This window comes from Cupriavidus sp. a3, assembly GCF_051015765.1.
GTDB lineage: Bacteria > Pseudomonadota > Gammaproteobacteria > Burkholderiales > Burkholderiaceae > Cupriavidus > Cupriavidus oxalaticus_A.
The window spans coordinates 2634411-2865096 of the sequence record NZ_CP170643.1; the positions used below are offsets into that span (position 1 = coordinate 2634411).

General features: G+C 62.8%; 194 protein-coding genes, 18 pseudogenes and 1 other annotated feature (1 of these 213 running past the window's edge). Of the genes and pseudogenes, 101 read left to right on the top strand and 111 right to left on the bottom strand.

Going from position 1 to position 230686, the window contains the following annotated elements:
* Window positions 1-175 (bottom strand) — a sequence feature (16S ribosomal RNA rRNA prediction is too short).
* Between the two features lie 601 nt (window positions 176-776).
* Window positions 777-2015, bottom strand: coding sequence for an NAD(P)/FAD-dependent oxidoreductase (locus tag ACAD63_RS12790; RefSeq protein ID WP_434032772.1), 1239 nt, complete (start codon window positions 2013-2015; stop codon window positions 777-779).
* A gap of 135 nt (window positions 2016-2150) precedes the next feature.
* A complete protein-coding gene (locus ACAD63_RS12795) occupies window positions 2151-3071 on the bottom strand; it encodes a LysR substrate-binding domain-containing protein (RefSeq protein ID WP_135705232.1) in 921 nt (306 codons plus the stop codon).
* 184 nt (window positions 3072-3255) lie between these two features.
* On the opposite strand from ACAD63_RS12795, the gene ACAD63_RS12800 reads away from it, so the two are divergent.
* Window positions 3256-4251: a Bug family tripartite tricarboxylate transporter substrate binding protein gene (locus ACAD63_RS12800; protein WP_434032773.1), complete on the top strand. Its 996-nt coding sequence runs from the start codon at window positions 3256-3258 to the stop codon at window positions 4249-4251.
* A gap of 60 nt (window positions 4252-4311) precedes the next feature.
* Window positions 4312-5829, top strand: a complete 1518-nt coding sequence (locus ACAD63_RS12805; RefSeq protein WP_434032774.1) for an amidase — start codon at window positions 4312-4314, stop codon at window positions 5827-5829.
* A 59-nt stretch (window positions 5830-5888) separates the two neighbouring features.
* Here the strand turns inward: ACAD63_RS12805 and ACAD63_RS12810 are convergent, their stop codons facing one another.
* The 3 genes from ACAD63_RS12810 to ACAD63_RS12820 form a co-directional block, all read right to left on the bottom strand.
* On the bottom strand, window positions 5889-6809 hold the full coding sequence (locus ACAD63_RS12810) for a lysozyme inhibitor LprI family protein (RefSeq protein WP_240745970.1): 921 nt from the start codon (window positions 6807-6809) through the stop codon (window positions 5889-5891).
* 161 nt (window positions 6810-6970) lie between these two features.
* Window positions 6971-7351: a hypothetical protein gene (locus ACAD63_RS12815; RefSeq protein WP_133097288.1), complete on the bottom strand. Its 381-nt coding sequence runs from the start codon at window positions 7349-7351 to the stop codon at window positions 6971-6973.
* Between the two features lie 101 nt (window positions 7352-7452).
* The gene (locus ACAD63_RS12820; protein WP_133097318.1) at window positions 7453-8616 is read right to left on the bottom strand and encodes a porin; all 1164 of its coding nucleotides are present in this window, start codon (window positions 8614-8616) and stop codon (window positions 7453-7455) included.
* A gap of 307 nt (window positions 8617-8923) precedes the next feature.
* Here ACAD63_RS12820 and ACAD63_RS12825 point away from each other — a divergent pair, with 307 nt between their 5' ends.
* The 6 genes from ACAD63_RS12825 (at window position 8924) to ACAD63_RS12850 (ending at window position 13464) form a co-directional block, all read left to right on the top strand.
* On the top strand, window positions 8924-9286 hold the full coding sequence (locus ACAD63_RS12825) for an EF-hand domain-containing protein (RefSeq protein ID WP_135705229.1): 363 nt from the start codon (window positions 8924-8926) through the stop codon (window positions 9284-9286).
* Between the two features lie 155 nt (window positions 9287-9441).
* Complete coding sequence (locus tag ACAD63_RS12830) at window positions 9442-9822, top strand: hypothetical protein (protein WP_434032775.1); 381 nt, start codon at window positions 9442-9444, stop codon at window positions 9820-9822.
* A 9-nt stretch (window positions 9823-9831) separates the two neighbouring features.
* Complete coding sequence (locus ACAD63_RS12835; protein WP_133097290.1) at window positions 9832-10059, top strand: YMGG-like glycine zipper-containing protein; 228 nt, start codon at window positions 9832-9834, stop codon at window positions 10057-10059.
* 590 nt (window positions 10060-10649) lie between these two features.
* On the top strand, window positions 10650-11051 hold the full coding sequence (locus ACAD63_RS12840; protein WP_133097291.1) for a CopG family transcriptional regulator: 402 nt from the start codon (window positions 10650-10652) through the stop codon (window positions 11049-11051).
* Window positions 11052-11117: 66 nt separating this feature from the next.
* Window positions 11118-12287 carry an extracellular catalytic domain type 1 short-chain-length polyhydroxyalkanoate depolymerase gene (locus ACAD63_RS12845; RefSeq protein WP_135705228.1) on the top strand — a complete coding sequence of 390 codons (1170 nt, stop codon included), beginning with the start codon at window positions 11118-11120 and terminating at the stop codon, window positions 12285-12287.
* A 232-nt stretch (window positions 12288-12519) separates the two neighbouring features.
* A complete protein-coding gene (locus ACAD63_RS12850) occupies window positions 12520-13464 on the top strand; it encodes a DUF808 domain-containing protein (protein ID WP_135705227.1) in 945 nt (314 codons plus the stop codon).
* Window positions 13465-13680: 216 nt separating this feature from the next.
* Here the strand turns inward: ACAD63_RS12850 and ACAD63_RS12855 are convergent, their stop codons facing one another.
* The 4 genes from ACAD63_RS12855 to ACAD63_RS12870 are packed head-to-tail and all read right to left on the bottom strand — an operon-like array spanning window position 13681 to window position 20030.
* Window positions 13681-15285 carry a GMC oxidoreductase gene (locus ACAD63_RS12855; RefSeq protein WP_434032776.1) on the bottom strand — a complete coding sequence of 535 codons (1605 nt, stop codon included), beginning with the start codon at window positions 15283-15285 and terminating at the stop codon, window positions 13681-13683.
* A gap of 23 nt (window positions 15286-15308) precedes the next feature.
* Window positions 15309-17213, bottom strand: a complete 1905-nt coding sequence (locus ACAD63_RS12860) for a preprotein translocase subunit YajC (RefSeq protein WP_434032777.1) — start codon at window positions 17211-17213, stop codon at window positions 15309-15311.
* A 59-nt stretch (window positions 17214-17272) separates the two neighbouring features.
* The gene (locus tag ACAD63_RS12865) at window positions 17273-17737 is read right to left on the bottom strand and encodes a (2Fe-2S)-binding protein (protein WP_135705225.1); all 465 of its coding nucleotides are present in this window, start codon (window positions 17735-17737) and stop codon (window positions 17273-17275) included.
* Entirely contained in the window at window positions 17706-20030 is a 2325-nt protein-coding gene (locus tag ACAD63_RS12870; RefSeq protein WP_434032778.1) for a molybdopterin cofactor-binding domain-containing protein, read from the bottom strand. Before ACAD63_RS12870 ends, ACAD63_RS12865 begins: the two co-directional genes overlap by 32 nt.
* A 390-nt stretch (window positions 20031-20420) precedes the next feature.
* Between ACAD63_RS12870 and ACAD63_RS12875 the strand changes: the two genes are divergently transcribed.
* The gene (locus ACAD63_RS12875; RefSeq protein ID WP_133097299.1) at window positions 20421-20861 is read left to right on the top strand and encodes a GNAT family N-acetyltransferase; all 441 of its coding nucleotides are present in this window, start codon (window positions 20421-20423) and stop codon (window positions 20859-20861) included.
* A 162-nt stretch (window positions 20862-21023) separates the two neighbouring features.
* On the opposite strand, the gene ACAD63_RS12880 is transcribed toward ACAD63_RS12875, so the two are convergent.
* The 8 genes from ACAD63_RS12880 to ACAD63_RS12915 all read right to left on the bottom strand — a co-directional run bounded on the left by ACAD63_RS12880 (window position 21024) and on the right by ACAD63_RS12915 (window position 29049).
* A complete protein-coding gene (locus tag ACAD63_RS12880) occupies window positions 21024-22088 on the bottom strand; it encodes a 2-aminoethylphosphonate aminotransferase (protein ID WP_135705223.1) in 1065 nt (354 codons plus the stop codon).
* Window positions 22088-23284 carry a phosphonopyruvate decarboxylase gene (gene aepY / locus ACAD63_RS12885; RefSeq protein ID WP_195432304.1) on the bottom strand — a complete coding sequence of 399 codons (1197 nt, stop codon included), beginning with the start codon at window positions 23282-23284 and terminating at the stop codon, window positions 22088-22090. The genes ACAD63_RS12880 and aepY overlap by 1 nt, the downstream gene beginning before the upstream one ends.
* Window positions 23281-24996 carry a phosphoenolpyruvate mutase gene (gene aepX / locus ACAD63_RS12890; protein WP_195432300.1) on the bottom strand — a complete coding sequence of 572 codons (1716 nt, stop codon included), beginning with the start codon at window positions 24994-24996 and terminating at the stop codon, window positions 23281-23283. Before aepX ends, aepY begins: the two co-directional genes overlap by 4 nt.
* Complete coding sequence (locus tag ACAD63_RS12895; RefSeq protein ID WP_434032779.1) at window positions 24993-25775, bottom strand: NTP transferase domain-containing protein; 783 nt, start codon at window positions 25773-25775, stop codon at window positions 24993-24995. The genes aepX and ACAD63_RS12895 overlap by 4 nt, the downstream gene beginning before the upstream one ends.
* 28 nt (window positions 25776-25803) lie before the next feature.
* Window positions 25804-26808, bottom strand: coding sequence for a flippase-like domain-containing protein (locus ACAD63_RS12900; protein ID WP_434032780.1), 1005 nt, complete (start codon window positions 26806-26808; stop codon window positions 25804-25806).
* A complete protein-coding gene (locus ACAD63_RS12905) occupies window positions 26805-27632 on the bottom strand; it encodes a HalD/BesD family halogenase (protein ID WP_434032781.1) in 828 nt (275 codons plus the stop codon). The genes ACAD63_RS12900 and ACAD63_RS12905 overlap by 4 nt, the downstream gene beginning before the upstream one ends.
* Before the next feature lie 7 nt (window positions 27633-27639).
* The gene (locus ACAD63_RS12910) at window positions 27640-28308 is read right to left on the bottom strand and encodes a CDP-alcohol phosphatidyltransferase family protein (protein ID WP_135705218.1); all 669 of its coding nucleotides are present in this window, start codon (window positions 28306-28308) and stop codon (window positions 27640-27642) included.
* 324 nt (window positions 28309-28632) lie between these two features.
* Window positions 28633-29049 (bottom strand): hypothetical protein, encoded by a 417-nt coding sequence (locus ACAD63_RS12915; RefSeq protein WP_434032782.1) that lies wholly within the window; start codon window positions 29047-29049, stop codon window positions 28633-28635.
* Window positions 29050-29120: 71 nt separating this feature from the next.
* Here ACAD63_RS12915 and ACAD63_RS12920 point away from each other — a divergent pair, with 71 nt between their 5' ends.
* Window positions 29121-30347 (top strand): tyrosine-type recombinase/integrase, encoded by a 1227-nt coding sequence (locus ACAD63_RS12920; protein WP_135705217.1) that lies wholly within the window; start codon window positions 29121-29123, stop codon window positions 30345-30347.
* A gap of 764 nt (window positions 30348-31111) precedes the next feature.
* Here the strand turns inward: ACAD63_RS12920 and ACAD63_RS12925 are convergent.
* From ACAD63_RS12925 to ACAD63_RS12935, 3 genes are read right to left on the bottom strand one after another with little or no spacing between them, the layout of a single operon-like run.
* A complete protein-coding gene (locus tag ACAD63_RS12925) occupies window positions 31112-31621 on the bottom strand; it encodes an acetone carboxylase subunit gamma (RefSeq protein ID WP_133097306.1) in 510 nt (169 codons plus the stop codon).
* A 23-nt stretch (window positions 31622-31644) separates the two neighbouring features.
* On the bottom strand, window positions 31645-33969 hold the full coding sequence (locus ACAD63_RS12930) for a hydantoinase B/oxoprolinase family protein (protein WP_133097307.1): 2325 nt from the start codon (window positions 33967-33969) through the stop codon (window positions 31645-31647).
* Between the two features lie 11 nt (window positions 33970-33980).
* Window positions 33981-36125, bottom strand: coding sequence for a hydantoinase/oxoprolinase family protein (locus tag ACAD63_RS12935; protein ID WP_434032783.1), 2145 nt, complete (start codon window positions 36123-36125; stop codon window positions 33981-33983).
* A gap of 451 nt (window positions 36126-36576) precedes the next feature.
* Here ACAD63_RS12935 and ACAD63_RS12940 point away from each other — a divergent pair, with 451 nt between their 5' ends.
* The 3 genes from ACAD63_RS12940 (at window position 36577) to ACAD63_RS12950 (ending at window position 39346) form a co-directional block, all read left to right on the top strand.
* The gene (locus ACAD63_RS12940) at window positions 36577-37107 is read left to right on the top strand and encodes a lecithin retinol acyltransferase family protein (protein ID WP_434032784.1); all 531 of its coding nucleotides are present in this window, start codon (window positions 36577-36579) and stop codon (window positions 37105-37107) included.
* 35 nt (window positions 37108-37142) lie between these two features.
* Entirely contained in the window at window positions 37143-37280 is a 138-nt protein-coding gene (locus tag ACAD63_RS12945; RefSeq protein WP_434032785.1) for a hypothetical protein, read from the top strand.
* A gap of 269 nt (window positions 37281-37549) precedes the next feature.
* Window positions 37550-39346 carry a sigma-54-dependent Fis family transcriptional regulator gene (locus ACAD63_RS12950; RefSeq protein WP_240745995.1) on the top strand — a complete coding sequence of 599 codons (1797 nt, stop codon included), beginning with the start codon at window positions 37550-37552 and terminating at the stop codon, window positions 39344-39346.
* A gap of 248 nt (window positions 39347-39594) precedes the next feature.
* Here the strand turns inward: ACAD63_RS12950 and ACAD63_RS12955 are convergent, their stop codons facing one another.
* Window positions 39595-40509, bottom strand: a complete 915-nt coding sequence (locus ACAD63_RS12955) for a LysR family transcriptional regulator (RefSeq protein ID WP_135705212.1) — start codon at window positions 40507-40509, stop codon at window positions 39595-39597.
* A 164-nt stretch (window positions 40510-40673) separates the two neighbouring features.
* On the opposite strand from ACAD63_RS12955, the gene ACAD63_RS12960 reads away from it, so the two are divergent.
* Window positions 40674-41957 carry an aspartate aminotransferase family protein gene (locus tag ACAD63_RS12960; protein ID WP_135706270.1) on the top strand — a complete coding sequence of 428 codons (1284 nt, stop codon included), beginning with the start codon at window positions 40674-40676 and terminating at the stop codon, window positions 41955-41957.
* A gap of 54 nt (window positions 41958-42011) precedes the next feature.
* Window positions 42012-43508: a CoA-acylating methylmalonate-semialdehyde dehydrogenase gene (locus ACAD63_RS12965; RefSeq protein WP_195432283.1), complete on the top strand. Its 1497-nt coding sequence runs from the start codon at window positions 42012-42014 to the stop codon at window positions 43506-43508.
* A gap of 69 nt (window positions 43509-43577) precedes the next feature.
* Here ACAD63_RS12965 and ACAD63_RS12970 read toward each other — a convergent pair whose 3' ends face one another.
* The 16 genes and pseudogenes from ACAD63_RS12970 to ACAD63_RS13045 form a co-directional block, all read right to left on the bottom strand.
* Entirely contained in the window at window positions 43578-44693 is a 1116-nt protein-coding gene (locus ACAD63_RS12970) for an alkene reductase (protein ID WP_195432281.1), read from the bottom strand.
* 116 nt (window positions 44694-44809) lie between these two features.
* On the bottom strand, window positions 44810-45616 hold the full coding sequence (gene dkgB / locus ACAD63_RS12975; protein ID WP_135705209.1) for a 2,5-didehydrogluconate reductase DkgB: 807 nt from the start codon (window positions 45614-45616) through the stop codon (window positions 44810-44812).
* Between the two features lie 167 nt (window positions 45617-45783).
* A pseudogene (locus ACAD63_RS12980) lies at window positions 45784-45861 on the bottom strand (MoaF-related domain-containing protein); the annotation flags it as partial.
* 86 nt (window positions 45862-45947) lie between these two features.
* Window positions 45948-46481, bottom strand: a complete 534-nt coding sequence (locus tag ACAD63_RS12985; RefSeq protein ID WP_434032786.1) for a LysR substrate-binding domain-containing protein — start codon at window positions 46479-46481, stop codon at window positions 45948-45950.
* Window positions 46482-46504: 23 nt separating this feature from the next.
* Window positions 46505-49045 (bottom strand): annotated as a pseudogene (locus ACAD63_RS12990) (Tn3 family transposase); the annotation flags it as partial.
* Between the two features lie 126 nt (window positions 49046-49171).
* Window positions 49172-49588: a plasmid fertility inhibition factor family protein gene (locus ACAD63_RS12995; protein WP_195432277.1), complete on the bottom strand. Its 417-nt coding sequence runs from the start codon at window positions 49586-49588 to the stop codon at window positions 49172-49174.
* 310 nt (window positions 49589-49898) lie between these two features.
* Window positions 49899-50354, bottom strand: a complete 456-nt coding sequence (locus ACAD63_RS13000; protein WP_135705207.1) for a toxin-activating lysine-acyltransferase — start codon at window positions 50352-50354, stop codon at window positions 49899-49901.
* Window positions 50351-51772, bottom strand: coding sequence for a TolC family outer membrane protein (locus ACAD63_RS13005; RefSeq protein ID WP_434032787.1), 1422 nt, complete (start codon window positions 51770-51772; stop codon window positions 50351-50353). Before ACAD63_RS13005 ends, ACAD63_RS13000 begins: the two co-directional genes overlap by 4 nt.
* Window positions 51772-53106, bottom strand: a complete 1335-nt coding sequence (locus ACAD63_RS13010; RefSeq protein ID WP_135705205.1) for an HlyD family type I secretion periplasmic adaptor subunit — start codon at window positions 53104-53106, stop codon at window positions 51772-51774. The genes ACAD63_RS13005 and ACAD63_RS13010 overlap by 1 nt, the downstream gene beginning before the upstream one ends.
* A complete protein-coding gene (locus ACAD63_RS13015) occupies window positions 53099-55384 on the bottom strand; it encodes a peptidase domain-containing ABC transporter (RefSeq protein ID WP_434033988.1) in 2286 nt (761 codons plus the stop codon). The genes ACAD63_RS13010 and ACAD63_RS13015 overlap by 8 nt, the downstream gene beginning before the upstream one ends.
* Window positions 55385-55419: 35 nt before the next feature.
* Entirely contained in the window at window positions 55420-62376 is a 6957-nt protein-coding gene (locus ACAD63_RS13020; protein ID WP_434032788.1) for a tandem-95 repeat protein, read from the bottom strand.
* 192 nt (window positions 62377-62568) lie between these two features.
* Window positions 62569-62787 (bottom strand): hypothetical protein, encoded by a 219-nt coding sequence (locus ACAD63_RS13025; RefSeq protein ID WP_434032789.1) that lies wholly within the window; start codon window positions 62785-62787, stop codon window positions 62569-62571.
* A 9-nt stretch (window positions 62788-62796) separates the two neighbouring features.
* Entirely contained in the window at window positions 62797-63672 is an 876-nt protein-coding gene (locus ACAD63_RS13030) for a hypothetical protein (RefSeq protein WP_195432275.1), read from the bottom strand.
* A 1273-nt stretch (window positions 63673-64945) separates the two neighbouring features.
* Complete coding sequence (locus ACAD63_RS13035; protein ID WP_434032790.1) at window positions 64946-65986, bottom strand: hypothetical protein; 1041 nt, start codon at window positions 65984-65986, stop codon at window positions 64946-64948.
* A gap of 539 nt (window positions 65987-66525) precedes the next feature.
* Window positions 66526-67008 carry a hypothetical protein gene (locus tag ACAD63_RS13040; RefSeq protein WP_195432270.1) on the bottom strand — a complete coding sequence of 161 codons (483 nt, stop codon included), beginning with the start codon at window positions 67006-67008 and terminating at the stop codon, window positions 66526-66528.
* A 138-nt stretch (window positions 67009-67146) separates the two neighbouring features.
* Window positions 67147-68049: a LysR family transcriptional regulator gene (locus ACAD63_RS13045; RefSeq protein WP_133098285.1), complete on the bottom strand. Its 903-nt coding sequence runs from the start codon at window positions 68047-68049 to the stop codon at window positions 67147-67149.
* 264 nt (window positions 68050-68313) lie between these two features.
* Between ACAD63_RS13045 and ACAD63_RS13050 the strand changes: the two genes are divergently transcribed.
* The 9 genes from ACAD63_RS13050 (at window position 68314) to ACAD63_RS13090 (ending at window position 79741) form a co-directional block, all read left to right on the top strand.
* Window positions 68314-71346: a xanthine dehydrogenase family protein molybdopterin-binding subunit gene (locus ACAD63_RS13050; protein WP_434032791.1), complete on the top strand. Its 3033-nt coding sequence runs from the start codon at window positions 68314-68316 to the stop codon at window positions 71344-71346.
* Window positions 71343-72158 carry an FAD binding domain-containing protein gene (locus tag ACAD63_RS13055; protein ID WP_133098283.1) on the top strand — a complete coding sequence of 272 codons (816 nt, stop codon included), beginning with the start codon at window positions 71343-71345 and terminating at the stop codon, window positions 72156-72158. Before ACAD63_RS13050 ends, ACAD63_RS13055 begins: the two co-directional genes overlap by 4 nt.
* Window positions 72155-72727, top strand: coding sequence for a (2Fe-2S)-binding protein (locus ACAD63_RS13060; RefSeq protein ID WP_135705196.1), 573 nt, complete (start codon window positions 72155-72157; stop codon window positions 72725-72727). The genes ACAD63_RS13055 and ACAD63_RS13060 overlap by 4 nt, the downstream gene beginning before the upstream one ends.
* Entirely contained in the window at window positions 72720-74273 is a 1554-nt protein-coding gene (locus ACAD63_RS13065; RefSeq protein WP_434032792.1) for an AMP-binding protein, read from the top strand. Before ACAD63_RS13060 ends, ACAD63_RS13065 begins: the two co-directional genes overlap by 8 nt.
* 4 nt (window positions 74274-74277) lie before the next feature.
* Window positions 74278-75093, top strand: a complete 816-nt coding sequence (locus ACAD63_RS13070; RefSeq protein ID WP_195432263.1) for an enoyl-CoA hydratase/isomerase family protein — start codon at window positions 74278-74280, stop codon at window positions 75091-75093.
* 134 nt (window positions 75094-75227) lie between these two features.
* On the top strand, window positions 75228-76589 hold the full coding sequence (locus tag ACAD63_RS13075; RefSeq protein WP_434032793.1) for an MFS transporter: 1362 nt from the start codon (window positions 75228-75230) through the stop codon (window positions 76587-76589).
* Window positions 76590-76938: 349 nt separating this feature from the next.
* The gene (locus ACAD63_RS13080) at window positions 76939-77256 is read left to right on the top strand and encodes a hypothetical protein (RefSeq protein ID WP_133098278.1); all 318 of its coding nucleotides are present in this window, start codon (window positions 76939-76941) and stop codon (window positions 77254-77256) included.
* 191 nt (window positions 77257-77447) lie between these two features.
* Window positions 77448-78557, top strand: a complete 1110-nt coding sequence (locus ACAD63_RS13085) for an alkene reductase (protein WP_434033989.1) — start codon at window positions 77448-77450, stop codon at window positions 78555-78557.
* A gap of 23 nt (window positions 78558-78580) precedes the next feature.
* Window positions 78581-79741, top strand: a complete 1161-nt coding sequence (locus tag ACAD63_RS13090) for an MFS transporter (RefSeq protein WP_195432258.1) — start codon at window positions 78581-78583, stop codon at window positions 79739-79741.
* Between the two features lie 91 nt (window positions 79742-79832).
* Here ACAD63_RS13090 and ACAD63_RS13095 read toward each other — a convergent pair whose 3' ends face one another.
* The 3 genes from ACAD63_RS13095 to ACAD63_RS13105 form a co-directional block, all read right to left on the bottom strand.
* On the bottom strand, window positions 79833-80003 hold the full coding sequence (locus tag ACAD63_RS13095; RefSeq protein WP_255519992.1) for a hypothetical protein: 171 nt from the start codon (window positions 80001-80003) through the stop codon (window positions 79833-79835).
* Window positions 80004-80204: 201 nt separating this feature from the next.
* A complete protein-coding gene (locus ACAD63_RS13100; protein WP_135705191.1) occupies window positions 80205-80630 on the bottom strand; it encodes an SRPBCC family protein in 426 nt (141 codons plus the stop codon).
* Between the two features lie 32 nt (window positions 80631-80662).
* On the bottom strand, window positions 80663-81682 hold the full coding sequence (locus ACAD63_RS13105; protein WP_133098275.1) for an aldo/keto reductase: 1020 nt from the start codon (window positions 81680-81682) through the stop codon (window positions 80663-80665).
* A gap of 114 nt (window positions 81683-81796) precedes the next feature.
* Here ACAD63_RS13105 and ACAD63_RS13110 point away from each other — a divergent pair, with 114 nt between their 5' ends.
* The 4 genes and pseudogenes from ACAD63_RS13110 to ACAD63_RS13125 form a co-directional block, all read left to right on the top strand.
* The gene (locus ACAD63_RS13110) at window positions 81797-82726 is read left to right on the top strand and encodes a LysR substrate-binding domain-containing protein (RefSeq protein WP_133098274.1); all 930 of its coding nucleotides are present in this window, start codon (window positions 81797-81799) and stop codon (window positions 82724-82726) included.
* A 218-nt stretch (window positions 82727-82944) separates the two neighbouring features.
* Entirely contained in the window at window positions 82945-83181 is a 237-nt protein-coding gene (locus ACAD63_RS13115; protein WP_240745994.1) for a hypothetical protein, read from the top strand.
* Entirely contained in the window at window positions 83160-83555 is a 396-nt protein-coding gene (locus ACAD63_RS13120; RefSeq protein WP_205751652.1) for a LysR substrate-binding domain-containing protein, read from the top strand. The genes ACAD63_RS13115 and ACAD63_RS13120 overlap by 22 nt, the downstream gene beginning before the upstream one ends.
* A pseudogene (locus tag ACAD63_RS13125) lies at window positions 83438-83962 on the top strand (SDR family NAD(P)-dependent oxidoreductase); the annotation flags it as partial. The gene ACAD63_RS13120 and the pseudogene ACAD63_RS13125, both read left to right, overlap by 118 nt.
* A gap of 128 nt (window positions 83963-84090) precedes the next feature.
* On the opposite strand, the gene ACAD63_RS13130 reads toward ACAD63_RS13125, so the two are convergent.
* The 7 genes from ACAD63_RS13130 to ACAD63_RS13160 all read right to left on the bottom strand — a co-directional run bounded on the left by ACAD63_RS13130 (window position 84091) and on the right by ACAD63_RS13160 (window position 91576).
* Window positions 84091-85581, bottom strand: coding sequence for a M81 family metallopeptidase (locus ACAD63_RS13130; protein ID WP_135705189.1), 1491 nt, complete (start codon window positions 85579-85581; stop codon window positions 84091-84093).
* A 20-nt stretch (window positions 85582-85601) separates the two neighbouring features.
* Complete coding sequence (locus tag ACAD63_RS13135; protein WP_434032794.1) at window positions 85602-86885, bottom strand: Zn-dependent hydrolase; 1284 nt, start codon at window positions 86883-86885, stop codon at window positions 85602-85604.
* Window positions 86886-86934: 49 nt separating this feature from the next.
* Entirely contained in the window at window positions 86935-87639 is a 705-nt protein-coding gene (locus ACAD63_RS13140; RefSeq protein WP_135705187.1) for an ABC transporter ATP-binding protein, read from the bottom strand.
* The gene (locus ACAD63_RS13145; RefSeq protein WP_434032795.1) at window positions 87636-88412 is read right to left on the bottom strand and encodes an ABC transporter ATP-binding protein; all 777 of its coding nucleotides are present in this window, start codon (window positions 88410-88412) and stop codon (window positions 87636-87638) included. Before ACAD63_RS13145 ends, ACAD63_RS13140 begins: the two co-directional genes overlap by 4 nt.
* Window positions 88409-89404, bottom strand: coding sequence for a branched-chain amino acid ABC transporter permease (locus tag ACAD63_RS13150; RefSeq protein ID WP_133098294.1), 996 nt, complete (start codon window positions 89402-89404; stop codon window positions 88409-88411). Before ACAD63_RS13150 ends, ACAD63_RS13145 begins: the two co-directional genes overlap by 4 nt.
* The gene (locus ACAD63_RS13155) at window positions 89404-90261 is read right to left on the bottom strand and encodes a branched-chain amino acid ABC transporter permease (protein WP_135705186.1); all 858 of its coding nucleotides are present in this window, start codon (window positions 90259-90261) and stop codon (window positions 89404-89406) included. The genes ACAD63_RS13150 and ACAD63_RS13155 overlap by 1 nt, the downstream gene beginning before the upstream one ends.
* A gap of 112 nt (window positions 90262-90373) precedes the next feature.
* A complete protein-coding gene (locus ACAD63_RS13160; RefSeq protein WP_133098268.1) occupies window positions 90374-91576 on the bottom strand; it encodes an ABC transporter substrate-binding protein in 1203 nt (400 codons plus the stop codon).
* A 429-nt stretch (window positions 91577-92005) separates the two neighbouring features.
* Here ACAD63_RS13160 and ACAD63_RS13165 point away from each other — a divergent pair, with 429 nt between their 5' ends.
* Window positions 92006-92839, top strand: coding sequence for a FadR/GntR family transcriptional regulator (locus ACAD63_RS13165; protein ID WP_133098267.1), 834 nt, complete (start codon window positions 92006-92008; stop codon window positions 92837-92839).
* A 90-nt stretch (window positions 92840-92929) separates the two neighbouring features.
* Here the strand turns inward: ACAD63_RS13165 and ACAD63_RS13170 are convergent.
* A pseudogene (locus ACAD63_RS13170) lies at window positions 92930-93335 on the bottom strand (DUF6496 domain-containing protein); the annotation flags it as partial.
* Between the two features lie 293 nt (window positions 93336-93628).
* On the opposite strand from ACAD63_RS13170, the gene ACAD63_RS13175 reads away from it, so the two are divergent.
* From ACAD63_RS13175 to panP, 3 genes are all read left to right on the top strand, one after another.
* Complete coding sequence (locus ACAD63_RS13175; protein ID WP_434032796.1) at window positions 93629-94195, top strand: lecithin retinol acyltransferase family protein; 567 nt, start codon at window positions 93629-93631, stop codon at window positions 94193-94195.
* A gap of 127 nt (window positions 94196-94322) precedes the next feature.
* Entirely contained in the window at window positions 94323-94541 is a 219-nt protein-coding gene (locus ACAD63_RS13180; RefSeq protein WP_133098266.1) for a hypothetical protein, read from the top strand.
* Between the two features lie 288 nt (window positions 94542-94829).
* Window positions 94830-96482, top strand: a complete 1653-nt coding sequence (panP, locus tag ACAD63_RS13185; protein WP_434032797.1) for a pyridoxal-dependent aspartate 1-decarboxylase PanP — start codon at window positions 94830-94832, stop codon at window positions 96480-96482.
* Between the two features lie 24 nt (window positions 96483-96506).
* On the opposite strand, the gene ACAD63_RS13190 is transcribed toward panP, so the two are convergent.
* Complete coding sequence (locus ACAD63_RS13190) at window positions 96507-97103, bottom strand: short chain dehydrogenase (RefSeq protein ID WP_135705183.1); 597 nt, start codon at window positions 97101-97103, stop codon at window positions 96507-96509.
* An 83-nt stretch (window positions 97104-97186) separates the two neighbouring features.
* A complete protein-coding gene (locus ACAD63_RS13195) occupies window positions 97187-97615 on the bottom strand; it encodes an ACT domain-containing protein (RefSeq protein WP_133098263.1) in 429 nt (142 codons plus the stop codon).
* A 202-nt stretch (window positions 97616-97817) separates the two neighbouring features.
* Between ACAD63_RS13195 and acs the strand changes: the two genes are divergently transcribed.
* On the top strand, window positions 97818-99875 hold the full coding sequence (acs, locus tag ACAD63_RS13200; protein WP_434032798.1) for an acetate--CoA ligase: 2058 nt from the start codon (window positions 97818-97820) through the stop codon (window positions 99873-99875).
* Window positions 99876-99959: 84 nt separating this feature from the next.
* On the opposite strand, the gene ACAD63_RS13205 is transcribed toward acs, so the two are convergent.
* Both ACAD63_RS13205 and ACAD63_RS13210 read right to left on the bottom strand, forming a co-directional pair.
* Window positions 99960-100964, bottom strand: coding sequence for a Bug family tripartite tricarboxylate transporter substrate binding protein (locus ACAD63_RS13205; RefSeq protein ID WP_434032799.1), 1005 nt, complete (start codon window positions 100962-100964; stop codon window positions 99960-99962).
* 21 nt (window positions 100965-100985) lie between these two features.
* On the bottom strand, window positions 100986-102002 hold the full coding sequence (locus tag ACAD63_RS13210; protein ID WP_135705180.1) for a 1-aminocyclopropane-1-carboxylate deaminase: 1017 nt from the start codon (window positions 102000-102002) through the stop codon (window positions 100986-100988).
* Between the two features lie 185 nt (window positions 102003-102187).
* On the opposite strand from ACAD63_RS13210, the gene ACAD63_RS13215 reads away from it, so the two are divergent.
* Entirely contained in the window at window positions 102188-102733 is a 546-nt protein-coding gene (locus ACAD63_RS13215; RefSeq protein ID WP_434033990.1) for an Lrp/AsnC family transcriptional regulator, read from the top strand.
* 123 nt (window positions 102734-102856) lie between these two features.
* On the opposite strand, the gene ACAD63_RS13220 is transcribed toward ACAD63_RS13215, so the two are convergent.
* Window positions 102857-104380, bottom strand: coding sequence for a Rieske 2Fe-2S domain-containing protein (locus ACAD63_RS13220; protein ID WP_434032800.1), 1524 nt, complete (start codon window positions 104378-104380; stop codon window positions 102857-102859).
* A gap of 707 nt (window positions 104381-105087) precedes the next feature.
* Here ACAD63_RS13220 and ACAD63_RS13225 point away from each other — a divergent pair.
* Entirely contained in the window at window positions 105088-106044 is a 957-nt protein-coding gene (locus tag ACAD63_RS13225) for a methicillin resistance protein (RefSeq protein WP_133098258.1), read from the top strand.
* Window positions 106045-106407: 363 nt separating this feature from the next.
* On the opposite strand, the gene ACAD63_RS13230 is transcribed toward ACAD63_RS13225, so the two are convergent.
* Both ACAD63_RS13230 and ACAD63_RS13235 read right to left on the bottom strand, forming a co-directional pair.
* Entirely contained in the window at window positions 106408-107526 is a 1119-nt protein-coding gene (locus ACAD63_RS13230; RefSeq protein ID WP_434032801.1) for a metal-dependent hydrolase, read from the bottom strand.
* Entirely contained in the window at window positions 107502-108134 is a 633-nt protein-coding gene (locus tag ACAD63_RS13235; RefSeq protein WP_434032802.1) for a TetR family transcriptional regulator, read from the bottom strand. Before ACAD63_RS13235 ends, ACAD63_RS13230 begins: the two co-directional genes overlap by 25 nt.
* A gap of 184 nt (window positions 108135-108318) precedes the next feature.
* Here ACAD63_RS13235 and ACAD63_RS13240 point away from each other — a divergent pair, with 184 nt between their 5' ends.
* Window positions 108319-109404, top strand: coding sequence for an AI-2E family transporter (locus tag ACAD63_RS13240; protein ID WP_135705177.1), 1086 nt, complete (start codon window positions 108319-108321; stop codon window positions 109402-109404).
* Between the two features lie 125 nt (window positions 109405-109529).
* Here ACAD63_RS13240 and ACAD63_RS13245 read toward each other — a convergent pair whose 3' ends face one another.
* The 4 genes and pseudogenes from ACAD63_RS13245 to ACAD63_RS13260 all read right to left on the bottom strand — a co-directional run.
* On the bottom strand, window positions 109530-109856 hold the full coding sequence (locus ACAD63_RS13245) for a hypothetical protein (protein ID WP_133098291.1): 327 nt from the start codon (window positions 109854-109856) through the stop codon (window positions 109530-109532).
* Window positions 109857-110146: 290 nt separating this feature from the next.
* On the bottom strand, window positions 110147-110587 hold the full coding sequence (locus ACAD63_RS13250; protein WP_133098255.1) for a hypothetical protein: 441 nt from the start codon (window positions 110585-110587) through the stop codon (window positions 110147-110149).
* A 160-nt stretch (window positions 110588-110747) separates the two neighbouring features.
* A complete protein-coding gene (locus ACAD63_RS13255; protein ID WP_133098254.1) occupies window positions 110748-111326 on the bottom strand; it encodes an elongation factor P in 579 nt (192 codons plus the stop codon).
* Window positions 111327-111536: 210 nt separating this feature from the next.
* A pseudogene (locus ACAD63_RS13260) lies at window positions 111537-111722 on the bottom strand (lecithin retinol acyltransferase family protein); the annotation flags it as partial.
* A 274-nt stretch (window positions 111723-111996) separates the two neighbouring features.
* On the opposite strand from ACAD63_RS13260, the gene ACAD63_RS13265 reads away from it, so the two are divergent.
* From ACAD63_RS13265 to ACAD63_RS13280, 4 genes are all read left to right on the top strand, one after another.
* The gene (locus ACAD63_RS13265) at window positions 111997-112629 is read left to right on the top strand and encodes a malonic semialdehyde reductase (RefSeq protein ID WP_135705175.1); all 633 of its coding nucleotides are present in this window, start codon (window positions 111997-111999) and stop codon (window positions 112627-112629) included.
* A gap of 234 nt (window positions 112630-112863) precedes the next feature.
* On the top strand, window positions 112864-113904 hold the full coding sequence (locus ACAD63_RS13270; RefSeq protein WP_133098251.1) for an isocitrate/isopropylmalate dehydrogenase family protein: 1041 nt from the start codon (window positions 112864-112866) through the stop codon (window positions 113902-113904).
* A gap of 215 nt (window positions 113905-114119) precedes the next feature.
* Window positions 114120-115463 (top strand): CitMHS family transporter, encoded by a 1344-nt coding sequence (locus ACAD63_RS13275; protein WP_135705174.1) that lies wholly within the window; start codon window positions 114120-114122, stop codon window positions 115461-115463.
* Between the two features lie 146 nt (window positions 115464-115609).
* Window positions 115610-115813, top strand: a complete 204-nt coding sequence (locus ACAD63_RS13280) for a cold-shock protein (RefSeq protein ID WP_133098249.1) — start codon at window positions 115610-115612, stop codon at window positions 115811-115813.
* Window positions 115814-115930: 117 nt separating this feature from the next.
* Here ACAD63_RS13280 and ACAD63_RS13285 read toward each other — a convergent pair whose 3' ends face one another.
* The gene (locus tag ACAD63_RS13285; RefSeq protein ID WP_434032803.1) at window positions 115931-116926 is read right to left on the bottom strand and encodes a tripartite tricarboxylate transporter substrate binding protein; all 996 of its coding nucleotides are present in this window, start codon (window positions 116924-116926) and stop codon (window positions 115931-115933) included.
* 168 nt (window positions 116927-117094) lie between these two features.
* Here ACAD63_RS13285 and ACAD63_RS13290 point away from each other — a divergent pair, with 168 nt between their 5' ends.
* The 4 genes from ACAD63_RS13290 (at window position 117095) to ACAD63_RS13305 (ending at window position 122017) form a co-directional block, all read left to right on the top strand.
* The gene (locus ACAD63_RS13290) at window positions 117095-118006 is read left to right on the top strand and encodes a LysR family transcriptional regulator (protein WP_135705172.1); all 912 of its coding nucleotides are present in this window, start codon (window positions 117095-117097) and stop codon (window positions 118004-118006) included.
* An 861-nt stretch (window positions 118007-118867) separates the two neighbouring features.
* A complete protein-coding gene (locus ACAD63_RS13295; RefSeq protein ID WP_434032804.1) occupies window positions 118868-120538 on the top strand; it encodes an MASE1 domain-containing protein in 1671 nt (556 codons plus the stop codon).
* Between the two features lie 67 nt (window positions 120539-120605).
* Window positions 120606-121190, top strand: coding sequence for a response regulator (locus ACAD63_RS13300; RefSeq protein WP_434032805.1), 585 nt, complete (start codon window positions 120606-120608; stop codon window positions 121188-121190).
* A gap of 266 nt (window positions 121191-121456) precedes the next feature.
* The gene (locus tag ACAD63_RS13305; RefSeq protein WP_434032806.1) at window positions 121457-122017 is read left to right on the top strand and encodes an RBBP9/YdeN family alpha/beta hydrolase; all 561 of its coding nucleotides are present in this window, start codon (window positions 121457-121459) and stop codon (window positions 122015-122017) included.
* A 115-nt stretch (window positions 122018-122132) separates the two neighbouring features.
* Here the strand turns inward: ACAD63_RS13305 and ACAD63_RS13310 are convergent, their stop codons facing one another.
* Complete coding sequence (locus ACAD63_RS13310) at window positions 122133-123128, bottom strand: Bug family tripartite tricarboxylate transporter substrate binding protein (protein WP_434032807.1); 996 nt, start codon at window positions 123126-123128, stop codon at window positions 122133-122135.
* 290 nt (window positions 123129-123418) lie between these two features.
* Between ACAD63_RS13310 and ACAD63_RS13315 the strand changes: the two genes are divergently transcribed.
* The gene (locus tag ACAD63_RS13315) at window positions 123419-124432 is read left to right on the top strand and encodes a zinc-dependent alcohol dehydrogenase family protein (RefSeq protein WP_133098243.1); all 1014 of its coding nucleotides are present in this window, start codon (window positions 123419-123421) and stop codon (window positions 124430-124432) included.
* Window positions 124433-124499: 67 nt separating this feature from the next.
* Here ACAD63_RS13315 and ACAD63_RS13320 read toward each other — a convergent pair whose 3' ends face one another.
* From ACAD63_RS13320 to ACAD63_RS13345, 6 genes are all read right to left on the bottom strand, one after another.
* Window positions 124500-125834, bottom strand: a complete 1335-nt coding sequence (locus ACAD63_RS13320; protein WP_133098242.1) for an amidase — start codon at window positions 125832-125834, stop codon at window positions 124500-124502.
* Window positions 125834-126523, bottom strand: a complete 690-nt coding sequence (locus ACAD63_RS13325) for a DUF2848 domain-containing protein (protein WP_135705168.1) — start codon at window positions 126521-126523, stop codon at window positions 125834-125836. Before ACAD63_RS13325 ends, ACAD63_RS13320 begins: the two co-directional genes overlap by 1 nt.
* A gap of 89 nt (window positions 126524-126612) precedes the next feature.
* Window positions 126613-127872: an MFS transporter gene (locus ACAD63_RS13330; protein ID WP_135706266.1), complete on the bottom strand. Its 1260-nt coding sequence runs from the start codon at window positions 127870-127872 to the stop codon at window positions 126613-126615.
* Between the two features lie 95 nt (window positions 127873-127967).
* A complete protein-coding gene (locus tag ACAD63_RS13335) occupies window positions 127968-128636 on the bottom strand; it encodes a DUF4286 family protein (protein ID WP_135705167.1) in 669 nt (222 codons plus the stop codon).
* A gap of 161 nt (window positions 128637-128797) precedes the next feature.
* Entirely contained in the window at window positions 128798-129709 is a 912-nt protein-coding gene (locus ACAD63_RS13340; protein WP_434032808.1) for a LysR family transcriptional regulator, read from the bottom strand.
* A 133-nt stretch (window positions 129710-129842) separates the two neighbouring features.
* Window positions 129843-130745 (bottom strand): LysR family transcriptional regulator, encoded by a 903-nt coding sequence (locus ACAD63_RS13345; RefSeq protein ID WP_133098238.1) that lies wholly within the window; start codon window positions 130743-130745, stop codon window positions 129843-129845.
* Between the two features lie 170 nt (window positions 130746-130915).
* On the opposite strand from ACAD63_RS13345, the pseudogene ACAD63_RS13350 reads away from it, so the two are divergent.
* Both ACAD63_RS13350 and ACAD63_RS13355 read left to right on the top strand, forming a co-directional pair.
* Window positions 130916-131023: pseudogene (locus ACAD63_RS13350) on the top strand (succinate dehydrogenase, cytochrome b556 subunit); the annotation flags it as partial.
* 960 nt (window positions 131024-131983) lie between these two features.
* Window positions 131984-132253 carry an ATP-binding protein gene (locus tag ACAD63_RS13355; protein WP_135706601.1) on the top strand — a complete coding sequence of 90 codons (270 nt, stop codon included), beginning with the start codon at window positions 131984-131986 and terminating at the stop codon, window positions 132251-132253.
* Between the two features lie 109 nt (window positions 132254-132362).
* On the opposite strand, the gene ACAD63_RS13360 is transcribed toward ACAD63_RS13355, so the two are convergent.
* Complete coding sequence (locus tag ACAD63_RS13360; RefSeq protein WP_135706600.1) at window positions 132363-132764, bottom strand: cupin domain-containing protein; 402 nt, start codon at window positions 132762-132764, stop codon at window positions 132363-132365.
* A gap of 4 nt (window positions 132765-132768) precedes the next feature.
* The gene (locus ACAD63_RS13365; RefSeq protein WP_133093114.1) at window positions 132769-133248 is read right to left on the bottom strand and encodes a carboxymuconolactone decarboxylase family protein; all 480 of its coding nucleotides are present in this window, start codon (window positions 133246-133248) and stop codon (window positions 132769-132771) included.
* 479 nt (window positions 133249-133727) lie between these two features.
* Between ACAD63_RS13365 and ACAD63_RS13370 the strand changes: the two genes are divergently transcribed.
* Window positions 133728-134480, top strand: coding sequence for an SDR family oxidoreductase (locus ACAD63_RS13370; protein ID WP_135706599.1), 753 nt, complete (start codon window positions 133728-133730; stop codon window positions 134478-134480).
* A gap of 38 nt (window positions 134481-134518) precedes the next feature.
* Window positions 134519-134701 carry a hypothetical protein gene (locus tag ACAD63_RS13375; protein WP_243736790.1) on the top strand — a complete coding sequence of 61 codons (183 nt, stop codon included), beginning with the start codon at window positions 134519-134521 and terminating at the stop codon, window positions 134699-134701.
* A gap of 233 nt (window positions 134702-134934) precedes the next feature.
* Here ACAD63_RS13375 and ACAD63_RS13380 read toward each other — a convergent pair whose 3' ends face one another.
* The 3 genes and pseudogenes from ACAD63_RS13380 to ACAD63_RS13390 all read right to left on the bottom strand — a co-directional run.
* Window positions 134935-135639, bottom strand: a complete 705-nt coding sequence (locus ACAD63_RS13380; RefSeq protein ID WP_195428368.1) for a dienelactone hydrolase family protein — start codon at window positions 135637-135639, stop codon at window positions 134935-134937.
* A 632-nt stretch (window positions 135640-136271) separates the two neighbouring features.
* Window positions 136272-136508, bottom strand: a pseudogene (locus ACAD63_RS13385) (hypothetical protein); the annotation flags it as partial.
* Window positions 136504-136695, bottom strand: a pseudogene (locus ACAD63_RS13390) (hypothetical protein); the annotation flags it as partial. The pseudogenes ACAD63_RS13390 and ACAD63_RS13385, both read right to left, overlap by 5 nt.
* 133 nt (window positions 136696-136828) lie before the next feature.
* Here ACAD63_RS13390 and ACAD63_RS13395 point away from each other — a divergent pair.
* From ACAD63_RS13395 to ACAD63_RS13440, 10 genes and pseudogenes are all read left to right on the top strand, one after another.
* Complete coding sequence (locus tag ACAD63_RS13395) at window positions 136829-137044, top strand: hypothetical protein (protein WP_434033991.1); 216 nt, start codon at window positions 136829-136831, stop codon at window positions 137042-137044.
* Window positions 137028-137225 carry a response regulator transcription factor gene (locus ACAD63_RS13400; RefSeq protein WP_240746092.1) on the top strand — a complete coding sequence of 66 codons (198 nt, stop codon included), beginning with the start codon at window positions 137028-137030 and terminating at the stop codon, window positions 137223-137225. Before ACAD63_RS13395 ends, ACAD63_RS13400 begins: the two co-directional genes overlap by 17 nt.
* Before the next feature lie 199 nt (window positions 137226-137424).
* Window positions 137425-138264: a sensor histidine kinase gene (locus ACAD63_RS13405; protein ID WP_240746091.1), complete on the top strand. Its 840-nt coding sequence runs from the start codon at window positions 137425-137427 to the stop codon at window positions 138262-138264.
* Window positions 138265-138266: 2 nt separating this feature from the next.
* Window positions 138267-138911, top strand: a complete 645-nt coding sequence (locus ACAD63_RS13410) for a response regulator (RefSeq protein ID WP_135707097.1) — start codon at window positions 138267-138269, stop codon at window positions 138909-138911.
* 227 nt (window positions 138912-139138) lie between these two features.
* Window positions 139139-140500, top strand: coding sequence for a hypothetical protein (locus tag ACAD63_RS13415; RefSeq protein ID WP_243736792.1), 1362 nt, complete (start codon window positions 139139-139141; stop codon window positions 140498-140500).
* 90 nt (window positions 140501-140590) lie between these two features.
* Window positions 140591-141808 (top strand): hypothetical protein, encoded by a 1218-nt coding sequence (locus ACAD63_RS13420; RefSeq protein ID WP_434032809.1) that lies wholly within the window; start codon window positions 140591-140593, stop codon window positions 141806-141808.
* 61 nt (window positions 141809-141869) lie between these two features.
* A complete protein-coding gene (locus ACAD63_RS13425) occupies window positions 141870-142133 on the top strand; it encodes a hypothetical protein (protein ID WP_092140914.1) in 264 nt (87 codons plus the stop codon).
* Window positions 142134-142174: 41 nt separating this feature from the next.
* Window positions 142175-142390, top strand: coding sequence for a hypothetical protein (locus ACAD63_RS13430; protein WP_133093121.1), 216 nt, complete (start codon window positions 142175-142177; stop codon window positions 142388-142390).
* Window positions 142391-143403: 1013 nt separating this feature from the next.
* Window positions 143404-144534, top strand: coding sequence for a Rieske 2Fe-2S domain-containing protein (locus ACAD63_RS13435; RefSeq protein ID WP_434032810.1), 1131 nt, complete (start codon window positions 143404-143406; stop codon window positions 144532-144534).
* Between the two features lie 598 nt (window positions 144535-145132).
* Window positions 145133-145414 (top strand): annotated as a pseudogene (locus ACAD63_RS13440) (enoyl-CoA hydratase-related protein); the annotation flags it as partial.
* Window positions 145415-145534: 120 nt separating this feature from the next.
* Here the strand turns inward: ACAD63_RS13440 and ACAD63_RS13445 are convergent.
* From ACAD63_RS13445 to ACAD63_RS13465, 5 genes are all read right to left on the bottom strand, one after another.
* Window positions 145535-145918 carry a hypothetical protein gene (locus tag ACAD63_RS13445; RefSeq protein ID WP_133093124.1) on the bottom strand — a complete coding sequence of 128 codons (384 nt, stop codon included), beginning with the start codon at window positions 145916-145918 and terminating at the stop codon, window positions 145535-145537.
* 104 nt (window positions 145919-146022) lie between these two features.
* Window positions 146023-146430 carry an Hsp20/alpha crystallin family protein gene (locus ACAD63_RS13450; RefSeq protein ID WP_133093125.1) on the bottom strand — a complete coding sequence of 136 codons (408 nt, stop codon included), beginning with the start codon at window positions 146428-146430 and terminating at the stop codon, window positions 146023-146025.
* Between the two features lie 14 nt (window positions 146431-146444).
* On the bottom strand, window positions 146445-146882 hold the full coding sequence (locus ACAD63_RS13455; RefSeq protein WP_434032811.1) for an Hsp20/alpha crystallin family protein: 438 nt from the start codon (window positions 146880-146882) through the stop codon (window positions 146445-146447).
* Between the two features lie 724 nt (window positions 146883-147606).
* Window positions 147607-148194, bottom strand: a complete 588-nt coding sequence (locus ACAD63_RS13460; protein WP_434032812.1) for an NADPH-dependent F420 reductase — start codon at window positions 148192-148194, stop codon at window positions 147607-147609.
* Window positions 148195-148208: 14 nt separating this feature from the next.
* Window positions 148209-148961, bottom strand: a complete 753-nt coding sequence (locus ACAD63_RS13465; protein WP_434032813.1) for an SDR family NAD(P)-dependent oxidoreductase — start codon at window positions 148959-148961, stop codon at window positions 148209-148211.
* Between the two features lie 117 nt (window positions 148962-149078).
* On the opposite strand from ACAD63_RS13465, the gene ACAD63_RS13470 reads away from it, so the two are divergent.
* The gene (locus ACAD63_RS13470; protein WP_135707095.1) at window positions 149079-150011 is read left to right on the top strand and encodes a LysR family transcriptional regulator; all 933 of its coding nucleotides are present in this window, start codon (window positions 149079-149081) and stop codon (window positions 150009-150011) included.
* Between the two features lie 70 nt (window positions 150012-150081).
* Here ACAD63_RS13470 and ACAD63_RS13475 read toward each other — a convergent pair whose 3' ends face one another.
* Window positions 150082-150588 (bottom strand): phosphate-starvation-inducible PsiE family protein, encoded by a 507-nt coding sequence (locus ACAD63_RS13475; RefSeq protein WP_434032814.1) that lies wholly within the window; start codon window positions 150586-150588, stop codon window positions 150082-150084.
* Window positions 150589-150813: 225 nt separating this feature from the next.
* Between ACAD63_RS13475 and ACAD63_RS13480 the strand changes: the two are divergent.
* Window positions 150814-151139: pseudogene (locus ACAD63_RS13480) on the top strand (IS110 family transposase); the annotation flags it as partial.
* Window positions 151140-151496: 357 nt separating this feature from the next.
* On the opposite strand, the gene ACAD63_RS13485 reads toward ACAD63_RS13480, so the two are convergent.
* Window positions 151497-152336 carry a FadR/GntR family transcriptional regulator gene (locus ACAD63_RS13485; protein WP_434032815.1) on the bottom strand — a complete coding sequence of 280 codons (840 nt, stop codon included), beginning with the start codon at window positions 152334-152336 and terminating at the stop codon, window positions 151497-151499.
* Between the two features lie 178 nt (window positions 152337-152514).
* Between ACAD63_RS13485 and ACAD63_RS13490 the strand changes: the two genes are divergently transcribed.
* Genes ACAD63_RS13490 through ACAD63_RS13520 form a run of 7 tightly spaced genes read left to right on the top strand, consistent with a single transcriptional unit; the run spans window position 152515 to window position 160221 of the window.
* Complete coding sequence (locus tag ACAD63_RS13490) at window positions 152515-153498, top strand: 2-hydroxyacid dehydrogenase (RefSeq protein ID WP_434032816.1); 984 nt, start codon at window positions 152515-152517, stop codon at window positions 153496-153498.
* A gap of 38 nt (window positions 153499-153536) precedes the next feature.
* On the top strand, window positions 153537-154997 hold the full coding sequence (locus ACAD63_RS13495) for an NAD-dependent succinate-semialdehyde dehydrogenase (protein WP_434032817.1): 1461 nt from the start codon (window positions 153537-153539) through the stop codon (window positions 154995-154997).
* A gap of 29 nt (window positions 154998-155026) precedes the next feature.
* The gene (locus ACAD63_RS13500) at window positions 155027-155911 is read left to right on the top strand and encodes an NAD(P)-dependent oxidoreductase (protein WP_434032818.1); all 885 of its coding nucleotides are present in this window, start codon (window positions 155027-155029) and stop codon (window positions 155909-155911) included.
* Between the two features lie 21 nt (window positions 155912-155932).
* A complete protein-coding gene (locus tag ACAD63_RS13505; protein WP_133093133.1) occupies window positions 155933-157009 on the top strand; it encodes a tartrate dehydrogenase in 1077 nt (358 codons plus the stop codon).
* Complete coding sequence (locus ACAD63_RS13510; RefSeq protein ID WP_434032819.1) at window positions 157006-158019, top strand: hydroxyacid dehydrogenase; 1014 nt, start codon at window positions 157006-157008, stop codon at window positions 158017-158019. The genes ACAD63_RS13505 and ACAD63_RS13510 overlap by 4 nt, the downstream gene beginning before the upstream one ends.
* Window positions 158016-159164, top strand: a complete 1149-nt coding sequence (locus tag ACAD63_RS13515; RefSeq protein ID WP_434032820.1) for a mandelate racemase/muconate lactonizing enzyme family protein — start codon at window positions 158016-158018, stop codon at window positions 159162-159164. Before ACAD63_RS13510 ends, ACAD63_RS13515 begins: the two co-directional genes overlap by 4 nt.
* A gap of 58 nt (window positions 159165-159222) precedes the next feature.
* Entirely contained in the window at window positions 159223-160221 is a 999-nt protein-coding gene (locus tag ACAD63_RS13520; RefSeq protein ID WP_434032821.1) for a tripartite tricarboxylate transporter substrate binding protein, read from the top strand.
* A 387-nt stretch (window positions 160222-160608) separates the two neighbouring features.
* Here the strand turns inward: ACAD63_RS13520 and ACAD63_RS13525 are convergent, their stop codons facing one another.
* The 5 genes from ACAD63_RS13525 to ACAD63_RS13545 all read right to left on the bottom strand — a co-directional run bounded on the left by ACAD63_RS13525 (window position 160609) and on the right by ACAD63_RS13545 (window position 167249).
* Window positions 160609-161583 (bottom strand): Bug family tripartite tricarboxylate transporter substrate binding protein, encoded by a 975-nt coding sequence (locus tag ACAD63_RS13525; RefSeq protein ID WP_434032822.1) that lies wholly within the window; start codon window positions 161581-161583, stop codon window positions 160609-160611.
* A gap of 23 nt (window positions 161584-161606) precedes the next feature.
* Window positions 161607-163292 carry a dihydroxy-acid dehydratase gene (locus ACAD63_RS13530; RefSeq protein ID WP_133093138.1) on the bottom strand — a complete coding sequence of 562 codons (1686 nt, stop codon included), beginning with the start codon at window positions 163290-163292 and terminating at the stop codon, window positions 161607-161609.
* Window positions 163289-164524, bottom strand: a complete 1236-nt coding sequence (locus ACAD63_RS13535; RefSeq protein WP_434032823.1) for an FAD-dependent oxidoreductase — start codon at window positions 164522-164524, stop codon at window positions 163289-163291. Before ACAD63_RS13535 ends, ACAD63_RS13530 begins: the two co-directional genes overlap by 4 nt.
* A gap of 203 nt (window positions 164525-164727) precedes the next feature.
* Window positions 164728-165735 carry a LacI family DNA-binding transcriptional regulator gene (locus ACAD63_RS13540; RefSeq protein WP_133093140.1) on the bottom strand — a complete coding sequence of 336 codons (1008 nt, stop codon included), beginning with the start codon at window positions 165733-165735 and terminating at the stop codon, window positions 164728-164730.
* A gap of 374 nt (window positions 165736-166109) precedes the next feature.
* On the bottom strand, window positions 166110-167249 hold the full coding sequence (locus ACAD63_RS13545; RefSeq protein WP_243736794.1) for a hypothetical protein: 1140 nt from the start codon (window positions 167247-167249) through the stop codon (window positions 166110-166112).
* Window positions 167250-168165: 916 nt separating this feature from the next.
* Here ACAD63_RS13545 and ACAD63_RS13550 point away from each other — a divergent pair.
* The 4 genes from ACAD63_RS13550 (at window position 168166) to ACAD63_RS13565 (ending at window position 173262) form a co-directional block, all read left to right on the top strand.
* Complete coding sequence (locus ACAD63_RS13550) at window positions 168166-169767, top strand: FAD-binding oxidoreductase (protein ID WP_434032824.1); 1602 nt, start codon at window positions 168166-168168, stop codon at window positions 169765-169767.
* A gap of 28 nt (window positions 169768-169795) precedes the next feature.
* Entirely contained in the window at window positions 169796-171019 is a 1224-nt protein-coding gene (locus tag ACAD63_RS13555) for a CaiB/BaiF CoA transferase family protein (protein WP_434032825.1), read from the top strand.
* Between the two features lie 61 nt (window positions 171020-171080).
* A complete protein-coding gene (locus ACAD63_RS13560; protein ID WP_434032826.1) occupies window positions 171081-172064 on the top strand; it encodes a tripartite tricarboxylate transporter substrate binding protein in 984 nt (327 codons plus the stop codon).
* A gap of 175 nt (window positions 172065-172239) precedes the next feature.
* Complete coding sequence (locus tag ACAD63_RS13565; protein ID WP_434032827.1) at window positions 172240-173262, top strand: LacI family DNA-binding transcriptional regulator; 1023 nt, start codon at window positions 172240-172242, stop codon at window positions 173260-173262.
* Between the two features lie 521 nt (window positions 173263-173783).
* On the opposite strand, the gene ACAD63_RS13570 is transcribed toward ACAD63_RS13565, so the two are convergent.
* The 4 genes and pseudogenes from ACAD63_RS13570 to ACAD63_RS13585 form a co-directional block, all read right to left on the bottom strand.
* Window positions 173784-174074, bottom strand: a complete 291-nt coding sequence (locus tag ACAD63_RS13570; protein WP_133093146.1) for an excalibur calcium-binding domain-containing protein — start codon at window positions 174072-174074, stop codon at window positions 173784-173786.
* Between the two features lie 60 nt (window positions 174075-174134).
* Window positions 174135-174608 (bottom strand): annotated as a pseudogene (locus ACAD63_RS13575) (IS110 family transposase); the annotation flags it as partial.
* 60 nt (window positions 174609-174668) lie between these two features.
* Entirely contained in the window at window positions 174669-175664 is a 996-nt protein-coding gene (locus ACAD63_RS13580) for a 2-hydroxyacid dehydrogenase (protein ID WP_133093147.1), read from the bottom strand.
* 50 nt (window positions 175665-175714) lie between these two features.
* Window positions 175715-177307, bottom strand: a complete 1593-nt coding sequence (locus ACAD63_RS13585) for an aspartate:alanine exchanger family transporter (RefSeq protein ID WP_434032828.1) — start codon at window positions 177305-177307, stop codon at window positions 175715-175717.
* 123 nt (window positions 177308-177430) lie between these two features.
* On the opposite strand from ACAD63_RS13585, the gene ACAD63_RS13590 reads away from it, so the two are divergent.
* Entirely contained in the window at window positions 177431-177685 is a 255-nt protein-coding gene (locus ACAD63_RS13590) for a hypothetical protein (RefSeq protein ID WP_167884640.1), read from the top strand.
* Here the strand turns inward: ACAD63_RS13590 and ACAD63_RS13595 are convergent.
* Window positions 177645-177851: pseudogene (locus tag ACAD63_RS13595) on the bottom strand (H-NS histone family protein). The gene ACAD63_RS13590 and the pseudogene ACAD63_RS13595 sit on opposite strands and share 41 nt — an antisense overlap.
* Window positions 177852-178128: 277 nt before the next feature.
* Between ACAD63_RS13595 and ACAD63_RS13600 the strand changes: the two are divergent.
* Both ACAD63_RS13600 and ACAD63_RS13605 read left to right on the top strand, forming a co-directional pair.
* Window positions 178129-179457: a TrkH family potassium uptake protein gene (locus ACAD63_RS13600; protein ID WP_434032829.1), complete on the top strand. Its 1329-nt coding sequence runs from the start codon at window positions 178129-178131 to the stop codon at window positions 179455-179457.
* Window positions 179447-180145 (top strand): potassium channel family protein, encoded by a 699-nt coding sequence (locus tag ACAD63_RS13605; RefSeq protein WP_133093150.1) that lies wholly within the window; start codon window positions 179447-179449, stop codon window positions 180143-180145. The genes ACAD63_RS13600 and ACAD63_RS13605 overlap by 11 nt, the downstream gene beginning before the upstream one ends.
* Before the next feature lie 75 nt (window positions 180146-180220).
* On the opposite strand, the gene ACAD63_RS13610 is transcribed toward ACAD63_RS13605, so the two are convergent.
* Together ACAD63_RS13610 and ACAD63_RS13615 are read right to left on the bottom strand one after the other, a co-directional pair.
* Window positions 180221-182965 carry a cation-transporting P-type ATPase gene (locus ACAD63_RS13610; protein WP_135706578.1) on the bottom strand — a complete coding sequence of 915 codons (2745 nt, stop codon included), beginning with the start codon at window positions 182963-182965 and terminating at the stop codon, window positions 180221-180223.
* A 245-nt stretch (window positions 182966-183210) separates the two neighbouring features.
* Window positions 183211-183651 carry a universal stress protein gene (locus tag ACAD63_RS13615; RefSeq protein WP_434032830.1) on the bottom strand — a complete coding sequence of 147 codons (441 nt, stop codon included), beginning with the start codon at window positions 183649-183651 and terminating at the stop codon, window positions 183211-183213.
* Between the two features lie 899 nt (window positions 183652-184550).
* On the opposite strand from ACAD63_RS13615, the gene ACAD63_RS13620 reads away from it, so the two are divergent.
* Complete coding sequence (locus tag ACAD63_RS13620; RefSeq protein WP_434033992.1) at window positions 184551-186236, top strand: PHA/PHB synthase family protein; 1686 nt, start codon at window positions 184551-184553, stop codon at window positions 186234-186236.
* A gap of 122 nt (window positions 186237-186358) precedes the next feature.
* Here the strand turns inward: ACAD63_RS13620 and ACAD63_RS13625 are convergent, their stop codons facing one another.
* Window positions 186359-187138 carry a slipin family protein gene (locus ACAD63_RS13625; RefSeq protein ID WP_434032831.1) on the bottom strand — a complete coding sequence of 260 codons (780 nt, stop codon included), beginning with the start codon at window positions 187136-187138 and terminating at the stop codon, window positions 186359-186361.
* A gap of 249 nt (window positions 187139-187387) precedes the next feature.
* Here ACAD63_RS13625 and nhaA point away from each other — a divergent pair, with 249 nt between their 5' ends.
* Window positions 187388-188803: a Na+/H+ antiporter NhaA gene (gene nhaA / locus ACAD63_RS13630; protein ID WP_434032832.1), complete on the top strand. Its 1416-nt coding sequence runs from the start codon at window positions 187388-187390 to the stop codon at window positions 188801-188803.
* A 183-nt stretch (window positions 188804-188986) separates the two neighbouring features.
* Here nhaA and ACAD63_RS13635 read toward each other — a convergent pair whose 3' ends face one another.
* The 10 genes from ACAD63_RS13635 to ACAD63_RS13680 all read right to left on the bottom strand — a co-directional run bounded on the left by ACAD63_RS13635 (window position 188987) and on the right by ACAD63_RS13680 (window position 201980).
* Window positions 188987-189247, bottom strand: coding sequence for a hypothetical protein (locus ACAD63_RS13635; protein ID WP_434032833.1), 261 nt, complete (start codon window positions 189245-189247; stop codon window positions 188987-188989).
* Window positions 189248-189398: 151 nt separating this feature from the next.
* Window positions 189399-190571, bottom strand: a complete 1173-nt coding sequence (locus ACAD63_RS13640) for a porin (protein ID WP_133093156.1) — start codon at window positions 190569-190571, stop codon at window positions 189399-189401.
* A 187-nt stretch (window positions 190572-190758) separates the two neighbouring features.
* Window positions 190759-191661, bottom strand: a complete 903-nt coding sequence (locus ACAD63_RS13645; protein ID WP_434032834.1) for a 4Fe-4S dicluster domain-containing protein — start codon at window positions 191659-191661, stop codon at window positions 190759-190761.
* On the bottom strand, window positions 191654-194653 hold the full coding sequence (locus ACAD63_RS13650) for a molybdopterin-dependent oxidoreductase (RefSeq protein WP_434032835.1): 3000 nt from the start codon (window positions 194651-194653) through the stop codon (window positions 191654-191656). Before ACAD63_RS13650 ends, ACAD63_RS13645 begins: the two co-directional genes overlap by 8 nt.
* Window positions 194654-194672: 19 nt before the next feature.
* On the bottom strand, window positions 194673-196604 hold the full coding sequence (locus ACAD63_RS13655; RefSeq protein WP_434032836.1) for an acyl-CoA synthetase: 1932 nt from the start codon (window positions 196602-196604) through the stop codon (window positions 194673-194675).
* A 29-nt stretch (window positions 196605-196633) separates the two neighbouring features.
* Window positions 196634-197674, bottom strand: coding sequence for an alcohol dehydrogenase catalytic domain-containing protein (locus ACAD63_RS13660; protein ID WP_135706571.1), 1041 nt, complete (start codon window positions 197672-197674; stop codon window positions 196634-196636).
* A complete protein-coding gene (locus tag ACAD63_RS13665; RefSeq protein ID WP_135706570.1) occupies window positions 197671-198627 on the bottom strand; it encodes a fumarylacetoacetate hydrolase family protein in 957 nt (318 codons plus the stop codon). The genes ACAD63_RS13660 and ACAD63_RS13665 overlap by 4 nt, the downstream gene beginning before the upstream one ends.
* Before the next feature lie 46 nt (window positions 198628-198673).
* Complete coding sequence (locus ACAD63_RS13670; RefSeq protein ID WP_135706569.1) at window positions 198674-199816, bottom strand: VOC family protein; 1143 nt, start codon at window positions 199814-199816, stop codon at window positions 198674-198676.
* A 242-nt stretch (window positions 199817-200058) separates the two neighbouring features.
* Window positions 200059-200994 (bottom strand): helix-turn-helix domain-containing protein, encoded by a 936-nt coding sequence (locus ACAD63_RS13675; protein WP_434032837.1) that lies wholly within the window; start codon window positions 200992-200994, stop codon window positions 200059-200061.
* Window positions 200995-201389: 395 nt separating this feature from the next.
* Window positions 201390-201980 carry a TetR family transcriptional regulator C-terminal domain-containing protein gene (locus ACAD63_RS13680; protein ID WP_434032838.1) on the bottom strand — a complete coding sequence of 197 codons (591 nt, stop codon included), beginning with the start codon at window positions 201978-201980 and terminating at the stop codon, window positions 201390-201392.
* 361 nt (window positions 201981-202341) lie between these two features.
* On the opposite strand from ACAD63_RS13680, the gene ACAD63_RS13685 reads away from it, so the two are divergent.
* The 6 genes from ACAD63_RS13685 (at window position 202342) to purF (ending at window position 206536) form a co-directional block, all read left to right on the top strand.
* Window positions 202342-202542 carry a hypothetical protein gene (locus ACAD63_RS13685; protein WP_434032839.1) on the top strand — a complete coding sequence of 67 codons (201 nt, stop codon included), beginning with the start codon at window positions 202342-202344 and terminating at the stop codon, window positions 202540-202542.
* 151 nt (window positions 202543-202693) lie between these two features.
* A complete protein-coding gene (locus tag ACAD63_RS13690) occupies window positions 202694-203419 on the top strand; it encodes a cysteine hydrolase (RefSeq protein ID WP_434032840.1) in 726 nt (241 codons plus the stop codon).
* Between the two features lie 87 nt (window positions 203420-203506).
* A complete protein-coding gene (locus ACAD63_RS13695; RefSeq protein ID WP_133096742.1) occupies window positions 203507-203737 on the top strand; it encodes a DUF2798 domain-containing protein in 231 nt (76 codons plus the stop codon).
* Between the two features lie 99 nt (window positions 203738-203836).
* Complete coding sequence (gene cynS, locus ACAD63_RS13700) at window positions 203837-204307, top strand: cyanase (RefSeq protein WP_434032841.1); 471 nt, start codon at window positions 203837-203839, stop codon at window positions 204305-204307.
* A 282-nt stretch (window positions 204308-204589) separates the two neighbouring features.
* Complete coding sequence (locus tag ACAD63_RS13705; protein WP_135706564.1) at window positions 204590-204853, top strand: hypothetical protein; 264 nt, start codon at window positions 204590-204592, stop codon at window positions 204851-204853.
* Between the two features lie 225 nt (window positions 204854-205078).
* Entirely contained in the window at window positions 205079-206536 is a 1458-nt protein-coding gene (gene purF / locus ACAD63_RS13710; protein ID WP_135707092.1) for an amidophosphoribosyltransferase, read from the top strand.
* Window positions 206537-206578: 42 nt separating this feature from the next.
* Here the strand turns inward: purF and ACAD63_RS13715 are convergent.
* Both ACAD63_RS13715 and galU read right to left on the bottom strand, forming a co-directional pair.
* A pseudogene (locus tag ACAD63_RS13715) lies at window positions 206579-206860 on the bottom strand (hypothetical protein); the annotation flags it as partial.
* 51 nt (window positions 206861-206911) lie between these two features.
* Entirely contained in the window at window positions 206912-207853 is a 942-nt protein-coding gene (gene galU / locus ACAD63_RS13720; protein ID WP_135706563.1) for a UTP--glucose-1-phosphate uridylyltransferase GalU, read from the bottom strand.
* Between the two features lie 215 nt (window positions 207854-208068).
* On the opposite strand from galU, the gene ACAD63_RS13725 reads away from it, so the two are divergent.
* Both ACAD63_RS13725 and ACAD63_RS13730 read left to right on the top strand, forming a co-directional pair.
* Window positions 208069-208206, top strand: coding sequence for a hypothetical protein (locus ACAD63_RS13725; protein WP_434032842.1), 138 nt, complete (start codon window positions 208069-208071; stop codon window positions 208204-208206).
* A gap of 58 nt (window positions 208207-208264) precedes the next feature.
* Complete coding sequence (locus ACAD63_RS13730; protein ID WP_434032843.1) at window positions 208265-210061, top strand: right-handed parallel beta-helix repeat-containing protein; 1797 nt, start codon at window positions 208265-208267, stop codon at window positions 210059-210061.
* Between the two features lie 26 nt (window positions 210062-210087).
* Here ACAD63_RS13730 and ACAD63_RS13735 read toward each other — a convergent pair.
* Window positions 210088-210249, bottom strand: a pseudogene (locus ACAD63_RS13735) (IS6 family transposase); the annotation flags it as partial.
* A gap of 554 nt (window positions 210250-210803) precedes the next feature.
* Between ACAD63_RS13735 and ACAD63_RS13740 the strand changes: the two are divergent.
* The 5 genes from ACAD63_RS13740 to ACAD63_RS13760 all read left to right on the top strand — a co-directional run bounded on the left by ACAD63_RS13740 (window position 210804) and on the right by ACAD63_RS13760 (window position 216793).
* A complete protein-coding gene (locus ACAD63_RS13740) occupies window positions 210804-211799 on the top strand; it encodes a GlxA family transcriptional regulator (protein ID WP_135706561.1) in 996 nt (331 codons plus the stop codon).
* Between the two features lie 173 nt (window positions 211800-211972).
* Window positions 211973-213352, top strand: coding sequence for an undecaprenyl-phosphate glucose phosphotransferase (locus ACAD63_RS13745; RefSeq protein WP_133096748.1), 1380 nt, complete (start codon window positions 211973-211975; stop codon window positions 213350-213352).
* A gap of 39 nt (window positions 213353-213391) precedes the next feature.
* Complete coding sequence (locus ACAD63_RS13750) at window positions 213392-214579, top strand: glycosyltransferase (protein ID WP_255519770.1); 1188 nt, start codon at window positions 213392-213394, stop codon at window positions 214577-214579.
* A 14-nt stretch (window positions 214580-214593) separates the two neighbouring features.
* Window positions 214594-215631: an NAD-dependent epimerase/dehydratase family protein gene (locus ACAD63_RS13755; protein ID WP_434032844.1), complete on the top strand. Its 1038-nt coding sequence runs from the start codon at window positions 214594-214596 to the stop codon at window positions 215629-215631.
* Window positions 215632-215851: 220 nt separating this feature from the next.
* A complete protein-coding gene (locus ACAD63_RS13760) occupies window positions 215852-216793 on the top strand; it encodes a glycosyltransferase (RefSeq protein WP_135706560.1) in 942 nt (313 codons plus the stop codon).
* Between the two features lie 6 nt (window positions 216794-216799).
* Here the strand turns inward: ACAD63_RS13760 and ACAD63_RS13765 are convergent, their stop codons facing one another.
* From ACAD63_RS13765 to ACAD63_RS13780, 4 genes are all read right to left on the bottom strand, one after another.
* Window positions 216800-217813, bottom strand: a complete 1014-nt coding sequence (locus ACAD63_RS13765) for a hypothetical protein (RefSeq protein WP_434032845.1) — start codon at window positions 217811-217813, stop codon at window positions 216800-216802.
* A gap of 138 nt (window positions 217814-217951) precedes the next feature.
* On the bottom strand, window positions 217952-219214 hold the full coding sequence (locus ACAD63_RS13770; protein WP_434032846.1) for a lipopolysaccharide biosynthesis protein: 1263 nt from the start codon (window positions 219212-219214) through the stop codon (window positions 217952-217954).
* Window position 219215: 1 nt separating this feature from the next.
* On the bottom strand, window positions 219216-221456 hold the full coding sequence (locus ACAD63_RS13775; protein WP_434032847.1) for a polysaccharide biosynthesis tyrosine autokinase: 2241 nt from the start codon (window positions 221454-221456) through the stop codon (window positions 219216-219218).
* 28 nt (window positions 221457-221484) lie between these two features.
* Window positions 221485-221922 carry a low molecular weight protein-tyrosine-phosphatase gene (locus tag ACAD63_RS13780; RefSeq protein WP_135706556.1) on the bottom strand — a complete coding sequence of 146 codons (438 nt, stop codon included), beginning with the start codon at window positions 221920-221922 and terminating at the stop codon, window positions 221485-221487.
* Between the two features lie 202 nt (window positions 221923-222124).
* On the opposite strand from ACAD63_RS13780, the gene ACAD63_RS13785 reads away from it, so the two are divergent.
* The 3 genes from ACAD63_RS13785 to ACAD63_RS13795 are packed head-to-tail and all read left to right on the top strand — an operon-like array spanning window position 222125 to window position 224817.
* On the top strand, window positions 222125-222304 hold the full coding sequence (locus ACAD63_RS13785) for a hypothetical protein (protein ID WP_205751685.1): 180 nt from the start codon (window positions 222125-222127) through the stop codon (window positions 222302-222304).
* A 48-nt stretch (window positions 222305-222352) separates the two neighbouring features.
* On the top strand, window positions 222353-224323 hold the full coding sequence (locus ACAD63_RS13790; protein ID WP_434032848.1) for an RICIN domain-containing protein: 1971 nt from the start codon (window positions 222353-222355) through the stop codon (window positions 224321-224323).
* Window positions 224323-224817 (top strand): hypothetical protein, encoded by a 495-nt coding sequence (locus ACAD63_RS13795; protein WP_167884637.1) that lies wholly within the window; start codon window positions 224323-224325, stop codon window positions 224815-224817. Before ACAD63_RS13790 ends, ACAD63_RS13795 begins: the two co-directional genes overlap by 1 nt.
* Window positions 224818-225067: 250 nt before the next feature.
* On the opposite strand, the gene ACAD63_RS13800 is transcribed toward ACAD63_RS13795, so the two are convergent.
* Together ACAD63_RS13800 and ACAD63_RS13805 are read right to left on the bottom strand one after the other, a co-directional pair.
* The gene (locus tag ACAD63_RS13800) at window positions 225068-225295 is read right to left on the bottom strand and encodes a galactose oxidase early set domain-containing protein (protein WP_135706554.1); all 228 of its coding nucleotides are present in this window, start codon (window positions 225293-225295) and stop codon (window positions 225068-225070) included.
* A 94-nt stretch (window positions 225296-225389) separates the two neighbouring features.
* A complete protein-coding gene (locus ACAD63_RS13805) occupies window positions 225390-225977 on the bottom strand; it encodes an SCO family protein (RefSeq protein ID WP_133096758.1) in 588 nt (195 codons plus the stop codon).
* Between the two features lie 210 nt (window positions 225978-226187).
* On the opposite strand from ACAD63_RS13805, the pseudogene ACAD63_RS13810 reads away from it, so the two are divergent.
* The 8 genes and pseudogenes from ACAD63_RS13810 to ACAD63_RS13845 all read left to right on the top strand — a co-directional run.
* Window positions 226188-226310: pseudogene (locus ACAD63_RS13810) on the top strand (IS5/IS1182 family transposase); the annotation flags it as partial.
* Window positions 226311-226604: 294 nt separating this feature from the next.
* Window positions 226605-227405, top strand: a complete 801-nt coding sequence (locus tag ACAD63_RS13815; RefSeq protein ID WP_135706552.1) for a Crp/Fnr family transcriptional regulator — start codon at window positions 226605-226607, stop codon at window positions 227403-227405.
* Window positions 227402-227689 (top strand): hypothetical protein, encoded by a 288-nt coding sequence (locus ACAD63_RS13820; protein WP_434032849.1) that lies wholly within the window; start codon window positions 227402-227404, stop codon window positions 227687-227689. Before ACAD63_RS13815 ends, ACAD63_RS13820 begins: the two co-directional genes overlap by 4 nt.
* A complete protein-coding gene (locus ACAD63_RS13825) occupies window positions 227686-228132 on the top strand; it encodes a hypothetical protein (protein ID WP_434032850.1) in 447 nt (148 codons plus the stop codon). Before ACAD63_RS13820 ends, ACAD63_RS13825 begins: the two co-directional genes overlap by 4 nt.
* Window positions 228125-229144 carry a UDP-glucose 4-epimerase GalE gene (gene galE / locus ACAD63_RS13830; RefSeq protein WP_135707089.1) on the top strand — a complete coding sequence of 340 codons (1020 nt, stop codon included), beginning with the start codon at window positions 228125-228127 and terminating at the stop codon, window positions 229142-229144. The genes ACAD63_RS13825 and galE overlap by 8 nt, the downstream gene beginning before the upstream one ends.
* Window positions 229145-229356: 212 nt before the next feature.
* A pseudogene (locus ACAD63_RS13835) lies at window positions 229357-229494 on the top strand (IS110 family transposase); the annotation flags it as partial.
* A gap of 469 nt (window positions 229495-229963) precedes the next feature.
* Window positions 229964-230605: pseudogene (locus tag ACAD63_RS13840) on the top strand (helix-turn-helix transcriptional regulator).
* Window positions 230602-230686: pseudogene (locus ACAD63_RS13845) on the top strand (DUF6036 family nucleotidyltransferase) (its annotated part continues 5 nt past the right edge of the window); the annotation flags it as partial. The pseudogenes ACAD63_RS13840 and ACAD63_RS13845, both read left to right, overlap by 4 nt.

The following is a 230686-nucleotide window of genomic DNA, read 5'->3' on the forward strand; positions in this document are numbered from 1 at the left end:
TACTGATCGTCGCCTTGGTAGGCTCTTACCCCACCAACTAGCTAATCAGACATCGGCCGCTCCTGTAGCGCGAGGCCGTTACCGGTCCCCCGCTTTCACCCTCAGGTCGTATGCGGTATTAGCTAATCTTTCGACTAGTTATCCCCCACTACAGGGCACGTTCCGATGTATTACTCACCCGTTCGCCACTCGCCACCAGGCCGAAGCCCGTGCTGCCGTTCGACTTGCATGTGTAAGGCATGCCGCCAGCGTTCAATCTGAGCCAGGATCAAACTCTTCAGTTCAATCTCTGTGTGGGTCCGAAGACCCTCGCTCTTTCGAGCGGTCGCTCACTCTCAGAAAACTGACTGACCAGATCCGAAGACCCAGTCACGTTTTGCTGTGCGAGCACTGTATAACTTGTAAGCTAAAAGACCGAAGTCTTTCGCATCCGTTATCAAGCGCCCACACTTATCGGTGTTTGTTTGTTAAAGAACTTGCGCGATTCGCTTTGCTTGTCGCGTCGCTGCTTTGTCAGCAGCGAAGGAGCGAGACTATAAAGAAATTTCGTCGATCAATCAATCATTTTCGAGAAATTTTTTAATTCTGCAAGGCGTGCTCTTTTGAGCGAAGCCTCGCAGGTCTTTTTCCTCCCCCGTTGCGCGGTGCCTTGCGAACGGGGGGCGAATATTAATGGCCCCGTACCCTGGCTGGCAAGCTTTTTCGAAAATAATCTGAGAGAGCATTACTCGGCACTTGCAAGTTGCCGGTCCATACGACTGGCTAACTTCGGGAGGTCAGCCAAAGCGCACGGGGTCGTAAGGCGAGGCGTCGACCCACGGCTGCTCGCCGTCCATCAACTCGGCCAGCAGCCGGGCCGTGACGGGGCCCAGCGTAAAACCCTGATGCCCATGCCCGAAGTTGAACCACAGGCCGGGATGGCGCGGCGCCTGCCCGACGATCGGCCGCATGTCGGCGACGCAAGGCCGGGCGCCCAGCCAGGGCGTGTCCTCGACCGGCGCGCCCATCCGTACGAGTTCACGCGCGTGGCGCTCGGCATTGCGCAGCTGCACCGGCGTCGGCGCCGCATCGTGATGGGCAAACTCGGCGCCGGTGGTCAGGCGCAGCCCACGCTTCATCGGCGCCAGGAGGAACCCGTTCTCGACATCCAGCAGCGGCAGGCTCGGCATGGATTCGACCGCATAGTGGCGGTGGTAGCCACGCTTGACGAACAGCGGGAAGCGGTAGCCGAGCGGCCGGGTCAGCGCCGAGGCCCACGGCCCCAGGGTAACGACAGCGTGGGCGGCGTTGACCGGGCCCTCGTCCGTCGTCACGGTCCAGCCGCTTCCCGCCTGCCTTAGCGTCATCGCGTCGCCGCGGCGCACGATGCCACCGGCCTGCGAGTACAGCGTGGCATAGCGGCTGACCAGCTCGCCGGGATCCGCAATGGTCCAGGGATCGCGCCAGTGGATCGCGCCGGCCAACGGCCCGCACCACGCCGGGTCGGTTGCGGTAATGCCGGCCCGGTCCAGGATCCGGTAGTCAAGCCCGTGCTGCTGCCCGACTTCCGTCGCGGCACGCGCGGCGTCGTCGAAGGCTGCGGCGCTGCGATAGCCCTGCAGCCATCCTGACTTGCGCACGAGGTCCTCGGCGCCGGCCAGCGCAATGAGGCGTTCGTGCTCGGTCAGGCAATGGCGGATCAGCGCGCTGTAGGCCGCGATGGTGCCGGCATAGCGGTCGGGTGCCGATTCGCGCCAGTAGCGCGCCAGCGGCGGCAGCAGGCTGGCGAGCGCGCCTGGGTGGTAGTGGACATCGTTACCCTGCCGGGCCACCACGCGCAGCACGGCCGCCCACTCGCGCGGAAAGGCGTAGGGCTGCACTGCTTCACGCTGGATGATGCCGGCGTTGCCATAAGACGTTTCCCTGCCCGGCTCGCGCCGATCGACCAGCACGACTGCATGGCCGCGCTGGCGCAGCGCCAGTGCCGTGCAGACGCCGACCATGCCGGCGCCGAGTACTACGATGTCCTTTGTCATGATGTCCGATGCGGTGCCTGGGGCACGGCAGGTTTTGTGATCCGGGTATCCAAAGCCCGATTCTGCATTGGGCGCGGACGCTGCGGAATATCGGCCGCAGGCAATTATTGGAATCCTTGGTTGCCGATCCGGCAATCAAGCGCTGGACATGCGCGCGATCGCCTCGGCCAGGTGCTGCACGAAGGCGCGCCCCGCCGGCGGCAGGTTGCGGCGGGCTAGCGTCTGGATCTCGATATAGCGCTCGTTCATTTCGCGGTCGCGCAACGGTACCGCGGCAATGCTGCCTTGCGCCAGCCGTTGCCGGACCGACAGCTCGCCATAGAAAGCAACGACGCCACCACCCGCCGTCGTAAAGCCGACCAGCGAATCCAGGTTGTTGCTGGAAAAGACGGTCTGGTAGCTCAACCCCTGCCGGCTGCAACTGGTGTCGAGCAGCTGCCGCAGCGAGCTTTCCTTCGGCGGCAGCGCCAGCGGATAGCCGATGACCTGGGACAGCGATACCTGGCGCTGGCCGGCAAGCGGATGGTCCGGCGCCATGATGGCGAGCACCGGCGCCGGATGGCGCAGTTCCACTTCGATATCGAGCTCGGGCAACCCGCTCAGCGTGATGCCGATGTCCGCCTCGCCGTCCCGGATGCGGCGGGCGATGTCGCCCTGAGGGCAGACGTGGAGGTCGAAGCGGATCCCACCATACTTTTCGCGGAAGCTGGCGGCCAGTTCCGGGATGAAGTCGTGCGCAATACCCTCCACACTTGCCAGGCGCACCTGGCCGACGCGCAGGCCGCGCAGCGCCTGGATATCGGCGGTGACGCGATCGATCTCCTGCTGGGCGCGCTTGGCGTGTGCGGCGAGCAGCTCTCCCGCAGCGTTGGGGACGAGGCCGCGGGCGCGCCGGTCGAACAGCAGCGTATCCATTTCGCTTTCCAGCTTGGCGATCTGCCGGCTCACCGCCGACGGCGCCACGTTGAGCTTGAGCGCGGCGTCCTTGACCGAGCCGGTGCGCACGACTTCAAGGAAGTAGCGGACAGCGGTTTCTTGCAGGATGCGGTAGGACATGAGCGGATATTGCGGGGGGCGATCGGCATCCGCCGACCAGGGTCCATTCTATGGATTGCCGTTTTGGCAATCAAGCTTTCGAAACATTGCCACGATTCCGAGTCGGATCGGTCGTACGATGGGTTCAACGCGGTCACAGCCCTTCCACCGCACTGCATCGAGTCCTACCTGCCGGAGCCTCTTCATGCGATCCACCGCTCACCGCCCGCACTTGTTCCTGTCCGCCTGCAGCCTGGCTGCCGCCGCCGTGCTGGCGCCCGCTCCGGCTGGGGCCCAGGGCGGGTATCCGTCGAAGCCGATCCAGCTTGTCCTGCCCTTCCCGCCCGGTGGTGCCACCGACCTCGTCGGGCGCACGATCGCGCGCAAGCTTGGCGAACGGCTGGGCCAGACCGTGGTGGTCGAGAACCGGCCTGGCGCCGGCACCGTGGTCGCGGCGAGCTATGTGGCCAAGTCGGCACCGGACGGCTACACGCTGATGGCCACCTCGGGTACCACATTCACCGTCAACCCCTCGGTCTACGCCAGGCTGCCGTATGACCCGCAAAAGAACTTCGAGCCGATCGGCCTGATCGGCTCGACTGGCCTGGTGCTGCTGGCCAACCGCGACGTGCCGGTCAACAACCTCAAGGAGTTCGTCAGCGCAGTCAAGGCGCAGCCCGGCAAGTACTCGTACGGCTCGTTCGGCGCCGGCACCACCGCGCACTTCGCCGGCGAGGAACTGCTGAACCTCACCGGCACGAAGCTGCTGCATGTCCCGTACAAGGGCAGCGCGCCGGCGATGACCGACCTGATCGGGGGCCAGATCCCATTCAGCGTCGATACCGTCGCGGCGGCGATCCCGCAACTGAAGTCCGGCAAGATCAAGGCCATCGCGGTCACGACGGCGAAGCGCTCGACGCTGCTGCCCAATGTGCCGACCGTGGCGGAAAGCGGCTACCCCGGCATGGATACCAGTACCTGGATCGCGTTGGTCGGGCCGCGCGGCCTGCCGGAAGACGTCCGGGCGAAGCTGGAGAAGGCGCTGGCCGACACCATCGCCGATCCGGCCACACGCAGCCAACTGGCGGACAGCGGCATCGAGCCGTCGTTCGCGCCCGGCAAGCAGGTCGCCGCCATGATCGACAAGGAGATCCCGCAGATGCGCGCGATCGCGCAGCGGGCCAACATCAGGCTCGACTGACCTTCCTGGCACCGCGCCACAGTAGCCACATTCCACCGTCAAGCCACCGTCAAGCAACCGATGCAAACATCGCTGACCTCACTGACCGCGGTCGAACTGCGCCGCCTGATCGGTACCAGGGAAATCTCGCCGGTCGAACTGCTCGAAGCGTGCATCGCGCGCATCGAGGCCTACAACCCTCTGATCAACGCCATCACCGCCACCTGCTTCGAGCGCGCCGGCCAGGAAGCGCGCAACGCCGAACAGGCGGTGCTGCGCAACGAACCGCTCGGCCTGCTGCATGGGCTGCCGCTCGGGGTCAAGGACCTGGAGGCGACGCAGGGGCTGCTGACCACCTATGGCTCGCCGCTGTTCCGCAACCATGTCCCGGCCGAGGACAACGTGCTGGTGGCGCGCCTGCGTGCGGCCGGCGCCATCGTGGTGGGCAAGACCAACATTCCGGAGATGGGCGCCGGCGCGAATTCGCGCAACGCGGTCTGGGGCGCGACCGGCAATCCGTTCAACCCGAACCTCAATGCCGGCGGATCGTCAGGCGGCTCAGCGGCGGCGCTGGCTGCGGACCTGCTGCCGGTCTGCACCGGCTCCGACACCGGCGGCTCGCTGCGCATTCCCGCGGCCAAGTGCGGCGTGGTCGGATTCCGCCCTTCGCCCGGCATCGTACCCAACTCACGCAAGCTGCTGGGCTGGACGCCGATCTCGGTGGTAGGACCGATGGGACGCACCGTCGCCGACACCTGCCTGCAGCTGGCGGCCTCCGCCGGGGTGTCGGTGACCGATCCGCTGAGCTACGCGGTGGACGCCGATGCATACCTGTCGCCGCCACCGGTCGACCTGTCGACGTTGCGTGTGGGCTGGACTGAAGACTTCGGCAGCTGCGCGGTCGATGACGGCATCCGTCGCGTGTTCCGCACGAAGATCGCGGCGATGCGCCACCTGTTCGCGCGCTGCGATGAAGTCAGTTTCGACCTTGGCGATGTGCACCGCTGCTTCGACGTGCTGCGTGCCGAGAGCTTCGTCGCCGGCCTGCACGACGCTTACCAGCGCGACCCCGCGGCGCTCGGGCCTAACACCCGCGCCAACTATGAAATGGGCGCAAAGATGTCGCTGGCCGACAGTGCGTGGGCGCAGGCCGAGCAGAACCGCATCCTGCAGCGCTTCCAGCGGGCCTACCAGGAATACGACCTGATCCTGTCGCCGACCACACCCGTGTCGCCGTTCGCCTGGACTAACCTGTATGCCGACACCATCAACGGCGAGAAGCAGGTGAACTATTACCGTTGGCTGGCGCTGACCTATGTCGTGACCCTGACCACGCACCCGGCAATCGCGCTGCCCTGCGGCACCGACGACGCCGGCATGCCGTTCGGCCTGCAGGTCACCGGCCGCTTCCACGGCGACCTGCAAACGTTGTCGGCAGCGCGGGCCATGGAAGCGGCGTTCGCGACGTCGCCCGCGTTGCGCCGTCCGGTGCCGGATCTGGCATCGCTGAAACCCGCCCAGCCGGCGCTGCGCTCGATTGTCACGGCGCCGCCGTCGGCTGGAGCCGCGCAGCAAGGCGGCGGCGTCTCTGCGGTTTGAGCCAGGCGAATGATATGGAGCAAAGCCCGCCTGTCTTATTGGCAGGCCCGGGGCGCCACCTATCGAATCCGCTTCAGTTCATCGATGCGCAGGTGATAGCTGCGTAGCAGGCAAGCCTTATCGCTACACTTGTTGCGAGAATTACGCAGCCATGCGCGTTGATCCTCCCGTAAGCGCCTCTTGTCAGCCGATGCTTTCAGCTTCCGGTCATAGATTCCTGCCAAGGTCTTATCGACCCGGGTAAGTTCTGTATCCCCGCAAATAAGTTGCGCTTGAACGGATATGAGCTTGCTGCAATCAAGGCTGTGCATCAGCGCAGCCTTCGTATCGTATCGAGCTTCGAGCAGGCCAGGCCTGCACAGACCTTCCAATGACTTGCAAGCGACGTCGCGCCCGACCCATGCCATGTCTCTCGCACCATAATGCCTGACGAAGCGATTGATGGCTGCGTGGCTGACTCCCCTTTGCATTGCGTTTGCCGCGATGATTTCGTTGCAAAGCGAGTCCGCGGCGTAGCTGTGGCCACCGCCGCGCCGGTAGCAACTGTGAAAGCCGAGCAGCCCGGTGCCAACGACACTTCGGCGCTCGCCTGAAGCGAACAGGATCGAGGCACAAGCGGACGCGCACCTGGCGTTGTCTGGAACTGTTGTATAGACGCCAACCTTATCCATTGCGTCGACAACCCGGAAAGCGGCCTCGACATTTCCGCCCGGACTATTCAGAACAAGGATGACAAGTCCCTCCTTATCGCGGTCGGCCATACGGGCGACCGCCTGGAACTTCCTTGCATCACCGTCCTGAATGGTTCCCTCCCCGATCACCATTCTCAGATTGATTTGCGGCTGGTGGTAGATCTTGAAGTCCATCCCCAGCACCACGCCGGGAAACATGAGCACAGTGAAACCAAACCATAACAGCGCCTGTTGTCTCAGGCTTCGCGGCGCCGCGCATCTGGCTGCGGGGTGCTCAGTGCTGCGCATGCATGTCTCCTCAGGATGTAAGGAGCATAGCTTCGAACCTGCGCATGGAGGATACGGCGTCTGCGGGGATCACCATTGGCCGGACAGGCGCCGTCGAGGCAGTGAAGCTCGAACGGCGCCAACGGGTCGATAGTCCGCCCGGCGTGGCGAAGACCTTGCAATCAGAATGCGGTTGGGGACAGATCCAGGCCGCCACTCGAATCGATGGAAATGCGATAGCGGACCGTCGAAGCCGGAGTGAGCCTTACCTCCCTCTCCTTCAAGCCACCGAGACACATTGCCGAAGTCTGGGCGCCAAGAATGATCGGCCCCGGTTTGGCGTAGAACCGGGCGACCTCACCGGATTTGAGTCGGCCCACTTCCTTCCCGTCAACCGAGAGGACGGCATCGCACGCGCTGCCGTAGAACCCCTCATCGCGGGTCACGACCAGCGTGGCAAACTCGCCGGGTGGCGGCGTTTGCAATCCGCTAAGTCTTTCTGAAGGTGCTGGCGCTGCCTTACTCGCCGGTATGGGCGTGGTCGAGCATGCGGAAACCAGCATGGTCACCACGCAGGCAGAAAGGATGGTTCTTTGGATTAACACGTGGCCCTCCGGAATGTTTCAGCGCGAGTGCAGGAACAAGGCGATGATTGCGAGGCGGCTCAGAATTTGTGCCGGACTCCCAAGGCAATGCCAAACATGTTGCTCTGCCCGTTGCCCAGGACATAGCTGTTACCCAGCGACAGACTGTTGGCAAAGACGGTCGCCAGTGAATCGAGCATCAGCCCGGCGTTCTTGGCATAGGCAGTGGTCACGTAGACATCGGTACGCTTGGACAACGAGTAGTCGGCCACGAAGGAGACCTGCCACGGATTGGCCACGCTCGTGTTGCCGTAAAGGTTCTTGAGATCGTCGTAGTTGTACTCGAGCGTGAGCGCGAGCGCCGGCGTGACCTGGTAGTTGGCGCCGATCCAGTAGAAGTCATCGCGCTGGATCAGGGCATCGGCCGCATTCCTGTTCTGGCCCCAACGGTAGCCGCCCATGATCTTGGCCGGGCCTAAGGCATAGCTGGCGCCTACCACCGCCTTCTTGACGGTGCCGGTGCCGGTGCCGATGGTGGGATTCCACTGGTCATAGCCGGCTGTCGCTGCGAACGGGCCGAACGTGTAAGCCAGCGCCCCGCCATAGGCGGTGTCGCGTCGGAACTGCCCCGGGACTTCCCCATTGCCGCCGATCGGAATGGGAAATCCTACCGAGGCGGGCAAGGCGACCCCGACGCCGAAGGACCAATGCGCCAGCGCCGTCAGTCCCCCGAACTTGCCGGAGTACTTGACGGTGTTGTCCGCGCGGTAGTTGGGGCCGGACTGCATGACGACCGGCTCATACTGCGTGGCATAGGCGGTCGGAGAGAAGTTGGCCAGGGCCTCGAACATCGAGGTGTATTGCCGGCCAAGGCTGATCTGGCCGAAACGGTTGCTTTGGACGCCGACGTACGCCTGGCGGCCGAACAGACGGCCGCTTTGCTGCGACAAGCCGTTGTCGATGCCGAAGCCGCTTTCCAGCACAAAAATGGCCTTGATACCGCCACCCAGGTCCTCGTTGCCACGCAGGCCCCAGCGGGAGCCGGAAAGCCCTCCCGAAGTCAGTCGGTAAGCATCGTTGCCCGGTCCCGGATTAAATCCGTTGGCGGCTGTCGGCACGACGCCCGCGTGGTTGACGTATTCCACGTTGGCGTCGATCACGCCGTACAGCGTGACGCTTGACTGCGCAAGGGTTGCCAGCGGCCATCCCAGCAGTGACGCCAGGGCTATTCTTTTCAGTGCCATGCCCGCTCTCCTCTCGTTCTTTTCTCTTGGTGGTTCAACCACGGCTTCGTTCGTTGCATGGCTGACCTTGCAGCATGTCTGCCAGGCAATCTGTTCGAGCATAGGAGCGCAGTTCGTTCTCCGCCAACATCCGATGACTGGTTACGCTCGAAACGGAAAAACAGTGTCGGCCGATTGCAACAGTCGCGAGCAAAGCGCTCTCCGTGCGGAGCGCCTAGAATGCTGGTGAGCCAAGGCTCACCGGAGTTTGATCAGAAGTCGTTTTGGTGTCTTAAATCCAAACACATAACGTATCGAGGAGAGCGACATGTCCGTATGCAAATTTCCCGCATTTGGTTTCGCAGTCCTGATGGCACTGACTTCGATAGGAGCGGCCGCCCAGCCGGCCTCGGGATCCCAACCGGCGGCGGCGCCATCCGAAGTTCCGGCAGCGCCTCCGACTACGGCCCAGGCCAAGGCCTTGATTGCCGAGCGCTTCAAGGCGGCCGATGCCAACCATAATGGCAAGCTGACTCGTGACGAAGCTCAGGCGGGTATGCCAAAGGTCTACGAAAACTTCGACAAGATCGACGTAAAAAAACAGGGTTATGTCACTGAGCGCCAGATCGGTGCCTACTGGATGAAAAAAACCAAGGACCAGATGCAGAAGGAAGATCCGATCTGGAACTGAAAGCGCTACAGCTTCTTTTTAGGCGCATAGGATGACGGAGCGGGAGAATTCGGGCCGTATCTCCCGCCCACAGTGGTCCCGCATGACCGGATCGATACTAAGATAAAAAGCGCATCGGACCCGCAAGGCAACCGCAACCGCTGAGGGAGACCGCAATGGCGAGATCGCTCATCCGAATCGCAGTGACTGCTGCGACACTTATGACGTTGTCCCTGGCCACCAGCTCCCGCGCCGATGAAGTGCCGCTGATCACCGGCAAGCAGTGGACGGATTCCTCCGAACAGACAAAAAAGGCCTACCTCGTAGGCATTGCCAACCTGGTGCAGGTGGATATCGCTTATCACGAGGGCAAGCCGCCGCCTGACTCCGCGAGCATTGTTCCGCGCTTTGCGAAAGGGCTCAGAGGCCATTCGCTCGACTCAGTGCGCCAGGGCCTGGATCGCTGGTACGCGGCACATCCCGACCAGTTGCAGCGGCCGGTCATTGAAACGATCTGGTTCGAAATGGTTGTTCCCGGCCTGCAGGGCAAGAAGTAAGGTGACACCATGAAAAGACTCAATCTGATTGGCGTTGCATTGGTCGTTGCCGGCGCTGCCGGATGCACGAATATGACACCGCAGCAGCAAGGCACCGTGAGCGGTGCTGCCCTCGGCGCCGCGGCCGGTGCAGGCATCGCGGCCATCGCGGGAGGAAGCGGCTGGACTGGCGCGGCGATCGGCGCCGTGGCCGGCGGCGTAGCGGGCAACATCAAAGGAGGCAAGCAGCAGCAGTGATAGTGCCCTGCCGCCTGCTGCATAACTGCTGACACGCCCGGTTCACGAAACGCAAGGTACAGCGCGAGGGAATTCGCCAGCCAGAACAACGCCTTCGCGCGCTGCCGTCGAACCATTACTGCCTCAAGCTCGTGGAAGCGAAATGACCTCAGCCGCCCCCGGCTGTTGTTGTCCGCGGTTGTCCGCGCTGGTCATGCCGCTCCTTTCTGTCTCCATTATGCGAATGGCACTTGGCATGCCGTCGATCCAATGCTTGGCGCGCTCCTGGCGTGCCTGGCACTAGTTCGATAAACCGATCGCAACTGGTAAGCGGCGATCCGCCGGCCGTGCCAACGTCTCCCGCCGACGCCTGACCGCCCGCGTGGTATCGCGTGCTGTGCCCCCGCTGCCTGCAGCGCACGACGTGGAGCCGAAGCGCCAGTTGCCGCGATGGATGGGCAATCTTTCAGGTCACCCCTTGACCTGCTTTCTCCCAGCCTTTATAAATTAACCATCCATATGGATGGTATACGGATGGTGCTCGGATGGTTCGCTAGCTTTTGTGCCGCAAATGACACATATTCCGGCGCCTATAGGCAACAACAAACCCGATGAACAAACCAAAGCCCGGTGACACGGAAAAAATCACGATCAATCTCGGCCCGGTGGACCTGGGGCAGATCGACCTGCTGGTCGAAGAAGGCTTTTATTCGAATCGCACTGACCTGATCCGGACCGCCATTCGCAACCAATTGGCGACGCACGCTCAGGCCATACAGGAAACGGTGACGCGCCGGGCCCTTGTCCTCGGGCTCCAGCATTTCACCCGCCGCGACCTGGAGGCGGCGCGCGCGGCCAACGAGAAGCTCGACATCCATGTCCTTGGCCTGGCGAGCATTGCCTCGGATGTCAGTCCGGAACTGGCGCTGGCAACGATTGAGTCGGTCGTGGTGCTCGGCGCCTTTCATGCCCCCGCGGCAGTCAAGGCCGCGCTCGCCGGGCGAATACGGTAGTACTGCGCGGTAGCACCGCGGCAATGTCGCCGCGCCCTGGCTCGCCAGGTTTGCCTGGAAACAAGTATGAAAATGAATGACGCCTTCCTCGCTTCGATGCGAGAAGCCATGCACTTGCTGCAGACGGCGGGTCCGCTTGAGGCCACCGAGGCTATCCAGCGTGCACTGCGCGAGCAAGCGTCGATGGGCGCGGCGGTCGCTCCGGCCTCCCCCTCCGCTCCCATGCCCGCACAGGTGGTCGAACGCCTGCTCACCGATGCCCGCGCGCAGGCCCGCCCGGCCGATGTCGCCGGCAGCGCCGCCAACGCAGCGCCCCCGGCATCTGCGCGCGGCACCCACTCGCTACGCCCCGACGGCAAACAAGCGTCCCCGCAGGATGTCAGCCATTTCAGCCAGCGCACGTTCGTGAACCGGGCGGGATCCCGCGCGTACAAGCTTTATGTTCCCGCTGGCCGTCGTGTCGAGCCGATGCCGCTGGTCGTGATGCTGCACGGTTGCACGCAGGATGCCGACGATTTCGCGGCCGGCACCCAGATGAACGCCCTTGCCGACATGCTCGGCTTTGTGGTGCTGTATCCGATCCAGGCCGCCGGGGACAATCCGTCGAAATGCTGGAACTGGTTCCGGCCCGGCGACCAGCAGGCCGGCAAGGGAGAGCCGTCGATCATTGCTGGCATGGCGCGCGAGGTGATCGCCAGCCACGGCATCGACGCAAGGCGCGTCTACGTTGCCGGCCTGTCCGCCGGCGGCGCGATGGCCGCGGTGCTGATCCAGCGCTATCCGGAATTGTTTGCAGCGGCCGGCGTGCATTCCGGCCTGCCCGCCGGGTCCGCGCACGACTTGCCTTCGGCGCTGGGCGCGATGAAGGGTGGCAAAGGGCTCGGCCGGTCCAGGTCAGGCGCGGTGCCGCCCGCCTCCACCGGGCGGCCCATCATTGTGTTCCACGGCGATGCGGACCATACGGTGCATCCGTCCAACGGCGACCGTCTTGTTGCGCCGTTCAAGAGCGATCACGCGCGCCAGCTGACGGAACGCAGGAACGTCGCCGGGGGCCATGACTACACGCGGCACAGAATCACCACGCCCGCTGGCGTCAATGTTGAATACTGGATCATCCATGGCGCCGGGCACGCCTGGGCGGGCGGAAGCCCCCAGGGCAGCTATACCGATCCGAAGGGTCCGGATGCCAGTGCGGAAATGCTGCGGTTCTTTCTCGCAAATCCGCTGCCGGGCTGAGCCGGCGCAGTCCCGCGCAAGCCTGAGCGAATCACGGTTGCAACACCAAGAACAGCGGGGCCAGTCGCTCGTGTAGCCTTTACTGCGCGGGGCATGGACGGCTGAGCCGCTGTCAACGAGCTGCCGGCATAAGCGGTACGGAACCTGCTTGGTCAGGGACGACATCGAGGAGCATGAACAATGACATATTGCCTGCATGCGCGAGGCCATTGCCGCGCGCGGAGGTCCTGACATGGCCGGTTCGAGCTTGCTGGTACTGATCGACGACATCGCAACCATCCTTGACGATGTCGCCGCGATGAGCAAAGTGGCGGCGAAAAAAACCGCAGGGGTGCTGGGCGACGACCTGGCGCTCAATGCGCAGCAGGTCAGCGGCGTCAAGGCGGATCGGGAATTGCCGGTGGTCTGGGCCGTCGCGCTGGGGTCGCTTCGCAACAAAGTGATCCTGGTCCCCGCGGCGCTGGCCATCAGCACCTGGTTGCCGTGGGCCGTCGTGCCGCTGCTGATGGTGGGCGGCGCGTTTCTTTGCTATGAAGGCTTTGAAAAACTGGCACACCGGTTCTTGCATAGCGATGCGGAGGACGCGGCACATCACGCCCGTGAAGTTCATGTCATGTCGAATCCAGCGGTCGACGTGGTGGCATTCGAGAAAGAGAAAATCAAGGGTGCGATCCGCACGGACTTCATACTTTCGGCCGAAATCATCGTCATTTCGCTAGGCACCGTCGCCGACGCACCTTTCGGCCAGCGGCTGGCGGTGTTGTGCGCGATCGCGGCCATCATGACGGTCGGCGTCTATGGCCTGGTGGCCGGCATCGTGAAGCTCGATGACGCGGGCCTGTACCTGAGCCGGCGCCCGTCGGCCGGCTTCCGCTGGCTGGGCCGAGGTTTGCTGCGGCTTGCACCCTGGCTGATGAAAGCCTTGTCGCTGGCCGGAACGGCGGCGATGTTCCTGGTGGGCGGCGGCATCCTGATGCACGGCATCCCGGCGATGCACCACGTGCTGGACGCGGCGGCACAGGTGGCGGCAGGCGTGCCGGCGATCGGCGGTGTCCTGTCGGTGCTGGCCCCGTTGGTGCTGGACGGCGTTGCCGGCATCGTCGCCGGTGCGCTGGTGCTGGCGGCGGTGACCGTGGTGAAGGCCGGGATGCGAGCATTGCGCCCGTCGGGACGCTAGGCGGGTACGGCGGATACTTCTGGCCACTGCCCCCGGCGCATCTCTTCAGGCCGCCCGTCGTCGGTGCCGGCACACTGGCGTCCCGAAACGGCTAACGTTCGCCTAGACGCGCTGGACGCTGACCCCGCCGGCAAGCACGCCGAACATGCGCTTGAATGTGCGCGTAGAAATGGTCACAAGGTCTACACTGTGGTCAACTATGGCCCGGCCCCCGCATCAATCTTGCTCGCGCAAGAGCATCGCCACATTACGCTCCGCGAGCGCAGCGATGGTGCGCGAAGGGTTCAGGCCGAGCGGGCGCGGGACGATCGCACCGTCCATGACATAGAGTCCCTTGTAGCCAAAGACCCGGCCCGCTGCATCGACGACACCGTCGGCAGCGGAGGTACCCATATTGCAGCCGCCCAGCGGGTGCGGTGTGATCAGGTTATGCCACCGCCGCCAGGTGAGCGGCACCCAGGGGTCTCCGCCGGTCGCTTCCGAGAGCCGCTTATGCGCTGCAATCATGGCCTCGATGACGGCCACCGATGACTGATAGGACCAGTCGAGACGCAGCACCCGGCGCCACGGCGCGTACCACCTGCGGCCTAGCCTCAGCTGGCCATCGCCAGGGTCCACGCCTTGCCCGAACCAGGGCATCATCCGCTCGACCGGATCGCCGTCGTCAAACAGTCCGCCGACGTCCCTCCACACCGCGCGCAGCTTGCGGGAACGGGTTCGCTTCATATGGCGCCGAATAAAGTTGCCTGCGAGGTTCGGGATGCCGCCATCCTCGACGAAAAGCGCCTGCCCGTTCGGGCCGCTGTGGTCCAGCAGGTCGATCGCGGCGGAGATGGTTACGCCATGAGCAGGAGAAATCTTCCTGTTGCCATAGAAGGCTGGCGTCACGAAGTCGCCATTGTGGGCCCAGCCATATCCCAACCGCGGTGAAAGCCCGGGCAGCGTGCGATGTTCATCCCGGCAGCGCAACAGTAGTTCGGTGCTGCCGATGGAACCGGCGGCCAGTATTACCCTGGCGGCCGTGACTTCGCCAGGGCTCGTCGTCTGTCCTTCCGGGTCGATTTTCCTGAAGCGCACCCGCCAGCCCTGCTGCAGCGGCTCCAGCCTGTCGATCAGGTGCAAGGGACGAATCTCGGCACCGTTGTCTTCAGCCACTGCCAGGTAATTCAGGTCCAGCGTATTCCTGGCCGATACCTGGCACCCGACGTCGCAGTTGCCGCAATGCACGCAAGTGCCCTGCCACCTGCCGTGCTGGTTCAGGAATTTCACCGAATGCCGGTCATCGCGGGCGTCTTGCCGTGTGGGGTCCCAATGCTCGGAAAACGTCACGGCCAGCGGCAGCTTGCGAAAGCGCCCGCCCCATCCGCATGCTTGCGCCCCCTCGCGCAGCAGCCTGGTTCGCTCGCTCTCCTGCATGTCCGGCACTTCGCTCACGGCGAGCATGCGTCCTACCTCCGCATAGTGGGCCTGCAGGCCGGCATAGGTCACCTCTTTCGGCCAGCCGTGCTCGAACGCTTCCGGCCTGGCTTCCACCGAGACGTTGGCGTAGATCAGCGAGCCGCCACCGACTCCGGCCCCGGCGATGACCCATACGTCGGAGAATGTCCGGATATCAGCCCAGCCATTGAAGCGGTGCGCGCGTTCCTGGTTCCACAACCAGGCATCATTTTCGTCGCGCGGGAAAGTCGCCGGGCTCCAGCGCCTTCCGCGCTCCAGCACCAGAACCTTGCGGCCGGCCTGCGCCAGCCTGCAGGCCGAGACCGCGCCACCGAAGCCGCTGCCGATGACGACGACATCGTAGGCAAGCGTATTGCTCATCATGACGCCCCCTGTCGTTGGGATGCTTACCGCTGGATGATGATTGCCTTCTCCTCAATCATCCGCACCGCTTCCGTCGGCGATACCTGGCCGTCAGCCGGCACGAAGCGGGGACCGGTTGCGCCGGGCTGGGCGCGTACGCGCCAGCTGCCGCGGACCTTCGTCATCTGGCGGACGCCCTCGCCCAGCTTCCAGTCTCTGCACACCTTCTCCAGCTTGAGCGGGTAGATCGTCAATTGCCCATGCTCGAACCGCATCCGCAGGAAGCACTTGTAGTCGGCGATGCGCTGCGATGAGAACACCTCCTCGGGATGCAGGCGCCACAGCGCGTTGCCCATCACCATCCACACGCCAAACAGCAGGCCGCCGAGGACACCGCCCAGCAGCATGGCCTCGACGAGGAACAGCAGGATCGGCGTCGCATTGTGCGCGCTAAAGCCATGGACGTTGAAACGCGTGATGAGCCATAGCACGGCGACAGCCAGCGCCAGGTGCAGCAGGCCGTGGCAGGCGCCGACAACCCAGGCCAGCCCGACGCCGCGCCTGACATCCCGGGTCGACAGCGCACCACAACAAAAGACAATGCCCGCGGCGAACACCACTGACGCCGGACTGTGCGCCATGATCCGGAACAGTTCGTGATACACCTCGCACATATTCCCGAATGTCACTTCGAGGTCGGCCAGCCCTTGGATGAAGTTGCGATGCTCGCGCCCGGGCACTGGTACCAGGCTCGCGCTTTGGACGATCCAGTCGAACAGCAGGTACAGGATCGCCACCAGCGCACAGAACGAGAGATTGCGCGCAGGAAGTTGCCACGCGCGATTGCGCAATTGCCGGGACGTCGCCTTTTCCGGATATGCGGACTTCAGCTCGTAGTGCTGCCTGGCCGGACCCACGACGATGGGCCGCGGCGGATCCGGCAGCAGATGCGTGCCGTGAAGAAACGCGCCGCCGCCTCCACAGGTGATCCGATGCGGCCCCGCCGTGCCTGCTCGCGGCACGTAGTGCGCGTAATGGTGCGAGTTGCCGGCCAGCACCAGTGCGAGCCGGTCGCCCAGCACGCCCTCGATCTCGCTCAGGCTTCTAAAGCGCGGCGTCTTGGTTTCGATCGACGGCACGGCGCGCTTTTCCCCGCGGCGCACGCGGTCCATCTCGTCAACCCAGCTCGCCTCGGGCGCGCACAATACCACGCGGTCGCCGGGCTGCAGCTGCGTGTACAACTTCTGGAAATACTCGCGCTGCGGCCGGTCGATTTCGGACTCCAGTTGCAGGTCCAGGCCCCAGATCCACCAGCCGCCGGGCAACTGCAAGGCGTAATAGCCGGTGCGCTGGCGTGTCTCCCAGCCGCCCACGGGCTTGCCACTGCAGAACAGGCGGGCGAAGCCACGCAGGCCGTCGTACCAGTCGTGATTGCCAGGCGTGGCAATCATCCACGGCGCATCCGGCAACTTGACCGGCTGGTCGCTGTATGCGGGGCGCGTGGCCTCGACCGGCGCCGGGAACGCAGCACGAAAGGGATCGACGAAGCGGCTCCGATAGCCGTCATGGGCAGGCGTCGGATACACCTGGTCGCCACCCAGCAACAGCACCTTTGAGCGCGGCAGCGTCACGCCCTGGTCGCGCAGCGTCACCGCGTGGCTGACGCACAATGCCATGGAGTAGGTCGAGTCCCAGCCGTCGCCCGTGTCTGCCATATAGTCGACCCAGACACCGCCCTGTTCGTCAGCCGGTACCGGCAGCGGCGGATTCGGATTCAGCGTGGAGAGCGCGGCCTGCACCATGCGCTGGTCCGCAAAGGCGCCGACAGCCATCGCCACGGCAACGCGCATGGCGGTGAACGGAAGCTGCAGCGGGCTCAGCCAGTTCACCATGGTTCGTTGCGTGTAGAGCTCCACGCGCCCGGTCGCCGCGGCCCCCGAATCCTTCATTGCCTTCCCCCTGAGACTTCAATGCTCGCCTGATGGCCGGGGCGCGCGCGTCGGTGCCCTCACCCCGTCAGCATCCCCACCGCTTCCGCAATCGCCCGCCTGATCCGCGTATACGTGCCGCACCGGCAGATCACGCAGCTCATCTGGTCGACAATCTCCGTCTCCTTCGGATTCCGCGTGCGCTTGAGCAGCGCGCTCGCCGCCATCAGTTGCGCGCTCTGGCAGTAGCCACACTGCACGACCTCGTGCTTCTGCCAGGCCGCCCGCAGGGCATTCGGCTCGGGGCCGTCAAGTCCTTCGATGGTGACGATCTTCTTGCCCTCCATCTCGCTCACCTGGTGCTGGCACGACAACAGCATCTTGCCGTCGACATGCACCGCGCAGGCGCCGCACACGCCCACGCCGCACCCGAACTTGGTGCCCGTCAGCTTGAGCTCGCAGCGAAGCACCCACAACAGCGGCGTGCATCCGTCGGCGTGGATTTCGACGTTTTTACCGTTGACACTGAGCTGACGGTCTGACATCGCAGGCTCCGGAAGGCGGCAGGGTCTTCAGCAGCGGCAGGTCGCGCAAGCGCTCGCCGGTGGCATTGAACAAGGCGTTCGCCACCGCCGGCGCGATCGGCGGCGTGGTGGACTCGCCCACGCCCTGTGGCGTTGCCGTCGATGGCATCACGTGTACCTGGATCTCGGGGCAGTCCCGCAGGCGCATGGCAGGAAAGGCGGTGTAGTAGTCCTCCTTGACCTTGCCTTGCTCCAGCGTGATCTTCTGCCACAGCGCCGCCGACAGCCCGAACACAATGCCGCCCTCGACCTGCTGCTCGATCAGGGTCGGGTTGACCGGCATGCCGCAATCGATGGCGCAAAAAACGCGCTCCACGCGCACCTGCCCCGCGTTGTCCACCGACACCTCGGCGACCTGCGCCACCACGCTGCCGAACGATTCGTGCAACGCCACCCCGCGCCCCACCTTTGCCACGCCAGGCTTCTTGCGCAAAGGCTGACCCCAGCCAGACATCTTTCCTGCCTGCTCCAGCACCGCGCGCTGCCGATCATCCTTGAGCAGGCTCATGCGGTAGTCGAGCGGGTCCTTGCTGGCCGCCACCGCCAGCTCGTCGACAAAACTCTCCATAAAGAAGGCGTGGTGCGAGTGTCCCACCGAGCGCCAGTAGCCCACCGGGATGGGGAGATCCACGGTCCGGTGCCCCACCCACACCTCCGGCCAGTCATAGGCCTGGTCGAAAGCGCCCTCCACGGTGGACTTGTCCAGCCGTGACACGAAGATATCGGGCAGGCCGAAGTTGCGTTTCGCGGTGCTCTCCAGCACTGACTGGCTGGCCGACATATTGCGCACGGCGATGACCTTGCGGTCCCCGTCGAGCCAGGCCTCGAAGCGCGACACGCTGGCCGGACGGTAGAAGTCATGCCGCATGTCCTCGGGGCGCGACCAGATCGTCTGCACCGGCACGCCCTTGCGCTTCGCCGCGATGGCGGCCGCCTGGCAGATGAAATCGACTTCGAGCCGGCGCCCGAATGCGCCCCCGATGGATTGCTCGTGCAGTTCTACCTTGTCCGTGTCCAGACCCAGTGTCCTTGCCACGCAGCGGCGGGCCAGCCCGGGCATCTGCGTGGCGGCCCACACGATGGCGTGGTCCTCCTGTACCAGGACCGTGCAGTTGACCGGCTCCAGCGCGGCATGAGCGAGATAGGGCGCCGAGTACACGACCTGGATGGCGGGCTTGCCCTGCTTCATGGCGCGCCCGTCGCCATGCTCGTACCAGACGCGCGGGTTGGAGTTATCGAGCGCCTTCACCAGCGTGTCGCGGATGCCGGCGCTTGACAGGTTCCCCGCCTCGCCCGCGTCCCACTTGCACTGGACCTTTTCCACCGCCTCCATGGCGATCCACGCATCGCTGGCAATCACTGCCACACCGCCGCTGCCGCCGGGGAACGGCGGCAGCTCGACGAGATCGAGCACCCCGGGCAGCTTTTTCACGTCATCGGGCGGGGATCCCTGCAGCTTGCCGCCCAGCGTCGGACACATCTGCACGCTGGCGTAGACCATCTTGTCCGCCACCACGTCGATGCCGAAGCGCGCGGTGCCGTTGATCTTGGCAGCGGCATCAAGGCGTGCCGTGCGGGTGCCGATGAGCCTGTAGCTGCCTGGCTCCTTCAACTCGACCTTGCGTGGCACATCCTCACGCGCGGCTGCCGCGGCCAGCTCACCGAACGTGGCACTGCGTCCCGACGGATGCACCACCTTGCCGGCCTGCGCGCGGCACTCTTCGACCTTGACGTTCCACTGCTTCGCCGCTGCCGCGCACAGCATCATGCGGGCGGCGGCGCCGGCCTCGCGCATCGGATTCCACAGGTCCCGGATGCTGGTCGAGCCGCCGGTGAACATCATGCCCACCTCGCGCACGCCCTTGCGCGTAAACCATGCCGCGGCGCGCCTGGGCCAGCCATTGTTGTCGGGGCGGAACGGCAGGTTGGCGACCACGCCCTCGATGTTGTTGTACAGGTTGTCGATGGGCGACGGCCCGACGCGGATCTGCGACCAGTCGGCCTCCATCTCCTCGGCCAGCAGCATCGCCGCGCCGGTATGCACGCCCTGCCCCATCTCGGCCTTGTTCATCACCACCGTGACGGTGTTGTCGGACGCCACCTTGACCCAGCCGTTCAGCGCGAACTGCCCGTCGCGCACCGCCAGCGGCTCGCCACCCACCATGCGCTGGCGCGGCGGCAGCAAGGCCCATCCGATCACCAGCGCACCGGCAGCGCCTGCCCCCCCGAGCAGGAAAGCTCTGCGCGTCAACATGGCAAGACTGGCGGATCGATCATCATCGGTAAGCCCCCCGTACCGCCGATGGCATGGCCTATATTAGGTCGGGAAGTGCTTCAGTGCGAATACGAACACGTGGGTGGCGCTAGCGCGCAACACCTGCCCTGCTGTCCGGTGGCGCCGCCGCGGGGCCGGCACCGGGTCTGGTCCGATGTGATATGTCGCGCGACTTTGTTGTATCAAATCACTTCCGAGTGAATGAGAATGCACGCACTGGCTTCATTGGCTCTGAGACTTAGCTCACTTGGGGGATGGCGCCATGAATCCCTTTCGTGCATAGTCCTCCGTTTTCGGGGTACTTGCTCACGGAGAGTCGCGAAGGGGCGGCTATGGTTGTGGCGAGGTGCCATGACGTGAGAAGCGAGAATGATAAGAAATGCCAGACTCCGTGCTGCGAATGCAGAGGACCTGGAGGCAGTTGGACAAGTGCTGGCAGCGTGTGGACTGCCGCTTCCAGAGCCGAGGGATGCGACTCCGCTTTACCATGTCGCAATCGTCGAGGACAGTATTGTCGGCTGCGCCTGTGGCGAGCAGCGCTCTCAAACCATCGTCGTTCACACGGTTGCAGTGTTGCCCGGCTATCGCGGGCACCGACTCGCCACCCATCTCGTGAGCGTGCTCCTGACGAGAGCGCGGGCCAATGGCTGTACGAAGGCCACCGTTTTAACCAACGAGAATCCAGGCTTCTTCGCTCGATACGGCTTCTCGCTGACCCCTACCGACACCGTTGTTCGGGAGATGCAGTTGTCAATGGATTTTCTCCGTCGATTCGGCGCCCGCTCGCACTATATGTGCCGACAACTTTAGGCTCTGTTGCGCGGCCGCCTGCCGGCTGCGGCTTGCGCCGAGGTGATAATGCAGATATGCCCGACATTGCCGTCATGGCCAGCAGCGGGCGCCATTCCAGTTCGGCGCCAAATCCTGCGGTCGAGGTAATCGTGCGGTCCCGGCAGCCAAGCCGAAGTGTCATCAAGTCATCAATGCCGCAAACCCCTGCAGCAGGCGCTCGATGTCGTGTGCGTGAATATCTCCCATCGTGGAGATCCGGAACAGTTCATCCGACAGCTGCCCTTGCCCTGCATAGATCACGAAGCCGAGCGCTTTCAGGCCGTCGTGCAGCTGCGTGTACGACAAGCTTGCCGGCAAACGGTAGGCGCGCAGGACGACGGAGGACTGGTCCGCCGGCAACGCACTCGCGATGCCGCGCAATGCAAGTCCCGCGCGCACTTGCTCGGCCAGGGCCGCATAGCGCGCGTGCCTGGCGTGCTGGCCGCCGCTGTCGTCGAGTTCGCGCAGCGCTTCCACGAGCGCGTAGTAGGCGTGCACGGACGGCGTGAAAGGGGTGTTGCGCTGATCCTGCAGGCGTGCCAGCCGGCCAAGATCCAGGTAGTAGGTCCGGCTTGCCGCCTGGGCCAGCGCGTCACGCCGCGCGATCACGAAGGCGGCCCCCGGCACGCCGTGCAGGCACTTGTTGGCAGTGGCGGCCACGGCGGCAATGCTGCCGCTGAAGTCGATGGTCTCGGCCCCGAAGCTGCTGACGGCGTCGACCAGCAGGTGAGCGCCGCGCTGGCGGCAAACGGCGTCGAGCGCGTGCAGGTCGTTCAAGCGCCCGGTGGTCGTTTCATGGTGGATCACCGCCACATGGCCGATGGTCCGGTCCGCGTCGAGCATGGCGGCTAGCCGGTCAAGGTCGGGCGCCTGCATCCAGTCATGCTTGATCACCTCGTGGTCGATGTGGTATTGACTCGCAATCTGCGTAATGCGCTCGCCGTACACGCCGTTTTCGACAATGAGCAGCTTGCCGCGCGCGGGCACCAGCGCGGCAATCATGCTTTCTACTGCTGCCGTGCCTGACCCGGTCATCAAGATCGCGGCCCACTCGGTGGGGTCCAGCCGGTAGACGCCGAGCAGCCGCGTGCGCGCCTCGTCCTGCAAATCGAAGAATTCGCTTTCGCGATGGCACAGGTCGGGCTGCAGCAGGCTGCGGCGGACGCGCTCGGACAAGGTCACCGGGCCGGGGTTGAGCAATAGCATCAGTTCTCTCCGTGATCAGCGCCGATGTGGCGCGCGAGGCGGGACTTCACTTCCGCGGGGGTGATGGTGGGCCGGGGCAGGCCGTCCGGCGTGCCGGCGCGTATCACCAGCCGCACGAAGCGCGAGCCGGCCGCGGATGCGCCCGGCTCGGCAGGCACAGCCGCCGCGAGCACCTCGTCAAGCAGTTCGAGGCAGTCGCCTTCGGCCGCCGAGGCATAGCCGCAAGCCGCCGCCACGCCGGCGAATGACACATTGGGCGACACCGTGGCCTGTGCGCCGGTCGAGTCGTGTGCGCCGTTGTCGAGCAGCACGTGCGTGAGGTTCGACGGGCCGTATGCGCCCAGCGTGGCGAAGTTTCCCATGCGCATCAGGGCAGCGCCGTCGCCATCGATGGCGACCACATGCAGGTCCGGGCGCACCAGCGCGAGGCCAAGCGCCAACGGCGTCACGCAACCCATCGAGCCCACCATATAGAGCTGGTTTGGCCGGTCATCGAGCGCATACAATTCGCGGCCGCAGAAACCGGTCGATGCCAGCACCACCGTCGCAGCGGCCGGCGTATGTGCAATCACGCGCTGCAAGGCCTCGCGCCGCGAAGGCAGCGCATCCGGCGCCCCTCCCCGCCATTGCGTGCGCACCGCACATCGCGCACGCGGCGCGGATCGATCCTGCGGCTTGAGCGCATAGGGCGCGACACTGCCCTTTTGCATGACCAAAGCGTAAGGGCGTCCGGTCGCGTCCATATGCGCCAGCGCGCGATCGAGCGCCGGGCCGATGGCGGCCGCGTCAGTCGGGAACAGCTCCCACGGTATCTCCATGGTGTCGAGCATCGCAGGCGTGACCGGGCCCATCAACGCGTGCTGCGGCTCGTCCGCGGTGCCCGGTTGCCCTCGCCACGTCACGATCAGCAATTGCGGCAGGCGGAACGTCCAGGTCAGCGAAGTGAGCGGGCTTACCGCATTGCCAAGGCCGGAGTTCTGCATCATCGTGATGCCGCGCTGGCCCCCTCTGGCCCCGAGCGTCACGCCCGCGATCAGCGCTACCGCGTCACCCTCGTTCGCCGACGAGACGTAGTGCAACGAAGGATCCTGCAGCACGCAATTGATAAACGGGGTGAGATACGAGCACGGTACCCCCGCATACCAGGAGAAGCCACGCGCCAGCGCCGCCTCGATAAACTGAGCCGCTTCGATCATCGGCGTTTCTCGGTGCCGGGTGTGCCGGGTGCGCCCTGGGCAAACGGCAGCCGGGCATGCGCGAACTCGCCCGCGCGCTGGTAGTCCTCCAGGTCGTTCACGCTGCGCCAGTGGCCATGCACATACTTCACGTCGATCTCCTCGCCAGCCCCGATCAGGGCGTTGAGCAGGTCAGGCATGTCCAGCGTGTCGAAGTCCGCCCGCGCACGCAGGCCGGCAAGTGCCTGCTGCAGGGCCTCACGCCCGGCGCCGCGCACGCACAGCAGGCCGATCCAGCGTCCCTGCGGCGCCTGCCCGCCGGTGACGGCCGCTTCCTTCCCCTGGTTCGAAACATGCCGCAGCAGGACCTTCTGGCCGAACAGGGCGCGGTCGTCGGGCGCGGAGCAGTAGGCGAAATCGCGTACGCTCTGGTTCGACGGTTGCGTCTGCGACGAGTCGACCACCACGCTGAAGCGGGACTCGCTCTCGAACAGGTCGCGCAGGAAGTAGCTGCGAAAGAGCAGATCACCGTAGGCGATCACGGTATCCGTATGCAGGCCGTCGGCCGCGCACGCCAGCGACGCCAGTTCGCCGGTACTCGCGTAGCGCTCGTTGCGCACGAGCTTGATACCCGTGCTCTGGATCGCATCGGCGCGATAGCCGCCGACCACGGTGATGTCGTGGATGCCCTGCATCTTGAAGGCGTCCACCAGCCAGCGCAGCAGCGGCTTGCCCGCGACCGGCAGCATGACCTTGGGGCGCTCGGCGGTCAGGGCGTCAAGCCCTTCGCCGCGGCTCGCCGCCAGCACAACCGCCGCGCCGGGCGCCTCGGCGCCAGACAGGTACAGCCGTTCGGCGGCGGCATACTCGTCGGCATCCTGCAGGCGGAAGATCTCGCTCATCGGCGCGATGCGGTCCTCCACATGAACCAGCGTCTGGGTGTCATGGATCTCCCTGGCCACCGCCTGCATCGACGATGCCGCCGCGCGGATCAGATGGTTGGCCCAGATCACGAGGCTGATGCCGGCCTGGCGGAATACGTCGGTGGGAGTGCTGTAGTACTTGGTCGGCACGATCACCAGCGGAGCGCGGCCGGCCCACTCGCGTGCGAACTCGAGGATCTCGTCCGGCCGCGACAGCTTGCTGTGGATGAGGATCGCGTCGGCACCGGCCTGCCGATAGGCTTCGGCCCGGCGCAAGGCCTCGTCCATGCCCCAGCCCGCGATCAGTGCTTCTACGCGCGCGACAATCGAGAAATCGGCATCCGTCTGCGTATCCTTGCCGGCCTTGATCTTGCCGCAGAATTCGTCGATCGTGGCCAGCGGCTGGCGTTCGCCGTCGATAAAGCTGTTGGTCTTGGGGAACTGCTTGTCCTCGATGCACAAACCCGCGATGCCGCGCTGTTCGAGCTTCCTCACCAGGCGCCGCACATTGTTGAAGTTGCCGTAGCCGGTATCGCCGTCGACCAGGATCGGCAAGCCGCTGGAGTCGGCCATGAATTCGAGCGTGTCGACCACCTGTGTCCAGCTTGCCTCGTTGTTGTCGCGCACGCCGAATTGCGCCGAGATCGCCAGGCCGGAGGCCCAGATAGCCTTGAAGCCTGCTTCGCGCACAATCCGGGCCGAGAGCCCGTTGTGGGCTTCCATCATGAATTCAAGTTCGCTGCCCACCAGCAACTGGCGCAGCGCGGCGCTGCGCGACGCAGCGGGCAAAGCCGGATCACGTGCGTTCATGGCGTGACTCCCGAGGCAACTCCCGAGGTAACACCGCGTCGGAGTTGCGGCAACACTTCATCGCGGGCGCGCACGACGTCGCCCGGGAAGTCGATCTCGAGCCAGGGCGCACCGGTGACGTCTGCGATCTCGAATGCATGGCCGCCCTCCAGCAGCAGGTCGCGCACGGCTTCCTCGTGCGGCATCTTCTCCTGGTTGCGCTCGACATACCCCGCGACGATCTGCGCCAGGCGGCGTGCGGTCTGCTCGCTGAAGCGGAAGAACCCGACCGACTCGCCAATCGTGTCATATGCCAGGCCCACCGCCACCTGCTTGCGCAGCTCGACTGGAACGCCGTCCCGCAGGCAAAGCTTGACTGGCTCGTCGCCGGTTTCGAAGTCGCGGTCGATCAGCAGGCGGTTGGCGCTGTCGCCGGCAACCAGCGCGGCGAGAATGCGCTCGTCGTAGAGCACGTCGGCGTCCATCAGCAGTACGTCGCCGCCGCGCGTGAGCGCGTCGGCGACGGTGTGCACGGTCAGGACGCTGCCGAGTTCGTAGCGCGGGTTCAGAACGATTTCGGGATGGGGCGAACGTCCGAGCCGGTCGAGTTCGGCCTTGACCTGTTCCGGCTGGAAACCGAGGGCAAGCACGACCTCCGTGACGCCCGCCGCGTCCAGCATGCGTAGATGCCGTTCCAGCACGGTGATGCCATCGAAGCGCAACAGGCACTTCGGGAATTGCGCTTCGGGCGGTTGCTGCAAACGCAGGCCAAGGCCTGCGGCAAGAATAATCGCTCGCATATTTTTCTCCGCTCTCATGCAACCGCCATCAATCGGTAGCCGGCACACCCCCCATGCTTCGCCGCCGGTGTCTTCGTTCACTCCAGTACAAATACAGAAGGCCGGGCGCGCCAAGCACGATTTCCCGCGCGCGCTTGATCAGCGACAGCGCCAGCGCCGCGTCGGCAGGCAGTCCCACCAATGGCGCGAGCAGCAGGTAGCCAGCCTCCTGCACACCCAGCGAGCCGGGAATCGCAAACGCGGCGCCGCGGATCGCCTGCCCGGCGCTCTCCAGCAGCAAGGCGTCGAGCCAGCTGACGGGATGGCCGAGAAACCGCAGGGCCAGCCACACCTCCCCGGTGCCGACCAGCCAGCCCGCCAGGCTCAGCGCGAAGGTCGCGGCGACCTTGCCGGGCGCGCGATAGATCCGCCGTACGGCTGCGTCCACCGCATCGGCACGCATCGTCAGCGCCGCCCAGTCGCGCTTTCCCCGCAATTTCGACAGCAAGCGCAGCACGCGCCCAAACAGGCCGCGCCGCTGCGCCACATAGAACCCGAACAGGCACAGCGCCAGCAGCGCGGTGACGGCAATGACCGGCAAGCGCACATCCTCGCCCGCCTCGCTCGCCGTTGACGCGCCGAACAGCACGAGTCCGAGCACCGCGAACACCAGCTGCGCGATCGCTTGCATCGTCGTGCTGACGGTGATCGCTGCGGCAGCGTCGCGCATGCGTGCACCGCGTTGCGCGAGATGGCGCACCATCAGCACCGGTCCACCCAGCTGTCCGGCGGGCAGCAGGCTGTTCACGGACTCGCCCACCCAGCGCGCAAACAGCGCGTCGCGCATGGCGCGATGGCTGGCGTGGCGATCGAACAGCACGAAAATGGCACCAGCATCCAGCGCCAGCGGCAGCAGGTGAAACATCACCACCAACAGGCTCAACCAGCCCGCCGACATCAGCGTCGACGCCACCGAGCCGAAGCCGGTAAAGGCAATCAGGGCGACAAAGAGCGCCGCACCGACCGACAGCGAAATCATCGCCGCACGCGTCATGCCCGGGGCTGCTGGCCCTTGGCCAGCCGTTTGAATACTTGCCGGAAGCCGAAATAAGCGAGGGCGTCCTTCATGTTGGAGACGAAACGCAGCCAGGGCCGCATGCCCGGGTCGGTGACGTATTCGAAGGTCAGCGACACCCGTATCTGGTTCGCCCCGAGTGGCGTGATGCGGTGGCGCAGCTTGTCGCCATCGAAGAAAACGAGGCCACCGGGGGGAATCTGTACCGAGCCCGCTTGCACAGGCACATCGGGCTCGCGCGTGTGCAATTCGTAGTCGAGACGGCACGACGATTCGTCGATCACGCCGAACAGCAAGGTATAGCGCCTGCCGTTGTAGTAAGAGGTATCGTAATGCCAGCCGATATGATCGCCCTCGCGCGTGTAGTAATAGAGCGCGTAGGCATGCGGATCCTGCTCGGGCGAAGGCAGCAGCTGCTCGCCGCAGATCTGTTCGAGCCAGCCGATCAGCGCCTTGGACCGATAGAGTTGCGCGATAAAAGGCGCGTGCTGGTCGATCGTATGGCGGCTGACGCTGCCGCCCTGCTTGTGGCCCGGGAGATAATTGCGATTGATTTGGTCTTGCAAGGCCAGGGCGCTGGCAACCAGGCCTTCCGTGACTTCATCCGGCAAAAACTCGCCCACATGCAGGAACGCTCCCTGGCGCTCGAATTCCGCGCGCAGGGCGCTGTGCCCCAAAGCGCCAACACGTGCGGCCACACCTGCATCGGGACCGGCACGCGCGCCCGCGGGGTCGGCGAACGGCTGCTGCCGCTCGCCAGGCAGGGTGAGAAGATCCCGGTCCGCTTCGGCTGATTCGCTCATCGGCGCCTCATGGTCTGGTAGCCGCTGTAACGGGGCGAGCGCGCCGCACGGCGCGCCAGTAGTCGAAGACCACCCATGCCGCGAACAAGGGCGCGCCGATCGACGCCGCCGTCAGGAACGGGCTGATGGCACTGCTCAGGGTCACAAGCGGCAGGAGGTAGAGCACATCCTCCGTCTCGAAGCCACCGACCGAGGCCTGTTTCGTGGCGGTCTTGCCAGCGAGCGCTTCGATGCGCATGCGCAAGAAGAAGATCAGCGCCACGGCCACGCCCGCCACGCTGCCGCGCACGACTGCTGGCACCGCAGTATCCTGAAACTGGCCCGAGACGCCGATCCCCATGCTGACGAAGAGCAGGATAGTGACCAGCGAGTCGCTGAAAAGATCGTAGAAATGGCCTAACTTGCTGGATTTCCCGCTGATCCTCGCCAGTTCTCCGTCAGTATGGTCAATAAAATTGGAAAACACGACCAGCAGCGCACCGCCATTCGCCCAGCCGAAGCCGCCCTGCGCGAGGCACGCCGCGCCGGCCAGGCCGGTCAAAAGCCGTATCGTGGTCAGATGGTTGGGCGTAACCCGGGAATCCTTGAGCGGCTCGACAAGCCGCCGCGCCAGGCGTGCGTCCCATGTGCGCGGAGATGGCGGCGGCGCAGGCGGGTCCATTGGATTGCTGCTCATCTTGCAAATACCCCCGCGGCAGGAAATGCGACATGGCCAGGACTGCAGGGCAAGTTCGCGTGGTTTGCTTGGCAGTATTTCAATCTGAAGGACCAAGGCCGGCCGCGCGCCGGATTCCGCGCCGCAGTCGCGTCCAGGCACTGAGACCGCACGCCCGGGGCAGCTACCGTCCCTTGCGTGCGCAAGACAACTGCACTCAGGCACTCAGGCCTTCATTGGCGTCAATAATAGACGTGATTCCGACGAGCTGTCGAGGCAGCAACCCCTGGGCGTTGCCGGTAGCAGGCCGGTAATGGCGGGCGCGGCGGATCGAAACATGGCCGACTATGGGCTGACGATGGAAAGAGCTGGAAGCGGCGCGAGAATCCAGCGGATCGCCTTCGCCCGCCATTCTTGGCTGTCGTTACCGTCGTTGCCGTCATCCGGATTCAGGGTTGTAGTTGGCGCACCCTGCTTTTTGTCCTGCTGTCCGGTCTGTGCTTGTTTCTTGGCTGGCCCGGGCCGTTGGCCTTGCGCCGCCGCCCGCCGCCACCAGCTCGGCGCTGGCGAGCCGATCGGCGAGCGCGGCGGCCTGGGCTTCGAGCCGGGCCCGCGCTTCGCGCCTGCGCCACCATCGCGTGCCTCGTTGCGCGCCGCCACCAGTTCCCCGCGCAACGCTCCGGCCGTGCGCTCGTTCTGCTGGCGCGCGGTGCGCTCATCGTCAAGTATTACTACGTAATACGTATCAAAACTTGATATCATCGAATTACTTTAGACATAACTGCGCTTATGTTTATAATATCAAAGTGAAGTGTGATTCTTTCGACTCGCGCATGGACCTACTGCCCCTCAAACCGCTTGGGAGTCTTACCGACTCACTTCCCACACCGCTGGAGCGGTTGAAACTGTCATCGCCGCTGTCCGGCGCCGCCGGTACTAATCGCGCGCCCGCCACCGGCGCTCGTATTGCCGCGGCCGATGACCTGGCCGCCGTGACCGCCTGGCTGGCCCGCTATGCCGACAGTGCGGCGACCATCGCCACCTACCGCCGCGAGGTGGAGAGGCTGATCCTGTGGGCCGTGCTCCAGTTGGGCAAACCTTTGTCCTCGCTGACGCACGAAGACCTGCTAGCCTATGAGCGCTTCCTCGCCGATCCGCAACCGGCCGCGCGCTGGGTGCTGGCCGGCAACAAGAAGCTCGCGCGCAGCCATCCGGACTGGCGCCCGTTTGCCGGGCCGCTGTCGCCCGGCAGCGTGCGCCAGGCCATGGTGATCCTGAACGCGCTGTTCGCCTGGCTGACCGAGGCCGGCTACCTGGCCGGCAATCCGCTCGCCCTCGCCCGCCGTCGGCGCGCTCCCAGCAAGGCGCGCATCACCCGTTATCTGAGCCACGACCTGTGGGCGATCGTCAAGGAGACGGTCGAAGCGATGCCGACCGAGACCGTGCGGGAACGGCTGCATGCGGCACGCTGCCGCTGGGTGCTGAGCGTGCTCTATCTGGGCGGCTTGCGGGCGTCGGAGCTGACAGCGACCACGATGGGCGCGTTCTTCTGCCGGCGCGATGCCCAGGGCACTGAGCGCTGGTGGCTGGAGGTGACCGGCAAAGGCAGCAAGACCCGGCTGGTGCCGGCGACCGACGAGCTGATTGCAGAACTGGCGCGCTACCGTCGCGCCCACGCACTGCCGCCGACTCCGCAGTTCGGTGAGACGCGTCCCCTGGTGCTGCCGGTGATCGGAAAAGCGGACAGCGAGAAACCGCTGTCACGCGGCGCGCTGCACCTGATCCTGAAAGAGGTGTTTGGCATGGCCGCGGCGCGCCTGCGGGCGCGCGGGCCGGAATGGGAAGCGCAAGCCGCGGTGCTGGCCAGCGCCTCGGCGCACTGGCTGCGCCACACCGCTGGTTCGCACATGACCGACCAGCAGGTCGACCTGCGCTTTGTGCGCGACAATTTCGGGCATAGCTCGTTGTCGACGACGAGCGGCTATCTGCACAGTGAAGAGGATGCGCGCCATGAAGCCACGCAGGCGCGGCATCGGATCGGCTGGGACGCGGAGAAGTAGCGGGACGGCGATACTCCACTAGGCTAGCGGTTCAGCGGACGCATCAATCCGCTATTCTGAGCGCTTACCTCATCGAGAAAATCGGCCGATTCGGGCCGACTCTGCGATGCAGATCAGGATTTGGACGTGCGCTATCATGCGCCATCGCTCGCTGACCTTCGCCCTATGCTGCTGTGCGAGCGGAAGACCATCCGCGCGGATATCGGGATGGAGAGCGCTCGCGCGATTGGATAAGGATCAAGCGTCCCGGCGCCGTGCCGCCAGAAAGGTTTCGTCGCTGACACTTGGTTCTGTTTGGCACCCCATACGGTGTTTGCGACACATACCGTAAGCTGGATCAAGCGTGGTGGGCCTTTCCCCCCTTCCCCAGGGTCACTGCGCTTTGCCCCGCCGCGTTTCAGCGGCTCCGCGGCGGGGCCTTTCTAGAATGGCGCCAGACGAAGCTATCGCGAAACTTTGGCGTTCTGCCCGAGAGCCTTCGAAAGCGTTTCTCCTTGCGACACACCCGCCGCGTCGACAATCCCGCTATCGCCCCTGGCTTGCTCGGCTTCAGGGCTTACCGGACCTTGGTTGCCGGCGGGACGCCACTCCGAATCGCCTTGGGTGCAGCGCCTTTTCCTTTGGTTCTTTGACTGGTCCAGGGGCAGTCCAGCGTGAGCCCGTTCATTCTGTCGGCCTACTTAAGCCGGCTGTCAAAGCAACCGGCAGCGTCTCCGCAAGGCGGGGAGCAGGCCTGTGTCTGCCCCCAACCTTCGAGTTGCAATCTAGTCCGGAGCGCGCTCGGGGACCGGCATTTGCACCCATTCCTTATAGAATGCCTCGATGTCTGGCTCGAAGTCGTGGATCACTGGATACCATGGTGTTGGCGCCTCGACGTCGTGCATAGTGCCGCATGCCGGGCAGTAGTACTCTCGATACACCTGCCACTGGGTATCGGGGGCCATCAGCTTGGGATACACCTCGGCCATCGCTTCCTCTGTGTCGCGCACATAGATGGATGCATGCAGTTTCCAGTTCTCGCGGTAATCGCAGAACTCGTGGCCGCAATCGCACTTGACCACCCACTTCTTATTATTGGTCGATTGCACAATATGCATGTGCGGGCCGAGCGGAAGCACAATGCGGTCCGGGAAGCTGACCTTGGCCTGCAGAGCGGCCAAATACTGAGCAAAGCGGCTGTCATCTTTGGGCATCGACAGCATGCGGAAAGTTGTTTCCCAGTCCAGGGAACCCTCAACGAGGTGGGCAACCTGTTCATTCGTGTACTTGGACATGACTCAACTCCTCGATTCTGTGATTACTCTTCGACCTGGACGACGGTGGTAACGTCGGGCAGCAGGGAAAGGTCCATGCGGTGCCTGGCGCCGTAGGACGGCACGCCCAGTTCATCCTCAAGCAGCTGCCACTCGGCGGGGAGGTTCCAGAATGCCTTGAACTCCCGCGTGAACTTCTCCGACAGGGCGAAGCTGGTAGCGAACATGTGTTGCACCTGGACGGACGCGTGCTTATTGAGGATGCGATCGCGTTCTTCCTTCATCCATTCGCGGGTTGGCAGGGAACGTGCCAGGCGTTCCTTGCGGATCTCGGCACGGCGGGCCTGGGTTTTCTCTACATCCACCGTGAACACGCCCTTGGCGTCCTGGGTGAAGACGGCACCGTAGACTTTCTGCGCATATTCCGGCAGAAGGAATTTCTGGTTGAGGTCCGCCTCGACGGCCTTCGGATCGCGGTCGATCGGGTCGCCAAAGCCCGGCCCCCCGCGCAAGTAGTTGAGGTACAGGTCATGGTTGGCGTAGCAGTCCTCGGTAGTGATGCACTGCTTGTCACGCTTGACCACCGCAGTTGCATCGATGTGGCGCTCGTAGTCTGGCTTGCCGGGATCGATGTCGCCACCCAGAGGCAGGGAATCGCCAATGGCGATGCGCTTGTCCAGCCCGGTCTTGTGTGCCTCAAACCGGTATCCGGTCGCCGAGGGATAGCCACCCATCATGCCCCAGTCGCTGTTCATGAACCCATTGCCCATGAAGAACATGGTCCAATCCTGGGCGTTCCACACCATGCGCAGCGTCTCGAAGCCGCAACCGCCGCGGTACTTGCCATACCCGCCGGAGTTGGCCTTGACGTTTCTGCCAAGATAGAGCAACGGTTCGGCCATCTCCCAGATTTCGATGTCGCCCATGTCCCCTTCCGGGTTCCAGATGGCGGCTGCGTGGTTGAGGCCATCCTTGACGGCGCAGGCGCCCGTTCCGCAGGAACTGGCCTCGAAACTGTTAACCGCATGGATCTCGCCATCCTGATTGATGCCACCACCTTGCAGCCAGTTTGAAGTGTTGGCGTTACCGGCGTTCACCTCCTCCAGATACCCCCGGCTAAAATAGGACTGGGATAGGCCGCGCCACAGGGCCGCCCAGCCGGAGACCAGGAAGTGCCAGGCATAAGCGTGACCGGTGCGGCGGTCGTCGGGATTGCACCAAGTGCCCTTTGGCAGGCGGAACTCGGTGGCGAAGTAGGCGCCATCATTGATGCGCTGGGTTGGCACCAGGGTCTGGCACATCATGACCCAGATTCCTGAAGTAAATGCCACCTGATGGGCGTTGAAGGTGTGCCAGCCCCAGCGGCTCGCTCCTTCGAAGTCCAGGCGCCACTTTCCGTCCGGCTTGATGGTCATCTCCACCGGCGAATGCATGATGGAGTCGAGCTTGGCGAAGGCGTTGGATACCTGCACGTCGTCATGCTTGTAGGGCACATCGACAAAGGAGACTTTGCGATACTTGCCCGGCAGGGTCATGGCCCTGATACGGCTCTGCAGTCCGCGGCGGCCTTCTTCGATGACCTCGTAGGTAAATTTCTCATAGGCCTCGATGCCATCAGCCCGAATCACTTCCTCAACCAGGTCGCGAATCATGTGGCAGCCGGCGATGCGGGTCTTTTCGTCAAGGATCCAGTACTTGGGCGTGCGCACTGAACGCTGGGACTCGTGCAGCCAGTCGCGCAACGGCACGTCATTCACCCCCGTCTTGCGGCAGGTAATCATGTAGCCATCGCCGAAGCGCTGGGTCTGGCCGGTGGACATCGAACCCGGCGTCACTGAGCCGGTGTCGATGACGTGCGTGACGCCACCGACCCAACCGATAAGCCGGCCTTGCCAGAAGATCGGGACGATAGTCGCGATGTCACAGGGATGCACGTTGCCGATAGAGCAATCGTTGTTGGTAAACATGTCCCCCGGATTAATGCCGGGGTTGGCCTCCCAGTTATTCTCGATCATGTATTTGATTGCCGCCCCCATGGTCCCGACGTGGATGATGATCCCGGTCGAGGTCAGCACGCAGTCGCCCACAGCGTTGTAAAGCGTGAAGCAAAGCTCGCCTTCTTGCTCGACGATAGGGCTCGCGGCAATCTTCTTGGCCGTTTCACGAGCATGCACGAGGCCGCCACGCAGCTTGGAGAACAGCTTTTCGTAGCCAATCGGATCGCTGTCCCGGAATTCCAGCTTCCCGAGGCCGTTGTAATGGCCCGTAGCATTGGTGCGCTCAATGATGCCGTCACGGTGCTGCTTGAGCGTCTGGCCGTTTTGCAGCAGGTCGGCGAAGCCGACTTCTTTATTGCTCATCATGTTCATGGCATGTCTCCTTACTTCACTTCTTTGAGATGGAACAGGCGGTGCTTGTCAATCGTCGTTTCGAAGCCGTCGGGCACCACGAACGTGGTGGCATCGGATTCGATGATGGCGGGACCGACGATGTGATTGCCGGCCTTGAGGGATTCCATCTTCCAGAGCGCGGCATCGACCCACTTCTTGTGGCGATAGAAGGGTCGGGTACCGAGATAGGCCGACTTTGGCGGCGTGGGCCCGGCGTCCGGGTCCTCCGGCAGCACGGGTTTCTGGGTTACAACCATCCCGCGAAGAATGGCGCCAGTAATGGAAAAGCCCAGTTCCGGCGAGCGGGCAGAACTCGCGTAGACGCGTCCATAGGTATTTTCGAATGCGTCGACGATTTTGTCCCAATCGGCGGCAGTCGCGGCACGGGTCACCGGCGACACAATCTCGAGATCGTTCAGTTGGCCCATGTACTGCATCTTGTAGCCGGGAATCAGCATCACGTCTTCGGGCTTGTATCCGTTGAGGACGAACTCGTCGATGACCTTCACCGCCAGTTCCGACCAGGCTTCCTGCAAGATTCCGCATGCAACCGCCTTGGCATCGTCCGGCGCGAGCTGGGCAACACCAAGGTCCACTGACTTGTCGTAGCGGTACTCAAAGTCGGCGCAAGCGCAACCGAAGGCCGAGAATCCCGCCGCCCACGCAGGCACGACGACGTCCTTGAAGCCGACGCCGCCGGTGTAGCCGTAGGTGTGCACCGGGCCGGCGCCGCCGTAAGAAAAGCAGGTGAATTCCGCCGGGTTATAGCCTTTGGCACTGATGTTGGCGCGCAGGTACTCGGAAAGGGTAAGGTCAAGCAGCTCGATGACGCCTGCCGCGGCGTCTTCGACTGACAGGCCGAGCGGGTCGGCGATCTGCGCCTTGATGTGGTCGCGGGCGCGTTGCACGTCGAGCTTGATGGCACCGCCCAGGAAATTGTCCGGGTTCAGATAGCCCAGAACGACGTGGCAATCGGAAACGGACACCGTGTCGAGACCGCTTTCCGGCCAGCAGGTGCCCACGCGGTAGCCTGCGCTGTCGGGGCCGAGCTTGATCGACTTGCTGTAGGGGTCGAGGCGCACAAAGCTGCCGGCGCCGGCGCCAACCGAGTCCATTGCCACCAGGGGCAAGGAGAGGACCAGACGGGCCATGTCGGGGTCGGACTTGATGGCGAAATTGCCCTTGGTGATCAGGGCCACGTCGAAGCTGGTGCCGCCGATGTCGGAACAGGCGACGTTCTCGTCGCCCAGATACTCGCCCAGCAGCCTGGACCCAATGACGCCGCCGATCGGGCCAGAAACAATCGTGCGCGCGAGTTCCTTGGCCTTCCAGCTGATGGTGCCGCCGTGGGTGGCCATCACCCGCAGATCGAATTTGGCGCCGTGCTTCTTGAACCGGTCACTCACCTTCTTCAAGGTCTGGCGCGAAGGCTCTGCACCGTAAGCCTCCAGGATGGTGGTATTCATCCTGTGACTCTCCTTGCGCGACGGGTAGTAGTCCACCGAGGCGAACACCGGTATATCGGCCTTTAGTTTATTGAGCTCCTCGCGCACGACGTCTCGGGCGCGCTGCTCGCTTGATTCGTTCTTGTGGGATTGCAGCAGGCAAATGACGATGGCTTGCGAGCCAGCCTCCACCAGTTCTCGGGTAGCCTGACGGACCTCATCTTCACGCAGTGGGATAACCAGCTTCCCCTGCACGTCGGTACGTTCGGTGACGCCGCGCGTGCGCGAGACGGGCACCAGCGGCTCGTCGTAGCGGTGGGTGTTCAGGTGGATGCGGTCCTCCAGCGCATAGCCCAGGTAGCTCTGCAGTGCTCGGCCCATCGAATGGATCTGCTCGAAACCGCGATTGCAGATGAGACCAACGTCGAGGCCTTTGCGCATGAGGATGCGGTTGAGCATCGCCGTACCTGAGTAGACGCAAGTCACCAGTTCGGGGTAGACGTCATCCACTGTCCGGTCCCAGTGAGCAAGGGCGTCCTCGGAAGAGTTGTAGATGGCGAGCGATTCGTCGCCGGGATTGCTCTGCGCCTTGCCTACGACGAAGCGGCCATCGGAGCGCACAAAGAATGTGTCGGTCATCGTGCCGCCAGCATCGATGCCCATCACCTGTACGGTGGACTGCGATTGCATACTGCCTCCTGTCATTGATGTAGTCATGGTGGGATCCCCCCACGACCCATCTATGGCAAAGCTTGTGCCAGAGCCGGCTGGCATCGGAAACAGCCCCTGCAGGCTATTGAATTCAATGGGTTGGCACTGTTGTTCGGCTATTTCGTTGATGGCGGCATGCCTTTGGTCTGTGTCCGGATTCTCGACGTCCTGTGCAGCGGTGTCCGGGAATCGGACGCTTTCTGACCAGGAAGGATGGGATTGGCCCGTGCGAGTCCGGGCGGCATGTAGCAGTTGGAGGGCCGCCCAACAATTGCCGCAGGCGTGGCGGCATCGAAGTCTGGCGGTCGATGCCGAGAGGGACGCCAGCTACCTTGAAACTCCAAGGCGGCGTCCATGCGAAGCGCTTGTGGCGTTGGCACGCGCTATGCACTGAATTCAAGCGAAATGACAGCGACGTATGGTGAAGTCCATGAAGTACTCAACGTCAAGCCACCCGGTTTTTGAATCAGTTGCTGATATGGACCTGGCGATCGGAACCCATCTCGTCACCGACCGGCTTTGGTATACGCATCATGGCCTCTACGCGGGGGCCGGCAAGGTCGTGCACTACTCGGGTCTGTCACGATCACTGCGTCGCGGCCCGGTGCACGAGGTCACGCTCGCGGAATTCGCGCATGGGCATCCGATCAGAGTTCGCCAAAGTCCTGGCGCCAGGTTTGATGGTGTGGAGGCCGTCCAGCGCGCCTACTCACGCATCGGTGAGGATCGATATCGCCTGATTTCCAACAACTGCGAGCACTTCTGCATGTGGTGCCTGTATGGCGAGAGCCGCAGCGAGCAGATCGATGTCTGGAGGTTCTGGGCTGGGTCCGCTGCCTGGTTTAAACGTGCGACGTTGCCCACAGTCGCAACCTTGCTGGGCGGGTCAGTATTGCGAGCAATTTCCCGGTTCGGACCTGGGGACAGGACATTCGCAAGCACAACGCAATCGGCTTCCTGAACCTGCGTAGGGTGCATTGACAGAAAACTAGATACTTGGCGCAGGCCCTCGTGTACGCCTTTGCCGCCTTGTCGCTGCCGACGCTGTCCGGTTTCCGGACACCAATTGCTGCGATGGCCGGAAATCGGACACCTTGCGATTTTCATGCTGCAAAGCACAAATATTTGATTTGAAAAGAGATTATTGACTTGGCGGTGTCTCGCGGATACGGTTATCCCAGTCAATTGAGAGCGACCGTCCTATGCCGTTTTCTCGTTGCGGCACCCTGATCCCCCGTATCGGCGACGAGCCCGTCGTGGCTTCCGCCTGGGAGCGTTTTGTGCAGGATCAGTCCCTGGAAGGGGCGGGTGTGCGCAGCGTCGTCCTCGCCTCATGGCAGCGGTGTCGTTCGGAGGCCGTCGACCCTGCTCGGCACTCCGCACCGGGGGCAGCGGCCGAACGAGTGCGCCAGTTGCAGCGACAGAACCGGGAGCTCTGTGACGCTGCGCTTCCGGCGCTTGAGAGCCTGCGGGATATCCTACGGGAATGCGGCACGCTCATCATGCTTTGCGACCCGAGCGGAACGGTTCTCCATCTCAAGGGCGAAACCAGGGCTCGCAGCGTTGGCGAGGGAATCAACCTGGCCACCGGTGGCTGCTGGAATGAGGAAGTCATTGGCACCAATGCCATCGGAACCGCGATCGCCACGGCGGCTCCTGTCCAGATCCATGCCGACGAGCATTTTTGTCTGGACGTCAAGCGTTGGACCTGCGCTGCGGCTCCCATTCTTGACCCCTTCAGTCGCACCCTGTTAGGGGTCGTGGATGTTTCCGGCGTCAAGGAAACCTTCCATGGCCACACCTTGGGCCTGGTGATGACTGCTGCCAGCCAGATCGTCAGCGAACTAGCCCGCCGAGACGTTGCTCTTCACGAGCGGCTGCTGACTCGAGCCATTGATTATTTCATCCGTTACGCCAGCGACTACGTTGTGCTTGTCGACAGCCGTGGGCGCATTGTTCGTACGAATGGAAATGCGCAGGTGGCGCGCGAGAGCTATGACGTGCGGCTGCCCTCTGAAGTTGGCAGCCAGGTGCCAGGACTGAACCTCGCACTGTCGGATGTCGACCGGTACTGCCAACGTCCGGAATGGCTGCGTCCTGAATGGCTGCACCCTGTGAAGGATCATGCCGGCATGCTCGGTACGGTGCTGGTGCTTCCCCTCGTGACTCGCCAGAATCGAGCCGCTATATTGCCCGGGGCCCCAGTCGGGACAACGACAGCAGGAAACGATGTGTTTGGCGACATCGTAGGCGAAAGCGAGGTGCTGAAGGCGACCAAGGCGCGCGCGCGCCGGATCGCGCCGCTCGATCTGCCGGTACTGCTTCTTGGCGAAACTGGCGCGGGGAAAGAACTCTTTGCCCGAGCACTGCATCGGGCTGGCAACCATCCCGACGGCCCTTTCATTGCTGTCAATTGCGGCGCATTTACGCGTGAGCTCTTGGCCAGCGAACTTTTTGGCTATTCCGATGGCGCTTTCACAGGTGCCCGTCGAGGTGGCCTTCCCGGGAAGTTTGAGCAAGCTGACGGGGGCACCCTCTTCCTGGACGAGGTCGGCGAGTTGCCACTTGATATGCAGCCTCACCTGTTGCGCGTGCTGCAGGATGGCGTTGTGGTTCGCTTGGGTGACACCCGCGAGCGGCGCGTTTCGGTCCGCATAGTTGCCGCTACGAACCGTGATCTGCAAAAGGAGATTACCGCCGGCCGCTTCCGCGAAGACTTGTTCCACCGTCTCTGCGTAGTGAGCCTGGCTCTCCCCCCGCTGCGCGATAGGCCCGGGGATATCGATGCAATCATCAAGCATCTCAACGTCAAACTCGCGCACAAGTATGGCTGTGCGCCCAAGCAGCTTGAACCGGCCGTGCGCCAGGCGCTACTTGGTCATCGCTGGCCGGGTAACATACGCGAATTGCAGAACGTCTTCGAGATGATGTTCGCGCTCAGCGACGACGACGTCATCGATGCCTCTCTGCTTCCCCCGAACATCCAGCAAACGACAAACGCCTCCCTTTCCGTACCTGCCCCGTCGTCAAAGCCGGTTTCATTCCGCCGACTTGAGGAAGTCGAAAGACAAGCGATACTCGACGCGCTCGCGAACGCCCACGGAAACATCTCTATGGCAGCGCGGACACTGGGCATTTCCCGAAGTACTTTGTATGTCAAGCTAGCCGAGATTCGGGCTCAGTCCGGCAGTTCAGGTTGATCTTGGAGCTTAGCTCAAGCTCTCTGACGGGGAACCGGGTCTTCGCTACAGGCCGGTCGGCTCGATGAACCAGCCCTTCTCCATCCCCGGGCCCTGTGCCACACGCCCCCCAACGGCCGGAACGAGCCCGAGGCGGCGCGCCGCGTCGAAGCTTTCCTGGGCCTTCTCAAACTGGGCCCTGGTCGTCATCGGGATCACGCTTACACGCTCGGCGACCTCGGACTACTGCAGCCTGCAAGGTTTCTCGATCAGCGGGCGCTATCCTGAATCAGGATGTCCAGAAATCGGTCCATAATCAGATTTTTTCTTCGGCCCTTCCGCGTCGCGACGCCAAGCGTCACTTCAAAGTGCATCTCTTTGGTCACCAGAGGTATGAGCATGCCCTTTTCCACCCAAGTCGCCGCGAAATGGTCTGGCAGAAAGCCAATGTACTCGCCGGTGAGAATCAGGAAAGCTATACCTTCGCGGTCCGTCGCCGTCGCCGCGCAACTCAACTTCTGGTGCAATTGCATGGCCTCAGCACTGATACGGTAGCTCGGCGCCACGGCAGCTACCTCTCGCAGGTCAGCCACCGACAACTTCTTCCCAGACGGAAACAATCGATGATTTCGGCTGCAATAGAGCTGTGAGCGTTCTTCGTACAGCGGAATGTAGTCCAGTGTCGAGAGCGTAGTGAGCATCGGCAACGCGCCGATGTGGAGACGGCCATCCAGCAAGCCCCGCTCGATCTCGCCAGGCGTACTCATGCTGATGTTGATGCGCACGCCCTCGCTCTGGCGCCGAATTCCTTTCAAGGCGTCGGTGATCCGCATCTTCGGCTGCGTCACCAGGTTGTTCATCAGCCCGATATTGAGTTCACCCCTGAGGCTTTGGTGGAGCTGATTCACCTCTGTACGGAAGCCTTCGATGGCAGAAAGCACCGCCTCCCCCGCCCGAAGTACTTCGCGTCCTTCGTCCGTTAGCGCGAATCCCGCTCGCCCCCGCTGGCACAACCTGACACCCAGCCGCTTCTCCAGGTCACTCATGTGAAGGCTAATCGCGGATCTCGTGATTCCGAGAGCACTTTCAGCCGCAGTAAAGCTTCCTACTTCTGCAACGGTGCGGAAGACCCGAAGCAGGCGCAGGTCGAAGTCCGTGACCTGTGAGAGCGGCAGCCTTTTCATAGGTGAGTAATTCAATATGTAATCGTGAGAATAATTGTATTTTACTCACCCAAATAACGTACCACACTCGAGGCCGTAGACCCTCTCCAAAGGAAGCCGCCTTGAACCCCTCCGCCGCCTACGCCCTCAGGAACAAGAACGAGCTCAATCTCAGCGCTCACTGGATGCCGTTCAGCGCGAACCGCAATTTCCGTCAGGACCCGCGTCTGATTGTCGCGGCTGAGGGGCGCTATCTGATTGACGCCGATGGGCGCAAGGTCTTCGACGGATTGTCGGGTCTATGGACATGTGGTGCCGGCCATAGCCGGAAGGAGATCCAGGAAGCGGTGGCAAGCCAGTTGGGAACTCTGGACTACGCGCCTGCGTTCCAGTTTGGCCACCCGCTGTCGTTCACGCTGGCCGAGCGCATCGTTGACATGATGCCTGGCAACCTGAAGCACGTCTTCTACACCAACTCCGGCTCGGAATGTGCGGATACGGCTGTAAAAATGGCCCGCGCATACTGGAGGCTCAAAGGCCAACCGGCAAAGACCAAGCTCATTGGTCGTGCCCGCGGCTATCACGGTGTGAACGTCGCCGGCACGAGCCTGGGCGGCATCGGTGGAAACCGCAAGACGTTTGGCCAGCTGATGGACGTTGACCACCTCCCGCACACGCTGCAGCCCGATTGCACGTTCACCAAAGGCCAGGCCGAGACCGGCGGCGTGGCGCTCGCCAATGAACTGCTGAAACTCATCGAACTGCACGACGCGTCGAACATCGCAGCGGTTATTGTCGAGCCGATGTCGGGTTCGGCCGGCGTCATTGTTCCGCCCCTGGGATACCTCCAGCGCCTGCGCGAAATCTGCGACCAGCACGGCATCCTGTTGATCTTCGATGAAGTGATCACGGGCTTCGGCCGCATGGGTGAACCGACTGGCGCCGAATTCTTCGGCGTCACCCCCGACCTGATGAATGTCGCAAAGCAGCTGACCAATGGAGCAATTCCCATGGGCGCGGTCATCGCGTCGAGCGAAATCTACGAGACGTTCATGAACCAGGCGGCGCCGCAACATGCCGTCGAGTTCGCGCACGGCTACACGTACTCAGCCCACCCAGTAGCATGCGCCGCCGGCCTGGCGACGCTGGACGTGCTGAAACGTGAAAACCTGATTCAGCAAGCCGCCGAGCTGGCTCCCCATTTCGAGCAGGCCATCCACGGCATACGGGGCACAAAGCATGTCGTGGACATCCGCAACTGTGGCCTGGCCGGAGCCATCCAACTGGCCCCGCGCGACGGTGACGCAACCATACGCCCGTTCGAGGCTGGTCTCGCGCTGTGGAAGAAGGGATTCTACGTACGCTTCGGCGGCGACACGCTCCAGTTCGGACCGGCTTTCAACACCACCACCAGCGAGCTTGACACCATGTTCGACGCCGTTGGCGTTGTCATCGGGACGCTCGCTTAAGGCCGTTCGGCCACCTGCCCTTCCAGCAACTACCCTTGTTTTCCTGGATTCAGTATGAACACCATCCCGCATTTCATTAATGGCGAGCGTGTCGTAGGCGAAGGCCGCCCCTCGCCGGTCTACAACCCCTCCACCGGCGAAGTCACCGGCCAGCTTGTCCTGGCGGATTCCGCTACCGTGAGACACGCCATCCTGACTGCCAAGGCTGCATTCCCGGCATGGCGCAATACGCCCCCGGCCAAGCGGGCGCAGGTGCTGTTCCGCTTCAAACAGTTGCTGGAGGAACATGAAAGGGCCATCGTCGAACTCATCAGCAAGGAACACGGCAAGACCATCGAAGATGCCGCCGGCGAACTGAAGCGCGGCATCGAGAACGTGGAATACGCGTGCGCCGCTCCCGAACTACTGAAGGGCGAGTACACCCGCAACGTAGGTCCGAACATCGACGCCTGGAGCGAATTCCAGCCGCTGGGCGTAGTCGCCGGCGTCACGCCGTTCAACTTCCCGGCGATGGTGCCGCTGTGGATGTACCCGCTCGCCATCGCCTGCGGTAACACCTTTGTCCTGAAGCCGTCGGAGCGTGACCCCAGCTCGACGCTCATGATTGCCGAACTGTTCTATCAAGCCGGCTTGCCCAAAGGTGTCCTTAATGTGGTTAACGGAGACAAGGAAGCTGTCGATGCGTTGATCGAACATCCCGACGTGAAAGCGCTGAGCTTTGTCGGGTCCACGCCAATTGCGGAGTACATCTATGCGGAAGGCACGAAGCGCGGCAAGCGTGTACAGGCCCTGGGCGGCGCAAAGAACCATGCGGTCTTTATGCCAGACGCTGACCTGGACAGCGCCGTCAACGCCTTGATGGGCGCTGCATACGGCTCTTGCGGCGAACGCTGCATGGCCATTTCGGTTGCCGTATGTGTTGGCGACAAGATTGCCGACGCTCTCATCGAGAAGGTTGTTCCCGCAATCCAGGCCTTGAAAATTGGCCCGGGTACCTCGTGTGGACTGGATATGGGGCCGCTAGTCACGTCCGCAGCGCTCGAGCGCGTGACCGGATACATTGCGGCGGGTGAAGCCGCCGGCGCCAAGCTGCTGGTCGATGGTCGCGGCTTCACGGTAGCTGGCCACGAGGACGGCTACTTCGTGGGCGGCACGCTGTTCGACAACGTCAGCACAGACATGACCATCTACAAGGATGAAATCTTTGGGCCGGTACTGTGCATCGTGCGTGTCAAAAGCCTGAAGGATGCGATGCAGCTCATCAACGCTCACGAATATGGCAATGGCACGTGCATCTTTACGCGCGATGGCGAATCGGCTCGCACCTTCTGCGACGAAATCGAAGTTGGCATGGTTGGTGTCAATGTACCGCTGCCGGTGCCCGTGGCCTACCACAGCTTCGGTGGCTGGAAGCGTTCACTGTTTGGCGACCTGCATGCCTACGGTCCGGATGGTGTGCGCTTCTACACCCGTCGCAAGGCAATCACCCAGCGCTGGCCAAAGCGCGAGGTCACCGAGAAGGCGCAGTTCGCTTTTCCGAGCAACGGCTAGGCTCGGAGGAGGCGGAGCCGGGGCCGGAAAGCCAAGGTTTCGCCTTCACCATCGAACTCCGGGTCTCGTTCAGGCTGCGTTTTCGGCCAGCGTGGGGTAGTCGGTCAGCCCTTGCGCACCGCCACCGAAGAGCGTGCCGCGGTCATGCTGCGCGAGCGGCGCGCCAACGCGCAGGCGCTCGGGCAGGTCCGGGTTCGCGACGAACGGACGGCCGAAGGCGACCAGGTCGGCCCAGCCCGCCGCGATCGCTTCGCGCGCGCGTTCCGCGGTGTACTTGCCGGCATAGATCAGCACGCCGGGGAACGCTTCACGCAGCTTGCGCTTGAATGCCGCCGGCATCAGCGGCGCATCGTCCCAGTCCGCTTCCGCAATGTGGAGGTAGCCGACACCGAGATCACCAAGCAGCCTGGCCGCGGCAAGGTATGTCGTTTCCGGATCGTCGTCGACGCAGCCGTTCAGCGTGGTCAGCGGCGCGAGGCGGATACCGACGCGCGACGCGTCGCCCGTGCCTTCGACCAGCGCCTGCGCGACTTCGCCAAGGAAACGCAAGCGGTTCTCCAGCGACCCGCCGTAGGCGTCGGTGCGCGTGTTGGCATTCGAGTCGATGAACTGGTTCACCAGGTAACCGTTCGCGCCATGCAGCTCGACGCCGTCAAAACCCGCCTCGATGGCGTTGCGCGCGGCGGCGCGGTACTGGTCCACGACTTCGCGGATCTCGTCGACGGTCAGCGCGCGCGGCGCGGAGGCCTGGACGAAGCCGGGCGTGCTGCCGTCCTCGCCGGCGATGAACACGTTTACGCCCTGCGCCTGGATCGGCGACGACGACACGGGCTGTTGCCCGCCAAGCAGGCTCGCGTGGCTCAGCCGGCCCACATGCCAGAGCTGCGCGAAGATGTGGCCGCCGGCGGCGTGCACGGCATCGGTCACCTTGCGCCATCCGGCCACCTGCGCGGGCGTGTGGATGCCGGGCGTCCATGCATAGCCCTTGCCGAGCGGCGCGATGTAGGTGCCTTCGCTGACGATCAGGCCGGCGCCCGCGCGCTGCGCGTAGTACGCGGCCATCAGCGCATTGGCCTCGTCGCCGGGCTGGCTGGCGCGCGAGCGCGTCATCGGCGGCATCACGATGCGGTTCGGCAGCGTCAGCCCGCCGAGTTGAAGCGATTGAAACAGCGGATCCTGGGTCATGGTGCGTGTGCTATCGGATCCGCGGCCTGCGGGCCGCGGAGGGATCGAGGAAAGACGGGACGAAGATAGACGAAGAGAGACGAGGAGAGACGGAACGAAAAACGGTCGCTGCGCGTTCAGTCCCATTGCGGCGCGAGGCCGTCGGGACTGACTTCGCGGCCGTTGCGCTCGAGCGCGGCGATCTGCGCCATGTCGTCGTCGCTCAGGTGCAGCGTCTGCGCGAGCAGGTTGCTGGCGAGGTTCTCGCGCCTGGTGGACGACGGGATCACCGAGTAGCCGAGCTGCAGCGCCCAGGCCAGCACGACCTGGGCCGGCGTCGCCTGGTGCCGCTGCGCGATCGCGCCGATCACCGGGTCGCCAAGCACCTTGCCGTACGCCAGCGTCATGTAAGACGTGACGTGGATACCCTCTTGCTGCAGGAAGTCCACCAGCTTGCGGCCCTGCAGATAGGGGCTCAGCTCGATCTGGTTGGTCGCGATCGCGTCCTTGCCGACCGCGGCGATCGCCTGCTTTGTCAGTTCGATGTTGAAGTTCGAGATGCCGATCTGCCGCGTCAGGCCTTTTTCCTTCGCCTCGGCGAGCGCGGTCATGTAGGCCTCGAGCGGCACGCCGTTGCCGGGCGCCGGCCAGTGGATCAGGGTCAGGTCGACGTAGTCCGTGCGCAGCTTCGCCAGGCTTTCCTCGAGGCTGGGCACGAGCTTGTCCTGTGCGTAGTTGTCGACCCAGATCTTCGTCGTCAGGAACAGGTCGTCGCGGCGCACGCCGGAGGCGGCGATCGCCTCGCCCACGTCCGCTTCGTTGCCATAGATCTGGGCGGTGTCGATTGCGCGGTAGCCGAGTTCGAGGCCGTTGCGGACCGAGTCGATGACAACCTGGCCTTGCAGGCGGAACGTGCCGAGGCCGAAAGCGGGAATATTGCGCATGGTGTGCTCCTTGGAAGGGACCGGTTTGATCTGGAGGAGATTCTGCCGGTGGAAACTGATGAAATAAACGCCGTTACTGGACAAAAATATTTGATTTCAAATCAAGTATTGATGCCGCCCGTATTGATGCCGCCCGGAACGGATTCGAATCCGGTCAAGGGCGCCGTTCAGAGGGCGCGCAGGCTGCCTTCGAGCCGGTAGAAGTCCAGCGACGGCGCGGTAAAGAACGAACGCGAAGTACTGCTCGGCAGCGGGAGCCCCGCGCGAGGGACGCCGAACTGGACGGAGCAATGACCTTGCCGAATTTCAGGATTGCCGCGCGGCCCACGGCCTAAGCCACCACAAAGCGCGGATCCAGCCGGGCCAGCGCGAAGGCGCGCGTGTGGGTGACGAACGCCTTGAGCAATATCGACGGCGACCGCTGCGCCGAAAACAGCACGGAAAAGTCCGTCGTCAGCAACGGTTCGAACATCCGGAAGCAGACGCCGGTGCCCTTGTACTCGTGCGCGGTGATCGGATCGATCAGCGCCACGCCCAGCCCCTCCTCCACGAATGCGCAGATGCTCCAGGACACCTGCGTTTCCACCTGCACCTTGCACTCGATGCCGTAGGAAGCGAACAGCGCATCGATCTGCAGCCGGGAATCCAGCACGCGCGGATGGGAGACAAAGCTCTCCCCCGCCAGGTCCTGGGGCCGGATCACTTCCTTGCCGGCCAGCGGGTGCCCGGCCGGCGCAGGCGCTGTTCGACGAGGTGCAGCGCTCGCTGGTGGGGATCGACCGGATTGCGCAGACGGCACTGGAGATCCGCGACATGCAGCGCGGCTCGCTGCAGATCGCCACCGCGCCGGCGCTGGCGTTGTCATTCCTGCCGCGGGCAATCCAACGACAAGCGATTCTTCGGGCTGGCCGCGCCGAACCGGCGCAGCAGCAAGGGCGAGGACAGCGCGCCAGCCTGGATTGACAGCGTGAGCTGCATCAGGTCCTGCCAATGTCGTTCGATGAGATCCCAGTTGACCGTTTCGGTGAACAGCGTGTCGATGTGCTGGTACTTCGTCTCGGAATCCACTCGGTATAGCTTGAGATCCTGCCAGTTCCGGATGCGCGGCATCAGCTTGATGCCCAGCAGGTGGGTGAAGGCAAACACCGCCGCCGACTGGCCCTGGGTGTCGGCGTGGACGGTATCCGCCTCGACGCTCAGGCCTGCCTTGAGAAGTCCCTCGATGACGTAGATCGCCTCCCAGATGCCTGGCGGGATGAAATGCCGGAAGACCGCAATGTAATTGTCCGCTACGTGCCGGTAGGCCACCGCGCCCATCTTGCGGTACCGGTGGTGGTAGCCAGGCCAGCAGATTGTTGTCGTAGAAATCGTACTGGGTGCCATCGGCCGCCACCGTCTTGCAATCGCCCCAGTGCTTGGGCAGGTCCAGTCGTAGATAGAGCTCGATCAGCTCCCGCTGTGCGGTCTCCAGCCGCTCGAGGCTCAAGTGCCGCCGGTTGACGAACGACATCATGTGTGGCGTGACTTTGTCGCCCATATGGCGCGCCGCCTGGGTCGGCCCGAGATTACAGCCCATCGCGAAGACGGTCAGCAAGTAGCGCTCGGCAGCGTTACGAATCTTGGGGTCGCTACCACTGAGCGGGCCGAAATGCCGCGTGAAATGTGTCCAGTGTTCGATATTGGCCAGCACGTCCAGCAGGTTGCGCACCGGCATGCGCTTCATCAGCGCTTTCTGCAGCGCGACTGCGCTTTCCGGGACGATGGTGGCCGCGGTGCGGCGCACCACCAGCTCGCCCGCTTTGTTGATGATCACATGCTCGGACTTCTCGGGGAACCGCTCATCCAGTTGACGAGCCGTGTCCGCAAGCCTCTGACGCAGCTGGGCCACGAAGCCGGCGCTGCTGGCGGGCATGCCGAACTTCTCGCAGTAGCTCGGCAAGCGGTGTTCGCACTCGCGCCATGGCAGCAGGTGATCGCGGTAGTCCGCAAATGCGTCGGAGCCGGTCACGCACAGATCGCCGCTGCGCAATTCCTTGGCCATATAGGACAGGACGCAGAGCTCGAGATAGCGACGATTGGTCGGGGCGCCCAGTTCGATCGGACGGCGCACCAGCTTGCGCCAGCGTTCCGAGGAAAAGCTGAGGTCAACGTCGACGGCAACCCACTCCCGGTGCAGCGACTCGTTCTCGAACACTCGTTTCCAACGCCGTCAGCAAGGTCTGCGATTGCGTGGTCGATCCCCATGCCAGGGCGTGCGCCAGGCGCAGCAGGACGGCCCGGTGCGCCTTGAAATGCCGCCACAGCAACGGCAGGTGGTTCTTGCCGCTGTAGGCTCGCACCTCCGCACAACTCTCGCGCAAGGGCTCGAGACTGCCTGTCGGCGCCAGATACTGGCGTACCCGGGCGCCCAGTGTGGCATCTTCCTTGTGATCGTCCACAATGTTGACCACGCCGTCGAGCAGATCCACGAGGCTTTCCATCTGCTCGCGCTGCCGCGCCTGGATCAGCGCAAGCTCTTCCTTGGCCCGTTTGTGGATCGCCCCCATACGACGGATGAACATCTCGGCCAGATCGTCGCGGGCCCGTACGCGCATTTGATGCAGCAGTGCCACGAACAGGGTATAGCGACGCTCGGGCAGGATTTCCTTCAGGTTGGCCGCGTCCAGGCTCATCGCTTGCGATGACAGGGAGCGCAGCTTCGTGGTCGGCACTTCTTCCAGCGCGCGGGCGTAGTCCCCAAAGCCTTCGAGCCAAGTGAGATGTTCGATCAGCAAGGAGATGTGCTTGCGCGACGGCCGCAATGCGTAGCGCTTGATGGTGTTGTATGCCGTCTGGCGCTGATTGAATTCCCGATTGAGCAGGCGGTCCAGCTGGGCCTTGTCATCATCCGTCAGGCGTCGCGCGACGCGCCGGAACAGAGCTGTTTGCGTGCGCGCATGGACTTGCTCCGAATCCAGCGTCGAGAACGACGGCAATTCGACCTGCTGCTGGATCAGGGTGTCGATGGTGGCATTGATGATGTCCACCGGCTGATCCACGACCTCGGCCGCCTCCCGTGCCGCACGCACGGCGACTTCATTGGCGTCGGTGCCGTAGTAGGACTGGATGCCAAGAAACTCGCGAATGGTGGCGTAGCGCCGAAACAATGCAGGAGATCTGGCTCTGTCGTAGCCAAAGTCGACCTCCGTGCCGATGCCTGCGCTAACCCGGACGTGCTCGATGATGGCCGTGGGAATGGAATCAAGATTGGGGAAGTGGTGCATCCCAAACCTTCAGCAGCACCAGTAGGCCGAGTCGCGTGGACTCCCCCCGCGCATTGCGTCGCCCCCACACCAGTTCCTCGACGTCCGGCGTATAGCAGGCCTGCAATTCCGCTGTCGAAAAGACCTTGGGAAAGCGCGGATAGGCGGTGCGTTCTACGTTGGCCATGCCGGACTGAGATCTCCAATGGGCCGGCCACTGTAGCGGAAGAGTCGCTCGAGAGACGGCGCCGTTTCTTTTAACAATTGGATATTTGGACGTGGCCCCCGCGTACGCTCCGCGCAAGGCGTCGAATCAGCCTGCAGAGCGATAGCGCTGCATCAACTCCGGCATCGTCGAGGGTTCGGTACCCGGGAGGCCAGCGGCCTGGTGGAGGCGGAAAGCTTGCGTCACATCGCACTCGACGGGAAACACCGGGACACCTTGCGCCAGCATCCAGATCAGGTGGTGGGCGCCCTTGTCGACCACGGCAAACCGATAGGTCTGCGCCCCTTGCAGATCCTGTGGGCGCCGTCGCAGGCGCCGAACATCCTGCACGCGCTCTGCCATATGGCGCAGGCATTGAACCTGCGGAAGTGGGATCGGCATCCGTGCAGAGTCACGGCATTGCGCGGCGGCTTCTGTGAGTTTTGGGTCGGCGAGCCAAGTAAATGGAGGCTCTTCCAGGAATTGCCGATACTGGAATCCCGGCTCTTGTTGCCAAAGCGTCATGAACCGAGAAGCCTCGACGAACACGACGGCGCGGGCGGCATCCTGGGAAGGGGCTTGGCCCCGCCAGCCGCAGAACAATTTCGCCCGCGCTCGTGCTAGGCAGGCGGAACAAGAGGGCCGGCACGGCGCTGCTCGTATCCGTCCCGATGTCCAGCGAGGCTTGTGGGCCGCCAAGGGGCTGGGCTTGTACGGTCGCGTCCGGCAACCGGTGGGGAACTGCCGGAGCCGATACCGTGCTTCTTGCACGACCGCTTCGTCTTTCGAGAACAGGTTCTTGCATGATAGTTGCGCGGAGGGATGACACAGGCAATTACAGCGTGATGACGTTCATCGAGGAAGCCGTCTCTGGGGCTACCTGATGAATCACCTTTCCCGCCAGCGCGGTCTGTTTCAGATCGGCCACCACCTCAGCAGCACCGCCATAGGGCGCGATCAAGTCGATCAGGATCACCTTGTCGCCCGATTTCCAGTCGCCGGGGGCGAGGTGGAATGGCGGCCTGACAAATCGCTCTACCACTGTCTCGGACAGGTAAGCCCATGTCACGAACGCGGTAGGCATGTCGCCCTTCATGTAGAGCTTGGCCTGCTCCAGCACGAGCGGCGGCATGACACGCCATTCCAGGTCGGCGAAGAAGGCATGCCGAGTCGATGGATTGTTCATCATCAGCCAGGAGACAGGCCCCAGCAGGGGGATCTTCTTGATGACGCGCTGAGCCTGCTCGGCGGCGAACTTTGCCAGTTGCTCGGTGTTCGTAGGGGTTGTCATTGGGTTCTCACTTGCGGTGATTGGGTGGCGTTCGATGCGGCTGGCATGGCCGGCACCGCGGGTGTGGTTTGACTGGCATCCTCGGTCAGCAAGGCATTGACGGCAATGACGTCGCCTTCTGCCAGCGTGCCAGCGGCCGATTTCAGGCGTAGCCCCTGCAGGATGGTGTCGTAGCGCGCCTTGGCCAGGTCGCGCTGTGCGGCGAAAAGCTGCTGCTCGGCATTGAGCACGTCGATATTGACGCGCGTGCCGATTCGGTAGCCGATCTTGTTGGCATTCACTGCATCCAGGCTCGAGGTGACCGCCGAGGTCAGCGCCGCCAACTGCGACAGGCCGCTGGTAACGCCGCCGAAGGCCTGCCGCGCCAGCGTGGCCGCCTGGCGCCGCGCCGCCTCCAGTTCCGCGCGGCTCTTGTATTGGTTGGCAATGGCTTCCGACACCCGGGAATTGACCGCGCCGCCCTGGTAGATGGGAATGGTCAGCTGCAGGCCGATGGTGCCGGATTTGACCCGATTCTCGATGTCGGCCGGCGAGGTCATGGACCCCGACGTGTAGTTCCGGCCATAGCCGGCGGTGAAATCGAGCGTCGGCAGGTGGGCCGCCCGGTTCTTTGACACTTCCTTCTCGGCCACTTCCACCGCAGCCAACTGCGTGCGCACCGCAGGGTTGTTCTCGCGCGCGTTGCCCATCCACGCGCCAACGTCTGCCGGCTCGGGTGCGGGCAGGCTTACATTGGCCCGGAGGCCAGCCAGCGGGTCGGGCAGTGCCCCAATCAGCTTTTCCAGTTCTGCCTGCCGGGATTCCTGATCGTTCAGCGCCTGCACCAGTTGAGACCGGCCAAGATCATGCCGGGACTGCGCCTCGTACACGTCGGTGATGGTTGCCTCGCCCACGTCGTAGCGGCGCTTGGCCAGCACACGCTGCTGCTCCACCGCACGCAGCTGCGCCTTGGCGACCGTTACGCTGTCGCGTGCGGTCAGCACGTCAAAGTACGCCTGAGCCGTGCGCAGGAGCAGGTCGCTCTCGGCCTGCGCAAACTGGGCCTCGGCCTGTTCGACCTGCGCGCCAGCTTGCGCGACGCCGATCCAGCTGGCGACGCGCACGACTGGCTGCGACAGCTGCAGGTTCCACGCCCAGCTATTGACGTTCCGGTCTTGATAGGGGCTGCCGGCAAAACTCGCTTGCCCGTTCTGGCGGCCGCCGTTGCCATTCAGGTTGACGGTCGGCAGCACGCCGGCCCGAGCCTGCGGCAGCTTCTCGCGCCCAGCTTCCAACGCATAGCGGGCCGCCTCAAAAGTCGGATCGCCACTTTGGGCAAGGCGGTAAGCCGCCACCAGATCGATGGCGTGGCCATGCGGCATGGCCATGCCCGCCAGCACGGCCATGGCGGCGGTGGCAATGTGGGAAATTCGTACCATTACCGCTCCCGCAGGGCCTCGTCCTTGTAGCGCAGCAGCGGCGACAGGAAGTAGGAGATCATGCGGCGCTCATCGACCCGGATGTCCGCCGTTACGCTCATGCCGGGCGTGAGCGTGCCCTTGCGGCCGTTGACCGAATTTGGCGTGGCCTGTTCCGCCAGCCGGATGCGCACCGGGTAGATGGGCCCGAGCTTCTGGTCGTTGACGGCATCGGTGCCGACCCACTGCACCTGGCCCTCGATGTAGCCGAAGCGGGTGAAATCGAACGTTTCAACCTTGGTGATAACCCGCTGCCCGGGCTTCACGTAGCCGATGTCCTTATTTTGGACCTGGGCATCGACCTCCAGAGCTGTATTCTCGGGCACCACGGTGGCGACCGGCTGCGCCTGGGTGACCACGCCGCCGACGGTCGTGACCGCCAGCTGCTGGACCACGCCATCAATGGGCGCCCGAAGGATCTGCAGGTCCCGGCGCTGCCGGGCCTTGACCAGTTCCAGCTCGGCGGTCGCCGCCTTGCGGCTTTGTTCCGCCAGCTCGGCAGAATGGCGGGCCGTGAACTCGGCCACTGCCTGCGCCCGCTGTTGATGGGCCGCGTTCAGACCTGCACCGGCTTCCGCCAACCGGTTGGTCTGCAGGGCCAGCTCCTTCTTGAGATTGATCAGTTCGAGCCGCGTCTCGATCAGGCCCGTCTCGGCAATATGACCGGTCTTGACCAGCTCCTCGCGCATGTCATTCTTCTTCGTGACCAGCGGCAGGCTTTCCCGGATCTGCTCGAGGCTGGCGGCGGCGCCGTCGCGGTCGGCACGTTTGCGCGCGATCTCAGCATCAAGCGCCGCCATCTTGGCGCGGTGCTCGGCCAGGGCGCTGGTGAGCAGCGCCCGCTGCGTGCGGGCGATATCGTCCGGCAGCCCCTCTATTGGCCGCATGGTGGCCTTGCCATCCAGCAGCGCTGTCAGCCGCTGCACCTCCGCCTCAGCTTCCCAGTGGTCGCGCTGCAGGCGATCTCGGTCAGCCGCAGTCGTGGTCGGGTCCAGTTCGATCAGGACATCGCCGGCCTTGACCTTCTGGCCATCGCGCACATAGATCTGGCGCACGACGCCGGCTTCGAGTGGCTGTACCACCTTGGACTTGCCCGAGGGGATGATCTTGCCTTGTGCGGACACGACCACGTCCATCCTGGCGAACACGGCGTAGGCCAGCGCGATGGCGGCCATGCCGCAAACCATCAGGGAAATCTTGCCGGCCTTTCCCGCCGGACGGCGGTTACGCACGCCGCTGGCGGCGCGCTCGAAATCGTCCAGCACCGGGTTCGGTGCGAGCTGGTTGTCAGACATGGAACTCTCCGGCGTCGGGCAACGCCTGCGCGGCTTTGTGGTTGAGGGAAGGGGATGGCTTGCTGAGCGCTTCCAGCGCCCGCGACGCTTCAAAGAGCGAGCGGTAGCGCCCAGGCTTGTCGATCAGGGTTGTGTGATGGCCGGATTCGACCAGCTTGCCGTTCTCCAGCACCAGGATGCGGTCGGCCATGCGCAGCGTCGTCAGGCGGTGAGCCGCAATGAACACGGTGCGGCCCTTGCAAATCTGGCGCAGGTTGTTGTGAATCACCTGTTCGGATTCGTAATCGAGGCTGGCAGTGGCCTCGTCCAGCAGCAGGATGCGCGGATCGGTGGCAAGCGCCCGCGCAATGGCAATGCGGGAGCGCTGGCCGCCCGACAGCAGGCAGCCGCGCTCGCCGATCACCGTGCCGTAGCCTTGCGGCAGCAAGTTGATGAATTCGTGTGCCCCGGCCAACTGCGCAACGGCCATCACTTCTTCGAAAGTCAGGCTGGGCTGGCCAAGCGCAATGTTCTCTTGCGCCGTCAGGTTGAAGAGCGCCGCGTCCTGCGCCACCACGCCAACCTGCGAGCGCAGCCACTGCGGGTCAGCCGAGGCCAGATCGATGCCATCCACCAGCACCCGCCCGGACTGCGGCGTATAGAGACGCTGGAGCAGACGCATGAGGGTGGTCTTGCCCGCCCCGGATATGCCCACCACGCCAATGATCTCGCCGGCTTTTACCCTGAAGCTCACATCGGACAGGACGGTTGGACCGTTCTCGTGATACTGGAAGCTCACGTTGTCAAACGTGACTTCGCCAACGATGGGCGCACGCCTGTCACCGCCTGCAGTGGCGGCTTCGGGCTGCGCATCCATGATCTCCGCCAGGCGCTTGACCGAGACACGCATCTGCGTGAACTCCTGCCACAAGGACGACAGCTTGAGAATCGGCGCGTTGACCCGGCCCGACAGCATGTTGAAGGCGATCAGCCCCCCGACGGTCAGGTTGCCGTCGATGACCTGCATGGCGCCGACGCCAAGCAGAATGACGGTCAGCAGCTTGCTGGCAGTCTGGATCACAAGGTTGGTCCAGTTGGCGGTATGCCCCGACTCGAAGGCCGAGGTCACATAGCGGGCCAGGCGCTTTTCCCAGAGGCGTCGCCAGCTTGACTCGACGGCCTGGCCCTTGAGGGTTTCCATGGCGCCCAGGGTTTCGGCCAGGAAGCTCTGGTTCTCCGCACCGAGGGCGAACTTGTCTTCCAGCTTCTTGCGCAGCAGCGGGCTGACCAGATACGACGCGCCAAAGAAGATCGGCAGGAACGCCAGTACGATGAAGGTCAGCAGCGGGCTGTAGTAGAACATCACCGCCAGGTAGACCACGGCGAACAGCAGGTCCAGCCACGCGGTCAGCGCCTGCCCGGTCAGGAAGTTGCGCGCCGACTCGAGCTCGCGTACGCGGGCGATGATCTCGCCCGAATTTCGGCTGTTGAAGAACGACATCGGCAGGCGCATCAGGTGCGCGAAGAGCCGTGCCCCCAGTTCCACGTCCACCCGGTTGGTCGTATGCGAGAACAGGTATTGCCGCGCGCCAGACAGCACCATCTCGAAGACGGCCACGCCGGCCAGCGCGATCAGCATGACGACGAGCGTGGCCTGGCTGCGATGGGTGAGTACCTTGTCGATCACCACCTGAAAGGCCAGCGGCGTCATCAGTGCGAAAATCTGCACGAAGAAGGTCGCCAGCAGTACCTGCGCCATCTCGGCCTTGTACTTCGACAGGGCATGCCAGAACCAGGCGAAGCCAAATTTATGGCTTGTCGGATCAATCCTGGCCACCACCGCTTCGGTGCTGAGGATGCCGCTGACCCAGGTGCCGGAGAACTCGCGGGCAAAGTCCCCCATCTTGACCAGATCGGGCTTGTCATCCCCCGCACGCTGGATCATCAGGTGGTCCCCTTGCGCATTGCCCACCACCACGGCGAGGCCGGACCGGTCCAGAGCGATCACCGGCAGCGTCGTCTTCGCCAGTTGCGCGACCGTACCACGATGTGTGTGGGTCTCGAATTGCAATTCGCGCAGCGCATGATCGATGGATTGGGCGGCGCCTTCGACGCCCTCGCCAAACTCACGCCATTGCTGCTCGATCCGGGCTCCTGCGGCCACCTCTTGCAGTCTTGCGAAGAAGGCGACGGCCCGCGTGTTGCGCGCTGGCGTTGAGGCGGACTGAGGGGCCGCAGAGGAGGAAACGGTATTGTTGGACAAAAAAGCGCTCCCTGCGGCATAGGCGCGATGCGCCATGCCGGCCTGGTTGATGCAATGAGAATGAAGCGGGATCAGCTCTGGTAGCTGGCCCCCATAGAGAGGTCGTTCAAGCCCGCTTGAGCGGCGCTGGCAATGATTTCCTCCGGCGTGGGCTCGTGCGGCGGTACATAGCCGAACTGCTGCCCCTCGCGCGGCGGTGCGGTATTGCTCCCTTGCGTGAACAGCAGTAGCGCCCGGCACAAGGCAGCCTCGCTGGCCCAACCCGGTGGCGGCGATGCCTCGGAATCTGGTTGCACGAGGGGCGTCTCAGCCAGCGCGGCTTGCGCCACCACGTCGGCAGTGAACGCCGCGTCATCTGTCTGCGCCTCCGGCACGATGCCTGCATGGATCTCCTCCAGGTACAGCGCGAAGCTGGGCAGCGGCACGTCCTTGCCCGCGAACATGACGTCGGCAGCTTCGCTCTTGCTGCCGTCGGTGTGCGTCACATCGACGGTGCCGAATACCACGTTGCCGTGGTCGAGGTGCGCTTCGCCCTTGCGATCCAGGCCAATCGAGGCAATGCCGGCCTCGTCCAGAGATTTGTGCTCGGCCTGGGTGAAGTCACCATTGCCGTCCGCGTCCACCACCACCTTGAACTGGCTCCAGGCGGCGTCCTCGTTGGTGATCCTGCCGTCGTGGTTGCTGTCGAAGGCAGCCAGCGCCTCCACATCGGTCTTGGCGCCAGGTGCGAAATTGGTCAGCCGGGTCTCCTCGACGGAAATCCTGCCGTCGCCGTCGGCATCGAAGCCCAGCACGCCATCGGTCGCCGCAGCCCAGCCGATCTGCTCGGTCTGGCCATCGTGGTTGACGTCCGCCTTGACGTTGGACTGGTCGGCTGCGATCAACTCTGTCCCGTTGCCTTTCAGATCCAGCACGATCGGGGTGAAACCGCCGCTGGCGTTGGTGCCCTTGTGCGTGGCGTTGACAACCACATCGGTGACGGCTCCCTGGGCATCCTGGATGCGGATGGTGAAATTGTCCGCGCCGTTGTAGGGGTCACCGCGATGGCTGAGGTATTGCCAATAGTTGGGGCTGTCGATCAGATGCTGGGCCAGCCAGGGGTGGCCTTGATAGTCAGGCGTAAAGGTGTCGACGTATGCATTGCCGTACGCATGCCCATGCTGCGGTCCTTGAGCAATCGATATGACGATGGCTGCCGAATTGCCGTCCGGGTCATAGGCGACGATGCGGCCCATCTGCCGCGCGGGGTCATCGGCAGGCCCAACATAGACCGGCATGTCGACCCCGCCGGAATTCAGTTGCATGACGCTGTCGACCTGACTCAGTTCGAGCGGCTTGAGCATGCCATTCTGGTACTGGGCCGGCGTGTAGCGCGCCCCGCCGGCGTCGTACAACTGGCCTTGCGCGGACAGGGACCTGGCCAGCCCCTCATCGTAGAGCGGCTGGAAGTAGTTCGTGGCCCGCTCGTGGTTTTCATCGTAGGCAGCCCAGATTGGCCCGCCGCCGTCGACGGGGGCTTCTGTGCCAATTTGCGGCGCCGGGCCGTAGTAATAGCCGAAAACCGGCCGGCCGTACTCGATGGCCTCGATCACAGGGGCATCGTTGACCGACGCCACATTCAGGTAAGCCGTCGCCCAGGTCTGGCCGCCGTACGGGTCGGTGACCAGGTACTGGAACGACGCCTGCCCATAGAAATCGGTGTTCGGGGTGAAGCGTACCTGGCCGTCGGACTGGATCTCGACCGTACCGTGCTGGGCGTTGGCCACTTGCGTGACCGTCAGTGCATCACCATCCGGGTCCGAGTCATTGCTGAGGAACTGTGCGGTGTTGATGATGAACGGCGTGTCTTCGTAGCCCGAGAAGCCATCATCCACGGCGACCGGCGTGGTGTTGATTTTCTCCAGGTTGACCGTTGTGGTCGCCGTGGCGAAGCCGCCGGCGCCGTCGGCAATCGTGTAGGTGAAGTGGCCCTGCGCGCCGGGATAGCCGCCATAGCCTGGCTCGGGCAGGAACGTGACCGAACCGTCCGCGTTCAGGCGTACCGTGCCGTGTTCGGCATCGGACACGCCCACGATACGCAGGTCCGCGTGCGGGTTATCGATGTCGAAGTCATCGGCCAGCAGCGCCGCCGCCGTCATGGTGATGGCCACGCCCTTGCGGCCGTCGACAATGTTGTCGTTGGCAATCGGGGCGTCGTTGACCGGCACCACGTGGATGGTAGCGGTCGCGGTCGAAGTCGCTCCGGCGGCATCGCTCACCTCATAGGTGAAGGTCGCATCGCCAAAGAAATCTTGGTCCGGCACGAAGCGGATGGTGCCGTCCGAATTCAGCGATACCGTGCCATGCGTGGCACCGTTGACACGGGTGATCGTCAGCGCCTCGTGTGGATCGTCCACGTCCGAATCGTTGGCCAGCAGTGCCGCCGCCTCGATGGTCAGCGCCATGTCCTCCGTGCCGGCGATCACGTCGTCGCGCAGGCGCGGCGCGTCGTTGACCGGCGCCAGGTCGATATCGACGCGCGCGGTGGTGGTGGCGCCGTGGGGGTCCGAGACGGTGTACTTGAAGCTGGCCGGCCCGAAGTAGTCGGCTTCCGGGATGAAGCTGACCGAGCCGTCCGCATTCAGCCGCACCTCGCCGTGCTGGGCGTTGCCGACCGCCACCAGCGTGAGGGAGGGTTGCGCATCGTCCACGTCGCGGTCATTGGCCAGCAGGCTGGCCGCCGTGAAGGTGGGCGCCTCGTCTTCGTTGCCGCTGAACTGTTCGCCGGTCACAATGGGCGCGTCGTTGACCGGCGCCAGGTCGACCGTCGCCATGGCCTCGGTGTAACCACCCGCGCCGTCGTAGACCGTGTAGAAGAAGGTGGCCGTGCCGTAGAAGTCCTGCTCGGGGACGAAGCGTATTTGCCCGTCCGGCATCAGCTCGACCGTGCCGTGCTGGCCATTGCGCACTGAGAAGACCGTCAGGTTCGAGTGCGGGTTGTCCACGTCGGTCTCGTTTGCCAGCAGCGTTGCCTGCTCGATCAGCAGGACTGTGTCCTCGTCGGTGGCAATGGTCTCGCCGGCGACCACCGGGGCGTCATTGACCGGGCGAATCTCCAGGTTGACAGTGGCCGGCGTCAGGCCGCCATTGCCGTCGGAGACCCAATAGACGAAGCTGGCCGGGCCGAAGTAGTCGCGGTCTGGCAGGAAGCGCACATTGCCATCGGCATCGAGCCTGACCAGCCCATGCTGGGCATGCGAGACGCGCAGGATGCTCAGCACATCGCCGACCGTCGGCGTATCCACATCGAAATCATTGGCCAGCAGTTGTGCGGACGAGAGCAGAATGCCTACGTCCTCGTCCATCGCCACGTTCTCGCCCGCCGTGACCGGCACATCATTGACCGGGGCAACGTCCAGATAGACGCGGCCCAGCGATTGCAGGCCGTACTGGTCCTCGACCACGTAACGGAACAGCGTCGGTCCCCAGTAGTCGGAGTCGGGCGTGAACACCACGCGCTGGCTGCCGTCTGCCTGGATCACGATGGCGACCTTGCCATGCTCGGCGCCGAATACCTCGACCAGGCGCAGCGGCTGGGTGGTGGCATTCCGGGTGGTGTCGTTCGCCAGCAGTACCAAGGCGTCGAAGGCATAGCGGGTGTCCTCGACCCCGCCCACGCGCTCATCCAACACGTCGGGCGGGGCCAGACGCACGTCCTCGCCGTTGGGGCCGGCTATGATCCGCTCCGGCAGCGGACTGGTGCTCGCCGTACCGGACTTGGCCCCGTCCTGAGTGTCGTCGTGCGCCACCGTCTCGATCCGGCTCGGCGCCACTTCCACCGTCAGGACTTCAGCCGGGCCGGAACTGGCGGGGCGGCGGCTCGGTGGCAGTGAATCCACCGGCGGCGCCACGAACAGGGGCGGCGTGGCCGGGGCCGGCGATGCATCCGTTGCATCGGTCGTGCCGGGCACGCGGCTGACAGTGTTGTTGCCGCTCGCATCGACGGCCAGCGGAGCGCCCGGCTCAGCGCCGCCCGCAGCCTCGGCTCCCGTGACGCCGGCCACCATGCCGATGCCCACGCCGACCAGTGCGCCGGCGCCAGCGAACGGGCTGTCCGCGCTCTTGATCCACTCGTCCCGAATCGCGGCATAGGCATCCGTCGGGTTCGTCGGCGCCGCGCTGGTGACGCGGCCATCGTTCGGCCGGACGGACTCGGTGCGTTGCGGTGGCTTGCCGTTGTTGGCATCGCCCTTGGAGGTCAGGCGGCCATCGGCGGCGTCGACGTTCGTGGCCTTGGTCTCGCCTGACGTGAGCCCCTCGCCATCGGTCACGCGAATGTCGTCGGCGGCAATGACCGCCTCGGCCAGGGTCTGCTCATGCTGCTTGTCGCTGGCGCTGCGGATCGTGGTGTCGCCTGCCTCGACGCGCATTTGGCCGCTGGCGTCCGCGGCTGCCTCGCCACCGTGGGTATGGCCGGCTTCGCCAGTGTAGTCGTGCGTGACGACGGCATTCAGGACCGTCTCGCCGCCTTCCTTCGCGTGCAGCATGCCGGCAAAAGCGTCCAGGTCGCCGTCGCCATCCGTGTCCGCGAACGCCGCCTGATAGGCGTCGCCGCGCACGTCTGCCGTCAGGTGCTGCTCGGTGACCGTCATGACACTGCCGTCTGCGGCGCGCAGCACCGGTGGCGTGCTGGTGAAATCCAGGCTGGCGATCCCGCGGTCAAGGAACGAGGCGAACTCGCCCTTGTCCGTCTGGCCATTGCGGTTCACGTCCAGCCAGATACCGAGCGCGGCAAAGGCCGGGTCGGAGGCGTCCAGCCTGCCGTCGTGGTTGATGTCCAGCCACTGCAGGCTGTTGCGGGCATGGGCGGCCGCCGCATCGGGGTCATTGGTCAGAATCTCATTCTGGCCGATAACCCCGTCGCCATTCGCATCGATGGAGAGAATGCCCTGGTTGGCGTTGATCCAGTCGGTTTGCTCGATGTAGCCATCCAGATCGACGTTCTTGCCGATCCGGCTAGCGCTTACGCTCGCGGGCAGTTCCGGCTTCAGATCGACCGTCAGCGCCGTGAAATGCTGGCGGATGCCGTCGGCGTCCTGCTCGGGCATGCCCGCCGCGGCGTCGGGACTCTGCCAATCCTGATTGTGCAACTGTTGCGCGACACGCGCCCGGTTCTCGTCAATGCCGCCCGTGCCCGGCGGCGTCAGCGCCCCGTGTTCGTTCATGGCGGCGAGCACCGTCTCGGCCTCCCAGGCCGGCACCACGGCTTCGAACGCATGGGCCAGGAACTCCTGCATCAGCGTTGCCTGGCCTTCCTGACCACGGCTACCGGCGCCATCGAAGTAGCGCGTCTGCGCCTGACCGCTTTCGTCAATCCATTTCAGGTACAGGTGGCCGGGTGCGCCACCGCCATCGCTGGCGATATTGCCCAGGTAGCTATCCGGATCGTAGGCGTAGCCAATCGTCGGCAGGCGCTGCGGAATGATGGCGTAGAGCGGGTTGCCATTGGCGTCGACCTGTGTGGCAAGCGACTGCTGCAGGGCATCCACCAGGCTTTGCAGCATCTTGGTCGGCGTATCCCCGCCTTGCTCGGTATCGACGGTGGTCAGCACATGGATGCTGCCATCCGGGTTCCACACGGCCGTCGCCTCGCCCTCGAGCGTCGGGATATCGTCGTCGGTAAAAGCCGCGCCAATCATCGCTACCGCCATTGCGGCGAAAGCCAGCGGTGGAGCGTAGGACGAGTATGCTGCGTACCCCATGTATCCCGCCATGGCGCTCGCTGCCGCAGCAGTGCTGAGCGTGGCGCTGGCAATCTGATAACCGTTGCCACCCTCGATTGCCATCACCAGCGACACGATGCTCGCAGCCAGGGCCAGACCGCCTGCCACCTGGCCCATTGTCCCGGCGACGTCCAAGAGGTTGGCCGCCCCAGCAGCCCCTTCCTGGAACAGGGTAAGCCCTTGATCCTTGAGGATGTTGGCGTAGAGCATCGCTGCCTGGCTACCCAGGTTCAGACCGGATGCCGCAATACCCAGGCCGTCGCCATCCTGGATGGCGTTGAACAGGTTCAGACCGGCGGCGAGTACGTTCAGTCCGGCCCCAATGCCATCTGGCAGCAAATGCACATCGCTGCGCAGCCCGTCCAGATTTGCCAGCATGGCGGCGCTGGCTGCCGCAATGGCCGCCGTGTCGCCGGACTCGATGGCCTGAACCAGCGACAGCATGCTTTGCACGCTGCCGAGCACCGCAGTGGCGGTGACTGGTGACTCCGGTGCCGGCGTAACAGTGGGTGGCGTCTCCGGTGTCGCGGAGATTTCACCGGGTGACAAGCCATCTGCCGTTGGGGCGGCTACGTTAAGACGGCCATCCGCCTGAACCGAGACTACCTCACCATGGAGTCCAGTCAGGCGAACATCGCTGCCATCGATGGATACCGTGGCGAACACCTTCTGCTGTCCATCGACCAGAACCCGCGTGCCGTCATCCAGGGTGTAAAGGGAAACGTCCTTGCCGTAGAGACGCTCGATGGCGCTTTGCCAGTTCGCTGTTCGTTCAGCGAAGGCCTGTCTCTGGGCAAGAATTGCCTCCTCGGTCGGTGTCGCGCCGTCAGAAGTAACGCCGCCATTGTCGACTAGCGGAATACGGTCTCCGCCGAGTGCCGCAAGCGCATTGCCGACACCGGCTGTGCCGGTAGCATCCGAGAACAGCTTGTCGAAGACCTGCTTGAACTGGTCCTCGACTTCATTGCGGATTTGCTGGAGTGTATTGACTGCATCCACCCCAATCGAATCAAGGAAGCCTACCTTATCCAACTGGGTGACAGCGTCGAGAAGATTCTGAAGCTCTTTTCCCGATGTCACGCCGGGGGCCTTATCCAGCCAGTCCTTGGCCATGGCGCGGATGGAGGGATCAGGCGACGCTGATGCCCCATACATGACCCCGAGCGTGTAGAGGTTCGCTGCTAATGCGTCCCCGTAGGCACCGCCCGTGTCGCGCAGCATATTCCAGAACTGCTCCACTTTGGCCGGGCCGCCCATCTTTTCCATTACTCGGAATGGGGCATCAAGCGTCCAGGCTTCGGGAGGGAGACCATTCTTCTCGAAAACTTTGCTGTGAAAACCCCAAACCTCATTACTATTGATATCCCTACTAACAGGTTGAGTTCCCCCCTTTGTCTGCTCGTGTAGCGTATCAAGATAGCCCCGAGCCATACCGAATTTAATTTGGTTAACTTGGGCTTAGTCTAGCGGTTTGCCTAACTCTTTTGCGGTGTTACTCATATAGGTCAGCGCCGATGCTCCTGCAATTGTATTTGCATTTGCAACGCCGCCGGCCCATCCCGCATATTTATAGCCATAGCTTTCAAGTTGGCGATAAACTTGATCTGGCGTAAGCTTTCCAGCTTCGAATTGGGAGCGAATCTGAGTGAGGGTCTGCGCGGATATTGGTGTTGGCATGAATATCTCTTATTTTCCCAATTTATCGCTCGTCTCGGCGGATCGTGCCTGGAAGCTAAGAATTAGTTTTCGAACCCCTTGCTCGTACTTCATCCATTGGCTAAGCGTGCGAGCATCGTATTGCAGAGATGCCTCGGCCTTTAGTGAGGGGTAAAGAGAAAATTGATGAGTGCATACATTACGCGGGCTTTCCTCAAAGGGCTCGATGTTTGCACTGCACTCAATGAAGGTGATATTATTCCCGTCCTTTGTAAAGAAGAATAGACGCTCCCTCTCCATGACTGATCCACCAGGGTAATAAACCAATTTCTGGGATCGATACTCGACCAGTCCATATAATGTTTCTGATTGCCGCTCGTAAAGTCGATTACGGAATTTACTCAAGCCATCGATCTTTGATTTTTGGTTAAATAGATCGCCATCGAGTAATTGCTGGTTGGTCAGATACATGGCGCTGCTTGCTCTGACCCCGATCGGGAGCCACTCCTCCGGCCCTTCAATTGATTTCTGCGCTCGGTAGTAGCTAGCCTCATTCTCGGCAGTCCTCGGCGCAAAATCCGGCAAATGCACCATCAGCGGTAACGAGTTGATCTTTGAGGCGAAGGTGCGGACTGGCGGCTTCCACTTGCGGCGTTCCGGGTCGAACAAGCTAGGATCGCCGTCGTATTCGGTCACGAGGTGGGTGTAGTTGACAGGAACAGAAACCGGCACACCCCCGAGGTCGCCAATAATGGGATCATCCCCCTTGGGGAGATCAAAGGGGCCGGCCCACGAGGCCGTTCGGGTGCCAACTACTACCGTCGCAGCCACTACGAACAGTACAGCAAGAGCGGCAAACAGCGGGCGCCTGAACCTCGCTCGCTTCGTTGATGAATGACTCCACATGCTGCATCGCCTCATTGTTTTTTTTCATGCCGACGGCAACTGCTATGCCGCACAGGGACACCACACGACAGCGTTTCGAATCTGTTGCTCGCTACCTTGTGTTTGCGAGGCGTATTTCGAAACGGCCATATATTGAGGATCTCCCAAGCTCATGGAAAATCCAGGTCGACAAGCAACCCCTCGAAGTGAGGTGTCAGATTGCTTGTTTGTTACACCAACTTCCGGCCCGAATGACTTCCCCTCGCAAGTTGCCGTTGCGGGCTTCGGTTGCGTGTTTGCGCACCCAACAATCATGGACGCACTTGCAATAAACGCTACCGTCTTACGCGGACTCCCTGACGGTGTTGATCCTCACGCATGACCAAGGCCTAGCAGGTTACCCCAAGGAAAGGCCGGGGATACGGCGCAGCCGGGGATACGGCGCAGCCGGGGCGAAAACTTTGCCAAGTCCCACAGCTTCTCCATGGTCCCATGCACCCCTGCATGCCCAGTGGCGTTCGGGGGCTTCGCCCGGATATCGATGGACCGGCTGAAAATTCGCATACTGCATAACTCCATATTCTCGTTTTCACGCAAAGCAACATCGTTGTGTTGCCCACGGCCATTGGTGCTCCATTGCGACTCCACACCATGCGCGCACTGGAGCATACCGATACCATCGTCAAATAGACATCAGACGATTCCGAATCTGTATTCAGAAATTTTGATATCAGAAATAAGGATGGTTATTCGCGGTATGGACTCGCACTCGGCCACTTTCGCCGATTCTGCACCATAGCGAGATCGCCTTCCGCCTGCAATAGAACTTCGGCGAGTTCACAACATTTAACGTTTATTCACTTTTCCATGGCGCGGGTGGCTGTTATCCCGCCACTCACCGGAAACGTGGGCGCGACGATTTACGTGGAGATTCGTTGGGAGGCCCATGGTTCTGCCCGACACCCGGTCAACTTCGTTAGCCGATCCGTCGCGGTTGGCTGGACGCGGGTTGGCTGGCCAGCTCGGGGGAATATCCAGAGCGCCAGCTCGCCTGAGGTACGTACTCAATTCACGGTGGAGCGCGCTTGGCATGGGAGCTCCCTGGCGGAGTCGCTAGGCCATAGCGCAGCGTATCCTCTTTGTCGTAGCGAACGAACGCTGGCCCTCCAAATTTTGGATTTGTGGGTCCAGAATGGCTTTCAATAATTTTTCTCTATTGAATGGGCTCCCCTCTTTGAGGGCATCATCCGAAATGAAAAATTGGCTACTTGCTGTAACACCGACCGGCAACCATTCATGCGGATCGTCTATGGCAGGGGTTTTGAAGTAGCTCGATTCGTTTTCCGCAGTCCTCGGCGCAAAATCTGGCAAGTGCACCATCAGCGGCAACGAATTGATCTTTGAGGTGAAGGTGCGAACTGGCGCGGATCTTGTCCGAGAACGATTCTGGCAGTTCGACAAGGTATGCAAATTCGCTTAGCTGACGTCCGTTATTGGTCCGGGATCGGTCTCCGAGCTTATCGAAGGAAATCACAAACTTCCGCACATCCTGGGCTTCCCTCCTTGGATTGGTGAACATGCCGGTACTGCCTTCGACGGCCAGGTAGTCGATGCCTTCGAAGACGCGGACGAAGTAGGTCTGCTCATGCAGGGTCGTGATCGGCCAGACGATCTTGCCGTCCTTGATCCCAGAGATGCCGATCTGAGATAGCTCAAAAGCCTTTACCGGTATTTCGCGTTTGGGTTTTGGTGCATCCTTACGCAGCGCTTCCGAGAGTCGTTTTGACGATCTCGCTATCATGTATGCGGAGGGCAACGATGGTACCATTGCAATGGATGTATCGATCGCCATTGGCAGTGGTGTACCGGACTTGAAATAGAGTTCAAAGCGCAAGGACTTCGGGAAGCCGCACCGTTCCTCAACACCGTTGTAGCTACAGCGCTCCTCGTCGCGATTCTCCGAGACCGTGAAGGCGACGGCTTCCGCGCCCTTGAGGTCCTTGCTGACAAACTCCTGGGGTATGCAGTAGCGTTCAGCAAACTCCGGCGTTACGACCCACAGGAAGTGATCCTTGGTGTAGACGCCCTTGCCAGGCCGCGGCCCGGTGTAGTAGCCGTCCGGGCAGTGCTGGTATTTGGCTTTGATCTCGGCTTCATTGAGACGCTGAAACGGCTCCTTGCCGGCATCCTGAGCCGCCACGCTTGTGCTGATGGCCGTCACCGCGAAGCCAAGGGCTGCCATACACATTGCAGCGCGACGCCAATGAACTTGGAATGCACTGCTGAAAACTCCCATGCTGCTTAATTCCCTATTCTTGTTTTTGCTGAGCGGCATCGTTGTGTCGCTATGGGCGCGGGACAATCCACTGGGAAGCCCTTGCGTGCCGGGTCGGGATGGAGCGTATCCATGCCATCGCCAAAAAACCATCGGACGTTTCCTAATTTATATTCAGGAATTCAAACACCAGATATAAGCGCGACTTTGCACGATTCAGATTCGCGCTCGGCCCGCTTGGCGATTCGGCACCGTAACGGACCCTCATTGCGGCCGCAATAGAGATTTGGTGAATTCACAACATTTAACGTTTATTCACTTTTCTTGCGCCAGGGGTGGCATCCACGGAAACGCGAGCTGCAAGTCTGGGCACGACTATCCGGCCGTGGGCTTGCCTGCGACCACGGCTGAACAGACCGAGCTATCGGGATCGTTGACGCTTTCGTGGTCCACGGGCCTGGTGCCCAAGCGTGAAATCGACCACCGGCTTCCAAACGGGCGCTTCGGAAGGAATCGATTTCAACCACCTCGATCTACTTGAATAGCGACGACGTCAAGCGGGCCCGGCAGTTTGGGCAGGCCTTCGCAGCCTGACCGACTTATTCCACCTGGGAATAAGAATTGGGTTTTTCATAACCACAAGGCTTATGATAGCAATTTAGCCTCATCTTGGTCAGACCCCTCGCACGTCCCGAATTGCTGGTGGAAATCATCGTGACGGCGGCGGTCTGACGCTGGGCGCTGCCCTGATTTGCCAGGTCTCTCGCGCATTCGCGCCCCAGGCCGTCGGGGCGGCCATGCCGCTCGACCAACTCAGGTAAATGTGGTGAAGAAAGAGATAGCCGGCGGAGCGTCGCGCTAGCGCTCCGTCCATCCCCAGGCACAAGCCGCACGTTTACGGGGCAAACCATGCGCGCACGATTTCCGGATTTGCCTTCATCCAGTCGCGCGCGACAGCCGCCGGCGGCTTCCGGTCGACGACGATCTGCCGTTCCAGCTCCGTCACGACCGGAATCCCCAGCTGGATCGGGCTTGCCCAGCTTCAGCTGGTAGCCGGCGGCTTCAAGGCCGTAGCGCTGCATGATATCCGCGGATCCGACCATCAGGCCCGATCCCGGCCCCACGCCGACGACCGATAACGGTTGCGACAGCCGCACCGGCCGCTGCCTCAGTGCCCAGGCGATCACCCCACCGTTACGCCACCCCGTTATGCCACCCCGTTACGCCATCCCGGAAACCCGCCTGATTTCCTCCGCGACGATCGCAATCAACGCCTCGGCCGCCGTGCTCAGCGGCCGTTGCGGATGGCTCACGCAAACCAGATGCCGCACGATGCGCGGCGCAATGATGGTATGCATCCGCAGCCGTCCCTCTTCCACGGCGCGCAGCACCACGATGCGCGGCAGCACGGTGGCAAAGCGCGTCTCCTGCACGAACTGGACGATGGTGCCGAGGATGTCGATCTCGAACTTCGGCGCAAGGGTGACGTCCTGCGCCTGCGTCGCCGTGTCCAGCACCACGCGCAGGCCATGCCGCTTGGTCGGCAGCACCAGTTCCAGTCCCGGCAGCTTCGCCATCTCTACCGATTCCGGCAGTTCGGGGCCGTGTTCGACGCTGGTCACCAGCACCATTTCCTCGTCGTGCAGCGGCTGCACATGCAGCGCCGGCCGGCCGCGCTGGCGATGCACCACGGCCGCGTCAAGCTGGCCGGCGGAAACGAGATCGATCAGCGCGGCACTGAAGCCGTCCGCCACGGAAACCTCTACGTTTGGATAGCGCGCATTGAAGCGCGCCAGCGATCCCACCAGCACGCTCTCCGTCTCGGACGCCACCATGCCAAGCGTGATGCGGCCGGCCATCTGCTCCTCTCGCTGCATCATCTGCTGCCGCGCCCCGGCGATGTCGCGCACGATGGGCAGGAACAGGCGGTACATCATGCGACCCGCAGCAGTCGGCACCATGCCGTGCGGGATGCGGTCGAACAGCTTCTGCCCGAACTCCTCTTCCAGCCGCGCGATCTGCATGCTGAGCGCCGGCTGCACGATATTCAGGCGCTTGGCCGCGCGCGTGACGGAGCCGTCCTCGAACAGCGCGATGAAGTACTGGATTTGCTTAAGGTCCATGGGTTGGTATCAATGGGATTGTCATTCCGGCATCAATTCTAGTGATGAAGCCAGGGCGGCATGCGATACCGAAAACTCCGGCATTTGACCAGCTTGTTGCGCATCCCGCTTGTCTCCGGGAAGACCCTTATCCATCATCACAAATGATGGATCGAATCATAAATCAATATTAGATCTTATATCGAGATGTCACTAATCTCCGTTTGACGTTGCACGGCCCCATCGCCTTCCGGCGCGGTTCCGTCGCACGGAACGGAGTCGCAAATGAAAAGATTCGATGCTGGCGAAATGACCGGCACGGTGGAGACACAGCAGCCCCGGCCGGCGCCGCATGTCGGCCGCCCGATGCCGCGCGTCGAGGATGCCGCCATCCTGACCGGGCGCGGCCGCTACGCCGACGACCTCGGCGTCAGGCCCGGCACCCTGCACGCCGCCATCCTGCGCTCGCCGCACGCGCATGCCGAACTCGGCGCCATCGACTGCGCCGCCGCGTTGCAGGCGCCGGGCGTGCGTGCCGTGCTGACGGGGGCCGACCTGCCTGCCTGGTCGAAGCCCTTCGTGGTGGGCGTGAAGGCGCCGATGGAGCAGTGGGCACTGGCCATGGAGCGCGTGCGCTATGTGGGCGAGCCGGTGGCCGTGGTGGTGGCCGAGAGCCGCGCCCTGGCGGAAGACGCGCTCGACCTCATGCGGGTGGAGTACCGCGTGTTGCCGCCGGTGGTGTCGATCGAGGCCGCCGTCGCCGACGACACGAGCGTGCTGCATCCCGGCCTCTGCAGCAACGTGGCCAGCGACCGCCATTTCCGCTATGGCGACCCCGAGGCCGCCTTTGCCGCCGCGCCGCACCGCGTGGCGCTGACCGCCCATTACCCGCGCAACACCTGCACGCCGATCGAGTGCGGCGTGGTGATTGCCGAGCACTTGCCGGGCAACGAGGGCTACCAGGTCACTTCCAACTTCATGGGGCCGTTCTCGCTGCACGCCGTGATGGCGATGGCGCTGCAGGTCCCGGCCAACCGCCTGCGCCATGTCGCGCCGCGTGACTCGGGCGGCAGCTTCGGCGTCAAGCAGGCGGTGTTCCCCTACGTGGTGCTGATGTGCCTCGCCTCGCGCAAGGCGGGCGCGCCGGTGAAGTGGGTGGAAGACCGGCTCGAGCACCTGAGCGCCGCCACGTCAGCTACCGCGCGGCTTTCCACCCTGGAAGCCGCGGTCGAGGCGGACGGCCGCATCGTCGCGCTCTCGTACGACCAGCTCGAGGATTGCGGCGGTTACCTGCGTGCGCCGGAGCCCGCCACCTTCTACCGCATGCATGGCCTGCTGACCGGTGCCTACTCGATCCCGAACCTGCTGGTGCGCAACCGCGTGGTGCTGACCAACAAAACGCCGACCGGCCTCGTGCGCGGTTTCGGCGGGCCGCAGGTGTACTTCGCGCTGGAGCGGCTGGTGCAGCGGATCGCGGTGGAGCTGGGCCTGGATCCGCTCGACGTCTACCGCCGCAACTTCGTGCCCGCCGATGCCTTTCCCTATCGCGCGGCAGCGGGCGCGCTGCTCGATTCCGGCAACTACCAGCTGGCGCTGTCGCGCGCGCTGGAAGCGGGCGACTACGGTGAGCTCAAGCGCCGCCGCGACGCCGCGCGCGCCGAGGGCAGGCTGTACGGCATCGGCTTCGCGGCCATCGTCGAGCCCTCGGTATCGAACATGGGCTACATCACCACCGCCACGCCGGCCGCGGCACGCCGCAAGGCGGGCCCGAAGAACGGCGCCATCGCCAGCGCAACGGTCAGCGTGGACCTGCTCGGCGGCGTGGTGGTGACCATCGCGTCGACGCCGGCGGGACAGGGCCACATGACCGTGTCGGCGCAGGTCGTGGCCGACGTGCTCGGCATCGATCCGGCTGACGTCGTGGTCAACGTCGAATTCGACACGCACAAGGACGCGTGGTCCGTGGCCGCGGGCAACTACTCCAGCCGCTTCGCCGGCGCCGTCGCCGGCACCGTGCACCTGGCGGCCTCGCGCGTGCGCGACAAGCTGGCGCGCATTGTGGCCTCGCACCTGCACTGCGACCCGGCCGAACTGGTCTTCGCGGATGGCCGCATCGTACGCCGGGGCGCGCCCGATACCGCCCTGCCCTTTGCGCGCGCGGCCAGTAACGCGCCGCATTGGTCGCCGCAGCTGCTGCCGGCCGGCGAGGAGCCTGGCCTGCGCGAAACCGTGTTCTGGTCGCCCCCCAACCTCGACGCCCCGGACGAGCAGGACCGCGTCAACACATCCGCCTGCTACGGCTTTGCCTTCGACCTGTGCGGCGTGGAGATCGACCGCGCTACCGGCCGCGTGCGCATCGACCGCTACGTGACTGCGCACGACGCCGGCAAGCTGCTCAACCCGGCGCTGGCCGACGGCCAGATCCGCGGCGCCTTTGCGCAGGGGCTGGGCGCGGCGCTGATGGAGGAATTCCGCTACGGCCCCGACGGCAGCTTCCAGTCCGGCACGCTGGCGGACTACCTGATGCCGACTACGTGCGAGGTGCCCGACCCGCTCATCGTCCACCTGGAGACGCCGAGCCCGTTCACGCCGCTCGGCGCCAAGGGCCTCGGCGAGGGCAACAACATGAGCACGCCGCCATGCATCGCCAACGCGGTGGCCGATGCGCTGGGCGTGCGCGACATCCGCCTGCCGCTCACGCCCGCCAGGGTGATGGCGATGATCGGCTTCGACGACCCGCCGCCATCGCGTCCGGAACTGGCCGAGGCGGCAAGAGAGGCCTCGGCGAACAACAAGAGCGGCGGCAAGGGCGGCAAGGCCCTGAGCGCGCGCGGCACGGTCGACCTGGACGCCACGCCCGAGGCCGTCTTCGCCGTCCTGCTCGACCCGCAGGCGCTGGCCAAGGTCGTGCCGGGCTGCCACGCGCTCGTGCCCATCGGCGACAACCGGTACCGCGCCGACGTGACCGTGGGCGTGGGCATGATCAAGGCCCGCTACGAAGCCGAGATCGCGCTGTCAAACCTGGAGCCGCCGCACCGGCTGCGGCTCGCGGGCGCGGGCCTGTCGTCGCTCGGCAGTGCGCGCGGCGCGGGCCTGGTCGAACTGGCCCCGCACGGTGCCGGCACCCGTCTCACGTATGACTACGAGGCCGAGGTGTCCGGCAAGGTCGCCGCGGTCGGCGGCCGCATGCTCGAAGGCGCGGCCAAGGTGGTATTGCGCCAGCTGTTTGAATCGCTCGGCCGCCAGGCCGGGGGCAAGCCCGCGCGCAAGCCGGGCTGGATCGCGCGCCTGCTGGCGCTCGTTGGAGTCCGTCGATGAAACCTCCAGCCTTTGATTACCTGCGTGCCGAATCCGCGCAGCACGCGCTGGAAGCGCTGGCCCGTGCCGGCGAGGGTGCCCGCGTGCTGGCCGGCGGCCAGTCGCTGATGGCCGTGCTGAACATGCGCCTCGCGCAGCCGCAATTGCTGGTCGACATCTCGCGCACCCCTGACCTGGATACCGTGCGCGTGGAAGGCGGCCATCTGGTGGTGGGCGCTGCCGCCACGCAGGGCAGCGTGGAATGGCGCCCGTCATTGGCCGACGAGGTACCGCTGCTCGCGCTCGCCTTCCCGCATATCTCGCATTTCCAGATCCGCAACCGCGGCACCGTGTGCGGCTCCATCGCCCACGCCGACCCGAGCGCCGAGCTGCCGCTGGTGCTCACCGCGCTCGGCGGCGAGGTGGTGCTGCGCTCGCTGCGCCGCCGGCGCGTGCTGCCGGCCGCCGAGTTCTTCCGCGGCATGCTGATGACGGCGCGCGAGCCCGACGAGCTGGTGGAAGCGGTGCACTTCCCGCTGCGGCGGCCCGGCGCGCGCTATGGCTTTACGGAGTTCTCGGCCCGGCATGGCGACTTCGCGCTGGTGGCCTGCGCCGCCATCGTCACGGACGACGCCATTGCGCTGGCCGTGGGCGGGGTGGCCGACCGGCCGGTGCTGGAGACCTGGCCGCGCCTGCAAGGCGAGGCACTGGCCGAGGCAATCAACGATTTCAGCTGGAAGCTGGGCGCGCAGGACGACGCCCATGTCAGCGCGCAGTACCGCCGCCACCTGGTGCGGCAACTGGGCATGCGCGCAATCGAGGAGGCAAGATGAGCAAGACCGCTAATGGCGCACCTTCGGGTGCGCCCCCGGTGATGCGGCGCAATGAGCGCCAGCGCGTCACCCTGACCCTGAACGGCATCGAACGCAGCGCCTCGTGCGCGCCACGCGAGCTGCTGTCCGACTTCCTGCGCCATGAACTCGGCGCCACCGGCACCCACGTCGGCTGCGAGCACGGCGTCTGCGGCGCGTGCACGGTGCGGGTGGACGGCGTGGCCGCGCGTTCCTGCCTGATGCTGGCGGTGCAGGCCGATGGCCGCGCCATCGACACCGTCGAAGGACTCGCTCCGCGCGAAGGCCTGGGCGACCTGCAGGAAGCCTTCCGCCGCCACCATGCGCTGCAGTGCGGCTTCTGCACGGCGGGCATCCTGATGTCGTGCGCGGACTACCTGGAGCGGGTACCCGACCCGACCGAGGCGCAGGTGCGCGACATGCTGTCCGGCCACCTGTGCCGCTGCACGGGCTACACGCCGATCGTCGCCGCCGTCCTCGACGTGGCCGCCAGCCGCGCGCGCTCGCGCCGGATTGCGGCACCGGTTGCCAGGGAGCACTGCGATGCTTGATCTCGGCCGCACCTTCCTGCAAAGCGTGGAGCGCAGTCCCCACGCCCCCGCCATCGTCGACGGCGACCTGGTGCTGACCTACGAGCAATGGCTCGCGCGCATCCGCGGCGTGGCCGCCGGCTTGCTCGACCTGGGCCTGCGGCCGGGCGACCGCGTGCTCGCCATCCTGCAGAACCGCTGGGAGATGGCGACACTGCACTGGGCCTGCCAGTTCGCCGGCCTGGTCATCATCCCGCTGAACTGGCGCGCCAAGCCGGACGAGCTGGATTACTGCCTGCGCGACGCCGGCGTGAAGGCGCTGGTGTTCGAGCCGGTCAGCGCCGACGCGGTGCTGGACAGCGCCTCCGCGCAGGAAGTCCCCTGCATCGCGCTGGACGGCGCGCCGGGCGGCTCGCTGTCGTTCGACACCCTGCTACGTGCCACGCCCCGCCGGGACAGCACGCAGGCCGAGGCCGGCGACGTCTCGCTCATGCTGTACACCTCCGGCACCACCGGCAAGCCGAAAGGTGTTCCACGCCGCCACCGGCAGGAACGCGCAGCCGCGCTGGCGCATGTTGCGCAGAACCTGTACCGGCGCGGCGAGCGGACGCTGGGAGTGATGCCGCTGTACCACACCATGGGCGTGCGGTCCCTGCTGGCCATGGCGCTGGTGGACGGCCTATTCGTCTGCGTGCGGCGCTGGATCGCGTCGCAGGCGCTGCAGGCCATCACCGCCCATCGCGTCAGCTGCCTCTATCTCGTGCCCACGCTCTACCACGACCTGCTCGCCGAGCCGGGTTTCGACAGCAACGATGTGCGCACCGTCACCAAGCTCGGCTTCGCCGGCGCCGCCATGAACGATGGCCTGCTGACCCGGCTGGAGCAGGCGTTCCGCCCGGAGCTGTTCGTCAACCACTACGGCTCGTCCGAGGTCTACACCTTCAGCGTCGACCAGCAAGCGGCGCGCAAACCCGGCAGTGCGGGCCGCGCCGGCCTCAACACGCGGCTGCGCGTGGCGCGGCTTGACGCGGCCTCGCCCGATGAGCTGGCCGCGCCCGGCGAGGAAGGCCAGATCATCGCCGACCTGCGCGGCGACGAGGCCTTCGAGGGCTACTGGAACCGCGACGACGCCAATGCCAAATCCCTGCGCGACGGCTGGTACTTCACCGGCGACATCGGCTACCTCGACGCTGACGGCGACCTGTTCGTGACCGGACGGGTCGACGACATGATCATCAGCGGCGGCGAGAACATCTCGCCCGCCGACATCGAATCGGTGCTGTCCCTGCACCCCGCCGTCGACGAGGTGGCGGTGGCCGGCGTGCCCGACGCCCGCTGGGGCCAGAAGGTGGTGGCCTTCGTCAAGCCGCGCGGCTGCGTTGACGCGGGCGCGCTCGACGACTACTGCCGCGGCTCCGACCTCGTCAACTTCAAACGCCCGCGCGACTACGTGTTTGTCGCCGACATCCCGAAATCGCCGGTCGGCAAGATCCTGCGCCGCAAGCTGTCCGCGGGCGAATACAGCGCGCTTTCCTCTCTTCCCCACAGCGACCCCATCAAGGAGTAACGACATGACCCAGGCCTTCGCACTGACCCATCCCGACCAACAGCGCCTGCAGGACCCCGACGGCTTTTCCGTGGAGATCGACCCGGCCCGCGAGCGTGCGGACATCATCCTGCACCGCCCGCCCTACAACGTGATCTCGATGGCAGCCCGCGACCAGTTGCGTGCTGTGTTCGAGGCGCTGGACGCCGATGACCGCGTGCGCGTCATCGTGCTGCGCGCGCAGGGCAAGCATTTCTCCAGCGGCGGCGACATCCGCGGCTTCCTGGAAGCGTCGCCGGAGCATGTGTCGAAGCTCGCGTGGAACGTGGCGGCGCCGGCGCGCTGCAGCAAGCCGGTGATCGCGGCCAACCAGGGCTACTGCTTCGGCGTGGGCTTCGAACTGTCGCTGGCGTGCGACTTCCGCATCGCCACCGCCACCACGGAATACGCGCTGCCCGAGCAGAAGCTTGGCCAGATTCCGGGATCCGGCGGCTCGGCGCGGCTGCAGAAGATGGTGGGCGTGGGCCGCACCAAGGACATCGTCATGCGCTCGCGCCGCATCCCGGGGCGCCAGGCGTACGAGTGGGGCATCGCCGTGGACTGCGTGGCTGACGCCGAGCTGGCAGCCGCCACCGACGCGCTGGTCGACGAGCTGCGCGCCTTCTCCCCGCTGGCCCAGCGCACCGCCAAGAAGCTGCTCAACGACACCGAGGACGCACCGCTGTCGATCGCCATCGAACTCGAAGGGCACTGCTACAGCCGCCTGCGCAGCTCGGACGACTTCCGCGAGGGCGTGGAAGCGTTCCATGCGAAGCGCAATCCCGATTTCCGCGGCAGCTGAGCGCGGACGTGGGCGGGGCTGACCCGCCTGCCGAGCCCGAGAGACGGACGCATACGGACGCATACGGACGCATCGACGATGCCCCCGGTGGGCATCGCGGGGAGCCGTTCATTTAAAAATATATGGAGACAACGATGGAAGTGCTGGCAAATGACAAGGTGCCGACCAGCGGCGCGCAGAGCGCGGCACCCGCGGCCGCGAACAACCGGCAGGTGCTGGGCGCGGTGACGGCTTCGTGCATGGGATGGGCGCTCGACCTGTTCGACCTGTTTATCCTGCTGTTTGTGGCGCCGGTGATCGGCAAGCTGTTCTTTCCGTCCGAGCATGCGATGCTGTCGCTGGCGGCGGTGTACGCGTCGTTCGCGGTGACGCTGCTGATGCGCCCGCTCGGCTCGGCCATCTTCGGGGCCTACGCGGACCGGCACGGGCGCAAGGGTGCCATGGTGGTGGCCGTGACCGGCGTCGGCCTGTCGACGGCGGCGTTCGGGCTGCTGCCGACAGTCGCCCAGATCGGCCTGTTCGCGCCGGCGCTGTTCATCCTGCTGCGGCTGGTGCAAGGCGTGTTCGTCGGCGGCGTGGTCGCTTCGACGCATACCATCGGCACGGAATCGGTGCCGCCGTCGTGGCGCGGCGCGGTGTCCGGCCTGGTGGGCGGCGGCGGCGCGGGCATCGGCGCGTTGCTGGCGTCGATCACGTACATGGCGATGACGGCGCTGTTTCCCGGCGACGCCTTCGAGGTCTGGGGATGGCGCTGCATGTTCTTCGCCGGCATCGTCAGCTCGGTGCTGGGGCTGGTCATCTTCAACTCGCTGGAAGAGTCGCCGCTGTGGAAGCAGCTGCAGGCGGCAAAGGCCGCCAGCGGCCACGCCAAGCCGCAGGCGCATCCGCTGCGCACGCTGTTCTCCCGCGAGTATCGTGGCATTCTGCTGGTCAACATCCTGCTGACCGTGGGCGCAGGCAGCGCCTACTACCTGACTTCCGGCTACCTCCCCACTTTTCTCAAGGTCGTGGTCAAGGCATCCCCCGGCGAGTCCTCGGCCATCCTGATGCTGAGCAGCCTCGGCGTGATCGTCGCATCGGTGGCAGCGGGGCACTTCAGCACGCTGGTCGGCCGCAAGCGGGCCTTTCTGCTGATCGGCGCGCTCAGCCTGGTGCTGATGCCGCTGCTCTACCAGTGGATGCCGGCCGCGCCAACCGCCACCCTGCGCGGCGTCTACGCGGTGGCGCTCAGCATGCTCGGGTGCGCCGGCTTCGCGCCGATCCTCATCTTCCTGAACGAGCGGTTCCCCACCAGCATCCGCGCCTCCGGCACGGGCTTGTCGTGGAATATCGGCTTCGCCCTCGGCGGGATGATGCCGACGCTGGCTTCGCTTGCCGCCGGCACGCCCGCCGACCTGCCGGTGATCCTTGGTGTCTTCCTCGCGGCCGTCACGCTGGTCTATCTGGTGGGCGCTACGATCGTGCCGGAGACGCTGGGCCGTCTTGTCGAAAAGTAAGGGGCACACTGCTGAGCTGCGGGGTGGCGGCCGGACTTCGTTGAGGCGCCGGCCCTTACCCCCGGCCCCTCTCCCGCGGGCGGGAGAGGGGAGCAAACCGGCCCGCAAGACCTGCAAGGTCTTAAGTTCGACGCATTCCGTCTTGGACAGGCATACCGCCCCTACCTAGACTCCAGTCACCCCCGGGCAATGCCCGGGTTCTTAACAGTGAAACCCGGCAGTTTTTTTTGATCCGCTTATCTATCTACCCGTAGATAGCATCACTTAAAAGCTGCCATCTCGATGACAGACTGGCCCTGCGACCAAACCCAAAGGTTGCCCGGCCGATCGGACTAAACAGGAGAGCATCATGCAAGCAAAGACCATCCTCGCGGCCATCACATTGGCCGCCGCCCTGACTGCCGGCGTGGCCCACGCAGCCGCCCAGCCGGAAACCGCCGGCAACGCGTTCCGCGTGGACACGCCTCGTGACGCCTACACCGACGGCGCCCGCATCAGCAACCGGGACGGCTACACCGATGGCGCCAGGATCACCAATCGGGATGGCTACATTGCCACCCGCAAGGTCGACCCCTACCTGGACGGTGCGCGCGGCAACAGCCCGCGCGATCCCTATTCAGAAGGGGCTCGCGGCGCCAATGGGTCCGGTGAGCACTTTTCGGCATAAGCGCCGAGTCATCGCGGGCACCTGTGCCTGGTCCGACGGGTCCTGACATTTGATATGAAATCAAAAGTATTTGACCCATACACGGCTTAATCAACAAATATAAACGGCGCAAACTGCGGTCCATCGACGAACTTACCGAGCGCGCCGCCACTACCCCGGTGGCCGCCCCCCTCCCTGATCAAGGTCCCAAAATGAGTCTCCTGTTTAAGCCCTTTACCATGGGCGAGCGCCAGCTCGCTAACCGGATCGCCATGGCGCCGCTGACCCGTTCCCGCAATCCGGACGGGGTTCCCAACGACCTCAACGCGCTCTACTACAGCCAACGCGCTGACGCCGGCCTGATCGTGACCGAGGGCACGGTGATATCGCCCAGCGCCCAAGGCTTCCTGTTCAACCCCGGCCTGTACACACCACAACAGGTCGATGGCTGGCGCAAGGTCACTGACGCCGTCCACGCCAAGGGCGGCACGATCTTCACCCAGCTCTGGCATGTCGGCCGTGTGAGCCATGTTTCGATCCAGCCCGGTGGCATTCAGCCGGTCAGTGCCACCGGCCAGACCGCGAAGAACACCAAGGCCTGGGGTTACACCGCCGATGGCACGCCGGGTGCGGTCGATGTGTCCGCGCCCCGCGCACTGACGACCGGCGAGGTCTATGGCGTGATCGCCGATTTTGCCGAGGCCGCCGCCAATGCGATGGAGGCCGGCTTTGACGGCGTCGAGCTGCACGGCGCCAATGGTTACCTGATCGAGCAGTTCCTGAACCCGGCGGTAAACGATCGCACCGATGAATTCCGCGGCGACACTGTGGAAAGCCGCACCCGTTTCGCCCTGGCAGCCATCGATGCGGTTGCGGCGCGAATCGGTGCGCAACGCACGGCCATTCGTTTGTCGCCCTATGGCGGCCTCGGCGACATGGCCGCCTACCCTGAGCTGGAGGAAACGTATCTCCATCTCGCCGATGAACTCTCCAGGCGGAATATCGCTTACGTCCACCTGATGGATCAGAGCACGCGCGGCAGTTCGGCCACGCCAGGTGACTTCCTTGCAAAGTTCCGCAGCCGATTCACAGGCGTGCTGATCCTTGCCGGAGGCATGACGCGCGCACGCGCCGAGGATCTCATCGCCGATGGCCTGATCGACATTGCGGCATTCGGCGAGCCGTTCATTGCCAACCCCGACCTGGTCGCACGCCTCGAGAACGACTGGCCCCTGGCCATGTCCGATCGCGCGCTCCACTATGGCGGCGGCGCCGAAGGCTACACCGACTATCCCGCCTACGATGGCAAGGCCGCAGCGTAAGGCACCTGCCAGGATCTGCCACGATGAAATCCAATACCGCACTGCTAGCGCTCGCCATCGGCGCCTTCGGCATCGGCACCACCGAATTCGCCCCGATGGGGTTGCTCCCCGTGATCGCCGAAGGCGTCGACGTCAGCATCCCCACCGCTGGTATGCTGATTACCGCGTACGCGGTTGGCGTGATGGTCGGCGCGCCGGTGATGACCCTGCTGTTCAGCCGCTTCGGCAAGCGCGCCGCACTGATGGCGCTGATGGCCATCTTCACCGTTGGCAACCTGCTGTCGGCGCTGGCGCCGGGATACGCCACGCTGCTGGCGTCGCGCCTGGTCACCAGCCTCAACCATGGCGCCTTCTTCGGCCTCGGGGCCGTGGTGGCCGCGAGCGTGGTGCCGAAGGAGAAGCAGGCCAGCGCCGTGGCAACGATGTTCATGGGACTGACCATCGCCAACATCGGTGGCGTGCCCGCGGCGACCTGGATCGGGCAGCAGGTCGGCTGGCGCCTGGCGTTCGCCGGCACCGCTGTGCTGGGGCTGGTCGCCATTGCTGCGCTTTGGCTGGCGCTGCCGCAGGGCGAGCGCGGCACCCCGCCCAATGTGCGCCGGGAACTGGCCGTGCTCACCCGCCCGCCGGTGTTGCTGGCGATGGCAACAACGGTGCTGGGCGCGGGCGCCATGTTCACGCTCTACACCTATATCGCGCCGGTGCTTGCCGATCTCACCGGCGCATCCGACACCTTCGTGACGCTCTCGCTCGTGCTGATCGGCGTTGGCTTCACGGTCGGCAATCACGTAGGGGGACGGCTCGCGGACTGGTCGCTCGATGGCGCGACGAAGATCGTCCTGTCGGCGCTCGCCGTCATCATGCTGATGCTGCCCTTCGCCCTCTCCCACCACGTCACCGCGGCCCTTGGACTACTGGCCTGGGGAGCCGCGACCTTCGCCGTCGTCCCGCCGGTGCAGATGCGAGTGATGGAAGCCGCGGCGGAAGCACCGGGACTCGCCTCGTCGATCAACGTCGGCGCGTTCAATCTCGGCAATGCCCTGGGCGCCGCACTCGGTGGCGGGGTCCTCAGCCTGGACCTCGGCTATCGCGCGGTGCCAGTCGCTGGCGGCCTGCTGGCTGCGGCGGGATTCCTGGTGGTGTGGCTCAGCCGGGCAGACAGGCGCGCCCTGGTCGCTTCGTGAGTGCTGTGCGAGCGTCCCTGTCCTGTGAGAGAGCAGGCAGCAATCACGCAGGACGCCGCACGCAGCTTGCCTCGCCGTCGCGCTGCAGCGCTCAGGCTTCCCACAGCAGCGCAGCCTGCAGCCGGTTGAGGACGAATCCTTCGATCTCCTTGTGCACATGGACCACGCTCTGGCCGATTGACAGCATCAGCGCCTCGGCAAACTCGACCGCCTCCCTCGACGTCTGATTCAGGTTGGCGGGCAAGCCGGACGGTGTGCCCATCCTTGCCCAGCCTCGCGCCATCGATGCGAATCGGCTCTCCATCGATAACGGCCTGATGAAGATGCCGTCGCGCCATCCCACGGATTTACTCGCCATACTGGAACAGAAGGCGCCCTTCGCCAGGCACGCCAACCGCCGCCTGCGCAAGCCCCGACGTGCCAAACATGACCGCGAAAGCCAGCGACAAGGCCATCAGCCCTCTCATGATGCCGCCCCGGCCAGCGTTGCCTCCAGTGCCTTGAGGCCATCCCGGTAAATGCCCTCGAACAGCCGCGATGCGTCGTCATCGCTCACGCCTGCCGGCGTGAACTGGCCAGACCATTCGACGCGCGATGCCTGGTCCCCGTCGATGCCGACCACGCGCAGCGTGGAGCGGTAGCCGGAGACCGGGAACGGCGCCTGCAGGATCGAGTAGGTGTAGCTGCGCGCGCCCTGGTCAAAGGCCTCGAGACGTTCGACGATGGCGTCGCCGTCCGGGTTGACGAGGCTGCGCACACGGCCGCCCTCGCTCAGTTCGCTCTTGGGGATATACGGCAGCCAGTCGGGCAGCGAATCGAAGCCGCCAATCAGTTGCCAGACGCGGTCCGGTGCTACCGGCAGCGTGATCGTTGCAGAAGCTTGTGCCATGATGGACTCCTTGAATCGAATGTGGTCCCGGATCAGTTGCTGTCGCCAGGCAGCGGTGCATTTGCCGCAACCAGGTGCTGCTCGCGCAGCTCGCGCCAGAAATCGGCGGGAATGACCGCCTTCAGCGCGGCGGTGTCCTCGGCGATGCGCTCGGGCCGGCTTGCCCCCGGGATCACGGCGGCGACCGCCGGGTTGGCCAGCACGAACTGCAGCGCGGCGGCCTTGATGCTGACGCCGTGGCGTTGCGCGATCGCCTTGATGCGCTCGACCTTGTCGATGATCTCGGGCGGCGCCTTCTGGTACTCGAAGTGCGAGCCGCCGGCCAGGATGCCCGAGCTGTACGGGCCGCCGACCACGATCTCGGTCTTGCGCTCCGCGGCCTTCGGCATCAGGCGCTGCAGCGCGCGCTCGTGGTCGAGCAGCGAATAGCGGCCCGCCAGCAGGAAGCCGTCCGGCTGCACTTCAGTCAGGTCCAGCGTCAGTTCGATCGGCTCGACGCGGTTCACGCCCAGGCCCCAGGCCTTGATCACGCCCTCTTCGCGCAGCCGGGTCAGCACTTTGAAAGCGCCCTTGCGGGCCGTCTCGAAATAGGCCAGCCACTCGTCGCCGTAGAAGTCCTGGGCGATGTCGTGGACCCACACGATGTCGAGGCGGTCGGCCTTCATCCGCTTGAGGCTGTCCTCGATCGAGCGCAGCGTGGCGTCCGCCGAGTAGTCGTTGACCAGCTTGTTCGGGCGGCCGGCGGCAAACAGGCCGCTTTTCTCGCCCAGCGCCCGCGCGCTGGCGTCTTCGACTTCGTCCAGGATCAGGCGGCCGACCTTGGTGCTGAGCACGTATTCGTCGCGCGGGTGCCGGGACAGCGCTTCGCCCAGCCGGATTTCGGCCAGGCCCGCGCCGTAGAACGGCGCGGTGTCGTAGTAGCGCACGCCTTGCGCCCAGGCCGCGTCCACGGTGGCCTGCGCCTCCGCTTCCGGGATGTCGCGGAACATATTGCCCAGCGGGGCGGTACCAAAGCCGAGCACGTTGCCGGCCAGTTTGTCCTTGATGCTCATGACTGCTCCACAAATTAAGTTGGGGTGAAGGCAGTCTAGGGTTGCAAGTTAAGTCTGTCCAAGACAGAATTTGAAAGACTTGATTCCCTAGAGGTCTGAAATTCAGGACTGGACATGCTAGATATCCGCCAACTTCACTATTTCGTGGCCGTGGCCGAAGACGAGCACGTCGGACGCGCCGCCGAACGGCTCCATATCTCCCAATCGCCACTTAGCCGGCAGATTGCCCAGCTCGAGGAAAAGCTCGGGCTGGTGTTGTTCGAGCGCTCCCAGCAACGCATCCGGCTCACGCGCGACGGCCGCACGTTCCTGGCCGAGACCCGCGCCTTCCTGACGCATGCCAACCGGCTCGAATCGCTGGCGCGGCGGCTCGGGCGCGGCGACGAAGGCGGCCTGTGCATCGGCTACCTGGAATACGCGATGCACTCCGGCATCCTGCCGAACGCCTTGCGCGAGTTGCGCCAGGACCGGCCCGCCGTGCACATCGCGCTGTACAACCAGCAGTCGGCGGCCCAGCTAGAGGGGCTGCGCCAGCGCAGCCTGGATATCGCACTCGTGTGCGAGCCGCCGCCACCCGACGATCCGGATCTCGAGGCCGCACAGGTGCTCAATGACCCGATGCTGCTGGCGCTGCCCGAAGGCCACCCGCTTGCCAGGGCGGAGCAGCTCACCCCGGACGACCTCGCTGCGCAGAAGTGGATCGGCGTGATGCACCAGGAAACCGCGCTGCGGCATGACACGTTCATCGCGGCTTGCGCGAAGGCTGGCTTCACGCCGACGATCACGATGGAAGCAACCGAACCGCTGGCGGCCCTGGGGCTCGTGGCCGCGGGACTCGGCGTGACCACGATCCAGCAAAGCCTGCGCCACCAGGCACCGAAGGGCGTGGTGCTGCACGAACTGTCGTGGTTCAGCTACCGCACGCCCTTGTGGGCGGCGTGGCACAAGGTCAACCTCCGGCCGCTGGTGGAGATCTTCCGCAAGACGTTGTTGCTGCAGGCGAGCAGTGTGGTACCGGAGATCGCAACGGTGGAGGCGGGCTGACGCGCCGTCGCTCCCCGAGGTGATCTGAGAAGGTGCAGACGACCGCCGTCCAATGCCGCAAAAAGCTATAGTGTCGGCTTTCGGTCCTGTCGTTGCCATGAAGCCGCTGGCTGTTCCTTCCCTCGCCAACATTGCATCGCGTCTTCGCCTCAAGCAGTTAAGGCTGTTGATCGCTAGAGAACCATGGCTCGCTGCACAAGGCGGCCGAGGAAATCGCCATCTCGCAACCCGGCGCGACCAAGGTGCTGCGCGAGATCGAGGACATCCTCGGCATGCCGCTGTTCGAACGGCAGCCGAAAGGGCTGGTCGCCAATGATCTCGGGCGCTGCGTCACGCGCTATGCGCGCCTGATCTACGGCGACCTGGAACACCTGCACGCCGAGGTCACTGCCCTGACGCAGGGACACGGCGCCACCTTGCGGTCGGCGTCATCATGGGCGCGGTGCCGCTGCTGACCCGTGCGCTGACCGACCTGCGCCATCGTCAGCCGCATCTTTCGATCGGGATCGTGGAGGGGACCAGCACCAGCCTGCTGGCACTGATCGACGAGGGGCGCGTCGATCTCGCCATCTGCCGCCGCGGCGGCAGCCGGCGCCCGGAAGCTTACGACTGCGTGCCGCTCGAATCCGAGCCGCTTGCGGTGGTGGCCGCGCGCGCGCACCCCCTCACCTGCAGGAAGACGCTGACCTTGCGCGACCTCGCGGAGGCGTCATGGGTAGCCTACCCTGTCAACACGCCGATGCGGTTCGCGCTCGAGCGCACGCTCGCCGATGCCGGCATCGGCGTGCCACGCTATCGATCGAGACCGCGTCGACGTTTGCAGCCCTAATCGTGGCGCGCAACGCCGATGCGCTGGAGCAAGCCGCCAGCGACATCCGTGCGCGCCATGGCCACCGCGTGGTCGCCGTGGCTGCCGACATCACCAGGCCCGAGGGCCGCGCCGCCGCGCTGGACGCGGTGGCCGGGCTCGGCGATCTCGACATCCTGGTCAACAACGCCGGCGGCCCGCCGCCGGGCAACTTCCGCGACTGGGACCGCGACACGTGGATGGCCGCGCTCAACGCCAATATGCTGACGCCGATCGACCTGATCAAGGCCACCGTCGACGGCATGATCGCGCGCAAGTGGGGCCGCATCATCAACATCACCAGCGGCGCGGTCAAGGCACCGATCGACGTGCTGGGCCTCTCCAACGGCGCGCGCTCCGGCCTGACGGGCTTTGTGGCGGGACTGGCGCACCACCGTCGAGCGGCGGTCGTTGTGGCTCAAGGCCGCCCCGTGACACCGACAAGGAGTCAGGCCGGAGAGCCAGACCGCCACCTGTTTCGAAACCAGCTCAATGTGTGCGCTGACCTAGCGCTGCCTTAGCCTGCCCAGGCAGCTGAGTCGTCGAGCGGATAGACCGGCCTGCTGACCTGACGAAACGGGAAGCGATCGTAGCGCGAACTGGTGACGCCTTCCCCGTCGCACTCGACCACCGCCTTGGCGATCGGGACGAACACCGGACGGCAATATATGCGCGACTTCAGCAGCAGGAACCGCGCCCGATGCGGGTCGATGCCGATATGGGTGAAGATCCCCATGTCCCAGTGCTCTTGCGGGGTTTCGGTCACGATCACCTGCGCTGCGCCGATATCGAGCAAGGCGGTGCGCCCCATGCGGATGCGCTGCCCGGTATAGGTCGGCCCGGTGATGATGTACTCGCCGTCGCTGATCGCCGCAACCTTGCCGGTCAGCGGCTTGGCCCGGGGATAGACATCCAGTTGGGGCAACGGCACCTTGTCGCCGACCGGCAGCGTGATGCTGGCCCCGACGCCGGCATCCACCAGCGCTGCCACCGCCTCCGGGTCGCATACGGGCCCGACTGCAATGCCGGTAAGTCCTTGCGCCAGTGCCTCGTGCAGCACCGCCATGTTGTCGCAGGTGCCGCCGGACATGCAATTGTCGCCATGATCGAGCAGCAGCACCGGTCGTGCGTCCGCACTGTCTGCGCTGTCGGCAAGCTGTGCCGCGCGTGCAATGGAACTGGCAAGCGGCTCCGCCTGGTAGGCAAAGGCATCGCGCTCTGCCCACGCCTGCTCCGCGATCCGGCGGGCGACCCTGTCGGCCCTGGCAGGGTCGCCGTCGCCAACCACAATGACGCTCAGGCATGGCGCGGCGATATCGGCCAGGCCGAAACCGGCCAGCACCGACACCGCCAGCATGCCGTCCCGCTCGGCCTCGCGCGCCAGCGCCACGGCGCGCTGCATGGCGCCTTCGTCGGTGCGGCTGCGCAAGGTGTGCGTGATCAGCGGCGGGCGCCGCCACGCCATGACCGGGCGCACGCGCCCGGCGACCATGTCCAGCAGCAGTCGGCCGGCATGCGCGCCAGTTTCATACATGTCAACGTGCGGGTAGGTCTTGAAGCTGACCGCGATGTCGGCATGGTCGACAAGGGTCTGCGTGATGTTCCCGTGCAGGTCGAGTGCGACCGCGATCGGTGCATGCGGTAGCACGCCGCGCAGGCGCCGAAGCAGGTCGCCTTCGCCGTCGTCGCTGTTTTCGGCCACCATTGCGCCATGCAGGTCGAGCATCACCGCGTCGCAGCCGTCGGCGGCTGCGACGATGGTGTCGCACAGGTGCGTGTAGGCGGCAGCGGCGACGCGTCCGCTCGGGTTGGCCCCAGCGATCACCGGCACCACGATTTCGGCGCCGGCGGCCTCGGCCAGGTCGATGAAGGCCGCAGCGGCCGTGCGAGTGCCCTTGGCGGCGCGATAGGCGGCGTCGCCATAGGCCGGCGCGAACGACGCTAGCGGCGTTGGCACCGGTGAAAAGGTATTGGTCTCGTGATTGAGTCGGGCAATCAGGATCTTCATTGGGGCAGTCCGTTCGGTTGTCATTGCCGCGTGGCGGCATCGAGCATGGCGTGCAGCAGCACGTTGCAGCCGGCCTCAAGGTGCTCGGGCCTCGCGTCTTCGATTTCGTTGTGGCTGATGCCGTCCTTGCACGGCACGAAGATCATCGCGGCCGGGGCGACGCGGGCCAGGTAGACTGCGTCATGGCCAGCGCCGCTGATCACCTCCATGGCGGAATGGCCGAGCCGCCGCGCGCCGCCTCGTACCGCCTCCACCAGTCGCGCATCGAACGGCTGCGGCGGAAAGTACACCACCTGCTGCAGATCGATGGCGATGCCGCTGCGCGCCGCCAATGCGGCAACCTCCCCGTGCAGCGCCGCGTCCATCGCGGATAGCACCGCGTCGTCGCCGGCGCGCAGGTCCACCGTCATCGTCACCTTGCCGGGGATGACGTTGCGCGAATCGGGATGCACGGCCAGGCAACCGACTGTGCCGCGGCCGTGCGGGGGATGGTCGAGCGCGATGCGGTTGACGATGGTCACCAGCTCCGACGCCGCCAGCAGCGCATCCTTGCGCAGCGCCATCGGCGTGGGACCCGCATGCGCTTCCATCCCGGTCAGCACTACGTCGTACCAGCGCTGTCCGAGCGCGCCGGTGACCACGCCGATGGTCGTGTCGTTTGCCTCCAGGACCGGCCCCTGCTCGATATGCGCTTCAAAGTACGCGCCGACCGGACGCGCACCGACCGGCTCCGGCCCGGCATAGCCGATGGCCTGCAGCGCCTGCCCGACGCAGATGCCATCGCGGTCGCGCTGCTGCAGCACGTCCGCCAGCGCAAACTCTCCGATGAACGCGCCCGAGCCCATCATCACCGGGACGAAGCGCGAGCCTTCCTCATTGGTCCAGACCGCGACCTCGAGCGGGGCATCGGTGACGATGCCGGCGTCAGCGAGCGTGCGCAGCACTTCGATGCCGGCGAACACACCGTAGTTGCCGTCGAACTTGCCGCCGGTCGGCTGGGTGTCGATATGGCTGCCGGTCATCACCGGTGGCAAGGCATCGTCGCGCCCGGCGCGCCGCGCAAAGATATTGCCGATGGCATCGACACGGATCGTGCATCCGGCCGCCTTGGCCTCGGCGACGAAGAAGTCGCGGCCCTGGCGGTCCAGGTCTGTCAGCGCCAGCCGGCATACGCCGCCCTTGGGCGTGGCGCCGATGGTGGCCAGGCGCATCAGGGTGTCCCACAGGCGCTCGCCGTCGATGCGCAGGTCGGCGCGCGCGCCGGCGGCCGCCGCTGCCGCGCGCGCAGCTTGCAAAGTCGTCATGTCATTCCTTGTATCGGTCGGCCGGCATTGCGGCCTGCGTGATCCCGTTTCAGGCCGCCAGGCCGACGCCGAGATAGCGGTCCTTGACCGCCTCATCGGCGCGGAACGCATCATTGCTGCCGGTGTAGACCACCCTGCCCTGCTCGATGATCACGTGGCGGTCGGCCAGCTGCGTGCAGACCTCGAGGTTCTGCTCCACCAGCAGGATCGGCACACCGGCCGCCTTGATGACCTTGAGCTGCGCCACGATCTCTTCCACGATCACCGGTGCCAGCCCTTCGACCGGCTCGTCGAGCATCAGCAGGCGCGGATGGTTCATCATGGCGCGCCCGATGGCGAGCATCTGCTGTTCGCCGCCGGACAGCTGCGCGCCGCCATTGCCGCGCCGCTCGCGCAGGCGCGGGAAGATGCGGTAGATATCCTGCAACTGCCACGGCGAACCGCTGCGCGCGGCCAGCTTGAGGTTTTCTTCCACCGTCAGCAGCTTGAAGATGCCGCGGTGCTCGGGCACCAGGCACAGGCCTTCGGCGGCAATCCGGTGCGGCGCCATGCCGGCAACGTCCCGGCCGCGGAAGATGACACGCCCGCCCCGGGGTTGGACGATGCCGGAGATGGCCTTGAGCGTGGTCGACTTGCCTGCGCCGTTACGCCCCAGCAGCGTCACCAGTTCGCCTTCGCCGACCGCCAGCGATACACCTTGCAGCACATGGCTCTTGCCGTAGTAGCCATGTATCTCTTGTACGTCGAGCATCATCCCTTGCCTCCGGTAATCATGTTGCCGAGATAGGCGGCGCGCACGCGCGGGTCGCCGCGCACGACTGCGGGCGGCCCTTCCATCAGCACCTTGCCTTGCTGCATCACCGTGACGGTGTCTGAGATATCCATGACGATGTCCATGTTGTGTTCGATCAGCACGACCGTGTGGTCTGCGGCCAGCCCGCGGATCAGCCGTTTCATCGCGCCGAGATCGTCGACACCCATGCCCGACGTCGGCTCGTCCAGGAAGATCGCGCGCGGACGCGCGGCCAGCGCCATGCCGACCTCCAGGCGCCGCTGCTGGCCGTGTGACAGCACGCCCGCTGCGCTATCGGCGACGCGCGTCAGTTCCAGCCGTTCGAGCACCTGGTCGACGATCCCGCCGCAGGCAAGCTCACCAACCGGCAAACCCCATCCGCTCATGGCTTTGCGCGGCGACGTGCCCAACGCGGCGAGGCGCAGGTTCTCGCGCACCGGCAGGCTCGGGAACAGGCTGGTGACCTGGAACGAGCGCGCGATACCGCGCTGGACCCGCTGGTAGTCGGCTTCTGCCGTGACGTCCTTGCCGTCGAAGACGATGCGGCCCGCGCTGACTTCCTTCGTGCCGGTCAGCATGTGGAACAGCGTGGTCTTGCCGGCGCCGTTGGGGCCGATCACGGAATGGATCGTGCCCGGCATCACGCGCAGGTCGACCCCGCCCAGCGCCATGAACTTGCCATACTGCTTGACGATGCCGGTGGCTTCAAGGATGGGGGTGGTGGTAATGCTCATGCGCGTTCCTCCTGCGTGACGGGCGCGCGGCGTACGCCGCGCAGGCGATCCCATACCGTGGCACCCAGCCCCCACAGCCCGCGCTGCATGAACAGGCTGACAGCAATCAGCAGGAAACCGAGCAGCATCAGCCAGCGCGGCCACAGCGTGGACAGCCAGTCGGCCAGCAGCACATAGAAGGCGGCGCCCAGCACTGACGCGAAGATGTTGCCGGTGCCGCCGATCACGGTCATCACCAGGATCATTTCGCTGGCGTGGTAGTCGATATTGGTCAGCGGCGCGATGCCGGTGAGCATGGCGTGCAGCGCGCCGGCCAGCCCGGTGACCGCGCCGGAAACCATGAACGCCAGCAGCTTGAACGCCTTGACGTTGTAGCCGACAGCCAAGGCACGCTCTTCGTTGTCGCGGATCGCCAGCAGCGTGCGGCCCAGCACAGACTCGGTCACGCGCAGCACCGCAAGGAAGACCGCCAGGAACAGCACCGCGACGAAACCATAGAACTGCCACGGCGATGCCAGCGGCACCAGCGCATTACCGGCTATGGACAAGGGCGGTCGCGGGATGTCCAGCAGGCCGTTGTCGCCGCCGGTGATGCCGGGCGCCGTATAGGCCAGGAAGTAGAACATCTGCGCAAACGCCAGCGTCAGCATCACGAAGTAGGTGCCGCGTTGGCGGATCGCAAACCAGCCCACCAGCGCCGCCGCCGACGCGCCGATCGCGATCGCCAGCAGCAGCGCCAGCGGCATCGGCAGGCTTGCGCGGGTCAGCGCCAGCCCCACGGCATAGCTACCCAGGCCGAAGAAGATCCCCTGACCGAACGACAGCAGGCCGGTGTAGCCGAGCAGCAGATTGCACGCCATGGCGGCCATCGCGTAAATCAGCACTTCAGTGGCAAGCGTGCCGGAGCGCATGGTCAGCGGCAGCAGCAGCGTGACGGCAAGTGCCAGCCACCAGAAGCGGTAGCGCAAGAACCCTTGTTTCTGCGTAGCCATCATCCCCTCCCCAGCAAGCCATGCGGACGCAGCAGCAGCACCGCGGCCATGGCGACATAGATCATCAGCCGCGCGCCTTCCGGCCACAGCGTGCTCATCAGGCTCTGCACCACGCCAACCAGCAAGCCGCCCACCAGCGCCCCGGTGAAGCTGCCCATGCCTCCTACCACGACCACGATGAAGGCCACGCCCAGCGCCTCGACGCCCATGAACGGCTCGGCGCCGCGGATCGGTGCGGCCAGCACGCCGGCGATCGCCGCAGTGGCGGCGCCGAGCGCGAACATCAGGCTGAACAGGCGGAACACGTTGATGCCGAGCAGCGACACCATCTCGGTGGATTCACTGCCCGCGCGCACCGCGCTGCCCAGGCGCGTGCCTTCCAGCAGCCACCACAGGCCGATGGCGAGCAGGCCGGTAAAGCCGATCACGAACAGGCGGTACTTGGGATAGACGAAGTCGCCCCACATCACCACGCCCTGCAGCGCATCCGGCGGCGGCACGTCGACGCCGAGCGGCCCCCAGCCGACGATGATGAGCTCCTGGATGGCCAGGGCCAGGCCAACCGTGACCAGGATGTGGAACTCGTGCGGCTGCGCATAGACGTGGCGCAGCATGAGCTTCTCGGTCAACCAGGCCAGCGCGCCGATGACGATCGGTGCGAGTACCAGCGCCACCCAGAAGTTCATCCCGATCTGCAGAGCCTGAAAGCAGAGGTAGGCACCCAGCGCATAGAAGGCGCCATGCGCGAAATTGACGAAGCGCAACAGGCCGAAAACGATCGACAGTCCTACCGCCAGCAGGAAGTAGAGCATGCCTATCCCGACGCCGTTGATCACCTGCAACAGATAGACGTTCATGAGTCGTACGGATGTAGGAAGCCGCCACGCCGCGCGGAACTGCGCGGCATGGTGCTTCGGTGTGCTTCAGTGTTTATCTGCCGGGGCGGCGGCCCCGCGCAATGTCAGGGCATCAGGCCATCTTGCACTGGGTCTGGTCGACCGGCAGGAAGGCCTTGCCGACGCTCACGACCTCCGCGTAATCGTCCTTGTCCTTCATGCGCGCCTTGGCCTTGCCCTTGAGCAGGTAGTAGTTCTTCAGGACCTGATGGTCAGCGGCGCGGATTTCCTCCGGCCCTGTCAGGCCCTCGTACTTCATGCCTTCGAGCGCAGCGACCACGGCCTTCGGGTCGGCGCTGCCGGCCTTGATCATGCCGTCCACCATGATCTTGGTGCAGATGTAGGAGCCTGCCAGGCTGTAGTTGGGATTGGCCTTGAACTTGTCGTGGGTGCGCTTGACGAGTTCGCGGTTCAGCGGCGTATCCACGCCGTGCCAGTACTGCGCTCCGAAATAAACGCCCTCGCACAGGTCGGCGCCAAGCGACTCGAACTGCTCCAGCCCCGAAGCCCATGCCAGCAGGATGGTGGTGTTCTTCTTCATGCCGAAGCTGACGGCCTGGCGTAGCGTATCGGCGGACTGCGAGCCAAAGTTCAGGATCAGCAGCACGTCTGGCTTGGCGGCCAGCGCATTGGTCAGGTAGCCGCTGAATTCCTTCTCGGTCAGGGCGTGGTAGCTGTTGCCCACGTGCTCGATGCCCTTCTCCTTGAAGATCGCCTTTGCTGCCGACAGCAGCCCGTCGCCAAACACATATTGCGGCGTGATGGTGTACCAGCGCTTGGCCTTGGGCATCGATTCGATCAGGGGCCGCACGGTGCGCTCGATCGCGCCGAAGGTCGGCACCGACCAGCGGAAGGTGGCGCGGTTGCAGTCCTTGCCGGTGATCTCGTCGGCCCCCGCGGTGGTAACGAACACGCCGCCAAATTTTTCCGCCTCCTTGCCCATGGCCAGCGATTCGGACGACAGGATGCCGCCCGCGAAATAGCGCGCCGCCTTCTGCTGCGCCAGTTCCTGCACCTTGCGCACCGCGGTGGCGGGCTTGCCTTCGGTATCGAGCACGCTGTAGCGCAGCGGCCTGCCCAGCACCTGGCCGTACTGGTCAAGGGCGAGCCGCATGCCCAGGTCGGCAAATTTTCCATTGGCGGCGAAGGCGCCCGACATGGGCACCGGACAGCCGAATTCCAGGGCCTCGCCCGCGGCAAAGACGCTACGGGCATGGATCAGGGATGTGGGGACAGCAGACACAGCCGCCAGTTTTAGCAGGTCACGACGATTCAAGGCTCACTCCTCGGTATGTGGGGATTGGGCTGCACGGGGCGAAAGTCTGGACAACACCATGTGGCGCTGCACCGTCTCCCCGACATGCTGGTGACTTCGCCCGGCGCCGACATGGCCGAGCAAGAATCGAACCTGTTTATCCTATTTATACGTATAAATAGAATAGAATCATCTTAGGAGTCGGCCGGAACCGTTGTCAATAATGGAAAGGTCAGGGTTTACACACCCTCTGCGAAGGACACATGCGAACCCCCGTATTGCCTCATTGGCGGGACAAAAAAGGTGAGAGAGCGGTCTAGCCATGTTTGCCAACCGGGCAGCATGCACTGAGAGGGGGCAAGCCGGCTGCGCGCACATGGCGCTGCCCCGCTTGGCTAGAATGCAAACGCCCAAGCCTCGATGGCTTGGGCGCATGACAAGGAAAGAGCAATGGCGATGTTTCGGGAGGGCAAGACTGGCGCCATCGAGATCCGCAAGCAAAAGCGCGCGGACCTGGTGGCAGAAGAACTCAAGCGGCTGATTACCCAGCGCAACCTGCGCCCTGGCGACAAGCTGCCGCATGAGGTCAAGCTGCAGCAGATGTTCTCTGTCAGCAAGAGCACGATCCGCGAGGCGCTCAAGTCGCTGGAAGTGCAGGGCCTGATTCGGGTTAGCACCGGGCCGACGGGCGGGGGCACGATCGTGGAAGTCCCGCTGGACCGCACCTTCCAGCTCATGCAGAACTACCTGTTCTTCAAGGACGTCGGCATTGCCGACATCTATACCGTGCGCCGACTGCTGGAGCCGGAGCTTGCCGCCGGCGCGGTGCCACACCTCACAGAGGACGATTTCAAGGCGCTGGAACGCACCATCGACCTGTGCGACCCGGCATCGGCCGCGGCCGCGACTCCGCTGCTGGACCAGCGCCAGGAAGACCTGACCTTCCACGACATCCTTGCCGCGGCCAATCCCAACCCGATGCTGCGGTTTTCCTGCGAGTTGATCAACGAGATGATCCGTCAGTTGGTGGTGTTCGGCAACGACACCCCTGCCTGCGAGCATGAGAAATTCGGCGCTGCCAACGTCAAGTTCCACAAGCGCATTGTCGAGGCGGCACGCGAGCGCGACGCCGAGACGGTACGCACGTTAATGTCAGCCCATATGGAAGAGTGCACGCATTACGTCACGCGCATGAACGGACGGGTACATGGCCGCCTGGTGCTCGACTCCGAAATGCCCCGGCGCGGCCGGACGCTGCCGGCAGACCACGACGAGCTTGAATGAAGGGGGGAGCCGATAACCGCCGCAGCACTACCCGCGTCCAGACTTTCACGGTTGAGGGCGGTACACCCAAGCGTATGCAAATACTAGCGACTAGCGAGCTGAGGTCTTTTTTGCGGCGCGCGTACGAGCAGCCTTTCGGGCCGCTTCGGAGCGACCGGCAGCACCCTTCGTGCTGGCAGCCTTCCTGGCTGCAGCCGAGCGCTCGGCCGCCGTGCGCTTGCTTGCCGCGCCCACGGCCTGCGCGGACAGCGCCTTAGGAGAAGCGCCGGCTGTGCTCTCGCGCTTGAGTGCCTTGAGCGTAGCGCTGGGAGCGCTTGGCAGTGCTTTCTGAACTCGCACGTCGCGGTGCAGCCTTAGCGGCGGCGGACTTCGTTTCGGCCTTGGTGGCGCCCTTCTTCGGCGGAACATCGACTCCAGCGCGGCGCGCCTCCGACAAGCCGATCGCTATGGCTTGCTTGGCCGAGCGCACGCCGTGCTTACCTTTTCGCACAGCTTCGCTTCATCTCAACCAAGCCCGGGAATACCGGGCATAACTGCCGCCTTCATGTCGGATTTCGCTGACAGGCCGCGGGCGCATGACGGACAAAGGCCGTCTCAAACCACGTACAAGCGGCCTGGCAAAAAGCCGACAGCATTTTCGGCACTGTGATGATTTCGGCATCGGCGGCCGACAACAATACTTCAGGCATAAGACAGGCATAAGCGGGACACAGGAGTGCTGGCGCCCGGCCAGAAACCGGCGCCCCAAATTAGGAGCGAGCAGCGCCACGAATCAACAAGGGGAAAGCGATGAGCGACGACCACCACATCGGACATGCACAGCGCCTTGCAGCAATCGCCGCGGACATTCCTCTTGGCGCGCATCTGAAAACGGACCGGCGGGGCTATATTCACCATGGTATTTATGCCGGCAACGGCGAAGTCCTGCACTATGCCGGCTTCAAAGGCTTCCTGCGTTGCGGCCCGGTCGAAAGGACTTCTCTCGCCGACTTTGCCGACGGCTACGGCTTCCGCCTCGCGCGGGCCGCGCAAGCCAGATACCCCGGATCAGAGATCGTACGGCGCGCAAGGGCGCGGCTAGGAGAAGACGATTACCGCCTTCTTACCAATAACTGCGAGCACTTTTGTACGTGGTGCCTGACTGGGGAAAGCCGCAGCGAGCAGGTGGAGTCGCTGCTGAGTCACCCATGGCGGGCGCTCCTGGCTATTGTCGAATGGACGGGAGCAGGCATTGCTGCTCGCCTCGCGCTACCGGTGCATAGCCCGTCAATGCAGCAACTCGGGCAGCAACGCGACGACCCGCATGCTGGCGCTCAGTCCCTTGACCAGGCCCGAACAGATTATTGTGGTTTTTGAAACCGATCATTGTTCGGGTAAGGGTTTACCGCTCCAAGGGAAATCCCTAATATCGCACCCATTGAATGCCGCGGAAGCACTGAACCAAACGGAATGGCATTCACCAGTTTGAAGAAAGAGGTGAGCCATGCATACCAATCTCCGTGCCCTACTCGCTGTCGCCGCGCTCGCTGCCACGTTCGCGGCGGCCCCCGTGTTTGCTAAGAGTGGTAAATTCGATACTTACACTGACGGCGCGCGGGCTGGAAAGTACGATGTTTATACTGACGGCGCAAAAAGCGGCAAATTCGACACTTATACGGACGGCGCCAGGTACTACATTGCGTCCGACCGCGCCCCGCTCTAAGGGCTGTTTCCCGATCGGGGGACACCTCCCCAAATCCGGTCCCGCTCCAATCCCCACACTTCTCCAGAGTGTGGGGATTTTGCTTTTGGGGAACCGGGACTTTCAGACCGTCGACACGGAGCGTCCAGGGACAGAGTTTATTTTCCTGGGCGGCATATGAAGGTCGCCCACGGGCAGCGTCGGACGTCGTCAAAGGTGCCGGTCGGGGCCCTCGGCCATCCGAATCCGTCCGATCCGGCATAATCCCGGGCGAACCATGGCGATACGGGATTGAATTAGGTAATGCAAATGAAGCCGGACATCTCTCGCGAAGAGAGCTCACAAAGCACGGACAGGGGCGACGACTGCCCCTTGCGCTGGTTCGACGCGGATCGGGGCGCATTCGAATCGCTCGAGCGATGGATCGCCGAGCATCCGGCGGATTTCTTTGCGGGCGAGCGCTTTGATCCGGTTGGCGCGTGCGCCACACGCGAGGCGGTGTTCGCGTCGGTTGAGCTGCCCGAGACTCCGGCATCGCCGCAAGCGCATGCCGATCATCTGCTCAACGACGTGTTTCGGCACGTGATGCCCGTGGCATCGCCAACGTTCGTCGGACACATGACGTCATCGCTGCCGTCATTCATGCCTTCGCTGGCCAAGGTGGTGGCAGCGCTAAACCAGAACGTCGTGAAGCTCGAGACGTCGGGCGCGCTGACAGGGCTCGAGCGCCAGGTCATCGGCATGCTGCACAAGCTGGTGTTTGCCCAGGACAGCGCGTTCTATGCGAGATGGCTGCACGATGCCGACCACGCGCTCGGCGCGATCTGTTCCGGCGGCACGGTCGCCAACCTCACCGCGCTATGGGCGAGCCGCAACAACTTGCTGGGCGCGCGTGATGGCTTCGCCGGCATCCATCGCGCCGGACTGATGGCTGCGCTACGCCATTACGGCCATGACGGGCTTGCCATCGTTGTCTCGGAGCGCGGGCACTACTCGTTGGGCAAGGCAGCCGATGTCCTTGGCATCGGGCGCGACAATCTCGTACCGGTCGGGGTCGATGCAGACGGTCGCATGCGCATCGACCTGCTCCGCCACACCATGCGTGACCTGCAGCAGCGCAACATCCGGCCGATGGCAATCGTCGGCATAGCGGGGACGACGGAGACAGGCGCGGTCGATCCGCTCGACGCGATTGCAGATGTTGCTCAGGAGGCCGGCTGTCATTTCCACGTGGATGCGGCATGGGGCGGCGCAACCCTGCTGTCGGAGCGCGAGCGCTGGCGCTTCGCGGGCATCGAGCGTGCCGATTCCGTCGTCATCGATGCGCACAAGCAGTTCTACGTGCCGATGGGTGCGGGCATGGTGCTGTTTCGCAGCCCGGCGTGGACGCAGGAAATCATCCAGCAAGCGAATTACATCGTGCGCAAGGGCTCGGTGGACCTGGGGCGCCATACGCTCGAAGGATCGCGCGGCGCGGCGGCGGTCATGCTCTATGCGAACCTGCATCTGCTCGGTCGCAAAGGGTTGGCGCAGCTGATCGATCGTAGCATCGATAACGCCCGCTACTTTGCATCCCTGATTGCGCAGCAGCCGGATTTCGAGCTCGACAGCCACCCGCAGCTTTGCATCCTGACCTATCGCCATGTGCCCGAGACCGTGCGTGCCGCGCTGGCAACGGCTTCGGCCGACCGGCGCGAGAAGATCCTGGACGCGCTGGATGCGCTGACCATCAGCATCCAGGAAATGCAGCGCGATGCCGGCCGCTCGTTCGTATCGCGCACGCAGTTGACGTCGACACAGTGGGGTGGCCGCCCGATTGCCGTGTTCCGCGTGGTGCTGGCCAACCCGGATACGACGCATGCCATCCTGCAGGACATCCTCGACGAACAGCGCGCGCTGGCGGCGGCCAGCCCGTGCATGGCGCCACTGATGGCGCTGGTGGGCGCGCCGGACACCGCGTGAGGCATTTGCAGGTGGCACTGCGAGTCAGTGGGTGACCGACACCACTTGCCCGGAAAAGTCTTCCAGAATGCACTTCTGGTAAACCTGTGCAACCACCGCTGCCCGAACGCCCTTGGCGGGGTCGCGTCCCATCGCTTCGAGCGTCTCCCACACCCATCCGGGGCTGACGACATTCACGCGAATTTTGCCTTGCAGTTCGAGCGCTGCAGTCCGCCCGAACGCCTCGACGCCGGCGTTCACGGTGCTCACGGCGGCACCACCGAGCATTGGATGCTGCGCGAGGGTGCCACTGGTGAGCGTGACCGACCCGCCCTGGGAGATGTAGGGAACCCCATACCGCACAAGGTTGACCTGCCCCATCAGCTTATTGGCGAGGCTGAATGCAAAATCATCGTCAGTCAGGGCGTCCAGTGGGGCGAATTTCGCGGTGCCCCCTACGCAGACCACGGCGTCAACCGTGCCCAGTTGTCTGTACATCGCCAGAATCGACTGCTTGTCGGAGATGTCCACGGAGAGCGCCGAAGACCCACGACTGGCCCCTATCACGTCATGCTCGTCCGACAATAAGGCCGTAATTTCTTTCCCAAGGAGCCCTGTGGCTCCAATGACCAGTATGCGCATACGTCCCCCTGATAGCAGATGACGGGCGGTAGTGAATGGCCCTCAGTACCTAACCCGTTTTGCCGTAGAAGGCCCGCGCCTCGTCAGCCTTTGCCCAAGATCGCCATTGCCTTGTTCGCATCGTCGAGCGAGTCCACTGACACGTACGCGACGAACTGTACCCCGATGACGGAGGCAGAGAATCCGCGTAGATTGATTCCGCCTTCCGCAAGCTTGCGGGTCAGTTCCGCCACGATGCCGGGCCGGTCCCCGCCCATGATACGCACCGAGTGCAGGCTGTGCGTGACATTGAAGCCGACCTGGGCAGCTGCACGGATTTCCCTGTCATTCTGCAGCGGTGTCACGAACACGACACCCTTGCCGGGATCCTCCGGCGTGCGGCGCGCAATCGCGAATTGCAGGTCCGCGCCGGCATCGCGCAGGGCCTCCAGTACCTCCGCGAGGCCGCCGGGCCGGTCCGGTATGCTTGCCGCCCAAACGTCCACGCGTTCCACAAGAAGATCGTTGGTCATTGCTGATTCTCCAATGCCCCCAATACGAATCTAGCGTATCGCGGCCGACAGGCAAGCTCTGGGCTCGGCGGACAGCGGCGGCCGATTCCCTGGCAACTCCCCGTGCCCGGACTTAATATGGACTAGTCGTTATTTCAGGCGGCTATCGCAGGATAGTGGCACCTGCCTGGATGGATGTCATGGAAAGTGAAGGGGAATCGTCATGCCTGAAGACAAAGCGCCACATCATGCTACACAGCAGGAATCGGCCGATGTGTCCGAGGCGGAAATCGCGGTCCATTGGCCCGAGGAAGACTATGTCCCGCCGCCCGCGCAGTTCATTGCGCAGGCCAATCTGACCGATCCGCGCATTTTCGAACGCTTCTCCCTCGATCGCTTCCCCGAGTGCTTCAAGGAGTTCGCAGACCTGCTGGACTGGTACAAGTATTGGGAAACGACGCTGGATACCAGCAACCCGCCTTTCTGGCGCTGGTTCGTCGGCGGCAGGATCAACGCCTGCCACAACTGCGTGGACCGCCACCTTGCTGCGTATGGGAACAAGACCGCGATTCATTTCGTGCCCGAGCCGGAGCATGAGTCGGTGCATCACCTCACCTACCAGGAGCTCTTTGTTCGCGTCAACGAGCTGGCCGCCCTGCTGCGCGATTTCTGCGGCCTGAAAGCTGGCGACCGCGTCACGCTGCATATGCCCATGGTGGCCGAACTGCCCATCACCATGCTTGCATGCGCGCGCATCGGCGTGATTCATTCACAGGTATTCAGCGGCTTCAGCGGCAAGGCCTGCGCCGAGCGCATCGCGGACTCCGAGAGCCGGCTGCTAATCACCATGGACGCCTATTACCGCGGCGGTGAATTGCTCGATCACAAGGAAAAGGCCGACATCGCCGTGGCAGAGGCCGCCAGCGCCGGTCAGCAGGTCGAGAAGGTCCTGATCTGGCAGCGCTACCCGGGCAAGTATTCCAGCGCCGCCATGCTGGTGGAGGGCCGCGATCTCATTCTCAATGACATGCTCGCCGGTTTCCGCGGCAGGCGTGTCGAGCCCGAGCCGATGCCGGCCGAGGCACCGCTGTTCCTGATGTACACGAGCGGCACCACGGGCCGGCCCAAGGGCTGCCAGCATTCCACCGGCGGCTATCTGTCCTATGTGGCGTGGACCTCGAAGTACATCCAGGATATCCACCCCGAGGACGTCTACTGGTGCATGGCCGATATTGGCTGGATCACCGGGCATTCCTACATCGTCTATGGCCCGCTCGCCCTCGCCGCCTCGTCTGTCGTCTACGAGGGCGTGCCGACCTGGCCCGACGCCGGCCGACCCTGGCGTATTGCGGAAGGCCTTGGCGTCAATATCTTCCACACCTCGCCCACCGCAATCCGCGCGCTGCGGCGCAACGGGCCCGACGAGCCGGCGAAATACAACTACCACTTCAAGCACATGACCACGGTGGGCGAGCCGATCGAGCCCGAAGTCTGGAAGTGGTACCACCGCGAAGTCGGCAAGGGCGAAGCGGTCATCGTGGACACCTGGTGGCAAACCGAGAATGGCGGTTTCCTCTGCAGCACGCTGCCGGGCATCCACCCGATGAAGCCCGGCAGCACGGGCCCGGCGATCCCGGGCATCCATCCGGTGATCTTTGACGAGGAAGGCAAGGAGGTCCCGGCCGGCTCGGGTAAGGCGGGCAATATCTGCATCCGCAATCCCTGGCCGGGCATATTCCAGACCGTCTGGAAGGATCCGGACCGCTACGTGCGCCAGTACTATGCGCGCTATTGCAGGAATCCCGACAGCAAGGACTGGCGCGACTGGCCGTATATGGCGGGCGATGGGGCAATGCAGGCGGCGGACGGCTACTTTCGAATCCTTGGCCGCATCGACGACGTGATCAACGTCTCCGGCCATCGCCTCGGCACCAAGGAGATCGAATCGGCCGCGCTGCTGGTGCCCGAGGTCGCCGAGGCGGCGGTGGTGCCGGTGGCCGACGAGGTCAAGGGCAAGGTGCCTGATCTCTATGTGTCGCTCAAGCCGGGACTGTCGCCTTCCGCCAAGATCGCGAACAAAGTCTCGGCCTCGGTGGTGTCCCAGATCGGCGCCATTGCGCGTCCGCATCGGGTCGTGATTGTTCCCGACATGCCCAAGACACGCTCGGGCAAGATCATGCGCCGCGTGCTGGCAGCGATCTCCAACCGGCAGGAACCTGGCGACGTGTCCACGCTTGCCAATCCGGAGGTCGTCGACAAGATCAGGGAGCAGGCAACATAGGACGGCTGCGGCGGACAATGTCCGGCGGCACTGTCCGGTTGCCGGCTCGAATGCTGCTGCCGCCAGGCAAGGCGATGGAAACCATCAATTCGCCGTGATGCTCGCGCGCTGTGCGGTGGCACGCATCAGTGGCAGTTCCTTGCTGATCATGGCGCTGACCTGCTCCGGGCCCGCGTAGTTCGGCTCCAGCCCGTTGGCCAGCAGCTTTTGCTGGACCTCAGGGTCTTTCATCGCCTGCGCGACCGCTTTTTCCAGCCGGGCCTTGACGTCGGCCGGCAAGCCGCGCGGCGCCGCGATGGCTACCCACGAGTCGGCATCGAAGCCGGGATAGCCGGCTTCCGCGACGGTGGGCACGTCAGGCAGCAGCGTGGCGCGGCGGGCGCCCATGACCGCGATCGGCTTGATCTTGCCGCTGCGGATATGGGGCAACGACGCGGCGACCGTATCGACCGAGAACGGAATCTGCCCGCCGATCAGGTCGGCCACGGCCGGCGCACTGCCCTTGTACGGGATGTGCTGCAGCTTCATGCCGGTGGCGCCCAGCAGCATCTCGCCGGCGAAATGCCCGGTGGTGCCGGTACCGAAGGACCCATAGACGTACTTGCCCGGCGCAGCGTTGACCGCCGCAACCATCTGCGGCAGCGTATCCACCGGTACCGCCTTGTTCGCCAGCACAATCAGCGGTACGCGCGCCACCAGCCCGACGGGCTCGAAGCTTTTCACGGGGTCATACGGAAGGCTCGCGTTGATGGCCGGATTGACAGTGAATGTCGAGCCCGAACTGACCAGCAGTGTGTAGCCATCGGCCGCGGCCTTGGCCACGTAGCCGGCCCCGACGATGGTGCCGGCACCGGCGCGGTTCTCGATCACCACCGGCTGGCCCAGCGCATCGCCAAGGCTCTTGCCGACGAGCCGGCCGATCATGTCGACCGCCCCGCCGGCCGGAAACGGCACCACGAGCGTGACGGGCCGGACCGGATACGCCGATGCAGCGTGGGCCCCCAAGGCGGCAACCGCCAGCGCTGGCAGCGCCAGCGCCCGGGCTGCCACGAAGGCTCTGCGCAGGGACGAATGTAGAGTGGGATTCATCGCAGCACCTCCGTGCGTCGGTCAGCCGTTGCGGAACAGGAAGCTGTAGGCATTCAGGGCCGGTGCGCCGCCGAGATGGGCATACAGCACGCGCGAGCCTTCGGGGAATTCGCCGCGCCGGACCATGTCGATCATGCCGTGCATCGATTTCCCCTCGTAGACCGGGTCGGTCATCATGCCTTCGTGCCTGGCGCTCAGGCGGATGGCTTCGAGCGTGCCTTCGGACGGCAGGCCATATTCGGGGCCGCCATAGCGCTCGTCGAGCACCACGTCGGCGTCGGCGATGTCGCGGTCCAGTTCCACCAGCCCCGCCGTGTGCCTGGCGATGCGCAGGATCTGCGCGCGGGTCTGGGCGGGCTTGGCGGAGGCATCGATGCCGATCACGCGATCAGCCCGGCCGTCGGCGGCAAAGCCCACCACCATGCCCGCCTGCGTGCTGCCCGTTACCGAACACACGACGATGTAGTCGAACTTGAAGCCCAGTTCGGCCTCCTGTGCGCGCACTTCCTCGGCAAAGCCGACGAAGCCCAGGCCCCCCAGCGGATGCTCCGAGCAGCCGGCGGGGATCGGATATGGCTTGCCACCCTCCTTGCGCACGCTCTCCATTGCCTCTTCCCAGCTCTTGCGGATGCCGATGTCAAAGCCGTCGGCCACCAGGCGCACGTCGGCACCCATCATCCGGGACATCTGGATATTGCCGACCCGGTCATAGACCGCGTCAGAGTAATTGACCCAGTTTTCCTGGACGAGCACGCACTTGAGTCCCAGGTGCGCGGCCACGGCGGCCACCTGGCGCGTCTGGTTCGACTGGATGCCGCCGATCGAGACCAGCGTGTCGCAGCCCTGCGCCAGCGCGTCCGGGATCAGGTATTCGAGCTTGCGGGTCTTGTTGCCGCCAAAGGCCAGGCCGCTGTTGCAGTCCTCACGCTTGGCGTACAGCTCGACCTTGCCGCCAAGGTGGGCAGAGAGGCGCTTGAGCGGCTGGATGGGCGTGGGGCCGAAGGTCAGGGGGTAACGGGCAAAGCGCTTGAGATTCATGGTGGCAGCTCCAGGGTTAGGGTGTGGTTCCGTCATCGGTGCGGCTTGCAGCAAGGCCAACGATGCGGCGACGGACTCTATCCTAGAAAAAAAGCCACGAAACGTGCTTGCAAAGAAGCGCGCTTTTGAACACCATTAGTAAGTCATCACCATTCATTCAGTCGGAAAATTCTCCCATAATCAAAATGAAAGAAACAAAATTTCGCACCAAATCCGCGCGGGCCGCACCCTCCCAGGCGCCATCGCAGACGCTGCCACCCGCACCCCACGTGGACTCGCTCGACCGCGCCGACAAGGCGATCCTGAGAGCCCTGCAGCAGGACGCATCGATCTCCAACGTGGCCTTGGCCGCAAAGGTCAACCTAAGCCCGCCCGCCTGCCTGCGGCGCGTGGAGCGGCTCAAGGAAATGGGGCTGATCCGCGGCATCGTGGCGCTGCTCAACCCCTCTGCGCTGGATGCGGGAATGCTCGTGATGATCGGCGTGGTGCTGGATCGCTCCACGCCCGAGTCCTTCGCGCAGTTCGAGTCTGCCGCGCAAGAAGTATCCGGTTGCATGGAATGCCACGTCGTGACCGGCGAATTCGATTACTTCATGCTGGTGCGCACAAGAGACAGTGAGAGCTTCAACCGCCTCCACGCGGAACAATTGCTCTACCTGCCAGGTGTCAGGCAGATCCGCTCGTTCATGGTGCTCAAGCAGGTGCTATCGACGACGCAGTTTCCTATCTGATGGACTTGCCACAGACGGATGGCAAGAAGCAGGACGCGCTGCAGCCGGGCAAACAAAGGACCGGTCCCCGCTATCCAGCCGCCTCGCCGATGACGCGCCGGTGGAATAAAGCTGCAGCAGCTCTCATCCTTCCAGCTCTATAATTTTCGCTTCCAGGCTGCAACTTCCATCCAATGCCTTTCCGTCATCCTCAAGCGAGAAAGCCCACCCATGGCGCGGGCATATGAGCTTGCCATCTTCCGTAATAGTGGCGCAAGACAGATCTGCACCTTGGTGAGGGCAATATCGATTGATCTCATAACGCATTCCACTGCCCCGGGAAATCGTTATTCTTTCCTTCGGAATGGCGAGTGTTTGGAGTATGGAATCGCGAAGATTCGAGACATCCGAAAGCAGGAATATGTTTATGATGTTGTCGAACCTGTCAGGAGCGCGATATAGCTTTGCCCTCAGCGAGAGGTGAATGTTCTGCCATCGGTCGCGACCGCACATCAGGGCAAAGTATTTCCTGTCCGCGGTAATTCGCCAGAATGCCGGCATGGAACCAGGCGGATCAATAATGGATTTCTCTGACAAATCAATACATATGGAGTCATCTTCGCCATCACCCCAGGCCAGTACCAGAAGAGACTCGCATTGGAATTCCAGGTCCCAGATCTGGTCCAGTCTGTTATTTATTTCATCTATCAGTCTTTCCTTTGAAAAATCGATAGCAAGACCTTCCCAGCGATCTGGAATATTCTTTTTGTAATCAAGAATATCGCGCTCCCCGGGTGGGGCGATAGGCTCCCGTGCGGTGAGTTCATTTATCTCATCCCCTGGCCTTGGGTACAGGATGTTTTCAATATTGGCGCCCAATAAATATTGATGAAGCTCTGGTTGGTGAATGAAAATGGTGCCGACCCCGTATGACAGGGACAGGGGCAGAAAAGGAAATATTGCAGGCCCCGCAGCCGGGATGAAAAATCTCGGCTTAAGCCTTTGCATCGCGCCAACCACATTGGCGAGCTTTTTGATCGATTTTTCCTTGCTGAGCTCCGCTCGTTCGCATTCACTGTAATTCTCATAACAGACCGGATGCCAGGTCGCGCCGGAAAACTGAACCGAATAGTAGGTTATCGACCGGGGTAGCTGATCAAGCCGATCAAATATCTTGCAATCGTTCTGGTTGAAAAAACTGAAAGCAGGCGTTTCAATCAGAAGCGCGCTGTCATGATTCACCCCAATGTCCGACACAAAGCAGGTCAGCGTCAACCATGCGCTCATCAAGCTTGGCTGACCATCGCGAAGTTCGATATATTGGAATCCCAGTTTGTCGATCTCACTCCTCAGGGCATCATCGCGAAATCGTGGAATAACAAATACCGCATCCCGGCCGATCTTGCTCAGGGTGTCCACGTCAAAATGATCCTGATGCTCATGGGAGATATATATCCAGCCCTTCTTCCTTTGGCTTGTCTCTATGAATTCCGCTTGGAGATGATGATTTTTCGGATACTGGAACCAGCTGCCATGGAATGCCCCGTTCTCGGTGAGCCAGGGGTCTATCGCAAGATATTCCGTTGACGACTCGACCAGAAAGCCGTTATGACCCAGGAATTTCAGGGAGACCGCTTGCTGCATACCCGTGCCGGTGGTGTTCGCCATGGTCACTTCTCCTCATATCCTATATCCACGCCTTGGAATGGCTGCCGAAGGTCTCCGTGAAGAGCCCCAGCCCGACCGCGATCGCCTTGCCTCGAGCAGACGCGATCGCCAACATTGTGCAGACCGGTCCCGAAGCCGTTGTCCGACAAAAGGGCTCAGGTGCGTGCGAGCACTGCCAGATACAGGGCCCGTTCCTTCGCGGTGCCGAGCGAGGAGTCGTGCCACAGCATCGTGAGGCAGCCGTTCAGGTTGAGCACATTATCGAGATCACCGGGAGGCGTTACAACGGCACTGGGTGCGATGGCGCACGGTGCCTCATGTCCAGGCTCACCAATTGATGTTACCGAGCGGCTACATTAGCCGTACGATCAGGCGCAAGGGCCTGCGACCAAGCTTCATAATCTTGCTCTGCCTTATCGGCATGACTTTTTGCCTGCCCGAAGCGGCTGGTCCCGCAATCGGTCTGACTCAAATCGAACAAATACAAGGCGGCAACGTGAGTGCACCATTCGATTAACCGTGGGCACGCAAGTCCGTTTCCCCAGCCGATGAATGCAATGCCGCGCCGGCATTTCTGCGGGGCATCCGCGATACCGTCCGTCCGACGGCTGATCGCCATCGGCATGATGTTGCGCCGGCCATGGATCCGCTAGTCTGGTTGGGCCAGCCGTACAGCGACAACGGCCATTCACCGGTGACTAAGACATATGGACATCAATCAGCAGAAGTACAGAGAGCTCTGCGAGATCGAACGCTCAATCCCGTTTTCCAGCCAGGCCTGGTGGCTGGACGCGACGGTCGGGCCTGAACGGTGGAGCGCGACCCTGGTGGAACGGGCAGGGAAGGTGATCGCGGCAATGCCCTATGTCAGAAAAACAAGATACGGTTTTGTCATTCTTACCCAGCCTCCCGCTGGCCATGGCTTGGGTCCCTGGCTGGCGTGCAAGGACGCGAAACCGACAAAATTGCTCAGCCAGCAGAAGGAGCTGATGACCGAGTTGATTGAACAATTGCCGAGGTTCGATCATTTCGCGCAGGCGTGGCATTACACCGATACCAACTGGCTGCCTTTTTTCTGGAAAGGCTACCGGCAGACCACGCGATACACCTACGTTCTCCCGGACCTTAGCGACGAGACGTCGCTTTGGAACGCCATGCAGCCCACCGTGAAACAGGACATCCGGAAAGCGACTGGCCGCTTCAATCTTCACGTGCGCCACACCGATAGTATTGATGAATTCCTGCCCTTGAACCGCAATGTCGGCACCGACCCAAGATGGCGACGAGGCTATTCCGATGACGTCGCGAGGCGAATCGATGCCGCGTGCAAGGAGCGTGGGCAGCGCAAGATATTCATCGTCGAGGACGAGGAGGGACGGGCTCACTATAGCGCCTATCTCGTGTGGGATGAGCAGAGCGCCTATGGCCTGATGGGTGGCGCAAACCGGGACCTGCCACCCAATACCGGAGCCGGCAGCTACTGCATATGGGAAACCATCAAATTCGCCTCGACGGTAACCAGGATCTATGACTTTTCAGGTTCCATGCTGGAATCGGTGGAACGATTCTTCCGGGGATTCGGTGCTGTTCAGAGACCCTATTTCCGGATTACGAAGACACCATCCAGGGCGCTTTCCCTGTATCAGCTCATGCGGTCCCGATAGCGGGGGCCAGCGGGGAGATCGGGTGAACTACGACAACGGCACCGATCGTTGTGCCATGCGCTGAACGTCGGTCGCTTCGCGGCACTGCCGGAGCTCGGCTCAGAACTCATGCCGCATCCCGAGCCCCAACAGTGCAAGCACATAGCTTTGACGACGCGCCATCAGCGCGCCGGTTCCAGCGCGGCCTTCACTCCATTTTGAGCCCCACCGTCCTGGTCATGGCCTGGTAGGTCGGGGCCGGCAGGAATGGCATGCCGCTACTGGACGTGTGCCGGGAGATGGATATCCCGGTCGCTGAAATCATGGTGACCGCGCGCGTCGAGGAGAGCTGTGGGGGGCGCAGAAGGGATTTCGCATGTCGTGCTAGTCAAGTCGCTGGCGCTGCTCCTGGCTGAAATAGGCAAGCCGGTATAGCCGCCATGGTGCCTGCACACTGTCGCGGCAATAGCCATAGCGGAAGATGTCTTCCACCGCGGGCAGGTCATAGCGCAGGTCGGTGAACCAGACGCAGGCGGCCGTTTCGCCTGGCTCGCGCGGCGGCAGGTCCGTTGCCGGCATCGCAGTGATGGCGGAAAGGGCCGGATAGACAGCGAATCGCCTGAAATCGGCAAAGTCCGGCCGTACCCAGAGTTGCCATGCGAGCGCCTGCCCGGACCGCGCCAGCGCAAGCTGCAGCAGCTGCGGCTGCAGCGTCCATTCCATGTGCGCGGGCGGCACATAGGCCCTGGCCATGGCGGGCAGGCGCCCCAGCACCGGCCATGGCGGCAGCCAGGCAGGATGCCCGGCCAGGTTGACGTGGGCGACATGGTAGTCCGTCCCCGCGCGGGCGATCAGTTTCCAGTTGAACGGAGAAAACGGCTGTGGCAGCGCGTCCACACCCTGCGCCTGGATGCCGGCAGCATGCAAGGATTCGTTGCCCAGTTCCAGCGCGCGTTGCCTGAGCACGCCCTGGGCGCCGACATAGGCGCACAGCAGCACCATGCCCGCCAGGGCTGCCCGCGCACGCAGCGGCGGTGCCAGGCACAGTGCCAGGCCCAGGGCGGATACAACGATGCCGCTCAGCAGCGGATCGACCAGGAAGGTGGTGCCGAGGCTGAAGCGCCGTTCGGAGCCGGGATAGAAGATGCGGGTGCCATAAACGGTGATCAGGTCCAGCGCGATGTGGCTGGCCACGCCGAGGCAACTGACGGCAAGCGCTTCGCGCCAGGCCTGGTGTCGGCGCGTCACCAGGCAGAACAGTCCGGCCAGCAATGCGCCCCAGGCCGGAAGCAGCAGCAGCGAATGCGTCGGCCCCTGGTGCCACTGGGCCAGGAAACGCAGCGGATGGACCAGGAAGCCCAGGAAATCGATATCCGGAAAGGCTCCGGCGGCAGCGCCAAGCAGCAGTCGTTCGCGCGTGCCGAGGCGCCGGCCGGGAGCCTCGTCCATGGGGACGGCCAGCGCAACCTGCGCGCCCATCAAGGCGTGGGTGATCGTGTCCATCCGGGCCGCGCTCCGGTGTCGCCAGGACGGCGCCACGCCAGGCGCTCGGCGCAGCGCAGTTGCCGATCGAGCCAGGCCCGCGTGCGGCCTGCATCCGGTGAATGGTCGCGCAGCCAGCAGCCGAAGGTGGAAAGGAAGATGCCGGTCAGCACGACCTCGCCCGCTTCGCGGCGCCAGCCGGATTCCGGCAGGCGGGCAGCTTCGCGCAGCCACTGCACGGTGCGGCTGATATGCAGCAGGCCCTGCACCTGCAGGTGTACGTGCTCCGGCTGCAGCTTGTAGCGCAGCATCTGGGCAGTGAGTTGCCGGTGCGGGGCCAGCGCCTCCAGCCAGGCGAGGATGGCCTGCTCCAGCCGCTCGCGATGGGACAGGGTGCCCCAGCCTTCACGCGCGGACACGCGCACCAGCGCCAGGTCAGCGCGCTCGAACCAGGCTTCGGCCAGGTCGTCCTTCTGCCGGTAATGCCGGTGGATCTCTTCCAGGCCGATGCCCATGTCGTCGGCGACATCATGCAGATGCAGGGCGTCCCAGCCGCGGCGCTCGCCGAGCATCAGGGCGACCTCCAGGATCCGGCCGGCCAGGGCTGCATTGTCGTTCATGGCGTTCATGGCTTTGCGATCCTCGGGAATGCGTCTGCACGCTGCTTTCCAGCATAGAAAGGCAGCGCGCAGGCTGGCGCCGATTTCTGACCCATGTGCGCGCTGCTGCTACCGCATCCTATGCGGCGTGATGCGCCGCGGTTAGCATATTGGCAACGTGCATCGCCCGGATGCCGTGCCCAGGTGCCCTTCCATGACCGATTCCCAAGCAGCCGTATGGGTACGCCGGACTCTCCTGGTGTGCCTGCTCGGCGGGCTGCTCGCCCTGTCCTTTGTCGTGGTACGGCCGTTCCTTGTGCCACTTGCCTGGGCCGCAATCCTCTCCTATATCACCTGGCCGCTCAACGCGCGGCTGCGCCGCGTGCTGCGCCAGCGGCGAACCTGGGCTGCGCTGATCTCCACGCTGATACTTTCCGCGTTGTTGGGCGTGCCGCTCATCGGGCTCACTATCCTCCTGCGTGCCGAGATGGTCGCGGCCTACCGCGAGGCGGCTGAGATCCTGAACGCGGGTGCGGCACTGCCGGATTCGCTCGCACGCCTGCCCTGGGTTGGCGAATGGCTGCAGGAATGGGTATCAGTGCTGTTAGGTGACCGCGCAGCCCTGCGTGCCCAGGTCACGCCGCTGATCGAACGATGGGGCGGCGCCCTTGCAAGGCTGGCCGGCGGCGTGGGACTCAACGCAGGGCTCATTGGCGTGACGCTGCTTACGGCATTCTTTTTCTTCCGCGACGGCGAGAAATTGCTTGCGCAGTTGCGCCTGGTCCTGCAAGGGGTGCTCGGGCCGCGCGCGCACGGGTATGTCATCGCAGTGGGCGACACCGCGCGGGCCGTGGTGTTCGGCCTCTTCCTCGCCGCAGTCGCGCAAGGGTCGTTCGCCGGAATCGGCTACTGGGCGGCTGGCGTCGAAGCGCCGGTGTTCTGGGGCATTGCCACGGCCATCCTTGCGCTGATTCCCTTTGGTGCGCTTGCGGTCTGGGTCCCCATCGGCGCATGGCTGCTCATCACCGGCCACACCGTGGCGGGGATCGGGCTCCTGCTGTGGGGCGCTACCGCCGTGAGCTGGGTCGATAACGTCGTTCGTCCGCTCGTCATCAGTGGAGCCACCAAGATTCCGTTCCTGCTGGTGATGTTCGGCGTTGTGGGCGGACTCGCCGCATTTGGCCTGATCGGCCTGTTCGTCGGGCCGGTGATCCTCGCGGTGCTGCTTGCCGTATGGCGCGAATGGCTGGAAAGCCAGGCGGAGCAACGGGTGGGGCCACCGCCGGCACCTCCGGCGTAACCGGGGCGACACCTGTCGTGCATCACCTAAGTTTGAACGCGGCGAATTGAAATCAGCCCCGGCGGGTTGCACCGGGGCTGTCAGGCTGGTTAATGTGATTAGTGTGATTAGTGTGGTTAGTGTGGTTAGTGCAGCTGGCGCTTCAGGTCAGCAAGCTCCGAATGCATCGAACTGACTGCATCCTTGACCTTTGCATCGAGACCGCCGGCCTGCTGGCAAGCGCGGTCTGCACGATCGCCGATCCGTTCGAGATCATCGACCCACTGCCGGATCCGGTCCTCGTCCTTGGACGACATGACCTTCGATGCCGATTTGCATTCCTTGTCGAGTTCATCCACCCAGTTCATCAAGTCCGGTGGAATCGCCGCCTCGGCATGACAAGTCCGTGATGTCTCGCTGATGGTTTGCTGCAGATGACTAAAGCGTTGCTGCATTTCGCTGGCTTGCAACATGATGCCCCCTTCGTGAACATCCATCCACATGAATTCAGGCAGCAGATAACAGTGCGTTGCCCGTGCCATTGTCATTCGCCCGCGAGCGGGCTGCCAGCGAAGTTGCATTGCGCCAAAGCGGCCGCCAAGCGCGCGAAGGACACTTTTTCAGTCTAGGTCAGAATCGGCCAACCGCTTCGCTGTGAGCCCGGGGTTCCTGCTAACCTCGGGAACAAGTCAGCCAGCTTGGCGACAACAGGTATGCCGAAGCCGGCCGGGCACGACGCCCGCCCCTGGCGGCAGCCGCAGGGCTATCGCTTGCCCGCCTTCCCGGCGTGCCGCGCGCCGTACATCCGGTCCGGGACCAGATCCTGGTCCAGGATGTCATCGATGCTCGGCGGCATTGGCGGGTGCTCTTCCCGCACGGCGCTATGGTCCGCCCTGTCTGCCGGGCTGTCCGAGGGAATACTCTCTGCAGCGCGGGTGATCTCGTTGCGGCCGTCCTCCGGCGCATCGTCATCATCCGGATGGTGGCCGTGGGGAAAATCGACCGGCTCCACCACCCGTTCGACGATCTGCTCGACGGCCCGTTCAACGTCTTCCCATACCTCTTCCGGTTCGATCGGATCCAGGATGCTGGGCATGGAGCGATTGGCGTGAGACCGACGCGGTGGTCCGCTTCGCCGCGTCCCGCCCAAATCCACTTTGGGTGGCTTGTGCATGAACAACTCCTGAGCGACGACGATGGTCATGCGGCATGCATGGCATGCGCATACTTGCATAATATGCAGACGCGAGGCTCAAAGTGAAGGACAGGTACCGGATACGGTACTGCCGCCGCCGCTGCCGGCCCGTCCCGGCGCGATTGTACGCGGCGCTGCACATGCCGGGAGCGATGCCGCATCATGGGATTCACGATTTCCGCGTCCCGTGCCTTACCCGCTCCAGGTATTTTCCTGAAGCAGCCTCGATTCGCACCGTGTCCCCTTCCTTGATGAATTGAGGAACGAGAACCTCCATGCCGTTGTCCAGCGTCGCGGTCTTGAAGGTAGAGGTTTCATGCTCGCGCAAGCCCGGCGGCGTGGACACGATGGTTAACTCGACCGCAGGGGGAAATGCGATGGTGACTGGCTCGCCCTCATAAAGCTGCACCGGGATTCGCATGCTGGGGCGAAGAAATTTTTGATATGCGCCTATGGTCTCTGCGGGAAAACTGATCTGCTCGAAGGTTTCGGGATTCATGAAATAAAAGGCGGCACCATCGGTGTACAGATATTCCATCTCCTGGTGAACGAGCGCGACCTCTTCGAGCTTGTCGCTCGGGCGCAACCGCAACTCCTTGATGTGACCGGTCTTCAGGTTCCTGAACTTGGCGAAAACTGCGCTTCCCTGCTGGCCACTGCCGGCGTGATAACCGGCGCTGGTAACGCTGTGAAGTTCGTCCTCGAGCATGATGACCATGCCCGGCTTCAGTCCGGAAGCTTCGACCATTGGTGTCTCCGCCTGGGCGGCAAGATTCGCCTTCAGCCTAGCACCGCAGCGCCCTTTCAACAAACGGCCTAGATGAAGTCGCGGCCAAATGCAGCGCAAACCCGCACGGTGGTGGTGAAATCGCGCGGCCATTTCCGCGCGGCCATTTCCACGCGGCCTTCGACCAGTTCCTGACCACGGTGATCGGCCACGACCGGCAAGAATCGATGATCAGCTCACGCAAGCTCCGGTGCGCCGCATCGACCATGCCGCCGCAACAAATGCAGTGAAGAAGCGCAAGGCAGTCCGAAAGGCCGCGCGCGGGTCGATGAAGCACGCGAGCACCTGTTCGCTACGGCTTTCCCCATACAGGCACCAGGCGCAGAAATGCTCGCAGTTATTGGTCAGCATCCGGTGGCACTGCATTAGCAGTGCGACTTTGGCTGGAGGTGGGGTGGTCCATGTTCAAACACTCAAGCAATCACGTGAACTTGAGAAAAGCCTAGACCCGGCAAAACATTAATGACAATCAAAGATTCTTCTGCCGACCATAAGCATTTGTTGATCGACCCACAAGGCGATGGGACAGATCAGCAGTGCGCTGAACGGAGGGGCATCCGTGACTATGCTAGTCAGGAGCGGCGGGCTGGCCGGTCAGCCGCGGAGTCCATCCCAGTACAAGGAGGCAACCATGAACAAGCGCTTGAGTGAAGACGGCATGGATCTGCTCTTTCGCGAGGCACGCACGCACAACGCATGGCTGAGCCAGCCCGTGAGCGACGAGACGCTGCGGCAACTCTATGACTTGATGAAATGGGGGCCGACCAGCGCCAACTGCTCTCCCGCACGCATCCTGTTCCTGCGCACCCCTGAGGCCAAGCAGCGCCTGGTGCCCGCACTCGCGCCGGGCAATGTGGAGAAGACCATGGCGGCGCCAGTCACTGCCATCATCGCCTATGACGTCAAATTCTACGAACTTCTGCCCAAGCTGTTCCCGCATGCGGACGCACGCTCATGGTTTGCCGACACACCGGAACTCGCGCTCACCACCGCGAGGCGCAACTCTTCCCTGCAGGGCGCGTACTTCATCATTGCGGCCCGCTCACTGGGACTCGACTGCGGGCCGATGTCCGGCTTCGACAACGCCAAGGTCGATCATGAGTTCTTTCCCGCGGACCCGAAGGAGAATGCCTTCCAGCTCGAATATTTCCCGGACAGCCATGTGAAATCGAACTTCCTGTGCAATCTGGGCTATGGCGACCCCGCCAAGCTGTTTCCGCGTGGCCCTCGCCTGGAATTCGACGAGGCATGCAAGCTGCTCTGACGGAGGGCGCATCGCAGGCTTGATTGGGGAAGCCCTTTGACAACCGGCGCTACAGGCTGCCGCGCACCCGGGCGAAGACTCCGCGTAAACCCCGAGGACACAATCGTTACATTGACAGTTTGCTGACAGCTTCCCCCCATAGAATCTGCCCCTCGCAAGCCGGACCTGCGGCACGAGCCGGATAGCGTCCGGCCTCGGCGAGCCAGCGGTTCGGACACCTCGACAGGAGCACAGATGGAAAACGGAGCAAGCGAACAGATCCCGGCCACACTGATCCCCGGCGACGGCATCGGTCCCGAAGTGGTGGATGCCACCGTCAGGGTGCTGGACGCGCTCGGTGCCCCGTTCGCCTGGGACCTGCGGCGCGCGGGCATGGCCGGTGTGGAATACAGCGGCGATCCGATGCCGGAAGACACGCTGGATAGCATCCGCCGCACCGGCCTTGCGCTGAAGGGCCCGCTGACCACGCCGGTGGGCGGCGGCTTCCGCTCCGTCAATGTGCGCCTGCGCGAAGCATTCAACCTTTACGCCAATGTGCGCCCCGCGCGAACGCTGGTGCCCGGCCGCTTCGACAACATCGACCTGGTGCTGGTGCGCGAGAACGTCGGCGGCTTCTACGTGGCGCACGACTACTACATCCCGGTCGGCGACGACCCGCATGCGGTGGCCGTATCTACGGGCACCAACACGCGCGACGCCTGCCGCCGCATTGCCCGCTTCGCGTTCGAGTACGCCGTCAAGAACGGCCGCAAGAAAATCACGGTGGTGCACAAGGCGAATATCCTGAAAGCACTCACCGGCATCTTCCTGGAAGCGGCGCGGGAAGTGGCCAGCGATTATGCCGGCCGCGTAGCGATGGACGACATCATCGTCGACGCCTGCGCGATGCAGCTGGTGCTCAACCCGTGGCGCTTCGACATGCTGCTCTGTACCAACCTTTTCGGCGACATCCTGTCGGACCAGATCGCCGGCCTGGTCGGTGGGCTCGGCATGGCGCCGGGCGCCAACATCGGCGACGACGCGGCGATCTTCGAGGCGGTCCATGGCTCGGCGCCCGACATCGCGGGCCAGGGCATTGCCAACCCGATCTCGCTGATGCTGGCCGCCGGGCTGATGCTCGACCACGTGGGACGGCAGGACCTCGCCACGCGGCTGCGCGGCGCCATCGAGCTGACGCTCAACCAGGACCAGGTGAAGACTGGCGACCTCCACGGTACTGCCTCAACGCTGCAGTTTGCCGACGCGGTAACGAAGCGCATCGTTTCCGCGGGCTGACCCGCCCACGCCCGGCACGCCTTGCCAGCGCGCAAGGCTGCCTCTCCCCGGTCGTTCCTCGTTGTTCCGGCACGCTGTCCCGTGCCGGCAGGATCGGCTTGCCTTGAAATCCGTGCGCCGGACGGACGCACACAGCCGGCTCGGGTGCCCCCTGGTTCCTCCCTCGGGGCCATTCGTGTTCTCGTGGCCTGGCCGGCAAAGAGATACAGAACAAGATGTTGACCCTGCTCGCCTACTCGATGGTGATCGTGTTCATGGCACTGATCATGACCAAGCGGCTCTCTGCCATGGTGGCGCTGATCCTTGTGCCAATTGCGTTCGGCGCCGTCGGCGGATTCGGCCCGGAACTCGGGCCGATGATGCTCGAGGGCGTCAGGAAGCTGGCCCCGACCGGCGTGATGCTGATGTTCGCCATCCTGTATTTCGGCCTGATGATCGACGCTGGGCTGTTCGACCCGGTGGTGCGCGTCATCCTGAAACTCGTCGGCGGCGACCCGGTCAAGATCGTGGTCGGCACCTTCGTGCTGGCCGCGCTCGTATCGCTGGACGGCGACGGCTCGACCACCTACATGATCACCTGCGCCGCCATGCTGCCGCTCTACAAGCGGCTGGGCATCAGCCGGCTCGTGCTGGCCTGCGTGATCATGATGGCCGGCGGGCTGATGAACATCCTGCCCTGGGGCGGACCCACCGCGCGCGCGGCCAGCGCGCTCGGCGTGGACGTGGGCTCGCTGTTCGTGCCGATGATCCTGCCGATGATCGTCACCGGCATGTGGGGCGTGTTCGTGGCCTTCGTGCTGGGCCGCCGCGAGCGCAACCGGCTTGGCACCCTGGCCCTGATGAGCACCGGGCCAGGTCATGCCGGCCTGTTTTCGGGCCGCGCCGGCGACACCGACCCGGAGGTAGCTGCCGGCGATCCGCAAATCGCCAGGCCCAGGTTGCTGTGGTTCAACTTCCTGCTGACCGTCGGCCTGATGGCCATGCTGATCCTCGGCACCGTGCCGCTGCCGGCCCTGTTTATCGTGGCCTGCGCGATCGCGCTGATGGTCAACTACCCGACGCTGCAGGAACAGAAGGAACGCATCGGCGCCCACGCTGCCAACGTCGTGCCGGTGGTATCGCTGATCTTTGCTGCCGGCGTTTTCGTCGGCATCCTGTCGGGCACGAAGATGGTCGACGCCATCGCCCACAGCGTGATCAGCGCCGTGCCTGACTGGATGGGCCCCTACATGGCCCTGGTGACCGGCGTGCTGAGCGTCCCGTTCACGTTCTTTATTTCGAACGACGCGTTCTACTTTGGCATCCTGCCGATCCTGGCCAAGGCCGCCGCGGTCTATGGCATCGGCGCCGCCGAGATCGGGCGCGCGTCGCTGATCGGGCAGCAGGTCCACCTGCTGAGCCCGCTGGTTGCATCCACCTATCTGCTGGTCGGCCTGGCGGAAGTCGAGTTCGGCGACCATCAGCGCTACACCCTGCTGTGGGCGCTGTCGGCGGCGGTGGTCATGCTGGTTGCGACAGTTGCCTTCGGGGTCATCCCGCTCGTGGGCCGTATCGGCTGACGGCAATGTGCCCGCTCCGATACCGCCTCACTTGGCACCTGCTCACCGCTTCGCCTATGCTGACAATCAACGATGTCTGGCGTGCGCCGAAGTCATGAAAGGATTTCTGGGCACCAGGCCCGTGCGTACCAAAATCCGAGGACGAGATGGCGACTGGCACTGTGAAGTGGTTCAACAGCGAAAAGGGGTATGGGTTCATCACGCCGGATGATGGCGGCAAGGACTTGTTTGCGCATCACAGCGAAATCGAGGGGACTGGCTTCAAGTCACTCGATGAAGGCGCGAAAGTTGAATTCGAGGTCACCCAAGGCCAGAAAGGCCCACAAGCCTCGAAGATTCGCAAGCTATAGTCGCTTGCACCGCGCAGAACCAAGGTAGAGGCCCTTTGATTGCCAAGGGCCTCTTTGTGTTGGAGGTACTGTGTCTTCCCCGTGGTGCTCGCCCGGGGTTGCCAGGCGCGGTTTAAATCAGTCGGCCCTGATCCCCCGCTGGCGGATCAGCGTACCCCACTTCTCCGTTTCCCTGGTCAGGTGGTCGCGCAATACCGCCGGCGAGCTTCCGATCGGCTCGGCGCCGATCTGCGCCAGGCGTTTTTGCACGGCAGGATTACGCAGCGCCTCGAGTATCGCGCCGTTCAGCTTGTCGATCACGGGCTGCGGCGTCTTCGCCGGCACGAAGGCGGCGAACCAGGGCGACAGTTCGTAGCCCGGCAGCCCGGCTTCGGCCACAGTGGGAACGTTGGGGAGCGCGCTGGAGCGCTTGCTTGTGGTGACGGCAATCGGGGTCAGCTTGCCGGATTCAATCTGTGGCCTGGCCGACGTGATGCTGTCGAACATATAGTCCACCTGCCCACCCAGCAGGTCGGTCATGGCCGGTCCGCTGCCCTTGTAGGGAATGTGCAGCATCTCGACATGGGCCATCGACGTGAACAGTTCGGCCGCAAGGTGGATCGAGGTGCCGTTGCCGGCGGAAGCATAGGTATATTTGCCCGGTGCTGCCTTGGCATGGGCGATCACGTCCTTGACCGTGGTCTCCTGCCGGCGCGACTTGTTGGCGACCAGCACATTGGGCACTACGGCCAGTAGCGACACCGGAGCGAAATCCTTGACCGGGTCATACGACAGCTTGCCGTACAGCGCCGGGTTCACTGCCATGCCGTTGGCCACGATGATCAGCGTATAGCCGTCGGCAGGCGCGCGCGCCACCAGTTCAGCACCGATATTACCGCCCGCCCCGGGGCGGTTCTCGACCACGATCGACTGGCCCAGCGTACGCGACATGTCTTCTCCGAGCGTGCGCGCGATGTTGTCCATTGCCCCGCCCGCGGGGAACGGCACGATCCAGCGGATCGGATGGTCGGGGTATGCCGCCTTCGCCGCGGGCGCAGCAAACGAAAGGCTTGCCGCCAGGGCAAGCGCGCCCGCCCGGCCGGTACGGGCCAGCCACTGAAACAACGTATCCATGGTCTCCTCTCTGCATTGCCGCGCTTGGGCGGCTTGTCCGTGCCACCCGCTCAGCAGATTCAGGCCTTGCGGCACGCGCAGGCTGAAGGTGGCCAGGCAAGTATGGCGCTTGACTGAGACCACGTCCAAGACCGATGATGTTGCGATTGATACCTTCAAGGTATTGGAATGGAACTCCGACATCTGCGCTACTTCCAGGTCGTGGCCGAGGAACTCAACGTCACCCGCGCGGCAGAGCGGCTGCATATGGCGCAGCCACCGCTTTCACGCCAGATCCGCCAGCTCGAAGAGGAAGTCGGCGTGGCGTTGTTCGACCGGGTCGGCCGGGGCATTAGACTGACGGAAGCCGGGCGTTTCCTGCTGGAACAGAGCAAGCAGCTGACGGTGCGGCTGGAAGAGGTCATCGGGACGACGCGGCGCATCGGACAGCAGGACAAACGCTGGTTCGGCATCGGCTTTGTACCCTCGGTGTTGTACGGCGTCCTTCCCGAACTGATTCGCGAGCTGCGCGAGTCCGAGCAGCAGGTGGAAGTCGGCCTGGCGGAGATGATTACCATCGAGCAGGTGGAAGCGCTGAAGTCAGGCCGCATCGACCTTGGCTTCGGACGCATCGCGCTCAACGATCCGGCCATCCGGCAGCAGCAGGTCATGTCGGAGCCGCTGGTGGCGGCGATACCCGCGTCTGACCCGATCCCCGATATCGCCCAGCTGACGCCCCGGCAACTGGCCGCGCGATCCTTCATCCTCTATCCGGCCCGGCCGCGTCCGAGCTACGCTGACCACCTGTTGTCGCTATTCAGTGCACACGGGATCCAGTTGCGCGTGGCCCAAGAGGCCAACGAACTGCAGACGGCGCTGGGCCTGGTTGCCGCAGGGGTCGGCATCACGCTGGTGCCCGCGTCGATCCAGCGGCTGCACCGCGATGATGTTCGCTATTGCCCGATCGATGCGCCCGGCTTCGTCTCGCCGGTCATCATGAGCTACCGGGTCGGTGACCAGTCCCCCTTCCTGGCCTGGGCTGTCGAGCAAGTGATGAGGCGCGCAGGAGCAGCGCGCGAAAGCGCGTATTTAGGTCGCTGAGGTCCCTCCAGGCGATTGCGGCGTCGACTCGATCTCTTGCCAGCATGGCATCCTGGCTGATCAACGGCGGCCTTTCCTCAAATAATCGGTAAAGAGCAAAAAAATCCCCGAGCCGTGCTCGGGGGATATCGGGTTGTGGCCGCTGACGTGGCGCGGTCCACGCATGTAAGTCCAGACGTCTCGAGGCAACTACGTAGTTGCTTATTTACCCTAGTCTGTCAGCCCGTCGCGATTGGTAATTCTCGCACCGTCGGTGAACACGTCTCGCCTGTCTACCACTCTCGCGCCATCCGAGTAGACGTCAAACTTTGCGCTTCCATCGGCATACGGATCCCGCGGCCCCAATACGCTCGCGCCGTCCGTGTACACATCTCGCGCCCCGATGCCGGCATAGGCCAGGCTGGAGCCAAGCGCCGCGCACGCGCCAGCTAGCAAAATGAGTGTCTTTACCATTTTTTCACCTCCTACTTATGCGGTTGCAAGGGCCCGGCAGCGAATCCGCTTCGCTCCCGTGTGAGGACATAGCTTCGTACGACTGCAATGTATGTCCTGGCGGTAGGTAGATGAATAGGGCTTGTTTCCGAAAAGGGGCTAGGGGAATGCCCTATTCGGAAGGCGGACGGGAACTTTTCGAAATTCCCTCAAGAAGGCTTACCGCGCAGCAGCATTCTGGCATAGATTGGTAGGGTGCACTGCAACACCGAATGGATTCGATCCGCCTACACATTGCCCGGATTCGATAGAAATTGGCGATTTTCAACAAATTTAGACACGTTGGCTTTTTGCAAGACTTTTGTCATTTCAGATAACGTGACAATGGCTGGTGTTGCCAGGGCATGTCTCGATGGTTTGAATCGAACAATGACCATCATTCTGCATAAAGCGAGGCTCAACCTCTTCATTCGAAGCGCATTTGTCGCATTGGCGTATTTTGCAGGTGCAAAGCTGGGTCTTGCGTATGCGGTAGTGGGCGGTGCGGTGTCCCTGGTCTGGCCATCCAGCGGCATTGCCCTCGTTGCGCTGCTCACGATGGGCGTCGGCGTTGCCCCTGGCGTTGCGATTGGCTCGATGCTGGCGAACATGTCGGTGGGCATACCTGCGCATGTTGCCGCGGTAATCGGCCTCGGCGCAACGATGGCCGCCTTGACGGCCACATGGCTGCTGAAGCGGGTCGCCGGTTTCCAGGTATCGCTTGATCGCATCAGGGACGTGCTGGCCTTGATCATCCTGGCTGCGACGCTTGGCTCGGCACTGAGCGCCTGGATCGGCACGAGCGCCCTCCGGGGCGAAGGTATGCTGTCAGTCGACGAATACAGCGGCGCCTTTCTGAAATGGTGGCTCGGCGACATGATGGGGGTGCTCGTGGTAGCTCCGCCGCTGCTCAACCTGCTCACCCATTCAAGTCCCGTCCGTTCGGCGAGCCAGGCCGTGGAAGCGTGCGGACTTGCCGTGGTGATCCTCGGGGTGAGTCACCTGATCTTCGGCGCCCCGCAGCTTGCCGGGCACGGCTACTATCCTGCGGCCATGGCGATCTTTCCGTTCGTTATCTGGGCCGCCCTGCGCTTTGACCATCTTGGTACCAGCCTCGCGACCTTGCTGGTCGCGATCATCGCCGTCCGGGGCACCACGCACGGCACTGGTCCCTTTGTCGCGGAATCACCGGTGGATAGCCTTGTGAGATGGTGTGTGTTCGCGAACGTGGTGGCGATCACCGGGCTGCTGCTGGTGGCGACACATGCCCAGCAGAAGCGCATTCATCGTCTCCTGATGGCATCCCACAAGGAACTTGAACGGCGCGTGCAAGAACGAACCCAGGACCTTGAGCGAGCCAACAACGAACTGAAGCAGGAGATGGAAAGGCGCCGCCGGCTGGAGTCGGAACTGATCCGGATCGGCGATCACCAACAGCGGCTCATTGGCCGGGAACTGCATGACGGCCTCGGGCAGCACCTCACGAGCCTGGGCTTCTACTGCACCACTGTGAGCCAGGAACTGCAGAGGCAGGGAAACCCGGCAGCGGCGGATGCGGCAACCGTTGTTGAACTGGTGAAACAGGCGTCCCTGATGACTCGCAGGATTGCCCATGGGCTGGACCCCGTCACCATGGACTCCGGTGACCTCTCGGTCGCCCTGCAAGGCCTGGCGGAATCGACACGCTCGCTGAACGGCATTGGCTGTACGCTTCGCATCGCGACGGATGTGGACTTGCCGGATCCGCCAATGCAGACCAACCTTTACCGTGCCGCACAGGAAGCCGTCAATAACGCCCTGAAGTACAGCCACGGCAGCCATATCTGGATCGACCTGGAGCGCGAAGGCGACGGCCAGACGCTTTCGATCAGTGACGATGGCGTGGGGATCGACCCGGAGCAGATGGAACGCACTTCGGGACTGGGACTTCACAACCTGCGTCACCGGGCAAGCCTGCTGGACGGTTCGTGCACCGTCACCCGCAATGCCATGGGTGGCACCACGGTTGCCATCAGCTATCCGATAAACAGGGGGCCCGGCCATGCCAGAGACGCCACCTAGCCCTCGCCCTGCAACCAGGGTCCTGATCGTCGACGACCACCCTATCATCCGGGAAGGATTGACCCACTTGCTGAAGCAGGAGAATCTGCACGTCTGCAGCGCGGCAGCCAGTACGGAAGAGGCTTTGGCCGCAATGGCGTGCGGGCCTGACATGGCCATTGTGGATCTCAGCCTGCAGGCGGACTCCGGCCTGGATCTTATCAAGACGCTCCGGCAACACTATCCGAACCTGGCAATACTGGTCCTCAGCATGCACGACGAAGCCCTGTTTGCCGAACGCGCATTGCGAGCGGGCGCCAACGGGTATCTGATGAAACTCGAGGCCACCGGGCATGTCATGAGTGCCATCCGCGAGGTGCTGGCCGGCAATATCTACCTCAGCGCCGCCATGCATGCCAGGCTTGCACGGGCACTGGCCGTCCCCAGGAACAACCTGGCAGGCTCGATTGCAAGTCTTTCTGATCGTGAGTTCGAAGTCCTGCACCTGATCGGGCTCGGCTTCAGCACGCGCGAGATCGCCATGAAGCTGAATCGGAGCGTCAAGACCATCGAGGCACATCAAGCCAACATCAAGGAAAAGCTCGACATTTCCAGTGGCAAGGAGTTGATGCGCTTTGCGATTCAGTGGCTCGAAAGCGAGGGGAGTGCCTAGGACCTTTGGGATATCGGAGGGGGAAGCAGGCTCTTGCTTTTTGAGCCGGCCGCACTCGCCCGGAGGCAGGGCGATCCAGACGCGCGTGTCAGCTTTGTGCCATGAAATGGTAAATGCTTGTCACGTCCCGTCAAGCGGACGCAGCCCGCAACATCCAAACTCACGAGGGCTGATCTGTCTGATCGAGCACCGCAGCCTTATCCCCGTGCCACCGAAAGATGGAGCGAACCGCCATCATCGGTGACGCGCCATCTTGAAAGTCTGACATGAACCCTACGACACCAACCGTTCTCATCGTCCCCGGCCTGCGTGACCATGTGCCGGAACACTGGCAGACCCTGCTGGCAGCGAAGCTGCCCCGCGTGGTCTCCGTCGCCCCACTCGAGCAAGACAAGCTGAGCTGCGCTGCCCGGGTGGATGCGATCGAGCGCGCCCTGGCTACTATCGAGGGGCCGGTCATCATCGTGGCACACAGCGCCGGCGCGATGATGGTCGTCCATTGGGCAGCCCGGGGCGGCAAACGCGAGATCCTCGGCGCACTGCTTGCGGCACCTGCGGACCTCGAGACGCCCATGCCGGCAGGCTACCCGGCGACCGACACACTGCGCGATCACGGCTGGCTGCCGATCCCTCGCGCCGCCTTGCCGTTCCCGAGCATCGTTGCGGCAAGCAGCAACGATCCGCTGACTCGCCTCGAGCGCGCCCGCGACCTGGCGCAGGCCTGGGGAAGCCGTTTCGTCGAACTCGGCGACGTCGGGCATCTGAATCCGGCTTCCGGCTATGGTGAATGGCCGCAGGCGGAAGCGCTCATCCGCGAGCTCTCGTAAAGCGGATCACCGCCTGGTGCCACAGGCCGCGAGTAACGGACATGGCCCGCGGCACCGGTGATCGTGCCATGCACGCCGGAGGAGCCGTGGCAAGTTCGCTCACGGTTCCTTCTATTTACTCCGGCTGGTAGTTGATGGACTTCAGCAGCGCGGCTTGTTGCTGGTATGCCTGCTTCAGGTCCGTCATCATCTCTTCCGACGTCGCGGGATCGCCCTGCTCCATGCCCATGTCCTTGATGCGACTCTGCACGGCGGGTTGCTTGAAATATGCCAGCGTGGCGTCGCGGATTTTCTGCTGTACCGCCAGGTCGACATCCGGGCGTGACCACACGGCGAACCAGCCAGCTTGCGCCAGCTGCGGGTAGCCAAGCTCCTTGAAGGTAGGTACATCCGCCAGGCCCGCGATCCGGGCCGGATAGGCCACCGCAATCGCTTTGATCTTCCCCGCCTTGATCAGCGGCAACGAGGTAGTCACCCCATCGAACATCAGCGGCACATGCCCACCCATCAGGTCGTTCAACGCGGGTGGAGAGCCCTTGTAGCCTACGTGCCGCATTGGCACATGGGTGAGTTGTCCGAGCAATATGCCCGAGGTGTGCCCCTTCAGTCCGGCAGCATAAGAAGCAAACACGAGCCCGTCTTTTTGCGACTTGCCATAGTCCACAAGCTGCTTCAGGTTGGAAACAGGAAGGTCCTTGTTGGCAACCAGCACCAGCCCCGTGCGGCTGATCTGGGCAAGAGGCTTCAGGTCTGCAAACGGCTTGTACTGGACCTTGTAGGCCAATGGCGCCTCGCTTACGATACCGCCCTGGATGACCAGGAGGGTATGGCCATCCTTGCCGGTGGACTGCATGTCGCTGATCGCCAGCGCACCGGCGGCGCCAGGCTTGTTTTCCACAATGACCGGCTTGCTCCATGCCTTATGCAGGCCTTCCGCGAGCAGCCGCGCCAGTGCGTCAGCGCTGCCGCCGGCAGGCCCCGCCACCACCAGGCGGATCGGCTTCGTTGGCCAGGCCTGCTGGGCGTGAGCCACGGGCAGCCAGCCGACGACACCAACACCGAATGCCAGGGCGCATCCTTGCCACCATAAGCTATTGGCCTGCTTCTTCATGTCTGTACCTCTTGATTGCTGCTTTGCGTGTTTGGAAAGCTTTGTCGATGACGGAAGCGGCATATCGCACCACGGGCCACGCGCGTGAGGACTGCTCACCTCTTTTTTTCTATTCTCGGAGCGCGGCACGTCAACCGGCTAGGCCGATCACGACATGCTTTTACCAATTCGCGCAAACAGAGGGAAAACCCTGTAGAGATCTGGCAAGCCACCCTGACGAGCCGGTGGTCTTTCCGGCGTTCGGCAGCTAAACTCGGCCCGCATCTTCTGTCGGCGACCTGGGGAATGCCATGACTGCTGCAAAAGCCATATATCTCGATCCACCTGCCGGTTTCGAGCGCATCGTCGTCGGGGAAGCCACGGCCGCCCCTCCCGGACCGGGGGAGATCACCGTGCGCATCCATGCGAGTTCGCTCAACTATCATGACTACGCCGTGGTTTCAGGCCGTCGGGCCCTGGCGCAAAGGCGCATTCCGATGGCGGACGGCGCCGGTGAAGTCACCGCCGTTGGTGCCGGCGTGAAGACATTCTCGGTCGGTGACCATGTTGTCAGCACCTTTTTTCCCACGTGGCATGACGGAGGGCCGTTCCTGTGCGATTTTGCTACCGTCCCCGGGGATGGCGTCGACGGCTTTGCGCGGGAGGTTGTGACGTTGCCCGAAGCGTGCTTCACGCATGCTCCACACGGCTACAGCCATGCCGAGGCCGCCACGCTGACCACGGCCGGCCTGACTGCCTGGCGGGCATTGTTTGCCGATGGCGGCTTGAAGCCGGGAGAGACCGTGCTGGTACTCGGCACCGGCGGCGTATCGGTCTTTGCGCTGCAATTCGCCAAGGCGGCCGGCGCGCGGGTGATCGCCACCTCATCCTCGGACGAGAAGCTGGCCAGGCTGCACAAGCTTGGCGCAGACTGCCTGATCAACTATCGCAAGACGGCGCAGTGGGGCGAGGCAGTACGCGAGATGACGGATGGCGCAGGCGCTGACCATGTCATCGAGGTTGGCGGCGCCGCCACCCTGGACCAGTCGATGACGGCAGCCCGTGTCGGCGGACATATCGCCGTGATCGGGTCACTGGGAAACCCGACCGGGCCGGTCACCGTCACCCAGCTGCTGCGCAAGCACCTGCGGCTGACGGGGCTGCTGGTGGGGAGCCGCCAGCACCAGCTCGACATGGTGCGTGCCTTGAATACCACCGGCATCCGCCCGGTCATCGACCGGCATTTCCCGCTGGAAGCGATGGCCGACGCCTTTCGCTACCAGGAAGCGAATCAGCACATCGGCAAGATCGTGCTGGACATCTGATCAACGGCCGCTGCATAACCAGCGGCGGCCGGCAACCCGATGTCTTGCGCACGCGCGCACGATGCCTTCAGCAAAGGCCCCTTTCGATCGCCCCGGCAACCTGCAGGATGCGCGCGTCGGCACCGTTCAAGCCACAGACGCTGAGCGCGACGCCCGGCACGGCTGCGGGGAGCGGCAGCGATACCGCACAGCCATCGAGGAAGTTGATGACGCTGGGATTGCGAAGCACTAGCCCGTTGATCGAAAAGAAGGCCTCATCGCTGCCGAGTGCATCGAGCCGCGGCGGCCGGACGGCAACGGTCGGCATCAGCCAGGCGTCGGCATCGCGCAGCAGCTTGGCTGCGCTCTGGCGCATCGCTTCCCGTTCTTTCAGCAGCGTCAGATAGTCGGCAGCGCCCTGTTGCTGGCCGCGGCGTATCCGTGTCGCCACACGCGGATCGTAGGCAGCGCCGCGCTCGTCCAGCAGCGCGCGATGCCAGTGCCACGCCTCGGCCGCGGTCAGGCCGCCGCCGGCGTTGATCGTGGGCAGGTGGTGCAGTTCGGGGAAATCGAACGGGATGACGTGCGCACCGTGCCGGGACAGGCTGGCAAGCGCTGCGTCGAAACCACGCGCGACTTCGCTGTCCAGACCCTCGGTGACGAAATCGCGCGTCACGTACAGGCGCAGGCCGGCGAGCGCAGCGGGCTCGCTGTCGAGCGTTTCGCCGCTGAGGACCGCATCGAAGGCCGCGCAGCAAGCCACCGAACGCGCCAGCGGGCCGGCCGAGTCGAGCGAGGTCGACAACGGCACGGCGCCCGCCAGCGGCACGCGCCTTGCGCTGGGCTTGAAGCCCGTCAGCCCGCAGAATGCGCTCGGGATGCGGATCGAGCCGCCCGTGTCGGTACCGAGCGCGGCCACGGCCATGTCGAGCGCCACGCTGACGGCGCCGCCCGAGGTCGAGCCCCCGGCGATGCAGGCTTCGTCGAACGGCGTGCGGGGCGTACCGTAGTGCGGGTTCAGGCCAAGCCCGGAAAACGCGAACTCGCTCATGTTGGTGCGCCCGATCAGCACCGCGCCTGCCGCGCGCAGGCGCGCCACGGCCGGCGCATCGGCGGCCGCAGCGGCGCCATCCAGCGCCTTTGAGCCGGCCCGCGTCACCTGGCCGCGCACATCGAACAAGTCCTTGACGGACACCGGCAGGCCGGCCAGTGGCGATGCCACATAGCCGGCGGCACGCGCCTGGTCTGCCGCCGCGGCCGCCGCCAGGGCGCCCTTGTCATCGACCTCGACGAAAGCCGCGCCGCCCGACTTGCGATGGCTGTCGATACGCGCCAGCGCCTGTTCGGTCAGCGCGACGCTGGTCGTCCGCCCGGCATCCAGGCTGGCGGCCAGTTCGGCGATGGTGGGAAGATCGGTACGCATCAAGGAGCCACCTCCAGGCTTGCCACGCGGTACGCATGGCGTAGCGAACGCCGCAATACCGGATCGTGCAGCTCGACTTCGAACGCCTCCCCGCCTCCCAGTTCCCCGATCACGGCCTGAGTGCCGCAGAACATCGCGGTACCGGGCGGTAGCGCGTCTGCGCCATGCACATCGCCGTGCAAGCGCCGGATCAGGTCACGCGGATCGAGCAGGCGCGTCACCAGCCCTTCCTGGTAAAGCTCGCGCACGCCATGCCGGGTGCGCCAGCAGCGCATCTCGAGCCGGTCCCAGTGCGCCGCGACATCGTCGAAGCGCCAGACCTTGCTGCCGACCGGCTTGGCGCACATCTGCTTGGAGACGGTGACGTCATAGGCCTCGACCTTGCGATCGGTATGGTCCGAGCCCACGCCGACATAGAGCGCGTCGGGGCCCGCCATCAGCACGAACTCGATCTCGCCCGATGAATCCTCCCGCGGCACTTCCAGCAACGGCGCGGTCGTCAGCAGCGACGCGGCAAGCGGGTAGAAGCACGGGACGGTCGACGGCGGCTTCACGCCGATCTCTTCGAGTTCCCGGATGTGGTGGTTGACGGCGTCGGCATCGCGCCCGGTCCAGCCGGCAATGACGAGCCGGTCGATATGCAGCGCCAGCGGTCCTTCGCCGGCGAGCTGGAATTCCAAAGTAGGCATACGGTACAAGTGGTTGGAATGATGGGGCTGCGAGCGCAACGCAGCCGCTGGGCGCGGCCCGCCGGACAAGCCGGCGGGCCATGGCCGGCCTAGTGTTCGAGCGGCTTGTGCGCCGTTTCGCGGGCAACCAGCAGCGCAACCAGCGTCACGCCCAGTGCCGCGCAGACGTAGAGCGACACCGCGCCGGTCGTGCCGTACGCCTTGTACAGGCTGGTGATGATGAGCGGAGCGAAGCCGCCGCCGAGGATGCCTGCCAGGGTGTAGGCCAGGGACGAGCCTGCATAGCGCACCCGCGTCGGAAACTGCTCGGTCACGAACGCTGCCTGCGGGCCGTACATGACGGCGTGGATCTGCAGCCCCAGCACCACCGCCACGCAGATCTGCCACGGCTGGCTGCTGTCCATCAGCACGAAGAACACGAACGCCCATACGATCCCCAGCAGCGCCCCGACGATGTAGACCGGCCGGCGGCCGAGCTTGTCGGACAGCGCACCGAACAGCGGCACCGTCAGCGCATTGCCGGCCGCGCCCAGCATGGTCGCGGTCAGTGCCAGCGGTCGCGACAGGTGCAGCACGCTGGTGACATAGGTCAGCGTAAACACCACGACCAGCGCATAGAGCACGTCCGAGCCGATCCGCACGCCGCCGGCCACCAGCAGGCGCCGCCAGTGCGAGACGAACACTTCCTTCAGCGGGGTCTTGGCCTGCGCATTGTGCGCAGCCATTTCCTTGAACGCCGGCGTTTCCTCGACGCCGCGCCGCAGCCACAAGCCGAACACCACCAGCGCCACGCTGGAAACGAACGGAATGCGCCAGCCCCACGCCAGGAAGTCCTCCGGGCTCAGGAACAGCGACACCAGCGCAATGAAGCCGGTGCCCAGCAGCGTGCCGGCCGACGGACCCACCTGCGTAAAGGAGGCATTGCGCCCACGCTGGTCCTGCCTGCCGTGCTCCATCGCCAGCAGCACCGCGCCGGCCCACTCGCCACCGATGGCGGCGCCCTGGACAAAGCGCAGTGCCACCAGCAGCAGCGGGCTCCAGATGCCCCACGATGCATAGGTCGGCAACAGGCCCATCACGCCGGTGGCGATGCCCATCAGGATCAGCGTGGTCACCAGCACAAAGCGGCGGCCGAGCTTGTCGCCAAGATGGCCGAACACCATGCCGCCGAGCGGCCGGGACACATAGCCGACGGCATACGTGGAGAACGCCAGGATCGTGCCCGTGAGCGGATCGAAGGACGGAAAGAAGATGACGTTGAAGACCAGCGCCGCCATCAGGTTGTAGACGGTAAAGTCGTACCACTCCAGCGTGGTCCCGATCGAGCTGGCCGCGGCCAGGCGGCGCATCCTTGCGCTGGCGTTGGCGTTGGCGTTTGCGTTTGCATTTGCCTCGTGCGCGCCGGCTGCGGAGCCGACGTCGGCTGCCGTAGAGATCATTTCGCTCATGACGTCAGTTCCTTTGCGTAGAGTTTCCACTTGAGGATGTAGCGCGTTGCGCCTGCGGCATCGGCGTGCAGGCCCTGCGCCGCGATGCTCAGCGCAAGCTCGCTTGCCTGTTCATCGCTGCTCTCCACGACGAACAGGGGAAGCAGCTCGCGGCCTTCCAGGCTCTCGTTGGGCAAGGGTTGACTGAGTTCGTCGTCGGGGACCAGAAGATAGGAGCGGACATACCCCGCGCGCAGCGAGAGTTCATCTCCAACCTCGCCGGCCCGTTCGATGAGGGACACGGCATCGTCTGCACGCGGCAGTGGAAGGACCGCGATCCAGCTGCCGCTGCCCTGCCCCACCGAGGCGTTGACCGCGCACACGCGGCGCATCGGCCTGCGCATGCGCCCGAGATTGGTGACCGACCACGGGGTCTGGTGCCGGAAGGCTTGCCTGTAGGCGGCCGAGGTGAACGCGGCCAGCGATTCGGTGCGATAGAGGCCAAGGTACTTCGGGCCGCCGTGCACCGCCTGGTAACGCGCGGCCGAGATAAAGCCCGGCACGCGTGCACGCTCCTCTACGTGTTCGCGGTCGTACCACAGGTTGAAATCGGCTTCATCCGCCGCGTCCACATCGGACGCGACGAACAACAAGCCATGTTGGGGAATGGCCGCAGGATTGCTCATCTGACTCTATCTCCTCTGATGGGGTGATCGCCGTGTTCGGCGGATGAGTCGATGATCGTTGCAGCAGCGAGTCAGGACAAACGGGAAATTGTTGGTCCTTCCGATCAGTTTTTCTTGTGGATGCGGCCGGGAAACCGCACCAGGCTGGCGCAATGGCCGCTCTAGGCACCCGAATATGGTGCGGGCAGCGACTCGACGAACCGGTCCGATTCGCGGCAGGCCAGTTCGGCAACGAAACGGATGGCCTCGGAAACGCCGTGGTCGTGATAGCTGACCACGACGCGCTGCGGTGGCAGCGGGACATCGCAGGCAAGCAGGCGCAGTTCGCCACGCTCCACCTGCTCGCGCACCGGCGCCAGCGGCATCAGGGCATTGCCGAAACCGCCCCTGACCAGCCTGACAATGGCAGCGATCGAGCTGACGCAATGCACCTTGCCCACCGGCAGTCCGGCCTTGCGATACAGCTCCTTGAGCGCAACATGGGGTTGCGAGCCCCGGCTCATGGTGATGGTCGGATGCTGCAGCAGCCCGGCCAGCACGCCCTCACCCGGCTGCGGCTCGCCCGGCGGGCCGACCCAGCCCATCGCCATCGACAGGCAGGGCATGCTGGCAATGCCTTCGCCGACAGCGGTGTCGGTCTGCAGCGCGATATCGATGGCGCCGGCGCGCAGGCTCTTGTGCAGCCCTTCGGTCGTCTCGGAGGTGATCTGCACCTCGATGCCGGGATAGGTCGAACTCAGGTGCCGCAGGAAGTCGACCAGCCAGGTATGCACCACGGTTTCGATGGCGCCGATGCGCACCAGCCCGAGCAGTTGCTGGTCGGAGCGGCCCAGCACCATGATCTCGCGCTGCAGTTCGAGCATCCGCTCGCCATAGCTGAGCAGGCGCAGGCCAACCGGCGTCAGCCGCAGGTCGCGGGCCTCGCGTTCAAAGACGCGGGCTCCAATTTCCTGCTCGAGCGAGGCGATGCGGTTCGACATGGCAGCCTGCGTGATGTGCAGGTGGTCGGCAGCGGCGCGGAAGCTGCCAAGCCGCGCGACCCACATGAAGGCCTCGATGAAACGTGTATTCAAGGGCACCTCTGCGCCAGGCGGCCTGAAACCACACCAGTCATGGTGTTGTCCCCTCTTATTTATGTGTCGATTTTCCGGGGATTGTACCTGCGTGCCCGGCGCGTCCGTTCGAACGACTGCGGTGCCCTACGGCTCAGCCTGCGTTGGCGCCGGCACGGAATCCCTGAGCCATTGCCAGAAAATTGGCCGTTTTCGCAGGCGTCGACTCGATCCGGGAAGCCAGTGCCAGCCGGATCGAGACCGGGCTGCCAACGATGTCCTTATAGACAACGCCCTCGACCTGTATCTGGCAAACCGAGGCAGGAACGATGGAAACGCCGAACTCCGCTGCCACGAGATTGACGACCGAAGAGAGCTGCGGCGCTTGCTGCCCGGCGATGAGATCAAATCCGGCCTGCTTGCAAGCGCCCACAATGACGTCATGCAAGGTCGGACTCGCTTCGCGGGGCAGCAGGACAAACTGGTCTTCCGCCAGTGCGTCGAGGGATATCCGGCGCCGCCTGGCAAGTGGATGGGTTGCAGGGAGCACGACCTTCATCGGTTCCACCGCAATGTGCTGCAGTTGAACCCCGGCCGGCGACTGCCCGCTCAATCGGACAAAGGCCACATCGACCCGGCCATCGTTGAGAAAGGCGAGGAGCTGGGATGTATTGCCTTCCGCCAGGGTGAGGACAACGTTGGGGTAATCCTGCCGAAACGCGCGGATCAGCCTGGAGACCACCGGGTTGAACGCGGCGGAGCCGGTAAATCCGATATTGAGTCGCCCGATCTCGCCCCGTCCGGCGCTTTGCGCTTTTTCTACGGCTGTGCGCGTGTCATGGAGGATGCGCCTGGCATCCGTTGCGAACGCCTCGCCCGCTTCCGTCAGTACCACGCCATGCCCGGTCCGGCGAAACAGCTTGACGCCCAACTCCTCCTCCAGCGCGTGAATCTGCTGGCTGAGGGGCGGCTGTCCAATGCCGAGCCTTTCCGCCGCCCGCGTGACGTTGCGCTCGTCGGCGACGGCGAGGAAGTACCGAATATGCCGCAGCTCCATGCGATATCTGCCGTTTTATATATCAGAAAGATGCGATAGATATTGGACAGTATATCAGCGGAAGGCCACAATACGCGCGTATCACCCCTTGCCGAGTACTTCACGGTGTCGAAGACCGTGTTGTTCGCGGCAAAGGCGGCGAATCACCCCACGACAAGAATCAGCGCCCCATGGAAAAGCAACTATCCACCAGGCCCGAATACCGGAATATCGGTATCTCGCAGATCGCGAAATACCGGTTGCCCTGGGCCGGCAAGGTATCCATCCTGCATCGCGTGATCCGTCACATAGACGATATGCTCTGCCAATAAGGTTTCGACGACCTCGCGGAGCATGACGGCGTGATGCCCTGCCAGCGGCGCACAGACCAGCACAGCAGGTCTTGTATGGGAGGCGGCGGGGCCAAGAGCGACCGGATCCGGTGCGAAGCGCAATAGGCGGCAAAATGCCCGTTCCAGGACGACTTGCTCCACCACCGGGACGACGCAGCCGTTGTGCTCAATGGCTGCGATACCGAACCCCGGCTTGTCGTCGCTTTGTCCCAGACGGGACAGCATTTCGTAACCAGTGGCAAACATGTGAGCGCCCGGTATCTGCGACAGCGGGTTCTCATGATCGGAAAACGCGCTGGCCGCGTTCGCTGCCCACACAGCGAATGGCGCGAACATTGCACGCTGATACTCCATGAACCGGTAGAGCATTGAAGCCTCCAAGGAAGTACACCGGCTGGAAAGCGGCACGACCAAGCTCGCACCGCGGAATCTCCACTGTGGAGGCCCCATACCTATGCGGGTGCCGGGCCTCTACCAGAGTTTCACTATAGGCGGCGGGGCAGATACTGCTGCAGTGCCAAAGATTGGTGAACCATCCAGGGCGGTAGATATCGGAGGTAGCAGCCCCATCATGGCGGTACCGCTTAGGTAGTCAAGGGCAGACTGGTCTCCGGAATTTCAAGGGTTCTGCCTCCTAGAACATCACCGGTACCTGCTAGGCGTTCCCGGGAGTACAAGATCGCGGCGAGCGCGTCGGCTATGCGTACGTTGCCACAACGGGGGCACGTAGGTCCCCTGGCGGTCATGCACGTGCATGCGATGTGCATTCCGGGCGGCATTAAAAATCGCCGTGGCGCGGGATGCAAAGTAAGTCTCCGTGTTCGTTCCCGGAACGAGCGATGCCCTGCCGATCGCGGCCAGCCATGACATGCGATTCGCACTAATCTGATCAACGCGCTCGAGGCAATGAACGGGGACAGCGATGATATCCGTGAACTGCGCATCAGCACCAGTCAGGCCGACGCTGGCTGTGTGGTTGTGACTGTTTGTGACCCGGGGCCGGGCTTTGCATCGCAAAACCCCGAGCAGGCGTTGGCACCGTCCTTCACGACCAAGCCGACGGGTCTCGGGATGAGGCTGTCGATCTGTCGTTCGATCATCGATGCGCACGGCGGCGAGCTGTCGATCGGCAATGGCGTGCCCCCATTGGATGATGATGCGGGACCTGCTCGCTGATCACGCTGTCGCAACAAGGAAACGCCGACGCTCGCGAGGACGAAGCGTCGGCACAGGAGGAAGAATCAGAATGCCTCAGGCGTGCACCGGCCCGGGAGAACGGCTGGCGCTACATCACCGGCGTGAAGATCGGCGCCCCCTGCTTTTTGATCAGGAGCACGACGAACTTCGCCGGCTTGGTGTTGCTGGCATTGCGCCCAACAGTGTGGAGATCGTCCGGGCCTTCATAGAAGGTTTCGCCCGCCTTGAGCGTGACTTCCTTGCCGCCCTTCACGCCCATCACAATGCTGCCTTCGAGCACGTAGACGAACGCGTGCGCATCATGACGATGCACAGGGTCGTAGGCGCCAGGCGGATACTCCACCGTGATCATTTCCACTTCCTTGCCCGGATAATCGGGCAATGCCTTCGTGGTCAGCGGTTTGACCACGACGTCCGGCGGCGCTGCGTGGGCCAGCTGCACCGACATCGCCAGCAGCAGGCTTGCCGCCATCGCAATCATGCCTTTCATGGCATCACTCCAGATTGGCTTTGTCCAGTCCGAACGTCTTGTCAAAGGCGCCCGGCACCATGCGGAACGCTACGTTCAACCGGTTCCAGGTATTGATTGCGCCCACCAGGAAAGTCAGGTCGGACAGCTCCTTTTCGGAATACTGGGTGCGCACGCGCTCGTAGATATCGTCGGGCACACCTTCTGCGGACAGCCGGGTCAACGCTTCGGTCCATGCCAGCGCTGCGCGCTCGCGCGGCGAGAACAGCGTGGATTCGCGCCAGATCGCTACATGATGCAGCCGCAGTTCGCGCTCGCCGTGGATCTTCGCCGTCTTGATATGCATGTCGACGCAGAATGCACAACCGTTGAGCTGCGACGCGCGAATCTCGACGAGTCCGCGAACGTGTTCCTCGATCGTCGTCTTCGGGAACAGGCTGTTGAGCTCCATGAGCTTTTTTAACAGTTCCGGGGATTGCTGAAAGTAGTTGATGCGTTGAGCCATGATCACTCCTGCTAGGTTGGCGGGGATGCTCGCCGGACCTGCGCTGGATTGCTGCAGGCACCGCTTGGGAAGAATCGTAGCCTTCGGCCCGCGGCACCAGTAGTGCCGCCAAGGTACCCACTCTGTTGTCGCATCGACACCAATCGGAGCCAGCGTTGGCCAAAGCTAATCAGGGGCTCCTGCGGGTGGGTGCCAAGGCGGCGACGGATCCATCTATCCGATGAAATAGGAAGCAAGCGTCATGTCGTAATCGGCTTGAACAAGGTCTACCATTTAAGCCGAGCAAAGAACTTGTCATCGCAATCAGGCGTTCAACCATGCCACATGCAATCCGCGTTCGTCCAGAGCCGGGCCCTTATCCATAGGGCATGATTGTTCCACAATGGCTTCATACGATGCGACGGTGACAGGCACGTTCAGTGATACCCCCCACACCAGGTGCGCAGCGCGTTCCTCTACCCTGATATGGAGAATCTGCCATGAAGATCGTTGTAATCGGTGGTTCTGGCCTGATCGGCTCACGTCTTGTCACGCTGCTCAATGAGGCGGGCCATACGGCAGTCGCCGCATCGCCGCGTACCGGTGTCAACACAGTGACCGGCGAAGGCCTAAGCCATGCACTGGTGAATGCGGATGTCGTCGTGGATGTGACGAATGCGCCGTCTTGGGAGCCGCAGGCGGTGCTCGACTTCTTCCGCACCTCGGCACGCAATCTCGGCAAGGCCGAGGTGGCTGCGGGGGTGCGCCATCACGTCGCGCTGTCGATCGTCGGCGCCGACCGCATGCCGGACAACGCGTATTTCACGGCCAAGGTTGCACAGGAAGCGGTGATCGACGCGGCCGGTGTGCCATACACGATCGTGCGCGCCACGCAGTTCATGGAATTCATCGGGGCCATCGCGGATTACGGTACGGATGGCGGCACTGTGCGCATTGGCGACGGGATGTTCCAGCCGATCGCTGCGGATGACGTCGCGGCGGCGCTTGCGCAGGTCGCGCTGGGGGCGCCGCTAAACGGCACCATCGACATCGCCGGACCGGACCGCGCGCCCTTCGCGCAGATCGTTTCGCGCTATCTGAAGTCGGTGGGCGACGCGCGCACCGTCGTGACGGATCCCGACGCGCGATACTACGGCGGCCAAGTCGAGGAACTGTCGCTCGTGCCGCTGGGCGATGCGCGGATAGGTCGCACCAGTCTCGATCAGTGGCTGGCGCGCGCTCATGTGAAGTGATCCATAAATTCGGCAGGTAGCTCGCGACGGAAGGCGCCGTGCTGAACCAACTCAACGGCGGACCACTTCGCACCTTCACCAAGGGGCAGAACTTCACCGATATGCCTGGCGACCGGCACGACGTCAGTGCCAACGCGAGCAAGACGGAGCCCGCCAAGCTGCTTGCGGTGTTCGTCGTGGACACGAATGAGACCGTGCTAACCACGCCATTGAAGCGTTAACAGAGCACAGCGCCTGATGTGTGCCGCGACTAACCCTTGCGAGGCGTACAGGTTTGTACGCCAAAGCCGAGGCCGGCGGGGAAAAGCAACCTGGATCATGGGCCAGATGGGACAGTTCCAGCACATCCAGTAAACGAAGCAATTGCCGGGGCGTATTTGCACCCAATGCAATCCACCCGTCAGTTGTTGCGCGTGCCGAGGCCGCGGACGGGATGCTTCCCGGCTGGCGATGATCAGCGCCAAAGGTGGCGCGCGAAGAACGTCAGCGTGCGGTCCCAGGCGACCTGCGCCCAAGCGGCGTCGTACTGGGTACCGGCGATGCGGCCGTCGCCGATGGCCTCCTCGTTGGCAAAGGCATGGTGCGCGAGGTAACGGTGGAACGTCGCGTCGACGCCGCCGGCGCGCAGCTTCTCCTCGAGCTTGTCGAAGTCCTCGGCCGCAAAGAACGCGTCCTGCGCGGCCGAGTGAACGAGCACCGGCACCTTGATATTGGCAGGATCGATCGCTTCCAGCGGCGGCATGCCGTAGAACGGCACACCTGCGTTCAGCTCGGGGATGGAGTTCAGCGACAGCAGTGTCAGCGCACCACCCATGCAGAAGCCGGTGATACCGATGCGGCTGCTCAGGGTGCCGAGGTACTGCACGGCGCCGCGGATGTCCTGCGCCACGGCGTCGCCGAAGTTCAGCTTGGACATCAGGTGGTGGGCCTCTTCCTGCTCGACCGTGCTGGCGCCGCGGTAGAGGTCAGGTACCAGCGCGTAGTAACCGGCACGCCCAAGGCGGTCGGCCACGCCGCGAATCTGGTTGTTCAGCCCCCACCACTCCTGGACAACGATGATGGCCGGCGCGCCGTCAGTGAGATCCGGCCTGGCAAGGTAGCCGTTGACCGACTGGCCGTCGGGACGGATGAACGAGACGGTCTGACCGATGTGTCGCATGATTGGCTGCTCCTGTCGTTTGCTGTGGACCAGATGGGCCGGATGATAGCGCAAGGGGGCGCTCCGGAATGCGCGGGCAGCGGCGCGCAGCGTGGCCAGCTCGCCGGTGGCGGCCTCGTTGGCCGCCTGCCAGATGGTCTGGACCGCCCCGGCCGCTGCTCGATCAGCGCTCAATGTCAGCTCGAGAGTGGCCGCCTACCACCCGAAGCACGTTACCTTCTGGCGTAACCTGCCGCGGAATGTCGTTGTATGTCAGCCTGCCGGGCCTTGCCCCTTGTGGCCGGCCGTAACGGTGAGATTTTCGCTACTCGAGGCGTCCGGCTGCTTGTTGCAGGAGGACCCACACGACTATTCTTCGGTTTGTGTGCCGATGGCTTCAGGTATTTCGTGGCGGAACTGCGCGCCTCCGGCGGGTTCCATACTTCTATGTAGCGCTCCCCGGCAAACGCCGATGTTGCAAGTACCATTGTTACCAGGCCGTACATTAGATTCTTGGCCAATATCGTCTCCGCGTTGTGTTTTGGCGACCGCAGCAAGTCGGCTTCTGGTCGCACCGTATTCTCGCACGCCGGGCGCGAGCCAACTCGGGTGTTCGCCGGACGCGACAGCCTGTTCGTGCACGACCGGAGACGGTCCTTCAGCGCCGGAGGATTGTTCTTGACGATCTCCGCGTCGCGCGGCATCAAGAAATCGACCACGACGTCGATCGCTTCCCCGCCATCTCGCGTTGTGACCTGGCGAACCAGCTGGAAGCGCCGAAGCCCCTCGCGCTGCGCGTATCCATGGCATTAAAGAGCGCCGATCAAGGTCGCGTATTCGCCATCGCCGAGTGCTTCCGCATCTAGCCCTACGTCCACATCGAGCTGCCCATTCCCGATCAATCAAGCCGTTGCGTACATTGCTGACGTGCCCCAGGCTGACTCCGGAGATTTCCGACAACTCGGTGACGCGCCAAGCACGGTCGGGCTCGCGCAGCATGGCGCGTAGAACCTGGGCCGACTTCGGCCTGAACAGCGACTTTAGTTCGCGTTGTTCGGCGGCGGGCTTGTCTGCCACCCACCCGGGGGGCTGCTATCTGCCAGAATTGCGGGCTTCATCCCGTCCCAGGCAACATATGCAGGCTCAAAGCATTCTCTCCGCCACGCTGACGCAGCGCGAACTTGAAGTCCTGGGGCTGATCGCATCCGGCATGAGTTGCCGCGCCATTGCCGCTGCATTGCAGATCAGCGTGCTGACCGCCCGCAAGCATCGCAGCAACTTGCTGGCCAAGACGGGCTTGCGCAATGCGGCGCAGCTTGCCGCCTACGCGGTGGCGCACGGCTTTCGTCGATCTCGCGCGGCCCATCGAGGCGGCAATGGCGGCGCATCCGGCGGGCGTGCCACCGGCTGTGCTGACGCAGCGTGAGCGTGACATTGCGCAACGGGTAGCAGCGGGGCATACCAGCAAGCGGATTGCCAGGGAACTCGGCCTGAGCAACCTGACCGTGCGCAAGCATCGGGAGAACCTGTACCGGAAACTCGGCGTGGGCAATGCGGCCGGCGTGGCGATCTATTGCCTGCGCCATGGCCTCTGGCGCCATGAGTGAATCCCTGTGCTAACGGAGATACGGCATTGGCAGTATTGCAAGCCGCGTGCGCGCGGCGGGATGATGCTGCGCAAGGCTTGACCGCGAAGTCCGGAAAGCCAGAGCTGGCGCGGGATTCATGGAACTGTATGTCAATTGAATAATATTTAAAAGAGATTTTCGCGCGCTGGAGAGTTTGTTGGTTTCAATGGGGACAGGCATGTTGCAGAACAAGAATGCCGGGGCGGCGCCCGGGGACAGCGACGGGCTTGTCCCAGGGGGCGCGCCCGCGTACCAGGCCAATCGTCCAGTGCGCGGGCGGCGGCGCGAGCAACAGCAGGCCATCCTCGACGCCAGCCATGCGGCCCGGGAGTGTGAGCGGCAGCGCATCGCCTGCAGCCTGCACGACGAAGTGGGCCAGGCGCTTGCCCTCGCGCTATTGCGGCTGGGCCAGTTGGAGAAGCTGGCATGCCCGCCGCAGGCACGCGCGCTGATCGGCGAGGCGCGTACGCTGGTGGCGGAGGCTGCCGCCAGCGTACGCGCGGCGACGATCGATCTCGGCCTTGGCCTGCTGGCGCAGGGGCCGCTCGACGACGCGCTGCGTAGCCTGGCGCATTGCGCAGGGGAAGGATCGAGCGGGGTTCCCCGCCTGCTGCTGGATCTGCGCGGCCCCCAGGCGCCGCTTGAGCAAGCTGCCACCGCGGTGTTGCTGCGCGTGGTGAAGGAGCTGCTTGCCAACGTTCGCAAGCATAGCGGCGCATCCCAGGTGTGGGTGCGTACGGCCTGTAAGCGCGGCCACGTCACGGTCAGCGTGGAGGACGACGGCCGTGGCTTCGATCCGGGCTCTGTTGCCGGCCAGGGCAGTGCTGGGGGCGGTTTTGGCCTTCCCAGCAGCGCGGCACAGCTTCGCGCGCTGGGGGCACGCCTCGAAGTGGGCTCCGCGCACGGCAGCGGCACGCACGTGCGCATCGTGATGCCCACGGGGCACTGGCGGGCGGCGGGCGTCGATACCGGCGGCTCGGCGCACCGCGACGTAATCCACACCATGCCGCGAGGTTGAGCATGCCGCAAACTCGTGTTTTGCTTGCCGACGATCACACGCTCTTCCGGGAGGGACTTGCCGCCTTGCTTGAGCGCGAAGCGGACATGACCGTTGTCGGCCAGGCCGGCGACGGCATGGAAGCCTTGCGCATGGCGCAGGCCTTGCTCCCGGACGTGATCGCCCTCGATCTCGGCATGCCGGTACTCAACGGCATCGACGCGCTCTGCCGCATCGTGCCGGACGTGCCCTCGGCGCGCGTCCTGTGCCTCTCGGCGCATGGCGAGCAGCGCAGGATCGCCGCCGCGCTGGACGCCGGCGCGCTTGGCTACCTGCTCAAGGATTGCGCCTGCGACGAACTCGGCAAGGCCATCCGCACGGTGGCGGGAGGACGTTCCTATCTCAGTCCCGAGGTGGCCACCGCGATGGTCGCCAGCCTGCGCTGCGCGCGGCACCACGGCTCGATCGAGCCGAGCGCGCAGCTCAGCACGCGCGAGCGGCAGATCCTGCAGTTGCTGGTGGAGGGGCACTCCACCCGGGAGATCGCCGAACGGCTGCACATCAGCGGCAAGACGGTGGGTACCCATCGCGAGCACATCATGGCCAAGCTCCAGGTCAAGGGCATTGCCCAGCTGACGCGCTACGCGATTCGCGAAGACCTCTTCTAGGCGCTACGCCGCCGGCGGCCGCGATATCCGTGCTGCTGATGCGCGAATCAGCATTCCTGAAGGTGCGAATCAGGCCGCGGCACAGTTCGGCGGCGCCCGCGACAACCGACCATGAATGCCAGACGAACGGTGCATGCGCGATGGCGGCGGGGCACGGCGCGTCGGCGGAGGGTGGGGCCTGGATGCCGCCACCGTCCCTTCTCGGCAAACGATCTGGAGCAAAAAAAATGGCAAACGTCGATACCGTGGGTCTGTGGAAGCAGTGGATGGGCGCCCTGCAGGCGACCGCCTTCCCCAATGGCATGTCCGCACAGCAGCAGTTCAGCGCCGGCTCAACCACCCTGAACGTGGACCTGGGCAACGCCGACCCGGACATCATCAATGCCTATGTGTACGGCATCGGCGATGTCGTGCCTGCCAACAGCCCGGCCTATGCGCCGGTGGGCGGCCTTCTGGCCACGTACGCGACCTTCCTCGACTGGATCGACCTTGGCGCCATGGTTAATCCGAACCTGGACAGCCAGGTCAACCAGGCCGCGGCGGCGCTCAATACCGCGCAGACCGCATTCAACAATGTCCAGGTAGCGGCCTATACGGCTTACGGGGCGTACAAGAACGTCAATCCCTCGCCGCCTCCCTTCCAGACTTGGGTGCAGCAGAGCTATCCGTCCTACCTGAGCGCCAACAATGCGCTGATCGGCGCCGCCAGCGCGTATGACGAGATCATGATCAAGGCCTATGGGGCCGGCTATAGCGTGGTGCAGCAGGCGCGGGCCAAGGTGGGCATCAACGGCGCGCAGAGCATGACGCTGCAGAACCCGTACAACATGCCGGTCAAGGTGGGCAGCGTCGCACCCGCAGGCAGCCAGCCGGTGGTGATCGGTGGCACCAATCCGGTGCCGGTGAACAACCTGATCTCGGCCTTCGCGCCGTCCTATTCCCTGCAGGCGTTTAGCGCCAAGTACGCCGAGTGGCAGCAGGCCAGCGTCGCCGGCAAGAACAACGCCGGCGCGTCGATCTCGGTGACTTCCGCTTCGAAGACTTACGACTTCGACGAGTTCGGCTGGAGCACCTCGGTAGACGCCAGCCTGTTCGGCGACTTCTTCTCCTTCTTCGGCAGCGGTTCGGCCAGCGGGCAAAAGACCAGCATCAATACCACCAGCAGTGACTTCAGCCTGACCGTGGACTTCACCGGCTTCGGCACCTTCCCGGTCGGCCCGGGGCTGTGGTGGGACAACGGCGGGCTGGTGTCGACCTACCATCAGCGGCTCAAATCCGGCGCGCCGGCCTTCTTCGCCGACAGCGGCTCGCTGGCGCGGATGGCGACGCAGATCGTGGTGGGCTTCCAGCCGACCGTGAAGTTGAAGATGGCGGCCAGCGACTACAGCAACGTCAAGAACACCTGGCAGGCGCAGGCGACCGCGTCGATCGGCATCGGCCCTTTCCGCATCGGCTCGGCCACGGTGTCGACCAACGGCACCAAGCAGGACATCAAGTGGGACGATGCATCTGCCACGGTCACGATCGGGCCGGTCAGCAGCACCCTGCCGATCCTGCTTGGGGTAGTAAGCCAGCAGCTGGGCACCTGAGGCCGTCGCGATCGCAGTCCCTCGCGCGCTCGGGCGAGGGGCTGCGCCGCCCAGCCGTTCATCCTGTCCATCCTGCCGGGAGATCTCGCCGTGCTATCCGACCTTGCGCTCTGGCGCATGTATGCCGCGGCACTTGCCGGCCATGCGGGCGTGGCTGGCAACGACGTGTTCTCCGTCGCGGGGGCCGCCACCTTCAGCGGACTGGGCAACGCGGATGCGCAGGTGGGCAACTGGTGCACCTACCAGCTGGGCGACGGCATTCCCGCTGCCGCGGGTGTCTACGCGCCACACAGCGGCTTGTTTGCCGCCTACTGGCTTTGCCTGAGCTACCTGGTGGAAAGCGCCGCAGGGCAGCCCGCGCTGTTGCGGGCGGCTGCCGGGACGGGCAGCCTGCAGGCCGACCTCGCGCGCTACCGCCAGGCGGTGCGGGCGTGGCGGCCCGGGCCCCCCATGCCCGCGGGCGTCAACGCCGCGGCCAACGCCATGGCGCCTGCGCAAGCGCATCAAGCGCTGCTGGCGGCGTTGGGTGAACGCGTGCCGGCGCTCACGGCAGCCCTGAATCGCTGCTTGCTGGCATCGCAACAAGAGGCCTCGGACCTGAACATGGCCGCCAGCCTCTATGCGGCGGGCGTGGTATTCCGTTGCCCGCAATACGCGCTCGATGGCTGGCCTGCGGGGCTGGCCGCATGGCGCGCGGCGCCGGCCGGCGGCGCTACGGCCTGGTCGGTGTCCCTGCCGCCTCCGGCGCTGGCCGCTCTGGCCGGGGCCGCGCCTGCTGCTGCCTTGCCGGCGGCGGGAAGCTGGCCTTCCTTCCTGGGGCTGCAAGGCGCCGGCGGCGCGGCGGTCGCGGATGCAATCAACGCGGCGCCGCTAGCGGCCATGGTCGAAGGTGTGCCGAATGGCCTGCCTGACGGCGTCAACGGATTGGCTTTGTCGCTGGGTGGGTTCGGCGTCTTCGCGCTGACTCCTGGCAGTTGGTTCGACGCCGGCCTGCTGGATGGCGGCCAGGCCGCGCTGCCGGCGGGGGCGCCCGACTTCTTCGGGGCCGCCGGCGCGCTCGCGTTGCTGCCAACAGGCGCGGTCATCGGCTATCAGCCGCGCATCGCGCTGCGCGCGGGCAGTCCGCACCAGGCGCAGGCACTCGCTGCTTCGCTGACGCGGGTCGGCCCCTTTGCCGTTCAGGGCGCCGCCCAGGATGCCCCGGGCGCCGTGGCATGCCGGGGCTGCAACGGTACCGAAGTCTCGTTCGATGGCAGCGGCTCGGATGTCCCGGTCTTGCTGGGCGTGATCAGCAAGCCGGTTTCGTAGCGCTGGCGGGAATACGCCCACCGGCACGTCAATCGCAGTAGCGTTTTCAAGGAGAGCAACCATGATGGACGACTGGAAAGTCAGCGCGTATCGCGACCCCGCGAACGGCCAAGGCGTCTGGGTGTACTACGAGAATCCGAACTTCCCGGCTATCCATATGAGCCGTTGCGTTGACAATGCCACGCGCGACCATATGGCGACGAACGACCGCACCGCTTACTACTACGGCAATAACCAACCGCCCACGTTCAACAACGCCGCCGTGCCGATGCCTACCCGGATCACGCTGGAGGCCGCTTGGCGCGACTATTTCACCGTGATGTGAAGTCCACCGTTCCACACGTTGCATCCTTCAAGGAGCCAGCCATGGCCAAGTATTGCCAGGAAAAATTCACCGAAGCCAACAACGGAACAGAGGTCAAGGTCTGCTGGCGGCAGGACAAGCACGTCCACGACGCCACGCTCATCACCACCATCGAGCTCTGGCTCCAGGCCCAGCGGGGAGGGCAATGGGGTGTGCGCCCCGGCAGCTATGAGTCCAACCTGTCGTCCTGCGCCGTGAACGCGGTCAGCTTCGACTAGTGCGCGATCCAGGGCGGGGCCGGTGCTCCCGCCCGACAGGGCCCTGACGTTCTGCCGCCGTAGTCGCCTTCTCACCCAACGGTTCGAGCGAAGACTGTTATGCCTACGCTGAACAAGCTGGGTGAATGGTCCACCGCGCAATCGCGTTCGGCCTTTCATTCGTCATCCGAAGCAGGGTGATTACTACGGAATTCCAAACTTAACCGCTGACGTGCCGGTGACGTACAACGTCTCGAATGTGGCTCTGCCAAGCTCTAAGACCAATCTGATGACGGTCGACATGGCATGAGTGATCGGCGCGACGGCAGAATGACATTGCCGCGTCCATCGACTTCGAAATATGGGATGACTGGAGGATGGGAATCCACTGTCCAGTCGAATGCGATGGATCCGACCACCACCGCAGGCTTTTGCATATAGTTGGGCCCTGCCCCTTCGCAGGCAGCCTTGAGCTCTGGCGAAGCAGGCTTGAATTTGCCAAGAATCGAAGCAGTCAGCTAGCCGACAAGTAATGCGGCAAAGCCGGCCGGCAGTGTGCTAGCCACGATGACCATTGCTGCGGCTTGCCGGTGTTCATATTTGATCCTCTTGGGCGCAAGGGCACGGCGGATGTCACGAAATGTACCGTTCTCGATAATAGTTATCAAATTTCAACGCAAAAAGTGGAATAAGACGCACTTAAGTCAGGGCTGCCAGTAAGGCAATGTTATCGGGGGACTCAGCGGCAGCAAGCGGCCACTTTCGGCCATTGCCGGGCGCTATAGCGTCGGCGGTTGAGCGTCGGCTCCGTACCAGGCACCGGACGCTCGCTACCCCGCCACCAGGATGTGTGGGGGTCGATTGGCCGAAGGTGGCCATGACCTTTAGCCTTCCACAATATCAACCACACTATGGAAAGAACGGGATTCCGGTGAGTTCGGTAGACTTCGCGTAAACTGCGCCGAATCCCCGTTCGCTAATTGGTCGGCGTGTGGCGACGGTCGAAGCTCCCGTTATACGAGGAGGCGTCACGCATGCATACAGTGCCTTTGCCGGGTAACCATGCCATCGACCCGCACGCTAATGCGCCCGTGCGCGACCTGCGCCGTGTGCCCATCCATCCCGATCACTGGTTCCCATTGGCTTGGTCAAATGAGGTCAAGCGGGGCAAAGCCCACGGGGTGCATTTTGCCGGCGATCCGATCGTACTGATTCGTACCGTGTCCGGTACGATATTCGCACTGGAGGATCGTTGCGCACACCGGCAGGTGCCGCTGCACGCGGGCGTGGTGGAAGGCGAGTCCATCCGCTGTGGCTATCACGGCTGGACTTATGACTGCACCGGCCGCTGCATCGATGTGCCATACCTCGGGCGTGAGCGCCTGCCCAACGGCGTGCGTGCCTATCCCTGCCGCGAGGTGCACGGCCTGATCTTTGTCTTTCCTGGCGATGGGGCGCTTGCCAAGGAGCGGCCGCTGCCCGCTCTGCCATCGGTGGCGGACAAGGCGTACAAGACGCGTCGCTTTGGCCGCGAGGTCAAGTGCCACTACTCCTTCATGCATGAGAACCTGATGGACATGAACCACCAGTTCCTACACCGGCGGCAGATGGGACAGATGCGCGCGCGCTCGCTGGGCCGCCGTCGCGGAGAGGACTGGGTGGAAGTGGACTACACGTTCGCGCGCATGGAAGGCAAGCAGCCTGTGGGCGAGGCGCTGGTGTTTGGCGCCAGCAAGAAGAACTGCGACCGGGACAACAAGGACGTGATGACGGTGCGCACCATATATCCGTACCAGACCCTCCAGATCCGCTCGGGCGACGGCACGTTGGTGATGGACCTGTGGATCGTCTACGTGCCGCTGGACGCGGCGCAGCGCACCAACCGGACGTTTGGCCTGCTTTCCATCCGCAAGCCCGGCATTCCGTTTGCACTGGACCTGGCATGGCCGCTGCTGGTCTGGTTCACAGAACGCATCTTCAGGGAGGACCGCTGGATCGTCGAGCGCGAGCAAGAGGCCCACGACAAGCAGGGGGGCGACTGGAATCACGAGGTATTTCCGGTAATCAACGAATTGCGAGACCTGCTGCGCAACTGCGGCGGCCGCGCCGTCATCCCGCTCCGCGAGGTGGTGACACGGCCTGACGGCGAGGCCAACGGGGACTAGGGTATCGAGATAGCAGGCGCGACTGCGGCGATTGGACGCGCAGTCTTCCACGAAATCCAGGCTTTATGTGAGGTGGCTTGGGGCACAGTAGCGCCGGGGGCGGAATTCAGCGGTTCGCCGACGTCAGGCGAACTGCTGGTAAGCGGACCGTCAATCGCTAACATTATCTCGGTTGGCTCTTATGGCTCGGCAATGCCCTGTTGGATGGGGCGTTGTGCCTTCACAGAACACGCGCATGGCGTTGTCAGAAAGGCGGCATGTCGCCCTGGCATGTCGCCCTGCCTTTTCGGACTAGAATCCTCTGAGGAGGTGCCAATCATGTCAGCGATCAAGTACATTAGTCCGGACCATCCTGCCTACCAGGCCGCGCTGCATAGGACAACCCGCTACCCTGCGGAGCACGTCACGTTGACTGCTAGCACCAGAAAGCGGCTGCGCCCCGGTGTACCGCATCGCAAGATCGGGCGCGGTAAGGTTGGCATCGGCGGCAGGGGCAGCGGAAAGTAGGCGCTTGAAGCGCCGATGACCACGGCCGCAACAAACCAGACACCGACGGTTTCTGTGCCTGTATGCTGCCTGACCGCACTATTGTGCTCCGATAGTGCTGGCGCTGGATGGCCACGTCGCCACGCTGACGCTGAGCCGCCCGCCCGCCAACGCCTTCACCGCCGACGGCCTGTAGCAGCTGCGCGATCTGGTGGCGAAGATCGATGCCAACCCCGAGATCCGCGCCGTCGTCGTGACCGGAGCCGGTGAGAAGTTTTTCAGCGCCGGCGCCGACCTGAACGGCTTCGCCGACGGCGACCGTGCCCATGCGCGCGCGATGGCGCAGCAGTTCGGCAGTGCCTTCGAAGCGCTGCAGAACGCGCGCCCCGTGGTCCGTCTGCAATTCGAAGCTGCTGAGTTCACGCGGCACCCGTTTGTCACATACAGCCGCGCCGAGCATGAACTAATCGGGCGACGACGGGGCTCGATGATGAAGGCATCCCGCTTTTCTCGCTTACTGAATACTCGGCACGATTCCAAGCTTCTCGGCCAGCATTCGTTCGTAGACGCCGAAGTGCAGATCGACCTCGGCCTGACTGACTACCACGACGTCGAAATTCACCTGATCGGATTTGAGCCCGAACATGGTCGCCAACGCCACGTCGAGGTGAGGCGCGACATCCCTATCTTTCGGAAAGGTTGTGCCGACGCTTATTGTGTACGTCTTTTCACTGTCCGCGGTTACCTCGACCAGGCGCGCCGCTGCACTGAGATTGTTTTCGATGGCAATCCTGGCCAACTCCGCCACACTTCGCGTCTTCTCCGTAGGGAAGCCGCGCACGCACCGGATGCGAACGCGGTGTTTGCCCAATGTCATCCAGTCGGAATCAAACTCCATGTCTTATGTCCTTTTGCAATGCCTATCTGCAAACCGGAGAATGCGCCATGCCGGCGCCTGCGGCGCGGCATGGCGCGTTCATCCTGGCTTATCCCAGCCCGGACTCAGGAAACACTGACGTCGATGCGTCGCGGACGCGCGGCTTCACGACGTGGAATCGTCAACCTCAGTACGCCGTCCTGCAGGTTCGCCTCGATCTTCGTCGAATCGAGGTCGGGACTCAGCGAGAACGTCCTCGCGAAACGCGGCTGCCGGATTTCAGCGTGTTGTACCCGCAGGCCCGAGGGCATCGATACGATAGCCTGCGCCTCGATGCGAAGGTTCCCGTCATGGACGCTGACTTCCAGCTGGTCGCGGGTCACACCAGGCAGGTCCGCCCACAACGTAACGCCCCCCGCATCCTCGACGATATCGACCGGCGGGAGCAACGTCACGGTAGGCATCGCCTTTTCATCCTGGGCTGGTGCGACAGCACCTTGAGGCTGTGCAACGACTTGATTCATCTCTGACATGGCAATCTCCCGGTTCACTGGACGGCAATCGTGCGTGCCTTGGAGGCTTCCCGCTTGCCCACGCTGATCGACAGGCAACCATTCGCGTAGCGAGCCTGAACCTTGTCAGGATCGGCGCTTTGCGGCAGCTCGATGACGCGCCTGAACGAGCCGACGAAGCGCTCACGCGCATAGCGCTTGCTATCTGGCGAGTCGTCCGCATAGGAAGGACCGCGCTCTCCACTGATCGTCAGTAGCCCCTTGTCGATAGAGACCTCCAGGTTTTCCCGTTTCAGCCCGGGCGCGAACGCAACGATCTCGATGGTGTCGTCCGTCGACCCGATATTCACCGGCGGGAAGGCGCCGGAGCGCCCGGAGCGGATACTGGAGGGGAAGCCGCCAAACACGTCCGCCATCTGCCTTTGCAGGCGGTCGAGTTCACTGAAGAGATCGGCTCCAAAAACTTGACTCATGATCTTATCTCCTTCAAACAGCAAGGAGGCGAAGGGGCTTGCGCGCTCCCGTTCGCCCGCCTTGGTGGCAGCAAACAAACAGAAACGCAGCGCGACGTCGCGACTGCTTGAGCCGGAAATAAAAGCAGTTAGTCAGATTTCAAGAGTACGATGGAGCAATTATTTTGGGGGTTGCATACAGCACCCTCCCTCGGCCCGCCACTTGTGGCGGCCGCATCTGGCGCTGGCTCGCCATCATCTTCGGCTTGCACGAACCGCTCAGCGGCGCCGTTGGGCAGTACTGACGATTCCTGTGCAACCGGAATACGATCGTGCCCGTCAGCCCCAAAAGCGCGTACAAACAGGTCGCGATTTTCCCTGAGTTGCCTTACTGAGTGACGTAGATACCTCAGAACACGATATGCGGTGTCCGGGCTGTCACCCTCTGCCTGAATATGCCGGATATGGGTGATCTGTATGCGGACGCGCTTGCGAGATTCTTCGATTGCCCGGTCTTGCCGCAAGCGTCGCGCGTCAACAGGGCCATATGCAACCTTTGACATGGTGCGCTCCCAGATTGCAAAGGCATCACGAATGGTCACTAAAGCACAGGTGCAGAACGTCCGAGCTGGGTGAGCCAGTATCGGACCAATCAACGCACACCGGGCGACTCGTCGCCCTGCAAAAAAATTTAGGAAAAGAAGGCTGTTGTGTCAACGAAGCGGGGGCAGCAGCTTTGCGAGCGTCACGATTGCCCGTTCTGTTCTGCGCGCTGCGGCGAGCCGCTACGGGTCAAGCTGGCGGAGTCAAAATGGCGTAGCCGGCCAGAAAGCGTGGCCACCTCGGCTTTGGCGTTCGCATCGTCACCGGATAAAAACAACACGCGGCGGCCACCTCCTGCTTGCGGATCGCCAGACACCAGTGCGGGTTGCAGGTGATTGAACGCCTTGACAACACGCGCGCCGGGCACGAGGTCTGCAAACACTGCGCTCGAAGAGCGGCCATGCAGGTCCGCGGGGCGAAACAGCGGGGCCTCAATTGGATTGTTTGCGTCGACGACAGTCCGCCCGCCAAATTCGGGCAGCCCGCTCAGTGCCAGTGGCAGCTTCGACCAGTTCGCAGCCACCAGCACGATGTCCTGCGCTGCGGCTGCCTCGCGCGTGCCCGGGCGAATCGAAGGCCCGATTGCTTTCACGGCATCCCGAAGCGTTTCAGGCCCACGGCTGTTGGCCACCACCGCCTGGATGCCGTGCCGTGCCAGCGCCGTGGCGAACGCCATGCCTATCGCGCCCGCGCCGATGATGCCAATGGTCTTTCCGTAGCTTGCTTGCATGACGAACTCCTTGTTCAAGCGGTGAAGCCGCCATCGGCAACGATCTCGGCACCCGTCACGAAGGCTGCGTCCGGGCCGGCGAGGAATGCCACCACGCCGGCAATCTCATGTGGCTGCCCGTATCGGCCCAAGGCAATGCCGGGCCCTACGATCTCGCTAACCGGGCCGCCGGCTGGGTTCATATCGGTGTCGGTCGGGCCAGGGTGGACGGTGTTGACCGTGATGCGTTTCGGCCCCAGATCACGCACCAGACTGCGATTGAAGCCTGCAATTGCACCCTTGGTCAGCGTGTAGAGCGATGCCGTGGGAAACGCTGCGTAGCGCACCATCGACGAACCGATATGGATCACGCGCCCGCCCGCCTTCATATGCCGCACCGCTTCCTGAGTGGCCACAAATACGCCGGTCACGTTCACTGCAATCATGCGCTCGTAGGCGTCGAACGGGATGTCCTCGATAGCGCCGCCCAGGCCCATGCCAGCGTTGTTGACGAGGATATCGAGACCACCGAATGCGTCGACCGTCGCGGCCACGGCTAGGCGCACCGCCGCGGGATCGCCCGCGTCTGCGGCGAGCGCGATGGCCCGGCCGCCGGCCGCTTCGATCTCGCTTACTACCGTGGCGGCTTTATCCGGTGAGGCACTGTAGGTCAGCGCCACGGCCGCGCCGTCGGCGGCCAGGCGGCGGGCAATGGCGGCGCCGATGGAGCGCGAACCGCCAGTAACTAGGGCGATCTTGCCGGACAGGGAAAGCGTCTGTTGAGTCATTTTTAGCTCCGGTTAGGGTGAATCACGAGGTGTGAACGAAGTATGGGCGCGCGATTCCCCGGTGATTAGTCGAGAATGCCTGAAATTATCTTCAAGCAATCGTGTAAGCTGAGTCGGATGGAAACCCTCGCCAACCTCGAATCCTTTGTGCGCAGCGCCGAAACCGGTAGCTTTTCGGCGGCGGGTCGCCGACTGGCCCTGACGCCCGCGGCCGTCAGCCGCAACGTGGCCATGCTCGAGCGCAATCTGGGCGTGCGACTGTTTCAGCGCTCGACACGCAAGCTGACGCTTACCGAGGCTGGCGAACGCTTCCTTGCATCCATCGGCGGCAACCTGGACGCTCTCCAAGCCGCCATCGCCGCCATGTCGAACCAACACGGCGAACCGGCTGGCGTGCTGAAAGTCAGCCTGGCCCCATCGTTCGGCATGGCTTACGTGCTGCCATTGCTTCCCGATTTCCTGAAGCGTTATCCGGCGATCCGCCCGGAATGGCATTTCGAGAATCGCGCGATCGATTTGATTGCCGAAGGGTTCGACGCGGCTATAGGCGGGGGCTTCGAGCTGACGCCGGGTCTCGTGTCGCGCGCACTGGCACCGGCGCATGTCGTCGCGGTGGCGTCGCCTGCGTATCTGCGGGAACGCACGCTGCCTGCCGATCCATCCATGCTGAACGTCATGGATGGCATCGTCATGCGCTCCGGACGCACAGGACGCACGCGCCAATGGACCATGCGCGATGCCGCCGGCAACGAGGTTGCCGCGACCATGCCCGAACGCATTGTGGTGAGCGACCCGGCCGCCATGCGTGAAGCCGCGCTACTGGGGCTCGGTGTGACACTGCTGGCTGTACCGGATGTGTTGCCATGGATTGAACGTGGCGAACTGGTGCGCTTACTGCCACGCTGGTATGCCGATGCAGGCGCCATTTCGTTGTACTACCCTACGCGCACACTGATACCAACCAAGACGCGCGTATTCATCGAATACGTTGTGGAAGCATTTCGCCAAATGCAGATGGCCGAACGCCTGGCAGGCAGCCTCGGCATTTAGCGTTGCCTGCCGAGATATGCCGCTTCGGCGTCCGGTCTGGCCCGAATTTGAGTCATTCGCCTACGCCCGCTCATTCGCTGCCAAGCTCTCCTCGATCGAGGCCGGCGACTCGATCATCGCGCTCGCGTAGTAGCCAATACACCACTCCGAGAACGAGTGTCGCCCCTGAAAGCGCAGCGATTGTGGCAGCGTCGGTTGCCTTCGTATCTAGAATGACGAACTTTCGACTCAGTGCAATCAGCGAAATGAGAATGACTGTCTTGACCTGAACGATGCTCTCCCGGCGCAGCGCAACCCGAATGATGGAGTGCTTGAACTCCAGTGCGATGAGCAGCGTCATCACCATGCCGAAGAGATTTTGGAACACTTCATGATCGAGCGGGCTCACCGTGCCGCTGAGCACATGTGGCAGCACACCAAGGGTCAATTGGACGAGAGCTATCGCGATCACTACGGCGATGATCAGGCTCAGCGCTACGGCGACGACTTGTTCGAAGCGTTCGTACAGGGACAAGAGGCGCCATTGCTCGCGCATCTCTGCCAGGAGCTTCTGCGAGGTGCGAGGCTTTGCTGCCATTTGTCCCTCCAATTTGGCTTCGTGCTTGCCGTCCGAGCGCAGGAGACCGACTATTAATTCGTGATGCTGGGCAGAGATTCGAACCACCGCGAAGCGGTTTAGGCAGTATGCCTCCAAGTCGGTGGCTGGCCCGCCGTGGGGAATCAAACGCGGGTTAGCCTGGCTGCCAGAGCCGCATGGTGTGGCCTTAGTCCACACCCGGCGATTTCCAGCACGGAGGCCAGCATGGGAAACGATAGCACGGTGTACGTCGGTCTCGACGTACACAAGGGATCGATCACTGCAGCTTATGCCATCGGCATGGGAGAGGTGGAATTGCTCGGCAAGATCGGTACTGGAAGACGGACGTCGATCGCCTGTGCCAGCGCAGGCAGTCCAAGGCGCAGCACGTACGCATCGTCTATGAAGCAGGCCCTTGCGGCTATGGCCTCTACCGCTAACTGGTCCAGAGGGGATTCGACTGCATGGTGTGCGCGCCATCACTGATTCCACGAAAGCCTGGCGAGCGGGTCAAGGCCGACCGGCGCGACGCGCTCAAATTGGCGCGCTCGGGCTGCGACCAGGAGGCGCACTGGACCGTGCAGGTTCACAGAAACACCATCTCTCACGAGCGTGCCTCGGGTCATCCCGCGGACCTTCTCGCATAAGCAGCACAACATGACTTATTGATTCAATATATTGCCATACTTGCATCAATGCAGTACATAAATGGCTACGTAATCATTTTTATGGTCAGCGAATGATGGAAGGAAAACGTCAGTTGTTGTGCGAGGCACCAGCCAGCGAGAGTCGGGTGCTGGCTAGCAGGGGGAAAATTATAGGCAATCAGCCGAAAAGTTCTGCCCGAGGCCTTTCGGCTCTCCCCAAGTGGAATCGGTTCGTGAAGCGAAAGCCGCTTCTATTCGGCTTCACCTATTCCCTTCCGCAGCACGCCGTATCACTGTCGAAAGGTTGGCTCCGGCCAGTCTCTGCGCGGCAGTCCGGCTATCACCAGTCCAGAAGTCCCGTTCGGCAGCGAGAATCCGCTCCTCCGTATTGCGCATGTGCAGGAAGGCCGCCTGGCGGGCGCGTTGCGGATCCTGGGTTTCGATCGCAGCGCAGATCTCCGCATGCTCGGTGCGGACATGCGCAGCCAGATCACTTTGTCTGGCTTCATTGCCGCGCGTGAGACGAATGGCGTCTCTCAATGCCCGCGTCAACATGCCGAGTAGCTCGGTGTAGTGAGGATTGCCAGTGGCACGGGACACCGCAAGATGGAATGCCAGGTCTTCTTCAACGCCGTCGCCGCCCGCCCGCACTGCAGAGTCGATCTCGCGCAATGCGTTCCGGATGTCGTCCATTTGCCTTTCGCTACGGCGCTCCGCAGCCAATGCGGCCATTTCCGCCTCAATCCCACGACGCAGTTCCAGGATTCGCACGACCCCCAAGGCCGGGTCGGAACCGCCACGCCCAAGGCGGAATACCTCTGCGGTCGCCGGATTGAGCACAACCGTACCGCTCCCCTGCCGGCTTTCCACGAGGCCCTCGGACTTAAGGCGGGAAATGGCTTCACGAATCACGGTGCGGCTCACGCCGTACTGCTCGGTCATGAACTTTTCCGTCGGCAGACGAGCATTGACGGGGTACAGACCGCGTCGGATCTGCCCAGCGAGATGTTCGGTGACGCGGTCGGCCAATGTGGGCTCAAAACCGCCTTTCCCCGCTGGCTGCTGGTCTGCTTCCGTCAGATTTTCTGTTGTGCTCTGCAAGGTAATGCTCCACTTGTCGTTGCTTCGCCGCGCCTCAGCGCTGTGGCAGCCCTAGTTCACATCATAGCATCCCGAACAAATTTGCTTGACATCTTCATCATATGAATTTGTAATACAAATCAGAAGAACACAACGACTTCGTGCGACGCTGTCGCGAACCAACGAGGAGACTGCATCAATGCCGGCCCAGGATCACAATCAGTCGCTTGAAAATGCTTACGTATGCAGGCGCATGCCTGCGGAGATCGAAGCCGCGCTGAAAGAGCGCTTCGTCGTAAAGCTGAATGAAAGCGACGAACTGACGGATTCCGCCACAATCATCGAGCGCGCCAAGGGCGTGAGCGTTCTGCTGGTGACCGCGACAGAGCGCATTGACGGCAATGTGTTGCGCGCACTGTCGCCCACCCTCAAGACGGTGGCCACTCTCTCGGTAGGCTACGACCACATCGACTTGGCCACGGCTCGCGAGCTCGGCATCGAGGTTCTGCATACGCCTGACGTCCTGAGCGATGCTTGTGCCGAAGTTGCGCTAATGCTCCTGCTCAATGCCGCACGGCGCGGTTATGAAGCAGATCGCATGGTCCGCAGCGGCCAATGGCCAGGTTGGGCGCCCGCTCAACTGCTGGGCAAAGGCCTGGTCGGCAAGCGGCTCGGCATATTCGGCATGGGGCGCATCGGCCGAGCCATCGCGACGCGTGCCCGCGCATTCGGCATGCAAATCCACTACCACAACCGCTCCCGACTCGGGCCAGAGGTCGCCGAGGGCGCCATCTACCACACGACCCTCGAAAGCCTCTGCCGACACAGCGAGATGCTGCTGGTCGCGGCACCGGGTTCACCACAGCTCAAAGGAACGCTCGATCAAGCGCACATCCGGGCACTGCCCCCTGGCGCTGTCGTCGTCAATATTTCCCGCGGCGACATCGTGGATGACGATGCGCTGATCGAAGCGCTGAACGACGGCCACGTCTTTTCAGCTGGTCTTGATGTTTTCGCCAACGAGCCGAACGTCGATCCGCGCTATCGCGCTCTCGACAACGTCTTTCTCAGTCCGCATATCGGCAGCGCGACAGAGGAAACGCGCAACGCCATGGGATGGCTTCTGATCGACGGGATCGCGGCACTGCGCCGCGGCGAACGACCCGCCAACCTGCTTTCCTGATTCCCCCCTTCAAGTCAAAGCGACCGGAGTCCCTTTTCATGCAGATCCAGAATCCTTCTCTCTTCCGCCAGCAGTGCCACGTGAATGGCCAATGGGTAGACGCTGCTGACGGCGAAGTGGTGCCCGTCACAAATCCTGCAACAGGGCAACAACTCGGTACTGTGCCCCGCATGACGGCCGCCGACGTCCAGTCAGCCATCGCGGCCGCGGACCGAGCCCTTCCAGCATGGCGCGCAACCAGCTCGCGCGAACGCAGCCGCCTGCTGCGTCGATGGTTCGATCTCTGCATGGCCAACCAGGAGGACCTGGCAACGATCCTCACGCTTGAGCAAGGCAAACCGCTGAAAGAGTCCCGGGGTGAGATTGCCTACGGGTCTGGCTTTATTGAATGGTTCTCGGAAGAAGCACGTCGAATCTATGGCGATGTGATTCCTGCGCCGTCATCGGACCGCCGCATCATCGTCATCAAGCAGCCCATCGGCGTCGTCGCCGCCATCACCCCGTGGAATTTCCCGAATGCGATGATCACGCGCAAGGCTGGCGCCGCCTTGGCTGCAGGCTGCACGATCGTGATCAAGCCTGCCTCTGCCACGCCCTTCTCTGCGCTGGCGCTCGCCGCTCTGGCCAAGGAAGCAGGAATCCCTGATGGGGTACTGAATGTCGTCACCGGTTCCGCCTCCGTTGTGGGGGGTGAGCTCACATCGAGCCCCGTCGTGCGCAAGCTGTCGTTCACGGGCTCCACCGATGTCGGCAAGACTCTCCTCGAGCAATGTGCCGGTACGGTGAAGAAGGTTTCTATGGAACTGGGCGGCAACGCGCCATTCCTCATCTTCGACGACGCCGACCTCGACGCTGCCGTCGCCGGCGTCATGGCCTCGAAGTTTCGCAATGCCGGTCAGACCTGCGTCTGCGCGAACCGCATCTTCGTCCAGGACGGCGTCTACGACGCGTTCGCAGAGAGGCTCAGGATCGCAGTGGAAGCTCAAGTCGTCGGCGATGGCATGGCACCGGGCGTGGATCTCGGACCGCTGATTGACGACGCGGCGATCGAAAAGGTTCGCGAACACATCGACGACGCCGTCTCTCTGGGTGCTCAAGTATTCACCGGCGGCAAGGCCCACGCCCTCGGCGGCCGCTTCTTCAAGCCGACGATCCTCACCGACGTGTCGCCGAAGGCGAAGCTCATGAACGAGGAGACTTTCGGCCCGGTGGCCCCCCTCATCCGCTTCAAGACCGAGGAAGAAGCCGTCGCCATGGCAAATGACACGCCCTTCGGACTGGCTGCCTATTTCTACACCACCAACTACGCGCGCTCCTGGCGCGTGGCTGAAGCGCTCGAATGCGGCATCGTGGGCCTGAACGAGGGCCTGATCTCCACCGAGGTCGCACCGTTCGGCGGCGTGAAGGAGTCGGGTGTCGGCCGGGAGGGATCCAAATACGGCATCGAGGACTACATCGAGGTCAAGTACATCTGCGCTGGCGGCCTGGCATTGCGCTGAGCCGCGAGACAACAACAGGAGACAGAATCATGAACAAAACAGTGGGCATGATTGGCGTTGGCATGATGGGCCATGGCATCGCAACGAATGTGGCAAAGCATGGTTATCCCTTGGTGGTCCTCGAACATCCAGGTAATCAGCCACTCGACGCACTGCTGAAGGCGGGGGCGAAAACCGTACCGGCTATCTCGGAGCTCGCCGGCCAGGTCGACATCGTCATTCTCTGCGTTACCGGATCCCCCGAGGTCGAGGATGTGCTTTTCAGCGCCCAAGGCCTCCTCAGCGCCCTGCGGCCCGGTACCGTGGTCATCGATTGCTCGACGGCGATCCCCTCTTCGACCGAGCGCATCGCCGCCGCCGTGCAAAAAGCCGGTGGCAGGTTCATGGACGCGCCAATGACGCGTACGCCCAAAGAAGCGGCCGAGGGGCGTCTGAACCTGATCGTCGGCGGCGACGAGTCGCTCTACCAGGAATGCCTGCCACTGCTGCAGAGCTTCGCCGAAAACATCACCTTCGCCGGGCCTGTCGGTTCCGGACACCGGCTCAAGCTGTTGCACAACTTCGTGTCTCTGGGTTTCTCCGCAGTCCTGGCGGAGGCTGCCGCCTGTGCAGCACGCGCTGATGTCAGTCCCGAGGTCCTTGTGGATGTGCTGGCCAAGGGCGGCGGTGCCGGTGTCATCCTGGAACGCCTGCGTCCCTTCATTGAGCGGGGCGACAGCTCCGGGTTCCGCTTCACCATCTCCAACGCGCTGAAGGACATGACCTACTACGACACCATGGCGAGCGAAGTGGGCGCCAGTCACGCGACTGCCTCAGCGATCCGCGAAACCTATGCCGGCGCCTATGACCAACGGTCCCATGGCACCGTGCCGGAGCTTGTCGCACTGCTGGCCGAGCCGGCATCCGTTCGCTGATCGTCCCCGGAAACCGACACCATGATCACAAACCAGCAATACAAGATTGCCGTCATTCCAGGCGATGGCATTGGCAACGAAGTGGTCCCCGAAGGCATCCGGGTCCTGGAAGCCGCCAGCGCTAAGTTCGGCTTCAAGCTCGCCTTCACGACCTATGACTGGAGCTGCGCCCGCTACCACGCCCAAGGAAGCATGATGCCGTCCGATGGAATCGAGCGGCTACGCGACTCTGACGCCATCTTTCTCGGCGCAGTCGGCTTCCCCGGCGTGCCGGACCACGTATCACTGTGGAACCTCCTCATCCCGATCCGCCGCGAATTCGACCAGTACGTGAACCTGCGACCGGTCAGGCTTCTGCCCGGTGTTCCCTGCCCGCTCGCCAACAAGGAGCCCGGCGACATCGACTTCTGGATCGTGCGCGAGAACACCGAAGGCGAATACTCGCAAGTTGGCGGACGCATGTTCGCCGGCACGGAACATGAGTTTGTCACGCAGGAGGCCATCTTCACTCGTCGCGGAACCGATCGAATCATGCGCTATGCGTTTGATCTCGCTAAGAAGCTCGGACGGAATCACGTGACATCGGCGACCAAGTCCAATGGCATCTTCCATTCCATGCCATTCTGGGACGAGCGGTTTGCCGCAGTGGGTGCCGACTATCCCGACATCCGCACCGACCAGTACCACATCGATATCCTGGCAGCGCGGTTTGCGATGTCCCCGGAGCGCTTCGACGTCGTGGTTGGATCGAACCTGTTCGGCGATATCCTCTCCGATCTCGGCCCCGGTATCACGGGAACGATTGCAGTGGCGCCGAGCGCAAACATCAACCCGGAGCGGAAGTACCCGTCGATGTTTGAACCGGTGCATGGCTCAGCCCCGGACATCGCCGGACAAGGCATTGCGAATCCCATCGGTCAGATCTGGTCTGGGGCCATGATGCTGGAACACCTCGGACAGCCTGAGGCAGCGGCCGCGATCATGAAGGCCATCGAAGCTGTCCTTACGCATCCCGATCGCGTACTAACGCCTGACCTGGGTGGAAGGGCCAGTACACAGGAAATGGGCGCCGAAATCGCCAGGGCGGTTCTCGCATGACACAAGCCTCCAGGGTAGCGAGTCGCCCGCTTGTGCTGCTGACTGATGCCATCGTTCCGGAGGCTCATGCTCGACTGGCGGCTAACGCTGACGTCGAGTTACTGCCGCCAGGACTGATCGGCGCGGCTAGCGACCAAGCCCTTCGAGATCGCATTGCGCAGGTTGACGGTCTGATCGTACGGCGACAGCTCCCTGGCGATCTGTTCGAGCGCGAGCATCGTCTTCGCGCCGTCGTTCGTCATGGTGTTGGCGTGGATTTCATTCCGGTAGACCGCGCAACGGCTCACGGCATCCCAGTGGCCAATACGCCGGACACGAACTCGAACGCCGTTGCCGAATTTGCGGTGTCTGCCATGCTCGCAATGACCAGACGGCTGGCAACCTTCGACAATGCCGTGCGTGACGGCGACTGGAACCGCCGCATGCTCGCGGCAGAGCAATCCAGGGAACTTCGCGGCTCCACACTGGGAATCATTGGCTTCGGTGCCATCGGGCGCCGGGTCGCGGAGATCGCAGGCGCGGGCTTCGGCATGAAGCTGCTTGCGCATACGTCGACACCATCCAGGCTCCCGCCGCACGTCGCCCCGGCGGAACTCTCCGCTTTGTTCGCCCACAGCGATTACATCGTACTTGCGTGCCCTCTTACCGCAGCAACAAGAGGCATGGTGAACAAGACGCTTTTGGCGCATGCGCGTCCGACTACCGTGCTCGTCAATGTGGCACGGGGGCCAATCATCCAACAGGCGGATCTGATCGACGCTTTGCGCAGCGGCACCATAGGCGGGGCCGTACTCGATGTATATGAACAACATCCGCTCCCGGACGACAGCCCGCTTCGAGATCTGCAGAACGTCCTTTTGACACCGCATATCGCTGGCCTCACCCAAGACGCCTCGATGGCCATGGGGCTGGCCGCCGCCGACACGATGCTCGCCCTGCTGCGAGGCGAACGACCACGCAACATCGTCAACCCCGAATTCAACGCCGTCAATCAGGAGACAATCCAATGAAGATCACCCGCATTACCGCAATTCCCCTGTCCTATCGTCTGCCCGAAGGCAAAACGGTCACCATGGGCGTGGGTAGTACGCTCAAGCGTGACGCGATCATCATCCGCGTTGAAACGTCCGAAGGCATCGTGGGCTATGGCGAGTCGCATCCCGGGCGCAGTCCTGGCGCCATCACCAGCCTTATTCACAACACGCTGTCGCCGCTGCTGGTTGGCATGGACGCCACGGACGTGGTCGGCACCTGGCAGCGCGTGCATCGCATGCAGTTTTCCAGCCACGGTCTTGGCGCCGGCGCCGCGCTGGCGCATTCTGGCATCGACATGGCACTCTGGGATATCCGCGGCAAGGCGGCGAACATGCCGCTCTACAAGCTGCTGGGCGGCTCGCGTCGACGCATTCCGGCCTATGCCGGCGGCATCGCGCTCGGATACCAGCCTGCGGCGTCGCTGGCCGAAGAGGCCCAGTCCTATATCGAACAGGGCTACAAGGCCGTCAAACTGCGAATCGGCGACTCGGTCAAGGCGGATATCGAGCGGGTACGCCATGTGCGCCGCGTGCTCGGCGATGACATCGACATCCTGACCGATGCGAATACGGCCTACACGATCGCCGACGTGCGCCGTGTTATGCCTGTGCTGGCGGAAATTCAAGCGGGCTGGCTCGAAGAGCCATTCGCCTGCAATGATTTCGCTTCGTATCGCGAGGCTGCCCGGATTTCCCCTGTCGTCCCGATCGCGGCTGGCGAGAATCACTTCATGCGATTCGAGTTTGCGCAACTGCTGGAAGCCGGGGCAGTCCAGGTCTGGCAGCCCGACCTGTCCAAGACGGGCGGCATTACGGAAGGCATGCGCATCGCCGCCATGGCCTCGGCCTTCCGCATCCCCATCCACGCCCACAGCTCCGCTACGGGCCTCAATCATGCCGCGACGCTGCATTTCCTCGCTGCAACCGAGAACGCCGGCTACTTCGAAGCCTGCGTTTCGCATTTCAATCCCTTCCGGGACATGTTCGGCAAGACCTTCGAAATCGGCAGTGATGGTTGCGTGGTCCCGCCGAAAGCACCGGGCCTGGGCGTCGAAGTCGACGAGGAAATCTTCAAGCAGTACCCGTTGATCGACGGCCCCGGTTACGTCGTCAAGTTCTGAGCAAATACGCTCAGCAGACACCGATCCACCACATACAAAGATGGTGAAGGAGACAAAGATGCCTAGCAGAAGAACCGCGTGCAAATGGATTCTGTCATCTCTGGCGGGCGCCGCCGGCGCGACCGCCTTCGGTGGCGCCATGGGCGCTGCGAGCGATGCGTACCCGGACAAGCCCATTCGCATCGTCGTGCCATATACCCCCGGCGGCTTCAACGACACGCTCGCGCGCACCGTGGGCGAGAAGCTGACCAAGCTCTGGAAGCAGCCGGTGGTCGTTGACAATCGGCCAGGTGGCAACACATTGATCGGCAATTCGATGGTTGCGAAAGCCGCTCCCGATGGCTACACGTTGCTGATTACGCCCCTGCCGTTCGCCGCACTTCCCGCGTTGTACGGCACGAAGCTTCCCTACAACGCGACCAAGGATTTTTCTCCGGTCATCTGGGCTGCCAGCACCCAGAACGTGCTGGTGGCGCGAAACGACCTTGGACTTGCGACCGTCAAGGACATCGTCGATTTTGCCAAGAAGAATCCCGGCAAGCTGAACTACGGCTCCACTGGATCCGGCTCCTCCAATCATCTGTCGATGGAGCTCTTCGAGAAGATGACCGGTACCAAGCTGACGCACGTCCCGTATAAGGGCAGTGGCCCGGCTGTTCTCGCCCTGCTCGGCGGTGAAATCGATGTGTTGTTCGACAACTTGCCCAATGTGATGAACCAGATCCGAGCCGGCAAGTTCAAACCTGTGGCCGTCACCGGTCTGCAGCGATCCACGCTGCTGCCAGACGTGCCGACCGTCGCTGAATCGGGGGTGCCGGGCTACGAGGTAAACGTCTGGTTCGGCATTCAGGCACCCGCTGGCACGCCAAAGGAGGTCGTCCAGAAACTCAACCAGGAAATCGCGAAGGCATTGGCCGATCCGGAAATCATGAAGCGATTCCGCGAACAGGGTGTGGAGGTTGTGGGTAGCTCCCCGACCAAATTCGCTACACTCGTGGAAGCCGAGATCCAGAAATGGGGAAGCGTGGTCCGCGATGCGAACGTCCGATTGGAGTAACTGCTGCGTCGAGAAAGTGTCCGCACGGTAGCGGACACGCTCTGATCCGCGAGCATTCTTCAATATCCCGCCGTACGTCCGGCGGGCTTTTTGTTTATCCCCGATCTGTCAGCGAACGTTGGCAGCGAACCGTTGCAGCGCCGTGCAAGCTGTCGGACCAGATCACTTTCTGCGCAAGCCTGCCCGAAGCGGCGTCAGAGATCCCTTGACCGGCCAGGAATCAGTCGTGAACCAAAAAAGCCCTGCAGGTTATGTTTGCAGGGCCTTTTGCTTGCCGTTTCCTCTTTCCGCTCTGCTTGCCGAATTCCCGTACAGTGCGACCGGACAAACGCGATCGGCCCTTGAGACCAGGCGAGGTCTCAAGGGCCGATCACATTCCGGGCTGGCTTATTCAGCTACCACGTTTGCCGACTTCGCGACAGCGCCCCACTTGTCGGCTTCGCTCTTGATATAGCGTGCAAACTCATCAGGCTTAGTTGCCACCACTTCGGCACCAAGCGTCGCCAACTGGCTCTTCACTTCCGGCATGGCAAGCACCTTCATCAGTGCAGCACTCAGTTGCTGGATGATTTCTGGCGAAGTTCCGGCGGGTGCAACAAGACCGCCCCAGGAAGAGGCGTCGAATCCCTTAAGCACGGATTCATCGATTGTTGGTGCATTGGGGAACGCCGGCACTCGCTTCTTACTTGCCACTGCGATGAGCTTGAGCTTGCCCCCGGTCACGAACGGACGCGCAGCGACGGCCGTAGTGAACATCATGGACACCTGCCCGGCCATCACATCGGTCAGAGCCGGGCCATCGCCCTTGTAGGGCACGTGCATCATGTCCATCTTCAGCCCAGAGTTGAACATCTCGCCAACCAGGTGATTGGAGGAGCCATTGCCGGCCGAGGCAAATGTGTACTTCCCCGGGTTGGCCTTGACTTCTGCCATCAGCCCCTTGATATCCGCCGCCTTGACCTTCGGCCCGGCCACCAGGACGATCGGCACGGTGGTGGTTTGCCCGATTGGGGCGAAGCTCTTGTTGACGTCGTAGCCGAGGTGCGGATAGATCGACTGGCTGATGGCATTCGGGCCGACGTTCGCCATCAGCAGCGTATAGCCATCTGCCGGCGACTTGGCCACCATCTCAGCCGCGATGTTTCCGTTTGCGCCGGGCCGGTTCTCGACCACAAACGTGCCACCGGTGACTTCCTTCAGCTTTTCGCTCAGCACACGCGCGGTCGTATCGGATGCGCCACCCGGCGGGTATGGCACAACAATGCGCACAGGCTTATCCGGGTAGGCTGCCATGGCGATGCCTGACGTCAAGGCCGAAGCAGCGATGGCCGCACGCCACGCAGTTTTGATGAGTGCATTCATGATGTGTCTCCTTCAATTCTAGTTTATCGAGGATGGATGGGAATCAGTACCGCGCCCCTGGCGAGCGGCTTCACCGTCTTGCTGTAGATGTTCAGCCAGCCTTGCTCCGTAGCACCCTGGATTGGTGCTGCGTCGACCCGACGCGAAGCCATCTCCTTCTCGTCGACAAGCAAGTTGATCTGCCGTCCGGGGATGTCGATCTCGATCTCGTCGCCATCCTTGACAAGAGCCAAGGGGCCACCGGCTGCGGCTTCAGGGCACACCTGACCGACCGCGACACCGCGGTTCAAGCCAGATAGCTGGCCATCCGTCACGACGGCGACCTTGCCGTTGAAGCCCGCGCCTTCGACGGCAGCAACGAATGACGACGCCAAGGCCACGCCTGGACCGCCAATCGGCCCCATACCACGCAGGCACGCTACGGTCCCCTCCGTGATACGTCCATCCGCCAACGCCGCGATAGCTTCCTCCTGAGAGTGAAACACCATCGCTTTGCCACGGAAGCTTTCCGCCTTCTCGCCGGCATTGCCGAGCTTGAGAATGCTACCCTCCGGTGCAAGCGATCCTTTCAGGATGACCAGCGACGGCTTCGTAGAGATGGGGTTGTCCAACGTGCGCAGGATCGACGGCGATGGCGCCTCGTATTCGTCGAGAATTGCCTTCCACGTCTTGCCGGAGACCGTCAAGCACTCCTGCTCGATCATGGACGCCAGATGTTTGATCGTCGCAAGGGTGCCACCCGCCGCTTCAAGCTCCTCCGTACGGTGCGGACCGTTGGGCTTGACGGTCGCAAGCAACGGCACCTCGCGGCCAAGCCGGTCAAAGAGATCGTAGAGATCCACATCCGTTCCGGCTTCCTCCGCAACACCTTGCAGGTGACGAAGCACGTTGATCGACGTCGACAGTGCCAATGCGACGCGCACGGCGTTTCGGAAGGCCGCCGGCGTCAGAATGCTGCGGGGCGTCAGACCTTCATTGACCATCTCGACAATGCGTGCGCCGGCTGCCCGGGCCTGGTCGACCATCGCAGGAGAGTTGGCCAGGACCGGACTGGCGCCCGGCAGCGTCAGACCCAATGCCTCGCAGACGATGTGCATGGAGTTCGCAGTCCCAAGACCAGCGCACACACCGGGGCTGCGCACGGCGCGCTTGCACATGCCGTCCAGGTCTTCGAAGGAGAGTTGACCAGTCACGTGCATGCCGACCTTCTCGAAGACATCTTCGATGTCCACATGCTCGCCCTTGTACTGACCACTGGCCTGATAGCCGCAAATCACCACCAGTGTCGGAATGTTTAGCCGCGCAGCGGCCATCATTTGTCCGGGCGTCGTCTTGTCGCAGGAAGCCAGGCAGACCATGCCATCGAGTTGTGCGCCCTCGACTTGCACCTCGATGTCGTTCACGATGAGGTCGCGGGACGGGAGGATGTAGCGGCCCTGCTTGCCTGCGCTGGTAATGAAGTCGCTCGGGGCGGCGGTGCGGACCTCGAAGGGTACGCCCCCCGCTGCGCGGATCGCCGCCTTCACGTGGGCGGATACGCCATCGAGGTGACTGAAGCAGCTCGACAGCTCCGACGAGGTGTTGACCACGGCAATCTTCGGCTTGTCCAGGTCGGCATCGCTCAGTCCCAGGGCTTGCCATTGGGCCTTGCGCAGAGCCCAACGGGTCGTACCCGGGGCGAAATTGCTACGGTATTTCGGGGAATTCATTGCAAGGCTCCAAGGAAGGCACCATTGTTTTCCAGTACCTGCTGGATATCGGACGCCGGAACATGGTGAACGCTAATGCCGCGTGCCGCTGCCGTTGCAGCGGTAAGCCCGGCCGCTTCGCCCATAGCGAAGCATTGCGCGGTTACTCTGATCGAGGCCTGCGCGCCATGAGTGGCCGATGCACAACGGCCAGCCACCATCAGGTTGTCGAAGCCTTCCAGCAGAAGCGAACGCAGGGGAATCTGGAAGTACGTGCCAGGCGGCAACCGAATCCATTTGGTCGCCCTACCCGCAGCGTGGTCCTCCATTGGCCATGCACAGCACCCGATGGCATCGTCGAAGCGCGCTCCTTCGAGAACATCCTTGTCAGTAAGGACGTAGCTTCCGACGGTACGCCGACTTTCACGGATGCCGATCACCGCGCCCGTATCCATGACGAAAGCCGACTCGAATCCCGGCACGTACTTTCGGAATGCCTTCAGGTATGTGCAGACTTGTTCCCGCCCCGCAATCTCTGCCCGTGACATGACACTGAGGTCGAACGGGTTGGGCGATTTACCGTCAACCGCCACTTTCGTGATGTTCAGATGCGCAAGCCCTGGCCGTTCGGCAAATACGCCGCCGGCGGTGCGAGGAAGGTCGTAGCCGTCGGCGACAGCCCGCTCAAGCCTTTCGCGAAGAGCCGGACGGCTCAAGCGGGCCAGCGAGTCGGTGTCTACGCCGCCGAACCGCACCATGGTGGTAGGAAACTGAAGATCGCCTTCCGAAATTTCGCAAGGCGCGCCAGCGAAGTTCACCAGGTCGGCATCGCCAGAGCAGTCCACGAACGACTTTGCCCGGATGGCGAGTCGCCCTTCCTTGGTCTCGATCAGCACGGCGTCCAGTTCGCGCTCTTTCATGGCGACACCAACCACCATTGCATGAAACAAGACCTCGACCTTTGCTTCCTGGACGAGTTGATCGAGAGCGACCTTCATGGCGAACAGATCGTAAGGCAACGAAGCCGTCTCGAGCCATCGAGTCGTTTCACCGAGGCCGTCAAGGGACCGCAGTCGCTCGATGACTTCGTTGCAGAACCCGCCCACAATCTGCTGTACCTCTGTATCGGTGACCGCGTAGAGGCCGCAGATGCTGCCCAAGCTCACCGACGTCAGGGTGCCACCTAAAAAGCCTTCGCGCTCCAGAAGCAGTACCTTGGCACCCGTCCGCGATGCGGCAATGGCGGCGGCCACCCCAGCAGCGCCACCTCCAACGACGCAGACGTCTGCAGTGCGAAACACGGATGTAGACCGAGCTGGCTCGGGCACCGCCCCCAATGAATACGTAGTCATTTTGTCCCCGAAAAAATGCGTGATGCCGGGTCGCCGACCCGAATCACGCTTTCCACCGCTATGGTTACGTAGTCATTATAAACAGAATCGCAAAACTTCCAAGCTCAAGATGTTGTGCGTCGCAATACGAGGTCATTAGGAAGCACAAACGTGTGCGGGGCCAATTCCGGCGAAGTCATACGACGCTGGAGCCGGTCTACTACCTGCTCAACCATGGCTGGCAAGGGCTGCTGGACAGTGCTCAAGCTGATGCACTCCCACCGCGCCATGGGAATATCGTCATAGCCGACGATCCAAATGTCGTTCGGGACTTGCTTGCCACTGCGCCGGGCGGCATCCAGGACACCGATCGCAACAATGTCATTTGTGCAAAACACTGCATCGACATCAGGGCGTTCTGCGAGCAGTGTCTGCATCGCTCGAAAGCCATTGTCGTAGCTAAAGTCGGCGGCATCAGCCCGCACAAATGCGTTCCCCTGGCTCAATTCGCCAAGGCCTTCCATAAAGCCTCGCTCGCGTTCGCGAATCGTGCTTGCCTTGGAACTCTTGCTGGACGCGGCTGAGATCAATCCAATGCACTTTCTGCCCGCGGACACGAAATAGTTTGCAACCCGCCGGCCGCCGGCATAGTTGTCGCTCACGATCGTGTCGAACAAGTCTGTTTCGACAGAGCGATTGATCAGGATGATCGGCTTCTCGGCCGCGACTCGGGTCAGCATCTCCCTGGATTCATCCAGCGCGGCGGCAAAGATGACGCCATCGGTTGCGCTTTCGGCAAGCGCACGTACCGTTGCCTCGTCCATCTTTCCTTCAAGCTCCCAGACCGTTGTGCGGAAGCCCCGACTAGCGAGCCGCTCAACTAACAGTTGGAGCAGCATCGGGTACAACGGGTTAGACAGGCTCGCGATGACGACCGCAACCGTCCCGCTGCGACGCGTCTTCATCTGTCGAGCTGCGGCACTGGGCGAATACTCGTGGTCTTGTATGACCTTCAAGACCCGCGCCTTGGTCTCCGGCTTCACCGATGGCAAATCCTGAAGCACACGGGAGACGGTCGTTTGCGAAACCCCTGCCAAGTTGGCAATGTCGATGCTGGTAAGCCTCTTGCTCATGGTGAGGTAGGAACTGCACACATTTCTGTAAATGCCCCGGATTCTAAACGAACCCTTCGAGGCCGCCACGATATCGACAGTGCCGGTGGCCCACAGGCTACTTTGATAAACCGATCGGAATGGTTCTGCGCGGCGCGGCAAAGTGTATTGCGAAGACGCGATAGGTGACCTTCCGAAACCATTATTTGATGGGTATCGACCACGGCCGGGAAACCCCACGGGCATATAGTGATGACCGCTCAGTCGAGCATTATTGTCGTTTGGATTGGGCGTACCAAACGGCAGAAACGGGTCGGCTAGAGACGACCGTCGACTGTCCGCGGGGTCCCTCGTCACAATCCAATACTTTCGTGATTGAAACTGGCCAGCCCCAGCTAGCGCCCCGTCCGTCCAGCCGCATCATCGGTGAAGTGGTAGAGGTGCGTGTTGTCCGGCGCCTCGCCGATCCTCTCGCCGCTCGGGCGGAACTCGACCTGGCGCCGGTAGTTTTCGCTGTCGGCCCTGGCGTCGCGGGTCGCGAGCTTCAGCGCCTCGGGATAGGGCATGGGGTCCTTCGATTTCTCGATTTCGAGTAGCATCGTCTGTTCGTTGACACGAACGCTGTACCTGCCGAGGTTGAAAAGGAGGTACATCGCCAGAAGGTTGTCGTAGTCTTGGTAAGCCCCGGCGTCGCGGCGGAAGTCTAGCGACAGGACCGAGGGAAAGCGGTCGGGCAAGTCCTTGAAGGCCACTTTCTCTTCCTCTTGTGGGTCGACATAGGCCGAACCCCGGTACTTTTTATACAGCACCACGTCCATGCTGTACTTGCGCCGGCCCCACTCCTTGATGAGCTTCATCGCCATATCGGTAGGGACGTTGGCGGTGGCTGCCGCCACCACGCGCCGTCCTGAAAGAACTCTCGCGCTGGTCACCTCCAGGTCGCGGTAGCCAGCCCCAAACCTGAAGGCGGCGCCGATGGTCTTGGCGCAGTTTAGGCGCAGGTAGTCGTACTTTACTTGGCCTCGGTGATACTCGGTGTTACTACGCTGCTGGTGATAGTCTTCGTTGATGCGCCGGAAAAAAGCTGCCAGTGCCGCCCTTTCCGCCGCTGGCACGCCGTAGACACGCACACCGATGACTGAGCGCTTGTAGATTTCGCCGAAGTCCAGCCCAAACGATGCTGTCTCGGCGACCGTGGAGATTGTCTTGAACAGATATTCCTGCTTGGGTATGGCGATCATCAGATCGGCGTTGTAGTAGCCGCTCGCGTGCTTGATGTCTCGGTCCGCATAAAAGTTGGCCGAATACACCACCTCGTCGCCAGCCAGATCGTCACGGAGCGCCAGTGCGATATGGCCGGCCGATCCGCGTTTGGACGTGCCAAAGCTGATCAGCAACTCCAGATCATAGGGATCCTCGCGAAGCCTTGCTGCGATCTGCTCAATGTTGGCGGGCTCCGGCCCGCCCTTACTGCCGAATTCGGTGGCAAGGGCCAACCGTGGCGATAGAATCGCTACAGCGACGAACCAGAGCACCAGCCTCGTTCTCATTATTCCCCCAGCCCTCGGCCAGTGCGTGCCTTACGCAACCTGAACGTCGCGTGACGATTCATGGGCGCCCAATGGCTAACCAATGCGAACACTCGAGTGCGCCCGCACCACGCCCCGCCGAGCCACGAGTGATTCGCGGCACGCGGGGCGCACGCACCCACATGCTGCCATTGGGCTTTGAGTCGATATGGCGCAGTAACCCCGCTCGCGTCCAGCGCTAAGGTTAGCATCGCCTCGTTGCCGGCATGCAGGGTAAACGAGGGTGGATACTCAATGAGGTGGGTCAGTGCATGTGCTCGGGGATCGATTTCCAATGCTGCCTCCCTTCCCGCCAACGCTCACAGCATATGCGCCTTCAGAACCATTTGGAACGCCTTTTCCGGAGACATCCCTCCATCACCAGCATTACAAGCTCATCCCGGTAGTTGACGTGTTCCGTGTATGGTGTGGGCAAGGTGTTCAGTACTTCTCGCACCAGGAATTTGACGTCGGCAGTTTTCATTCGCTCCTCGCGTGAGGCCTATCGATCCGGCATTCATCAACTCGGCCAGCGCGCGGTGTCGCCTGGCGTCGGCCGGCACTCATTGTTGGAAATCCATGGGGCGCGCTAGCGTGCGGGGCCGATTCCGACGCCACAGTTTGTGGCACACAGTACTAAGAGGGACGCCCTGGATTCGCAAATATGTGACGCCTCACATATTTTCGAAACCCGGCCACCCCTCATCGTCGTCCCGCCGCTGCTGAAAATCCCCCTTTCGTCCTTGACATTGTTCTCCCTTCACCTAGGATGATGTAATCGATTGCATTGCCAGTTTTGCCATCCACTCTGCGGCCTGGCAATATTTTTTTCACTGAAATGTAATCGATTACATTTAACGGAAACCACGAAGGAGACATCGACATGCAGGAACGCCGTCGGAAGTTTTATGGCTGGGGCTACGAAGGGGACACCGTTACGCCGGAGGAAATCTCGGAGTTCGAGGCCGCGTGGAGCCGCCTGCTAGGTGTCGAGCATTTCGAGGCCATGCCCTTTCCCACTGCGGACGAAATCGAGCTTCGCGCGCCGCGCGTTCAGCCGCCGGCAACGCTGCGCGAGATCTGCACGACCGACCACTACGACCGCCTTTATCACACCTATGGCGCCGGTACGGTGGACGTGGCGCGGGCCATTCGGAAGGAGTTCCCGAATCCGCCAGACGTCGTCGCGTATCCCAAGACCGAACAGGAGATCGTCGATCTCTTCGACTGGTGCGGCCGCCAACAGCTCGCCGTTGTTCCCTACGGCGGCGGCTCCAGCGTGGTCGGCGGGGTGAACCCCCCGGAGCACGACCGGTACCGTGGCGTCCTCACGCTCGACCTCAAACACTTCGACAAGGTGCTGGAAGTCGACCAGACCTCGCAAGCCGCGCGCATCCAGGCCGGGGTGCTCGGGCCGAGCCTGGAACGCCAGCTCAAGCCGACCGGGCTGACCATGCGCTTTTTCCTGCAGGCATGGGAGTTCTCGTCGCTGGGGGGCTGGATCGCGACCCGCGCTGCCGGGCATTTCGCCACTGCATACACGCAGATCGACGACCACATCGAAAGCCTAAAGGTCGTGACCCCCGCGGGCAATATCGAGTCGCGCCGCTTTCCAGTATCGGGCTCGGGCCCCAATCCCGACCGGCTGTTTCTGGGCTCGGAGGGCGCGCTTGGCGTCATTACCGAGGCCTGGGTCAAGCTGCACCGCCGCCCAATCTTCCGCAAGCAGACCACGGTGCGCTTCCGCGATTATGCGAAGGCCGTGGAGGCGACGCGGCTGCTGTCCCAGTCGGGCCTGAACCCCGCGAACGCGCGGTTGGTCGAGCGGGAGGAGGCAGCCTACACCGGCTCAAGCGACGGCACCTATGACATCCTCGTGCTGGGCTTCGAGTCGGCGGATCACCCGGTCGATGCGTGGATGGCGCGCGCGCTGGAGATCTGCGCAGCATGCGCCGGCGAGTGGGATACCGCTGCGGCAACCAAGGAGGAAGGTGCCGATTCGGCCACGGCAAGCTGGCGCAACAAGTTCCTGCGCGGACCTTATCTGCGCGAGTACGCCATTGCACGCGGCGTCATGCGCGAGACCATGGAAACAGCCGTCACGTGGGACCGCTTCGCCTCACTTCACCAGCACGTCAAGGCCGAGACTCATCGCATCATCCACGAAGTGACGGGCCGCCCGGGCTCCGTGACCTGCCGCTTCACCCACCTGTATCCGGACGGCCCTGCGCCTTACTTCACCTGGTTTGCCTATGGGGACAAGGCCCGCATTCCCGAGCAGTACATGGCAATCAAGCGGGTGGCGGAACAGGCCATGGTGGACGCCGGCGGCACCGTCACCCACCACCACGCGCTCGGACGGGACCATCGTCCCTGGTATGACAAGGAGCGGCCCGAGCTGTTCTGCACCGCACTGAAGGCGGCAAAGCAAGCGTTCGACCCGAAGCAGATCCTGAATCCCGGCGTGCTGTTCGACCCGAGCTGAAGCTCGGGCATTCACAGGAGGCAAAACCATGGCAGGACCTTTGGAAGGCATCCGGGTGCTCGACCTGAGCCGCATCCTTGCGGGACCGTGGAGCACCCAGTTGCTGTCGGACCTCGGTGCCGACGTGATCAAGGTGGAGCGGCCCGGCAGCGGGGACGATACGCGCGCCTGGGGGCCGCCCTTCCTTGCCCGGGAAGACGGCACCCTGACGGCTGAGTCGGCCTATTTTCTTTGCGCCAATCGTGGCAAGCGCTCGATCACCGTGGACGTCAGCAGCGAGGAGGGACAGGCCGTGCTTCGCGAACTGGCGAAGACGGCCGACGTCTTCGTCGAGAACTATAAATGCGGCGACATGCGGCGCTATGGCCTGGACTACGACACGCTGGCGGAGCTCAATCCACGCCTGGTGTACTGTTCGATCACCGGCTTCGGGCAGACCGGGCCCTACAGTCACCGGGCCGGCTACGACTTCGTTGTACAGGCCATGGGCGGGCTCATGAGCATCACCGGCGAGTGCGACGATCTCCCCGGCGGAGGGCCGCAGAAATGCGGCGTACCTATCTCGGACCTGATGACAGGGATGTACGCATCGGTGGCCATCGTCAGCGCCTTGTTCGAACGGGTCGAGAGCGCACGCGGCCAGTACATCGACATGAGCCTGCTCGACACGCAGGTCGCGTGGCTTGCGAACCAGGCTTCCAACTACCTGGTAGCGGGTTCCGAGCCACGACGTTGGGGTAACGCCCATCCGAACCTCGCGCCCTACCAATCGTTCGCGACCAGCGATGGCGCGCTGATCGTTGCCGTCGGCAACGACCGGCAGTTCGGCGCGCTGTGCGGCGCACTGGACCAGGGCGAACTGGCACGCGACGAGCGCTACGCGACCAACGCCGCGCGCCTGAAGCACCGCGAGAGCCTGGTGTTCTTGCTGGCGGACCGATTCCGTGGCCGCGACACGGCAACCTGGCTGGTCGGACTGGAAGCCGCCGGCGTGCCGTGCGGACCAATCCATACGATTCCGCAGGCCTTGTCGGATCCGCAAGTGCAGTCGCGCGGCATGGTGTTCTCGCTTCCCCATGGAAGCGGAGCGATCGCGCCGCAGATCGCCAACCCAATCAAGTTCTCCCGCTCCACTGTCGATTATCGGCGTGCCCCGCCAGTGCTCGGCGAGCATACGGACGACATCCTGAGCCGCGACCTCGGCTGGTCCGCGGACCGGATCTCGGGATTGCGCAAGGGAGGAACGATTTGAACCGCAGGTAGCACAAGCGCGGTCCCGAAGCAGGATCGCATCAGGAGACAGGAGACCCATCATGCATCGATATCTACGACAAGCGTCCGCCGCCCTGCTTTGCCTGGCAGCGATCTCCGCGTGGCAGCACGCGGCGGCCAAGGACTGGCCCGTCCAGCCGGTCCGCGTGGTCCTGCCCTATCCGCCCGGCGGCGCTTCGGATGTCACCGCCAGGCTGCTGAGCACAAAGCTTAGCCAGGCCTGGGGAGAATCGGTCGTCATCGAGAATCGGCCGGGGGCCAACGGCATCATTGCCAACGAACTCGTGGCGAAATCGGCCGCGGACGGATATACGGTGCTGATGGCCAACCTTGGTCCGAATGCGATCAATCCTGCGGTCTATTCGAAATTGCCTTATGACTCGGTCAAGGATTTCGCGCCCGTGATCCTGGCGACTAGCGTTCCGCTGGTCATTGTCACGGCGGCGAACTCCCCCATCAAGGATCTGAGGCAACTGATCGCCATGGCCAAGGATAAGCCTGGCGAGATCACCTTCGGCTCGGCAGGCAACGGGGCGAGCAACCACCTCGCGGGCGAGCTGCTCAATACCATGGCGGGCGTCAAGATGGCGCATGTCCCTTACAAGGGCGACGCACCCTCCTTGACCGACGTGCTGGGCGGGCAGATCCATGTCGCGCTGCCGACGGCCCTGGCCGGCATGCCGCAGGTCAAAAGCGGCAAGCTACGCGCGCTTGCGGTCACCAGCAAGAAGCGCCTCCCGTCCTTGCCGGATGTTCCCACGGTAGACGAAGCACTGGGCATTAACGGCTATGAGGCCGTATCCTGGGGCGGCTTCATGGTGCCGACGGGCACCTCGGCGGCCATCATCACCAAGATGAATGCTGAGTTCAACAAGGCGCTGCAATATCAGGACATTCGGGAGAAGCTGCTGGCTCAGGGCGCCGAGATCGTCGGCGGCACGCCGGAGTCGTTTGACGCCTTCCTTCGCGCCGAACTCGCCAAATGGAAGAAGGTTGCGGACTCTGCGAAGGTGCGGCTCGACTAGCCGCGGCAAGCGCCGGTCGCATTGCCTCGACCGGCGCTTGCGTGGCGTTCCTGGCCAGCGGACTTGCCGCCCGACGATACAATGCGGCGTCAGGCTGGGCCGCCAGGGCACCCTTGGATGGGCTCATCCTTCATTCCAACCTTACTCTTCCCTTCGCTTTCGAGGCATGCCGAATATGGTCAACGTGAAACAGGTCGCTCTCCTTGCCGGCGTGTCTTCTGCCACCGTATCGCGCGCGTTGTCGGCACCCGAACTGCTGCGGCCTGAGACTCTGAAGCGCGTGCAGGAAGCGATTGCCAGCCTCGACTACGTGCCTTTTGCCGCTGCCCGGATCCTGCGTTCGGGACGGACCATGTCCATCGGCATCATTGCGCCGACGCTGATGAACGAACTGTACGCAAGAGCCGTGGACACCCTGGAGAAGCAGCTCGAAGCGCTCGGCTATACCGTTCTTCTGACGTGCCATCGCGACAACAGCGAAATCGAGTTGCGCTGTGCGCGGGAAATGCTGGAGCGGCGCGTGGACGGCATCGCCATCATCGGCTCGCAGCACCACCCCGACGTCTTCTCCCTTATCCATAAGCACAATGTCCCCTATGTGCTGATGTGGGCAACGGATCGCGAAGGCAGCCATCCGACGGTTGGCTACGACAACCGGCTCGCGATGCGGCGGCTGACCGCCTATCTGATAGGCCTTGGGCACCGCGAATTCGCCGTCCTCCCGGGGCCGCTGAACACCCAGCATCTGTCGGTCCAGCGGCTGGAAGGCGTCAAGGACGTGCTCAGCGAACATAGCATCGCACTGCGCGAGGAACTGGTCCTGCCCACGCCCTATGAGGTCGAGCCGGCCCGCGCCGCAGCGCGCGCCTGTCTGACCAGTCCACATCGGCCTACCGCACTGATCTGCATAAACGACTTCATCGCGGTCGCCGCCATCGCCGAGTGCCGCGCTCTGGGCCGGTCCATTCCGGACGATATCTCCGTGACCGGTTTCGGGGACTGGCAGGTCGCAGAACTTATCACGCCTACCCTGACAACCATGCGGTCGAATCCCGTGCGTATCGGCGAACTGACCGCGAGGAACATTATTGCGCAGATAGAAGGCGCGGCACGGCGGGAAGATCTGCAGGACGAATTCGAGCCGGAGCTGATCGTTCGGGAAAGTACTGCTGCGGTGAAAATCGTAGTGGCGCCTTAGTCCCGTGCGGGCGCGGAAAAACAGCGCTCCAAATTGTAGGGGGCGCACGCCGTGCGGACTTCCGCCAGCCGTGACCGCGAGAGCGCCCCTCCGCCGGCGTCACGGCGCAAGGCGTCTGGGCCTCCATTTGCCGCGCGGCAGGCATGCCGGAATCGTGGGCAGGCACGGCTTCCGCCCAGGTGGACCACCGCGGTCACCAAAGCCGAGCTCGCAGATCGTACGGTATCCCCGCCGTCCGATAGCAGAAAATTCAACATCCGATCGGTCGGGCGGTGCTCCAGTTTGTGCACCTAGGCAAAACTGTGGCCGGCATCTTGATCCCGCATTGATTGAAAAGGAATGCCAGCCCTAGGATTGCTTTCACTTGTGACCCTCTTCTTCTTGTTTGAGGGCGATGCTAAGCCCTGGGGCAAGTTGCCAGCACCCATCCATAGTGGGGCGGATCGGGGCTGCGCAAACCGGCCCCTGCCGCCCCGCGTCTTCGTAGAAAATGGCAGCGCACGAACTACCTCATTAGCATGTCAAAACGTGCACTGGAGAGGCGGCGTCTCACATGGAATACCGTCACTATCGCCGTCCATTTTTACCGCTGGGCAGTTCTTTAGGTAGAAGCGGGCTTCCGCGCAGGAAGACATCTGGCTACAGTGCTGTTTGCCCTCGCAGCGGAAGACTGGTTCCGGCGTTGGGGCAATAATCGAAACCGCGATCGACTGTGGCTCGGCGGCGACTCCCACATTGTCCAGCGGCGCGTGAGTTTTGTAGTAGATGAAAACGGCCGCGGCGGCCGCGACTAGCAGCAAGCTCTTGTACATGTTGACCCCAACCCTGCTTTTTTTATCCAACTGCAAGCATGCCACAACAACATCGTAGTCGATCTGCCGCCCTACCCGGATAAGGTTCCAGGAGGAACTGATGTGCAATTGACAGCCCATAGCCTTAGTCGGCCCGACCCCACGCAGCTGCATCAGGCGCTTGCTGCGCTCGCCTTCACGCGCAATCTCGCTGATAGCTTGATCATATTCGTCCAGCTTCTCCTCCAGCCTGCCCGCATGGCTCAGCAGGTCCTGGATGCATCGATTCGCCCAGCCGGGCAAGGCTTCCAGATGGGGGCCGATCTCCTTGCGCAGTCGCTCCGGCTTCTGCGGCAATACCACACCGAATTTGGCCAGCAACCCCCGCAGGCGGTAGTAAGTAGCGGTACGCTCTTCTACGAATCCCTGTCGGGTTCGATGCAAGCTCAGGGTTGCTTGCTGGTGCTCGTCCTTGACCGGCACAAAGCGCATGCTCGGCCGCGTCACCGCCTCGCAGATGGCCGCCGCGTCGGCGTGATCGTGGATTGGGCGGCGGGCTTTTCGGGGGGCGGTTTAAGCCACTAGCGGGGCGCGACATGAGGCCGACAGCCGTGTTCAACTGGGGCCGACTTCGTTCGTGAGCGGCTTGCCGCTTTCGAACTCCGTCACGCTGCGCAAGGTTGTTTCGCAAATGGTCGTCACGGCCTCGCGCGTGAGGAAGGCTTGGTGCCCGGTCACGATCACGTTAGGAAACGTGATTAGCTGCTGCATGACGGCGTCGTCGACGATGGTGCCGGACAGGTCGCGGAAGAACAGCTCCGCCTCTTGCTCGTACACGTCGATCGCCAGCCCGCCGAGTTGCCCGCTCCTGAGCGCTTCGATGACTGCTTCCGTGTCGATCAGCCCGCCGCGGCTGGTGTTGATCAGCAGGGCGCCGCGCTTGGCGCGCGCCAGCGTTTCGGCGTTGATGATGTGATGGGTCTCGGGCGTGAGCGGGCAGTGCAGCGAGATGCAGTCCGCGCTTGCGCCGATTTCTCCCTCGTCCGCGTAGCGGCCGCCAAGGGCCTCGAACTCCGGCGATGGGTACTTGTCGTAGCCGATCACGTTGCAGCCGAAGCCGACCATGATTTTCGCAAACACGCGCCCGATCTTGCCGGTGCCGATCACGGCCACGGTCTTGCCGTACAGGTCGAAGCCCATCAGGCCTTCGAGCGAGAAATTGAAATCCCGCGTGCGGTTGTAGGCCCGGTGGATCTTGCGGTTGACCGCCAACAGCAGCGCCACAGCATGCTCGGCGACCGAATTTGGCGAGTAGTCGACCACGCGCACTACCTTGATGCCGAGCGCCTGCGCGGCTTTCAGGTCGACGTTGTTGAACCCGGTGCAGCGCAGCGCGACCAGCTTGGTGCCGCCGCGCGCGAGCGCTTCCAGCACAGTCGCATCGGCCCGGTCATTGACGAAGATGCAGACGGCGCCGTGGCCGGCGGCGAGGCCCACCGTTTCACTGTCCAGGGGGACTTCGAAGTATTTGAGCCGATGGCCTTGCGCCGCATTCGCGGCGTCGAGATGTTGACGATCGTAGGACTTTGCGCTGAAGACGGCGATTTCCATGATGTGTCTCCGCGGCGAATCGCATGGCGCGCTTCGCCCAGGTTGCGCCACTATCCGCCAGCCAGTGTGGCGGCGACCTGTACGAACAGGATTTTCACGATGGTCATAGACGGGAAGATCATCGAGTAGCCGAGGTCGGGCCGGTCGGTGGGCGCGACGCGGTTGGCAAAGGCAAGGATGGCGGGATTGCCGGTCGCACCGCAGATCACGCCCACCGCCAGGTCGAACGGCAGCCTGAAGACCCAGAGGCAGAAGATCGCAGTGATCAGCAGCAGGGCGAGCAGGATCACCACGCCATAGAGCAGGAAGGACACCCCGGTCACGCCGATGGTGGCGAAGAACTTCGGCCCGGATGCAATGCCCACCTGGGCGAGGAAGATGGTCAGCCCGAAGTTGCGCAGGACCAGGTTGGCCGACAGCGGCATGGTCCAGACGAACGGCCCGAAACGGCGCACCTGGCCGAGCACAAGGGCTACCAGCAGCAGCGCGGCGAGCCCCAGCGCCAGCGTGCCGACGCCGGGAATCGGCACCGGGATCAGCCCGACCAGCAGCCCGAGGGCAGCGCCGATGCCGATCGAGATAAAGCTCAGCTCGGCGGTGCCCTTGATGGAGTCGCCGAACAGCACGCGAATCGGCTTCATGTGGGCGCGATTGACCAGCAGGCCGACACGGTCACCGAACTCGAGGATGAGGTCGTCGCTGGGCATCAGGTCGGCATCGCCGCGCCGCACGTGGGCGATCGAGCAGACCATGCCTTCGGGAAAACGGATATCGCGCAGCCTGTGCCCGACCACGAGCCGGCTTGAGGCAAACACGCGCATATAGTCCAGGTCTTCGCGATGGCTCGTCATGCGGCCCGGCTGCAGTTCCCCGCACAGCGAGGTGGCTTCACGCAGCACGGCCGGGTCGGTGGCGGTCGCGAGCAGCACGTCGTTGGCCTGCAGGACCATGTCGTCGGCGGACGGCTGGTTATGGTGGGCGCGACGCACGGCGGCAATCGCCACCCCGTCCGGCAGGCAGGCTACGAGCTCCGACAGCCGCGCGCCGATAAACGCCGCGTTTGACAGCACAATCTCGGCGGTCTCGATCAGCTTTGGCGGCGGCCGCACGATATTTGGCTTGAGCAGCGCGGTGAGGGCATACAGAAACAGGATCGGCCCTGCCACGCCGACCGGGTATGCGACGCTGTAGCCCACCGCGGCGCCGTCGCTCTTCATTGCCGCCATCGCGGCCTGCAAGCTTGCCGTGCTGGTGCCCGCGCCGGCGAACATGCCTAGCGACTCGTCTAGCTTCACGCCGACCAGCGGCACCAACGCAACCGCGACCAGTCCGGAGCCAACCACGCCAAGGACCGCAGCGGCGTTGGCCTTGATGCCATCGGGGCTGGTCAGACCCTTAAAAAACTGCTCCCCGTACTGGATCCCAATGCCATAGAGAAAGAGCAGCAGCCCTAGGGTGCCAAGGATGGCAGGCGGCGCAGACTTCGGCGCGAACCCGCCGATCGCCAGCCCCACGAACAGCACCGCGCCCGAACCGAGCGACACGCCCTTGATATTGATCTCGCCGAAGACATAGCCCAGTGCAACCGTGAGGAACAGCGTGAGCAGCGGTTGGGTTTCGAGCAATGTCCGGACTGCATCCATGGCAGCTCTTTTCTGATGGGCAGGAGCGGGCAGCGATAAGCATCCGCGCAGGGTCACGGGCGCACTGCGCGGACGGGGTTGACAGCCCTTGTTCCGGGCATGCGTTATCGAGTGGTGGCTTGTATGAATCCGATCATCGTGACAGGCACCGGCCGGCGCGGCAGCAACCACTGGAATGCCCCTCGAAAATATACGATGCGCCGCACGAATTCAAGAATTGAAGCGGCGCGGCAGCGGGGCTATCAAACTTGCTCGCGCGTCCCGCCGCAGGCTGACGGAGGGCCGATTGCAGGTTTGGCAGAGTTGGGGGCTATTGAAGCCCCGATAGCTGGCGGCGTTACCCAACCCGAAAACATTCCTTACTCTGCCCCGCATTGACCGCGCGCCGCAGCCAGTCGGGCATGTCACCTGCCCGTCCCAACTCTGCCGCGCGGCGTTGCGGTAGCAGACCACCGGCGGCGGCGCGGGTGGGGTGGCGGAGGGGGCGGCGATCGAAGCACCCCGCCGCTGCCAGCTCCTCCATGGTCAGCCCGTAGTCAGCCATCTCCGCATGGATCCGGCGGATCGCTGCCGCCCGCTCACTGAGTATTGGGGGCGTTCCGATCTCGCCTCGTCAGACATGATGTCGTTGGAAACTGCTTCAATCGGGATGTACACTCACGTTCGCGATCGGTGGGGCATCTTCTATGACCAGCCAATTTTGCTCAACGAGCGCCAGGCCGGTTGCTGGGGGCAGCTATCCGGGGAGTAGGCCCGCTCGGACGCGGGGCGGTCCGTTCGGAAACGTGGATTTGTGACACATTTCAGGACACAATTCCGGAATGAGACCATCTCTGCATCCAACCCGGACCGTTGCCCTGGGTTTCCTGCTGGCCATCGTGGCAGGCAGCGTGCTCCTGATGTTGCCCTGGTCCCGAGTCGATGGCGGGAGCGCGCCCTGGCTGATCGCATTCTTCACCGCAGTCTCGGCCGTCTGCGTGACTGGCCTGGTGGTCGTGGATACAGGAACTTACTGGTCCGGCTTCGGCCAGGCGGTCATCATGGTGCTATTCCAGCTTGGCGGCTTTGGCATGATGACCGCGTCTACGCTGCTTGGCCTGATGGTCAATCGCTCGCTGCGATTGCGGACCAAGCTGATTGCCCAGGTCGAAACCCATGCGATCGGGCTGGGCGACATCGCCGGCGTGGCCAGGCTGGTGCTGGTGGTGACGTTGAGCTTCGAGATGGTCATCGCGATGTGGCTAGCCTCGAGGCTGCATCTCACGTACGCCCTTCCCTGGCCCGAGGCAGCATGGAATGGCTTGTTTCATTCGATCTCAGCCTTCAACAACGCTGGCTTCTCGACCCACGCAGACAGCCTGACGCGCTATGCGGCCGACCTGTGGATGCTGGGACCGGTGATGGCGGCGATCGTCGTAGGCGGCATCGGGTTTCCTGTGCTGCACGACTTGCGGAACAAGGCATCCGATCCGCGTCGATGGTCCCTGCATAGCAAGCTCACCTTGTCGGTTACGGCGGTGCTGCTGGTCACGGGCATTCTTGGCCTGCTATTGTTCGAATGGAATAACCCAAAAACGCTCGGCGCGATGCCGCCTGCCGGGAAGCTGCTGTCCGCAGCGTTTGCCTCTGTCTCCGCCCGTACTGCCGGATTCAACTCGATCGACATCGGCGCGCTGACTCATGAAAGCCTGGCGCTGCATTTCTTCCTGATGTTCGTCGGCGGAGGCAGTGCCAGTACTGCCGGCGGCGTCAAAGTCGGCACCGTCGCCATCCTGGCCTTGTTGGTGATTGCCGAGATCCGCGGGCGCGTCGACAGCGAGGCATTCGGGCGGCGCGTCAGCGGCTCGGCGCAGCGGCAGGCGATCACCGTGCTGGCGTTGGGAAGCGCCTTGATTACGCTGGGAACGCTGACCATCCTGTTCGTTACCGAGTTGCCGACCGATCAAGTCATCTTCGAAGTGATTTCAGCTTTCGGTACAGTTGGCTTGTCGACTGGTATCACGGCCGACCTTCCCGCTTCCGGCCAGCTTACGCTGATAGCGCTCATGTACGCCGGCCGGGTCGGCACCATTACGCTCGCGGTATCCCTGGCGCTGGGCGAACATCGCACACCATACCGTTACCCGGAGGAGCACCCAATTGTTGGCTAGATTGTTTACCGAGCAGTTCGCCTTCTCTGCAGGCGACAGCGTCGTCGTGATCGGGCTTGGCCGCTTTGGCAGCTCGGTGGCGCAATCGCTCATCCGCCTGGGCCACGATGTCATGGGCATAGACAAGGATGCCGAGCTTGTGCAGCGCTGGTCGAATGCGTTGACCTGCGCCGTCCAGGCCGACTCCACCGATGTGAACGTGATGCGCCAGCTCGGCGTGGCCGATTTCTCACACGCCATTGTCGGGATTGGTACAGACATGTCTTCCAGCCTGATGACCTTGATGACGCTGACCGAGCTTGAGATCAAGGATATCTGGGTCAAGGCGTTTACCGCTGAACATGGCCAGATCGCGCAACGCATCGGCGCGCACCACGTCGTCTATCCGGAAGCGGACATGGGGGCGCGAGTTGCGCATCTGATCACCGGCCGAATGATCGATTTCATCGAATTCGACGATGGCTTTGCCATCGCCAGGATCCATGCGCCGGCGTCAACCCACAACAAGACGCTGTTGGTGTCCAGGGTACGTGAGCATTTCGGCGTCACGGTGGTTGGCATCAAGCGTGCCAACGAAGAGTTTGAGCACGCGACAGCCACCACCCTGATCCAGCCGGGAGACTTGCTGGTCGTCTCGGGACCGACAAAAAAAATCGAACACTTCGCGGGCAGCGCAGAAAAGCGATAGCTGCGCATGGGTGCCAGACTACGGCTTCGACCGTAAGCGGGTAGAAGAAGGCCGAATTCGGAGACGGGTCATGGTTCAATCCACGCCCCTTGCCTGACCCGTCCCATGCAGGTTGACCGGCCGTAGGTGAAGTCGAATCTGTTTCTCTGTTTCCACTATAGCGAATAGTGCGATGCCTATACCGATCACCAGCACGCCGTCCCAAAACGGCACAGATTCAGTGGCGAACACGTCTTGCAACGCAGGCATGTAGGTAATGGCAAATTGTGCCGCCGTGATGGCAGCAACCACCGCCCATACCACCTTTGTGCCGCGCACGGCTTTCCATGTTAAAGACGTGCTGTAGAAATTGCGGATGAAGAACAAGTGGAAAATCTCCATCACGACTAGCGTATTCACGGCCAGCGTACGTGCCAGTTCCAAGGAGTGGCCTTGGTCCAACGCGTATGAGAAAACACCGTAGACACCGCAAAGGAACAGCACAGAAACCAGCACGATATGCCATACCAGTACACCACTCAACAGAGGCTCCGCGCGCGATCGAGGCGCGCGGCGCATGGTAGCTTCTTCCGTCGGCTCAAAAGCCAATGCAATGCCCAGCGTGATGGCCGTGATCAGATTGATCCAGAGTATCTGGACGGGCGTGATGGGTAGCGTCAAACCGAAAAGCAGCGCTACCACAATCGTCATGGCTTCACCGGCATTGGTAGGTAAGGTCCAACTAATAACCTTCTTGATGTTGTCGTATACGGTACGGCCTTCGCGTACAGCGGCGACGATGGAGGCAAAATTGTCGTCCGCCAATACCAATTCGGCAGATTCCTTGGCGACCTCCGAACCTTTCTTCCCCATGGCGATCCCCGCATCGGCTCGTTTCAAAGCGGGCGCATCGTTTACGCCATCGCCGGTCATGGCTACTGTCATGTCATGGGATTGCAGCGCCATCACCAGCCGCAACTTGTCCTCCGGACTGGTGCGGGCAAAGATGTCGCAACTCAACGCCACTTGCCGCAGCGCGGCATCGTCCATCGCGCCCAAATCAACCCCTGTCAGCACGGTATGCGGGTTTTGCAGCCCGATCTGCTTACCGATCGCGGCGGCGGTTTTGGCATGGTCTCCCGTGATCATCTTGACGCGGATACCTGCTGCATGGCATTCCGAGACCGCGGTAACGGCTTCGGCGCGCGGTGGATCCATCATTCCCACCATGCCGAGCATGGTCAGCTTGCCTTCTACATCGGCATGTTCCAGCACGGTTTGCGTCGGGGCTACTGACCGCAAAGCAAAGGCCAGTACGCGCTGCCCTTGCGTCGCAATGAGCTCTGCGTTTTCATTCCAGTAATCGGCGTCGAGTGGCTCGATTGTTCCGTCCGGTCCGCGCTGGTTCTGGCACATAGCCAGTATCCTCTCGGGCGCACCTTTGACAAATACGAAGGCGTGGCGATCGTGATCATGGTTGAGTGTTGCCATGAATCGGTGTTTTGCATCGAAGGGGATCGCGTCGGTTCGCGCCCACGCCCCTTGCTGGTTACGCGCATCTACGTCCATCTTTCCGGAAAAGGCCAGCAACGCCCCTTCCATCGGGTCGCCCTCCACATGCCAAATGCCATCTTTCTGATGGAGTGCCGCGTCGTTACACAGCACGGCAGCACGGGCGAGTTCCTCAAGCACCTGATGCTCAAGCGGGGACACCCGCACTTCTTCAAGCCTGAGTTCGCCTTCTGGGGAATAGCCATCGCCGTCCAGCGCAAAGCGATGTTGATGGGTCAGTACGGAAGCCACCATCATCTCATTCCGGGTCAACGTACCGGTCTTATCAGTGCATATGACAGATACTGAGCCAAGCGTCTCAATGGCAGGCAAGCGACGCACGATGGCATTGCACCGGGCCATCGCTTGCACCCCAACAGCGAGCGTGATGGTCAGCACTGCGGGTAGACCCTCCGGGATTGCAGCCACCGCCAATGCTACTACCGCCATGAACACTTCGCTGAATTCGTGATGACCTACGAAATAACCATATGTAATCAGCAATGCAGCAATCAGCAGAATGCAAATAGTCAGCCATTTTGCAAAGGCACCCATCTGCTTGACCAAGGGGGTGGTGAGGGTTTCAACCTCGGAAAGGAGGTTACTGATATGCCCGATTTCGGTTCGAGCTCCGGTCGCTACGACAACGCCTTTGCCCTGGCCGCTGACGATCAGGGTGCCGGAAAACGCCATGCAAGCGCGATCCCCAAGTGGCGCGTCGGCCAGGACAGCCTCGCTTCGTTTTACAACAGGCACGGATTCTCCGGTGAGAATCGCCTCCTGCGCTAACAGAACGTGCGCGGTGATAAGACGCAGATCGGCAGCGACTTTGTCGCCCGCTTCTATCAGCACGATGTCGCCGGGGACGAGGTTATCACCTTCAACGCTGACGCGCTCGCCTCCGCGAATCACATTCGCTCTCGGTGCCAGCATATGGCGAATAGCATCCATGGCTTTTTCCGCCTTGCCTTCCTGAATGAAGCCGATCGCAGCGTTCGCAATGACAACCGCCAAAATCACTCCGGTATCAATCCAGTGCCCCAAGAAAGCCGTTATCGCAGCAGAGCCAATCAGTACATAGATCAGGACATTATGAAATTGGAGCAGGAAGCGAGCAGATGCGCTGCGACGCGATGTTTCTGGCAAGCGGTTGACCCCGAAATCCTTCAGTCGCGCCTGCGCTTCGGTTTGACTTAAGCCTGTGGTGGATGTCTCCAGTTTGTTGAGGGCGGTCGCTATGGAAATGCTATGCCAGGAAACCTGAACCCCTTCCGCATTTGACTTTCTCATGACAGTCCTTTTTGCTTCTTTTTCGGTGTCGCTTGCCGCTAGCTTTCATGGCAGGCGCGGCGCCCACGCATTGCCTCGAAGTGAAGTGGGGATCATTTCATCGCTGGCTCCTGGCCGACCGTTTGAACGACATTTCGGTCCGCCCGACCACAATGGAGCGGCGGACGAGCGCCCGGCATCAAACTCTTGCCGTCATCCTTCGACACGAATGACTGCGGGGGTCTCGAAGACTCAAGTCGGCATTCTTAAGAGCTTTCGACTTTCTTCGGCACCAGCAAAATCGGAACCGTTGCTGTCGCCACTACGCGTGAGGCGACCGAGCCCAATACCGCTGCCAGGAATGCACCTCGGCCATGGGTACCCATCACGATTGCATCCGCCCCACAGGCGCGGGCGAGTTCCACAATGACTTCGGCAGGTTCACCCGTGCGGCGATGCTCTGTCACGATGACATCTGCCGATTGGAGTAGCGGACGCAATGCAGCGAAGGCTTCCTCCGCTGCCTCGTCGGCCCATTGGTCGATCTGCTCCTTCGAGAAGTAAGCCTGCGGCCTTCCCACAATTTCCGGCGATGCGTGAACCATATGCACCGCCAGGGGCCGCTCGAAAAGGCCGGGGAGAAGCAGCCTCCGTGCCGCTGCAGCGCTGAAAGATGAACCATCGGTCGGGAGTACAACTACGGTCATCACACCCTCCTGTTCATCCGGAAACAACTTGCGTAAGAAATCGTGCCGGCAGCGGGCATGCACTGCGCCCGGGCCAAGGCTGATTTGGGGTGTTTACCAGCCAGTCGTGGACGGCCGGATAGACTCGCCGATCCGCGCCCCGGTACCCCGAGGGCACGATATGCGTCCCCAGTGCGTCGAGCCAGCTTGGAGGCAGGCTTCCAGCCATGCGGGTCAGCGGGGGTCGGATTACAGCATGGATCAATGGGGCCGCCTAGCAACACCAATGAGCGCGGCTCAGGATAGCCTGCCCCAACCAGGCGCGCCGCCGCGGCAAGGGCTGGTACAGTCGCCTGGCAGACTGCGAGCACGTCCAGCTCCGCAGGCTTCAGCCCCACCATGAAATGCTGCAATGTCAGCACAACATCGTCCAGATGCAAATCTCCCGCTGTCCGTTGAATGTCCCTGGCATTCACCCAGTCGGAGACATAAACGTCGCCCAAACCCGTGGAGTGAATCCATCCGCTCCATAGGGCGGGCGGGGTGAACAGGGCTTGATGTGGGCGCTGCCTGCCTATATCCATGGATTCCCTCCGTCGGGCGAGGGTGCTGGCCGATCGTTTTTAACTACATTAGCTTACGTACCCGCATCGCCCTTGATCCCCAGCAAGAATGCTGGTGGGCGCTGGATTCGCGAAACAGTCCTTTCCAGACACCATGCGTTGTTCCTAAGCTGCACTCATACCTTTGTTGGGAGGTGCCCGATGAAGAATGCACAGGCAGTGGGGAGGACGGGCCCGGAACTCAGCCGCCCTCAGGGATCCGATTCGAGGCCGGCGGCTCTGAACGCGCTTGCCACGCATCTCGACGAGCCGGGTGGGTTCGAGCTGTTTCGCGCCATCGACCGGGTTGCTGCCGCCATGGCAGCGAATGCGACGGGCGGCATCTCACCAACTGCGTTGTGGCTTGCCTATTCCGATTGGCTGGTTCATCTTTCCCGTTCTCCGGGAAAACAAGCGGAGCTTGTCAACAAGGCGTGGAAGAAGTTGGGCCGATTGGCAGCATATGCCGTCCGCCGGGCACTGACTGAGAATAAGACATCCAACTGCATCGAGCCACTTCCGGGCGACACGCGGTTTCGTGCCGAAGCCTGGCAAGAACTGCCATTCGTGCTCTGGTATCAAGCATTTCTCCTTACGCAGCAATGGTGGCACACCGCCACACATGATGTGCCCGGGGTCTCGCCGCACCACGAGAATGTCGTCTCGTTCTCCACGCGGCAAGTGCTGGATGTCTTTTCCCCGTCGAATTGCATCTTTACCAATCCGGAAGTGATTAATCGGTCTCTGCAGACCGGGGGGCGGAGCTTCGTCGACGGAATCCAGTGTTTCATTGAGGACCTCAGTCGGAACCTGAACAGCGAGCCACCCGCCGGGACCGAGAACTTCCGGGTTGGCGAAGACGTCGCGATCACGCCGGGCAAGGTCGTCTACCGGAATCACCTGATCGAACTCATCCAGTACACGCCGTCGACCGAGAGTGTCCACGCGGAGCCACTACTGATCGTTCCGGCCTGGATCATGAAGTTCTACATTCTTGATCTGTCGCCGGAAAACTCGCTGATCCGCTACCTCGTTGGCAAAGGGTTCACGGTTTTCTGCATCTCCTGGCGCAACGTCACTGCCGTTGATCGCAATCTCGGCTTGGATGACTATCGCCGCCTCGGCGTCATGGCGGCACTCGGGGCCATTGGCCCCATCGTGCCGAAAAGCAAGATCCATGCAATCGGCTACTGCCTCGGGGGCACGCTGTTGTCGATTGCCGCGGCGGCCATGGCGCATGTGGAGGACGAGCGGCTCGCCTCTGTGACACTGCTCGCCGCCCAGACCGATTTCAGCGAGCCGGGAGAACTCGAACTTTTCATCGATCACAGCCAGGTCGAGTCACTGGAGGGCCTGATGTGGCAACGGGGATACCTTCCGGCCTTCCATATGGCGGGGGCCTTCCAGCTACTGCGCTCGAACGACCTCATCTGGTCGCGCATGCTTCGCCATTACCTAATGGGTGAGCCGCCCCCGATGAACGCCCTCATTGCCTGGAACGCGGACGCGACCCGCCTTCCCTACCGCATGCATTCGGAGTATCTGAGGTCGCTCTTCCTAAACGGCGACCTTGCCGCCGGCAGGTATGTGGTAGACGAACATCCGGTTGCAATCCAGAACATCCGGGCGCCGATTTTCGCGGTCGGCACAGAATGGGATCACATCGCGCCATGGCCGTCGGTCTACAAGATCCACTACTTGAGTGACACCGACGTCACGTTTGTGTTGACCAGCGGCGGTCACAACGCCGGTATCGTCAGCGAACCCGGGCATCCGGGACGGCGCTACTGGCTCGCGCACAAGAAGGCGGAAGACCCGTGCCTTCACGCAGACCGGTGGCTCGAGCGTGCCGAACTCCGCGAAGGCTCCTGGTGGCCGGCATGGGTCGAGTGGCTGGAAGCCCGGTCGTCGCGCCAGCGCGTCCCGCCACCGGCAATGGGGGCGCCTGGGCGCGGCTTACCGATTCTGGCTGATGCCCCTGGGACGTATGTTCATCAACGTTGAACTGCGCATCTCCGATTGTGAGCACAAGGAAAACGGCCCTCTGAGCGCAACAATAACTGCTGTAAGGGAGGAATGCCGTGAGTATGGTGATCTCCCGAACTGCGGGACTTGATCTTCAGATTCTATGTTCCCTTCCTGCATGCGGCCTGCTCCACCCGCTCAGGTGACGGGCCGTTGAGAACGTCGATCGGAAGCGGGAAGACGATGGTGGACTCCCGGTCGCCCGCGATCTGCGTCAGGGTCTGCATGAGCCGCAGCTGCATCGCGGCCGGCTCCTTTGCTAGTATCTGCGATGCCGCCAGCAGCTTGAGCGAGGCTTGCATCTCGCCTTCCGCGTGAATGACCTTCGCTCGCCGCTCGCGCTCGGCTTCGGCTTGTCGGGCAATGGCACGCACCATGGATTCATCGAGATCAACGCGCTTGATTTCCACGCTTGAGATCTTGATACCCCAGGCATCGGTCTGGAGATCAAGTACAGCCTGAAGGTCGAGATTGAGCCTTTCTCGCTCGGCCAGCATCTCATCAAGCTCATGCTTGCCCAATATCGATCGGAGAGTGGTCTGCGCAAGCTGGCTTGTGGCTTCGCGGAAGTTCGCAACTTGGATGATGGCACGCTCGGGATCCACCACGCGAAAGTACACCACGGCATTAACCTTTACCGAGACGTTGTCATGCGAAATCAGATCCTGCGCTGGCACGTCCATCACCACCGTACGAAGGTCGACCCGCACCATCTGCTGGATTGCCGGCAGAACCAGCACAAGACCCGGCCCCTTGGCCTTCCAGAAGCGCCCCAGCATAAATACGACACCGCGCTCGTACTCGCGCAAGACGCGGAAGGCGGAGATGATGACCACCGCGACCAGGAAAAAGACGCCGGCGGCCGCGATCTCGGACACCATGATCTGGGCTCCCTTGTTGACTGATTCCTATTACACGCGAATGGCAGGACCCACGCCAATGTGGCAACACTTTCAGTGTAGGCGAAGCGACACCCAACGTCTGTTCGGGCGCTCGCTGACTAGGCAGTATAAGCGCTTGTATCCCACTTGAATCTCTCTGTACAATCGCCGCAGGGTGTCGGCACTGCGGCGTCGCAGTGAGACAGGTCGATGCGTTGGTCGGGCCGCCAACGCTGATTCGCTACGACCGTGGACCGACTCCCACCTCCACCTCCACCTCCCCCACCACAGCAGCCGTTGCCGCGCGCGCAGGTCTTGGCTGAAAAGGCCTTCTCGGCGCTCGAGCACTTTCTCCATATCGAAGCCGTCAGCGGCATTGTCCTGCTGGCCGCTGCCGGGATCGCGCTGCTATGGGCGAATTCATTAGCCGGCGATAGTTACCACGCTCTGTGGCACACGCCGATCTCGTTCGGCGTGGGCAGCCTCGTCGTGTCGCAGCCCTTGCATTTCTGGATCAACGACGCACTCATGACGATCTTCTTCCTCGTCGTGGGAATGGAAATTCGGCGCGAGATCCATGAGGGGGCGCTGGCGAACGTGCGACTTTCGGCCCTGCCAATGGCAGCGGCGCTCGGTGGCGTGCTTGTTCCCGCGTTGATCTATCTCGCGATGAATGCAGAGATGCCCCAGCGCCAGGGTTGGGCGGTGCCGACCGCCACCGACATTGCCTTTGCCGTCGGCGTGCTCGCGCTACTCGGCAAGTCCATTCCCGGCAACGTCCGGGTGTTCCTGCTCGCGCTTGCGATTATCGACGACATTGTCGCCGTCCTGATCATCGCGGTCGCCTTCTCGGGCGGGCTGGACTATGGTGGGCTTATCGTTGCTGGCGCAGGGATTCTGATGGTTCTCGGACTGCAATGGATTGGCGTCGGGACTGCCTACGCGTACGTTATACCTGGTGCCGTTCTGTGGCTGGGAATGCTGAAAACCGGCGCCCACCCGACGCTCGCTGGCGTGGTGCTCGGCATGATGACGCCGGTACTGCCCGGTCGCACCCGAGAGTGGCCGCTGGATATGGCCATGCGTGCGCTCAACGAGCTGCGCGCACGCGCGACCGCCCCAGCACCGCAGCCGGAACATGTCGCGGCACCGCTTAAGCAACTCCGTCAGGCACAGCGGGAGCTGCTGCCGCCCGTGACGCGCGTACAGATAGCGCTTCACCCCTGGGTTGCCTACATTGTTATGCCGCTCTTTGCCCTGGCAAATGCGGGGGTGAGCGTTGATGGCGTCGATCTCACGAATGGCGGCTCACTAGGCGCGATGCTTGGCGTTGTTGTTGCTCTGGTCGCAGGCAAGCCTCTCGGCATCGTGTCGGTCAGCTGGCTGGCGGTGCGCTTGGGCTGGTGCCAGTTGCCGCCCAACGTGACGTGGCGCGGTGTATGGTTGGTTGGCCTGCTGGCCGGCATTGGTTTCACGATGTCTATCTTCATCGCCACGCTTGCCTTTGAGGAGGCAAACCTCCTTAGCGCCGCCAAGCTTGGTGTGCTCCTGGCATCCGCGATGGCTGCCACCATTGGGCTGACTTGGGGTTTCTTCTACGCAAGACGCTTGAAATTGGTCCCCGAGGATAGCGCCGGTGCGTCTGCTGCCAGTTCCACAAACTGAAAAGAGCAAATGCTGATGAACTCGCGCGCGCCTCGACCAGCTGTGCCGAGATCGCGGCCACCTCCTCCCGCGCGCCCGCGGTCTCGGCCCGCGCCGCGTCGCGCTCGGCCGGTCGGCCTGCAGCGCGGCGTCAGTCAAATCCGAGGGTTGACCGCTATTCGTGAAGTATCCGACACATCTCCGTCAACCCACTGATTTGTATAGGAAATCAGCCGTTCTCGCTGCGTAGGGACGGACGTTGAGGGTGCCGAGGCAGGCTACTGCGCAACAAGTGTTGGCCCCAACCGCGAGGTGGTAAAGGCGCCGCTGGAAAGGCATGAGATCGAAGTCCGGCACTCGCGGTTCGAGCTTGAAGGATTTCAGCCCGAGCTTCAGCTTCTTGATGTCTTTGAACGCGATCAGATCGTCCTGAAGGGCGCGGATGTTGTGTCGGAGATTGGTCATCTCTGCGGCAAGATTGCGCAGGACCGAAACCTTCGAAAGGGATCGACCACACTGCCTACTGCATGGTCCACTGCAGCAAAAGAATCGATTGAGACACGGATAGGCGTTGTAGTCGGTGGCCGGAATCGCCGGCCTCTACTGCTGAGCGGTATTAAAAGATATGGCGAACACCTGCGGCAACGCCGATCATGGACGTCTGCCCGTTCGCAGGCGCGTAAGTATTATTGAGTAAAAGGCTCGCGCCATAGCCAGACGCCGCCGATTCGAGCATCAATCCGGCGTTCCGCGTATAGGCAGTGGACACATACAAATCTGTCCTCTTACTCAGACTATATTTCGCCATGAAGAGCAGTTGCCAGGGGTTCGCCACCGTAGCGTTTCCGTACAGATTCCGGACATTCTGGTAATCATACTCAACCGTCAGCTCTACGGCTGGAGTCAATTGATAATTCGCCCCTAACCAGTAATAGTCATCGCGCAGGACTGTCAGGCTATTCTGATCCTTGTTTTGTCCCCAACGATACCCACCCATGACCTTGGCCTTGCCATCGAACGTATAGCTCGCGGCGACCGCTACCCGCCGATTGGTACCGCTGCCTTGTGCGATCGACGGGTTGTACTGATCGTAGTCGATGGTAAAGCCGAATGCGCCGGGCGTATAGATCAGTGCTGCACCATACCCTGTATCAGTTCTGGCCCGCCCCGGCACCTCGCCATTGCCTCCGACCATGACTTGCTGAGCGAATGGACTGGTAGGCGGCAAAGTAATGCCCACACCAAAGGACCAATGCGCAATGGCGGTTACCGGCCCGACTGCAGCGGCGTACTGGATGGTATTGTTCTCGCGGAAATTCGCACCGGCTATCACACCGATCGGCTCATACTGAACCGAGTAGGCCGCAGGCATGAAATTGGCCAGCCCGAGAAAGAGTGAGGTGTACTGCCGCCCGAACGTCAGTTGGCCAAACTTGTCGCTGCGCAAACCAACGAACGCCTGTCGGTCAAACAGTGTGTTGTTCAATTCCAAGGCCCCTGTATCGGCCTGAATGCCGCTTTCCAGTACGAATAGCGACTTCATGCCCGCGCCAAGGTCCTCCTCTCCACGCAAGCCCCAGCGGGATCCCGCAACACCACCGCTATTCACTCGGGTGACGCTGTGCCCTGCCCCGGGATTATAGAGATTCGTGGGTAATGGAACGGATCCAACTCTATTGACGTATTCGAGATTAGTGTCAACGACTCCGTACAGCGTAACACTGGACTGTGCGTAGGCTGCGCCGGAAAAAAATCCGACGGCTGCACAGGTAAGAAGGCGCTCTTTCATGCTGCTATGTCTCCTCGTTGTTGTAGCGGTGGTAAGGAAGGCACGTGGAAAGAGAGCTGGCGAGGCCCGCCACAGCGGTCAGCCACATACCATCGAAACGCACGAAGGCGACTGCTGGGCGCGCGTCGTCGCTGTTGTGCCCAGGCATTCACCCACTCCCGCTGCTTCCGTGACGGGCGCGTCTATATCAGCCGTGGTGTCCGCTCTTCTGCGTGACGCATTCAGTGGGGGCGCTTCTCCGCGTCCGATGAGTAGGGACGAGCATGATTCCGCCGAGATAAACGCTTTCGAGGAGTTCGCAGTCCCTGTGCGCCTTTCCCGCGCTGTGATGGATTTCAACGCGATAGGCGCCGCTTTTTCCAGGCAGGCCGCCAAAACGGAAGTCGCCAAAATCGTCGCTTTCTGTAACGGCAATCTTCTTGTCTTCCTGATAAAGCGACACTTGGGCGCCCGCAACGCAATCGACGTTGCCAGATACCTCAACGCTGACGCTGCCGCCGATGAAGCACGCTTCCCAGCGCTCCAGCCCGCGGTAATAGACTCGCGGCCTCGCGCCCAGCTTAGGCAGCAGTACTTTCAATCCCTCAGTGAGTGCCTTCTGTGCCATGGCGTTGTCGTCAAGCTTCACCGCCTCGAAAACATCGGTTGGGCATGCTTGCTGGCAGCGCGGGCGCTGCCAGCCGCTGTCGAGCAGATGGGCATCGAAGATCCAGGTCTGAGGGACCTGGAGCTCCTCGTTCCAGACAATGGCCTTGTAGGGGCAGGAACGGGCAATGTCCTTGCGGCCCTTGGCTTTGATAGGGTCGATGATGACGATGCCGTCCTTGCGCTTCCTGATCGCGTCACCACCGACCTTCATGCATGGCGCGTTGTCGCAGTGGTTGCACATGACCGGCAGGTAGGTCGTTTCGACCATTGGTGCCTGACCCTCGACGCGGCGCAGAATGCGGATTGTGCTTTCGCCGGACACTGACGCAGGTGCCGAATACCCGGGAAAGTCGTTTCCGACGTGTTCGTCCCTCTCGGCAATGACGCAGTTGTAGCAATTCTCGCAACGGCCGACGTTGATGATGAGATTCCACTTACTCATGAGCGATACCTTTCTCGGCGCGGCTGCGCTTGAATTCCTCGGCACCATGCCATCTTTCAATCTGCACCAGACATGAATTGGGGCTCATGCTGCTGGTACCCCGCGTCTGAGGCCGGTCCGGCGTAAGAATGTTCATGCAGCCGCCGATTTCGACGGTTTCGCCTCCGATTTCCACCATCTGGAATTCGGCACTGGCCTCATGCGACTTCACCACGCCGGGAACCATCAACGGCGAAATATCTGCCGCACAGATCACCGCCCCGCGGTCGTTATAGACCTTGACCAGGTCGCGGTGCGCGATCCCGCGTTCATTCGCATCGACGGGATTGATGCGCAGCAGCCAGAAGTCATGGCCTGCGATATCGGCACGGTGGTCTCGCACGTGGTTCACTGCGCTGTTCTTGCCATCGCTCGACGTGTGGAAGCTATAGCGCGAGTGCGTGGCGATCATTTGTATCGGATACTTGCCCACCAGCGTGGCGGTCCCAAGACCTTCCCACGAGCGGATGTAGCGATTGAGCGCGGGCCGATCGGGATTGTCTGCCGTGTGGCGCTTGAGGATTTCGGGAACGAACTCAATCTTGCCACTGGGCGTTTGCACGCCCTTGCCGAATGCCTCCGCAAATTGGCTTGGCAGCGGGTGCGGCTCGGGGACGTCCTTCTGGCGGCCCTCCGCGAACCACCGCATATCCACCGGCTGGCGGAAATCCGGCCGTTCAGGCGGGACAACGTAGTAACCCTTGCGGCAGAACTCTTTCCACGAAATGTGGTTCGCCAGATCGGAGCCATCGAAAACGCGCTTGACCCAGTCAAGTTCCGAGCCGCCCTCGGTAAACAAGGCGCCGAGACCCAGCCGCTCCAGAATTGCGGTGAATATGTCGTAGTCGGAACGCGACTCACCGAGTGGCTCAATGCACTTGTGCTGCAGCGTTACGACACGATGATTGACGCCGGCAATCCCATGATGCGCGTATCCCCCCGAATTCGACCATTCGCCAATGTCCCAGCGCTCCAGCGAGCTGCAGGCCGGAAGAATGATGTCCGCGAACTGGGCTTCGCCCTCCATCCAGATCGACTGATTGACGACAAACTCAATGCTGGGGTGACGATAGGCATCGATCCATCGTCCGGACTTGGTGACGGTGCTGAATGCCGAGCCTCCATACCGGTAGATCATGTGAATCGGCGAATAGCCCGGCATCGGATAGGTGAACGGCGCGAACTGCGCCTCCTGCGAAATGCCGTCCCAGAGATAGCCACTGGCGTGCCCGTTGATGATCGCGTCGGGAAGCTGTTGCCGCGGAACCATTTGCTTGACGGGGTTCATCGTCAGGATGTGCGGCATCCGCTGATAGTTGCTGACGGCATTGCCGGTCCACATCAGGTCACCGGAAATCCCGCCATCCGCGTATCCCGGGAAGTAGAAATGGAGGTCCACTGGCGTGCCGAGCTGAAGGCATCCGAAATTGACCCCCGGCTTGCCCCAGCCCTGCATCGCCATCATCATGATCATGCAGCGTGCCCACTGTTGGCCGGTCGCGCCGCGGCCCGCGCCGCCGAACCCCGCGCCCGTCATGCCCGCCGCCAGATAGACCTTCCTGCTGCCCCACTTTCGCGCGAGTGCGCGCACGTCCCGGGCGGGCACTCCCGTTTCGGCTTCTTGCCACTCCGGCGTCTTTGGGATGCCGTCGGTTTGCCCGAGTAGATAGGCCTTCCACTCTTCGAAGCCCGTCGTGCGGGCCGCGACGTAATCTTTGTCGTACAGCCCTTCGACTGCCCATACGTACATGATTGCGGTTGCCAGCGCGGCGTCGGTTTGCGGCCGAATCGGAATCCAACGGCCGCCGAGCAATTGAGCCGTCGGATTGTTGTGCGGGTCGATGTGTATGAACTCGATGCCGAGTTCCTTGGCCCACAGGCGCCGTTGCGTGCCTTCGAAACCGGCATAGGCACCATTGGTGCTTTCGGGATCGGAGGACCAGAACACAATCAAGTCTGCTTCCTTGAGGCAATCCTCGATTCCGCCATAGCCCGCCGGGACGCCGATCCGCATGGAATTGCCAAAATGATGCATCGCCCCCCAGTACCAGCCCTCCCAACTGTCGGGATTGGCGGCGACCCGGGTGAAACCGATCAAATTGGCGAAGCGCGTCAAGGCGCTGAGGTAATAGCCGACGTTGCCCCACTGATGGTGGGACGACATCGGAAACGTGATGGCACCGGGACCGTGGACGCGTTTCTGCCGGTTGATCTCTTTGGCCACAATGTCCAGGGCCTCATCCCAGGAGATGCGCACGTAATCCGATTTCCCTCGGTTCTGCGGATTGCGATCGCCATCGGGATCGTAATCAACGCGCTTCATCGGATGAAGAATGCGCTTGTCCGAATAGACGACGGACTTCAGCGTCATGGCGTGAGGCGCCACCAGCGCGCGGCGCTGCGGTCGAAAGGTTCTCCCGCGCGCCTGGATCTCCCAGCCCTGCGCATCGTCGGCGTCGAACTCGATGGGTGTCACGCGCACGATGCGTCCCGCTTTTACGTAGACGAACAGCGGCCCCCCATTCGTGCAGGTGGCAAAGCGGCGCATGCCATCGGCCATTGGCGTACCCATCTCGACGCCCACAGTCTGGCTGAGGTTCAGCGTTTGCATGAACCAGACCACCACGGGGTCTGGCCCCTTCGTGATGACCTTGAAGTTCTTCGCGGCATGGATAATATCGCCCTGATCCGGGTTGGGCATCAGGAATTTCAGGGCCGTCGGCAAGTCCCTGAACAGCAGGCTGGCGTCGGCGTCGGCGCTCTTCGCATTCCGCGACCGCACCTTCCCACCCTTGATTTCGACGGTGATCCCAATGCTGCCGTCGAGCAGCCCAATGAAGGCGGTACAGTTCTTCTGTTTCAGGCGCCGGCGGAAGTCCGCGTGCTTCCACGCGGTCAGGTTCAGAACCCTTGGCAAGGCGAACAAGATGGTTCGAAGGACAATCCTTTTCATCGCTAGATCGAGCCTCGGGTCACGCCGGATGAGTGAAGTCGAGCGGGTATGGAAACCGACCTGCCAGGAGATCCCGCACCCGTGCTGCGTCGGCAGCGGCGCATTGAACGAATGCGACGGTACCCCGCCTGATATCCGGCCCGACACGTACGCTGGCGGGTACACCGGCCTGCTCCAGTTGTTCGCGGAAGACTTCCTCGACGGCGCGCATGCGCAACTCCGCGCGTGCCACTTTGCCAATGGGAGTCAGCGGCAGCGTTTGCAGAACTTCGATGCGTGCAGGTACAGCGGCGCGCTCCGGTACTAGCGTGCGTGCCGCGGCCAGCAATTCGTCGGCCGTGAGAAGGTGCCCCGGCTTGAGCGTGACATAGGCAACAGGCAATTCACCGGCGTGCACATCCGGCTGGCTGACGGCTGCAACCATCGCCACGGCCGGATGCTGAAGGAGCGCTTCTTCGATCATTGCCGGATCGATATTGTGGCCGCCTCGAATGATCAGTTCCTTGGCACGGCCCGTCAGGTGCAGGTAGCCATCCTTGTCCAGATAACCGAGGTCGCCAGTGTTGAGCCAGCCAGGCTTTAGCCAGATGTCGCGGTTATCGTGCTCCCGCAAGTAGCCGGGGAACACATTGGGGCCATGAATACCGATAACACCCGTTTCGCCCGGAGCGGCCGGCTCAGTGGCAAGGCCCGCGCGACCAGTCTTCCAGACTCCGATGGCCTGGTGAGGCAGGCGCAACCCAACGCTGCCAAGGCGGCGCTCGCCCAGAGGCGGATTCAGGGCCGAAACGCAGGCGCCTTCAGTCATCCCGTAACCCTCGTACAACGGGATGCCGGCGGCCGCTTCAAATCGCCTTGCCACTTCGGCCGGCAGCGGCGCCGCACCGCAGAATGCGAAACGAAGCGAGGAAATATCGGCACCATCGCGAGGCAGGTCGGCGAGCGCGCTATAGATTGTTGGCACACCACTGAAGCTGTCCGCCTTGAATCGTTCGACCAGCTTCCAGAAATTCGGCATCACGCCGTGACCGCGATAGCCGGCCGCGGTCAGCATGACGACCTCCCAGCCACTATGGAAGGCGGCCAGGCCGGTGACCATCGCGCCGTTCACATGGAACAGCGGGAGACCGCACAGGATTGTGTTGGGAGACGGGCTGAGAACGCCCAGCATGACGGCGACGAACGCCTCATTGAGATGCGCGTGCGTGGCGACCTTCGGCAGGCCGGTGGTGCCACCGGTGTGGAAGTACGAACAGATGTCGCCCGGCAAAATGCGTCGCTTGGATACCAGCATGTCTGAAGGCTCCGCAGCCAACGCGTCTTCGAAGCTGACCACCTTCACTTCCACGCGAGCCGGCCGCGACGCAAACTGGAAGGCCGCTTCCAGGCGTTTGCGCTCGTCGTCGCCAACGTAAGGCCTGGCGCTGACGACAAATAGGGTCTGCACCGCAAGGCAGCGGTCAACCACCGCGACCGCCTTATCCCATAGCGTGCTGTCTTCCATCGGTGCGCAGGCGACCAGCGCCCGGGCCCCGGTTTCCTCGACGATGGCTACAATATGATCCACCTCGAGCATGGGGTTGATGGGGCTGGCAATACCCGCGGCCTGCGCGCCAAGCAAGGCGAAATGCGTCTGCGGCAGGTTCGGAAGCAGCAGGCTCACGGCAGTGCCCGGGGCAATGCCACTACGGTGGAAGGCATTGGCCGCCTGCGTCACGCGCGCCTTGAGTGTGGCGTAGTCGACAGCAAACTCTTGCGCATCCGGCTCGCCGTTCATCACGAAACGAAGCGCTGTCCGTTCTGCATAGCGATCGCAGGCCCGGCACAGGAGTTCGTATGTGTTTTGCGCGGGAACCTTGTCTTCCCACGGTGTGCGCTCAAAGGCGTCGATATCGGCCTGGGTCCGGATTTCGCCGGACAAGGTCCCGCCGCCCACTGTCGTATCGGGCATGCTTGTCTCCTTGATTGATGGCTGTTTTGTCAGGATTGCTGTGGCAGCAGGACGGCGCGCCCGGGCTCGCGCCGGGTGACGTGCTGGTATGCCTGCTCAACGTGCGAAAGCGGGAAGGTCTTTACGCAAATCGGGCGAAGGGACGTTGCGCATGTGGCAAGCGATTTCAATACAGCCTTGTTCGAGCGGAACGTCGTCCACCCATACCGTGCGCCATGCGGAACCAGGGCGTGTTTGGCCCGTTTGCCAGCCAGCGAAGCAACGCCGCCCGCGACGAGGCCCAGCCTGTCGAAGTTGCCAAGCAACGGATGGACCGTTGTTGCATGGCCCACCGCGTCAGACGAGAGCAGGTGCAGCAGCTCTGCTTCGTCGTCCCAGTTGGCGAAGTTCAGCGTGGCGGCAAAGTGCCGCGGCAAACTGGCGAGCGATTGCGCATGGCGGTCAACCACTTCGGTGGCACCAGCATCCAAACAGGCCTGGAGCCCGTTCTTTGAGCCGACCGCAGTGACATTGGCTCCCAGCAGGCGGAGCAACCTGACAGCAATTTGTCCGAGGCCGCCAGTCGCCCCATACACAAGTACGGCCCGTCCGTTCACGGTATCACGCGAAATGCCAGCATCCGCGAATGCTCTGGCCACGGTTTGGAAGTTGTAGGGCAACGTGGCAAGGGCGTCAGCGGGAATCGACGAAGGGCTGTGCGCAACGTGGTCAGGCCGGACGATTACGTGCGTGGCATGCGTCCCTTCGCTTGACGGCGGCTTGGCCCCGAACACAGCGTCGCCTTCACGCAGGCCTGTCACGCCAGCCCCCACGGCACAAACAGTCCCGGCGAAATCATTGCCGAGAACGAGGGGCAGGCGCGTTGCTCCCAATAACGAGAAGATTCTCCTGCCATAGCCGCTGCGTCGGCGCACATCGATAGGATTCACCGCCGCTGCCTCGACCTTCACCACGATCTCGCCTTTGCGCGGTTTCCGGTAAGGCATTGGACGAACCTCGAGCGCGAAGTCCTCGCCAAATCCGTCGATCGCGGCCACCGCGGCAGTTGGTTCGCCGTATGGGATGTTCATGCCGACACCACGCGATTGCGCTGCTCACCCAGCTCGATTGCCCCATCGTCAGTGCGTATCGAAGCGGTCATGATGTCGCCCGGCTGCAGATAGGCGGGGTTCGAGCGGCCCTTCTTGATGAAAAGTTGCCACTTCGTACGCTCGGACAGTACGTGGCGGAACATCCACATCGCGAGCTTTCCCGGCGCTCGGGCTGCGCAGCCTGCTGGCGTGCCGGTAGCGATGAGGTCGCCTGGCTGCAGATCATGCAGGGCCGACAACTCGGTCAGCGTCTGGTGCGGTTTGAAGATCATGTCGCCGCAGTACGTGTCCTGTCGTGGCTGCCCGTTCACATGGAGCCGCATGCGCAGTTCAGGCCAGCGTGCCCACTCTTCTGCGTTCAGCAGTACCAGGAAGGGACCCACGGGGCCAAAGCTGCGATAGCTTTTTCCTTTGTAGAACTGAGCCTGTGGCAACTGGACGTCGCGTGCGGAAACGTCATTGACAATCGTTACACCTGCCAGAAACTCGTGAAGCTGGTCCGGCCCGACACGCAGTGCGTCCGTCAGGGGTTTGCGGACAACCAGACCAAGCTCGATCTCGTAGTCGAGCAGGTGCACATGCCCCGGCCGCACCACGTCGGCATCAGCCGCGGCAAGACAGGATGGAGCCTTGGTGAACAGCGTGTTGAAGCCAATCTTTTCGGGGTCCATGCCAGATTCGCGTACATGACTGGCGTAGTTAATGCCCTGGCACAGGAACTGGCGGTCTGGCGTGACTGGCGGCAGCAGCGTGACGCCATCAAGCGCAAGTGTTGCCTCGCCCGCGGTGCTGCGCCAGGCGGCTTCCAGGCCATTGGTAACGAAGTCCGCAGTACTGGCGCCATCGCAGCGCAATGGTGCGATAAGGCGGTCGTGGACCACACCCCAGTGTGACTCGCCGGCGTGGATATATCGGACGACCTTGACAGCCATTTGTTCTCCTTGATGTGTTGGTTCTGCAGCGCCTGCAATAGAGCATTCACAGCCAGGGTCTGGCAGGGCTCATGGCGCGGCCAAGCAACTTCAGGCGCTCCAGGGACAGCCGACCGGTCCGCAGCAATCCAGCCACACGGAGCACCGTGTCGAAATTGCGCTTGACGCCCATGCTTGCCGGCACGTCATCGCCCCAGGCCCAGATGCCGGCCATGTCGAGGGGGACGTAATGCGTTTCATGGTCCGCGGTGAAAACATCGCCGTCGGTGTAGTGCTCGAACTCCATGCCGTCCGGATCGAACCAGTAATCGAAGAGTTGGCTTCCGAGGACGTGCCGTCCGATGCCCCACATATGCCGGTGGCCGTTCGCACGCAGCACGTTGTGGCCCTGTCCGAGCGCATCAAGGTCGAGCACCTCGTACGCACTGTGCTCATACTTTTCCTCAATGCCTCCCGCGAGCACGAAGGAGTGATGGTCCGCGGGCGTGCTTCCCAGATCCAGGCGGAAGAAGCAGAGGTTCGGAGACCCGTCCTCGAGATACTGAACATCGGTCGGGATCAGGCCGAGATGCCGCATGTACCAGCGGGCCATGCCAGCAAAGTCAACGGTCTGCAGAACGACGTGGCCGAGCTTCACCACGGCCGCAGGCTCCAGCGGCGGCCGCACCATAGCGTTCACCCTGCGGAGCTGGCCTGGATCATTGGTGAGAACGTGTGTCGGTGCGCGCAATGGGAGCCGATCGAGCGGCGCCTGCCCAGTGACAAGCCACAGCAGGTTGCCGGCCGGGTCGGTCAGTTCGACGCCGGTTCCGCCTCCGGGAACGGCGTCCGGCGGAAGTCGGCGGGCATTCGCCTCGGCTTCGAGGCGAACCAGGTCCGCCTCGCTGCGAACGGCAAACGCGGCGCCGACATAACGTGAGCGCTGACCCTTCCGTATCGACAGCAGGCATGGTTGCGGCCCCGCGCCGCGCATCAGCAACTGCTTGTCCGTGCGCGACACGCTACACATGCCGAAATCCGTCAGGAAGGTCTCTGCAGCACGCAAGTCATGTTTTTCAAAGATGAGAAAAGCAAGCGCCTGGGCTTTCACCAGGGCTTCTGGCCGCTGGAGTTTCTGGACCGAGGAAGGCAGTGCACTTTCTGGAAATGCTGGCGGCGTGCGCAGCACGCTGCGAGGCTGGCGGGTCATGTCGTCTCCTTGAAGTGGCCGGGCACGCTCTGCAGCGACGCCCGATCTTTTGATGAGATTATGGTCATCCTGACCTATAAGTCAATATGAAAATACAGATCCAGATGTCGCAGCCGGTACCGTTTCACCGGTTGCGCGGGAGCCGGCGCCGAAAATCAGAGAATCCAGCACCTGGGGCGTCACGGGCACCCGGTCGCTACGGTCAATGCGCTCGGCGGTGTCCCGTTCTGAATTCACGCTGATCAGTACGATCTTGTGTACTGAGCCAGCCGGAAGATTTCCGAAACTCGCGTCGAGCGAGCCGCGCGCAGCAGTACGGTCCAGCAGGCCACGCACGCCGAGGTTGTCCACCAAGCCTCCGTCCACAAGATGCAGGTATGGCCTGTTCTCAGCATCGAGATGGTTTGGGCATTGGCATGCAGCATCCTTGCCTGCAGATTGCGGTCGCTGCGTACCGTATCCGCGAGTTGGGCCGCCCGGGGACAGGCACCGGCATAGTTGCGCAGCGTCACCGGACTGAGCAGAATCGGAACCGATGACGACGCGGCGACCGCGAATGACAGGGGCACGCTGCTCAGGTCTGAGCAGATCAGGGCAAACTGCTCGGGGGTGAACTCGAACGCCGCTCCGGTGGTAAGGTCGGTCGCGGTTACCAGCAGATGCAGCCCGCGGCTTCGGCCGCGCAGGTCGCCGAAGGTCTTGCCCCGGCAAAGCGCGTCAAGCTTTTCCTGCAGGACATTGGTGCGGCCGAACCATGGCGAGGTCATCCTGTACAGCGTGCCGGGCGAATATCCGACAAAGGTTCTCGTCAGGTGGGCCGCATCAGCGAATCCGGTATCGCTTGCAAGGTGGGTCAGCGTGGTCCGGTCTGAAAGCCGTGAAAATGCGAACCGGTAGCGCTGCCATAGCTGATATGTCCGCAGCGGAATGCCAATTTCATCGACGAACAAATGCGAGAGCCGGCTTTCCGACAAGCAAAGTCTGTCCGCCACTTGTGGCAATGGCACGCGATTCGGAAAATCAGCGTCAATGGCTGCCAATAGTTCGTTGCTACGGTTACGCAGTCCACGGGACAGTTCGACGGCAAGACCTGCGCTCTGGCAGAGAGCCACGAGCGCCTCAACCTCGGGCTCGTCCGGCACTTCTGCGTCGAAGCAGTGCCGCAGGGAATCCAGCACCTCATGCGAAGCAATCGTTCGCAACTCCCGTAGCCCGTTTGCCTGTCGCCGACGGTTTCCGACTCCGCATTCATTTTGCGAGACTTTCTTGACGGCAATCGCTCACATCGACAGGCGCGGGCATGCGAGGCGCAGGCATGCCGAGCGTGTCCTTCTTGTCCTGACAGGATCCCTGCCAGCAACTCTAGCCGAGCTGCGCAATTGATCGGTGACGCTGCTGCTCGGCGGCGCGGCCGCAGCCAGCACGCTGGTGGCTTCCGGCGTGCCCGGACCTGCTGCGGCAGCAGCGTCGGCAGAAAGGGCGAATACCGCAAAGGCTAGCGGCAAGGCCTCGGGCAGCTACAGACATGGTGAGAATTATATGTGACCAGTCGGCTATTTAAATATGAAAAAAATCAGTACAGCAATCGCTTTAACGTGACTTGCTGGAACCGGCGGCAGGCGTCGCCATTACACTCAACCTTGCTGCGCAGGACCGCCCCTTCCCAGGCCTCGATGATGACGGACGCGAGCTGCGCGGAATCACTGTCCGCCGGCAGTTCCCGGCGCGTCCTGGCCTCGTCAAGACAAGGCGTGATCATGCCCTCCCAGCGCGCCAGAATGCGCTCCAGGGCCTTTCGGACTCCATCGCTGGTATTAGACAATTCGAGGGAAAGGTTGCCTACAAGGCATCCGATCCTAAAATTTTGTGCTGCGTGGTCGGCCACCAGCAGTTCGAATAATTTTTCGATCCTAGCCAACGGCGGGATGCGCGCGTCATACATCACTTTGCCGTGGCGTTGTTCAATGGACTCCCAATAGGCTTCGAGCACTTCAGCGGCAAAGGCTTCCTTGCTGTCGAAATAGCTGTAGAAGGAGCCCTTGGGGACATCGGCGGCAGCGACGATGTCCTGCACGCCGGACCCGTTGAAACCGGCGCTGTGAATCACACGACCACCGTCGATAAGCAGCCGGCTACGGATCTCGGGGTTAGCGGGTCTTGGCATGTTCGCGATGGTTGGTGAGCAGTGGAGAGAACAATAGACGACTGGTTGGCTATTTGTCAAGCATACGATGACGATCGTCTATGCTTGTCCATCTGCGAAGCACACGGCGGTCGACTGTGGGCGAGCGCGAACGTGCCCGGCACGATCTATCAATTCACGGTGCCTGCCCATCCATACGCTTCATCGTGATTGCACAGCGCGACGACATCAGTTGTCCCCGACTTGCGCGTGCCAGTTCAGTGAGACCGCGCGATGAAGATTTGACAATAGCCAACCAGTCGTCTATTATTTATTCACTGCTCACGATTCACCGAGACGTGCCAAGACCCGCCAACTCAAGCCGTTGGCCAGAATTGAAAAGTTGTTCGAGTTGCTGCTGGCGGACCGCGCGGGGCAAGAGTTCGGGTCTCGCGGTGGCGACTTTTCGCGCGAATTGTCCAATGTCAGCGGCGAAGCGTTGCGCTCGATCTTGCTGCGCAGGACCGCCCCAGATTCCCGGCGCGCCAGAGTGCGCTCCAGAGCCGTTCGGATGGCGAAGTTTGCCGACGATTTTGCAAAGTGACGCTCAAGCGGTTGTTGTACTGAAATTTTTTTATGGTTTTAAATAGACGACTGGTCGTTTATAAAATAACGACAGGCTCAACGCGGATCTGTTGACATTCATCCTTAGTTGAAACGACGCCCACGGGGCTCACCATTAAGAGGTACTTTGCATGTCCAATTTCCCCACCCAGTATGCAGATCCCGTTGATCCGGCTCTGCCGAAGTCCACCATTACGCTGGACCTGCCACGCACCGCGCTCGTCGTGATTGACCCGCAGATCGACTTCATGAGCCCCGCAGGCCGCAGCTGGGGCGTGGTCGGAGAAAGCGTGACGGAGCAGAACCTCGTGCCCAACCTGGTCCGTCTGTTCGAGGCCGCAAAACAGGCCGGTATCACGGTCGCCATCTCTCCCCACTATTACTTTCCCCATGATCACACATGGAAAGTGCAGGGCCCCGCCGAAATGTTCCAGCATGCCATCGGCATGTTCGACCGTCCGGGCGCGCTGAACCTGGACGGATTCCGTGAGTCGGGCGCGGACTTCATGCCGGAGCTCAAGCCGTACATCGAGGATGGCAAGACCATCATCTGCTCCACGCACAAGCTGTACGGCCCGCAGGCCAACGACCTTGTCCTGCAGTTGCGCAAGCAGCGCGTCGATCAGGTGATCCTTGCGGGCATGGCCGCCAATCTGTGCGTCGAATCCCATCTGCGCGATCTGCTGGAGCAAGGTTTCGAAGTTGCTGTCGTGCGCGACGCTGTAGCAGGGCCGAAGCTACCCGAAGGGGACGGGTATCACGCGGCACTGGTCAACTTCCGCTTTATCGCAAACGCGCTGTGGGATACCAACGAAACCGTGCAGCGGTTGGCAGGAAAGGTTGGGGCCGCCGCGTAGCGCCTGTCACGCGCCAGGGGCGACAGCCCCTGGCGCGGCAATGGCAGGGTGCATGAACGGTTCAAAGAATGCATAGGGGCGACTCACATGCCTAAGATTCCTTCGCGCTACAGCTATTTCGCATATGGCGTTATCCAAGCCGGACTGACCTGCTCCATCGCTGCTGCCATCGCAAGCATTCCATTTGCAGACGAAGGCCAGTTCTTTCAGCACTGGCTAAGGTCCTGGAGCGTTTCCTGGCTGACCATGCTGCCCGTTGTCGTGTCGGCCACGCCCATCATTCGCCGCCTGGTCGATCGCATGACAAACCACCCTTAGGTCATAGCAAATTCAAAGCATCCGCAAACCCACGCAGGCGGGAGTCGATCGGCGCGCCTGAATGCCTCACCCCACGTTCCATCCTCTCAAGGAGTCAGCATGACCCAATCCCAATTCAGCCCATCCTCCCGTCAAGCCCTGAGCGATGACATCATCGACGCCAAGATCCGCAAGGGGCTCACATTCGAGCAGATCAACGAAGGCACCGGACTGAGCCTGGCATTTGTCACGGCCGCCCTGCTCGGCCAGCATCCGCTACCCTCCCCCGCGGCAAAGATCGTCGCCGACAAGCTGGACCTGGGCGAAGATGCCGTGCGCCAGTTGCAGACCATTCCTGTGCGCGGCAGCATTCCTGGCGGCGTGCCGACTGACCCGACCATCTACCGCTTCTACGAGATCGTGCAGATCTACGGCTCGACGCTCAAGGCCCTGGTTCACGAGCAGTTCGGCGACGGCATCATCAGCGCCATCAACTTCAAGCTCGACATCAAGAAGGTGGACGACCCCGAGGGCGGCCACCGCGCGGTGATCACCCTCGATGGCAAGTACCTGCCGACCAAGCCGTTCTAATGTCTTAATGTGACGCGACCCCTTGTCGGATGACGCGCGCAGCCTGGCGGCGGCAGCCGCAGACGAAACCACCGGACAGCGAGTGACCAGTGCTTCCAGCTGTTGATTTGCAGCGAATCTGGACCCAGGATTTGCATCGAAAACTGACCGTAAACCGTCATTGCGCGTGCACTTCGGCATCTATGGCAATGCAGCCAGCGCTACTCGAGGCATGCGCTCAAGACGCCTATGGATCAAGCCGTCCAGTTGCCTCGGATTTCTTACTATCACGAGTTTCCCGACATGGCTATCAAGCTGCTGCATCCCCTGGCCGGCCCACGCCACGGCAACAAGGTGGTACAGCGACTGACTTGCGCTGGCGACGACGACCGATGCGTTTTTGTGCTTGAGTGTCGCTACTTCACGTCAGTGATGACACCTAGAGGCCTGCGCGTCTATCCAGGCGCAAAAAATTGGCGCCTGTCCAGCGGAGAACTTGTCGAGTTGATCGACAGAGATCTGTTTCTCGTCCCTCACACCGGGGAAATGCTCACGAAAGTTGGATGATTCGAAAACGGTCGGATGACTCGCCAGGCCGCGGTCAAGCACAACATGTAAGCTCGTTTGACGTCTTCTTCATAGGCTCCATTCTCACTGAAGAGTGGGAGCCTCCGGAAAAACCGGCACGGTTCACATTGAGCAGTGTGCGGTGTGGAATCACAGCGCCGCTAGCGTTCGGGGCGGGTGCTAGGAATAGTTTGTTCGACCAAGCCGCAAGAGCGCGGAGGCATGATGTGCGGAATTGTAGGAATCGTCGGGGCAGGACCAGTCAATCAGTTGTTGTATGACACACTCCTGTTACTACAACATCGTGGGCAAGATGCCGCTGGCATTGCGACTTCGCGGGGAAGTCAGTTTTATTTGCACAAAGCGAAGGGACTTGTACGCGATGTGTTTCGTACCCGCGACATGCGCTCACTCTACGGGCACAGCGGAATAGGCCATACACGATATCCAACGGCAGGTTCAGCTGCGAGCGACGAAGAGTCCCAGCCGTTTTATGTAAACGCCCCTTTCGGCATTACGCTATCGCACAACGGCAACCTAACCAATACGACGCAGTTGCGCGCCGAACTTCAGTCGCTCAATCACCGACACGTCAATACCCGGTCTGACTCAGAGGTCCTGTTGAACGTCCTCGCGAGCGAGTTACAGGATGTGACCTGTGGCACAGGTATTGATAGCGACGCCGTATTCCGCGCAGTCTCCGGCGTCCATCGTCGCGTGCGTGGAGCGTACGCCGTAGTTGCGAGTATCGCCGATCAGGGGTTGCTCGCATTTCGCGACCCTAACGGTATCCGTCCCCTGTGCATTGGTTACCGTGAATTCGGGCCGACGAGGGAATGGATGGTCGCTTCAGAATCCGCAGCCCTGGAAGCGAGCGGGTTCACCTTGATGCGCGACGTAGCGCCCGGCGAAGGTATATTCATTGACCACGCAGGGAAATTGTCTTACAAGCAATGTGCATCAAGTGCGCGCAACCTTCCATGTGTATTCGAATATGTCTATTTCGCTCGGCCGGACTCGGTGATTGAGGGAGTGTCAGTGTATGCCGCACGGATGCGGATGGGCGAATACCTTGCCAGATCGGTCGCGTCGAATTTCCGCTCGGCCGACATTGATGTGGTAATGCCAGTTCCCGATTCGTCCCGTCCCGCAGCCATGCAGCTTGCAGCCAGCCTAAACCTTCCTTATCGCGAGGGGCTGGTAAAGAGCAGTTACATAGGTCGCACTTTTATCATGCCTGGCCAACAAATGCGCCAAAAATCCGTACGCCAAAAGCTTAACGCCATGGGCGTAGAGTTCAAGGGGAAGAACGTTCTCATCGTTGATGATTCAATCGTTCGTGGGACTACCAGCCGTGAAATCGTCAACATGGCACGCGCTGCGGGCGCCAATCGAGTCTACCTTGCCTCTGCGGCAGCCCCAATCCGTCACCCAAACGTTTACGGAATCGATATGCCCTTGCGAAAGGAACTGATTGCAAGCGGCCGCGATATCGACCAGGTTAGCACCATCCTCGGCGTGGATGGTTTGGTGTATCAGGACATCATGGACATGCAAAGATCGGTAACCGATCTTAATCCGGCCCTCAGAGGGCTCGAGACGTCATGTTTTGATGGCCGATACGTAACGGGCGACGTTACGCCCCAATACCTGGAGAAGCTAGGTGAGCTGCGGCGATGCTAGCTCTCTCTCCAGCGCCGGATGCTGGTCCAGCGCCACCATCGCAGTCATCAGCTTTGTCAGCGAGGCAACTGGCGCGAGGGGCTTGTCCTGTAGTTCCCCAAGCAGTGCTTCAAACTCTGCAAGTCGGGTTTCCGCCGGGCGCGTATTGTCACGAACGAGCGCTTTGATCGCAACCAGTTGTTGTCGGTATTCAACTGCAGAGCGACCCTGTTTCGTTGTGGTCTTGTTGTAAGCGTGCCGAACCAGATCGGAAACGCGACTTCCGATTTGATAGAGCAGCGAATCGGTCAACTCGAGCAGCGTCACGCGTAGGAAAAACACCATGCCGCTTGACGTGCGGCGGACGGCGACACGTGCCGCACTTGAACACCATCCCTAAGCAACCATGGGGAGGCGCTCGCTGTCCTCCGGCGCCGCGCTTTCCGCGCGCGACGGCATGCCACCAAACGCCGCGTACTCGGCGCGCAGGTATTGCTCGAACGGCGCGCCGACCTCGGCGTGGCGCAGCCCTAACTCGACCGTGGCCATCAGGTAGCCGAGCTTGCTGCCGCAGTCGAAGCGGCGCCCATGGTAGCGATAGGCGAGCGCCTGCTCGTCGGTCAGCAGCGCCTGGATCGCGTCGGTGAGCTGCAGCTCGCCGCCAACGCCCGGCTTGAGCGCATGCAGGTAGTCGAAGATGCGCGGCATCAGCACATAGCGCCCTACCACGCCGAGGTTGGATGGCGCCGCTTCCGGCGCCGGCTTCTCGACGATACCGGACATCTTGAAAACCCTGCTGTCCCAGGGCTTGCCGTCGACCACGCCATAAGAGCGCGAGTTCTCCGGCGCGATCTCCTCTACCCCGATCACCGAGCTGTGGTAGTGGTCGAACACCTGGATCATCTGCTTGAGCACCGGCGTGGGCGCGTCAAGCAGGTCGTCGGCCAGGATCACGGCGAATGGTTCGTCGCCCACCAGCTTGCTCGCGCAGCGCACCGCATGGCCGAGCCCGAGGGGCTCGGACTGCCGCACGTAGAAGCAGTCGACATGGCTGGGCTTGATGCTGCGGACCAGATCGAGCAGTTGCTGCTTGCCGCGCGCCACCAGTTCGGCCTCGACCTCGTAGGACTTGTCGAAGTGATCCTCGATCGCGCGCTTGCTGCGGCCGGTCACGAAGATCAGTTCGGTGATGCCGGCGGCAACCGCCTCCTCCACCGCATACTGGATCAAAGGCTTGTCCACCACCGGCAGCATTTCCTTCGGGCTGGCCTTGGTGGCCGGCAGGAAACGCGTGCCGAGACCCGCTACCGGAAATACTGCTTTCTTGACCTTGAGCATGGCCTACCCCGACGTATGTTGGTTATTGGTGAATGCAGCGTATTCCCTGGGCCGGTTTCCGGCCTGCCAACAGTTCGCCATATTCCGACATGGATGTGCATTGCCGTGCGCGGCCACGGTGAAGCCCACCGTCGGCATGGCGCTGGTTTTTGGCGGATTGTGCCGGCATCGGGCGGTTAAGCTTGCGGTACCGGCACCGGGCGGCTCCGGTGCAAATGACGGTCGCGAGCAAAAAAAGGCTTCCCACGCGCTACGACCGCGATGCGTTCTGCCAGGTCCTGGCCACCGGCATCGACGACACGGGCGTGGTGCTGTTCAGGGCGATGCCGCGGCACACCCTGTCGGACCCATGAACCGTGAATCGCCGCAGCGGCGAAGCGCAGGGGCGAGCATCGCCCGCGGAGCAAGGACATGAGCAGGCTGAGACGGAATCTGCTGGCCGGACTGGCCACCACCGCAGGCGCCGCGCTGGCGAACCCATTCTCCCCCCCGGTCCGGGCGGCAAGCGTGCCGGATGGCCGCAAGCCCGAATCTCCGAGCGTGCTCGATTTCATGTCCCCCGCGATGCGGCAGGACGCCCTGTCAGGCGCCCCAATGCTCGATCACACCCGCGCCATCCAGGCCGCGCTCGACAGCGGCGCCGCGGAGCTGGCCGTTCCCGGGGGGTGCACCTTCAACCTGACCGGGCCGCTGACCGTAGGCAGGAAAACCCGCATCTGCGGCGCGGGCGAACTGCGATTTTCGGCCGGCATTGCCACCATGGCCGCCATTACCGTCAAGGCGGATGGCTGCGAATTCGACGGCATCGTGCTCACCAATCCAAACCGGCTCCAGGCGCCGGCAGGTGGCCGGAATACCGGCATTCTGTTCCGCGCCGACCTGGGCACGGTCACGCGCTCGACCATCCGCGGTTTCCAGAATGGCATCACGGTCGAGTCGGAGGGCGAATACCACGACTTCATCATCGCCAACAACCGCATTCTCGATTGCATTGGCGCGGGGGGCGGCCCGGGCGATTCCACCTCCGGAACCGGCGAGGACCGGGGCGACGGCATCACGATCTGGGGCTGTGCGGCGACCATCACCGGCAACCTTGTCACGGCCATGGCGGGCCAGGATTGCCGGATCGGCATTCATGTGGAAGGGCTGGCTCACTATCACAACGGCGCGTCGCCGAGGCAGGACAATCTCTGCACCATTGTCGGCAACATCGTGCTGGGGCCCTTCCGGCGCAGTATCGTGACGGAGAACCTGAACAACGCATCCATCGCCGGCAACACCTGCGAAGGCGCCACATGGTGGGGCATCGCGGTGGCACGCTCGCTTGCCTGCTCCATCACCGCCAACACCGTGAAACTGGATCGCGCCAGCACCGACAAGAGCGGCGCCAGCTGGAGCCCCATCCATGCGGGCATCGCAGTGTACGGTGGCGCCGTGCAGTGCGTGATTTCCGGCAATACCGTGGACCTGACCCAGGGGCATGCCGCAGCGGCAATTTTGCTGCAGGGGCTGCAGACCGACACGGTGGTGGTGGGCAAGCAGGCGTGCATCGCCGATGGCACCAGGCGCGTACGGCTCGCCGCGCCGAATCCCACGATTCAGGTCGGCCAGCTCTTGACCGGAGGCGGGGTGCCGGCGCAAACCTATGTCGCGAACATCGATGGCACCACGCTGCTGGCAAGCAAGCCCATCGCGGCGGGTTCGCCAATGTTGACGGTCACATGGCACGACCGCGGCCAGGGCATTGCCGTCACCGACAACAGCATCCTGTGCAATGCGGCGATTGAGACGATCGGCATCTGGGCGCAATACCAGGACCACCCGACCATCAGCGGGAACAACATCCGCTTTATGGGCAAGGTCGGCATCAGCTGCCATGACGTGGCCGACCCGGTCATCAACGGCAACACCGTGCTTGGCCTGAATGGCACCAAGAGCGGCATCGACCTGGCCTGGAGCAGGACCGCCGCCGTCGTCGTGAACAATGTCGTAGCCGGATTCGACGCACCGGGCGCATACGGCATCAATGTGGTCAACCGGACTGGCGGGGTCGTCTCGGGCAACTTCGTGCGCGACTGCGCCACGAACATCCACCTGTACGGCTGCACCGGCATGTCGGTGACGGGAAACAGTTCGGTCAGTTGCGCCAGCCACTACGCGGCCGGCAACGGCTCGGGCATGATGCTGGCCAATAACGCCAGCCTCTGATGCCCGCGGCTGGCCGTGCCGCTGCGGCGAGGCGTCCTTTCAGCTCCCTTCCGATCCGAGCGCTTGACGAACTCCGGCGTGAAGCGTTGGACCCAGCGCATGATCGTCGTATGCGCAGGTACCAAGATGAGTTCGCGGTCGCAGTGCCGCCCGTTGAACGACCAGTCGATGTCTCTGAGCGTACTCATTGCAGGCTCGCGCTCGTCAAAAATCCGAGCTTACCCACCGGCCCCTACGATTTGCACCGGAGCCTCCCCTGCTACCCGGGCTGCAGTTGCTCGACACCAGCGACGCACCTGCGCAGCGCGAAACAAATTGAAGGGGAATTATTCTCATTAAAATATGCGTTTCCTGTTTCATTCCTGAAACAGCGGCAAAAAAATGACTTCTATTGGTGAACAAATCTTTGAATAAATATTCGGCATGCACCGAATCGGTTAGTTATGTGGATTTCCAAACATTCATTTTGGTGCGTGGCATGCTGCGTTGCAGCGCAGCCTCTATAGTGCCCAATAAGGAGTTCTTCCCAATGCTTGCACCAAGGTGATCACCAATTCTCTTAAGTCATATTTTCTTTTGTTACAGGCACTTGCATCGCATTTTTAGAATTTTTTGCATTCCTTCCGCCAAGATCTCGTCAGCATCAGACAGGGCGCACTCCGACGATTGCAGAGTGGCTACGCTGCAATGCAGCACGACAAAGTCCGCTGCGGAAGCGATCAGTAATAATGGGGTAATCAAAATGCCGGACGCGCAATTAGCACCAGCCTCCATAAACTGGTTCTCCACCTCCACCGATCGTTTCAAATGCAGCGCCAGGCGCGTCGGTATTCTGTTATTCGACGGTTTTTCCCTATTGGGCGCCGGCCTGGTGGCCGAGCTCTTCCACACGGCCAACAAGGTCTCGTCTCCCGCCAGCGGCAAGAAGCTGGCCTACGATGTCTGCTTCATCTCCGTCGATGGCGGCAGCATCGCCTGCTCGGCCTCGGTGCGGGTCTGGACCGACGGCCTCGATGCGCGCCAGCAGCCAGGCTTCGATCTCCTGTTTATCGCCGGCGGCGATGGCGCGCGCACCGCGGCCGCCGACGAGCGGCTGCTGCGCTGGCTGCGCGCGGTCCATCCGAAGACCGCCGCGGTCAAGCCGATCGCAGAGGGGCGCGCCGTGCTGATCGCGGCCGGCATCCTCAAGCCGATGGAGCCGCCGCACGGCGCCACCGTCCATCCGCTGCGAGCCGCCGAGGCCGCCGAGGCCGCCAGCGACCAGTACGAGCCGATGAAAGGCGCGTTGACGGTGATCAAGCGCGATCTCGGCCTGGACGTGGCGCGCGCCGTGGCCGCGCGGGTCATGCCGACCTGGAGTGCCAAGCTGATGCCGCCGCTGGCGGATGTGGGCATGACCAGTGCGGCTGACAAGATTCTCGCCGCCGCGCGCTGGCTGCAGAACCACTGCGAGCAGTCGATCTCCATCGCCGATGCGGCCCAGGTCGCCGCCATGAGCGAGCGCAATTTCCTGCGCCGCTTCAAGGTGGAAATGGGCGTGACGCCGTCCGACTACCTACTGCAGGCGCGGCTCGACTCCGCCTGCGGCCTGCTGGCCGAAACCGACCTGCCGGTCGACAAGGTGGCGCGCCGCTGCGGCATGGGCAACGGCGATCGCCTTGCCAAGATCTTCCGCAAACGCATGTCGATCTCTCCCACCGTGTTCCGCCAGCGCAGCAAGAGCCAGGCCGACGGCTGACGGCATGGGCGGCACGCGGCGCGCCAGCGCCGCTGCCTCGCGCACGGGGCAAGCCGGGGACGGCATTGAAGACGACCTCGTGCGCGTGGACCGATACCTACGGGGCTGCGCCTGAGCGGTGGGATGGCAGGGGTCGGTGGCGGTACGGCTTTGGGAAAGACGGGAGAGGCGAAATGCTCAAGCTCGAGGGGTTGCTGGCGCGCGTGCTCGACGTCGCGCTGGTCTTTGCCGGGGCCGCGCTGGCCTCGCAGATACGCTTCGACGAAGCGACGCAGGGCGGCTTCTACGAAGTGGTCATCGCGCTGGCGGCCGCGTTCACGCTGGCGCTGTTTCCCGCCTTCGGCATCTATGCGTCCTGGCGCGACCGCTCCATGCTCGGGCTGGCCGGGCAAGTCGCGCTGGCCTGGCTGCTGGTGCAGTTGTGCGGCGTGATGGTGATGTTCTCGCTGCACCGCGCCGACCTGATCTCGCGCCTGTGGTTTACTTACTGGACCGCCACTACCGGCGGCCTGCTGATCCTGTCGCGGCTCGCCACCCACCTCGTGCTCGGCCATGTGCGCAGCGCGGGCATGAACCTGCACCATGTGGCGGTAGTCGGCAGCGGCGCGCATTGCGACGCCGTGATCCGGCGTGTCGCCTCGTCGCGGGCCTCGGGCTTCCGCGTGGCGGCCGCCTTCAATGTGGCGCCCGGCGTTGGCGGCCTCAACGCAAAGGTGCCCACTTTCGAGGACCGCGCCGCCTTTCACCGCTATCTGCGCACCCAGCAGATCCACGAGCTGTGGCTGGCGCTGCCGCTGTCGCAGGAACCCGCCATCCTCGATTTCGTGCGGGAATACCGCGATGAGCTGATCAATATCCGCTTCATGCCCGACCTGCGCAGCGTGGCGCTGTTCGACGCTGGCATGATCGACCTGATCGGCATGCACGCGATCAACCTGGTGGCCTCACCGATCTCGCCGAATGCGCTGATGCAGAAGGACATCTTCGACCGCCTGTTCGCCGCGGCGGTGCTGCTCGGCCTGGCGCCGCTGCTGCTGGCCATAGCCGTGGCGGTCAAGCTGTCGTCGCGCGGGCCGGTGCTGTTCAAGCAGAAGCGCAAGGGCGCCGACGGCCGGGTCTTCACCATCTACAAGTTCCGTTCCATGCGCGCGCACACCGAGCCGACCGGCGTGCTCACGCAGGCCACCCGCAACGACCCGCGCATCACGCGGGTGGGCGCCTTCCTGCGGCGCACCAGCCTGGACGAGCTGCCGCAGTTCTTCAATGTGCTGCGCGGCGACATGTCGGTGGTGGGGCCGCGCCCGCACGCCATCGAGCACGACGACCAGTACCAGAAGATCGTGGCCGGCTATATCCACCGCTACCGCATCAAGCCCGGCATTACCGGCTGGGCGCAGGTGAACGGCTACCGCGGCGAGACCGACCGCATCGAAAAAATGGAAGGCCGCATTGCCTACGACCTCTACTACCTCAGTAACTGGTCCTTTGCGCTGGACCTGCGCATCATCGCCGCGACCATCTTCAAAGGGTTGAGGCAAAGCAACGCGTACTGAAACCGAAGCTTGCGTTTCTCGAACGGGAAGGTTCACGCCATGCTTACAAAACTCGATACCCAATGCGCCGAGGCCGCCACGGCGCAATCGCCGGTCACGTTCTGCGCAGCTGCTCTTGATCAGTCCTTCCCCATGAAGATCACGCACTTGATTGAGTCAACAGCGACAGGAACGCTGGCGATGGTTTGTCTCGCCGCCAACCACTTTGCGGCCCGCGGGCACAAGATAAGCGTTGTTTATTCCCAGCGGCCTGAAACTCCATCCAACCTCGCCGGCCTGTTTCATCGCGATGTGGCACTCCATGCGTTACCGATGGGCCCCAAAGACCTGCCTGTCAGCCTGATTGAAGTTCGCCGCAAGCTGAAGGAACTCAACCCGGATGTGCTTCACATGCATTCTTCGTTTGCTGGATTCGTCGGTCGCATGGCCACACTAGGTTGGCGGTCTGACCTGAGAGCGCTGTATAGCCCGCATTGCATCTCCTTCATGAGAACCGACATCTCGCGCACCCGGAGGCGAATCTTCACCTTGCTCGAAGCCGTTGCGGCACGGGGTCGGGCTAGCTATGTGGCTTGCTCCCGCAGTGAGGCACAGGCCATCGAACGCTCACTGGGACGACCCGCCATCCTGCTCGAGAACGCCGTCGACGTGGACTTCTTCGCCCCGTCCCAGTGGGAGGCTTCAACCAGCGCTATGAGGTCCGGCGCACGATTCACAGTTGTGACTGCCGGCGGCATCCGGCGGCAGAAGGGCTTCGAATTGTTCGCCGAGATCGCGCGGCGGCTGTCAGGCCAGGGATTCGACTTTCTGTGGATCGGTGACGGTGACACAGCCAACAAGGCCGTGCTCATCGATGCCGGCGTTCGCGTGTCAGGATGGCGTACTCGCCAGGACGTACGTGACATCCTCCACGCCGCGCACACTTATCTCTCTACCGCCGCCTGGGAGGGGATGCCCATATCTGTGATCGAAGCCATGGCTGCCGGCCTCCCCGTCCTGGCCAGTCGCTGTGCCGGCAACGTAGATGTCATTGACGATGGCATCAATGGCCTTCTGTTCTCGGTGGCTGACGAGGCCGTGAGCTGTCTTGAGCGCTTACGCGGAGATTCTTCCCTGCACACCGATCTTGCGAGCGGGGGGCAGCAGGCGGCCCGGCAGCGCTTTGCGCAGGGCAGGTTTCTGGATGAGCTTGAGCAGATATATATCGGACCTTCCAAGCCCCACTAGTGTGGGAGTTCACTATGGACGAAATCTCGAATGGCAAATGCGCTGTCATCTTCGGCGGCAACGGCTTTATCGGTGCATTCCTGGCAGAAAGTCTCGGACGGAGCGGCCGATATCGCAAAATCTATCTGTTCGATCACGAGGCTATTGAGACCAAGCATAACCGCTTCCGACTCGATATGGTCCGGTCCACTCCAGGCGCGACCGAGGTGCTGGGTGACGTGCGTCAGCCGATCAAGTGGATGCCGCAAGAGAAAGTTGATTTTGTCGCCAATCTCGCCGCAGTACATCGCGAACCGGGTCATCTGATCCACGAGTACTACGAGACGAATATCCTTGGCGCAGAGCACGTCTGCGAATGGGCGAGTCGCGCAAATGCGAGGAGCATTGCCTTCACTAGCTCGATCGCGCCATACGGGCTAAGCGATGAGAAGCGCGACGAGAGCTCATTGCCGGTTCCCACCTCGGCCTACGGCGGCTCCAAGCTGGTAGCCGAGAAGATCCATCTCGCTTGGCTCAATGAAGATCGAGCACGGCGGGTGCTGACGATCGCGCGTCCTGGCGTCGTATTTGGCCCAGGAGAAGGCGGCAATGTGTCCCGACTGATTCAAGCCGTTATGCGCCGATACTTCTTCTACATGGGCAACAAGAATACGCGCAAGGCCGGAGTCTATGTCAAGGAACTGGTCGATGCGCTTCTCTGGGTGCACCAGCAGCAGATCGAGAAGCAGGATCCTTATGTCTTGTTCAACATGTCCATGGAGCCGGCACCGTCTATTCGCGACTACGTCGACGCAGTCTGCGATACGGCCGGCATCAAGCGCCACGTTCCGGAGGTTCCCTTCTCACTTCTGCTGTTCGCATCCCATAGTATCAGTCTGGTTGCTCGTCTGGTCGGGATGAGACAACTGTTCAGCCCGGTACGGGTACGCAAACTGGTGCAGCCCAACTATATCGTTCCCAGCTATCTCCTGTCGTCGGACTACTCCTTCAAATACAACCTGACCAGCGCATTCCGCGATTGGCAGGCCCTGTGTCCGGACGACTGGAAATGACTACTGCCGACACCAAAATGCAAATTGACATTGCAGTGCTTCAACCGGCAGCCGCTTGTGGTGATCGGCGGCTTGAACGTCAGGGAGGATTCAGAGCAGGTGCTATTGCTCAGATCTTCCCTCATGAACACCGCCACTCTCGACCTGACTCCCTTCACCACTGCTGCTCCTCAGGCGCGGAGCGGCAATTGCACATTGGCTGTACTCCTTCCTCTCGACCATGAAGAAATCAGTTTTCATCTTGCACCCGGGAAAGGCCCACTATCCCGAGGTTCCCGCCTATTCCAGCCACCTTGCAGACTGGGGCTTCCACGTCGGTTCAGGCACCCTGGATGACCTGGCGCACCTTCCGGACCGACTGAACACAATCCTCTGGGCCCTCATGGGCTTCTACCACCAGGCCATACCAGCAGCCTGTGCTATCCATGACTATCGCTCCCTTTCGGTCGGCAGACTCGCCCAGCTCAAGGATCTTGCCAAGCGCTACCTCAACACCAAACCGGACCTGCGCATATTCCAGAACGATCGGCAACGAGAGTTAATGCGCTTCAATGACGGAATTCCTTCAATCCTCCTGCCGATGGGCGTTCCGAACTGGATTTTCGGGCCCGAATTCTCGGCACCGCAGGCCGGGGACCTCGTGGCGGATTTTTGCTATGTAGGGGACATGAGCCGGGAGCGTCATTTCGACATGGTGCTTAAGGCGTTCGAACGACGCTTCGCCAAGAGCGGGCGCAAGCTGCTGTTAATAGGCCAGCCGGAGCCACAGCTCCATGCGCAGTTCCGCTCCGTACCTGGCATCCACTTTGCCGGCAGACTTCCTCAGCCGGATGCCCTGAAGCTCGTCGCCAGTTCACGCGCGGCGATCTGCTACTTCCCGTATCACCGTCCACACTGCTACCAGACACCAACCAAACTATTGGAGTATGCAGCACTCGGAAAACCGGTCATCTGCAACGACGCCCCCGCCAATCTTGAATGCTGCAAACAACTGAGCATAGAAAGCATTGTCACCGGCGCGGATATCTTCGGCTCGCTTACCGGCGAGCAGATAGATCACGCCAAACCAAATGACCGGGAGCGCTTCAAGGAACTGACCTGGCAGACGGTCATCAATCAATCAGGCGTCCGTGCCTTTCTTCATCCACACGCTATATACTGATCCTCATTAGCTTCCATCTCGGGATGCCAGGCAGCAAAACAAGATCAACGGAGAAATCGCTGATAGATGGCGAAGGAAGGAACCGTAGTCCGGCTCGAAGATTGCCTGCACACAAAGAAAACTAATAACGAATGACAACATTTGCCTGTGTTCGACCGAGCAATTTGGTGGCATCTTGAGAATTCGACGCCAGGACGCGGAAAGCATGTGGAAAGTCAACAAAAGTCCGACGCCACCAACAACTTGCGACGCACTACCCGACAACAGCAGCGGAACCGGCACGACGAACGTAGCCAGAATAATGACAACGTTCACAATATCAAAAATAAACCCGCGAAACGGAAGTGGCGACTCAATTAACGACGCCACTTCAGTCGCCGATCTCCACTCGTTTCCCACTTCCCGCCCTAACGGCAGCCCGCCGCCGAGATATTTCTGAAATACCACGGAAAGCACCGCATACCAAAGCAGGATCAGCAATATCAATCTGAGCGGTCGCAACGCTTTCACCCCCAGCACGTACAGTGGCAACCACCCAGCAATAATAATTGCCCAATACCCCCTAAAATAAAGCGCAAAGGAAACGGCCAACACCAAAAACATCAGAACGCGCGCCATCTTACCCTTGCAGCACAGCGCAATTCCAACAATAGCCAGCACTACAATTTCTTTGGATGGCAACCCCGCATACACGACCGCAGTAACCATCCAGAACACCAGCACCAGCCACTCCACAACCTTCAGTTCGCGAACCCCAGCTGCTCGAATGAAAAGAATGAAAGCAGATAACGAGACCAAACAGCCCAAAACAGAGAGCGAAAAGATATCCAAGCCAGCCGTTCTGTAGAGCCAGGCAAAATTATCAAAGGAATCACCAAACACGACTGGCGACTGGTGTTGCGCCATGCGTTCAAGCAGCACATCCTTATCAAGCATGAAGCGCGCAGGCAATAGTGATTCATGCCAGATCGCGGCACCGAGAAGCAATCCGGAAATCAGAAGCCACAGACTCAGGGACATGCCCGCACTTAATCTTCTGCGACTGCCAATTTTAAATTTCGCTACTCGCATCGAATGTTCACCATAGGCAACGCCATCGACCGTACGAACGGGCTTTCCCCGGATCCACTCGCCAGGAGCTCATAAGGCACATCGCCATCAGCTTGCGATCCCGCTCCTCGCCAGCCGGAGCGCAGCCAGCACGCCCAGAACAGCAAACACCGTAGTTGACAAACTCAATAGGGATGCGGTCATCTTTGGTTGAAAATTTCCTTGCCACGCGCTGGCGAATATAAGCAGTACTGCCACCGCAGATGCAAGCTGCAACAGAAATTCATGGCGTTGATTCCGGAATACGATAAATACCTGTGAGATCGGCCCAAAGACAGCGGCGGCGACGAAGGATGGAGCGAGTATCGTAAAAAATTGAATTACTTCGTTCCATTTTCCTCCCAACGCTTGTCTCACCAGCATATCGATGCCTATATAGATTGCCCCGATGGAAAGCAACGCAACCAAGCTCATTATCCCCAGGTACTCGCTTACCTTCTTGAACGCCGGCTTCGAGTAGTTGTTGTCAAGCAGATCTCGACGCAAGACTGCCCCTATACTTTGCGTGAAGAGTGCTACCGGGAACATCCCGACCCGATACCCCAATGCGAATATTCCAGCAATCTCCTTGCCATAGATCACGGGAATACAAATCGGCATCGCATAGATGATGCATGAGTTCAACAAAATTGCCGGAAATCCGTACTTCGCGAACCCATAATTTTCCCTGAAAAATCTGATCCCCATGCCGGCACGGGGGATATTCTTAAACGCCACAAACCAGGGAATCGATGTAACCGTAATCAAAGCAGCCATCAGCGCGTGTAATTCAAAAACATGCGGCTCGATTCTTTCATTAAAACCAATACCGCAGGAAATAATCAAGAATACCAAAAATACAAGATTTGGCATCAATCGTACGAGAGCCATGCCAAGGTATCTCTCACCGGTGTTGAGTACAAAACCCAGCGCGTTTTGCAAGAATACGGAAAACGCCATTGCAATCACTGCAAGCGCGACCCCGCCATAGATGGGAGCGGCAATTAAAATTAACAGAACCGATAGCAAAGCCGCCAATGCGCAGGCATGAATGAATGCGCTCATGGCAGATTCCGACTGGCGCGAGACGCAGGCCAGCTCATAACGGAGGCCAATGCCGGAACCGATAAACAGTGCTATCGCCACCAGAAAACTGTATCGCCCCAGATTAGCGGGGCCAAAATTCTTGCCAATCAAGAACATCACCCCGAAATTTGCGAGCTGACCGCCAATCACGCCCGCCATGGCGATCAGAGAATTACGGATTCTCGGGCTTTTCTTTTCGGGTTCCATTGCCGTGGCTGTACCCGTTTGAAGTTCTGCCGTGGTCATGCTATTTCAACCTTCCGTCAATTGCCCCATCGGCGAAGTATGCATGTCGATAGCGCTCATATTTATTGCCATAGCCATATCGGAACGCCATCGGATCCAGCGCATTAAATATTACGCCTTTCACCTCTGCATTCGCATGCCGAAATTGATTCCCGGATTCGGCTAAGTCTTCTATTGTTGTTTTCCCGAACCGGGAAACCAGGAACACAGTGCCGCATTGCGCAGCGAGGATGACCGCATCTGTCACCGCCAGCACCGGCGGCGTATCGACCAGCACAAGGTCATAGCGACCGCTGACCGCATCCAGCAGCTGCAGGATGCGCTCGCTCAACAAGAGGTCGGCAGGATTTGGCGGGACGGTTCCGGCGGAAATCAGATCTACCCCTTCCACCACCTCCCGATGGATGACTTGTTCTATCCCTGCAGAACCGGCCAGCACATCCGATAGGCCAGGCTCCCGAGCCTTGCCGAAATGCCGGTTCAGGCAGCCCTTGCGCATATCTGCGTCCATCAACAGTACGCGTTTGCCGCCCCCCGCGATGACCGCCGCCAGATTGGCAGACACAAACGACTTTCCCACACCCGGGGTCGGGCCGCCAACAAGAACGCGGTTGTTGCCAGAATCGAGCATGGCAAACTGCAGAGCGGTACGCAGGCTGCGCAAGCTTTCGATAGCGGGATCGTTGGGGCAACGACTGGCCAAGAGGCGGTTGCCGCGCTTGCTGGAATGGAACTCTTCGGCAATTGCCTTCTGCGCTTGCGATAGCACCACGGTGGCGTAAACATTCAGCCCCGTATGCCGCTCGATGTCCTTTGGATCCTTGATGCCACCATGAAGTGCATTGCGGACGAAGGCCGCCACCACGCCTAAGGTCACGCCGAGTACTGCAGCCAGTGCGAGAACTATCACCCTTCTCGGCTTGACGGATTCTTCCGGCACGCGCGCTGTATCGACAAGGCGCACATTGCCCACCTTGCCAGCCTTCACCAATCTAAGTTGCTGCATACTATTGAGCAACCCCACATACAACTCGTTGTTGACTTTCACATCACGCATCAGGCGCAGAGTGTCCTGCTCCATGTTAGGCAGGGCTTTAATACGGTTGGTCACGCTGCCAACCTTGGCGCTGAGCGAAGCAATCTGCTGGTCGATGACGACTATCGCCGGGTGGCTCGGCGTGAAGCGGTTCACCAGTTCCGTTCGCTTTTGCTTGAGCTCCTGCAACCGCGCTTCGACGGCCGCACTCTCCTGCAGATAGGCCTTGCCTTCTTCGCTCAGGTCGAAAGTGCCCCGCTTGTTGCGCATGGCGTTGTAGCTTGCTTCGGTGCGTTCCAGCTCACTCTTGAGTTGCGGGAGCAAGTCGCTCAGGAACACGAGCGATTTCTCTGCCTCGGCGGCCTTGCGCTTGACGTTCTGCGCTACGTATTCTTCACCGATCTCGTTAAGGATGCGGGCAGTCAGCTTGGGATCGGAGCCCTCCAGCGATGCGCCGATGACGCCACTTTGCTTGCCACGCTCCGCGATAACGAGATGGCGCTGCAACTCCTGCAGCGTCTTGAGTCTGGACTTGCGCACGAGAATGAATTCAGCGCCGGGGTTGGCTTTAAGCTCCGTTACCTCCAACTCGATGACACCGGCCGATTGTTCCACCTTCAACGCTTCGCCAACGCGGCCTTCGATCGGCTTGTCGAGATCACCCTGCTCGATGCGGAAGCTTTCATTGCCAAGCGCCAGCAGGGTGAAGGCCTTTCCTTCCAGTTCGGCAGGTACGTCGAAAATGGCTACCTGGATCGCCTCACTACCCCACACGTATCCACCGAACCCTCGCAGACCGGGCACGGAAAGACGTTTATTCCTGCTTGCCAGCCAGTTTCCGATCAGGGGGAAGTATTTTGGATGCGCCTCGATATAGAGGTGCAAGCTTTCGACCGCCTTTTCCACCACCATGCGCGAGTGCAGGATTTCAATCTCGGCAGCAGCCTCAGCCTTCACATCGAACAGGTTTGAGACATCGCCCAGCAAGCTCTTCGCATTGTTGGGACTGTCTTCGACTTGTATCAGGATGTCGGCTTGATAGACTGGGCGAGCCAAAAAGGCATAGGCGGCACCGAGCGCAAGCACCATGGCAGCGATCGCGAGGATCAACCAGCGGTTTGCGGTCAGGACGTCCAGGTATCGGACGAGATTGATTTCGTCGTCCTGCGGCGCCGCTACGGAGAAATAAGGAGGGCGTTGGGTCATTGCGATACCTTGATGCAAGCAACACGGTTTAGCCGAGCGCCTGGATGCGACGCACCCAGGCGCCAATGCCCTGCTGGATCAGCTGGAACGCCTGCTCAAAGACCTGGCGCGGTTCGCGATAGGGGTCTGGAATATCCACGTTGCTTTCCTCGCCCAGGCGGAAGACCTTGCCAGATATTTGCGGATAGAGGCACTGGACATCGCCCTTCTGGTCGTTGTTCATTACCAGGATGAGATCAGCCTGAACCGCGAGGAAACGGGTGAGTTGCTGGGCTCGATGCGTGGAGATATTGACACCTCGTTCCGCGAGCAGGCCCACGGCAATGGGGTCCGGCGGCTCGCCAACCAAGGCGCCGAGACCAGCCGACTGCGCGGACAACCCGGGCAAGGCCTCGCGCAGCAGCCCTTCTGCCATGGGACTGCGGCAGATATTGCCGTTGCAGACGACCAATACCGAGCGAATCATCTCAGGAACCCCGCATGGTGGTTCGTCGTGAGCCACAACTTACCGTACGCGCATCGCCGGCAATCGCCATCGCCTAGCTGCTTTCGGCCAGCCGCCGGCCGGTGGCTCGCGGCATCGTGCGGCAGCGCACACGATCCGTTCATATCCGCCATGGCCGGCATGCCGATTGGCGTTTGGCGCGCAACGGACAATGCTAGTGTTTATGCATCCAGCAGTCTTGCAGACCCCGGGAAGCGCCACGTCTGAGCCAACCGTACTTATTGTCGAGCCTGACTTCACCGGCCACCGCCAGCGCTATGTCGAGTGGGCGGTGCAGGCGTTTACCGAAGCCGGCCGGCGCTGCCTGGTGGCCACCGACGGTAGAGCCCTGGGCCGGGCTTGACCAGGCCCGTGCCGCCGCCCTGGCAAGGAACCACCATCACTCATTGCCATGAACCCCTCTCCCCGACGATTTGCCGGATTCAAGACGGCATGGCTGCCTGGCTGCATCGGCCCCGTTTGCATGGTCTTGGCGCTGTCCGGGCCAGCGGTGGCGCAATCGCCCGGTGCCGCGCTCAGCTCGCTGCGCCTCAGTGGAACCACCTTGTGTGCCGATGTCACAGGAATTTCGCAGGAAGACGCAGCGGCAGTGATTGTCTGGGCGTGCAATGGCCAGGCAAACCAGATTTGGGCGCTCAGGCTGGACGGCACCCAGTATGAGTCCATCGCCCAGCACAGCGGAAAATGCCTGGACATCTTCGGCATCAGCACTGCCCCGGGCGCTCCGGCGATTCAATGGGCCTGCCACTCGGGCGCGAACCAGCGCTTCACGCTGCGTGAGCAGAGCACGGGCTACGCGATCGTAGCCGCGCATAGCGGCAAATGTCTCGTCGCAGAGGGGGGCGGGAATCCGCAGGCAGGCCAGGCAGTCGTGCAGATGCCGTGCGACGGCACCACCAGCCAAGCCTGGACAATCGATGGCCTGGGCAGCCAGCCCCCGCAGGCCGGCACCCTGCCGTCAAAGTGGACGGCGCCACAGACGCTTCCGATGGTACCGGTCGCGGCGGCCAACCTTCCCAGCGGCAAGGTACTCGTGTGGTCCTCCTATGACCGCTTCAATTTCGGCGGCGACGGTGGCCAGACCTATACCGCCATTTTTGACCCTGCCACCGGAAGTTCCACCGAAACGCTTGTCAGCAACACTGGCCACGACATGTTCTGTCCGGGCATTGCGAATCTTCCCGATGGGCGGATCTTGGTCAATGGCGGTTCCAGCGAAACAAAGACTAGCATCTTCGACCCCGCCACGTCCTCGTGGTCCGCGGGCCCGCTGATGACACGTGGCCGCGGATACAACAGCAGCGTCACGCTAACCAATGGCGGCGTATTTACCCTGGGTGGGTCGTGGAGTACCACCACGGGTAACAAGGATGCCGAAACCTGGCTCCCGGGTGCTGGCTGGCAGTTCAACGCTGCAGTGTTGGACGACTACTTCCTCACCGGTGATATTGCCGGCCCTTATCGTGCGGATAACCATGCCTGGCTGTTCGCCGTGTCCAATGGCCGTGTATTTCACGCAGGCCCGAGCCGGCGCATGAACTGGGTCGAGACTGCCGGCAACGGCAGTGTTACCTGGGCCGGCGAGCGCGGCGGGGACGCCGATGCCATGAACGGCAACGCAGTCATGTACGACATCGGCAAGATCCTCACCATAGGAGGCGCGCCGAATTACGATTATGTTTGGGCAAGCGCGAACGCCAATCTCATCGATATCAACGGTGGCATCGCCACGGTGCGCCAGATCGCCTCAATGGCGTATGCACGGGCTTTCCATAACAGCGTGGTACTTCCAAACGGCCAGGTTGTCGTGCTCGGCGGCCAGACCTACCCGATGCCGTTCTCCGATGACCGTGCCGTGCTCACCCCTGAGCTTTGGGATCCCGCCACCGAGAAGTTCCGGCCGCTGGCGCCGATGGCCACGCCGCGCACTTACCACAGCGTGGCCCTGCTGTTGCCCGACGGGCGGGTATTGAGCGGCGGCGGCGGCCTCTGCGGCGGCTGCTCGACCAACCATCCCAACGTCGAGATCCTGACGCCGCCCTACCTGCTGAATGCGGACGGCTCGGAAGCATCGCGGCCCGCCATTGTCTCGGCACCGTCGGAGGCCAGCCTCGGTACTTCTATCGCTGTCACCACCAGTAGCGCCGTGAGCAAGTTCTCGCTGGTTCGCCTGGCATCGGCAACGCACTCGGTGAACAACGAGCAGCGCCGGGTCCCGGTGAGCTTCACCGTCGGTACGGCGGGCGAATACCTGATCAATGTCCCGTCCGATCCCGGCATCGCCCTCCCCGGCTATTACATGCTTTTTGCCTTGAATGCGAATGGAGTGCCGAGCATCGCCAGGACGCTGCGCATTCGCTGATGGACCGCGCAATATGCAAACGAGGCTGGTTCGCCGCCTTCAGTCTGGCGCTGGCCGCCGAATGGAGACGCGCGGCCTTCCACGGCGAGTCCGCGCTCACCGCGGATTTGCGGGGTGGCACCCGCCCGCTGCGATTTGAGCGCGGGTTGCTGCCGGATTGGCCGGGAGCCAGGCAGAAACGCGTCGTTCGCTCAGGCCCGCGTGCGACACCCACGCTCACGCGTGGGCTGATGGCTGATTTCAGCCCGATTGCCAACGCGGGCGCTTGCTTTGACGAACACCGCCTGCGCGTCACTCGGCGCAAGCCCGATTACTGGGTCAGGAGAAAGGTCCACAACGCCGTGCACTCGTCATCCGACAACACGTACTGCGGCATCGACTTCGCCAGCATCACTGTCGCCGGATCGATACTGGTGGCGAGTACCCTGCAGAACGCGTCCCGGTCATACCGCGTGGCTGGCCCTCCTCGACGGGGAATCGCACCAAGCAAATAGCCCGCCGTCAACTGCGGGGCAAATGCGGGTGCCCCGCTCGATGGCGTGTGGCAGCTGGCGCACCGCTTTGCGATTGCTGGCAGCGGGCGGGCATCACCCCGCAAATGCGCGGCAACGTCCAAATTCCCTTGAAAGATGGCTTGCCCCAGCTCGGCAACCGGGCTGGCATCCGCAGCCGCCGTCGCGCTGGCGGCGACCAACGCCAGGCCTAAGACCGCATACAAACGACGTACGCACATCGCCGAAATCATCAGTGAACGCGCAACGTCTTTGCGACGCTCAGCACGCCCTGCTTGTTGAGAGCAAACAGCAGGTAATAGCCGGGGACGACGATGCCGGGATTGGACGGGACATTGATCAGGTATTCGCCCGCCGTACCGACGGTGCGGCTCACCGGAACCCGGCGTAACTCGTTGTTCAACGAATGCGTTACCGATGAACGCCGAATGAGAGAAAACGCAGTGACGGAGGTATTCATGGTCACAGCGAAGGAAATACCCGGCGTTGGGAAGCAGGAGTCATGACAGTTGGTGGTTGTGGTTTGGTGCTGTCTTGCCTGGGGACCACAGCAGTCAAGCTTGGGCCAGATGCGCCAGAACGCGCAGGACTTCTTCCGCCCGTGGCAAGGGGGTGCTGCGCCAGCACAGTTGCGCAGCCTCGTTGAAGAAATAAACTTGCGTGGAATGGCTCTCCATGCCCGGGCGCGATGCGCCGCCGGCGAGCGCCGCCCTGATCTGCTCTACCTCGCCAACGGGCGACGTCACGGCATGCCAGGCTGGGCCGGCGTCGAATCGCTTGAGCCATGCGCGCAACGCGGCCGGGGAATCGGAAAGCGGATCGATGCTGAGCGACAACAACTGAACTGGATAGCGTGAACGCAGTTGAGCTATCCCCTCCTGGGCCGCGCCAAATATCGCGCCCTGTAGCGGGCAAACCGAACTGCAGCCTGTGAAGATTGTCTGCACCGCGGAAACGCCGCCAGACAGGACCTTTTGCAGGCGCCGCCTTCGGCCGGCCTCGTCGATGACCCAGATGTCGGGAATAGGCAGTGGTGGCTTGACCGGACCGATGCCGACGTGCGCGTATATGTCGCGAGACGCGACAGCGAAGGTGCTTGCGAAAATGCCCCGAAGCCACGCACGCCGGGTCCATGACGTCATGCTATTACGCCTCCAAGCACAAGTTTTTCATCGGCTCGATGGTATAGGACACTGGCGCTGCTAGACAGGAACCAGGCCAAGCCTTTCCCCGGCAGGGGAATTGCGATTCCCAGAGCGCGATGTCGAAGTCAATTAATCATAAAAGAAGGCTGCGACTTTTCAAGCGACGTCATCTGTGCGGAGTCGCTCACAGAATGCCGATCTGTCTGGACCAAAGCTCATGCACTGCTGCATGGCGAGGAAAGCGATGTGTTCAGTGATGCCGGATACCAAGGCGTTGAAAGGCGCGGTGAGGCGCAAGACATCGCGCTCAACTGGCATGTTGCGAGGCGCGCCTGGCTGCCGTTGGCGGCATATTGGCGCACACAGGCGAAAGCCACATAGGAAGATGCAGGACAAGGCATTCGCCCCCAAAACCGGCAACTAGGGAGAAGGGATGCTTATTGATACCAGAAGGGTTGAGCAGGATAGCGTGCTGCACACGACGGTCTGCATCATCGGCGCGGGGTTGGCGGGCATCACGCTGGCCCTGGAGATGCAGCAGCCGGGCATCGACGCCGGTGTGCCGGAGAGCGGTAGCTGTACTGGCCCGGCACGTTCGCACGGCGCCGCACGGAGGATGCAAAAATGGAAAATCGGGGTTCGGGTGTGCCGGGTTCGCACGTCAATCACCTGCTGGGCGCCTTGCCGGGCAAGGAGTGGCAGGCCATATCGCCTCACCTTGAGCTGATACGGATGCTTCCCGGGCAGTTGGTAAGCGACGTGGGGCAATGCATCCATCATATTTATTTCCCGACCACGGCCGTGGTCTCGATGCTGGTCCAACTGGAAGACGGCGCGAGCATGGAAGTCGCCATGATCGGCCATGAAGGCCTGATCGGGATCCCGGTACTGACCGGCGGCGGCTCCATGCCATACCGGGTGGAAGTCCGCAGCGCGGGTCTTGGCTACCAGCTGCCAGCCGACACGTTCAGGCAGGCGTTCATTCAGTCGGCTGCGATCCGGCGCGTCTCCTTGCTCTATCTGCACGCCGTGCTTACGCACGTCGCACAGACCGCTTTTTGCATTCGCCACCACTCTGTCACCGAGCAGCTGTGCCGCTGGCTATTGCTCGCCACCGACCGGCGGCGGGCGAACGCGCTTGCGATCACCCAGCAGTCGATCGCCGAACGGCTCGGCGTGCGGCGCGAAGGGGTGACGGCGGCGGTGGGAAGGCTGGCAGAGCTAGGCTTGATCCAGCATAGCCGGGGCCGCATCGCGGTGCTTGACCGCGGCGGCCTGGAACTGTGTGCCTGCGGCTGCTACCGGCTGGTGCGTCACGAGTACGAGCGGCTGTTCCCGGCCGCTACGCCGGAGCCCGCGCGCGCCGAGGAGAGCGAGGCGCGCTTCCGCCCTGCCGCATCCCTTCATCCGGGGGGCTGCCTGTGAATACCTTTGTCCGATCCGATCAGCCGGCCGCGCACAGGCTGCTTGCGCTGGACAAGGTGGCGGAGGCGCTCAGGCGGCTCGGCCAGGCCCGCGCCAATGTGGTGGGGGGCGTGCCCAATGGCGTGCAACTGCGCCGAAGCAAACCGGGAGTGCCGCGCGGACACGAGCGAGTACTTGCGCGTGCCGGCCGGCTCCAGCTGGTCGCTGCCGGCGCAATCCACGCGGTGATCGGGCCGCGGTACACGGCAAGCCAGATCTTGAATCGGGCCGGAGGGTTTTCATGACACGTCGCATGGCCTGGGGCATGCCATTCCTGCTCGCGCTCGCCTTGCTGGTGGGCACCCAGATCCCGGGGGCCTGGCGCGACAGCATCGAGCGCAACCTGCATGCGCCCTTTCCGCTATCGTCGCTGGCGCACCTGGTGCTGTTCGCCGCGATGGCCTGGCAGCTTGCCGCGCGGCCGTTTGCCTGGCGGGCGTCGCGCATTGTGCTGGCCCTGCTGGGACTGGCCTTGCTGAGCGAGGGGCTGCAGGTATTCGCGATCAGCCGGCACCCACGCTGGCTCGATATCGGCATCGACCTGGCAGGCGTGCTGCTTGGCCTGGGCTTGTCCGCGGGGTTGTCCGCGGGGTTGTCTGGATATCACGCCCACCGCACAAATGGCCGACTCAATCGGTCCAACCAGGGCTCCAACCATGGCTCCAACCAGCCCCCCCACCATCTCTGAAGCCCTGCTGCTGACCGGCGCCACCGGTTATATCGCCTCGCATACCTGGGTAGCGCTGCTCGAAGCGGGCTACCAGGTGATCGGGTTCGACAATCTGTGCAACAGCAACGGCGTGGTGGTCGAGCGGATTGCGGCCATTACCGGCAAAACCCCGCATTTCGTCGAGGGCGATGTGCGCGACCGCGCCTTGCTGGAGCAGGTGTTCGCCAGCCACCGGATTGCCGGCGCGATTCATTTCGCCGCGCTCAAGGCGGTGGGCGTTTCGGTGGCACAGCCGCTGGCCTATTACGACAACAACCTAAACGGCCTGCTGACGCTGTGCTCGGCCATGCAGGCGGCAGGGGTCAGGCAACTGGTGTTCAGTTCCTCGGCCACCGTCTATGGCAACCCGCACAGCGTGCCGATCCTGGAGGATTTCCCGCTCTCGGCCACCAATCCCTATGGCCAGACCAAGCTGATGGGCGAGCAGATCCTGCGCGACCTGGAGCGCTCCGACCCGTCCTGGCGCATTGCCTACCTGCGTTACTTCAACCCGGTCGGCGCGCACGAAAGCGGCCTGATCGGCGAGGACCCGGGCGGCGTGCCGAACAACCTGATGCCCTATGTGGCGCAGGTGGCGGCCGGCCGGCGCGCACAGCTGATGGTGTTTGGCGGCGACTATCACACCATCGACGGCACCGGGGTGCGCGACTATATCCATGTGTGTGACCTGGCCGACGGCCACCTGGCGGCGCTGGTCTACCTGCGCGAGCGTGGTCAGGGCCTGACGGTCAATCTCGGCACCGGCCGGGGCTATAGCGTGCTGGAGGTGGTGGCAGCCTACGAGCGCGCCAGCGGGCGAGCGGTGCCCTACCAGATCGTGGCGCGCCGGCCCGGCGACATCGCCGCCTGCTATGCCGATCCAGGCCTGGCGCACCAACTGATCGGCTGGCGCGCGCGCCACGATCTTGACCGCATGTGCGTGGATTCGTGGCGCTGGCAGTCGATGAACCCGGATGGCCTCGCGTCCTGAGGGCGCTCTATCCTCCATCCCCATCCCTGTTTGCAGCGGACGCGCGCCACAGTGCTGGCCTACCGGTCGGCGACCTTGATTCGAAGTTGTGCTTACTTGAGGGTCGGCCGGAATTCATGAATATGTGACGCCTCACATATTGCAGAGGATTTTTTCCCGGCGCCTCCCTTCGGGGGACACTGTCGGCCTAACCTGACACGTGGAGGTTCATCATAGAAATCGACATCCTCGGCATCGATCTCGCCAAACATGTGTTCCAGCTCCATGGCGCCGACCGCGGCGGACGGCCTGTGCATCGAGCGATGGTCTCGCGTGGCTCGCTCCTGGAGGCTGTGCGCACACTAAAGCCGGGGATGTAAGGACAGGATGCGCGGATCTCATCAAGGCTGCGGGCATGCTTCGGCAAGAGCCCACCAGGCAAGCCGGATACATGCATGCAGACCGTTTCGACAGCACGAACAAGAAGCTTGCAAAAGGCGTCGGGTCCATACATGCACAAGAAGGACGACTACCCCGAGACGACGGTCGGCTCATGCGGGACCGCCGAGCTCTAACCGAGGCCTCTTGCTGCCTTGCCCGCGCCCTGCTCCGCGCATGGATGTATGACCGCACACCGAGGAAGCCGAACATGGCGGCGGGAACCCAGGCTAACGACTGGCTTAACAAGGCAATGCCCGTCAACAATGGGCTCGATCCGAATATCGCGGGGATGACCCCGCGCAACACAATGTAGGTACCCACGGCCAGCACTGCAGATACCCACCACGGCGCATCGATCAATATCTCGCTAAGCGACGGCTCTTTGCTTCTGCGACCCATTTGTTGTTCTTTATCGCAGCCCGCGGCATACTCGGCGACCGCATCAAACGCTTGCGGAAGGCTCAGGGCCTTGGCACGGTTGAGATGGCCAAGCGCGTCGGCATCTCCCGGACGACCCTCGCTGCGGTTGAGGCAGGCGACCCGGCGCCAACCCTGGGCACATATCTGCGTGTCATGTCCGTGCTGGGGGTTGCCGGTGACTTTGCCCTGTTGGTCAGCGATACTTTTCAACCTGCGCCCGCGAACTCTGCGGCCGCCTAATCCAAGCGCGCCATTCCGCAGGTTCAGGTTCGGGTAAGGACTGATCCAAGCCGCCATGAGGCTCAAGACTTGCAAAGCATGGCGCTCCACAAGGAAGCAATCCGCCTGATTCAGGATGACCCAGCGCTACTGGACCGGGCCCGAGAAGTCCTCAGGCGATGGCGCGCGCAGGGAGACACACGGTCTGATTCACTCTGGTCCGAGTGGGAAACGATTCTTGCGAAACAGTCATGGCGCAAAGCCCTTGGCCGAACTCGGCGTGCTCAAGAACTGCGCCAGGCGTCTCCGCTGCCCACGCTTTTACCAGATGCCATTCGGCAGGAAGTGCTAGCACAGGTTCAGGCGTTGAAAAAAGGCGTTGTCCTCGGGGACCAGGAATGAAGCGGGAAGATCTGGAACACATCATTCGCGCTGCTGCCGACATCACGAACGAATATGAATTCGTTGTCGTTGGCAGCCAGT

Coding starts and splice junctions, on each gene's coding strand:
- ACAD63_RS12790 (WP_434032772.1), bottom strand. CDS start 2,015: ATGACAAAGGACATCGTAGTACTCGGCGCCGGCATGGTCGGCGTCTGC.
- ACAD63_RS12795 (WP_135705232.1), bottom strand. CDS start 3,071: ATGTCCTACCGCATCCTGCAAGAAACCGCTGTCCGCTACTTCCTTGAA.
- ACAD63_RS12800 (WP_434032773.1), top strand. CDS start 3,256: ATGCGATCCACCGCTCACCGCCCGCACTTGTTCCTGTCCGCCTGCAGC.
- ACAD63_RS12805 (WP_434032774.1), top strand. CDS start 4,312: ATGCAAACATCGCTGACCTCACTGACCGCGGTCGAACTGCGCCGCCTG.
- ACAD63_RS12810 (WP_240745970.1), bottom strand. CDS start 6,809: ATGCGCAGCACTGAGCACCCCGCAGCCAGATGCGCGGCGCCGCGAAGC.
- ACAD63_RS12815 (WP_133097288.1), bottom strand. CDS start 7,351: ATGCTGGTTTCCGCATGCTCGACCACGCCCATACCGGCGAGTAAGGCA.
- ACAD63_RS12820 (WP_133097318.1), bottom strand. CDS start 8,616: ATGGCACTGAAAAGAATAGCCCTGGCGTCACTGCTGGGATGGCCGCTG.
- ACAD63_RS12825 (WP_135705229.1), top strand. CDS start 8,924: ATGTCCGTATGCAAATTTCCCGCATTTGGTTTCGCAGTCCTGATGGCA.
- ACAD63_RS12830 (WP_434032775.1), top strand. CDS start 9,442: ATGGCGAGATCGCTCATCCGAATCGCAGTGACTGCTGCGACACTTATG.
- ACAD63_RS12835 (WP_133097290.1), top strand. CDS start 9,832: ATGAAAAGACTCAATCTGATTGGCGTTGCATTGGTCGTTGCCGGCGCT.
- ACAD63_RS12840 (WP_133097291.1), top strand. CDS start 10,650: ATGAACAAACCAAAGCCCGGTGACACGGAAAAAATCACGATCAATCTC.
- ACAD63_RS12845 (WP_135705228.1), top strand. CDS start 11,118: ATGAAAATGAATGACGCCTTCCTCGCTTCGATGCGAGAAGCCATGCAC.
- ACAD63_RS12850 (WP_135705227.1), top strand. CDS start 12,520: ATGGCCGGTTCGAGCTTGCTGGTACTGATCGACGACATCGCAACCATC.
- ACAD63_RS12855 (WP_434032776.1), bottom strand. CDS start 15,285: ATGATGAGCAATACGCTTGCCTACGATGTCGTCGTCATCGGCAGCGGC.
- ACAD63_RS12860 (WP_434032777.1), bottom strand. CDS start 17,213: ATGAAGGATTCGGGGGCCGCGGCGACCGGGCGCGTGGAGCTCTACACG.
- ACAD63_RS12865 (WP_135705225.1), bottom strand. CDS start 17,737: ATGTCAGACCGTCAGCTCAGTGTCAACGGTAAAAACGTCGAAATCCAC.
- ACAD63_RS12870 (WP_434032778.1), bottom strand. CDS start 20,030: ATGTTGACGCGCAGAGCTTTCCTGCTCGGGGGGGCAGGCGCTGCCGGT.
- ACAD63_RS12875 (WP_133097299.1), top strand. CDS start 20,421: ATGATAAGAAATGCCAGACTCCGTGCTGCGAATGCAGAGGACCTGGAG.
- ACAD63_RS12880 (WP_135705223.1), bottom strand. CDS start 22,088: ATGCTATTGCTCAACCCCGGCCCGGTGACCTTGTCCGAGCGCGTCCGC.
- aepY (WP_195432304.1), bottom strand. CDS start 23,284: ATGATCGAAGCGGCTCAGTTTATCGAGGCGGCGCTGGCGCGTGGCTTC.
- aepX (WP_195432300.1), bottom strand. CDS start 24,996: ATGAACGCACGTGATCCGGCTTTGCCCGCTGCGTCGCGCAGCGCCGCG.
- ACAD63_RS12895 (WP_434032779.1), bottom strand. CDS start 25,775: ATGCGAGCGATTATTCTTGCCGCAGGCCTTGGCCTGCGTTTGCAGCAA.
- ACAD63_RS12900 (WP_434032780.1), bottom strand. CDS start 26,808: ATGACGCGTGCGGCGATGATTTCGCTGTCGGTCGGTGCGGCGCTCTTT.
- ACAD63_RS12905 (WP_434032781.1), bottom strand. CDS start 27,632: ATGAGCGAATCAGCCGAAGCGGACCGGGATCTTCTCACCCTGCCTGGC.
- ACAD63_RS12910 (WP_135705218.1), bottom strand. CDS start 28,308: ATGAGCAGCAATCCAATGGACCCGCCTGCGCCGCCGCCATCTCCGCGC.
- ACAD63_RS12915 (WP_434032782.1), bottom strand. CDS start 29,049: ATGATATCAAGTTTTGATACGTATTACGTAGTAATACTTGACGATGAG.
- ACAD63_RS12920 (WP_135705217.1), top strand. CDS start 29,121: ATGGACCTACTGCCCCTCAAACCGCTTGGGAGTCTTACCGACTCACTT.
- ACAD63_RS12925 (WP_133097306.1), bottom strand. CDS start 31,621: ATGTCCAAGTACACGAATGAACAGGTTGCCCACCTCGTTGAGGGTTCC.
- ACAD63_RS12930 (WP_133097307.1), bottom strand. CDS start 33,969: ATGAACATGATGAGCAATAAAGAAGTCGGCTTCGCCGACCTGCTGCAA.
- ACAD63_RS12935 (WP_434032783.1), bottom strand. CDS start 36,125: ATGCAATCGCAGTCCACCGTACAGGTGATGGGCATCGATGCTGGCGGC.
- ACAD63_RS12940 (WP_434032784.1), top strand. CDS start 36,577: ATGAAGTACTCAACGTCAAGCCACCCGGTTTTTGAATCAGTTGCTGAT.
- ACAD63_RS12955 (WP_135705212.1), bottom strand. CDS start 40,509: ATGAAAAGGCTGCCGCTCTCACAGGTCACGGACTTCGACCTGCGCCTG.
- ACAD63_RS12960 (WP_135706270.1), top strand. CDS start 40,674: ATGCCGTTCAGCGCGAACCGCAATTTCCGTCAGGACCCGCGTCTGATT.
- ACAD63_RS12965 (WP_195432283.1), top strand. CDS start 42,012: ATGAACACCATCCCGCATTTCATTAATGGCGAGCGTGTCGTAGGCGAA.
- ACAD63_RS12970 (WP_195432281.1), bottom strand. CDS start 44,693: ATGACCCAGGATCCGCTGTTTCAATCGCTTCAACTCGGCGGGCTGACG.
- dkgB (WP_135705209.1), bottom strand. CDS start 45,616: ATGCGCAATATTCCCGCTTTCGGCCTCGGCACGTTCCGCCTGCAAGGC.
- ACAD63_RS12985 (WP_434032786.1), bottom strand. CDS start 46,481: ATGACAACGCCAGCGCCGGCGCGGTGGCGATCTGCAGCGAGCCGCGCT.
- ACAD63_RS12995 (WP_195432277.1), bottom strand. CDS start 49,588: ATGACGCTTTGGCAACAAGAGCCGGGATTCCAGTATCGGCAATTCCTG.
- ACAD63_RS13000 (WP_135705207.1), bottom strand. CDS start 50,354: ATGACAACCCCTACGAACACCGAGCAACTGGCAAAGTTCGCCGCCGAG.
- ACAD63_RS13005 (WP_434032787.1), bottom strand. CDS start 51,772: ATGGTACGAATTTCCCACATTGCCACCGCCGCCATGGCCGTGCTGGCG.
- ACAD63_RS13010 (WP_135705205.1), bottom strand. CDS start 53,106: ATGTCTGACAACCAGCTCGCACCGAACCCGGTGCTGGACGATTTCGAG.
- ACAD63_RS13015 (WP_434033988.1), bottom strand. CDS start 55,384: ATGGCGCATCGCGCCTATGCCGCAGGGAGCGCTTTTTTGTCCAACAAT.
- ACAD63_RS13020 (WP_434032788.1), bottom strand. CDS start 62,376: ATGGAAAAGATGGGCGGCCCGGCCAAAGTGGAGCAGTTCTGGAATATG.
- ACAD63_RS13025 (WP_434032789.1), bottom strand. CDS start 62,787: ATGCCAACACCAATATCCGCGCAGACCCTCACTCAGATTCGCTCCCAA.
- ACAD63_RS13030 (WP_195432275.1), bottom strand. CDS start 63,672: ATGTGGAGTCATTCATCAACGAAGCGAGCGAGGTTCAGGCGCCCGCTG.
- ACAD63_RS13035 (WP_434032790.1), bottom strand. CDS start 65,986: ATGCCGCTCAGCAAAAACAAGAATAGGGAATTAAGCAGCATGGGAGTT.
- ACAD63_RS13040 (WP_195432270.1), bottom strand. CDS start 67,008: ATGCAGCGCTACGGCCTTGAAGCCGCCGGCTACCAGCTGAAGCTGGGC.
- ACAD63_RS13045 (WP_133098285.1), bottom strand. CDS start 68,049: ATGGACCTTAAGCAAATCCAGTACTTCATCGCGCTGTTCGAGGACGGC.
- ACAD63_RS13050 (WP_434032791.1), top strand. CDS start 68,314: ATGAAAAGATTCGATGCTGGCGAAATGACCGGCACGGTGGAGACACAG.
- ACAD63_RS13055 (WP_133098283.1), top strand. CDS start 71,343: ATGAAACCTCCAGCCTTTGATTACCTGCGTGCCGAATCCGCGCAGCAC.
- ACAD63_RS13060 (WP_135705196.1), top strand. CDS start 72,155: ATGAGCAAGACCGCTAATGGCGCACCTTCGGGTGCGCCCCCGGTGATG.
- ACAD63_RS13065 (WP_434032792.1), top strand. CDS start 72,720: ATGCTTGATCTCGGCCGCACCTTCCTGCAAAGCGTGGAGCGCAGTCCC.
- ACAD63_RS13070 (WP_195432263.1), top strand. CDS start 74,278: ATGACCCAGGCCTTCGCACTGACCCATCCCGACCAACAGCGCCTGCAG.
- ACAD63_RS13075 (WP_434032793.1), top strand. CDS start 75,228: ATGGAAGTGCTGGCAAATGACAAGGTGCCGACCAGCGGCGCGCAGAGC.
- ACAD63_RS13080 (WP_133098278.1), top strand. CDS start 76,939: ATGCAAGCAAAGACCATCCTCGCGGCCATCACATTGGCCGCCGCCCTG.
- ACAD63_RS13085 (WP_434033989.1), top strand. CDS start 77,448: ATGAGTCTCCTGTTTAAGCCCTTTACCATGGGCGAGCGCCAGCTCGCT.
- ACAD63_RS13090 (WP_195432258.1), top strand. CDS start 78,581: ATGAAATCCAATACCGCACTGCTAGCGCTCGCCATCGGCGCCTTCGGC.
- ACAD63_RS13095 (WP_255519992.1), bottom strand. CDS start 80,003: ATGGGCACACCGTCCGGCTTGCCCGCCAACCTGAATCAGACGTCGAGG.
- ACAD63_RS13100 (WP_135705191.1), bottom strand. CDS start 80,630: ATGGCACAAGCTTCTGCAACGATCACGCTGCCGGTAGCACCGGACCGC.
- ACAD63_RS13105 (WP_133098275.1), bottom strand. CDS start 81,682: ATGAGCATCAAGGACAAACTGGCCGGCAACGTGCTCGGCTTTGGTACC.
- ACAD63_RS13110 (WP_133098274.1), top strand. CDS start 81,797: ATGCTAGATATCCGCCAACTTCACTATTTCGTGGCCGTGGCCGAAGAC.
- ACAD63_RS13120 (WP_205751652.1), top strand. CDS start 83,160: ATGGGCGCGGTGCCGCTGCTGACCCGTGCGCTGACCGACCTGCGCCAT.
- ACAD63_RS13130 (WP_135705189.1), bottom strand. CDS start 85,581: ATGAAGATCCTGATTGCCCGACTCAATCACGAGACCAATACCTTTTCA.
- ACAD63_RS13135 (WP_434032794.1), bottom strand. CDS start 86,885: ATGACGACTTTGCAAGCTGCGCGCGCGGCAGCGGCGGCCGCCGGCGCG.
- ACAD63_RS13140 (WP_135705187.1), bottom strand. CDS start 87,639: ATGATGCTCGACGTACAAGAGATACATGGCTACTACGGCAAGAGCCAT.
- ACAD63_RS13145 (WP_434032795.1), bottom strand. CDS start 88,412: ATGAGCATTACCACCACCCCCATCCTTGAAGCCACCGGCATCGTCAAG.
- ACAD63_RS13150 (WP_133098294.1), bottom strand. CDS start 89,404: ATGGCTACGCAGAAACAAGGGTTCTTGCGCTACCGCTTCTGGTGGCTG.
- ACAD63_RS13155 (WP_135705186.1), bottom strand. CDS start 90,261: ATGAACGTCTATCTGTTGCAGGTGATCAACGGCGTCGGGATAGGCATG.
- ACAD63_RS13165 (WP_133098267.1), top strand. CDS start 92,006: ATGGCGATGTTTCGGGAGGGCAAGACTGGCGCCATCGAGATCCGCAAG.
- ACAD63_RS13175 (WP_434032796.1), top strand. CDS start 93,629: ATGAGCGACGACCACCACATCGGACATGCACAGCGCCTTGCAGCAATC.
- ACAD63_RS13180 (WP_133098266.1), top strand. CDS start 94,323: ATGCATACCAATCTCCGTGCCCTACTCGCTGTCGCCGCGCTCGCTGCC.
- panP (WP_434032797.1), top strand. CDS start 94,830: ATGAAGCCGGACATCTCTCGCGAAGAGAGCTCACAAAGCACGGACAGG.
- ACAD63_RS13190 (WP_135705183.1), bottom strand. CDS start 97,103: ATGCGCATACTGGTCATTGGAGCCACAGGGCTCCTTGGGAAAGAAATT.
- ACAD63_RS13195 (WP_133098263.1), bottom strand. CDS start 97,615: ATGACCAACGATCTTCTTGTGGAACGCGTGGACGTTTGGGCGGCAAGC.
- acs (WP_434032798.1), top strand. CDS start 97,818: ATGCCTGAAGACAAAGCGCCACATCATGCTACACAGCAGGAATCGGCC.
- ACAD63_RS13205 (WP_434032799.1), bottom strand. CDS start 100,964: ATGAATCCCACTCTACATTCGTCCCTGCGCAGAGCCTTCGTGGCAGCC.
- ACAD63_RS13210 (WP_135705180.1), bottom strand. CDS start 102,002: ATGAATCTCAAGCGCTTTGCCCGTTACCCCCTGACCTTCGGCCCCACG.
- ACAD63_RS13215 (WP_434033990.1), top strand. CDS start 102,188: ATGAAAGAAACAAAATTTCGCACCAAATCCGCGCGGGCCGCACCCTCC.
- ACAD63_RS13220 (WP_434032800.1), bottom strand. CDS start 104,380: ATGGCGAACACCACCGGCACGGGTATGCAGCAAGCGGTCTCCCTGAAA.
- ACAD63_RS13225 (WP_133098258.1), top strand. CDS start 105,088: ATGGACATCAATCAGCAGAAGTACAGAGAGCTCTGCGAGATCGAACGC.
- ACAD63_RS13230 (WP_434032801.1), bottom strand. CDS start 107,526: ATGGACACGATCACCCACGCCTTGATGGGCGCGCAGGTTGCGCTGGCC.
- ACAD63_RS13235 (WP_434032802.1), bottom strand. CDS start 108,134: ATGAACGCCATGAACGACAATGCAGCCCTGGCCGGCCGGATCCTGGAG.
- ACAD63_RS13240 (WP_135705177.1), top strand. CDS start 108,319: ATGACCGATTCCCAAGCAGCCGTATGGGTACGCCGGACTCTCCTGGTG.
- ACAD63_RS13245 (WP_133098291.1), bottom strand. CDS start 109,856: ATGTTGCAAGCCAGCGAAATGCAGCAACGCTTTAGTCATCTGCAGCAA.
- ACAD63_RS13250 (WP_133098255.1), bottom strand. CDS start 110,587: ATGACCATCGTCGTCGCTCAGGAGTTGTTCATGCACAAGCCACCCAAA.
- ACAD63_RS13255 (WP_133098254.1), bottom strand. CDS start 111,326: ATGGTCGAAGCTTCCGGACTGAAGCCGGGCATGGTCATCATGCTCGAG.
- ACAD63_RS13265 (WP_135705175.1), top strand. CDS start 111,997: ATGAACAAGCGCTTGAGTGAAGACGGCATGGATCTGCTCTTTCGCGAG.
- ACAD63_RS13270 (WP_133098251.1), top strand. CDS start 112,864: ATGGAAAACGGAGCAAGCGAACAGATCCCGGCCACACTGATCCCCGGC.
- ACAD63_RS13275 (WP_135705174.1), top strand. CDS start 114,120: ATGTTGACCCTGCTCGCCTACTCGATGGTGATCGTGTTCATGGCACTG.
- ACAD63_RS13280 (WP_133098249.1), top strand. CDS start 115,610: ATGGCGACTGGCACTGTGAAGTGGTTCAACAGCGAAAAGGGGTATGGG.
- ACAD63_RS13285 (WP_434032803.1), bottom strand. CDS start 116,926: ATGGATACGTTGTTTCAGTGGCTGGCCCGTACCGGCCGGGCGGGCGCG.
- ACAD63_RS13290 (WP_135705172.1), top strand. CDS start 117,095: ATGGAACTCCGACATCTGCGCTACTTCCAGGTCGTGGCCGAGGAACTC.
- ACAD63_RS13295 (WP_434032804.1), top strand. CDS start 118,868: ATGACCATCATTCTGCATAAAGCGAGGCTCAACCTCTTCATTCGAAGC.
- ACAD63_RS13305 (WP_434032806.1), top strand. CDS start 121,457: ATGAACCCTACGACACCAACCGTTCTCATCGTCCCCGGCCTGCGTGAC.
- ACAD63_RS13310 (WP_434032807.1), bottom strand. CDS start 123,128: ATGAAGAAGCAGGCCAATAGCTTATGGTGGCAAGGATGCGCCCTGGCA.
- ACAD63_RS13315 (WP_133098243.1), top strand. CDS start 123,419: ATGACTGCTGCAAAAGCCATATATCTCGATCCACCTGCCGGTTTCGAG.
- ACAD63_RS13320 (WP_133098242.1), bottom strand. CDS start 125,834: ATGCGTACCGATCTTCCCACCATCGCCGAACTGGCCGCCAGCCTGGAT.
- ACAD63_RS13325 (WP_135705168.1), bottom strand. CDS start 126,523: ATGCCTACTTTGGAATTCCAGCTCGCCGGCGAAGGACCGCTGGCGCTG.
- ACAD63_RS13330 (WP_135706266.1), bottom strand. CDS start 127,872: ATGCGCCGCCTGGCCGCGGCCAGCTCGATCGGGACCACGCTGGAGTGG.
- ACAD63_RS13335 (WP_135705167.1), bottom strand. CDS start 128,636: ATGAGCAATCCTGCGGCCATTCCCCAACATGGCTTGTTGTTCGTCGCG.
- ACAD63_RS13345 (WP_133098238.1), bottom strand. CDS start 130,745: ATGGAGCTGCGGCATATTCGGTACTTCCTCGCCGTCGCCGACGAGCGC.
- ACAD63_RS13355 (WP_135706601.1), top strand. CDS start 131,984: ATGAACGGGGACAGCGATGATATCCGTGAACTGCGCATCAGCACCAGT.
- ACAD63_RS13360 (WP_135706600.1), bottom strand. CDS start 132,764: ATGAAAGGCATGATTGCGATGGCGGCAAGCCTGCTGCTGGCGATGTCG.
- ACAD63_RS13365 (WP_133093114.1), bottom strand. CDS start 133,248: ATGGCTCAACGCATCAACTACTTTCAGCAATCCCCGGAACTGTTAAAA.
- ACAD63_RS13370 (WP_135706599.1), top strand. CDS start 133,728: ATGAAGATCGTTGTAATCGGTGGTTCTGGCCTGATCGGCTCACGTCTT.
- ACAD63_RS13380 (WP_195428368.1), bottom strand. CDS start 135,639: ATGCGACACATCGGTCAGACCGTCTCGTTCATCCGTCCCGACGGCCAG.
- ACAD63_RS13395 (WP_434033991.1), top strand. CDS start 136,829: ATGAGTTGCCGCGCCATTGCCGCTGCATTGCAGATCAGCGTGCTGACC.
- ACAD63_RS13405 (WP_240746091.1), top strand. CDS start 137,425: ATGTTGCAGAACAAGAATGCCGGGGCGGCGCCCGGGGACAGCGACGGG.
- ACAD63_RS13410 (WP_135707097.1), top strand. CDS start 138,267: ATGCCGCAAACTCGTGTTTTGCTTGCCGACGATCACACGCTCTTCCGG.
- ACAD63_RS13415 (WP_243736792.1), top strand. CDS start 139,139: ATGGCAAACGTCGATACCGTGGGTCTGTGGAAGCAGTGGATGGGCGCC.
- ACAD63_RS13425 (WP_092140914.1), top strand. CDS start 141,870: ATGATGGACGACTGGAAAGTCAGCGCGTATCGCGACCCCGCGAACGGC.
- ACAD63_RS13430 (WP_133093121.1), top strand. CDS start 142,175: ATGGCCAAGTATTGCCAGGAAAAATTCACCGAAGCCAACAACGGAACA.
- ACAD63_RS13435 (WP_434032810.1), top strand. CDS start 143,404: ATGCATACAGTGCCTTTGCCGGGTAACCATGCCATCGACCCGCACGCT.
- ACAD63_RS13445 (WP_133093124.1), bottom strand. CDS start 145,918: ATGGAGTTTGATTCCGACTGGATGACATTGGGCAAACACCGCGTTCGC.
- ACAD63_RS13450 (WP_133093125.1), bottom strand. CDS start 146,430: ATGTCAGAGATGAATCAAGTCGTTGCACAGCCTCAAGGTGCTGTCGCA.
- ACAD63_RS13455 (WP_434032811.1), bottom strand. CDS start 146,882: ATGAGTCAAGTTTTTGGAGCCGATCTCTTCAGTGAACTCGACCGCCTG.
- ACAD63_RS13460 (WP_434032812.1), bottom strand. CDS start 148,194: ATGCAAGCAAGCTACGGAAAGACCATTGGCATCATCGGCGCGGGCGCG.
- ACAD63_RS13465 (WP_434032813.1), bottom strand. CDS start 148,961: ATGACTCAACAGACGCTTTCCCTGTCCGGCAAGATCGCCCTAGTTACT.
- ACAD63_RS13470 (WP_135707095.1), top strand. CDS start 149,079: ATGGAAACCCTCGCCAACCTCGAATCCTTTGTGCGCAGCGCCGAAACC.
- ACAD63_RS13475 (WP_434032814.1), bottom strand. CDS start 150,588: ATGGCAGCAAAGCCTCGCACCTCGCAGAAGCTCCTGGCAGAGATGCGC.
- ACAD63_RS13490 (WP_434032816.1), top strand. CDS start 152,515: ATGCCGGCCCAGGATCACAATCAGTCGCTTGAAAATGCTTACGTATGC.
- ACAD63_RS13495 (WP_434032817.1), top strand. CDS start 153,537: ATGCAGATCCAGAATCCTTCTCTCTTCCGCCAGCAGTGCCACGTGAAT.
- ACAD63_RS13500 (WP_434032818.1), top strand. CDS start 155,027: ATGAACAAAACAGTGGGCATGATTGGCGTTGGCATGATGGGCCATGGC.
- ACAD63_RS13505 (WP_133093133.1), top strand. CDS start 155,933: ATGATCACAAACCAGCAATACAAGATTGCCGTCATTCCAGGCGATGGC.
- ACAD63_RS13510 (WP_434032819.1), top strand. CDS start 157,006: ATGACACAAGCCTCCAGGGTAGCGAGTCGCCCGCTTGTGCTGCTGACT.
- ACAD63_RS13515 (WP_434032820.1), top strand. CDS start 158,016: ATGAAGATCACCCGCATTACCGCAATTCCCCTGTCCTATCGTCTGCCC.
- ACAD63_RS13520 (WP_434032821.1), top strand. CDS start 159,223: ATGCCTAGCAGAAGAACCGCGTGCAAATGGATTCTGTCATCTCTGGCG.
- ACAD63_RS13525 (WP_434032822.1), bottom strand. CDS start 161,583: ATGAATGCACTCATCAAAACTGCGTGGCGTGCGGCCATCGCTGCTTCG.
- ACAD63_RS13530 (WP_133093138.1), bottom strand. CDS start 163,292: ATGAATTCCCCGAAATACCGTAGCAATTTCGCCCCGGGTACGACCCGT.
- ACAD63_RS13540 (WP_133093140.1), bottom strand. CDS start 165,735: ATGAGCAAGAGGCTTACCAGCATCGACATTGCCAACTTGGCAGGGGTT.
- ACAD63_RS13550 (WP_434032824.1), top strand. CDS start 168,166: ATGCAGGAACGCCGTCGGAAGTTTTATGGCTGGGGCTACGAAGGGGAC.
- ACAD63_RS13555 (WP_434032825.1), top strand. CDS start 169,796: ATGGCAGGACCTTTGGAAGGCATCCGGGTGCTCGACCTGAGCCGCATC.
- ACAD63_RS13560 (WP_434032826.1), top strand. CDS start 171,081: ATGCATCGATATCTACGACAAGCGTCCGCCGCCCTGCTTTGCCTGGCA.
- ACAD63_RS13565 (WP_434032827.1), top strand. CDS start 172,240: ATGGTCAACGTGAAACAGGTCGCTCTCCTTGCCGGCGTGTCTTCTGCC.
- ACAD63_RS13570 (WP_133093146.1), bottom strand. CDS start 174,074: ATGTACAAGAGCTTGCTGCTAGTCGCGGCCGCCGCGGCCGTTTTCATC.
- ACAD63_RS13580 (WP_133093147.1), bottom strand. CDS start 175,664: ATGGAAATCGCCGTCTTCAGCGCAAAGTCCTACGATCGTCAACATCTC.
- ACAD63_RS13585 (WP_434032828.1), bottom strand. CDS start 177,307: ATGGATGCAGTCCGGACATTGCTCGAAACCCAACCGCTGCTCACGCTG.
- ACAD63_RS13590 (WP_167884640.1), top strand. CDS start 177,431: ATGAATCCGATCATCGTGACAGGCACCGGCCGGCGCGGCAGCAACCAC.
- ACAD63_RS13600 (WP_434032829.1), top strand. CDS start 178,129: ATGAGACCATCTCTGCATCCAACCCGGACCGTTGCCCTGGGTTTCCTG.
- ACAD63_RS13610 (WP_135706578.1), bottom strand. CDS start 182,965: ATGAGAAAGTCAAATGCGGAAGGGGTTCAGGTTTCCTGGCATAGCATT.
- ACAD63_RS13615 (WP_434032830.1), bottom strand. CDS start 183,651: ATGACCGTAGTTGTACTCCCGACCGATGGTTCATCTTTCAGCGCTGCA.
- ACAD63_RS13620 (WP_434033992.1), top strand. CDS start 184,551: ATGGCAGCGAATGCGACGGGCGGCATCTCACCAACTGCGTTGTGGCTT.
- ACAD63_RS13625 (WP_434032831.1), bottom strand. CDS start 187,138: ATGGTGTCCGAGATCGCGGCCGCCGGCGTCTTTTTCCTGGTCGCGGTG.
- ACAD63_RS13635 (WP_434032833.1), bottom strand. CDS start 189,247: ATGACCAATCTCCGACACAACATCCGCGCCCTTCAGGACGATCTGATC.
- ACAD63_RS13640 (WP_133093156.1), bottom strand. CDS start 190,571: ATGAAAGAGCGCCTTCTTACCTGTGCAGCCGTCGGATTTTTTTCCGGC.
- ACAD63_RS13645 (WP_434032834.1), bottom strand. CDS start 191,661: ATGAGTAAGTGGAATCTCATCATCAACGTCGGCCGTTGCGAGAATTGC.
- ACAD63_RS13650 (WP_434032835.1), bottom strand. CDS start 194,653: ATGAAAAGGATTGTCCTTCGAACCATCTTGTTCGCCTTGCCAAGGGTT.
- ACAD63_RS13655 (WP_434032836.1), bottom strand. CDS start 196,604: ATGCCCGATACGACAGTGGGCGGCGGGACCTTGTCCGGCGAAATCCGG.
- ACAD63_RS13660 (WP_135706571.1), bottom strand. CDS start 197,674: ATGAACATCCCATACGGCGAACCAACTGCCGCGGTGGCCGCGATCGAC.
- ACAD63_RS13665 (WP_135706570.1), bottom strand. CDS start 198,627: ATGGCTGTCAAGGTCGTCCGATATATCCACGCCGGCGAGTCACACTGG.
- ACAD63_RS13670 (WP_135706569.1), bottom strand. CDS start 199,816: ATGACCCGCCAGCCTCGCAGCGTGCTGCGCACGCCGCCAGCATTTCCA.
- ACAD63_RS13680 (WP_434032838.1), bottom strand. CDS start 201,980: ATGCCAAGACCCGCTAACCCCGAGATCCGTAGCCGGCTGCTTATCGAC.
- ACAD63_RS13690 (WP_434032840.1), top strand. CDS start 202,694: ATGTCCAATTTCCCCACCCAGTATGCAGATCCCGTTGATCCGGCTCTG.
- ACAD63_RS13695 (WP_133096742.1), top strand. CDS start 203,507: ATGCCTAAGATTCCTTCGCGCTACAGCTATTTCGCATATGGCGTTATC.
- cynS (WP_434032841.1), top strand. CDS start 203,837: ATGACCCAATCCCAATTCAGCCCATCCTCCCGTCAAGCCCTGAGCGAT.
- ACAD63_RS13705 (WP_135706564.1), top strand. CDS start 204,590: ATGGCTATCAAGCTGCTGCATCCCCTGGCCGGCCCACGCCACGGCAAC.
- purF (WP_135707092.1), top strand. CDS start 205,079: ATGTGCGGAATTGTAGGAATCGTCGGGGCAGGACCAGTCAATCAGTTG.
- galU (WP_135706563.1), bottom strand. CDS start 207,853: ATGCTCAAGGTCAAGAAAGCAGTATTTCCGGTAGCGGGTCTCGGCACG.
- ACAD63_RS13725 (WP_434032842.1), top strand. CDS start 208,069: ATGACGGTCGCGAGCAAAAAAAGGCTTCCCACGCGCTACGACCGCGAT.
- ACAD63_RS13730 (WP_434032843.1), top strand. CDS start 208,265: ATGAGCAGGCTGAGACGGAATCTGCTGGCCGGACTGGCCACCACCGCA.
- ACAD63_RS13740 (WP_135706561.1), top strand. CDS start 210,804: ATGCCGGACGCGCAATTAGCACCAGCCTCCATAAACTGGTTCTCCACC.
- ACAD63_RS13745 (WP_133096748.1), top strand. CDS start 211,973: ATGCTCAAGCTCGAGGGGTTGCTGGCGCGCGTGCTCGACGTCGCGCTG.
- ACAD63_RS13750 (WP_255519770.1), top strand. CDS start 213,392: ATGCTTACAAAACTCGATACCCAATGCGCCGAGGCCGCCACGGCGCAA.
- ACAD63_RS13755 (WP_434032844.1), top strand. CDS start 214,594: ATGGACGAAATCTCGAATGGCAAATGCGCTGTCATCTTCGGCGGCAAC.
- ACAD63_RS13760 (WP_135706560.1), top strand. CDS start 215,852: ATGAAGAAATCAGTTTTCATCTTGCACCCGGGAAAGGCCCACTATCCC.
- ACAD63_RS13765 (WP_434032845.1), bottom strand. CDS start 217,813: ATGTCCCTGAGTCTGTGGCTTCTGATTTCCGGATTGCTTCTCGGTGCC.
- ACAD63_RS13770 (WP_434032846.1), bottom strand. CDS start 219,214: ATGACCACGGCAGAACTTCAAACGGGTACAGCCACGGCAATGGAACCC.
- ACAD63_RS13775 (WP_434032847.1), bottom strand. CDS start 221,456: ATGACCCAACGCCCTCCTTATTTCTCCGTAGCGGCGCCGCAGGACGAC.
- ACAD63_RS13780 (WP_135706556.1), bottom strand. CDS start 221,922: ATGATTCGCTCGGTATTGGTCGTCTGCAACGGCAATATCTGCCGCAGT.
- ACAD63_RS13785 (WP_205751685.1), top strand. CDS start 222,125: ATGCATCCAGCAGTCTTGCAGACCCCGGGAAGCGCCACGTCTGAGCCA.
- ACAD63_RS13790 (WP_434032848.1), top strand. CDS start 222,353: ATGAACCCCTCTCCCCGACGATTTGCCGGATTCAAGACGGCATGGCTG.
- ACAD63_RS13795 (WP_167884637.1), top strand. CDS start 224,323: ATGGACCGCGCAATATGCAAACGAGGCTGGTTCGCCGCCTTCAGTCTG.
- ACAD63_RS13800 (WP_135706554.1), bottom strand. CDS start 225,295: ATGAATACCTCCGTCACTGCGTTTTCTCTCATTCGGCGTTCATCGGTA.
- ACAD63_RS13805 (WP_133096758.1), bottom strand. CDS start 225,977: ATGACGTCATGGACCCGGCGTGCGTGGCTTCGGGGCATTTTCGCAAGC.
- ACAD63_RS13815 (WP_135706552.1), top strand. CDS start 226,605: ATGGAAAATCGGGGTTCGGGTGTGCCGGGTTCGCACGTCAATCACCTG.
- ACAD63_RS13825 (WP_434032850.1), top strand. CDS start 227,686: ATGACACGTCGCATGGCCTGGGGCATGCCATTCCTGCTCGCGCTCGCC.